Annotated in this window: 223 protein-coding genes, 2 pseudogenes and 2 riboswitches (2 of these 227 cut by a window edge); of the genes and pseudogenes, 118 read left to right on the top strand and 107 right to left on the bottom strand. The window is 69.3% G+C overall.

Features of this window, described 5'->3' with window-relative positions; translation table 11 throughout:
• Positions 1–87 carry the end of an ABC transporter ATP-binding protein gene (locus BLW75_RS39835; protein WP_034311490.1) on the top strand. 897 nt of this gene lie to the left of the window's left edge, so the window shows 87 of its 984 coding nt (coding positions 898–984); its start codon lies beyond the left edge, outside the window; it ends in the stop codon at positions 85–87.
• Positions 84–3,395 (top strand): serine hydrolase, encoded by a 3,312-nt coding sequence (locus BLW75_RS39840; RefSeq protein WP_034311492.1) that lies wholly within the window; start codon positions 84–86, stop codon positions 3,393–3,395. Before BLW75_RS39835 ends, BLW75_RS39840 begins: the two co-directional genes overlap by 4 nt.
• A 60-nt stretch (positions 3,396–3,455) precedes the next feature.
• On the opposite strand, the gene BLW75_RS39845 is transcribed toward BLW75_RS39840, so the two are convergent.
• The 3 genes from BLW75_RS39845 to BLW75_RS39855 form a co-directional block, all read right to left on the bottom strand.
• Positions 3,456–4,034 (bottom strand): hypothetical protein, encoded by a 579-nt coding sequence (locus BLW75_RS39845; RefSeq protein WP_034311494.1) that lies wholly within the window; start codon positions 4,032–4,034, stop codon positions 3,456–3,458.
• A gap of 219 nt (positions 4,035–4,253) precedes the next feature.
• Positions 4,254–4,919: a response regulator gene (locus BLW75_RS39850; RefSeq protein ID WP_034311496.1), complete on the bottom strand. Its 666-nt coding sequence runs from the start codon at positions 4,917–4,919 to the stop codon at positions 4,254–4,256.
• Positions 4,916–6,022 (bottom strand): sensor histidine kinase, encoded by a 1,107-nt coding sequence (locus BLW75_RS39855; protein WP_034311498.1) that lies wholly within the window; start codon positions 6,020–6,022, stop codon positions 4,916–4,918. The genes BLW75_RS39850 and BLW75_RS39855 overlap by 4 nt, the downstream gene beginning before the upstream one ends.
• Positions 6,023–6,215: 193 nt before the next feature.
• Between BLW75_RS39855 and BLW75_RS39860 the strand changes: the two genes are divergently transcribed.
• Positions 6,216–6,551: a DUF6223 family protein gene (locus BLW75_RS39860; protein WP_034311502.1), complete on the top strand. Its 336-nt coding sequence runs from the start codon at positions 6,216–6,218 to the stop codon at positions 6,549–6,551.
• A 116-nt stretch (positions 6,552–6,667) separates the two neighbouring features.
• Here the strand turns inward: BLW75_RS39860 and BLW75_RS39865 are convergent, their stop codons facing one another.
• Positions 6,668–6,892, bottom strand: a complete 225-nt coding sequence (locus BLW75_RS39865) for a hypothetical protein (protein ID WP_034311505.1) — start codon at positions 6,890–6,892, stop codon at positions 6,668–6,670.
• Between the two features lie 114 nt (positions 6,893–7,006).
• On the opposite strand from BLW75_RS39865, the gene BLW75_RS39870 reads away from it, so the two are divergent.
• The 3 genes from BLW75_RS39870 to chrA are packed head-to-tail and all read left to right on the top strand — an operon-like array spanning position 7,007 to position 9,338.
• Positions 7,007–7,759: an arsenate reductase/protein-tyrosine-phosphatase family protein gene (locus BLW75_RS39870; protein WP_034311620.1), complete on the top strand. Its 753-nt coding sequence runs from the start codon at positions 7,007–7,009 to the stop codon at positions 7,757–7,759.
• A complete protein-coding gene (locus BLW75_RS39875) occupies positions 7,756–8,139 on the top strand; it encodes a VOC family protein (RefSeq protein ID WP_034311507.1) in 384 nt (127 codons plus the stop codon). The genes BLW75_RS39870 and BLW75_RS39875 overlap by 4 nt, the downstream gene beginning before the upstream one ends.
• 26 nt (positions 8,140–8,165) lie before the next feature.
• Complete coding sequence (gene chrA / locus BLW75_RS39880; protein WP_034311622.1) at positions 8,166–9,338, top strand: chromate efflux transporter; 1,173 nt, start codon at positions 8,166–8,168, stop codon at positions 9,336–9,338.
• Here chrA and BLW75_RS39885 read toward each other — a convergent pair.
• From BLW75_RS39885 to BLW75_RS39900, 3 genes are all read right to left on the bottom strand, one after another.
• Positions 9,335–9,952: a carbonic anhydrase gene (locus BLW75_RS39885; protein WP_034311509.1), complete on the bottom strand. Its 618-nt coding sequence runs from the start codon at positions 9,950–9,952 to the stop codon at positions 9,335–9,337. The two genes, chrA and BLW75_RS39885, sit on opposite strands and share 4 nt — an antisense overlap.
• A gap of 10 nt (positions 9,953–9,962) precedes the next feature.
• Complete coding sequence (locus BLW75_RS39890) at positions 9,963–10,214, bottom strand: hypothetical protein (RefSeq protein WP_198935730.1); 252 nt, start codon at positions 10,212–10,214, stop codon at positions 9,963–9,965.
• Between the two features lie 186 nt (positions 10,215–10,400).
• Positions 10,401–10,850, bottom strand: a complete 450-nt coding sequence (locus tag BLW75_RS39900) for a MarR family winged helix-turn-helix transcriptional regulator (protein ID WP_034311512.1) — start codon at positions 10,848–10,850, stop codon at positions 10,401–10,403.
• A gap of 78 nt (positions 10,851–10,928) precedes the next feature.
• On the opposite strand from BLW75_RS39900, the gene BLW75_RS39905 reads away from it, so the two are divergent.
• The gene (locus tag BLW75_RS39905; RefSeq protein WP_034311515.1) at positions 10,929–11,387 is read left to right on the top strand and encodes a cupin domain-containing protein; all 459 of its coding nucleotides are present in this window, start codon (positions 10,929–10,931) and stop codon (positions 11,385–11,387) included.
• Positions 11,388–11,477: 90 nt separating this feature from the next.
• On the opposite strand, the gene BLW75_RS39910 is transcribed toward BLW75_RS39905, so the two are convergent.
• Entirely contained in the window at positions 11,478–11,987 is a 510-nt protein-coding gene (locus BLW75_RS39910) for a hypothetical protein (protein WP_091599414.1), read from the bottom strand.
• 141 nt (positions 11,988–12,128) lie between these two features.
• Between BLW75_RS39910 and BLW75_RS39915 the strand changes: the two genes are divergently transcribed.
• Complete coding sequence (locus BLW75_RS39915) at positions 12,129–14,399, top strand: ATP-binding protein (RefSeq protein ID WP_034311517.1); 2,271 nt, start codon at positions 12,129–12,131, stop codon at positions 14,397–14,399.
• A 35-nt stretch (positions 14,400–14,434) separates the two neighbouring features.
• Here the strand turns inward: BLW75_RS39915 and BLW75_RS39920 are convergent, their stop codons facing one another.
• From BLW75_RS39920 to BLW75_RS39930, 3 genes are all read right to left on the bottom strand, one after another.
• Positions 14,435–15,295 (bottom strand): dienelactone hydrolase family protein, encoded by an 861-nt coding sequence (locus tag BLW75_RS39920; protein WP_091599417.1) that lies wholly within the window; start codon positions 15,293–15,295, stop codon positions 14,435–14,437.
• 188 nt (positions 15,296–15,483) lie between these two features.
• Entirely contained in the window at positions 15,484–16,674 is a 1,191-nt protein-coding gene (locus BLW75_RS39925; RefSeq protein WP_034311522.1) for an oxygenase MpaB family protein, read from the bottom strand.
• A gap of 43 nt (positions 16,675–16,717) precedes the next feature.
• Positions 16,718–18,262 carry an AMP-binding protein gene (locus BLW75_RS39930; protein ID WP_034311524.1) on the bottom strand — a complete coding sequence of 515 codons (1,545 nt, stop codon included), beginning with the start codon at positions 18,260–18,262 and terminating at the stop codon, positions 16,718–16,720.
• Positions 18,263–18,458: 196 nt separating this feature from the next.
• Here BLW75_RS39930 and BLW75_RS39935 point away from each other — a divergent pair, with 196 nt between their 5' ends.
• Entirely contained in the window at positions 18,459–19,622 is a 1,164-nt protein-coding gene (locus tag BLW75_RS39935) for a TetR/AcrR family transcriptional regulator (protein WP_034311527.1), read from the top strand.
• 16 nt (positions 19,623–19,638) lie between these two features.
• Here the strand turns inward: BLW75_RS39935 and BLW75_RS39940 are convergent, their stop codons facing one another.
• On the bottom strand, positions 19,639–20,277 hold the full coding sequence (locus BLW75_RS39940) for an IclR family transcriptional regulator (protein ID WP_422108448.1): 639 nt from the start codon (positions 20,275–20,277) through the stop codon (positions 19,639–19,641).
• Between BLW75_RS39940 and BLW75_RS39945 the strand changes: the two genes are divergently transcribed.
• From BLW75_RS39945 to BLW75_RS39960, 5 genes are all read left to right on the top strand, one after another.
• The gene (locus tag BLW75_RS39945) at positions 20,240–20,776 is read left to right on the top strand and encodes an MFS transporter (protein ID WP_277814955.1); all 537 of its coding nucleotides are present in this window, start codon (positions 20,240–20,242) and stop codon (positions 20,774–20,776) included. The two genes, BLW75_RS39940 and BLW75_RS39945, sit on opposite strands and share 38 nt — an antisense overlap.
• A gap of 174 nt (positions 20,777–20,950) precedes the next feature.
• The gene (locus BLW75_RS42600; protein ID WP_143055433.1) at positions 20,951–21,133 is read left to right on the top strand and encodes a hypothetical protein; all 183 of its coding nucleotides are present in this window, start codon (positions 20,951–20,953) and stop codon (positions 21,131–21,133) included.
• 239 nt (positions 21,134–21,372) lie between these two features.
• A complete protein-coding gene (locus tag BLW75_RS39950) occupies positions 21,373–22,809 on the top strand; it encodes an MFS transporter (RefSeq protein ID WP_034311529.1) in 1,437 nt (478 codons plus the stop codon).
• Positions 22,810–22,944: 135 nt separating this feature from the next.
• Positions 22,945–23,415, top strand: a complete 471-nt coding sequence (locus BLW75_RS39955; protein ID WP_034311532.1) for a carboxymuconolactone decarboxylase family protein — start codon at positions 22,945–22,947, stop codon at positions 23,413–23,415.
• On the top strand, positions 23,412–23,846 hold the full coding sequence (locus BLW75_RS39960) for an ester cyclase (RefSeq protein ID WP_034311534.1): 435 nt from the start codon (positions 23,412–23,414) through the stop codon (positions 23,844–23,846). The genes BLW75_RS39955 and BLW75_RS39960 overlap by 4 nt, the downstream gene beginning before the upstream one ends.
• A 3-nt stretch (positions 23,847–23,849) precedes the next feature.
• On the opposite strand, the gene sigJ is transcribed toward BLW75_RS39960, so the two are convergent.
• The 3 genes from sigJ to BLW75_RS39975 form a co-directional block, all read right to left on the bottom strand.
• On the bottom strand, positions 23,850–24,770 hold the full coding sequence (sigJ, locus tag BLW75_RS39965) for an RNA polymerase sigma factor SigJ (protein WP_034311536.1): 921 nt from the start codon (positions 24,768–24,770) through the stop codon (positions 23,850–23,852).
• 226 nt (positions 24,771–24,996) lie between these two features.
• Positions 24,997–25,572, bottom strand: coding sequence for an ankyrin repeat domain-containing protein (locus BLW75_RS39970; RefSeq protein ID WP_034311537.1), 576 nt, complete (start codon positions 25,570–25,572; stop codon positions 24,997–24,999).
• 146 nt (positions 25,573–25,718) lie between these two features.
• Positions 25,719–26,264, bottom strand: a complete 546-nt coding sequence (locus BLW75_RS39975; protein ID WP_034311540.1) for a GlcG/HbpS family heme-binding protein — start codon at positions 26,262–26,264, stop codon at positions 25,719–25,721.
• Positions 26,265–26,449: 185 nt separating this feature from the next.
• On the opposite strand from BLW75_RS39975, the gene BLW75_RS39980 reads away from it, so the two are divergent.
• A complete protein-coding gene (locus BLW75_RS39980; protein WP_034311543.1) occupies positions 26,450–27,619 on the top strand; it encodes a sensor histidine kinase in 1,170 nt (389 codons plus the stop codon).
• On the top strand, positions 27,616–28,242 hold the full coding sequence (locus BLW75_RS39985; RefSeq protein WP_034311545.1) for a response regulator: 627 nt from the start codon (positions 27,616–27,618) through the stop codon (positions 28,240–28,242). Before BLW75_RS39980 ends, BLW75_RS39985 begins: the two co-directional genes overlap by 4 nt.
• A 226-nt stretch (positions 28,243–28,468) precedes the next feature.
• Here BLW75_RS39985 and BLW75_RS39990 read toward each other — a convergent pair whose 3' ends face one another.
• Positions 28,469–29,521, bottom strand: coding sequence for an aldo/keto reductase (locus BLW75_RS39990; RefSeq protein ID WP_034311547.1), 1,053 nt, complete (start codon positions 29,519–29,521; stop codon positions 28,469–28,471).
• Between the two features lie 117 nt (positions 29,522–29,638).
• Between BLW75_RS39990 and BLW75_RS39995 the strand changes: the two genes are divergently transcribed.
• Positions 29,639–30,469, top strand: coding sequence for a helix-turn-helix transcriptional regulator (locus BLW75_RS39995; protein WP_034311550.1), 831 nt, complete (start codon positions 29,639–29,641; stop codon positions 30,467–30,469).
• A gap of 140 nt (positions 30,470–30,609) precedes the next feature.
• On the opposite strand, the gene BLW75_RS40000 is transcribed toward BLW75_RS39995, so the two are convergent.
• Positions 30,610–31,734, bottom strand: coding sequence for a S1 family peptidase (locus BLW75_RS40000; RefSeq protein WP_034311552.1), 1,125 nt, complete (start codon positions 31,732–31,734; stop codon positions 30,610–30,612).
• A gap of 207 nt (positions 31,735–31,941) precedes the next feature.
• On the opposite strand from BLW75_RS40000, the gene BLW75_RS40005 reads away from it, so the two are divergent.
• The 5 genes from BLW75_RS40005 to BLW75_RS40025 are packed head-to-tail and all read left to right on the top strand — an operon-like array spanning position 31,942 to position 37,528.
• Complete coding sequence (locus tag BLW75_RS40005; protein ID WP_034311555.1) at positions 31,942–33,591, top strand: fatty acyl-AMP ligase; 1,650 nt, start codon at positions 31,942–31,944, stop codon at positions 33,589–33,591.
• Complete coding sequence (locus BLW75_RS40010; protein WP_034311557.1) at positions 33,584–33,847, top strand: acyl carrier protein; 264 nt, start codon at positions 33,584–33,586, stop codon at positions 33,845–33,847. Before BLW75_RS40005 ends, BLW75_RS40010 begins: the two co-directional genes overlap by 8 nt.
• Positions 33,848–33,852: 5 nt before the next feature.
• Positions 33,853–34,164, top strand: coding sequence for a hypothetical protein (locus BLW75_RS40015; RefSeq protein WP_034311561.1), 312 nt, complete (start codon positions 33,853–33,855; stop codon positions 34,162–34,164).
• Positions 34,164–37,109, top strand: coding sequence for a WXG100 family type VII secretion target (locus BLW75_RS40020; protein WP_091599428.1), 2,946 nt, complete (start codon positions 34,164–34,166; stop codon positions 37,107–37,109). The genes BLW75_RS40015 and BLW75_RS40020 overlap by 1 nt, the downstream gene beginning before the upstream one ends.
• 20 nt (positions 37,110–37,129) lie before the next feature.
• Complete coding sequence (locus tag BLW75_RS40025) at positions 37,130–37,528, top strand: hypothetical protein (protein ID WP_034324643.1); 399 nt, start codon at positions 37,130–37,132, stop codon at positions 37,526–37,528.
• 8 nt (positions 37,529–37,536) lie between these two features.
• Here BLW75_RS40025 and BLW75_RS40030 read toward each other — a convergent pair whose 3' ends face one another.
• A complete protein-coding gene (locus BLW75_RS40030; RefSeq protein WP_034324640.1) occupies positions 37,537–38,874 on the bottom strand; it encodes a GntP family permease in 1,338 nt (445 codons plus the stop codon).
• A gap of 144 nt (positions 38,875–39,018) precedes the next feature.
• Here BLW75_RS40030 and BLW75_RS40035 point away from each other — a divergent pair, with 144 nt between their 5' ends.
• From BLW75_RS40035 to BLW75_RS40045, 3 genes are all read left to right on the top strand, one after another.
• Positions 39,019–39,897 (top strand): LysR family transcriptional regulator, encoded by an 879-nt coding sequence (locus BLW75_RS40035; RefSeq protein WP_034324638.1) that lies wholly within the window; start codon positions 39,019–39,021, stop codon positions 39,895–39,897.
• A 323-nt stretch (positions 39,898–40,220) separates the two neighbouring features.
• Positions 40,221–41,282 carry a tartrate dehydrogenase gene (locus BLW75_RS40040; RefSeq protein WP_034324636.1) on the top strand — a complete coding sequence of 354 codons (1,062 nt, stop codon included), beginning with the start codon at positions 40,221–40,223 and terminating at the stop codon, positions 41,280–41,282.
• A gap of 64 nt (positions 41,283–41,346) precedes the next feature.
• Positions 41,347–41,802: an SRPBCC family protein gene (locus BLW75_RS40045; protein WP_034324633.1), complete on the top strand. Its 456-nt coding sequence runs from the start codon at positions 41,347–41,349 to the stop codon at positions 41,800–41,802.
• Here the strand turns inward: BLW75_RS40045 and BLW75_RS40050 are convergent.
• From BLW75_RS40050 to BLW75_RS40060, 3 genes are all read right to left on the bottom strand, one after another.
• Entirely contained in the window at positions 41,787–42,845 is a 1,059-nt protein-coding gene (locus tag BLW75_RS40050; RefSeq protein ID WP_034324630.1) for an NAD-dependent epimerase/dehydratase family protein, read from the bottom strand. The two genes, BLW75_RS40045 and BLW75_RS40050, sit on opposite strands and share 16 nt — an antisense overlap.
• A complete protein-coding gene (locus BLW75_RS40055) occupies positions 42,842–44,425 on the bottom strand; it encodes a phytoene desaturase family protein (RefSeq protein ID WP_034324627.1) in 1,584 nt (527 codons plus the stop codon). The genes BLW75_RS40050 and BLW75_RS40055 overlap by 4 nt, the downstream gene beginning before the upstream one ends.
• Before the next feature lie 142 nt (positions 44,426–44,567).
• Positions 44,568–45,386: an arylamine N-acetyltransferase family protein gene (locus tag BLW75_RS40060; protein WP_034324625.1), complete on the bottom strand. Its 819-nt coding sequence runs from the start codon at positions 45,384–45,386 to the stop codon at positions 44,568–44,570.
• A 75-nt stretch (positions 45,387–45,461) separates the two neighbouring features.
• Here BLW75_RS40060 and BLW75_RS40065 point away from each other — a divergent pair, with 75 nt between their 5' ends.
• Positions 45,462–46,049: a TetR/AcrR family transcriptional regulator gene (locus tag BLW75_RS40065; RefSeq protein WP_034324624.1), complete on the top strand. Its 588-nt coding sequence runs from the start codon at positions 45,462–45,464 to the stop codon at positions 46,047–46,049.
• Between the two features lie 10 nt (positions 46,050–46,059).
• Here the strand turns inward: BLW75_RS40065 and BLW75_RS40070 are convergent, their stop codons facing one another.
• Complete coding sequence (locus tag BLW75_RS40070; protein WP_241784215.1) at positions 46,060–47,121, bottom strand: hypothetical protein; 1,062 nt, start codon at positions 47,119–47,121, stop codon at positions 46,060–46,062.
• Positions 47,122–47,203: 82 nt separating this feature from the next.
• Positions 47,204–48,160 (bottom strand): zinc-dependent alcohol dehydrogenase family protein, encoded by a 957-nt coding sequence (locus BLW75_RS40075; RefSeq protein ID WP_034324622.1) that lies wholly within the window; start codon positions 48,158–48,160, stop codon positions 47,204–47,206.
• Between the two features lie 77 nt (positions 48,161–48,237).
• Here BLW75_RS40075 and BLW75_RS40080 point away from each other — a divergent pair, with 77 nt between their 5' ends.
• On the top strand, positions 48,238–48,873 hold the full coding sequence (locus BLW75_RS40080) for a TetR/AcrR family transcriptional regulator (RefSeq protein ID WP_034324621.1): 636 nt from the start codon (positions 48,238–48,240) through the stop codon (positions 48,871–48,873).
• 1 nt (position 48,874) lies between these two features.
• Here BLW75_RS40080 and BLW75_RS40085 read toward each other — a convergent pair whose 3' ends face one another.
• A complete protein-coding gene (locus tag BLW75_RS40085) occupies positions 48,875–49,516 on the bottom strand; it encodes a TetR/AcrR family transcriptional regulator C-terminal domain-containing protein (RefSeq protein WP_034324619.1) in 642 nt (213 codons plus the stop codon).
• 63 nt (positions 49,517–49,579) lie between these two features.
• On the opposite strand from BLW75_RS40085, the gene BLW75_RS40090 reads away from it, so the two are divergent.
• Positions 49,580–49,939 carry a nitroreductase/quinone reductase family protein gene (locus BLW75_RS40090; protein ID WP_034324618.1) on the top strand — a complete coding sequence of 120 codons (360 nt, stop codon included), beginning with the start codon at positions 49,580–49,582 and terminating at the stop codon, positions 49,937–49,939.
• A gap of 201 nt (positions 49,940–50,140) precedes the next feature.
• On the top strand, positions 50,141–51,295 hold the full coding sequence (locus tag BLW75_RS40095; protein ID WP_034323827.1) for a serine hydrolase domain-containing protein: 1,155 nt from the start codon (positions 50,141–50,143) through the stop codon (positions 51,293–51,295).
• 179 nt (positions 51,296–51,474) lie between these two features.
• Here the strand turns inward: BLW75_RS40095 and BLW75_RS40100 are convergent, their stop codons facing one another.
• On the bottom strand, positions 51,475–52,389 hold the full coding sequence (locus BLW75_RS40100; RefSeq protein ID WP_034323828.1) for a LysR family transcriptional regulator: 915 nt from the start codon (positions 52,387–52,389) through the stop codon (positions 51,475–51,477).
• 72 nt (positions 52,390–52,461) lie between these two features.
• Here BLW75_RS40100 and BLW75_RS40105 point away from each other — a divergent pair, with 72 nt between their 5' ends.
• Positions 52,462–53,430 (top strand): DMT family transporter, encoded by a 969-nt coding sequence (locus BLW75_RS40105; protein WP_034323829.1) that lies wholly within the window; start codon positions 52,462–52,464, stop codon positions 53,428–53,430.
• On the opposite strand, the gene BLW75_RS40110 is transcribed toward BLW75_RS40105, so the two are convergent.
• Both BLW75_RS40110 and BLW75_RS40115 read right to left on the bottom strand, forming a co-directional pair.
• Complete coding sequence (locus BLW75_RS40110; protein WP_034323832.1) at positions 53,344–53,805, bottom strand: universal stress protein; 462 nt, start codon at positions 53,803–53,805, stop codon at positions 53,344–53,346. The genes BLW75_RS40105 and BLW75_RS40110 overlap by 87 nt on opposite strands.
• A gap of 7 nt (positions 53,806–53,812) precedes the next feature.
• Complete coding sequence (locus BLW75_RS40115; RefSeq protein WP_034323834.1) at positions 53,813–55,387, bottom strand: MDR family MFS transporter; 1,575 nt, start codon at positions 55,385–55,387, stop codon at positions 53,813–53,815.
• Between the two features lie 80 nt (positions 55,388–55,467).
• Here BLW75_RS40115 and BLW75_RS40120 point away from each other — a divergent pair, with 80 nt between their 5' ends.
• Positions 55,468–56,049 (top strand): TetR/AcrR family transcriptional regulator, encoded by a 582-nt coding sequence (locus BLW75_RS40120; RefSeq protein ID WP_034323836.1) that lies wholly within the window; start codon positions 55,468–55,470, stop codon positions 56,047–56,049.
• Between the two features lie 129 nt (positions 56,050–56,178).
• Here BLW75_RS40120 and BLW75_RS40125 read toward each other — a convergent pair whose 3' ends face one another.
• The 4 genes from BLW75_RS40125 to BLW75_RS40140 all read right to left on the bottom strand — a co-directional run bounded on the left by BLW75_RS40125 (position 56,179) and on the right by BLW75_RS40140 (position 61,296).
• Positions 56,179–57,414: a glycosyltransferase gene (locus BLW75_RS40125; RefSeq protein ID WP_034323904.1), complete on the bottom strand. Its 1,236-nt coding sequence runs from the start codon at positions 57,412–57,414 to the stop codon at positions 56,179–56,181.
• 146 nt (positions 57,415–57,560) lie between these two features.
• Complete coding sequence (locus BLW75_RS40130) at positions 57,561–58,226, bottom strand: helix-turn-helix transcriptional regulator (protein ID WP_034323839.1); 666 nt, start codon at positions 58,224–58,226, stop codon at positions 57,561–57,563.
• 152 nt (positions 58,227–58,378) lie between these two features.
• Positions 58,379–59,026 (bottom strand): TetR/AcrR family transcriptional regulator, encoded by a 648-nt coding sequence (locus BLW75_RS40135; RefSeq protein ID WP_034323841.1) that lies wholly within the window; start codon positions 59,024–59,026, stop codon positions 58,379–58,381.
• On the bottom strand, positions 59,023–61,296 hold the full coding sequence (locus BLW75_RS40140) for a helix-turn-helix domain-containing protein (protein WP_034323843.1): 2,274 nt from the start codon (positions 61,294–61,296) through the stop codon (positions 59,023–59,025). The genes BLW75_RS40135 and BLW75_RS40140 overlap by 4 nt, the downstream gene beginning before the upstream one ends.
• Before the next feature lie 93 nt (positions 61,297–61,389).
• On the opposite strand from BLW75_RS40140, the gene BLW75_RS40145 reads away from it, so the two are divergent.
• Positions 61,390–62,025 carry a helix-turn-helix transcriptional regulator gene (locus tag BLW75_RS40145; protein WP_034323907.1) on the top strand — a complete coding sequence of 212 codons (636 nt, stop codon included), beginning with the start codon at positions 61,390–61,392 and terminating at the stop codon, positions 62,023–62,025.
• A gap of 6 nt (positions 62,026–62,031) precedes the next feature.
• Here the strand turns inward: BLW75_RS40145 and BLW75_RS40150 are convergent, their stop codons facing one another.
• Positions 62,032–62,601 carry a helix-turn-helix transcriptional regulator gene (locus tag BLW75_RS40150; RefSeq protein ID WP_091599442.1) on the bottom strand — a complete coding sequence of 190 codons (570 nt, stop codon included), beginning with the start codon at positions 62,599–62,601 and terminating at the stop codon, positions 62,032–62,034.
• 400 nt (positions 62,602–63,001) lie between these two features.
• Between BLW75_RS40150 and BLW75_RS40155 the strand changes: the two genes are divergently transcribed.
• The 5 genes from BLW75_RS40155 (at position 63,002) to BLW75_RS40175 (ending at position 67,811) form a co-directional block, all read left to right on the top strand.
• Complete coding sequence (locus tag BLW75_RS40155) at positions 63,002–63,520, top strand: Arc family DNA-binding protein (protein WP_034323851.1); 519 nt, start codon at positions 63,002–63,004, stop codon at positions 63,518–63,520.
• 51 nt (positions 63,521–63,571) lie between these two features.
• Positions 63,572–64,417 carry a DUF4097 family beta strand repeat-containing protein gene (locus tag BLW75_RS40160; RefSeq protein ID WP_034323853.1) on the top strand — a complete coding sequence of 282 codons (846 nt, stop codon included), beginning with the start codon at positions 63,572–63,574 and terminating at the stop codon, positions 64,415–64,417.
• A 10-nt stretch (positions 64,418–64,427) separates the two neighbouring features.
• A complete protein-coding gene (locus BLW75_RS40165; protein ID WP_034323857.1) occupies positions 64,428–65,378 on the top strand; it encodes an ATP-binding cassette domain-containing protein in 951 nt (316 codons plus the stop codon).
• Positions 65,375–66,163, top strand: coding sequence for an ABC transporter permease (locus BLW75_RS40170; RefSeq protein WP_034323859.1), 789 nt, complete (start codon positions 65,375–65,377; stop codon positions 66,161–66,163). The genes BLW75_RS40165 and BLW75_RS40170 overlap by 4 nt, the downstream gene beginning before the upstream one ends.
• A 181-nt stretch (positions 66,164–66,344) precedes the next feature.
• Positions 66,345–67,811, top strand: a complete 1,467-nt coding sequence (locus tag BLW75_RS40175) for an alpha/beta hydrolase (RefSeq protein ID WP_034323861.1) — start codon at positions 66,345–66,347, stop codon at positions 67,809–67,811.
• Between the two features lie 4 nt (positions 67,812–67,815).
• On the opposite strand, the gene BLW75_RS40180 is transcribed toward BLW75_RS40175, so the two are convergent.
• Genes BLW75_RS40180 through BLW75_RS40190 form a run of 3 tightly spaced genes read right to left on the bottom strand, consistent with a single transcriptional unit; the run spans position 67,816 to position 70,874 of the window.
• Entirely contained in the window at positions 67,816–69,261 is a 1,446-nt protein-coding gene (locus BLW75_RS40180; RefSeq protein ID WP_091599448.1) for an alpha/beta hydrolase, read from the bottom strand.
• Entirely contained in the window at positions 69,258–69,977 is a 720-nt protein-coding gene (locus tag BLW75_RS40185; RefSeq protein ID WP_034323866.1) for an ABC transporter permease, read from the bottom strand. Before BLW75_RS40185 ends, BLW75_RS40180 begins: the two co-directional genes overlap by 4 nt.
• 15 nt (positions 69,978–69,992) lie before the next feature.
• Entirely contained in the window at positions 69,993–70,874 is an 882-nt protein-coding gene (locus tag BLW75_RS40190) for an ABC transporter ATP-binding protein (RefSeq protein WP_034323869.1), read from the bottom strand.
• Between the two features lie 118 nt (positions 70,875–70,992).
• Between BLW75_RS40190 and BLW75_RS40195 the strand changes: the two genes are divergently transcribed.
• Together BLW75_RS40195 and BLW75_RS40200 are read left to right on the top strand one after the other, a co-directional pair.
• Positions 70,993–72,096: a sensor histidine kinase gene (locus BLW75_RS40195; protein ID WP_091599452.1), complete on the top strand. Its 1,104-nt coding sequence runs from the start codon at positions 70,993–70,995 to the stop codon at positions 72,094–72,096.
• Positions 72,093–72,695, top strand: a complete 603-nt coding sequence (locus BLW75_RS40200) for a response regulator transcription factor (protein ID WP_034323874.1) — start codon at positions 72,093–72,095, stop codon at positions 72,693–72,695. Before BLW75_RS40195 ends, BLW75_RS40200 begins: the two co-directional genes overlap by 4 nt.
• Here the strand turns inward: BLW75_RS40200 and BLW75_RS40205 are convergent.
• A complete protein-coding gene (locus BLW75_RS40205) occupies positions 72,692–73,261 on the bottom strand; it encodes a helix-turn-helix domain-containing protein (protein ID WP_034323876.1) in 570 nt (189 codons plus the stop codon). The two genes, BLW75_RS40200 and BLW75_RS40205, sit on opposite strands and share 4 nt — an antisense overlap.
• Before the next feature lie 68 nt (positions 73,262–73,329).
• Here BLW75_RS40205 and BLW75_RS40210 point away from each other — a divergent pair, with 68 nt between their 5' ends.
• From BLW75_RS40210 to BLW75_RS40225, 4 genes are read left to right on the top strand one after another with little or no spacing between them, the layout of a single operon-like run.
• Complete coding sequence (locus tag BLW75_RS40210) at positions 73,330–73,923, top strand: class I SAM-dependent methyltransferase (protein WP_034323909.1); 594 nt, start codon at positions 73,330–73,332, stop codon at positions 73,921–73,923.
• On the top strand, positions 73,920–74,384 hold the full coding sequence (locus BLW75_RS40215) for a DinB family protein (RefSeq protein ID WP_034323878.1): 465 nt from the start codon (positions 73,920–73,922) through the stop codon (positions 74,382–74,384). The genes BLW75_RS40210 and BLW75_RS40215 overlap by 4 nt, the downstream gene beginning before the upstream one ends.
• 13 nt (positions 74,385–74,397) lie before the next feature.
• Positions 74,398–75,369, top strand: a complete 972-nt coding sequence (locus tag BLW75_RS40220; RefSeq protein WP_034323881.1) for an alpha/beta fold hydrolase — start codon at positions 74,398–74,400, stop codon at positions 75,367–75,369.
• A gap of 36 nt (positions 75,370–75,405) precedes the next feature.
• Positions 75,406–75,888 (top strand): DinB family protein, encoded by a 483-nt coding sequence (locus BLW75_RS40225; RefSeq protein ID WP_034323884.1) that lies wholly within the window; start codon positions 75,406–75,408, stop codon positions 75,886–75,888.
• 49 nt (positions 75,889–75,937) lie between these two features.
• Here the strand turns inward: BLW75_RS40225 and BLW75_RS40230 are convergent, their stop codons facing one another.
• The 3 genes from BLW75_RS40230 to BLW75_RS40240 all read right to left on the bottom strand — a co-directional run bounded on the left by BLW75_RS40230 (position 75,938) and on the right by BLW75_RS40240 (position 78,488).
• Positions 75,938–77,095, bottom strand: coding sequence for a S1 family peptidase (locus tag BLW75_RS40230; RefSeq protein WP_034323886.1), 1,158 nt, complete (start codon positions 77,093–77,095; stop codon positions 75,938–75,940).
• A gap of 205 nt (positions 77,096–77,300) precedes the next feature.
• Positions 77,301–78,020: a TioE family transcriptional regulator gene (locus BLW75_RS40235; protein WP_034323889.1), complete on the bottom strand. Its 720-nt coding sequence runs from the start codon at positions 78,018–78,020 to the stop codon at positions 77,301–77,303.
• A gap of 18 nt (positions 78,021–78,038) precedes the next feature.
• Positions 78,039–78,488, bottom strand: coding sequence for a DUF6194 family protein (locus BLW75_RS40240; RefSeq protein WP_034323892.1), 450 nt, complete (start codon positions 78,486–78,488; stop codon positions 78,039–78,041).
• 80 nt (positions 78,489–78,568) lie between these two features.
• Between BLW75_RS40240 and BLW75_RS40245 the strand changes: the two genes are divergently transcribed.
• Complete coding sequence (locus tag BLW75_RS40245; RefSeq protein WP_034323894.1) at positions 78,569–79,261, top strand: MerR family transcriptional regulator; 693 nt, start codon at positions 78,569–78,571, stop codon at positions 79,259–79,261.
• Between the two features lie 179 nt (positions 79,262–79,440).
• Here the strand turns inward: BLW75_RS40245 and BLW75_RS40250 are convergent, their stop codons facing one another.
• Positions 79,441–79,695 carry a hypothetical protein gene (locus tag BLW75_RS40250; protein WP_034323911.1) on the bottom strand — a complete coding sequence of 85 codons (255 nt, stop codon included), beginning with the start codon at positions 79,693–79,695 and terminating at the stop codon, positions 79,441–79,443.
• 115 nt (positions 79,696–79,810) lie between these two features.
• Between BLW75_RS40250 and BLW75_RS40255 the strand changes: the two genes are divergently transcribed.
• Together BLW75_RS40255 and BLW75_RS40260 are read left to right on the top strand one after the other, a co-directional pair.
• Complete coding sequence (locus tag BLW75_RS40255; RefSeq protein ID WP_034323897.1) at positions 79,811–80,614, top strand: class I SAM-dependent methyltransferase; 804 nt, start codon at positions 79,811–79,813, stop codon at positions 80,612–80,614.
• A gap of 61 nt (positions 80,615–80,675) precedes the next feature.
• Positions 80,676–82,238 (top strand): adenylate/guanylate cyclase domain-containing protein, encoded by a 1,563-nt coding sequence (locus BLW75_RS40260; RefSeq protein ID WP_034323899.1) that lies wholly within the window; start codon positions 80,676–80,678, stop codon positions 82,236–82,238.
• Positions 82,239–82,275: 37 nt separating this feature from the next.
• Here BLW75_RS40260 and BLW75_RS40265 read toward each other — a convergent pair whose 3' ends face one another.
• Entirely contained in the window at positions 82,276–83,982 is a 1,707-nt protein-coding gene (locus tag BLW75_RS40265; RefSeq protein WP_034323901.1) for a DUF2334 domain-containing protein, read from the bottom strand.
• A 4-nt stretch (positions 83,983–83,986) separates the two neighbouring features.
• The gene (gene wecB, locus BLW75_RS40270) at positions 83,987–85,201 is read right to left on the bottom strand and encodes a non-hydrolyzing UDP-N-acetylglucosamine 2-epimerase (protein ID WP_091599455.1); all 1,215 of its coding nucleotides are present in this window, start codon (positions 85,199–85,201) and stop codon (positions 83,987–83,989) included.
• Positions 85,202–85,455: 254 nt separating this feature from the next.
• Here wecB and BLW75_RS43095 point away from each other — a divergent pair, with 254 nt between their 5' ends.
• From BLW75_RS43095 to BLW75_RS40315, 10 genes are all read left to right on the top strand, one after another.
• Positions 85,456–85,611, top strand: a complete 156-nt coding sequence (locus BLW75_RS43095) for a hypothetical protein (protein WP_167373570.1) — start codon at positions 85,456–85,458, stop codon at positions 85,609–85,611.
• Positions 85,611–86,912, top strand: coding sequence for a glycosyltransferase family 2 protein (locus tag BLW75_RS40275; RefSeq protein ID WP_034324752.1), 1,302 nt, complete (start codon positions 85,611–85,613; stop codon positions 86,910–86,912). Before BLW75_RS43095 ends, BLW75_RS40275 begins: the two co-directional genes overlap by 1 nt.
• Before the next feature lie 12 nt (positions 86,913–86,924).
• Positions 86,925–88,001 (top strand): M20 family metallopeptidase, encoded by a 1,077-nt coding sequence (locus BLW75_RS40280; protein ID WP_034324751.1) that lies wholly within the window; start codon positions 86,925–86,927, stop codon positions 87,999–88,001.
• Between the two features lie 56 nt (positions 88,002–88,057).
• Complete coding sequence (locus tag BLW75_RS40285; RefSeq protein WP_034324749.1) at positions 88,058–88,330, top strand: hypothetical protein; 273 nt, start codon at positions 88,058–88,060, stop codon at positions 88,328–88,330.
• A 41-nt stretch (positions 88,331–88,371) separates the two neighbouring features.
• Positions 88,372–90,192: a glutamine--fructose-6-phosphate transaminase (isomerizing) gene (gene glmS / locus BLW75_RS40290; RefSeq protein ID WP_034324748.1), complete on the top strand. Its 1,821-nt coding sequence runs from the start codon at positions 88,372–88,374 to the stop codon at positions 90,190–90,192.
• A gap of 27 nt (positions 90,193–90,219) precedes the next feature.
• Positions 90,220–90,573 carry a YciI family protein gene (locus BLW75_RS40295; protein WP_034324745.1) on the top strand — a complete coding sequence of 118 codons (354 nt, stop codon included), beginning with the start codon at positions 90,220–90,222 and terminating at the stop codon, positions 90,571–90,573.
• A gap of 5 nt (positions 90,574–90,578) precedes the next feature.
• Positions 90,579–91,760, top strand: a complete 1,182-nt coding sequence (locus tag BLW75_RS40300; RefSeq protein ID WP_034324761.1) for an RNA polymerase sigma factor — start codon at positions 90,579–90,581, stop codon at positions 91,758–91,760.
• Positions 91,761–91,909: 149 nt separating this feature from the next.
• Complete coding sequence (locus tag BLW75_RS40305) at positions 91,910–92,671, top strand: DeoR/GlpR family DNA-binding transcription regulator (RefSeq protein ID WP_034324743.1); 762 nt, start codon at positions 91,910–91,912, stop codon at positions 92,669–92,671.
• The gene (locus BLW75_RS40310; RefSeq protein ID WP_034324740.1) at positions 92,668–93,561 is read left to right on the top strand and encodes a carbohydrate ABC transporter permease; all 894 of its coding nucleotides are present in this window, start codon (positions 92,668–92,670) and stop codon (positions 93,559–93,561) included. The genes BLW75_RS40305 and BLW75_RS40310 overlap by 4 nt, the downstream gene beginning before the upstream one ends.
• A gap of 2 nt (positions 93,562–93,563) precedes the next feature.
• The gene (locus tag BLW75_RS40315; protein WP_034324759.1) at positions 93,564–94,391 is read left to right on the top strand and encodes a carbohydrate ABC transporter permease; all 828 of its coding nucleotides are present in this window, start codon (positions 93,564–93,566) and stop codon (positions 94,389–94,391) included.
• Positions 94,392–94,810: 419 nt separating this feature from the next.
• Here BLW75_RS40315 and BLW75_RS40320 read toward each other — a convergent pair whose 3' ends face one another.
• The 5 genes from BLW75_RS40320 to BLW75_RS40340 all read right to left on the bottom strand — a co-directional run bounded on the left by BLW75_RS40320 (position 94,811) and on the right by BLW75_RS40340 (position 104,840).
• Entirely contained in the window at positions 94,811–96,049 is a 1,239-nt protein-coding gene (locus BLW75_RS40320) for an HNH endonuclease signature motif containing protein (RefSeq protein WP_244175795.1), read from the bottom strand.
• Positions 96,050–96,430: 381 nt separating this feature from the next.
• Positions 96,431–97,801: a GH1 family beta-glucosidase gene (locus BLW75_RS40325; RefSeq protein WP_034316235.1), complete on the bottom strand. Its 1,371-nt coding sequence runs from the start codon at positions 97,799–97,801 to the stop codon at positions 96,431–96,433.
• 11 nt (positions 97,802–97,812) lie between these two features.
• Entirely contained in the window at positions 97,813–99,072 is a 1,260-nt protein-coding gene (locus BLW75_RS40330; RefSeq protein WP_034316206.1) for an ABC transporter substrate-binding protein, read from the bottom strand.
• A 20-nt stretch (positions 99,073–99,092) separates the two neighbouring features.
• Positions 99,093–102,740, bottom strand: coding sequence for an ATP-binding protein (locus BLW75_RS40335; protein WP_034316204.1), 3,648 nt, complete (start codon positions 102,738–102,740; stop codon positions 99,093–99,095).
• Between the two features lie 60 nt (positions 102,741–102,800).
• Positions 102,801–104,840, bottom strand: a complete 2,040-nt coding sequence (locus BLW75_RS40340) for an ATP-binding protein (protein WP_034316200.1) — start codon at positions 104,838–104,840, stop codon at positions 102,801–102,803.
• A 276-nt stretch (positions 104,841–105,116) separates the two neighbouring features.
• Here BLW75_RS40340 and BLW75_RS40345 point away from each other — a divergent pair, with 276 nt between their 5' ends.
• Both BLW75_RS40345 and BLW75_RS40350 read left to right on the top strand, forming a co-directional pair.
• Positions 105,117–105,368, top strand: a complete 252-nt coding sequence (locus tag BLW75_RS40345) for a hypothetical protein (protein ID WP_034316198.1) — start codon at positions 105,117–105,119, stop codon at positions 105,366–105,368.
• Positions 105,369–105,450: 82 nt separating this feature from the next.
• Positions 105,451–106,086 (top strand): helix-turn-helix transcriptional regulator, encoded by a 636-nt coding sequence (locus tag BLW75_RS40350; protein ID WP_034316195.1) that lies wholly within the window; start codon positions 105,451–105,453, stop codon positions 106,084–106,086.
• Positions 106,087–106,239: 153 nt separating this feature from the next.
• Here the strand turns inward: BLW75_RS40350 and BLW75_RS40355 are convergent, their stop codons facing one another.
• From BLW75_RS40355 to BLW75_RS40365, 3 genes are all read right to left on the bottom strand, one after another.
• Positions 106,240–106,824, bottom strand: coding sequence for a helix-turn-helix transcriptional regulator (locus BLW75_RS40355; protein WP_034316193.1), 585 nt, complete (start codon positions 106,822–106,824; stop codon positions 106,240–106,242).
• Positions 106,821–109,310, bottom strand: coding sequence for an ATP-binding protein (locus tag BLW75_RS40360; protein WP_241783801.1), 2,490 nt, complete (start codon positions 109,308–109,310; stop codon positions 106,821–106,823). Before BLW75_RS40360 ends, BLW75_RS40355 begins: the two co-directional genes overlap by 4 nt.
• Before the next feature lie 78 nt (positions 109,311–109,388).
• Positions 109,389–109,916 carry an EF-hand domain-containing protein gene (locus BLW75_RS40365; RefSeq protein ID WP_198935779.1) on the bottom strand — a complete coding sequence of 176 codons (528 nt, stop codon included), beginning with the start codon at positions 109,914–109,916 and terminating at the stop codon, positions 109,389–109,391.
• Positions 109,917–110,045: 129 nt separating this feature from the next.
• Here BLW75_RS40365 and BLW75_RS40370 point away from each other — a divergent pair, with 129 nt between their 5' ends.
• The 4 genes from BLW75_RS40370 (at position 110,046) to BLW75_RS40385 (ending at position 111,702) form a co-directional block, all read left to right on the top strand.
• Positions 110,046–110,252 carry a hypothetical protein gene (locus BLW75_RS40370; protein WP_034316188.1) on the top strand — a complete coding sequence of 69 codons (207 nt, stop codon included), beginning with the start codon at positions 110,046–110,048 and terminating at the stop codon, positions 110,250–110,252.
• A gap of 77 nt (positions 110,253–110,329) precedes the next feature.
• Positions 110,330–110,506 (top strand): CsbD family protein, encoded by a 177-nt coding sequence (locus BLW75_RS40375; protein WP_034316186.1) that lies wholly within the window; start codon positions 110,330–110,332, stop codon positions 110,504–110,506.
• 64 nt (positions 110,507–110,570) lie between these two features.
• Positions 110,571–111,230: a pentapeptide repeat-containing protein gene (locus BLW75_RS40380; protein ID WP_034316184.1), complete on the top strand. Its 660-nt coding sequence runs from the start codon at positions 110,571–110,573 to the stop codon at positions 111,228–111,230.
• A 121-nt stretch (positions 111,231–111,351) separates the two neighbouring features.
• Entirely contained in the window at positions 111,352–111,702 is a 351-nt protein-coding gene (locus tag BLW75_RS40385) for a dienelactone hydrolase family protein (RefSeq protein WP_241783799.1), read from the top strand.
• Here the strand turns inward: BLW75_RS40385 and BLW75_RS40390 are convergent.
• Positions 111,687–112,022 (bottom strand): cupin domain-containing protein, encoded by a 336-nt coding sequence (locus BLW75_RS40390; protein ID WP_034316182.1) that lies wholly within the window; start codon positions 112,020–112,022, stop codon positions 111,687–111,689. The two genes, BLW75_RS40385 and BLW75_RS40390, sit on opposite strands and share 16 nt — an antisense overlap.
• A gap of 71 nt (positions 112,023–112,093) precedes the next feature.
• On the opposite strand from BLW75_RS40390, the gene BLW75_RS40395 reads away from it, so the two are divergent.
• Positions 112,094–113,038, top strand: a complete 945-nt coding sequence (locus BLW75_RS40395; RefSeq protein ID WP_034316179.1) for a GlxA family transcriptional regulator — start codon at positions 112,094–112,096, stop codon at positions 113,036–113,038.
• A 45-nt stretch (positions 113,039–113,083) separates the two neighbouring features.
• Positions 113,084–113,416, top strand: a complete 333-nt coding sequence (locus BLW75_RS40400) for a helix-turn-helix domain-containing protein (protein ID WP_034316176.1) — start codon at positions 113,084–113,086, stop codon at positions 113,414–113,416.
• Between the two features lie 157 nt (positions 113,417–113,573).
• Here the strand turns inward: BLW75_RS40400 and BLW75_RS40405 are convergent, their stop codons facing one another.
• From BLW75_RS40405 to BLW75_RS40415, 3 genes are read right to left on the bottom strand one after another with little or no spacing between them, the layout of a single operon-like run.
• A complete protein-coding gene (locus BLW75_RS40405; protein WP_034316174.1) occupies positions 113,574–114,164 on the bottom strand; it encodes a ClpP family protease in 591 nt (196 codons plus the stop codon).
• Positions 114,161–114,787, bottom strand: coding sequence for a ClpP family protease (locus tag BLW75_RS40410; protein ID WP_034316170.1), 627 nt, complete (start codon positions 114,785–114,787; stop codon positions 114,161–114,163). Before BLW75_RS40410 ends, BLW75_RS40405 begins: the two co-directional genes overlap by 4 nt.
• 56 nt (positions 114,788–114,843) lie before the next feature.
• On the bottom strand, positions 114,844–116,064 hold the full coding sequence (locus tag BLW75_RS40415) for a serine/threonine-protein kinase (protein WP_034316168.1): 1,221 nt from the start codon (positions 116,062–116,064) through the stop codon (positions 114,844–114,846).
• A 118-nt stretch (positions 116,065–116,182) separates the two neighbouring features.
• On the opposite strand from BLW75_RS40415, the gene BLW75_RS40420 reads away from it, so the two are divergent.
• The gene (locus BLW75_RS40420) at positions 116,183–117,742 is read left to right on the top strand and encodes a PucR family transcriptional regulator (protein WP_034316165.1); all 1,560 of its coding nucleotides are present in this window, start codon (positions 116,183–116,185) and stop codon (positions 117,740–117,742) included.
• Here the strand turns inward: BLW75_RS40420 and BLW75_RS40425 are convergent.
• From BLW75_RS40425 to BLW75_RS40435, 3 genes are read right to left on the bottom strand one after another with little or no spacing between them, the layout of a single operon-like run.
• The gene (locus tag BLW75_RS40425) at positions 117,730–118,599 is read right to left on the bottom strand and encodes a polysaccharide deacetylase family protein (protein WP_034316163.1); all 870 of its coding nucleotides are present in this window, start codon (positions 118,597–118,599) and stop codon (positions 117,730–117,732) included. The genes BLW75_RS40420 and BLW75_RS40425 overlap by 13 nt on opposite strands.
• On the bottom strand, positions 118,596–119,717 hold the full coding sequence (locus BLW75_RS40430) for an oxidoreductase (protein ID WP_034316159.1): 1,122 nt from the start codon (positions 119,715–119,717) through the stop codon (positions 118,596–118,598). The genes BLW75_RS40425 and BLW75_RS40430 overlap by 4 nt, the downstream gene beginning before the upstream one ends.
• The gene (locus tag BLW75_RS40435; protein ID WP_034316157.1) at positions 119,714–120,328 is read right to left on the bottom strand and encodes a DUF1989 domain-containing protein; all 615 of its coding nucleotides are present in this window, start codon (positions 120,326–120,328) and stop codon (positions 119,714–119,716) included. The genes BLW75_RS40430 and BLW75_RS40435 overlap by 4 nt, the downstream gene beginning before the upstream one ends.
• Positions 120,329–120,479: 151 nt before the next feature.
• Here BLW75_RS40435 and BLW75_RS40440 point away from each other — a divergent pair, with 151 nt between their 5' ends.
• The 3 genes from BLW75_RS40440 to fahA all read left to right on the top strand — a co-directional run bounded on the left by BLW75_RS40440 (position 120,480) and on the right by fahA (position 123,108).
• Positions 120,480–121,013 (top strand): MarR family winged helix-turn-helix transcriptional regulator, encoded by a 534-nt coding sequence (locus BLW75_RS40440; protein ID WP_034316154.1) that lies wholly within the window; start codon positions 120,480–120,482, stop codon positions 121,011–121,013.
• Positions 121,014–121,093: 80 nt separating this feature from the next.
• Complete coding sequence (locus BLW75_RS40445; RefSeq protein WP_034316152.1) at positions 121,094–121,936, top strand: hypothetical protein; 843 nt, start codon at positions 121,094–121,096, stop codon at positions 121,934–121,936.
• Positions 121,933–123,108: a fumarylacetoacetase gene (gene fahA, locus BLW75_RS40450; RefSeq protein ID WP_034316150.1), complete on the top strand. Its 1,176-nt coding sequence runs from the start codon at positions 121,933–121,935 to the stop codon at positions 123,106–123,108. Before BLW75_RS40445 ends, fahA begins: the two co-directional genes overlap by 4 nt.
• A 314-nt stretch (positions 123,109–123,422) precedes the next feature.
• On the opposite strand, the gene BLW75_RS40455 is transcribed toward fahA, so the two are convergent.
• From BLW75_RS40455 to BLW75_RS40485, 8 genes are all read right to left on the bottom strand, one after another.
• Positions 123,423–123,848 carry a hypothetical protein gene (locus tag BLW75_RS40455; RefSeq protein ID WP_091599462.1) on the bottom strand — a complete coding sequence of 142 codons (426 nt, stop codon included), beginning with the start codon at positions 123,846–123,848 and terminating at the stop codon, positions 123,423–123,425.
• A 342-nt stretch (positions 123,849–124,190) separates the two neighbouring features.
• Positions 124,191–124,628: a hypothetical protein gene (locus tag BLW75_RS40460; protein WP_034316148.1), complete on the bottom strand. Its 438-nt coding sequence runs from the start codon at positions 124,626–124,628 to the stop codon at positions 124,191–124,193.
• Between the two features lie 101 nt (positions 124,629–124,729).
• On the bottom strand, positions 124,730–125,437 hold the full coding sequence (locus BLW75_RS40465) for a vWA domain-containing protein (RefSeq protein WP_034316146.1): 708 nt from the start codon (positions 125,435–125,437) through the stop codon (positions 124,730–124,732).
• Positions 125,438–125,445: 8 nt separating this feature from the next.
• Positions 125,446–126,387, bottom strand: a complete 942-nt coding sequence (locus BLW75_RS40470) for a protein kinase domain-containing protein (protein WP_034316144.1) — start codon at positions 126,385–126,387, stop codon at positions 125,446–125,448.
• On the bottom strand, positions 126,384–127,403 hold the full coding sequence (locus BLW75_RS40475) for a protein phosphatase 2C domain-containing protein (protein WP_158005395.1): 1,020 nt from the start codon (positions 127,401–127,403) through the stop codon (positions 126,384–126,386). The genes BLW75_RS40470 and BLW75_RS40475 overlap by 4 nt, the downstream gene beginning before the upstream one ends.
• 10 nt (positions 127,404–127,413) lie before the next feature.
• Positions 127,414–128,319 carry a hypothetical protein gene (locus BLW75_RS43100; protein WP_158005394.1) on the bottom strand — a complete coding sequence of 302 codons (906 nt, stop codon included), beginning with the start codon at positions 128,317–128,319 and terminating at the stop codon, positions 127,414–127,416.
• 89 nt (positions 128,320–128,408) lie between these two features.
• Positions 128,409–130,544, bottom strand: a complete 2,136-nt coding sequence (locus tag BLW75_RS40480; RefSeq protein WP_034316138.1) for a phage tail sheath protein — start codon at positions 130,542–130,544, stop codon at positions 128,409–128,411.
• Positions 130,545–130,589: 45 nt separating this feature from the next.
• Entirely contained in the window at positions 130,590–131,204 is a 615-nt protein-coding gene (locus BLW75_RS40485; RefSeq protein ID WP_091599468.1) for a toll/interleukin-1 receptor domain-containing protein, read from the bottom strand.
• A gap of 353 nt (positions 131,205–131,557) precedes the next feature.
• On the opposite strand from BLW75_RS40485, the gene BLW75_RS40490 reads away from it, so the two are divergent.
• Positions 131,558–132,844, top strand: a complete 1,287-nt coding sequence (locus BLW75_RS40490) for a helix-turn-helix domain-containing protein (RefSeq protein ID WP_034316135.1) — start codon at positions 131,558–131,560, stop codon at positions 132,842–132,844.
• 106 nt (positions 132,845–132,950) lie between these two features.
• Here BLW75_RS40490 and BLW75_RS40495 read toward each other — a convergent pair whose 3' ends face one another.
• The 6 genes from BLW75_RS40495 to bdeA form a co-directional block, all read right to left on the bottom strand.
• On the bottom strand, positions 132,951–134,258 hold the full coding sequence (locus tag BLW75_RS40495; protein WP_034316132.1) for an ABC transporter substrate-binding protein: 1,308 nt from the start codon (positions 134,256–134,258) through the stop codon (positions 132,951–132,953).
• Positions 134,255–135,256, bottom strand: coding sequence for a branched-chain amino acid ABC transporter permease (locus tag BLW75_RS40500; protein WP_091599471.1), 1,002 nt, complete (start codon positions 135,254–135,256; stop codon positions 134,255–134,257). Before BLW75_RS40500 ends, BLW75_RS40495 begins: the two co-directional genes overlap by 4 nt.
• Before the next feature lies 1 nt (position 135,257).
• Entirely contained in the window at positions 135,258–136,136 is an 879-nt protein-coding gene (locus BLW75_RS40505; RefSeq protein ID WP_034316127.1) for a branched-chain amino acid ABC transporter permease, read from the bottom strand.
• 11 nt (positions 136,137–136,147) lie between these two features.
• Positions 136,148–136,852 carry an ABC transporter ATP-binding protein gene (locus tag BLW75_RS40510; RefSeq protein ID WP_034316224.1) on the bottom strand — a complete coding sequence of 235 codons (705 nt, stop codon included), beginning with the start codon at positions 136,850–136,852 and terminating at the stop codon, positions 136,148–136,150.
• The gene (locus BLW75_RS40515) at positions 136,839–137,588 is read right to left on the bottom strand and encodes an ABC transporter ATP-binding protein (protein WP_091600184.1); all 750 of its coding nucleotides are present in this window, start codon (positions 137,586–137,588) and stop codon (positions 136,839–136,841) included. Before BLW75_RS40515 ends, BLW75_RS40510 begins: the two co-directional genes overlap by 14 nt.
• Before the next feature lie 80 nt (positions 137,589–137,668).
• Entirely contained in the window at positions 137,669–138,526 is an 858-nt protein-coding gene (gene bdeA, locus BLW75_RS40520) for a bis(hydroxyethyl) terephthalate hydrolase (RefSeq protein WP_034316122.1), read from the bottom strand.
• A gap of 140 nt (positions 138,527–138,666) precedes the next feature.
• On the opposite strand from bdeA, the gene BLW75_RS40525 reads away from it, so the two are divergent.
• The gene (locus BLW75_RS40525; protein ID WP_034316120.1) at positions 138,667–139,263 is read left to right on the top strand and encodes a QsdR family transcriptional regulator; all 597 of its coding nucleotides are present in this window, start codon (positions 138,667–138,669) and stop codon (positions 139,261–139,263) included.
• A gap of 48 nt (positions 139,264–139,311) precedes the next feature.
• Positions 139,312–141,696, top strand: coding sequence for a helix-turn-helix transcriptional regulator (locus BLW75_RS40530; protein WP_034316117.1), 2,385 nt, complete (start codon positions 139,312–139,314; stop codon positions 141,694–141,696).
• Between the two features lie 38 nt (positions 141,697–141,734).
• Here the strand turns inward: BLW75_RS40530 and BLW75_RS40535 are convergent, their stop codons facing one another.
• On the bottom strand, positions 141,735–142,739 hold the full coding sequence (locus tag BLW75_RS40535; RefSeq protein WP_034316115.1) for a prenyltransferase/squalene oxidase repeat-containing protein: 1,005 nt from the start codon (positions 142,737–142,739) through the stop codon (positions 141,735–141,737).
• Between the two features lie 32 nt (positions 142,740–142,771).
• Positions 142,772–142,898: riboswitch (cobalamin riboswitch) on the bottom strand.
• 112 nt (positions 142,899–143,010) lie between these two features.
• Positions 143,011–143,123: riboswitch (cobalamin riboswitch) on the top strand.
• Between the two features lie 68 nt (positions 143,124–143,191).
• Between BLW75_RS40535 and BLW75_RS43275 the strand changes: the two genes are divergently transcribed.
• The 6 genes from BLW75_RS43275 to BLW75_RS40565 are packed head-to-tail and all read left to right on the top strand — an operon-like array spanning position 143,192 to position 150,926.
• On the top strand, positions 143,192–145,894 hold the full coding sequence (locus tag BLW75_RS43275) for a prenyltransferase/squalene oxidase repeat-containing protein (RefSeq protein ID WP_034316112.1): 2,703 nt from the start codon (positions 143,192–143,194) through the stop codon (positions 145,892–145,894).
• A complete protein-coding gene (locus BLW75_RS40545) occupies positions 145,891–146,469 on the top strand; it encodes a hypothetical protein (protein WP_034316110.1) in 579 nt (192 codons plus the stop codon). Before BLW75_RS43275 ends, BLW75_RS40545 begins: the two co-directional genes overlap by 4 nt.
• Before the next feature lie 17 nt (positions 146,470–146,486).
• Positions 146,487–147,398: a hypothetical protein gene (locus BLW75_RS40550; RefSeq protein WP_034316107.1), complete on the top strand. Its 912-nt coding sequence runs from the start codon at positions 146,487–146,489 to the stop codon at positions 147,396–147,398.
• Positions 147,398–148,510 carry an energy-coupling factor transporter transmembrane component T gene (locus BLW75_RS40555; protein WP_034316105.1) on the top strand — a complete coding sequence of 371 codons (1,113 nt, stop codon included), beginning with the start codon at positions 147,398–147,400 and terminating at the stop codon, positions 148,508–148,510. The genes BLW75_RS40550 and BLW75_RS40555 overlap by 1 nt, the downstream gene beginning before the upstream one ends.
• Complete coding sequence (locus BLW75_RS40560) at positions 148,507–150,102, top strand: ABC transporter ATP-binding protein (RefSeq protein ID WP_034316103.1); 1,596 nt, start codon at positions 148,507–148,509, stop codon at positions 150,100–150,102. Before BLW75_RS40555 ends, BLW75_RS40560 begins: the two co-directional genes overlap by 4 nt.
• A gap of 5 nt (positions 150,103–150,107) precedes the next feature.
• The gene (locus BLW75_RS40565) at positions 150,108–150,926 is read left to right on the top strand and encodes an ECF transporter S component (protein ID WP_034316222.1); all 819 of its coding nucleotides are present in this window, start codon (positions 150,108–150,110) and stop codon (positions 150,924–150,926) included.
• A gap of 4 nt (positions 150,927–150,930) precedes the next feature.
• Here BLW75_RS40565 and BLW75_RS40570 read toward each other — a convergent pair whose 3' ends face one another.
• The gene (locus BLW75_RS40570) at positions 150,931–151,287 is read right to left on the bottom strand and encodes a hypothetical protein (RefSeq protein ID WP_034316101.1); all 357 of its coding nucleotides are present in this window, start codon (positions 151,285–151,287) and stop codon (positions 150,931–150,933) included.
• A gap of 276 nt (positions 151,288–151,563) precedes the next feature.
• On the opposite strand from BLW75_RS40570, the gene BLW75_RS40575 reads away from it, so the two are divergent.
• The 5 genes from BLW75_RS40575 to BLW75_RS40595 all read left to right on the top strand — a co-directional run bounded on the left by BLW75_RS40575 (position 151,564) and on the right by BLW75_RS40595 (position 154,285).
• On the top strand, positions 151,564–152,211 hold the full coding sequence (locus BLW75_RS40575; RefSeq protein ID WP_034316097.1) for a TetR/AcrR family transcriptional regulator: 648 nt from the start codon (positions 151,564–151,566) through the stop codon (positions 152,209–152,211).
• 78 nt (positions 152,212–152,289) lie between these two features.
• Complete coding sequence (locus BLW75_RS40580; protein WP_034316094.1) at positions 152,290–152,868, top strand: hypothetical protein; 579 nt, start codon at positions 152,290–152,292, stop codon at positions 152,866–152,868.
• A gap of 113 nt (positions 152,869–152,981) precedes the next feature.
• Positions 152,982–153,278, top strand: a complete 297-nt coding sequence (locus BLW75_RS40585; RefSeq protein WP_034316092.1) for a hypothetical protein — start codon at positions 152,982–152,984, stop codon at positions 153,276–153,278.
• A 245-nt stretch (positions 153,279–153,523) separates the two neighbouring features.
• Positions 153,524–153,916: a hypothetical protein gene (locus tag BLW75_RS40590; RefSeq protein ID WP_034316090.1), complete on the top strand. Its 393-nt coding sequence runs from the start codon at positions 153,524–153,526 to the stop codon at positions 153,914–153,916.
• A 135-nt stretch (positions 153,917–154,051) separates the two neighbouring features.
• Positions 154,052–154,285 (top strand): hypothetical protein, encoded by a 234-nt coding sequence (locus tag BLW75_RS40595; protein WP_034316087.1) that lies wholly within the window; start codon positions 154,052–154,054, stop codon positions 154,283–154,285.
• A 4-nt stretch (positions 154,286–154,289) separates the two neighbouring features.
• Here BLW75_RS40595 and BLW75_RS40600 read toward each other — a convergent pair whose 3' ends face one another.
• The gene (locus BLW75_RS40600; RefSeq protein WP_034316085.1) at positions 154,290–154,514 is read right to left on the bottom strand and encodes a hypothetical protein; all 225 of its coding nucleotides are present in this window, start codon (positions 154,512–154,514) and stop codon (positions 154,290–154,292) included.
• 245 nt (positions 154,515–154,759) lie between these two features.
• Between BLW75_RS40600 and BLW75_RS40605 the strand changes: the two genes are divergently transcribed.
• Together BLW75_RS40605 and BLW75_RS40610 are read left to right on the top strand one after the other, a co-directional pair.
• The gene (locus BLW75_RS40605) at positions 154,760–155,581 is read left to right on the top strand and encodes a hypothetical protein (RefSeq protein WP_034316082.1); all 822 of its coding nucleotides are present in this window, start codon (positions 154,760–154,762) and stop codon (positions 155,579–155,581) included.
• A 15-nt stretch (positions 155,582–155,596) separates the two neighbouring features.
• Positions 155,597–156,310, top strand: a complete 714-nt coding sequence (locus BLW75_RS40610) for a hypothetical protein (protein ID WP_034316079.1) — start codon at positions 155,597–155,599, stop codon at positions 156,308–156,310.
• Positions 156,311–156,341: 31 nt separating this feature from the next.
• Here BLW75_RS40610 and BLW75_RS40615 read toward each other — a convergent pair whose 3' ends face one another.
• A complete protein-coding gene (locus BLW75_RS40615) occupies positions 156,342–157,991 on the bottom strand; it encodes a glutamate--tRNA ligase (RefSeq protein WP_034316076.1) in 1,650 nt (549 codons plus the stop codon).
• 171 nt (positions 157,992–158,162) lie between these two features.
• Here BLW75_RS40615 and BLW75_RS40620 point away from each other — a divergent pair, with 171 nt between their 5' ends.
• The 3 genes from BLW75_RS40620 to BLW75_RS40630 are packed head-to-tail and all read left to right on the top strand — an operon-like array spanning position 158,163 to position 161,687.
• On the top strand, positions 158,163–159,395 hold the full coding sequence (locus tag BLW75_RS40620) for a hypothetical protein (protein ID WP_034316074.1): 1,233 nt from the start codon (positions 158,163–158,165) through the stop codon (positions 159,393–159,395).
• Positions 159,392–160,927, top strand: a complete 1,536-nt coding sequence (locus BLW75_RS40625) for a vWA domain-containing protein (protein WP_034316072.1) — start codon at positions 159,392–159,394, stop codon at positions 160,925–160,927. Before BLW75_RS40620 ends, BLW75_RS40625 begins: the two co-directional genes overlap by 4 nt.
• Positions 160,914–161,687: a hypothetical protein gene (locus BLW75_RS40630; RefSeq protein WP_091599484.1), complete on the top strand. Its 774-nt coding sequence runs from the start codon at positions 160,914–160,916 to the stop codon at positions 161,685–161,687. The genes BLW75_RS40625 and BLW75_RS40630 overlap by 14 nt, the downstream gene beginning before the upstream one ends.
• Here the strand turns inward: BLW75_RS40630 and BLW75_RS40635 are convergent.
• Positions 161,663–162,571, bottom strand: coding sequence for an MBL fold metallo-hydrolase (locus BLW75_RS40635; RefSeq protein WP_034316066.1), 909 nt, complete (start codon positions 162,569–162,571; stop codon positions 161,663–161,665). The two genes, BLW75_RS40630 and BLW75_RS40635, sit on opposite strands and share 25 nt — an antisense overlap.
• An 82-nt stretch (positions 162,572–162,653) precedes the next feature.
• Between BLW75_RS40635 and BLW75_RS40640 the strand changes: the two genes are divergently transcribed.
• From BLW75_RS40640 to BLW75_RS40655, 4 genes are all read left to right on the top strand, one after another.
• Positions 162,654–163,514 carry a LysR family transcriptional regulator gene (locus BLW75_RS40640; RefSeq protein WP_034316064.1) on the top strand — a complete coding sequence of 287 codons (861 nt, stop codon included), beginning with the start codon at positions 162,654–162,656 and terminating at the stop codon, positions 163,512–163,514.
• Between the two features lie 91 nt (positions 163,515–163,605).
• Entirely contained in the window at positions 163,606–164,499 is an 894-nt protein-coding gene (locus BLW75_RS40645; protein WP_034316062.1) for an MBL fold metallo-hydrolase, read from the top strand.
• 9 nt (positions 164,500–164,508) lie between these two features.
• Entirely contained in the window at positions 164,509–164,937 is a 429-nt protein-coding gene (locus tag BLW75_RS40650) for a winged helix-turn-helix transcriptional regulator (protein WP_241783797.1), read from the top strand.
• A 28-nt stretch (positions 164,938–164,965) separates the two neighbouring features.
• On the top strand, positions 164,966–165,385 hold the full coding sequence (locus BLW75_RS40655) for a hypothetical protein (protein ID WP_034316057.1): 420 nt from the start codon (positions 164,966–164,968) through the stop codon (positions 165,383–165,385).
• 1 nt (position 165,386) lies between these two features.
• Here the strand turns inward: BLW75_RS40655 and BLW75_RS40660 are convergent, their stop codons facing one another.
• The 4 genes and pseudogenes from BLW75_RS40660 to BLW75_RS40675 form a co-directional block, all read right to left on the bottom strand.
• Entirely contained in the window at positions 165,387–165,713 is a 327-nt protein-coding gene (locus BLW75_RS40660) for a DUF3140 domain-containing protein (RefSeq protein WP_034316055.1), read from the bottom strand.
• Entirely contained in the window at positions 165,710–165,919 is a 210-nt protein-coding gene (locus tag BLW75_RS40665; RefSeq protein WP_034316052.1) for a hypervirulence associated TUDOR domain-containing protein, read from the bottom strand. The genes BLW75_RS40660 and BLW75_RS40665 overlap by 4 nt, the downstream gene beginning before the upstream one ends.
• Positions 165,916–166,397: pseudogene (locus BLW75_RS40670) on the bottom strand (MSMEG_6728 family protein). The gene BLW75_RS40665 and the pseudogene BLW75_RS40670 overlap by 4 nt, the downstream one beginning before the upstream one ends.
• Before the next feature lie 36 nt (positions 166,398–166,433).
• On the bottom strand, positions 166,434–167,339 hold the full coding sequence (locus BLW75_RS40675; protein WP_034316049.1) for a glutaminase: 906 nt from the start codon (positions 167,337–167,339) through the stop codon (positions 166,434–166,436).
• A 170-nt stretch (positions 167,340–167,509) separates the two neighbouring features.
• Here BLW75_RS40675 and BLW75_RS40680 point away from each other — a divergent pair, with 170 nt between their 5' ends.
• Positions 167,510–168,898: an amino acid permease gene (locus tag BLW75_RS40680; RefSeq protein ID WP_034316047.1), complete on the top strand. Its 1,389-nt coding sequence runs from the start codon at positions 167,510–167,512 to the stop codon at positions 168,896–168,898.
• A gap of 100 nt (positions 168,899–168,998) precedes the next feature.
• Here BLW75_RS40680 and BLW75_RS40685 read toward each other — a convergent pair whose 3' ends face one another.
• Both BLW75_RS40685 and BLW75_RS40690 read right to left on the bottom strand, forming a co-directional pair.
• On the bottom strand, positions 168,999–170,483 hold the full coding sequence (locus BLW75_RS40685; RefSeq protein ID WP_034316044.1) for a CoA-acylating methylmalonate-semialdehyde dehydrogenase: 1,485 nt from the start codon (positions 170,481–170,483) through the stop codon (positions 168,999–169,001).
• Positions 170,484–170,503: 20 nt separating this feature from the next.
• A complete protein-coding gene (locus tag BLW75_RS40690) occupies positions 170,504–171,373 on the bottom strand; it encodes a Cgl0159 family (beta/alpha)8-fold protein (RefSeq protein ID WP_034316041.1) in 870 nt (289 codons plus the stop codon).
• Between the two features lie 109 nt (positions 171,374–171,482).
• On the opposite strand from BLW75_RS40690, the gene BLW75_RS40695 reads away from it, so the two are divergent.
• Positions 171,483–172,232, top strand: coding sequence for a GntR family transcriptional regulator (locus tag BLW75_RS40695; RefSeq protein ID WP_034316038.1), 750 nt, complete (start codon positions 171,483–171,485; stop codon positions 172,230–172,232).
• On the opposite strand, the gene BLW75_RS40700 is transcribed toward BLW75_RS40695, so the two are convergent.
• The gene (locus BLW75_RS40700) at positions 172,212–173,657 is read right to left on the bottom strand and encodes an APC family permease (RefSeq protein WP_034316036.1); all 1,446 of its coding nucleotides are present in this window, start codon (positions 173,655–173,657) and stop codon (positions 172,212–172,214) included. The two genes, BLW75_RS40695 and BLW75_RS40700, sit on opposite strands and share 21 nt — an antisense overlap.
• 228 nt (positions 173,658–173,885) lie before the next feature.
• On the opposite strand from BLW75_RS40700, the pseudogene BLW75_RS40705 reads away from it, so the two are divergent.
• A pseudogene (locus BLW75_RS40705) lies at positions 173,886–175,141 on the top strand (HNH endonuclease signature motif containing protein).
• Between the two features lie 66 nt (positions 175,142–175,207).
• On the opposite strand, the gene BLW75_RS40710 reads toward BLW75_RS40705, so the two are convergent.
• The 4 genes from BLW75_RS40710 to BLW75_RS43870 form a co-directional block, all read right to left on the bottom strand.
• Entirely contained in the window at positions 175,208–175,657 is a 450-nt protein-coding gene (locus tag BLW75_RS40710; protein WP_034316034.1) for a MoaF C-terminal domain-containing protein, read from the bottom strand.
• 100 nt (positions 175,658–175,757) lie between these two features.
• Entirely contained in the window at positions 175,758–176,231 is a 474-nt protein-coding gene (locus BLW75_RS40715; RefSeq protein ID WP_034316031.1) for a carboxymuconolactone decarboxylase family protein, read from the bottom strand.
• 77 nt (positions 176,232–176,308) lie between these two features.
• Entirely contained in the window at positions 176,309–176,830 is a 522-nt protein-coding gene (locus tag BLW75_RS43865) for an ABC transporter substrate-binding protein (RefSeq protein ID WP_241783795.1), read from the bottom strand.
• Entirely contained in the window at positions 176,764–177,156 is a 393-nt protein-coding gene (locus tag BLW75_RS43870; RefSeq protein ID WP_241783793.1) for a TroA family protein, read from the bottom strand. Before BLW75_RS43870 ends, BLW75_RS43865 begins: the two co-directional genes overlap by 67 nt.
• A 141-nt stretch (positions 177,157–177,297) precedes the next feature.
• On the opposite strand from BLW75_RS43870, the gene BLW75_RS40725 reads away from it, so the two are divergent.
• The 11 genes from BLW75_RS40725 to BLW75_RS40770 all read left to right on the top strand — a co-directional run bounded on the left by BLW75_RS40725 (position 177,298) and on the right by BLW75_RS40770 (position 190,849).
• Positions 177,298–178,179: an SIS domain-containing protein gene (locus BLW75_RS40725; protein WP_034316028.1), complete on the top strand. Its 882-nt coding sequence runs from the start codon at positions 177,298–177,300 to the stop codon at positions 178,177–178,179.
• A gap of 7 nt (positions 178,180–178,186) precedes the next feature.
• On the top strand, positions 178,187–179,077 hold the full coding sequence (locus BLW75_RS40730) for a 1-phosphofructokinase family hexose kinase (RefSeq protein WP_034316024.1): 891 nt from the start codon (positions 178,187–178,189) through the stop codon (positions 179,075–179,077).
• Positions 179,078–179,087: 10 nt separating this feature from the next.
• Complete coding sequence (locus BLW75_RS40735; RefSeq protein ID WP_034316021.1) at positions 179,088–179,921, top strand: class II fructose-bisphosphate aldolase; 834 nt, start codon at positions 179,088–179,090, stop codon at positions 179,919–179,921.
• A gap of 130 nt (positions 179,922–180,051) precedes the next feature.
• Positions 180,052–181,452, top strand: a complete 1,401-nt coding sequence (locus BLW75_RS40740) for an ABC transporter substrate-binding protein (RefSeq protein ID WP_034316018.1) — start codon at positions 180,052–180,054, stop codon at positions 181,450–181,452.
• A complete protein-coding gene (locus BLW75_RS40745; RefSeq protein WP_034316015.1) occupies positions 181,452–182,411 on the top strand; it encodes a carbohydrate ABC transporter permease in 960 nt (319 codons plus the stop codon). Before BLW75_RS40740 ends, BLW75_RS40745 begins: the two co-directional genes overlap by 1 nt.
• 10 nt (positions 182,412–182,421) lie before the next feature.
• Positions 182,422–183,351, top strand: coding sequence for a carbohydrate ABC transporter permease (locus BLW75_RS40750; RefSeq protein WP_034316012.1), 930 nt, complete (start codon positions 182,422–182,424; stop codon positions 183,349–183,351).
• A gap of 6 nt (positions 183,352–183,357) precedes the next feature.
• Positions 183,358–184,425, top strand: coding sequence for an ABC transporter ATP-binding protein (locus BLW75_RS40755; RefSeq protein ID WP_034316010.1), 1,068 nt, complete (start codon positions 183,358–183,360; stop codon positions 184,423–184,425).
• Entirely contained in the window at positions 184,422–185,300 is an 879-nt protein-coding gene (locus tag BLW75_RS43875; RefSeq protein WP_241783789.1) for a DUF5107 domain-containing protein, read from the top strand. The genes BLW75_RS40755 and BLW75_RS43875 overlap by 4 nt, the downstream gene beginning before the upstream one ends.
• A gap of 174 nt (positions 185,301–185,474) precedes the next feature.
• Positions 185,475–186,278, top strand: coding sequence for a hypothetical protein (locus tag BLW75_RS43880; protein ID WP_241783787.1), 804 nt, complete (start codon positions 185,475–185,477; stop codon positions 186,276–186,278).
• A gap of 126 nt (positions 186,279–186,404) precedes the next feature.
• On the top strand, positions 186,405–187,190 hold the full coding sequence (locus tag BLW75_RS40765; protein ID WP_034316006.1) for a DeoR/GlpR family DNA-binding transcription regulator: 786 nt from the start codon (positions 186,405–186,407) through the stop codon (positions 187,188–187,190).
• A 524-nt stretch (positions 187,191–187,714) separates the two neighbouring features.
• Positions 187,715–190,849 carry a TIM-barrel domain-containing protein gene (locus BLW75_RS40770; protein WP_241783785.1) on the top strand — a complete coding sequence of 1,045 codons (3,135 nt, stop codon included), beginning with the start codon at positions 187,715–187,717 and terminating at the stop codon, positions 190,847–190,849.
• Between the two features lie 49 nt (positions 190,850–190,898).
• Here the strand turns inward: BLW75_RS40770 and BLW75_RS40775 are convergent, their stop codons facing one another.
• On the bottom strand, positions 190,899–191,540 hold the full coding sequence (locus BLW75_RS40775) for an FMN-dependent NADH-azoreductase (protein ID WP_034316001.1): 642 nt from the start codon (positions 191,538–191,540) through the stop codon (positions 190,899–190,901).
• Between the two features lie 82 nt (positions 191,541–191,622).
• Between BLW75_RS40775 and BLW75_RS40780 the strand changes: the two genes are divergently transcribed.
• Positions 191,623–192,102: a MarR family winged helix-turn-helix transcriptional regulator gene (locus BLW75_RS40780; RefSeq protein WP_034315997.1), complete on the top strand. Its 480-nt coding sequence runs from the start codon at positions 191,623–191,625 to the stop codon at positions 192,100–192,102.
• Here the strand turns inward: BLW75_RS40780 and BLW75_RS40785 are convergent.
• On the bottom strand, positions 192,099–192,401 hold the full coding sequence (locus BLW75_RS40785) for a DUF6506 family protein (RefSeq protein WP_034315996.1): 303 nt from the start codon (positions 192,399–192,401) through the stop codon (positions 192,099–192,101). The genes BLW75_RS40780 and BLW75_RS40785 overlap by 4 nt on opposite strands.
• Before the next feature lie 141 nt (positions 192,402–192,542).
• Positions 192,543–193,364, bottom strand: a complete 822-nt coding sequence (locus tag BLW75_RS40790) for a LysR family transcriptional regulator (protein WP_091599487.1) — start codon at positions 193,362–193,364, stop codon at positions 192,543–192,545.
• A 32-nt stretch (positions 193,365–193,396) separates the two neighbouring features.
• Between BLW75_RS40790 and BLW75_RS40795 the strand changes: the two genes are divergently transcribed.
• Entirely contained in the window at positions 193,397–193,990 is a 594-nt protein-coding gene (locus BLW75_RS40795; RefSeq protein WP_034315991.1) for an ATP-binding protein, read from the top strand.
• Positions 193,987–194,520, top strand: coding sequence for a hypothetical protein (locus BLW75_RS40800; protein ID WP_034315988.1), 534 nt, complete (start codon positions 193,987–193,989; stop codon positions 194,518–194,520). The genes BLW75_RS40795 and BLW75_RS40800 overlap by 4 nt, the downstream gene beginning before the upstream one ends.
• An 85-nt stretch (positions 194,521–194,605) precedes the next feature.
• On the opposite strand, the gene BLW75_RS40805 is transcribed toward BLW75_RS40800, so the two are convergent.
• From BLW75_RS40805 to BLW75_RS40825, 5 genes are all read right to left on the bottom strand, one after another.
• On the bottom strand, positions 194,606–195,319 hold the full coding sequence (locus BLW75_RS40805; protein ID WP_034315986.1) for an ABC transporter ATP-binding protein: 714 nt from the start codon (positions 195,317–195,319) through the stop codon (positions 194,606–194,608).
• Positions 195,309–196,082, bottom strand: a complete 774-nt coding sequence (locus tag BLW75_RS40810; protein ID WP_034315983.1) for an ABC transporter ATP-binding protein — start codon at positions 196,080–196,082, stop codon at positions 195,309–195,311. The genes BLW75_RS40805 and BLW75_RS40810 overlap by 11 nt, the downstream gene beginning before the upstream one ends.
• Entirely contained in the window at positions 196,079–197,218 is a 1,140-nt protein-coding gene (locus BLW75_RS40815; protein ID WP_034315981.1) for a branched-chain amino acid ABC transporter permease, read from the bottom strand. The genes BLW75_RS40810 and BLW75_RS40815 overlap by 4 nt, the downstream gene beginning before the upstream one ends.
• A complete protein-coding gene (locus BLW75_RS40820) occupies positions 197,215–198,186 on the bottom strand; it encodes a branched-chain amino acid ABC transporter permease (RefSeq protein WP_034315979.1) in 972 nt (323 codons plus the stop codon). Before BLW75_RS40820 ends, BLW75_RS40815 begins: the two co-directional genes overlap by 4 nt.
• Before the next feature lie 114 nt (positions 198,187–198,300).
• Positions 198,301–199,455, bottom strand: coding sequence for a branched-chain amino acid ABC transporter substrate-binding protein (locus tag BLW75_RS40825; protein WP_034315976.1), 1,155 nt, complete (start codon positions 199,453–199,455; stop codon positions 198,301–198,303).
• Between the two features lie 464 nt (positions 199,456–199,919).
• On the opposite strand from BLW75_RS40825, the gene BLW75_RS40830 reads away from it, so the two are divergent.
• Complete coding sequence (locus BLW75_RS40830; protein ID WP_034315974.1) at positions 199,920–200,738, top strand: alpha/beta hydrolase family protein; 819 nt, start codon at positions 199,920–199,922, stop codon at positions 200,736–200,738.
• A gap of 75 nt (positions 200,739–200,813) precedes the next feature.
• On the opposite strand, the gene BLW75_RS40835 is transcribed toward BLW75_RS40830, so the two are convergent.
• Together BLW75_RS40835 and BLW75_RS40840 are read right to left on the bottom strand one after the other, a co-directional pair.
• Complete coding sequence (locus tag BLW75_RS40835; RefSeq protein WP_034315972.1) at positions 200,814–201,773, bottom strand: LysR family transcriptional regulator; 960 nt, start codon at positions 201,771–201,773, stop codon at positions 200,814–200,816.
• A gap of 65 nt (positions 201,774–201,838) precedes the next feature.
• Entirely contained in the window at positions 201,839–202,267 is a 429-nt protein-coding gene (locus BLW75_RS40840; RefSeq protein WP_034315968.1) for a PaaI family thioesterase, read from the bottom strand.
• A gap of 182 nt (positions 202,268–202,449) precedes the next feature.
• On the opposite strand from BLW75_RS40840, the gene polA reads away from it, so the two are divergent.
• From polA to BLW75_RS40875, 7 genes are all read left to right on the top strand, one after another.
• A complete protein-coding gene (polA, locus tag BLW75_RS40845; protein WP_034315966.1) occupies positions 202,450–205,191 on the top strand; it encodes a DNA polymerase I in 2,742 nt (913 codons plus the stop codon).
• 64 nt (positions 205,192–205,255) lie between these two features.
• The gene (locus BLW75_RS40850) at positions 205,256–206,860 is read left to right on the top strand and encodes a S1 family peptidase (protein WP_034315964.1); all 1,605 of its coding nucleotides are present in this window, start codon (positions 205,256–205,258) and stop codon (positions 206,858–206,860) included.
• The gene (locus BLW75_RS40855) at positions 206,857–209,100 is read left to right on the top strand and encodes a serine/threonine-protein kinase (protein ID WP_034315962.1); all 2,244 of its coding nucleotides are present in this window, start codon (positions 206,857–206,859) and stop codon (positions 209,098–209,100) included. The genes BLW75_RS40850 and BLW75_RS40855 overlap by 4 nt, the downstream gene beginning before the upstream one ends.
• Before the next feature lie 55 nt (positions 209,101–209,155).
• Positions 209,156–210,568, top strand: coding sequence for a VWA domain-containing protein (locus BLW75_RS40860; RefSeq protein ID WP_034315961.1), 1,413 nt, complete (start codon positions 209,156–209,158; stop codon positions 210,566–210,568).
• The gene (locus BLW75_RS40865) at positions 210,565–211,653 is read left to right on the top strand and encodes a hypothetical protein (RefSeq protein WP_034315958.1); all 1,089 of its coding nucleotides are present in this window, start codon (positions 210,565–210,567) and stop codon (positions 211,651–211,653) included. The genes BLW75_RS40860 and BLW75_RS40865 overlap by 4 nt, the downstream gene beginning before the upstream one ends.
• Positions 211,650–212,939, top strand: a complete 1,290-nt coding sequence (locus BLW75_RS40870) for an ABC transporter substrate-binding protein (protein WP_091599493.1) — start codon at positions 211,650–211,652, stop codon at positions 212,937–212,939. Before BLW75_RS40865 ends, BLW75_RS40870 begins: the two co-directional genes overlap by 4 nt.
• A gap of 9 nt (positions 212,940–212,948) precedes the next feature.
• On the top strand, positions 212,949–213,272 hold the full coding sequence (locus BLW75_RS40875; RefSeq protein WP_034315957.1) for a CU044_2847 family protein: 324 nt from the start codon (positions 212,949–212,951) through the stop codon (positions 213,270–213,272).
• A 157-nt stretch (positions 213,273–213,429) separates the two neighbouring features.
• Here BLW75_RS40875 and BLW75_RS40880 read toward each other — a convergent pair whose 3' ends face one another.
• From BLW75_RS40880 to BLW75_RS40905, 6 genes are all read right to left on the bottom strand, one after another.
• On the bottom strand, positions 213,430–214,008 hold the full coding sequence (locus BLW75_RS40880; protein ID WP_034315955.1) for a TetR/AcrR family transcriptional regulator: 579 nt from the start codon (positions 214,006–214,008) through the stop codon (positions 213,430–213,432).
• On the bottom strand, positions 214,005–215,900 hold the full coding sequence (locus BLW75_RS40885; RefSeq protein ID WP_034315954.1) for a YhgE/Pip domain-containing protein: 1,896 nt from the start codon (positions 215,898–215,900) through the stop codon (positions 214,005–214,007). Before BLW75_RS40885 ends, BLW75_RS40880 begins: the two co-directional genes overlap by 4 nt.
• Positions 215,897–216,586, bottom strand: a complete 690-nt coding sequence (locus BLW75_RS40890) for an ATP-binding cassette domain-containing protein (RefSeq protein ID WP_034316218.1) — start codon at positions 216,584–216,586, stop codon at positions 215,897–215,899. Before BLW75_RS40890 ends, BLW75_RS40885 begins: the two co-directional genes overlap by 4 nt.
• Before the next feature lie 136 nt (positions 216,587–216,722).
• Positions 216,723–217,652 carry a GNAT family N-acetyltransferase gene (locus tag BLW75_RS40895; RefSeq protein ID WP_034315952.1) on the bottom strand — a complete coding sequence of 310 codons (930 nt, stop codon included), beginning with the start codon at positions 217,650–217,652 and terminating at the stop codon, positions 216,723–216,725.
• Between the two features lie 20 nt (positions 217,653–217,672).
• Positions 217,673–218,575 (bottom strand): GNAT family N-acetyltransferase, encoded by a 903-nt coding sequence (locus tag BLW75_RS40900; protein ID WP_034315950.1) that lies wholly within the window; start codon positions 218,573–218,575, stop codon positions 217,673–217,675.
• Positions 218,572–219,423 (bottom strand): class I SAM-dependent methyltransferase, encoded by an 852-nt coding sequence (locus BLW75_RS40905; RefSeq protein ID WP_034315949.1) that lies wholly within the window; start codon positions 219,421–219,423, stop codon positions 218,572–218,574. The genes BLW75_RS40900 and BLW75_RS40905 overlap by 4 nt, the downstream gene beginning before the upstream one ends.
• A 304-nt stretch (positions 219,424–219,727) precedes the next feature.
• On the opposite strand from BLW75_RS40905, the gene rpsA reads away from it, so the two are divergent.
• Positions 219,728–221,227, top strand: a complete 1,500-nt coding sequence (gene rpsA, locus BLW75_RS40910; protein WP_034315947.1) for a 30S ribosomal protein S1 — start codon at positions 219,728–219,730, stop codon at positions 221,225–221,227.
• 152 nt (positions 221,228–221,379) lie between these two features.
• Here the strand turns inward: rpsA and BLW75_RS40915 are convergent, their stop codons facing one another.
• Entirely contained in the window at positions 221,380–221,613 is a 234-nt protein-coding gene (locus tag BLW75_RS40915) for a hypothetical protein (protein ID WP_034315945.1), read from the bottom strand.
• A gap of 197 nt (positions 221,614–221,810) precedes the next feature.
• Between BLW75_RS40915 and coaE the strand changes: the two genes are divergently transcribed.
• Positions 221,811–222,995, top strand: coding sequence for a dephospho-CoA kinase (gene coaE / locus BLW75_RS40920; RefSeq protein WP_034315944.1), 1,185 nt, complete (start codon positions 221,811–221,813; stop codon positions 222,993–222,995).
• Positions 222,996–222,998: 3 nt separating this feature from the next.
• Here the strand turns inward: coaE and BLW75_RS40925 are convergent, their stop codons facing one another.
• The 3 genes in view from BLW75_RS40925 to BLW75_RS40935 are tightly spaced (each overlapping or abutting the next) and all read right to left on the bottom strand, a layout consistent with a single transcriptional unit that may run on beyond the window.
• Positions 222,999–223,625: a response regulator gene (locus BLW75_RS40925; RefSeq protein ID WP_034315943.1), complete on the bottom strand. Its 627-nt coding sequence runs from the start codon at positions 223,623–223,625 to the stop codon at positions 222,999–223,001.
• A complete protein-coding gene (locus BLW75_RS40930; protein WP_034315942.1) occupies positions 223,622–224,881 on the bottom strand; it encodes a sensor histidine kinase in 1,260 nt (419 codons plus the stop codon). Before BLW75_RS40930 ends, BLW75_RS40925 begins: the two co-directional genes overlap by 4 nt.
• Positions 224,878–225,161, bottom strand: the final stretch of a protein-coding gene (locus BLW75_RS40935; RefSeq protein ID WP_034315940.1) for an ArnT family glycosyltransferase. It continues 1,237 nt past the right edge of the window; 284 of the gene's 1,521 nt are visible here — the last part of the coding sequence; its start codon lies beyond the right edge, outside the window; it ends in the stop codon at positions 224,878–224,880. Before BLW75_RS40935 ends, BLW75_RS40930 begins: the two co-directional genes overlap by 4 nt.

The following is a 225,161-nucleotide window of genomic DNA, read 5'->3' on the forward strand; positions in this document are numbered from 1 at the left end:
GAAGACGCGGCACACCGGCGTCACTCGGCGGCCTGCCACTTCAGCGACAACGAGCTCACGATCCCCAGAGGAGCAAACGCATCATGACCCGACGTCTCGGTCCCGACGACCTGTACGACATCGCCGTCCCCAGCCAGCCTTCGCTGTCCCCGGACGGTGACCGGATCGTCTACGTCCTGCGCACCGCGGATCGTGACGAGGACCGGAACGTGAACACGCTTTGGGAGGTCGGCGCGACCACCGGCGAAGCCCGGCCGCTCACGCGCGGAACCGCCGACATGGCGCCGAAATGGGCACCGGACGGCGCGCGGATCGCGTTCCTCCGGGCACAGGACGGGCCGCCGCAGGTGTGGTTCCTGCCGTCGTCGGGCGGGGAGGCCGAACAGGTCACCGAACTCCCGCTCGGGGCGGGTGCGCCGGTCTGGAGCCCGGACGGCGGCAAGATCGCCTTCTCGGCCGCGGTCGACCTGGCGGGCGGTGAATCCGCGCCGAACGCCCCCGTGGTGGCCGATCGGCTGGACTTCAAGGCCGACGGCGCCGGGCTGATCAAGACCATCCGCAAGCATCTGCACGTCCTCGACGTCGCCACGCGGGAAGTCCGGCAGGTCACCTTCGGCGATTGGCACGCCGGCGATCCGGCCTGGTCGCCTGACGGCACGCACCTCGCCTTCTCGTCCGGACAGGACGGCGACGCCGATCTGACCTTCCGTTCCGGTGCCTACGTGCTCGACGTGACCGCGAAGACCGCCGAGCCGCGGCTGATCGGCTCCGGTGAGGGCATGGCGGGCACGGTCGGCTGGACCGCCGACGGCGGCGCGCTGCTGGTGGTCGGACGGGCCGACACCGAGGTCGGTCATCTCGGGTTGTGGCGTGTCCCGCTCGACGGCGGGGACCCGGTCGAGCTGACCGCCTCCCTGGACCGCAACGTGATGCCCGGCGGCCCCGGCTACCCGGGAGCCCTGCCACAGGTGACGGAGGACGGCGCCGTGCTGTTCGGCGTCCGGGACCGCGGCTGCACCCATCTGTACGAAGTGGACGGTGAGAGCCCGCGTGCGGTACTGGCGGGCTCGGATCGCGTGGTGTCCGGAATGGACATCGCGGGCGGGCGGGTCGTGGTCGTCCTGGCCACGGGTGATTCGTTCGGCGAGGTCGCCGTCGTCGACCGGGCCACCGGCGCCGTCGACGTGCGCACGAAGCACGGCGCCTCCGTGGCCGAGGTCGAGCTTTTCCGCCACGAGGAACGGGAATTCACCATCGGCGACGGCACCGTCGTCCACGGCTGGCTGCTGCGGGACCCGGCGCGATCCGGCGCCGCGCCGCTGCTGCTCGACATCCACGGCGGCCCGCACAACGCCTGGAACGGCGCGGCCGACTCGATCCATCTCTATCACCAGGCACTCGTCGCGCGGGGCTGGGCGGTGCTGCTGATCAACCCGCGGGGCAGCGACGGCTACGGCGAGGACTTCTACACCGCCGCCGTCGGCGGATGGGGCGTCGCCGACGCGGCCGACTTCCTGGAACCCCTGGACCACCTGGTCGCCGAAGGGATCGCCGACGCGGACCGGCTGGCCGTCGCGGGTTACAGCTACGGCGGCTTCATGACCTGCTACCTGACCAGCCGCGACAGCCGGTTCGCCGCAGCCGTCGCCGGTGGCGTGGTCAGCGACCTGACCAGTATGGGCGGCACGTCCGACGCCGGGCATTACCTGGCCGTCGGTGAACTCGGCGGTCCGGCGTGGGACAAGGCCATCGAGCGGTTCTCGCCGTTCGCCCAGGTCGAACGGGTGCAGACGCCCACGCTCGTCATCCAGGGCGCGAACGACGACCGGTGCCCGGTCGGCCAGGCCGAACAGTGGTTCGGCGCCCTGCGCGCTCGGGGCGTCCCGTCCCGGCTGGTGCTGTACCCGGACGCCTCGCACCTGTTCATCCTCGACGGGCCGCCGTCGCATCGGTTCGACTTCAACCGGCGCGTTCTCGAATGGGTCGAGCAGTACACGGCGCCTGCCGACGGACCGTCGCGGGTGCCGATCGAGGCCGCGCACTGGCGGCGACGGCTGGCCGAGCTGGCCCGCAAGCACCGCGTTCCGGGTGCGGCGCTCGGCATCACCCGGATCGGTGACGACACCGAAGTGCTTGCCTCATACGGGGTGCTGAACACGAAGACCGGGGTCGAGGTCACCGACGACTCGGTGTTCCAGATCGGCTCGATCTCCAAGGTGTGGACCGCGACCGTGGTGATGCGCCTGGTCGACGAAGGTCTCCTGGAACTGGACGCGCCGATCGCGGACGTGCTGCCGGAACTGCGGCTGGCCGATCCCGGGGTGGCCGGGAAAGTCACCATGCGGCATCTGCTGACGCACACCAGCGGTATCGACGGCGACGTCTTCACCGACACCGGCCGCGGCGACGACTGTCTCGAACGCTACGTCGAAGTCCTCGACCAGGCCGCGCAGAACCATCCGCTCGGCGAGACCTTCTCCTACTGCAACTCGGGTTTCGTGGTCATGGGCCGGGTGATCGAGAAACTCACCGGGCTGATCTGGGACGCGGCGATGCGGGAGAAACTGTTCGCCCCGCTCGGTCTCACCCACACCGTGACCCTGCCCGAGGAGGCGTTGCTCTTCCGGGCGGCCGTCGGTCACGTGGCCAACGGAGACGAGGATCCGGCACCCGCACCGGTCTGGGGACTGCCCAGGAGCATGGGACCCGCCGGGCTGATCACCGCCACCGCGAAGGACGTGCTCGGCTTCGCGCGCCTGCACCTCACCGGCGGGCTGACCCCTGCGGGGGAACGGATCCTGACGACGGCCTCGGTCACCGCGATGGCCGAGAAGCAGACCGACATCCCTGATAAGCACTCGCTCGGCGATTCCTGGGGGCTCGGCTGGATCCGCGACACCTGGGGCGGGCAGCGTGTGATCGGCCACGACGGCAACACGATCGGCCAGTCGGCGTTCCTCCGGCTGCTGCCCGATCAGGGGCTCGCCATCACCCTGCTCACCAACGGTGGCAACACCCGGGACCTGTACATGGAGTTGTACCGGGAGATCGTCGCCGAACTCGCCGACGTGGCGATGCCGCGGCCGCTCGAACCGCCCGCGACTCCCGTCACCGTCGACGGATCGAGGCATGTGGGCGGCTACGAACGGGCAGGCGCGCGGATGGACGTGCTGGCGGAGGGGAACGGGCTGCGGCTGCGGCAGACCGCCACCGGACCGCTCGCCGAACTTTTGGCGGAGAAGACGCAGGAGTTCGATCTGGTCCCGGTGACGGATTCGCTGTTCGTGTGCCGTGAGCCCGGCACGCGGACGTGGATGCCGGTCACCTTCTACACGCTGCCGACCGGTGAGCAGTACATGCACTACGGCGTGCGGGCGACGCCTAAGACGTCCTAACTTGCCGTGAAGGCCTCCTTGCCCGCCCTGAGGGCAGTGAAGGAGGCCTTCACGGACCGGTCAGCTTTCGGCTTTGACGTACAGACGCACGGTTCCGCCACGGTGTGTGCGGAAATAGTTCTGGAGCTGTGCGCTGCTCGCGACGCATCCGGCGCTGGTGAAATCGCCCTCGCCCGTTCTGGGCAGTACGACGGAACACTGCGCGAGATAGCTGAACTTGTCCGGCCACAGCACGAAGAACGTCGCGGTTCCGGAACCCGTGCCGCCGTTGTTGCGGAAGACGGCGCTCATCGAGCAGGCCTTGTCGTCGCACGGCCCGTTCCACTGCGAGGAGCGCACCTGGAAGTCGGGCCGTGCCGGTGGCGTCGTCCGGGCGGCCCGGGTGGTGGGCGCTTCCGCCTCCTCCGTGGTTCGCGCCGGTTCGCGGGTCGTCCGCGGCGCGCTCGTGGCCACGGCGAGCGGCCGTGAAGCCGACGTCTGGCTGGTGGGGGAGGGCGCGAGGCCCTTCAACGGATTGAAGCCGGTCAGCGTGTTGACGGCCGCCAGAATGGCGAAAACCCCGCTGATCGTGCCGACGATGACGCCCCACTTCTTGTAGTCCGGCTCGTCATCGGTCTTCTTCGATTCGTCCCCCGACATCGCCCCATTCTACGGGCACATCCCCTTACGACGGGAAGTCCGTGAAGGCCTCCTTCCCTACTTTCAGGGTAGGCAAGGAGGCCTTCACGGACCTCCCACCAGACGCCGCGCCCATGATTCACCGGCCTTCTCCCGGCTCGGCGAAGACGGTTTCCCGCGCGGCACCGGCAAAGCGGTCCGGTCCGCCCGGGGAGGCTCGGGCAGCTGGCCCTGATCGGGCTAGCCCGCGTCGCCCGGTACGACCAGACCCGATTCGTAGGCGAGCACGACGAGTTGCGCGCGGTCGCGGGCGTGGAGTTTGGTCATGGCGCGGTTGACGTGGGTTTTCGCGGTCAGCGGGCTGATCACCATGCGATCGGCGATCTCGTCGTTGGACAGCCCTCGTGCGACCAGGGCGACGGCTTCGCGTTCGCGGTTGGTCAGCTCCTTCAGCCCGCTGCCCGTGCCGGCGCCGGGCGGTAGGGTGACGTACCGGTCGATCAGCTTGCGGGTGATCGACGGCGCGAGCAGGGCGTCGCCCCGTGCGGCGACGCGGACGGCGTGCAGGAAGTCTTCGGGTTCGATGTCCTTGACGAGGAATCCCGCCGCGCCCGCGCGCAGCGCGTCGAAGACGTACTCGTCCAAGCCGTAGTTGGTCAGGATGACGACGTGCACGCCGGACAGGGCCGGATCGGCGGCGATACGCCGGGTCGCCTCGATGCCGTCGACGACGGGCATCTGGATGTCGATGAGCGCGATGTCGGGCAGATGCTTCCTGGCGAGCGTCACGCCGTCGCTCCCGTCGGAGGCTTCGGCCACGACCTCGATGTCGTCCTCGACGTCGAGTAGCGCGCGGAAGCCGCTGCGGAGAAGCGGCTGATCGTCGACCAGCAGGACACGGATCACGACGTGCGCTCCACGGGCAGTTCGGCCTGGACGGAGAACCCGCCGGTGCTTCGTGGTCCGGCGTGGAGACGGCCGCCGAGGGCGGTGACCCGTTCGCGCATCCCCAGCAGTCCGACGCCGGGCACCGGTGTGGTGTCCGGGGTGGCCTCGCCGTCGTCGTCGACCCGGATGGCCAGAGCGCCGGGGCGGTGGTCGATCCGGACCGACGCGGTCGTGGCCTCGGCGTGCCGGGCGATGTTGGTCAGCGATTCCTGAACGATCCGGTATGCGGTGCGGTCCACCGCGGTGGGCAGGCCGGGCCGCTGCCCTTCGACGACGAGCGTCGCGTCCAGACCGGTCGACTTCGCCCGTTCCACCAGCTCGGGGATCCGGTCGAGCCCGTGCGGCGGGCTCGTTCCGTCGTCACGCAAGGCCTCCAGGGTCGCCCGCAGCTCCCTGGTCGCCTCACGACCGGCTTCCCGGATCGCGAACAAGGCTTCCGGCACCGGTTCACCCCGCTTGGTCGCCAGGTGGACGGCGACTTCGGCCTGCACCTTGATGACGGAGATCTGGTGGGTCAGCGAATCGTGCAGTTCCCGCGCGATGTGCAACCGCTCCTCGTCGGCCCGGCGCCGCGCGGTCTCCTCGCGGGTGCGCTCGGCCTCGTCGGCCCGGCGTTCGGCCTGTCGCAGCGCTTCGCCCGCCGCGCCGGCGGCGATCAGCCAGGCCAGCTGAAGCGCGTCCCGGCTCTGTGCGAGTGCCTCGCCCACGGTGATGGCGTTGGCGGAGGCCAGGAGCACGAACGGGAGGGCGGCGATCATGAGCAGCGATCCGGCGACGGCGACGATCCGGTGACCGGCCCGGACAGCGCCGTAGACCGCGACCAGATAGGCGACGACCGGAACATCGAAGCCGACGGCCTGGTACCCCAAAGCGCACACCGCGGTCACGGCCAGCACCGTGATCGGCGCCCGGCGGTGCGCGGCGAGTGCCAGACCTCCGGCGACCAGCAACAGATGGCCCAGCCAGCCGAGGCTCGTGGGGGAGTCCACTCCGGACAGTTCCGTGACCAGCAGGACCGCCGTCACCCCGACGGCGATCACCCAGTCCCAGACCTTGCTCATGGGTGAACCCTAGCCAGCCGCCAGTCCGAGCGACTCCTCCGCGCGGACGATCCCCGGGCTACCGCGCCCGCGGTAGTCCGGGCGTTCCTGCGGCATCGGCGGTAGCCCGGATTGCCTGCGTTCACGGGACGCCCCCGGCGGTCCCGGCGGACACCATTCAGGGACATCCAGCCGTCGAACGAAGGAGCACCCCATGCCGGTCCACCTGCTGTCCGAGCCGATCGCCGCCGCCTCCCTGACCTCAGGGCGGCTCTGGTCCCTGGTGGCCGCGCTGGCGGGGGTGATCGGGGTGATCGCCGGAGGGCTGGCCCTCGCCCGCATCCGCTCCGGCGCCACCCGGCGCGGGGCCTTCGTGGCGCTCACTGCGGGGCTGATCGGCATGGCGGGCGGTGGTTACGTCGTGGCCGCGGCCGAGGGCGGCCCCGGCACCGGCTACGGAATCGTCGGCGGATTCGTCGCTCTGGTGATCGGCTTGCTCGCCGCGGCCCTCGGCTGGCTTGCCCTGTCACGAGCCCGCCGCGCCGCCTGACGGAGCCGGTCAAGTCTCGTGAGTGGTAAGGACGGTTCTAACCGTCCTTACCACTCACGAGATCCGTTCAGTCACGCGAAATCGCCACTCGCGCACCGGAAATCAGTCCGGCCCGCTCAGTGATGCGCCGGGTAGCGGGCCCGGAGTTCGTCCGCGGTCTTGCCTTCGGTCAGCTGGAGGAGATACGCGTCCACCGGGGCGTGGGAACCGAGTTCGGTGAAGTGCCGGTGGGCGATCGCTTCGACCTCTTCGCGGCCGGCGGGGAAACGTTCGGTCAGCGCGTCGATCAGTTTCTCGAGGTTTTCGTCACTGGGTGGCAGGTGAGGCGGGTCTGCGGTCATGACAACTCCACGATTTCGGGAGACGGCACCGCACGACGATAACGGTCCATGGGTGCCGAGGTCTAGGTATATCAACCTGTATTGATGTAACTTCGGGGTGTGGTGACCGTCGAGATGTCCGAGCCGCCGCCGTTCGTGCGGCTGGCGAGTGATCCGCTGCGCTGGCGGCTGCTGCGCGAGCTGTCCCACGGCGACCGCCGGGTGCGCGAACTGGTGGAACTGGTCGGGCAGCCGCAGAACCTGGTGTCCTACCACCTGCGCAAGCTCCGGACGGCGGAGCTGGTCACGGCGAGAAGAAGCAGTTTCGACGGTCGTGACACCTACTATCACCTGGACCTCGGGCGATGCGCGGACGCGCTCGCCGAGGCGGGGGGTGCGCTGCATCCCGCTCTCGTGCCGCACCCGGCGGACGCGAAGAGGTCCGGTTCCCGGCTCAAGGTGCTGTTCGTGTGCACCGGCAACAGTGGACGGTCGCCGATGGCCGAAGCGCTCCTGCGGCACCGGGCCGGTTCGACGGTCGAGGTGGCCAGCGCGGGCAGCCAGCCGAAACCGCTGCATCCGGACGCCGTGCGCGTCATGGCCGAACGCGGCATCGTCCTGGCCCACGAGCCGTCCCATGTGGATGGTCTGCGCAACAGGCGATTCCATTGGGTGATCAGCCTTTGCGACCGGGTCCGCGAGATCTGCCCGGAGTTCCCCGGGCATCCTCGCGTCGTCCATTGGAGTTTGCCGGACCCGGCAAGGGAAATCGACGACGCGGGTGAGACCTATCCGGCGTTCCGCCGCCTCGCCGCCGAACTGGACCGCCGGATCGGTTTCCTGACCGCCCAGCTGAAGAACCGGAACGACGAGGTGAAGAGGAGATGACTTCGGACCTGGTGAGCGTGCGTTACCTGGTCGATGACGTCGCGGCGGCCGTCGAGTTCTACACCCGGCACCTGGGTTTCACCGTGCGCTCGAGTGTGGTGCCCGCGTTCGCGGACGTGGTGCGCGGGAATCTCCGGCTGCTGCTCAGCGGTCCGGCGAGTTCGGCGGGCCGCCCGCTGCCGGACGGGACGACACCAGCGCCGGGCGGCTGGAACCGCATCCACTTCGTCGTCGAGGACATCGACGACGAAGTCGCCAGGCTGCGAGCGGAGGGTGTCCGGTTCCGCAGTGACGTCGTGACCGGGCCGGGCGGCCGTCAGATCGTGTTCGACGACCCGGCGGGCAATCCGGTCGAACTGTTCCAGCCGGCGGCCCGGTGACATCGCACGACGAGCAGGAGCCCGCGATGCCGCCCAAGTCCATTCAGGACGCCGGCCTGGGAACAGTCCTGCGGGAATGGGCCCGGATCGGCTGCATCGGTTTCGGCGGCCCGCCCACCCATATCGCCCTGCTCCGCAAGTTGTGCGTGCAGCGCCGGGGCTGGCTGTCGGATCAGGAGTTCGAGGACGCGATCGCCGCCTGCAACCTGCTGCCCGGCCCGGCGTCGACCCAGCTGGCGATCTTCACCGCGTGGCGGGTCCGCGGCCGCGCGGGGGCGCTGGTCGGCGGCGCGGCGTTCATCGTGCCTGGTCTCGTCGTGATCTTGGCGCTGGCCGCGCTGTTCCTCACCGGGTCGCCGCCCGCTTGGGTCCGGGGCGCCGGTGCGGGAGCGGGTGCGGCCGTGGCCGCCGTCGCGGTGCACGCGGGCGTCGGCCTGATCCCGGCGGGGTGGCGGCGCGCGGCCACCACGGGGCGCGTGCGCTGGGCCCTGTACGTCGTCGCGGGTGTCGCGTCGGCGGCCTTGGTCGGTCCGTGGCTGGTGCTCGTCCTGCTGGGCTGCGGCCTGATCGAGCTGACCGTGAACCGCGCACGCCGCGGCGAGTCCACCACCGCCCTGTTCGCCGTCCCGGTCAAATCGCTGGCCGCCGCGGCCGCGGGCGCCGGCGTGTTCGCGTCGGTGGTGTGGGTGGCGCTCAAGGTCGGGATGCTGTCCTACGGCGGCGGTTTCGTGATCATCCCGCTCATGCAGGACGACGCGGTGAACACCTACGGCTGGATGACCGCGGGGGAGTTCCTCAACGCGGTCGCGCTCGGCCAGATCACCCCGGGACCGGTGGTGCAGACCGTCGCCGTCGTCGGCTACGCGGCGGCAGGGCTCGCCGGTGGCCTCCTTGCCTCGCTGGTCGCCTTCGCCCCGTCGTTCCTCTTCATTCTCTTCGGTGCCAGGCATTTCGACCGGCTCCGCGGCAACCCGAACGTGCGGGCGTTCCTCGACGGCGCAGGCCCGGCCGCCGTCGGGGCCATCCTCGGCTCGGCGGTCCCGCTCGCGCTCAGCCTGACCCAGGCATGGCAGTACGCCGTACTCGCCGGTGCCGGGGTCCTGCTGTTCGTGTTACGGCGTGGGGTGGTGACCACGATCTTGGTCGCGGCCGGTGCCGGAACCGTCCTCGCGCTGGCGGGAGCGCTCCTGCCGAGCTAGCCCAGCCCTCGGGTGGTGACGACCCGCGCGTTGCCGTCGGCGAGGTGGTACGAGAGCCCGGCGACAGCGGTCTCGCCTGCCTCGATCTTGTCGGCGAGCAGCCTGGAGCGGTCGACGAGGAGGTCGACGGTGTGGCGGATGTGCTCGTCGATGATGTCGTCGTTCTCGGTGAGCCCGGCGGCCTGGGCGGCGAGGACACTCGGGGTGACCCGCTCGATGACGTCGCGGACGAAGCTGTTGGTGCCGAGTCCGTCGGTCAGCGCCGCGCGGGTCGCGGCGACGGCGCCACAGGAGTCGTGGCCGAGGACGACGACCAGGGGAGCCTTGAGGATGCTGACGGCGTACTCGATGCTGCCCAGCACCTCCGAACCGGCGACGTGGCCGGCGGTGCGGACGACGAACAGGTCGCCGAGCCCGCGGTCGAAGATGATCTCGGCCGCCAGCCGCGAGTCGGAACAGCCGAAGAGGACGGCGAACGGGCTCTGTTCGGGGGCGGTTTCGGCGCGGCGTACCGCGTCCTGGTTCGGGTGTTCCGGGGTGCCGGCGACGAAGCGTCGGTTACCGGAGAGCAGAAGGTCGAAGGCCTCGGAAGGGGTCGGCGGCGCGTCGCTCATGATCCGGACATTACCGGTTGCCGCCAAGGCGGGCACCATGCCGGTCTCGCCATCCGCCGGTGACCTGTCTCGATGAGCGGATACGCGGCACGATGCCGCTGCTCCTGCTCGAGCGTTCCCGGCGGCGGTCCACAAAGGCCTTCAACGCCTTCCGGATGTCCTGGCGGCGAACCAGCTCCTCGGCCAGGACGACGCCGTCCTCGATGGCGAGCGCCGCTCCGCCGGCCATCCGCGGTGAGGGAGCGTGCGCGGCGTCACCGATGAGGACGCTGGGCCCGTCGGACCACGGCGTCCAGGTCCACGTTGGTGATCACGCTCATGCCGCGCCCGCGGGCGCGGCACCGGTCGGCCTGATCGGCGACATAGCCCACCGCTGGGGAATCACCCATCTCGGCCGGTTCGCGGGTGAGTACCGCACGCGGTTCGGTGAGCTTCCTTCGGCGACGCGTCACTGATCGAGTCGCGCGGCGACGGCGCGCATGGCGCGGCCGACGGCCTGGAGGTCTTCGGGCGCGATCACGTCCACGAAGTGTTCGCGGACGGTGCGGAGGTTGTCCGGTGCCGCGCGCAACAAGGTCTCGTACCCCTTGTCGGTGAGCCGGGCACGCACGCCACGGCCGTCGTCGGCGGTCGATTCCCGCCGGACCAGCCCTCGGGTCTCCAGCCCGCCGACGCGGTGCGACAACCGGCTGCGCGAGTAGTACGCCGATTTCGCCAGGTCCGCCATGCGCATCGACCGGCCGGGGGCTTCGGAGAGCCGCACCAGGAGTTCGAACTCGGCCAGGGAAAGGCCGTGCTCCTCGCGCAGCCGCCGGTCGAGCAGATCGATGAAGCGCACGGAGCCTTCGATGAACGCCCGCCAGTCGCGCTGCTGTTCCGTGTCGAGCCAGTCGGTCACGGCACACACCGTAACAGTTGACGGCTTCAACCACTTCGGTCTAGCTTTGGTTGAAGACTTCAACTAGATGGGAGCGCGATGACGAACGAAGCCTGGGTGATGCAGGAGAAGGACGCGGAGGTCGTCGAGAAGCCCGCGCTGTGGTTGCTGGCCGACGGCGAGCACACGGGAGGGTTTCTCGGCGCCAACCGGTTGTCACTTCAAGCCGGGGAGCCCGGTACGAAACCGCACTACCACGAGAAATCCGCGGAAGCCTTCTACGTGCTGGACGGAGCGCTACGCATGCTGGTGGGTGAGGAAACGGTCACGGTCGAGCGCGGTGGCTACGTGGTGATCCCGCCGGGCGTCCGGCACGCGTTCGCCGCGCCAGCGGACCGGGCCGCGGACGTCCTCATCACGCTGGCGCCGGGCGTCGACCGGTTCGGCTATTTCCGCGTCCTGCCCGAGATCCTGCGCGGGAACGTCGCGCCGGAGGAGGTCGAGCGCCTGCACGAGCGGTACGACGTCCACTTCGTCGACGTGCCGGAGTGGGTCTAGGCGGTGTCCTGCAAGTCGTGTTCGCGGTCTTCGCACCGCCAGGAACCACCTGGATCACGAAGCCCATCGAACAGACTTACAGGACACCGCCTAGCCGCTACTGAGCCGCCGGGTCGCCTCGTCGTCGATGCTGACCCTCCTGACCGAACCGACGCCGCCCGATCCGGTCAGCACCATCGCGACGAGCAGGAGGGGGAACAGCAGGGTGCGCAAGACCATGGCCCAGCAGGCCGCCGCGCCGATCCGCCCGCCGTCCTTGATCCGGACGAGCCTGGTCCCGGTGAACGCGGCGCCGAGCACGCGGCCGTTGCCGAAGAACAGGCCATAGAGCACCGGGACACCGATCAGCAGGCCGAGCAGCGTCAGCAGCGCCGCGCTGTCGGGGATCGCGCTGTTCCGGGTGGCGACCGCGAACACGACGAAACCGGTCCCCGTGCCCAGGAGGTAGACGGCGAAGTCCACGAGCCAGGCCAGGAACTCGGCCCACCCGCCCGCCGAGACGTAAAGGGTCCCGTCGTCGAACTTGGCGAGTCGTTTCGCGACCTTCGGGCCGAGTGTGCGTTCGACCTGCTCCTTGGCGATGGTCAGCCGGTCGGTCATGGCCTGTCCCCACCCGTCGCTCCGCACGCGGTCACCGGTCCGGGGCATTATGCGTCGGGGTCCGAGCTGTGGTGTGAACAACCCACACCGCCCGGCGGGCATGCTTCGATGGGAGATCGACGGTTCGGCGGGTGATGAGACATGACGAGCGACAGTGACGTCCGACGGCGGCCTCTGACGACTTACGTCAGGCGCGCGGAAGACGAGAACGAGGTCCGGCGGCTGCTCGGGACGGGGCGTCTGGTGACCTTGACGGGCGCCGGTGGGGTGGGCAAGACCCGGTTGGCCGCCCAGGTGGCCAGTTCACTCACCCGGGACTTCCCTGGCGGCGTGGCGGTCGCCGGGCTCGGGGAGCTGCGGGATGACCGGCTCGTCCCGCGCGCGGTCGCCGACAGCCTCGGCCTGCACGACACGGCGGGGCACACCGACCTCGACGTCGTCGTCGCGTATCTGCGTCCCCGTCGGTCGTTGCTGCTGCTGGACAACTGCGAGCATCTTCGCGACGGCAGCGCGGAGCTGGTGACGGCGTTGCTGCGCGAATGCCGGGACCTCGTGGTCCTGGCCACCAGCCGCTGCTCCCTGGGGCTCGCCGGTGAGCAGGTCCTGACGATCCCGCCCTTACCCGTGCCCGACGGCGAGATCAGGTCAGCCGAAGCGGCGCTCGCGTTCGGCGCGGTGCGGCTGTTCGCGGAGCGTGCCGCCAACGTCCTGCCCGCGTTCGAGATCACCGAAGGCAACGTCGCGGACGTCGTACGCCTCTGTCGTGGCCTCGACGGCCTGCCGCTGGCGATCGAACTGGCGGCGGCCCGGATCCGCGTCTTGTCGCCTTCGCAGATCGCCGAGCGGGTCGAGAAGAACTCGGGGATGCTGGCCAGCGGCCTCCGGATGCCCGTCGAGCGGCATCGGACGCTGCGCGCCACCATCGAGTGGAGTCACTCCCTCTGCACCGAGGACGAGCGGATCGTCTGGGCACGCTGTTCGGTGTTCGCCGGGCAGTTCGACCTGTCCGGCGTCGAGGCCGTCTGTGCCGAGGATGGCGGGCCGGACTCCTTGGCCGTACTGGACGCGGTGGACGGTTTGGTCGACAAGTCGGTGCTGGCCCGGATCGAGGGCACGGACAGGGTCCACTACCGGATGCTCAGGCTCCTTCGCGAATTCGGCGGACGACAGCTAGCCGATTCGGGAGACGAGCTCGCCGTGGCGAGGAAGCACCGTGACCACTATGCCCGGCTCATCGCCCAGGCCGCCGACGCCTGGTTCGGACCGGAGCAGGACGAGGCCTACGAGCGCCTGTCGGCCGCCCACGCCGACATCCGGGAAGCGTTGTCGTGGTCGCTTCGCACCTCCGGCGAAAGCCCGGTGGCGCTGGAGATGGCCACCGGCACGATCGAATACTGGGTGGCCCGCGGTGCGGCATGGGAACTGCGGGACTGGATCGATCGCGCGCTCGAGGCGGCACCGCTGGAGACCCCGGGCCGGGCCAGGGGGCTGGCGATCGCGGCCCTGTGCGCCGCGCTGCACGCGGATCTGCCGCGTGCTCGGCGGCGGCTGACCGCCGCCGAGACGATCGAGGACGAAGACGCGGCTCCCTACATCGCGCACGCGAGTGCCTTCGTGAGAATGCTGGCGACCGAGCCGGACACCATGGTGCGTGCGGCGGAGGCCGTCCGGATCTTCGGTGAGCGAGGCGACGTCCGGCGTCAGATGCACCCGATGTTCATCCAGGGGGTCGCGCTGGCCTACCGGGGCGATCTTCCGGGAGCGCGGGCGCTGCTGGGTTCGATGCTCCGTCTGTGCGAGGAAGCGGGGGAGTACCGATATCGCTCCATGGCCCTGTTCGGGCTGGGGGTCGCCGAAGTCTGTTACGGCGGAGATCTCGACGACGGGGAACGGTGCATCCGTGCCGCGCTGGAGATCGACCTCCGCGCCTCGGACGTGCTGTCCGCGGCCTACCGGGTGGACGGCCTGGCGTGGGTGGCCGCGCGGCGCGAGGATTGGGTCCGTGCGGCGGAATTGTTCGGGACCGCCGCCACGCTCTGGGATCGCTGCAGTGCCGAGCCCGACGTGGCCGTCACCATGACCCATCGGATGTTCCACCAGGCCACCCGGGACGCCTTGGGGGCGGCGCGGTTCGACGCCGCGTTCGCCGAGGGACGGCGGCGGAACCCGCACGACGCGCTGAGCGGCCCGCCGTCCGAGCCCGTCGGTGAACCGGCCGTGCTCGCGCCGCTGACGCCCCGTGAATCGGAGATCGCGCGGCTCGTCGCGGCGGGGCTGACCAACCGGGAGATCGCGGCGAGGCTGGTCATCGCGCGGCGCACGGTGGAGACGCATCTGCAGCACATCTCGCACAAGCTCGACTTCGTCAACCGGACCCAGCTGGCCGTCTGGGTCGAGCAGCGGCCGCTGTGACCTCCGGGGAGCACAGCGGCCGCGGACGCCCAGCGTCAGTCGATCGGACAGGTTCCTTGGTACACGGCGATCTTCGGGTCGTTCGCCGGAAGCGGGCACAGGAACTGGTCGTACCTGGTGTCCTGGTCCACGAAGCGTTTGAGCCACGAAAGGCTGTACTTCGCGATGGTCACGTTCGGACTCGTCGGCGCCATGTGGCCGGCCCCGGCCAGCAGCATGTACGCCTTGTCCAGCGACGCGGGAAGGCTTTGGTAGAACGGCCGGGAATGGGAGCCGTCCGGGGCGATGAAGTCGTTCTGGGCGCTGACGACGAAGGTGGGGACCTTCAGGTCGGAGAACGTCGTGTTCGGATTCCAGCCCGTCAGCGGGATGGCCGCCTTGAGCGTGGGCGCCTTCTGGGACGCGATCAACGCTCCGCCGCCGCCCATCGAATGCCCCATGACGGCCAGCCTGTTCCGGTCGACACGGCTCTTGGCCTGGCTCGAGTCGGTGACGTAACGCAGCGCCGCGAGCAGCTGGTCGGAGCGCCTGTCCGGGGTGTCCCAGGTGCTGGTGGTCGAGAACGTGATGACGACGAAACCCTGGGAGGCCAGCCGCGGGCCGTACCAGGAGATCGCCGCCTCCGACTCCAGGAACCCGGGCGCGATCGCGATCGCGCCGAACGTGCCCTGCCCGGTGGCGGTCGGGTAGTGGATCGTCCCGCCCCCGAACCCCTGCCCGGCGGGGACTTTCTCGGTGGCGGTCTGGAACGAGCCACGATCCGCTTCGATACTGGCTTTCGTCGGTGCCGGGCCGCGGGCGTATGGACTCTCTTCGGCGGCGGCCGGTACCGCCGCCACGACAAGTGCGGTCACCGCACTGAGAACCACGGCGCCCCACTGTGAACCACGCTTCATCGCGCATGTCCTCTCGGGAAGACCGTTCCGAGGCCGGAACGGATTCCCAGATATAGCGGGATCCTGGGGAGACGCGCGTCGTGGAAACTACTGAGCCGCGGAAAATTGTCACGTCGAGAAGGGTTTCGGGCTCGTGAGTGGTTAGGACGGTTAGAACCGTCCTAACCACTCACGAGGCGCGGCATCGATCAGGCGCCTGGCCGGTTCCCGGTGGGGATCGTGATGGGGGTGGTGGTCGGCGAGGTGCCCTTGTTGAGGAACAACATCGCCAGCGCGCGCACCAGCTGGTCGAACATGGCGAAGCCGGCGGGCATGACGGGGATCAGTCCCTCGCGGAAGGCGATGTAGGCGGGCCACGCGGTGCGGATGAGGGCAGCGGACGCGTAGTCGCGGCGCAGGCCGAGCCAGTCCCCGATGGCGTCGCTCAGCACGTAGCGCACGAATTCGTTGAGGAATCCGCGGGTGACGCCCAGATCGATCTGCGCGGTCAGCCCGAGCAGGTCTTCGGCGAGCTCTTTCCCTTCGTGCGACGGGGAAAGGATCGGGGTGAGCACCTGCGCCGACTGCGCGTGCGCGGCGGCCCACGTCTTCGGGATGAACTCCTCCCGCACGCCGAGCAGGTGGATGGCGACCTGCCACATGTGGAGGAAGGCGTCCTCGTCGGCGGCCGACATCGGCACCTTCCACTCGCGCAGCTTCCGATGCACGTAGGTGCCGAGACTGTGGAAGGTGACCAGGATGTCGCCGTTGCTGATCGGGATCCGCTCGTCCGCGACGGCCTTCCAGTGCGCCGACTGCGGCAGCAGATGCCGCACCGCGGCGTGCACGAGCCGGGTCTTGTTGGCGGTGACCACGAACTGGCCGTCGGGCTCGAAAGCGTTGAGGTCGCTCAGGTCGTAGCCGAAGGTGAACGTCTTGGCCGCGCGGTCCTGCATGTCGGCCCCGCCCGCGGACCAGTAGACCGATTTGGCCTCGCGCGGGATGACGGTGCTCATGATGCCGCTGCCGAGCCCGTACAACATGAACAGATACGTGTCCTTGCGCCGGTTGAAATCGGCGGCGCGGCGCAGCTTCGCGGGGTCGGCCCAGGACGGCAGCTTGTGGACGCGCTGGAGGTAGCCCGCCAGATCCGCGGGCAGGCCGCCGGGCAGCGGATCGTTGTTGTCCACCCAGGATTTCATCGCGGTGTTGACCGCCGGAACCTGGCCCGCCTCGAGAATCCCCGCCATGATGCGGTCGATTTCGTCGTCCCAGACCCACCACGGGTCGGCGGCCGAACCGGCCTGTGTCGCACCCCAGGCCGGTGCGACGCTCGCCGCGCCGACCAGCCCCAAGGCGACACCGAGGGACAGGACATTCCTCCTGCTGAGATCGCTCATTTACTGACCTAACTTCCTTGGTAGGCATCCGATGAGTGATTCGCTAGTGATGTGCGCTTTTCCCATCCAGGTCGCGAAGCGAACCCTTGACCACTTTCCCGCCCGCGTTGCGCGGGAGTTCGGGGAGCACCACGAGATCCTTCGGCATCTTGAAGGACGCGAGCCTGCCGTCGAGGAATTCGTTCAGTTCCGCCAAGGACGGTGCGGCGTCCGGCGGGGTGGTGACGAACGCGACCGGCACCTGGCCCCAGCGCTCGTCGGCCCGGCCGATCACGGCGACCTCCAGTACCGACGGATGCGCGGAGATCGCGTTCTCCACTTCGGCGCAGTAGATGTTCTCGCCGCCGCTGATGATCATGTCCTTCTTGCGGTCGACCACCCAGATGAAGCCGTCTTCGTCCTGGGAGACCAAATCGCCGGAGTGGAACCAGCCACCGGCAAAGGCTTCCGCGGTCTCCTGAGGTTTCTTCCAGTACCCCTTGGTCACCGTGGGACCGCGATAGACGATCTCTCCCACTTCGCCCGGTGCGACATCGTTCATGTCGTCGTCCACGACGCGGTACTGGAGGGTCGGGATCGGTTTGCCGACGGAGCCGAGCTTGCGTATCGAGTCCTCGCCGCTGAGGACGCACGTGATCGGGGAGGTCTCGGTCTGGCCGAACACGGCCACGTTGAGGGCTCCGGGGAATCTTTCGGCCATGGCGAGGAGCGTCGACCTGGTCGCGGGAGCCGCGCCCCAGCTGATGATCCGGAGTTTCAGGTCACGTTCGGCGATATCCGGCTGGGCGCAGATCAGGTCCCATTGCTGGGGAACGTTGAACACCACGGTGGCGCCTTCGCGCTCGTAGGCGTCGAGCACCGCGCGCGGATCGAAGGCGCCCAGTGGGTGGATCACGACCACGCCGCCGACCAGGAAGTTCGCCACGATCGAACCCAGCCCCGCGATGTGGAAGAAGGGCGCGGTCAGGAAGGCGACGTCGGTGTCGTCGAAGATCTTCATCGCCTGGATGCAGGTGATCGCCTGCATCTGCAGGTTGCGATGGGAGAGCATCACTCCTTTCGGTCTGCCGGTGGTGCCCGAGGTGTACATGATCAGCGCCGTCGACTCCTCGCTGACGTCGGGCAGTTCCAGCGGTTCGTGCGCGGTCAGGAATTCCTCGTACGACTCGCCGAGGACGAGCACCGTCCCGATCGACGCGGCGTTCGGCGCGGCTTCGAGCAGGGGCAGCAGCCGCTCGTCGACGACGATGGCGGACGGCGCGCAGTCGGCGAGGATGTAGTCGAGTTCCGCCGGCGCGAGCCGGAAGCTGAGCGGGACGGCCATGGCGCCCAGGCTGTTCGCGGCGAACACGGTTTCCACGAACCACGGGTGATTCAAGGTCAGCGTCGCCACCCGATGGCCTTCGGTGACACCTCGTGCGGCGAGACCGGCGGCCAACCGCAAGGACCGCCGGGAGAGCTCCGCCCAGGTGGTGGTCTCCCCGAGGTACCGCAGGGCGGGTTCGTCCGGTCGCATCATCGCGTGCGTCGCCGCGTGCGCCATCCAGTGATGCCGGAAGGACGAGGCGGGAGCCGAAGCGTTCGACATGGCCATCCTCAGGTATCGGAGCGGACTGGTCGCGAAGCCAGTATGCATGCCAAACCGCCGGTTGAGAACCCATAAGTTAATCGGGAATCACATCGGGGCGCTGTTCTCGCCCCGAAGGATCCCGTGGTGGTGATCCGGTTCGTGGTTGACTTCCCGGCATGGTCCCGTTCCCGTCCGCAGCCGCTCGGAACCCGCGATGAGCGCCGACTCGACCGCGGCCGTCCGGCCCCGCAACCGCAAGCAGACGATCGTCGACGCGGCCGGGCGGATCTTCAGCGAGCACGGCTACCACGCGGCGTCGATGGAGGAGATCGCCGCCGACGTGGGCATCACCGCGGCGGCCCTCTACCGGCACTTCCCGAACAAGTACGCGCTGTTCGCCGCGTGCGCGAACGTCATGGCCGACCGGCTCGTCGCCACCCTCGACGAGGTCGCGCCCGGCGCGCCGCTGGCGGACGTGCTCGCCGCCGTCACGCGGGGCACGGTCACCCATCGCGCGTCGAGCGGCCTGTACCGCTGGGAATCCCGGTACCTCGACCGCGAAGACCGGCACTCGCTCGCCCTGAAGTTCGGGCAGGTCGTGGACAGGATGACCGAAGCGGTGCGGCGGGAGTATCCGCTCCCCGGGGCGGGCCTGCGTGCCGTCGCCGCGCTCGGCGTGATCGGGTCCATCACGATGCACCGCACGTCGATCGCCCAGCGCCGGGTCGAAGAGGTACTGGTGGAGTCGGCGCTGCGCGTGGCCGCGACCGACCCGGCGACGGGCGGCGCGGGCACGCACGCCGTCGAGCTGCCGTCCGGTCCGGCGTCGCGCACCAGGCGTTCGGAGATCATCGCGGCCGCCATCCCGTTGTTCGAACAGGACGGGTTCGCCAACGTCACGAACGGCCGGATCGCCGAAGCCGTGGGGCTGGTGCCGTCCGCGCTCTACCGGTATTTCCCCGGTAAGGCCGACATTCTCGCCGCCGCGTGCCTCCAGGCCGCGGGGATTCTTGCCCAGGCGGTGGAACAGAACCTCCGCGGTGTCGATGACCCGGGCCATGCCCTGCTCGCACTGGCGCGGACGTATGTGGCGTACAGCTTCGAGCACACCGCGCTCACGAGCGTCGCCAACGCCGAGCTGGCGGGCCTTCCCGCGGCTCTGCAGCGGCCCTTGGTCAGCGCGCAGCGCGAGCACATCGCCGTCTGGGAACGGGAATTGCGGGCGGCGCGGCCGGAACTCGACCAGCGTCAGGCGAGGGTGCTCGTACACGCGGGTTTCGGGGTGGTGGTCGAAGCGGGCCGGAAGTTGCGGTGGGAAGACGTCCCCGCCAACCGTGACGCGGTGAGCGCGCTGCTCGTGGGCGCCTTGGGCGTTTGACGAACCGTTCCTAGGGTTAGCGGTGGCCGAGCCCGGCGGAGACCTGGCGCGCCGCACGGCCGACGACGCGGTTCAGGCCGCGCATCCGGGCGGCGGGCATGTACGGCCGGGTCGCCGAAACACTGATGGCGCCGGCGATCGCGCCGGTGGCGTCCCGGATCGGCGCCGCGACACAACGGATCCCCGGTTCGTTGTCCTCCAGATCCATCGCCACCCCGGACTCCGCGTACTCGCGTATCCGCGCCAGGAACGCGTCGACGTCCTCCGGGTGCACCCGGCCGGGTTCCGCCGGGGTCTCGGCAAGGTAGAGATCCCGCCACTCGGGCGCGGAGTCCAGCAACAGCGCCATGCCGACGCCGGTGCGGGTCAACGGCATCCGGGGCCCGATGCGGGAGCGCATCTCCGCGCCCCGTGAACCCGGCAGCTTGTCCAGGTACAGCACGGAATCCCCGTCGCGGACGGCCAGATGCACGGTGTCCCGCAACTGGTCGGCCAGCTCCTCCAGGACCGGGCGGGCGACCACCGGCAGCGGACTTCCGTGCAGGGCCTGGAAACCCAGTTCGATCAGGGTGGGTCCGAGCGTGTAGCCGTCCCGCCCGCTGCGCAGATAACCCTCGCTGACCAGCCCCCCGTATCTCGTCGAATACCGGAAAATGGACTACATCAAGTCCGGCTTCCTGGCTTCGCTGCCGTTCATCGCGGCGCTGGTCGGCGTGCTGGCTTCCGGTGTCCTGTCGGACTTCCTGGTGCGCCGTGGTGCTTCGCTCGGCGTGGCGAGGAAAGGCCCGATCATCGCCGGGCTGCTGCTGAGCACCGTGATGGTCACGGCGGGTTTCACCGACTCGACCGCGCTGGTCATCGTCATCCTGTCGATCGCCTTCTTCGGCAACGCGCTCGCCTCGATCACCTGGTCGCTGGTCTCCGCGCTGGCCCCGCGGCGGCTGCTCGGGCTGACCGGCGGGATGTTCAACTTCATCGGGAACCTGTCGTCGATCGCCACCCCGATCGTCATCGGCCTGATCGTCACCGACGACAGCTTCGCGCCCGGTTTCGCTTACATGACCGTGATCACGATCGCGGGGATCCTGTCCTACGTATTCCTGGTCGGCAAGGTCGAACGCGTCAGCGAGCGGGTCCCGGCGCAGGCCACGTAGCGGCGGTCGCCGTTGGGGCGACTCCGAAACCACCTGCGGTACCTGACCCTCGCTTGTGAGCAGTCCTTCGTGGAGCTGAGACGCTGACCGATTTCCGGTCCCAGCGGGAACTCGCGCCGGCATCGGCTTCGGGGCTGAGCGACTTGTCCCTTCATCGGAATCGCGCTCGGTGGTTTGACGAGGGTGGAGCTTTCCGGCGTCGAGCCGGATGCCGACCTTTCGGTGGCCGGCGGCCTCGTCGAATTGCGACGGCCGGGTCTCAAGGATTGCCGCGCGGAGCTCGACCTCTCCGAGCTGGACGGGCTGTCGAAACCGGTGAGGATCGACCTGCGTGGCGCCCTGCGAAGCCGGCCCTGACTCCTTTGGCCGATCGGTGTATCCGTGTCCTGCCGGATCGCGATCATCGGTGCGCAGGGCTGGACTCGTCGGGGCCGCAGGTGGAGCTCCGGTTCTTCTGAGCCGCCGTCTGCCCGCCGTTGGGTGACCAGGGTTACATAGATACCCCCTAGGGGTACTTGCGCCAGGCGCTGAACGCGCTTAATTTCATCTCCGTCAGATACCCCCTATGGGTATAAGTTCTCGAAAGGACGGTCGTCATGGCGGAGACAACCCCGGACCCACGACGGTGGTGGGCGCTGGGCCTCATCGCGTTGGCCCAGTTCATGGTCATCATGGACACCTCGATCATCGGCGTCGCACTACCCGCTATGCAGCAGGACCTCGGGTTTTCCCCAGGGGATCTGTCGTGGGTGTTCAACGCCTATGTCATCGCGCTGGCCGGGCTGCTGCTGCTCGGCGGGCGTCTCTCGGACCTGTTCGGCGCGCGGAAGATGTTCACCGCCGGCTGGGTCGTCACGCTCGGCGGTTCCGTGGTCGCCGCGGTCGCGGGCACCGCGTGGGTCGAGCTGCTCGGCCGGGTACTGCAAGGCGCGGGAGCGGCGCTGATCGCGCCGTCCGCGCTGACCCTGCTGATGATGCTGTTCGGCGCGCGTCCGCGTGAGCTGACCAAGGCGCTCGCGCTCTACGGCGCGGCCGCACCCGCCGGTGGTACCGCCGGGGTGTTCCTCGGTGGCGTGATCACCGAATGGCTGTCGTGGCCGTGGATCTTCTGGCTCTACGTCCCGATTTCGCTGATCGCGATCCTGGTGACCGCCAAGCTGATGCCGTCCGCGCCCGCACGGCGTGGCTCGGTCGACATCGCCGGCGCCATCGCGGCGACCGCGGGTCTCGGGCTGACCGTGTTCGGCGTCGTCCGGGCACCGGAGGCGGGCTGGGACTCGGCGGGCACCTGGGGCGCGCTGGTGGGTGGTGTCGCCCTGCTCGCGGTGTTCGTGCTGATCCAGCGCAGGCGTGAGGTTCCGTTGGTGCGCCTGGGTATCTTCCGCACCCCGAACCTCGGCGGCGCGAACCTCGCGCAGTTCCTGCTCGGCGCGGCGTGGATCCCGATGTGGTACTTCCTCAACCTGTACCTGCAGCAGGTACTGGGTTACGGGGCCTTCGCCAGCGGTGCGGCGTTGCTGCCGATGACGGTGCTGATCGTGGTGCTGATGGTCGCGGTCGCGCCGCGGTTGATCGGCCGCTTCGGACCGAAGAAGATGGTCGTCGGCGGCTTGTGGGCGCTCGCCGCGGGGCTGGTGTGGCTGTCGTTCGTCAGCCCGACGGGCAACTTCGTCGTCGACGTCCTGCCCGCGTCGCTGGTCGCCGCCCTCGGTCAGGCGCTGGCGTTCATCCCGTCGCTGGGCACCGCGATCTCCAGCGCGAAACCGGAGGAAGGCGGACTGGCGTCGGGGATCGTGAACACCTCGTACCAGATCGGCTCGGCGCTCGGTCTCGCCGCGATGACCGCGGTCGGCGTGTCGTTCGGCGCGAGGCGGATCGGTGACCCGGTCGCGCTGACCGGCGGCTACTCGGCGGCGTTCCTCGGGGCCGCGGGAATCGCGGTCGCCGGTGGCTTCCTGGCCATGGCCACCCTGCGCGCCCCGAAGCCCGAGCCCGGTGAGGTCGGCGGAGGTGAACCGGCGGTGCTGCGATGACCGGCTGTATCCCCGTGTGGAGGGCGAGACCGTTCCGGGTCCGCCCTCCACACGGCGTTTTCGGGGACGGCCTCACATTTCGCGGTGCCACGTCGTCGGTTGGGCAGAACACCCACCAACGCAAAGGAGATCGCGATGAACGCCCGGCTCGACTACTTCGGCAACAAGGTCGGCGGAAAGTTCATGAGGACCATCATCTCGGCGGGCAGGGGACTCGCCGATTCACCGCTGTCGCTCACGATCCAGGAACTGGTACGGATGCGCGCGAGCCAGATCAACGGATGCGCGGTGTGCCTGGACATCCACACCAAGGAAGCCGCCGCCGCGGGCGAGACGGACGTGCGGATCAACCTGGTCGCCGTATGGCGGGAGGCGAACGTCTTCACCGAGGCCGAGCGTGCCGCGCTGGAGGTGACCGAACAGGCCTGCCGGATGGCCGACGGTGGCGGCGTCACCGATGAGGCGTGGGCGAACGCCGCCAAGCACTTCGACGAGGACCAGCTGGCCGCGCTGGTCGGCGTGATCTCGCTGATCAACGCCTTCAACCGGGTGAACGCCATCGTCCAGAACCCCGGCGGCGACTACCGGGTCGGGCAGTTCGCATGACCGCCACTGAGACAGCGCGCAATCGGGCGGCGTTCGGCCGCTTTCACGACGCGACCAACAGTGGGGACTACGACCTCATCGAGAAGACGATCGACGAAGTCGTCGCACCGGACGTGGTGTTCCACGCGCCGGTGCCGATGGAAACCACCGGCGCGCAGGCGCTGAAACAGGTGTGGACAGTGCTGTTACGGGCGTTCCCCGATCTGCGGGTCACGGCCGAGGACGTGCTCGCCGACGGCGACAAGATCGTCTGCCGGAACACCGTCACCGGCACCCACCGGGGCGAGTTCAGGGGGATGCCCGCCACCGGGAAGCGGGTTTCCTACAGCGAAATCTTCATCCTCCGCTTCGCCGGAGGGCGGGTCGCCGAGATCTGGGGTGTAGTCGACGTCCTCACCCAGCTGCGGCAACTCGGCGCCCTCGCGGCGTAGCGGTCAGGCGTCGGCCCACGGCCGCAGTTTCTCCGGGTTCCGCATCCCCCAGATGCGCTGGATGCGGTCTTCGGCGACGTGGAACGCGAAGACGGCGACGGTCTGCCCGGCCTGCTGGAGCACGAGGCCGGGCCGGCCGTTGACCTCCCGCTCCACCAGGTCGAGTCCGGCCGTCAGGTGCGCCACCGAAATGAGATAGGACGCGACCTCCTCGCGCCCTTCGAACGGGTGCAGCGCGGCCCTGACGACTCCGCCGCCGTCGCTGGCCGCCTTGACGTCCGGATCGAGGAGACCGATGAGGGCTTCGATGTCCTTGGCTTCCCACGCCTTCTTGAATTCCTTGACGAGGTCCGCCTGCCGGGCGATCGGGGCGGGCACGAGCCGCGTCGCGCGGATGCGGCGGCGGGCGGAGGTGGCCAGCTGACGGCAGGCGGCCGGACTGCGGCCGACGATCTCCGCGACCTCGGCGAAGGGGTAGCGGAAAACGTCGTGCAGGACGAACGCGACCCGCTCGGCCGGTGTCAGCGACTCGAGCACGACGAGAAAGGCCATGTTGATCGACTCGTCGAGGGTGATCCGGTCGGCCGGGTCACCGGTGGGCGGACGCAGGGTCGTCCACTCGACATGTCCCGGCAAAGGCTCGGGGAGCCACTCGCCGACGTAGCGCTCCCGCCGCGCGCGGGCCGAACCGAGGAGGTCCAAGCAGATCCGGCCGGCGACGGTCGTCAGCCAGGCGCCAGGGGAGTCGATCGCTTCCCGCTGTGCCGGGGACAAGGCGTACCAGCGGGTGTAGGTCTCCTGCACCACGTCCTCGGCCTCGGAGAGCGAGCCGACCAGGCGATACGCGAGCCCGATCAGCTGACGCCGCTCACTCACGATCGCCTTCAACGCCGGGTCGAGCGGCGCGTGCGTGTGTTCGTTCATGGGAATTCGCCCCCTGGTCTCGTGCGCTGTCCCGGGTACGACGAAACACGGCCGCCGAATGTGAGGTCACCCGGGTATCGGCACGACCACTTCGGCCGGTCGCCCTTTGTCTACCCGGGGTAGTCCGTGAAGGCCTCATTGAGGAACCCAGTGTGCCTCAATGAGGCCTTCACGGACCTGCTGTGGCCACGTCGTAACTCCACCATCACGCACATGCCGGGGCGGGTCAGTGTGCGCCCGCTTCGGTCAGGATCCGGGCGACGGCCGTCTGGCCTTTCGCCCGGGCGTGCGCGAGGGGAGTGACACCCTGCTTGTCGGCGAGATTCACGTCGGCTCCGGCGGCGGCGAGCGCTCGGACCACTTCCTGGTGGCGCGGCCCACCGTCGCCGAGGATGACCGCTTCCAGCAACGCGGTCCAGCCGAGGTCGTTCACGTGGTCGACGTCGATCCCGCTGCCGGCCACCAGCCGCACGTACTCGGCGTGCCCGCGTTCGGAGGCGGGGATCAGCGAGACACCGCCGTACCGGTTGGTGATGGTCAGGTCCGGCTTGGCCTCGAGCAGCAGCTTCGCCATCGGGACGTTGCCGGTGACTCCGGTGACGAGCCAGGGCGTGTCGTGCCGCCCGTCGAGAGCGTTCGGGTCGGCGCCTGCCGTGACCAGGACTTCGGCGACGTCGACGCGGTTCTCGGTGACGGCGACGAGCAACGGGGTCCGGCCCTGAGCGTCACGAGTCTCCAGGTCGGCGCCCGCGTCGACGGCCTGCCGGACGCGGTTCACGTCGGCTTCGAAGAGTTGGCTCACGGGGACTCCTTGGCGGGGCGGCTGGGACGAGGTGGGTGGCGCGGCAGTGCTCGGTGCCGTTCGGGGTGGTGCGCTCGGTGCCTGCGGGGAGCAGGCACCGAGCACGAGGGCGGCGAGCAACGCCACGATCGCCCGCTCACCGATCATCAGCGAAGTTCCCCGATGGCGCGCAGCCCGGCCGTGGCGAAGCGTTCGTCGAGGTCGCCGCTGGGCGCGCCGCCGACGCCGATCCCGGCGATCGGGCCGCCGTTCGCGGCGACCGGCACACCGCCGCCGAGGAAGAGCGTGCCGGGGATGTCGCGGATGGTCGGGCCGTCGCCCTGTGCGTTCCTGGCCAGCGCGGACGTGGGCTGTCCGAACGAGACCGCGGTGAAGGCCTTGCGCTTGGCGGACTCTTCCGTCTGGGGCCCGGCGCCATCTCCCTTGAGCAGCACACGCACGTCACCCGAGCGGTCCACCACGGCCACGGTGACGCGCTGGCCTTCCTTCTCGGCGGCGTCCAGCGCGGCCTGCGCGGCGCGGGTGGCGGCGTCGACGCCGAGCACGCTCGTCTGCACGACGGACTGTTGGGCGGGCGGCTGCGGCTTGTGATCCTGCGCCTGCGCCGCGCCCACCCCGGTGGCCAGCGCGACGGTCGCGAGACCGGCCGTCATACCGAGGATGAGACGAGTGCGGGGGAGCTTGGCGTTCATCGGATTTCCTTTGCGGCGAGGGGGTGTTGCTTTCCCCTACGACTTTCCCGGCTGGCGGGGCCCGGCGAATCGGGCGAGTGGACATCGATCGGACGTCGAGTGATCGGTAGGGGCATCAACCGAACGATTGATGCGGGACACCCCGCCTCCCCGCTTACGATCATCGGCGACGAAGGGAGGACCTGATGAGATGGCACCTCGGACCGGCAACCCGGTTGAACGCCGCGATGCACACCGGGTTCTTCCTGCTGCTCGCCGCGTCGGTGGCCCGGTTCGTGGCGGGGCACGGGTTGAGCGGCGCCACACCGTTGATCCTCGTGCTCACCGGCGCGCTCGCGCTGGTCTACGCGGCGGGTGTGCTGAGCTGGGAGCTGCTCGACCGGTGGCGTCCGGTGTGGTTGACGGCGGTGATCGCGGTCTGGCTCGCGCTGGTGGTGGCCGCGCCGAGTTTCGCCTGGTGCGCGGTGCCGCTGTTCTTCGTCTGCCTGCAGATGTTGCGCCCCCGGGTCATGATCGCGGTGGTGGTCCTGCTGACCGCCGCGACCATCCTGGCCCAGCTGAGGATCGCGAGCGGATTCGATCCGAGCCTCGTGCTCGCGCCCATCGCGGTCGCGCTGATGGCCACGATGACCTTCCTGCAACTCGACCGGGACCGGAGGCAGCTGGGGGAAGCCGTCAAGGAACTCCTGGGCGCCAGGGTCGATCTGGCGCAGAGCCAGCGACTGGCCGGGATGATGCAGGAACGGGAGCGGCTGGCGCGAGAGATCCATGACGCCCTCGCCCAGGGGCTCTCGAGTATGAGAATGCTGCTGCAGGCGGCGCAGCGATCGTGGGACACGGACCCGGAGCTGGCGAAAAGCCATGTGTCCCGCGCGGTCGAGGCGGCGGGGGACAACCTCGCCGAGGCGCGCCGGTTCGTCAAAGGCCTCGGGTCCCCGCGGCTCGACGCCGGGGATCTCGTCGAGACGTTGAAGGATCTCGCCGAACAGGTCATGTTCGCCGCCATGCACGCTGTGCGTTTCGAGACCAGCGGCGACCCCTATCCGCTGTCGCCCGAGGTGGAGGCAGGTCTGCTGCGGGTCGCGCAGGGAGCGCTGGCGAACGTCAGCGAGCACGCCAAAGCGACGAAGGCCGCCGTCACCCTGACCTACCTGGCGGACAAGGTCGTCCTCGACATCCGCGACGACGGTGTCGGCTTCGATCCGGCGTCGACTCGCGCGAGCGGCGACCGGGGCAACGGGTTGCGGATGATCAGCGAGCGGCTCGCCGAACTCGGTGGTGAGATGGTCGTCGAGAGCGCGCCGGGAGAGGGCACCGCGCTCGCCGTCGCCGTGCCCACCAGGGAGGTTCGATGACCGTCAGGGTGCTGATCGTCGACGATCATCCTGTGGTGCGGGCGGGAATCGCCGCGCTGCTGGCCGGCGAGCCCGGCTTCGAGGTGATCGGCGAATGCGCGGGTGCCGATGAGGCCGTGCTCTTCGCCACCGCGGAGAAACCGGACGTCGTGCTGATGGACCTGCAGCTCGGCGACGGCCCGGACGGGGTGAACGCCACCGAACGCCTGACCGCGCTGCCGGAGCCGCCGAAGGTGCTGGTGCTCACCACCTACGACGCCGAGCTGGACATCACCAGGACGGTGGCCGCCGGCGCCACCGGCTACCTGCTCAAGGCCGGGCCGCCCGAGGACCTCTTCAAGGGCATCCACGCGGCCGCGCGCGGTGAGACCGTCCTGGCACCGCAGGTCGCGGCCCGGCTCTTCGGGCACATGCGGGCGCCCGCTCCCGCATTGAGCCCCCGTGAGACCGAGATCGTGCAGTTGGTGGCGGAGGGGTTGACCAACCGGCAGATCGCCGCGCGTCTGTTCATCTCCGAAGCCACGGTGAAGACACATCTGGTCCACATCTACGACAAACTCGGCGTCGACAGCCGTGCCGGTGCGGTGGCCGTCGCCACCGAACGGAGGATCATCCGCAACTGAGGCGTCGCTTCGGGTTTGCGTCCGCAAGGCTGACGCCACCGGCTCGGACCCGCGATCCTTTGGCGGAGCGGTCCATCCCCTCGCGGGCAGGACGTGCCATCGAGGCTGGGTTCGGACCTTTTCCGGCAGGCAGGGAGCTCGTCCCGGCGGCTCGGGAATCGGCTCAGGGGTCGTGAGTGGAAAGTGACGTGAGCACGTCACTTTCCACTCACGGCGACGGTGAGAGTCAGCGGCGAGGTTCGATCGTCATGTCGCCGCGGGTCAGTGCGAGGGTCGTGTCGCGGGTGAGCATCTCGTGCGGGAAGCCGAGATCGATCGCGCTGGCCTCGTCGAGGCGGGCCAGTTGCGCGCCGGTGAACTCGACCTCCAGCGCGCCGAGGTTGTCCTCCAGCTGGGCGGGAGTGCGGGCGCCGATGATCGGTGCCGTCACTCCCGGGTTCAGCAGGGTCCAGGCCAGCCCGATCTGGGCGGGACTGCGGCCGAGTTCAGCCGCGACCTCCTTCACGACGTCCACGATGGCGAGGTTGCGTTCGGTGAGGGTGCCCAGTGCGAGGTTGAAGTTCTTGCGGGTGCCGTCTTCGGACGGCGTCAAGTCGTCGCGGTCGTACTTCCCGGTGAGCACGCCACCCGCCAGTGGTGACCAGGGGACCACTCCCAGCCCCATCTCGCGTGCCATGGGAATCAGGTCGCGTTCCCCGGTGCGCTCGATCAGGTTGTACTCGATCTGCAGTGCTACCAGCGGCGTCCAGCCGCGCAGATCGGCGATCGCCTGCATCCGCGAAACCTCCCAGGCCGGGGCGTTGGAGATCGCCACGTAGAGGATCTTGCCCTGCCGGACCAGATCATCCATCCCGCGAAGGATCTCCTCGACCGGCGTCGTGAAATCCCACAGGTGCAGGTAAAGCAGATCGAGGTAGTCCGTGTTCAGCCGCCGCAGGCTGGCTTCCACCGACGCGAATAGGCTTTTGCGCTGCCCGCCCCCGGAATTCGGGTCTCCCGGCCTGCGCAGGGTCGTGTACTTCGTCGCCAGCACAAGGCTTTCGCGGTTGTCACGGGCGAATTGGCCCAGCAGCCGTTCGGAGCTGCCGTTCGTGTAAGTGTTGGCGGTATCGATGAAGTTGCCGCCGCGTTCGAGGTAGGTGTCGAACAGTTTGCGGGCTTCGTCCTGTTCCGCGCCCCAGCCCCATTCGGTGCCGAAGGTCGCCGCGCCCAGTGCCAGCGGGGACACCCGCAGCCCGGACCGGCCCAGCAGCCGATAGGTGTCGAGGGTGAGCGACATCGTGTCCTCCTGTGCTCGTGATCCGTTGTCGAAGAGGAGTCTGAGACCGCCGCGAGCAGGGGATAAGGGAGAAGACATCCTGGGAACACCGGTCCCACCCTGGCTGTTGGACCGGGCATGACGACGCGCACCGTGGACACGACACAGGAGCTGGCCGCGTTCCTGCGGACCCGGCGTGAACGCCTGGACCCGGACGAATTCGGTCTGCCTGCCCGCCGTCGGTCCCGGCGGACCCCGGGGCTGCGTCGCGAAGAGGTCGCCGAACTGGCCGGGATCAGCATCGACTACATCGTGCGGCTGGAACAGGCGCGCGGGCTGCGGCCCTCGGCGGACGTGGTGGAAGCGTTGGCGAGCGCGTTGCGCCTGGCCCCCGACGAACGTGCCTATCTCTTCGACCTGGCCAGGCAGCGGCCCCGCAACGGCGGCCGGCCCGCCACCATCGCGGCCCCGCCGCTGGCCCGGCTGGTCGCCGATCTGTCGCCGCTGCCCGCCATGCTGATGAACCACCGTTACGACATCCTGGCCTGGAACGGCGAAATGGCGAGGCTGCTGGTGGATTTCGCCACGTTGCCGCCGGCGCAGCGCAACGCGATGTGGTTGTGCCTCAAACATCCCGAAGTGCGCGAGTTCTACGCCGACCGGGAACGTGTCATCCGGGAGGGGATCGCCCATCTGCGCGCGGCCTGGGCCGCGCATCCGGATGACGAGGCTTTGACCGATCTCATCGCCGAATTCACCGCCGATCGGGAATTCGCGCGGCTGTGGGCCGAACGTGACGTCAAGGTCAACGGCCGCGGGCGCAAGGTGATGCGGCATCCCGAGGCCGGCGTGCTCGACCTCCACTACGAAGTGCTCACGCCACTTCAGGATCAGGACCAGCGGCTGGTGATCTATCACGCCATGGCCGAAGACAGCCGGTCGGCGCTGGATCGGTTGTTCACCGAGTAGCGTCGGCCCGCGAAACGCCGGACCGCTCGGCGAGTGTGGTCGGGCACAGCGCCGGTTGTCGCACGGGCGGTGTCCGCCAACGCATCGTCGAGCGTGACGGCCCCCTTCCTCGTCCGCGGGAAGGGGGCCGTCACGGGGCGTCAGGCCGTGACGAGGGACAAGCCGTAGTTCTGCAGGATCTCGTTCACCGGCTGGAACCAGGTTTCGCCGCCGGAACCGCAGTTGCCCCAGCCTCCGGAGGTGACTCCCTGCGCCTGGTCGCCGGTGATGAAGGAACCGCCGGAGTCGCCGGGTTCCGCGCAGACGTTGGTGCGGGTCATCTGGTGCACCGCCCCCTGCGAGTAGTTGACCGTCTCGTTGTGTCCCAGCACGGTGCCGCAGTGCCAGTGCGTCGTCGAACCGGACCGGCATACCGAGGTGCCGACCGGAGCGACCCACGAGCCGCGGACGAGCGCGTCGCTGACGGTGCCCCAGCCGAGGACGACCGGCGCGGTCCACCAGCCGTTGCCGATCCGGATGAACGCGTAGTCGTTGCCGGGGAAGGAAGAACCGGCGAAATTGCCCATCGCCGAGCCGTCCCAGCCGACTACGGAGCTACCCGTGCCGCCGCAGTGGCCGGCGCTGACGAATCCGCCGTGGACGGAGAATCCGATGGAGCAGCGGGTGTTCCCGTTGATGTAGTACGGGTCGCCGCCGACGGTGCCCGCCGCGAACGGTTCGGCCTTGGGTGCGGTGACCACCGTGACCGGACCGGATTTCCTTGCCCTGACCAGGAATTCTTCGACGTCGGAGCCGTGTGCGCCCGGCCGCACCGCGACCACGACGCTGCCGCTGCGCGGGTCGGCGCGCCAGCCGCTGACGGCGGCGGGAGCGGGCTCGGTCTTGGCCGACATGTCGATTTCGGCCTTGGCCGCGTCGAGCCGGGCCGCGCTGACCGCGACCGGGGTGGGTTCGGCGCCCGCCTGCCGGACGGCGGCCGCGGCCGCGGGGTCGGTCACCCCGACGACGAGTTTGCCGCGAGCCGGATCGAACCAGGCTCCGCCGAACGCCGCACCGGCGGCCCGCTGGGCGGCGGGCATCACCCGCGATGCGGTCATCTCCTGGGTGAGCCGGGCCGAGGCCTGCCCGGCGGTGAGCCCGAGGTCCCGCTGCATGGCGGCGATCAATCCGGGGGAAGCCTGCGCGACCGGGGCGAGGGCGGCGGAGATGAGACTCGCGGTCAGGACGGCGGCGCCACCGGCTGCCAGGGCGATTCTTCGACGCATGGTCTAGTCCTCCAAGGCCGGGGGAAAGAAACACACTGCCCGCCGAGTGTGCGGCCGTGGTCCGGGAAAGGGCGAGAAATGTCCGGTCTTCTGACCGGAATTCCCAAGAGCGAATCCCGGCGGATCGCGCCCTTGATCGTCTACTTAGGACGAACGATGCGTGCACCCTCCGCGCGCTGTCGCGGTGGTTCCAGTACGTTGCCGGGTATGACCGCATCGCCGGAGGATGTGCCGGAGCAGGTGCTGCGCACCTCGATCGTGGAGCGGTTGTTCGCTCGTGAAGCCGATCCGCGCCCGCTGTTCACCCACCAGGACCACACTGCCGGTGTGGACAGCACCGTCACCTGGACGGAGTTCGTCTCACGCGTGCGAGTGGTCGCGGGTGCACTGCGCCTGGTCGCACGGCCGGGTGATCGTGTCGCCGTGCTCACCGGCCAGGACCTGAATTACCCCTTGGCGTTCTTCGGGGCGCTCGCCGCCGGCCTCATTGCCGTGCCGTTGATGGCACCTGGCAGTCCTTCCCAGCGAGCCAGGCTCGCCGGCGTGCTGGAGGACAGCGGCGCGCGGGTGTGGCTGACCTCTTCGGCCGCGGCCGCGAAGGTGCGCGAAGCGGGCGCACCGGACCATCTGATCGTGGTCGACGAACTTTCCGGACCGGAGGCCGATCCGCTGCCGGTGGCACCGGAAAGCCCCGCGTATCTGCAGTACACGTCCGGGTCGACCCGGGAGCCCGCCGGTGCCGTGATCCCGCACCGGGCGGTCGCCGCCGCCTGCTGGCAGGCGAGCCGGGCCTACGCCGTCGACGAGGGCACGACCTGCGTCGGCTGGATCCCGTTCTTCCACGACATGGGCCTGATCCAGTTGCTGTGCCTGCCGGTCCACGCGGGGGCGCGATCGGTGTTCATGTCGCCCGCCGAATTCGTGCACCGTCCGGTGCGATGGCTGCGTCAGCTCGCCGATCACCCGGCCGTGTTCACCGCCGCGCCGAACTTCGCGTTCGACCTGGCCGTCGAAGCCGCCGGAGAAGCAGGAGACGACCTCGACCTCTCCGACGTCCTGGTCGCACTGAACGGCGCCGAGCCGGTGCGGCCCCGCACGGTCGCGCGCTTCCTGGAAGCCTTCGGCCCGCATGGATTTCGCGCGGAAGCCCACCGTCCGTCCTATGGACTGGCCGAGGCCACCGTGTACGTCGCGAGCGCGGGCGCGGAAGGGCCGCGGGGCGCGGTGTTCGATCGGGAAGCCCTCGCGCAGGGCAGGGCGATCGAAGTGCCGGACGGTCAGGAGCTCGTCTCGGTCGGTCGTCCGCTGGGCCAACGGCTCCGGATCGTCCGGGACGGGGTGGCACTCCCCGACGGTCTGGCCGGGGAGATCTGGATCCACGGGCCGAACGTCGCGGCGGGGTACTGGGGCCGTGGCGACGCCGCCGCGTTCGGCGGCGAACTCGACGGCTCGGACGGCTGGCTGCGCACCGGTGACCTCGGTGTGGTCCATCGCGGAGACCTCTACATCACCGGCAGGCTCAAGGATCTCATCGTCATCGACGGCCGCAACTTCCACCCGCAGGACATCGAAGCCGTGGCCGGCGAGGCGCATCCGGCGATCCGCCGCGACCGGGTCGCCGCGTTCGGTGTCACGGACGAAAGGGGAGAAGGGGCGATGTTGGTAGCCGAATGGGCAAAGAACGCCGAAGCGGATGTCAAAGAAGTGACGAGAGTGGTATTGCGCGCGGTTTCCCGCGAACATGATCTGACGTTGCGATCGGTACGTCTGGTTCCTTCCGGTGACCTTCCGCGCACTTCCAGCGGCAAGGTCGCGCGGGTCGCGGCGAGAGCGCGTTATAGTCGGCGCCGTGGGTGATCACCGCGCGGAGGTCGTGAAGGTCGTCAGTGAGACTTTTCGGCTTGATCCCGCCGAAATCGAGTCCGACGCGCCGCTCGAAGAGCTGGGTATCGACTCCAAAGGACGGATAAAACTCCTGTCGGCGCTGGAGATCTACCACGACGTGAGGATTGATCTGGACCAGCTGGACCGGTTCACCGACATCGGGTCGGTGGCCGAAGTGCTCACAGAGGCACTCGGCGGTAAAGCCGACGGATCCGACGAAAGGCGCTGAAAAGAATGAGCGGGGGCTTCACCGCGGCGACCGATGCGCTTTCATCGGCATCGAAGAACATCGGAAAGCTGACGGAACAGTTGCTCGAAGACAACCCGGATCTGTCGAGCACACCGGTGAACGCGGCGGGCTTCGGCCAGGCACACGGCGACCACGCGAAGAAGTACACCGACGGCGTGGCGGCGTTGTGGGCGTCGGTCCAGGGGTACAGCACCACGCTCGGCTCGTTCGGCACGAACCTCGGTACCGCCGGCACCGCCTACGGCACCAACGAGGACGAGCAGAAGAACAAGATCACCGAGACGGGGATGCGCTAGTGGCCACCGAAACCACCTGGACCGACGTCAAAGCCGTCCTCGACGACCCGGCCGTTCCCGCCGAGAAGAAGACCCAGCTCATCGGCTCGTGGATGCGGGCGCATCCGGCGCCCCCGCCGTGGACGGCGGACCAGGAGCCGGAGGACATCAAGCAGAAGCGCAAGGAAGCCGAAAAGTACGTGGCTTCCTACAACGCCTATCCCTTCCTGCCCTACGACGAGGACGTCGACAAGGTCTTCAAGGACGCGAAGGGCGCCGGCGATCAGGCCAGCTTCAACCGGAAGGCGGAGAAGAAGGCCGTCGATGAGGGCAACAAGAAACTCGACGGCACCAAGGAACCCACCGCCGAGGGCGCCGGGACCAAGACGTCGGACGAGATCTTCGACGCCGCCGCGCCCGCCCTCAAGGTCTTCGAAACCTTCGGCTCGCTGCTGGCGAAGGTCCCGGAAGACTGCCGTGGAACCTCTCGCGCGCTCGATTTCGAGAAGGACATCAAGAAGCCGTTCGACGAGCAGCGCGGGATCAGTTTCAAGAACTTCGTCGACGACGCCGCGCACTTCAAGACCGGTTCGAAGACAGTGCAGAAGGCCATCGACGACACCGGTTCCCAGCTGAACACCCTTTACGGGACCTGGACCGGGAAGGCCGCCGACGCCTCGTCGGAGAACTACAACGAGAAGATCCTCCCCAAGGCCAAGAAGCTCTCCGAGACACTGAACAACGCGAGCGAAGCGACCCTGCACACCACCGCGACGGTGTTCAAACTGTGCAAGGGCAAGGCCGACACGGTCATCGACCTCTACAAGGAGATCGTCGGCAAGGCGGACTTCGCGATGGCGCAGAAGGTCATCGCCATCGCCGCCGGGGAGAAGAGCGGCAAGGAGGACCTCGGCGCGATCGCGGGCTGGATGGACGTCAACTTCGGCTCCAACCTGGTCCAGCAGCTGAACAACGACGGCTGCTGCGACGACGACGAGTTCAAGAAGGCGGGCCAGAACCTCGCCAAGCAGTGGATCCAGAACCAGTTCATCCCCGAGATGTGGACCATCATCTACGAGGGATTCGCCAAGTCCTGCAAGGAAACCAAGGATTTCGTCAACCAGGCCTACGACGAGCTCGACAAGGTCATGGGCAAGGTCAAGAACGAGTTCGAAGGCGCCGGTGACAAGGGCGGCGCGGGGGGAGCCGGCGGCACGGGTGGCGGACCCGGCGGCAAGGGCCCGGACTTCACGGGCGGCCAGGGTGGTCCGGGAACCGGCGGCACCGGCGGTGGGCCGGGAGGTTCGGGCACCGGCGGAACCGGCGGTGGGCCGGGTGGTGGTGGTCCCGAGGGCGGCCCCGGTGGTGGACCGGGTGGTTCGGGCAAGGGCCCCGACTTCACCGGCGGAACCGGCGGTGGGCCGGGCGGCGGCGGTCCCGAGGGCGGCACCGGCGGCGGTCCCGGCGCGGGTGGTCCCGGTCCGGGCGGAAGCGGTACCGGTCCCACGGGCGACGTCAAACCCCCGCCGGTCCCGGACGTGAAGATTCCCGAGAGCGGCTCCGGAACGCCGGGTGGCCCCGGTGGCGGTCCCGGCGGCGGGCCGGACGCGAACAAGGATCAGACGTCGCCCTCGAGTTCGACCCCACCGCCGTCGAACGGCGACGAGCAGAAGGCCGCGGCCGAAGAGGCGAAGAAACAGGCCGCCGCGGCGGCGGAGAACGCGAAGAAGCAGGCGTCCGAAGCGCTGGGCAAGCTGGGCGACGGTCCGACCGGGACCGACCTCGGCGGTTCCGGCGGCTCCGGGCCGGGCGGTTCGGGCCCCGGCGGCGGCGGCAACACGGACGCCGCGGCCGAAGCAAAGGCGGCGGCGGAGAAGGCTGGCGAAGAGGCGAAGAAGCAGGCTTCCGACGCGCTGAACAAGCTGGGCGACGCCCCCGGCGGTATGGGCGACACCGATGCCAAGGACGGCGACTCGAAGGACGGCGAGAAGGCCGCGGACGAGGCGAAGAAGAAGGCGTCGGACGCTTTGGACAAGCTCGGCGACGAGCTGTCCGGCGAAGACAAGCTGACCGGTGACAAACCCGGTGAGGACGGCGACAAGGCCGAGGACGGCGAACGCGAGACCCTCAAGGTCAAGCAGGGCGACACGACCTTCGAGATGACCGAGCCGGACAAAGACGGTGAGATGGAGATCAAGGTCGGGGACGGTTCCGGGCCCGCCAAGGACTTCAAGCTCGACTGGACCGGTGAGGGCGACGACTCCAAGCTGGGCTCCACGCCGGGTTCGGACGACGGGAAGCCGGACAAGGACGGCGTCCATCGTCCCGGGCCGGACGGCAAGATCCACATCCAGGACGGCGAGGTCAAGATCACCGCCGAACGTCCCGACGGTCCGTCCGGGCCCACGGTCGTCACCGTCGACGACGGCACCGGCAAGCCGACCACGTACACCCTCGGCGAGGACAAGCCCTCCACGGACAAAGCGGCGCACCCCGCGACGCCCGTCACCGGGACGGCGCAGCCCGACTCCAAGCCGGCGTTCACCCCGCACCACGGTGGCGGCGGAACCGTCCCGGACGGGATCGGCGGCGGTGGTGGATTCGGGGGCGGTGGTGGTGCTTCGGCGCCGTCGATGCCCTTCGAAACCGCGAGTCCCGCGACAGGCCAGTCGCTCAGCGAAGGCGTGCACACCGGCGGCGGTGGGACACCTCAGCCGCAGCCTGTGGCTTCGGGCGCCCCGTCCGCTCCGATGGGCAGCCCGTCGGGGCAGTCGTTCGGCGGTGGGGCGATGCCGCCGATGGGCATGGGCGCCGGCGGAGGAGGCGGCCAGGGTGGCGACCAGGAACGGACCAACCGCGCGTACCGGATCGAGGGCGAGGTGTTCGACCAGATCAACGAACCCACCGGCCGGATCACCGGTTCGCTGCTGGACGATGAGGATCAGTCGGTCACCCGCAAGCGGTGAGCCGGGGCAGGGGAGAACAGATGAGCGCCGATGACACCGCCGCCATGAAGGCGACCCTGGACGGTCTGGTCCGCGAGCAGTCCGAGCGCCGGGCGCTGCGGGACAAACGTGCCGACGAGATCAAGGCGAACTCGCAGGAGTTCATGACCAAGCAGGTCCAGACCGCTCAGCGTTACGTCGAGCACCGGCGGGAACTGGGGCAGCGCAAGACGAAGTCCGGTTGGAGCACCGACCGGTCGCACGCGCAGCCTGGGGCGGCGTCACCGTTCGAAGACGCGCCCGTGGACATGACGGCTCCGTTCGCTTCGGAGCCGCCTGCCCGCACAGGGCGGGACACTCCCCGGCGCGCTCCCCGCGCACGTCCGGCACCGGCGGACGACGAGGACGACGCGTTCCTCAACAACCGCTGGCGCGACTGAACTCGCCGTCAGACGACCAGGCCGAGCACCAGCACGATCGGAAGTGAGATCACCGACGCCAGTGACATGGCGACGGTGTGGGTCTTGAACGTGCCGCGGGTGCTCAGCCCGAGCAGGGACTGGAACATCCAGAAGAAGTTGCTGCTCACGTGAGGGAGGAACAACGCGCCGGAGCAGGCGGCGAGGGCGACCAGCACGACCGGGACCCCCAGTGAGCCCGCGATCGGTGCGAGGATGCCCGCCGCGGTGATCGCGGAGATCGAGATGGATCCCATCGCGATGTGCAGGACGGCGGCGATCAGCCACACGAGCACCAAGGGCGGCAGGAAGCCGGTGCCGAACGAATTCGCCAGCATGTCGCGCAGTCCCGACTTGCCGATCACCTCCGCGACCGAACCGGAGAGGCCGGACAGCACCAGAATGGGTCCGGCCATCGCCAGCGCCTTGCCGACGGCCGCGTTGACCTCGGGTGCGGGAAGGACGCGCCGGGCGAGCAGATGCGCGAGACCGGCGCCGATCGCCATCGCGATCACCGGCTCGCTCACCAGCGAGACGGGGCCCAGCGGGAGGCGGAAGGCGCCGGCGAGCGCGCCGAGGGCGATCAGCGACAGCGTCACCAGCACCGGGGAGACGGACAGTGACAGGGGCAGCCGCCGGACGGGCGTGGTGGTCGCCGCGGTTGCACCGACGGTTTCGGTGCCGAGCTCGTCGGTGACGGGATTCCACCGGAGCGTCCGGCGCAGCAGCACGGTGAAGACCAGTGTCGTGAGCACGGCGGTCGGGAGGCCGACGGCCAGGCCGAACAGGAACATCTCGCCGAGCGGCACGCGGAGTAGTCCGGCGACGGCGAGAGCCGCCACGCCGGGGACGACGAACACCAGCCCCACCTCGATCCCCGCGGTCAGCGCGCCGCCCATGAGCGCGACACCCCGTGGCCCCAGCCTGCCGCCGAGCCTCCGGGCCAAGGGCGCGGTGAGCACCAGGACCACATCGGAGTAGATCGACGTGAACACGGTCGACAGGGAGACCGCGAACACCATCGGCACCCGCTTCTGCCCGAAGACGGCCAAGAGTCGTTCCAGGACGCGATGCAGGGTGTTCGTGGCGGTGAGCAGTGAACCGATGACCACGCCGAAGGTGATGAGCAGGCCGATCTCGGCCATGACGTCACCGAATCCGGTCGCGAGTGCTTCGGTCGTGCCGCCGATGCCGAGCCCCGTGGCCAGCCCCAGATAGATCGCGCCGATCAGCAGGCCGAAGATCGGGGGCGTCTTGAGCCAGGTGATCAGCACGACGATGCCCACGATGGTGATGCCGGTGTGGGCAAGGAGCCAGGCATCGGACACGGTGCCCTCCTCGGGACTCGCGGAGGGACGGCGCCGGTGCCGTCCCTCATGGCGACCCAGTAAGCCTCTCGGGCGGGGCGGAGGTCCAAGACCGGGTTGCTGGCAAACTGATAGGCCTCGGCTATCGACCACGAGGAGGCCGGAATGGATGCCCGCCAGCTGCGGTACTTCCTGGCCGTCGTCGACAGCGGTAGCGTCCACCGGGCCGCTGAGCTGCTCTTCGTCGCCCAGCCCTCGGTCTCCCAGGCCTTGCGCACGCTGGAGCGGGACCTCGGGAGCCTTCTGTTCCACCGGACCGGCCGTCGCCTGGTGCTGACCGCGGCGGGGCACGCTCTCGTGGCGCCGGCGCGGGACGTCCTGCGCGGGCTGGACCTCGCCAGAGCGACGGTGGAGGCCGTCGACGGTCTCCTCGGCGGCGAATTGGTCATCGCCTCGATGCCTTCGCAGTCCGTCAGCCCGCTCACGGAGCTGATCGCCGCTTTCACCGCCGCCAATCCGCTGGTCCGGATCTCCGTCCGCGCGGCGAGCACCCCGGCCGACGTCGGGAAGATGCTCACCACCGGCGACGCCGAACTCGGCGTGGTGGCGGCGTCACCGACGGCCGCGGCACTGCCCGGCCTGGCGGCCTTGCACCTGGAGACCCAGCGTTTCGCCGTGCTGGCCCGCGACGAGTCGGTGCTTCCCGCCGCGGACCCGGTCCGCCCCGCCGATCTCGCCGGGGCCGCGCTGATCGTCGGCCAGCAGGGCACGGGGATGCGCCGAGTGGCCGACGCCGTGCTCCGTGCGGCCCCGGGCAGCCGGTTCGCGGTCGAGGTGGAACATCGGGAGGCCGTCTTGCCCCTCGTTCTCGCCGGAGTGGGCGTCGCGGTGGTGAGCGAGTCCTGGCGTTCGCTGGCGAACTCGGCGGGTGCCGTCGTCCGGGCACTGGACTGCCCCGATTCACTGGCGGTGTCGCTGGTGTCCAGGCCGGGACGGCTGAGCCCCGCGGCGGGGGCCTTCCACGATCTGGCGGAGTCCGGCTGATTCAGGCGTCTCGCCTGCTGCCGTTGATCAACGCCTCGCCGGAGGTAGGGAAACCGGGTCATGTACCCGGGTTCGACCCGGAAGGACAGATCGTCGACGGCGACCGCCGGGCCGTAGCGCTTGGTCGATTCCCGGAGCTCGATCATGACGACAATGCTGTCCCGCCACCGTGATCGGCGAATCGGACCGAGGGACCACCCGGTGGCTCGTCCCACAGGTGGACCGGGCGGCGGAGTCCCGCCCTGGGCTGATAGGCGCAACCTTTCAACGCGGCAAGAACTGGGTCTTGGACGTACCGGCCCAGCCCGAAGTCCACTGGACCCATGACCGCTTACCGCATCGCGCTCATTCCCGGCGACGGCATCGGCGCCGAGGTGCTGCCGCCCGCGCAGGCCGTGCTCGCCGCTGTCGGCAGGCGGCACGGGCTCGAATTCACCTACGACTCCTTCGACTGGTCCTGCGAGCGCTACCTCGCCGAGGGCGCGATGATGCCGTCCGACGGTCTCGACCGGATCCGGCACCACGACGCCGTGCTGTTGGGCGCGGTCGGCTGGCCGGGAGTGCCGGATCACGTGTCGCTGTGGGGGTTGCTGATCCCCATCCGGCGCGGCTTCCGGCAGTACGTCAACCTGAGGCCGGTCAAGGTGCTCGACGGGGTTCCCAGCCCGCTGCGGGGCGCCGGAGAGGTCGACCTCGTCGTGGTCCGCGAGAACGTGGAGGGTGAGTACTCCGAGATCGGCGGGCGGCTCGGGCGGGGCACCGAAGACGAACTGGCCGTGCAGGAGGCGGTGTTCACCCGCAAGGGGGTCACGCGCGTCGCCGAGTACGCCTACACGCTGGCCGAGGCCCGCCGGAACCACGTGACGTCGGCGACGAAGAGCAACGGGATCGTCCACACGATGCCGTTCTGGGACCAGCTGGTGGAAGAGGTCGCGGGGCGGCACCAGACCGTGCGCACCGACAAGGAGCACATCGACGCATTAGCCGCCAAGCTCGTCCTCGCGCCGGAGCGGTTCGACGTGATCGTCGGCTCGAATCTCTTCGGCGACATCCTGAGTGACCTCGCCGCGGCGGTGGCCGGGAGCATCGGCGTCGCTCCGTCGGCGAATCTCAACCCGGAGCGGGAATTCCCGTCGATGTTCGAGCCGGTGCACGGCTCGGCGCCCGACATCGCCGGGCAGGGCAAGGCCAATCCGCTGGGCGCCTTGTGGTCCGCGGCCATGATGCTCGACCATTTGGGGCACCCCGAAGCGAGCGGGGAACTGCTGGCCGCCGCTTTCGGCGCGCTGGCTGACGGCGTCCGCACGGTCGATCTCGGTGGTACGGCGGACACCGCCGGATACACCCGCGCGGTGCTGGACCGGATGGGCGTCGCGGCGAACTAAGCGGTTTGCCCTTGCCGCCGCAGGGTATCCGGCTCGGGTCAGGCGAGTCGGAGGGCGTGGGTTCATGGTCGACGTGAAGATGACGGTAGACACTTCTCCCGAGCGCGTGTTCGAGGTGCTCGCCGACGGCTGGACCTACGCGGCCTGGGTGGTGGGGGCCTCCCACATCCGTGACGTCGACCAGGGCTGGCCTGCGCGGGGGACGCGGATCCACCATTGCGTCGGGTCCTGGCCTCTTCTGCTCGACGACGTCACCAAGGTGCACGTCGTCGACCCGCCGAGGCTGCTCGAACTCGAGGCGCGGGCCTGGCCGTTCGGCACCGCGCGGATCCGGTTGGAACTGCGGGAGACCGCGACGGCGACCACGGAGATCCTGATGTCCGAGCAGGCGACCCGCGGGCCGGGCCGTCTGCTCCCTGAGGCCGCCCAGGCGCTCTTCCTGGTGCCGCGGAACCGGGAATCCCTGCGACGTCTCGCGGATCTCGCCAAGGGCCGCGAAGCCGCTCAACCGGTGGACTGATCCTGGTGGCTCGGCCGTCCGAGCCGGATCCGGTCGCGAGGTGGGTCGAGGGGACCGCTGTCACCCCGTCGCCCGGCACGGATGGCGGCGAGGAGCTCTTTGATCGTGGTCACCGCGTCGTGCCGAGGTCGCCAGCCGAGTTCCTCCCGTGCGCGCCGGGTGTCCACAAGGGACGCGCGGTCGGCGAGCCGCAGCCAGGACGGATGCAGTGGCTGAAGGCCGAGCCGCCAGCTCGGCCAGGCCAGCCCGGTCAGCAGCCTCAGCGGTACGGGAATCCGGAACCCGCCCGCCAGCGCGGCGAGGTCGCGGCTGCCGAGCACGGGCTCACCCGCGAGGTTGAACGCGCCGGTCGCACGGCGGTCGAGGATCGCCCGGATCGCCTGTGCCACATCGTCGGAGTGCACCACCTGCATCCGCAGCCCCGGCCACAACGGCACAGGGAGCCATTTGTCGCCGAGCGGTAACGGCGGCGCCAGGGGGCTGAGGAGCCACCCGGAGAACTCGGCCGCGGCGTCCGGTTGCACGACACCGCACGGACGGATCCGTGCCACCCCGATCCCCGGGTGATCACGGCAGAATTCGTCCAATCGGGACTCGAAGGCCGCTTTTCCCGCACTGTAGGCGCTTTCGGCGAGCCCGCCGCACGGCCACTCCTCATCCACCTCGTCCCAGCGGCCGGCCGGGGTGTACGCGGCGACCGACGACGCGCACACGATGTGGGGCACGCCGGCGTCGGCGGCCGCGCGCAGGACGTTCGCGCTGCCCGCCATGTTGGTCCGGAGCATCGCCGGATCGTCCGCCCGCGGATGGATCGCCCAGGCGAGATGCACCACGGCGCCGGCGCCGTCGAAGATCTCGGTCAACCGCGGCCAGGCGTCATTCGCGCCGATGTCCTGCTGGACCCAGCGGGCCGTCGAGTAGGGCGCGGCCGTCGTGTCGGGGCGGCGGCGCGCCACTCCGACCACGTCGTGCCCGGCTCCGGACAGTGCCCGGAGCAAGGCGGTGCCGACGTTCCCGCTCGCGCCGGTGACGACGATCTTCATCGGTAGACGGCGCGGTGCGCGGCACGCATCGTCGCGCGGTAGAAGGAACCGGCCCAGCCGTCGCGGGCGAGGGCCGCCCTGGCGGCGTTCGATCCGGGCGCGCCGTGCACCGCGCCACCGGGATGCGCCGACGCGGACGCCAGGAACAGCCGGTCGATCGGGGTGTCGGCCCGGCCGAGACCGGGGACGGGCCGGAAGAAGAGTTGTTGCTGGATGGCCGCGGTCCCGGCGTTGATCGAACCTTCCACCAGACTGTGGTTCCCTTCCTCGAGTTCGGCGGGCCCGGCGATCGCCCGGCCCGCGATCAAGCCGCGGAAACCGGGCGCGTGCTTCTCGATGACCTCTTCCATCCGGTCCGCGTGGCGGCGTAACCGGGAGGCGCTCCACGGCTCGCCCCTTGGCACATGCGTGTAGGCCCAGGCCGATTCGGTCCCGGCGGGCGAACGAGTCGGGTCGGCGGTGGTCATCTGCCCGAGCAGCAGGAACGGGTCGCCGGGCACCCGCCCGCAGGCGAGATCGTTGGCGATCCCGGCGAGACCGTCGAGGTCCGCTCCGATGTGGACGGTCCCGGCCTCGCCGACTTCGGCGGCGTTCCACGGGATGGGCGAGGACAGCGCCCAGTCCACCTTGATGGTGGCGTCGTCCCAGACGAACCGGTCCAGATCGGACACCAGCCGCGCGGGAAGGTGCCCTGCACCGACCAGATCCCGGTAGAGCACCGGGGCGGGGACGTCGGCGAGCACGGCCCGGCGGGCACGCACCCGTCGTCCATCCGCGTCCCGGACACCTACCGCCCGGCCGCCCGAGAGCGTCACTTCGGTGACCGGTGTGCCGCAGACGATCTCCCCGCCCTTGGCGGACAGGCGGTTCACCAGCGCGTCGGTCAGACGGCCCGCCCCGCCTTCCGGGACCGGGAAGCCGACGTCCTGACCGAGCATGGTCAGGAGCCAGCCGAAGACCCCGCTTCCGGCCTGGTCCGGGCCGAGGTCGGTGTGCATGGCGTTGCCTGCCAGCAGCAGACGGGCGCCCTCACCGTCGAACTTCTCCTTGCCGAGGCCGCGGGCGGTCAAGGTCAGCATCCTCGCCAGCCGGAGGGACTCCGCCGTGCCGAGTGTCTTGACCAGCCGCGCCCCCGGCCGCACCGGCGGAAAGGGACGCACGATCGCGTCGAGCAGCGGTTCGCGCAGACGTCGCCAGTGCGCGTAGTCCTCCCGCAGCTTGTCCGCGTCCCGTTCGTCGAACTCCGCCACGGAACGGGCCGTGCGGTCGAGGTCACGGGACTGCAGGACGTACCGGTCGTCGGGCAGCACATGCGCCAGCACCGCCGGTGCGTGCCGCCACCGCAGGCCGTGGTCCTCGAGATCCAGCCCGGCCAGCACCGGCGACGCCGCGCCGAGCGGGTAGAAAGCGCTGTAGACGTCGTTGCGGAAACCCGGCGCGGTGAGTTCCTCGGTCCGCACCGCGCCACCCGGCTTGGCGGTGGCCTCGATGACCAGTGTCTCCCAGCCGGCGTCGGCCAGGAGATTGGCCGCGACCAGGCCGTTCGGCCCCGATCCGATCACCACGGCGTCGACTTCCATGGTCAGGGCATACCCCGGACGAGCGGATCCAATCCCCGTAGATCAACTCGGTCCACGCTGGACGAGCTTCAGCGAGACATAGTCGGTGAAGCCGGCGCGCTCGGCGTACCGGACGGGCCGGCGCTGGTACTCGCTGGACAGGTCACGCGCGGCGGGCCCCCATGGACAGCCAGGCTTCGTGTTGCCCTTCGGTCTTGGCCCAGAGTGCCTCCAGTTCGGCGGCGCCGAAGTCCTCCACCGGGATACGGAACTCCCGCAGCGTCTCGGCGAACTCGTCGAGGGAGGACAGTGTGTGGCGCTCGCCGTCGCCGCGCTTGAGCGTGCGCGCGCGTAGAGCCAGCTCACGGCCGTCACGATGATGTTGCGCCACGAGCACCCTGGCGAACGGGGAGTCCGGCGACCTGATCTCGTCCCGTTCGGCGAATTCGGTGACCTCGCGGGGCGCGGTGCGGAAGTCGCAGGATTCCACCGTGCCGCCGGGATGGTGATGCATCCGCCAGGTCTCGCCGTCGAGGCGCTCGATCCGGAACGGCAGTTCTCCTTGCCGATACGTGCCGTCCCGCACCGGAAGAGGCTCGAGGAACGCGTCGCCGATGCCGGTGTCGGCGAGCCAGGTCTCTCCGTCGAGGTCGACCAGCAGGGCGATGTGGTTACCCCATTGGCCCTCGCCGCGGGTCGAGCGCAGGACAGCGGCTTCCACGACTGTCACGTCGAATCCGGCCGCCCTCAGCAACAGGGCGAGCGCGCCGTTCATCTCGTAGCAGAGCCCGCCCCGGCGACGGCGCGTGAACTTGTCGGTCAACGCTTCCGGGTCGAGCAGGAGCGTCCTGCCGAGCTGGAGGTCGAGATTCTCGTAGGGGACTCGGAACCGCCACGCCCGGTGCAGGTTCCGGAGCGTGGTGAGATCCGGCCGGATGGGCTCGCGGTACTCCAGCCGGTCGAGAAACGCGTCGAGGGTCATGTGGATCTCCTTGGGTAGATTGACTCTAAAATTAGAGTAGCTCTAATTTTGGCGTCGATCCAGTATGGTGATGACATGACGGAACCGGCGGGTTTGCGGGAGCGGAAGAAATGGCGCACCCGCAAGGTGTTGATCGAGACGGCGTACCGGCTCTTCGAACGGCAGGGCTACGACCGGACGACCACCGCGGAGATCGCCGCGGCCGCCGAGGTGTCCACCGCGACCTTCTTCAACCACTTCGCGACGAAGGAAGACCTCCTCCTCACTGGCGACGGTGAGGAGATCCTGCGCGCGGGGCTGGACGTGCTCGCCGCGCGCGAGGAGGGCGAGACACCGGCCGGGCTTCTCCGGCGCGCGATGCTCGGGATGCTCACCGAGGCCGGAGCGGGGCTCCGCGATCCGGGTGCCGAGCCCGAGCGGATCCGGCTGCACCTGATCACGTCGGTGCCGTCGGTGCGCGCGACGATGCTGCAGCGTGCCTTCGACGCTCAGGAGCGGCTTTCGGCCGCGCTGTGCCGGGCCTGCGAGATCGACGAGGTCGACGCCGCGGTGCTGGTCGGAGCCGTCACCGGGGCGGTTTTCGCCGCCGGGCGAACGGCCCTCCGTCTCGGGACTCCGCTCGACGAGGCGATGCGACGGGCGATCGACCTCGCGACGGCCTGACCGGGCGGCTTCACGAACGGTGCCAGGCGATCCCGCGGTATGCGGAGCCGTCCGCCGCGAAGCCGGAGCCGATGATGACGGTGCCGATCGCGTTGATGTGCTGGGCCACGGTCGCGGTGATATCGAGAGGCGACGGGAGCGGGACGGGTGTCGCGTCCGCGTCCCAGCGCACCGGCCGCACCGTTCCCAGGCTCACGGACTCGCCGACGACGGTCCCGGCTTCGTCGATGTCGAAACACGTACTGGCGACGTCCGAAGGCAGGGGCCGGAGCACGGTGGGCCGTCCGTCGCGATCCCAGCGCGCGCCGATGCCGTGCCGGTCCGGGGTCATGCCCCAGCCGATCGCGAAACCTCCTCCGGTGATCCGGACGACCTGCCCCGCGGAGAAGTCCCGTTCCCCGGTCAGCAGGACGGTGCCTCCGTCGCGATCCCACACGACCCCGTCGCCGAGAATGGCGCCGGAGTCGGTGATCCCGCACGCCGTCGCGCGGCGGGGCGGGGGAAGTGTGCTGATCTTCCCCGAGGGCGTCCAGCGCACGGCGGTGCGGACCCCCGTGCCCGTCCTGGCCGATCCGACGACCTCGTCCAGCCCGTTCAGGTCCTGCCCCTGGGTCTCGCCGTTCCCGGGCAGGGTGGCGAGTTCGACGGTCTCGCCGCCGGGTTCCCAGCGCAGCGCCCGCCAGTGGTAGCCCGGCCACATCGCGTTCCCCAGTACCGACCCGCGGGCGTTCACCCGGCACGCCGTGCCGGAGACCGCACCGCCGGGGAGTTCGAGCGCGCGTATCCGGCCGTCGGGCCGCCAGCACACGGGCCGGAGGTGCTCTCCGGCGAGGAGCGAACCCGCGATGACACCCTCGGCGTTGACGCTGACCGCGCGTCCGCCGGAACAGCCGTCGAGGATCGGCAGCGGCGTGGGATGGCCATCGCGGTCCCAGCGCACCGGCCGCGACCCCGACTCGCCCACGATCACCCCGGCGTCGTTCACGCAGTAGGCGCCGGTGCCCTCGTCTCCGGAGAGCGGCCGCAGGCCGACCGCCGTGAAGCCGGGTCCCTCGGGCATCGGATCGAGCACGAGTGGGCAGCCTAGTGCGACGGCGCACGCGATGGGAAAACTTGCACTGACCGGGTGACACAGCACTCCACAATGGACCGGTCTACGGGGTGAGCACGATCCTGCCGAACACTTCGCCGTCGTCCATCTTCCGGTGCGCCAGAACGGCTTTCTCCATCGGCAACACCTCGTGCACCACCGGGCGCAGTTCACCGCGCGCCGCCGCGCCGAAGTGTTCCGCGCTCACCACCCGCCGATCCGGCTCGGGGATCGAGTCCGCGCTGAAGGCCGCGAACGACAGGGACTTCCGGAAGGCCGCCATCAGCTTCGCGCCGAAGTCCGCCGGGGGCATGCCCGCGACCACTCCGACGGCGACCATGCGGCCGTTCGGGTTCAACCGGTCGAAGAAGGACGGCATGTCCACACCGGACACGATGTCGATGACGACGTCGTACCCCGCCGGTCCGTCCCCCTCGCCGGAACGGTCGAGGACGTGGGTCGCCCCCAGCTCACGCAGGCGGTCGCCGCGTTCGGCCGAGGACGTCGTGACCGCCACGGCGCCGGCGCCACCGCGCACCGCGAGCTGCACCGCCATGATCCCGATGCTGCCCGCCGCGCCGCGCACCAGCACGGATTCGCCCGACGTGAAAGGGGCGCGGGCGAGAGCGAAGTGCGCCACCATGCCGGAACTCCCGACGGCCACCGCGTCGGTGGCGGACAGGTTTTCGGGAAGGGGAAGGATCTTCTCCGCCGCGACGGCCACTTGTTCCACGTAACCGCCGCCCTCGCCGGTGAACGCCCAGACGCGCCGCCCGGCCCAAGCCGGATCGACGCCGCCGCCGACCGCCGTGACGGTACCGGCCACCTCGTTGCCGGGGATGAATCCTTCACGGAAGCCGAATCCGGCGAGAGCGCCGCTGCGGATCACGGTGTCGACGCCGCCGACACCGATCGCTTCCACGTCGATCAGCACTTCTCCCTCGGCGGGCACGGGGGAGGGGACGTCGATCACGGCGAGGCCCTCGGGGGCGCCGAACGTCCGGATCTCGACTGCGCGCATTTCGTCTCCTGGTCGTCGATCACTGGTCCGGCGGACGTTAACGGACGCCCCCGTCCGTTTTGGCTAAAGTGAGAGCGGTGACCGATCATTTGTCTCGGATCCCGCGCTCCGACGCCGTGGACAATCGCGAACGCATCCTCGAAGCGGCTCGCGTGCTGTTCGCCACCGAGGGGCTGAACGTGCCGCTGCGGGAAGTCGCGCGCCGCGCCGAAGTCGGCCCCGCCACGCTGTACCGCCACTTCCCGACCAAGGAGATCCTGGCGACGGAGGCGTTCGCCGGGCAGATGCGCACCTGTCACGCCGTCGTCGACGAGGGGCTCGCCGATCCGGATCCGTGGCGCGGTTTCTGTTCCGTGATCGAGAAGATCTGTGAGCTGCATTCGCGCGATCGCGGATTCACGGCGGCTTTCGTGTCGGCCTTTCCCAAGGCGGTGGACTTCACCGCGGATCGCGACTACGCGCTCAAGGCGATCGCCGAGCTGGCGGACCGGGCCAAGGACTCCGGGAAGCTGCGCCCCGATTTCGTCCTCGACGACCTGATCCTCATGCTCATGGCCAACAACGGGATCCAGGCCGCTTCGGCGGCCGCGCAGGTGGCGGCGTCCCGGCGGTTCGCCGCGCTCGTGATCCAGGCCTTCCGAGCCGGGCCGGCGCGGGCGCCGCTGCCGCCGGTGGCGCGCCTGGCCCTCGTGATGCCGGGGGTGACCGGCTGAGTCACTTCCTGCGGGCTTCGAGGCCTTCGAGGATGAGGTCGAGGCCGTAGGCGAATTCCTTCGTGTGGTCGTAGCCCGGCCGCTGGGCGTGTCCGGTGATCACCTCGGCCAGATAAGGGAACTCGTCCCGCGGCAGGTTGCCGAGGATGTCGTCCGCGACCCCCGGGACGTCTTCGCTCAGCGGGAGGTTCGACTCCTGCAACACGAATCCACCGATGTAGCTGTCGATGAGCGAGACGGCGTGCACCGCCATCGGAAGCGTGAATCCCGCCCGTCGAAGGACGCCGAGGACGGCATCGTGGTGGCGTAGCGTCGCCGGCCCTGGATTCCGGCGGGAGTCCATGAGGCCCAGCGCCCAGCTGTGCCGGGACAGGACCTCGCGTGCGGACGAAGCACGAGCGCGGATGGCGTCACGCCAATCGCCGGTTTCGGTGCCGGGCAGCTCGATCGCCGCGAACACCGCGTCGACGACGCCGTCGAGGATCGCGTCCTTGTTCGGCACGTGGTGGTACAGCGACATGGCCTCCACGCCCAGGTGCTGCGCGACCCGGCGCATCGTCATCGCTTCCACGCCACCGCGATCGGCGACTTCGATCGCGGCCTTCAGTACGCGGTCCCTGGTGAGTGATCGGCGAGGCGGCACATTGACAACCTTACAGACGTAAGACAGCCTTACGACTGTAAGGCCATCGAAAGGGAGAGTCCGATGCCGATGCCGAGATGGTGGGGCCACGTCAACAAGCGGGTGTTCAACCCCCGTGCGATCGCCGGAGGGAAGTACCCGGTGCTGATCCACATCGGCCGCGCCTCGGGAAAGACCCGCCACACGCCGCTCGACGCGCATCCCGTCGACGGCGGCTACCTGTTCGTCCCGGTGTACGGCCCGGAGGCGGACTGGGTGCGCAACATCATGACCGCGGGGAAAGCGCGGCTTCGGATCGACGGACGGGAAGTGGACCTCGTCGGCCCGCGGCTCGTGGGGGCGGCCGAATTCCCCGATGGAGTGACCCGCCCGCCGAAACTCCTCCGTATCACCGAATTCCTCCGGATGGACGTGAAACCCTGAGCCGACCCTGCCCGGACTGGCAGGCGCGGGGGTCGTGAGTGACAAGTGTCGTTCTAACGACACTTGTCACTCACGACCCCCGCGCCTGCCGCCCGCTCCGACGCGACACCTTCGGCCTCTTTCCCAGTAGTACCAGGGAGGGAGATGGCATCGTCCTTCAGGTCGATGCCCGATGCGCTGTGGCTTCGTAGTTTTGGCGGTATGAAACGAACTTCAGTGGTCATCGCCGCGGTGTGCGCGGCAACGCTCGTTTCCCCGGCCGTCGCCTCCGCGACGCCACAGCTGCAGCGGACACTGCAGCGCGACGCCGACACGCTCGTGGCGAACGGTTCACCCGGTGCGCTCGTGGAGGTCAGCACGGCCAGGGACAGCGTGAAGGTGCGCAGCGGCCACGGCGATCTGCGGACCCGGACCCCGGTGCCGTGGGACGGGCATTTCCGGATCGCGAGTTTCAGCAAGACGTTCCTGTCCGCGACGATGCTCCAGCTCGTCGGAGAGGGGCGCCTTTCCTTGGAGGACAAGGTGGACCGGTGGCTGCCGGGGGTGGTGAGCGGGAACGGCAACGACGGCAGGGCCATCACCGTCCGGCAGCTGCTGCAGCACACCAGCGGGCTGCACGACTACATGGCGGAACTCGATCTCTTCACCGAGAAGGGCTTTCTGCGTCACCGGTTCGACGAGCTCAGCGCGTCCGAGGCGGTGAAGCTGGCGGTCGGCAAGCCGCCGGCGTTCGAGCCAGGGAAGAGCTGGGGCTACTCCAACACCAACTACGTGCTCGCCGGGATGATCACCGAGAAGGTGACCGGCCGGGACTGGCGGCAGGAGATCATCGACCGGATCGTCCGTCCGCTGAACCTGCGCGAGACCACCCTGCCGCACACGTCGCCGTTCATCCCGGCCCCGCACGCGCGAGGGTACGACCGGTTCGTCGTCGAGGGCTCGAATCCGCCGCGGCTCGGGCGACGGGTGGACGTGACATTGATGAACCCGTCGATGGGCGGGGGAGCGGACGGATCGATCAACAGCACCACCGAGGACGGCAACAAGTTCCTTCGGGCGCTGCTGGGCGGCAAGGTGCTCCCGCCGTCGATGCTGGCCGAGATGAAGAAGACGGTGCCCGCGCCGGGACTCGGCGCGTACGGGCTCGGCCTGGTGAAGTCGACCGTTTCCTGTGGTGACTACTGGGGTCACGGCGGCGCGTTGCCCGGCTATCTGACGGGGAACGGCGTGACCGAGGACGGCAAGCGCAGCGTGATGGTTTCGCTGAACACGCTCACGCCGTTCCACCCCGGTGCCGAACCGCCGGCGGGCAACCCGCTGGACCCGGTGATCGACCACGCCCTCTGCGGCCGCTGACCCGCCTCGTGAGTGGTAAGGACGGTTCTAACCGTCCTTACCACTCACGAGGTTCAGCACCGGCGTTTTCCCGTGATCAGACGGACGACACGCGTGATCAGACGGCCGACACCCGTCCAGTCACGCGAAACCGCCGTCCGTGCACCGAGGCCTTCACGGACTGGGGCCGTCCTCGCCGCTCAAGAGCCCCAAGTACGCGCGGCCTCCACCAGGGCCGTGACGCATTCCGCGACAGCGGGCCGTGTTTCCCCCTGCGGCTGCACGGCGTAGAGCTGCCGATGCAGTACCGGTTCGAGCGGGGCGCACACCACGGTCGGCGGCGCGATCGTGGTGGCCATGCCCGGCACCAGCGTGACGGCGCCGAGCCCGGCGACGACGGCGAACTGGGTGCCGAATCCGCTGACCGTATGCCGCACGATCGGTTCGATCCCGCGTTCGCGCAGTGTCTGGCGGATCCAGGCGTTCGCCAGCGTCGGCCGGGCCCAGGCGACCCAGATCTCGTCCGCGAGGTCTCCGGCGCGCACCGAATCCGCGCCGGCCAGCGGATGCCCGGCCGGGAGCACGATCATCGCCGAGTCGTCGCGCAGTTCGGTCCAGCGGGTCGCGGGTGGCCGGGTGAGCGGCAGGTTCTCCCAGCTCTCGACGACCACGACGTCGAAGACCCCGTCGGCCAGCGCGGGAAGGGCGACTTCGGGTTCGACCTCGTGCAGCCGCGCCTCGATGCCGGGGTGATGGACGGCGAGGCCAGTGAGCGCCGGTGCGATGAACGTATGCACCCCGGAGGGGATGGCGCCGATCTCGACCACACCGGTCGTCTCCCCGGTGAGGGAGTCCAGATCCGCGCGAGCGGCGCGGAGTTCGGCGAGCACCCGGTCCGAGCGCTGCGCCAGCAGCAGCCCCGCCGGGGTCAGCCGCACGCCGCGCCCGTGCCGGACGAGGAGCCCGGTGCCCGCCTCCCGTTCCAGCTTGGTCAGCTGCTGGGAGATCGCCGACGGTGTCACGTGCAGCAGCTCGGCCGCCGCGGCGAGCGATCCCCGCCGCCACACGGCGTGCAGCATCCGCAGCCGTTCCACATTGGACAGATCACCACTCATTAGCCGAGCTTAACCCTCGTGGTTAGAGGATCTCGCTGGTCCTGCCCGCCGCCGTGCGGTCGAATCGAAGGCATGCGGCACATCAGGTTCTTCGTCGATCCGAGGGCGCAAGGAGTCCTCGGCGCCCTCGCGATCGCCCTGTCCGCCCCGCTCGTCGCCTTGTCCGGGGTCAGCTCGACGACGGCGACGTTCTTCCGTTGCCTGTTCGCTTTGCCGATCCTGGTGATCTTGGCGCGTTGCGGAGAACGGGGACACCGCCCCGCTCCGGCCGCGCGGCGACGCCACGTCCTGGCGGGCGTCCTCCTCGGGATCGACATGGTGCTGTGGAGCGAGGCGATCCTCTCCGTCGGCGCGGGCGTCGCCACGGCACTGGTCAACGTCCAGGTCGTCCTCGTCCCCCTGGCCGGCCTGCTGTGGTTCGGCGAGCGGCCGCCGCGATCGTTCTGGCTGTCCATCCCGGTGATGCTGGCGGGGACCGCGCTGGCCGGTGGGCTGGCGGACGGCGGTGCCGCGGGCAGCGATCCTTGGTACGGCACCGTCATGGCGGTCCTGGCGGGGGTCGCGTACGCCGGTTACCTGATCCTGTTGCGCCGCGCCGGAACCGACGGCGGCGGACGGACGACGATGCTCGCCACGGCGACCGCGGCGTCGGCGAGCGTGGGTGGCCTTTCGGGCCTGTTCGCCGGAAACCTCGACGTCACACCGCCGGTTTCGGCGTTGCTGTGGCTGTTCGTGCTGGCCGTGACCGGGCAGGTGCTCGGCTGGCTCCCGATCGGCAAGGCCCTGTCCGCCCTGCCCTCGAGCGGCGGGTCCGCCGTGCTGATGCTGCAACCCGCCGCCGCGATCCTGTTCGGTGCCGCCCTGCTCGGCCAGTGGCCGACCCCGCTGCAACTGGCGGGGTGCGCGCTCGTCGTCGCCGCGGTGGGCGCCGTTTCGTTCCTCGGCGGCCGGTCGTCAGGGAACCACCAGCACCGGCCAGTGCCCGGCCCTGATGAGCTTGGTCGCGACCGACCCCGCGAACCGGTGACCGGCCTTCTGTGAGGCGCCGACCACGACGGTGTCGACCTGGCTGCGGTCGGCGGTGTCGCGGAGCGCGGTGTACGGATCGCCGTAGGTCTTCAGGAAGCTGACTGGCACCTCCAGTTCCTCGGCGGCTTCGCGGATCTGCTCGCGGATCTCCGCGTAGAGCTGCACTGCCGTGTCGTGTTCCATCGTCGCCGCGACCGCGGGACCGAGTGCCGGACGGCAGACGAAGGCGACGATCAGCCTGCCGCCCTCGCGTCGCGCCATGCCGAAGGCGAAGGCGGCCGCCCGCATCGCCGTGTCGGAGCCGTCGACCCCGGCCAGGATGGCCCGCCCCGTGTGGTGCCGGGGCGGGCCGAAACGCTCCACAGTGGACTCGAAGGCGCCGGTCATCACGCGCCTACCTGACGACCGCGTCGGACGCCGGGGCTTCTTCCGTGTCCACGTCGAGCGTGGTGCGCAGGGTGAGCGGCTTGAGCAGCAGCGCCGCGATCACGCCCACGACACCCACCGCCGCGGAGATCAGGAAGATGTGCGCGGTCGCGTCGCCGTACACGGTGTGCACGATCGTCTGGACCTCCGGCGGCAGCGCCTTGAGGTTGAGCGCGCTGACGCTGCCCGTCGACGCCTGGCCCGCCGGCACGTGCAGCGCGGTGGACAGGTCGGCGGTGACCCGGTTCGCGAGCACCGCGCCCAGCACCGAGACCCCGATGGTGCCGCCGAGTGACCGGAAGAACGTGACCGAGGCGCTGGCCGCGCCCAGATCCCGCAACGGCACGGTGTTCTGCACGGCGAGCACGAGGTTCTGCATCGTCATGCCGACACCGATGCCGACGATCGCCATCGCGACACCGACCAGCCACAGCGGCGAGGCGTGGTCGACGGTGCCCAGCCCGAGGAACCCGATCACCAGGGTGATCGTGCCCGCCACGATGTACGGCTTCATCCGTCCGGTGCGGCTGATCAGGCGCCCGGACACGGTCGAGGAGACGAGCACGCCGCCCATCAGCGGAATGGTCAGCAGACCGGCTTCGGTGGGTGAGTAGCCGCGGCCGACCTGGAAGTACTGGCCGAGGAACACCGCGCCGCCGAACATCGCCATCCCGACCGCCAGGCTCGCGATGATCGCCAGCGCCGGGGTGCGCTGGGTGATGATGTGCAGCGGGACGACGGGTTCGCGGACCTTCCGTTCCACCACCACGGCGAAGGCGAGAAGCACGGCGCCGCCCGCCACCATCACGGCCGTCTGCCACGACAGCCAGTCGAAGCTGTTGCCGACGAAGGAGACCCAGATCAGCAGGACACTCACGCCCGCCGCGATCAGGCCCGCGCCGAGGTAGTCCACCTGGACGCCTTCCCGGCGCACGGTCTCCAGCTTCAGGGTCCGCTGCAGCACGATGAACGCCGCCACCGCGATCGGCACGCCGACGAAGAAGCACCAGCGCCAGCCGAGCCACGGCACGTCCACGATCAGGCCGCCGAGCAGCGGGCCGCCGACGGTGGCGACCGCCATGACCGCGCCGAGGTAACCGTTGTAGCGGCCGCGTTCCCGCGGCGGGATGATCGCCGCGATCACCACCTGGACCAGCGCCTGGAGACCGCCGACGCCGATGCCCTGGAACGCGCGGGCGGCGATCAGCTGTTCGGTGTTCTGGCTGAATCCGCTGATCGTCGAACCGGCCACGAAGATCACGATCGCGATCTGGACCAGCGTCTTCTTGTTGAACAGATCGGCGAGCTTGCCCCAGATCGGCGTGGTGGCCGTCGCCGCCAGCAGGGTGGCCGTGACCACCCACGTGTACTGCGTCTGCGTGCCGTTCAGCGAGCCGATGATCAACGGCAGGGCGGTCGACACGACCGTCGAGCTGATCATCGCCACGAGCAGCGCGAGCAGCAGACCGGACAGCGATTCGAGCACCTGGCGGTGCCCCATCGCCCCTGACGGTGCCTCCGCCGTCGTTCCCTCGGTCTTCATGGCGTCCTTTCGAGCGGCATTGTTGCTCATTGTGCAAACTTGCGCAGTGAGAACTTTATTCCCCTCGCTACGCTGTCCTGGTGGACACCCTCGACACGCTGCGCACCCGCAAGAAGGCGGCGACGCGGCAATCGCTGCACGAGGCCGCGCTCCGGCTGGCGATGGAGCACGGGCTGGACGGCGTGACCGTCGAGGACATCGCCGACGCGGTGGGCGTGTCCCGCCGGACGTTCTCGAACTACTTCGCGAACAAAGAGGACGCGATCCTGCACGCCGACCGCGAGCGCACCGGGCTGCTGGTGACGCTGGTCGAAGGCAGACCGCCGGGCGAGAAGCCCTGGCAGGCGCTGCGGGCGGCGAGCCGGGAGCTGTACCGCGCGCATCCCGTTCCCGACCGTGATTGGGTGGCGCAGTTACGGCTGCTGCGGCGGCATCCGTCGTTGCTCGCGCGGCAGGCGGGCGATCAGTTCGCCCTCGAACGCGACCTGATCGCGGTGCTGCTCGCCAGGGGGCACGGCCTCGAGCAGGAGATGGCCAGGCTCACCGCGGCGACCTTCCTGGCCACGTTGCGGACGGGGAACATCCTGTGGCTGGAAGGTCCGGAAGAACAGCCGCTTCCCGAGTTGGTCGACCGGTTGCTCGGCCGCGTTCAGCTCCGGTGACCGAGGGCATACGCAACGCGGCCAAGGCTGGTCCGAGGCGATGGCCCACGGCATGGTCGACATGATGCTCGCCAAGGAGGCGGGCGTCGACGACGCCGACGACCTTCCGTCAGTGGTGTGAAGAAGTGCTCAAGCCGGCGGTCGGCTCGGTACGCTGACGGTGTCCAAGAGCAGTTTCGCGGCCACCGTGGCCCCGTCGGTCCGGATCGTGTCCGCCACGGCCTTCGCCCGCGCGCCGGTCTCGGGGGACAGGGCGGCGGCGAGCGCGGCCGTCAGGGACTCGCCGGTCGGAGCCGGATCCTGGTGCGCCACGCCGATTCCCAGTTCCGCCACCCGCTCGGCCCAGTACGGCTGATCCGCGATCCGCGGGACGACCACCTGGGGCACGCCCGCCCGGGAAGCCGTCGTCGTGGTGCCCGCACCGCCGTGGTGCACGACGGCGGCCACCCGGCGGAAGAGCGCTTGCTGATTGACCTCCCCCACGACGAAACAGTCACCGGCGTCGTCGATCGAGGTCAAACCCGCCCAGCCGCGGGCGAGCAGGATCCGCCGTCCCAGCGCGCGGGCGGACTCGATGGCCACCCGTGCGATGTCCTTCGGCGCGTACGCGGCCATGCTGCCGAAACCCACGTACACCGGCGGCTCACCCGATTCGAGGAACTTCTCCAGTTCTGCGGGGAGCGCACGGTCGTCGGGCTGGATCCATGCTCCCGTCTGGACGATGTCGAGATCCGTCATTCCCGCCGACGGGCACAGAACCTCGTCCGCCGCCAGCCAGGGGGTGCCGGTGAAGACGTGATCGCGGACGTTCTCCACCGGCGGCAGCCCGATCGCCACCCGGTGCTCGTTGAGCGCACCGCCGTACAGGGCATCGACCCGTTCCGCGTCCTGCCGCCACAGCACCCGGTTGTCCGTCTCGCCTTCCGGGGACGGCGTACCCGGCCGGATCCCCGGGGCGAAGCGCCGCGACGGCAACCCGAAGATGTGGAAACACGCGTATACGTAAGGAATCCCCAGTTTCTCCGCCACGTCCCGCGCACCGGCGGGCAGCAGTCCGGTCGCCAGGATCGCGTCGCATCCTTCCTCCGCCGCCGCGGAAAGCGTTTCGAACCGGGCGGCGACCAGCGACGGCGCCAGCTTCAGCGCGTCTTCCCCCGTCGGCGGTTTCGGCCCGGCGACCACCGAGTGCACCGTCGGGCCGAGTGGTATCAGCGGCACCCCGGCCCGCTCCAGCAAGTTCACGAATTCCTCGTCCGGAGGCGCGCACACCAGCGCTTCCGCACCGAACTTCCGCAGTTCCACGGCGAGCCCCACCAGGGGTTCGACATCTCCGCGCGACCCCCATGTCGTCAGCAAAACACGCACTTCGCGACTTCCCTTCCCGCAGATCATGGCCTTCGGCGGGCAATTCTGGGGGACGACCCTGGTCTTGCCGCAAGCCCCCATGTCCGCTATAAGTTGAAGGGGGCGGGGAAAGGGTTCTCTTCCGTCCACTCTGGACGGGGGTCCCGTCAGATCGAGCCGGTGCGCAACGCGAAGGCGACGGCGTGCGTGCGGTTGTGCAGGCCGTACCGGGACATCACCCGGTGAAGGACGTTCTTCACCGTGCTCTCCGAATAGGCGAGTTTGACCGCGATCTCTTCCGTGCCATGGCCGTCGGCCAGCAGGCGGAGGACTTCTCGTTCGCGATCGGACAGGCCGGACAACGCGAGACCGTTGGGCACCAGCAGGTCTTCCTGGATCCGTTCGAGCTGGGAGAGCAGGCTGCCCTGCAGGCGCGGCGGCAGGGCACCGGCGCCCTGGCTGACCGCGAGGATCGTCCGCACCAGGTGCTCGCCGTCGAGTTCGCGCCGCGGCAGCAACGCGGCCATCCCGCATTCGATCGCCGTCATCAGCACCTGGACCGGGAAATGGTCGGTGACGATCACGCATCTCGGTGGCGTCGCGAGTGACGACGCGGCGCGAACCTGGCGCAGGAAAGCGAAAACCCCGTCGCCGATCGAATCCCCGACCGTCACGATGACTTCGGCGGCCCCGAGGTCGGTGTCGGGCAGCACGTCCAGCCGATCGTCGGCGCCGAGGATGCTCGTCGTGCCGAGCCCGGCCAGCAGATCCGGTGCGTACACGGCGACTCTGACGCGCTCGGTCCTCCTGCTGATCTTCTCCCCGTGAATCATGCGAAGTCCCCATCCGAAGCGCCAGCGTTAATAGCTATTGCGGTACTTAGAAGCTATAACCTTGCAACGTTGTATGTCAACCGCGGTCGGCGGCGACGTCACAGGGCAAGACGCCCGGCAGGCGGGAAAGGTTCACTGCGAAGGTGATCGGGTCACCGGGATGTGAGGTCGTCCAGTTCGTCCGCGATCAACAGGTCGGGGTCGAACTTCATGCCGGTGAAGTGACCGGCGAGTTCGAGCGAGAGCACACCGTGCAGCCGGGTCCAGAAAGAGAGCGCGCGGTGCAGCGTCGAGGACGGGGCCGGATCGTCGCCCGCCCAGTCGCGGTGACCGTCCAAATGCTTGTCGAACGGGGTCTCCGGTCCGTCCACGGTGATCGGGCGGCACGCTTCGAGCAGCACGGCCATGACCTCGCTCGAGATGGCGGTGGTGTCCTCCGGCGCGTGGTAGCCGGGGACGGGCGTGCCGTAGATGAGGAAGTAGCGCTGCGGGTCGCTCCGGGCCCAGTCCCGGATGGTGACGGCGAGCCCGGCCAGATCGGCGCCGCCGTCGAACGCCGCGCGGACGGTGTCGGCGAGGCTTCGGTACGCGTCGCGGATGAGCGCGGTGATGAGATCGTCGCGGCTGGCGAAGTACCGGTACAGGGCGGGGCCGCTCATCCCGACCTGTTTGGCGATCGCGTTGAGGGACAACGCGGGCACCCCGGCGGCGGCGATCTGCTCCCACGCGTGCTGCTTGATCTCCGCGCGCACCTGGTCGCGATAGCGCTCCCGCGGGCTCTTCCCGTCCGCGTCCGTCATCGGTCCTCCCGCTCTGTCGGCCCGAAGCTTAGTCGGCGCTCCGCGGGCAGGAGCGCCAGTTCGGCCGAAGCCTGCTCGCGCAGCGCGCCGAGCGACGGCCCCTTGGAGAGGTCCACGGCCATGGCGAGGCATTCCCTGGCTTCCTCGAAGGCGCCGGCCTCCCGCCAGGCCCGCCCTTCACGGAAAGCGCAGGTCGCCTCGAGGGCGTCGAAACCGCCTTCCCACGCGAGCCACCGGCTGGTGCGGTAGTGGCCCGCGGCCTCCCGCCATTCGGCGAGATCACCGAGCACGTCGCCGATGGCGCGCAGGGTCAGGGCCTTCAGCAGCCGATGGAAACCCGGATACGTGTCGCCTGCCAGCCGCTCGGCGTCGGAGAGCACGGCCCGGTGCACGGCGAGCGCTTCGGCATGCCGTCCGGCGTTGAGCAGCGCGCGCCCGTAGACGTTCCGCGCCGTGGTTTGCCCGTCCCAGAAGGGAAGTTCGCCCGCCAGCTCGTACCCGCGCTTCGCGAACTCGAACGCTTCGTCGTCCTTTCCGGTCAACCGCAGCACCTGGCCGAGGTAGATGGACGCCCAGGTCTGCTCGACGCGGTCGCCGATCCTGACGGCGATGTCCAGCGCGCGGCGGTGAGACGCCACAGCGCCCTCGTCGTCGCCGAGGCAGACACTGGCCGCCCAGCCGACGAAGTTGAGCAGCTTCGCCTCGGCCCCGGCGTCGCCGAGCGCGTTCGCCGCGGCCGCGCCCAGCGAGAAGATCTCCCACCACGGCCGCTGGGCGCTCCGCCCGTCGGAGTACCAGTGCAACGCGATGGCCAGGTCCCTGACCTCCCGGTGCATGCCGTTCCTCGCGGCCACCCGGTGCGCGGCGACCCAGTTCCCGCCTTCGACGTCCAGCCAGCGGGCGCCCTCGTCCCGGGAGCCGAACCGGCCGGTCTCCGTGGCCTTGGGATAGAACAGCCTGGCCGCCTCCGCCGCCTTGCCGAGCAGATGGGTGAGCACGGTGTCCCGCGCGGCCGCGTCCTCCTCCGCCTCGAACCGTTCCTCGGCGAACAGGCGGATCAGGTCATGGAACTGGTGCCGTTCAGGATCCGCCGTGGCCTGCAGGAGGCTGGCGTCGACGAGTTCGTCGAGCTGGTCGCGGACGTCGGCGGGCGACGCGCCGGAGACGATGGCCGCGAGTTCGAGACCGAAGTCGGGGCCGGGCACGGTCGCCAGCAGCCGGAACAGCCGCCGAGCCTCGGGTGAGACCGCGCGGTAGGACAGGTCGAACGCCGAGCGCAGCCGCAGATCACCCGCGGCGAGCGCGCGCAGCCGGGTGCTTTCGTCGCGCAGCCGGTCGGCGAGCTGGGCCAGGGACCACTGCGGCCGGGTGGCGAGCCGGTTGCCCGCGATGCGGAGCGCGAGCGGCAGATACCCGCACAGCTCGGCCAGTTCGCGTGCCGCGGCGGGCTCCGCGTCGACCCGGTCGGCGCCGATGATCCTGGCGAGGAGGCCCATCGCGCCGTCGTCCGAAAGCGCTTCGAGGGCGAGCCACCGGACGCCTTCGAGCCCGGCGAGCGTCCGGCGGCAGGTGACCAGCGTGAGGGAACCGGGTCCGGTGACCAGCAACGGCCGGATCTGCGCTTCGTCGGCCGCGTTGTCGAGGAGCAGCAGGACCTTCCGGCCGTCGAGCAGCATCCGCAGCAACGACGACCGTTCGGCTTCGGAGGCGGGCACCTGCCCCGGCGCGACGTCCAGCGCGCGCAACAGCCGGTCGAGCGCGGTCCCGGCGCTGAGCGGTCGTTCGTCCATCCCGCGCAGGTCCACCGCGTAACCCCCGTCCGGGAATTCCGCGCGCCACAGATCCGCGGCGGTCGCCGCGAGCGCGGTCTTCCCGACCCCGGCCTGCCCGACGATCGCGACCACGCCACCACCTTCGGCGACCTTCGCGGACAGCTGCTCCAGTTCGCTTTCGCGGCCGGACAGATCCGCGGTGGGCGCGGGCAGCGCGCAGGTCGCCGCGACCTGGGCGGCCAGTGCCGGATTCCGGCGGCGTCCCTGTTTGGCGACGGTCAGGAAGAACTCCCGGTCGCCACCGGTCAGGCCGAGCGCGTCGGCCAGCACCTCGGCGGAGCGTCGCTGGGCGGCTCGCGCGCGGCCACGCTCCAGCTCGCGCAGGGCACGGACACTGATACCGGAAGCCTCGGCGAGGCGCCCCTGTGTCCACCCCGCGGCCCGCCGGTGTTCGAGCAGGAGCTCGCCGAACACCGACCGCTTCTCGTTCGTGTCCACCGCGGCCCATTCAACCGGCAGGCTTCCGATGACGAAAAGCTGCCCCCCGCTTCCGCTTGTCCCGTGTTCTCGGGGGCCGGTTACCTGGAAGGCATGTCGACGATCATGACGACGCCCGTCCGCCCGATCGTCCGGGCCGAAGAGATCCGGGTCGCCGTGCACGCCACCGATCCGCTCGTGCGGGCCGGGCTGCACAGCGCGCTCGGCGAGGGGCCCGGCATCAGCTTGCGCGACGACCCGGCGCAGGCCGACGTCCTCGTCGCCGTCGCGGAGGACGACCCACGGCTCATCCCGGCCGGGTCCGCCCGGCTGGTCCTGGTGGCCGATCAGCCCAACCAGGCCGAGATCTGGGCCGCGGTGGAACGCGGGCTCGCCGTCGTCGTCGCGCGCTCCGAGGCGACGCCGGGACGGCTGCTGCGCGCGGTCGCCGACGCCCACGCCGGCCGGGGTGATCTGCCCGCCGAGCAGCTCGGCAGCCTGCTCCGCGGGATTTCGCGGCTGCACAAAGAAGTTCTCGAGCCGCGGGAACTCACGCTCAGCGGGTTGTCGCCGCGCGAAACCGAAGTGCTCCGCCTGCTCGCGGAAGGATTCGACACCGGTGAGATCGCCCGGCGGGTGGCCTACTCCGACCGGACCGTGAAGAACATCCTGCACGGCCTGCTCAGCCGGTTCAAGCTGCGCAACCGCACGCATGTCGTGGCGTACGCGCTCCGCGAAGGGCTCATCTGAGAAGTTTCAGATGACCCCTTCCCGGATCGCGTAGGCCACCGCGTGCGACCGGTTCCGCAGCCGCAGCCGGTCGGTGACGGCGTAGATGACGTTCTTCACCGTTCGCTCCGAATAGGCGAGTTCGGTGGCGATCTCGTGCGTGTCGAATCCGTCGGCCATCAGGCGGAGGACATCGATCTCCCGCGAGGACAGCGTGGCCCCGGCGGGCCCGTTGGGCGCGAGCATCTCCCGGCGCAGCCGCTCGGCGTGTTCGGCCAGCCTGCCGAGCAGATCCCGCGGCGGGCTCACGGCGCCCGACGCGGCGGCACGGACGCTGTCGGCGACGCGGGACTCGGTCATCGCCGACCTCGGCAGGATGGCGACCACCCGGCACGCCACCGCGACCGCGAGGCCGCCCTCCTCGATCCGGTCGGTCACCAGCACGATCGGCCTGCCGAATTCGGCGGTGACCGCACGCAGCGCGGTGGTCGCGTCGGCGGAGAGCCGGTCGAACGCGGCGACGACGACCTCGGTTTCGTCCCGCGCCCGGTCCTCGACCACCGTCACGGACGGGCGTGCCTCCAGGAGGTCGGCCATTCCGGCCTTCGTGATGGGGTCCAGTGCGCAGACGCTCACCCGAACCGGTCGCATATGCCCTCTTCTGTCCACTGTGGATCCTCGATTTGTCAAGAGCCGCAGGGACAAAAAGCGTTGCCCGCATGAGCGAGCAGGGCTCTTGTACGGTGGGAACCGGGTAGCGGCCCGCCTCGGTGACCCCCACACTGATGGCGGGTCGCTTCCTTTTCCGCGCGGCTCGTCGCGATTCTGGCCTTCTGCCGACGATCCCGGCAACGCGTTCGCCTGCGTCCTGCTTCCCCCGCCAGTTGAGACTGTCCGAAGAGGCAAGAAAGCCTCTGACCTGCATTGATGCCATTTTGGCGCAATGTGGCGCCAACTTGGCCTTGCCATGGTGCCACGATGGTGCCATGATGGCATCATGGATTTGACGCCCTTTGTGGACACCGTTCGCCGGGAACTCGCCGTCGCCGCCGAGGCGGGGGGAGCCGAGGCGAGCGCGCTCGCCGAACGCCTGACCGCGCCGCTCGCGTCGGCCATTCGTCTCGCGCTGCTGGACGCACTGTCCGCGGCGTCGGACGAGATCACCCGCGACCTCGCGCCGGGTTCGGTCGAGGTCCGGTTGCGTGCCGGGGAAGCCAGCTTCGCCGTCACGCTGCCCGCGGTCGACCAGGCCGAGCCGGTCGCGGCCGTCGCGCCCGAGCCTCCGGCGGCGCCGCTGCCCGAGGACGAAGGAGCGACGGCCCGGATCAACTTCCGGCTTCCGGAACACCTCAAGACCCGCGTCGAGGAAGCGGCGGCCGCACAAGGCCGTTCGGTCAACGCGTGGCTCGTGCGCGCCGCGTCCGCGGCGTTGAACCCGGCGGAGCGGGCCACGCCGCCCGCCCCGCCGAGCGGCGGTCGTCGCGGCGTGCAGCGCTACACCGGCTGGGTCAGCTAGACCCTTTAGACCAGCACGAACACCGATCACACCACCTTTGAGGGGACAACCATGCCTTCCTACGCCACCCCGGAACCCATTCTCGCGGACCTCGAGCCGGTCGTCGGCAACGTCCGGATCGTCGCCGGCGACCGCACCGACACGGTCGTCGAAGTCGCCCCGCTCGACGAGAACAACGACTCCGACGTCGACGCGGCGAAGCGGACCGTCGTCGAGTTCTCCGGCGGCACCTTGACCGTCCGCGCGCCGAAGATGCGCCTGCTCGACTTCTCCAACCGGACGAGGGCGATCGACGTGACCATCGAACTGCCCGCCGGTTCCCGGGTGCAGGGGAGCACCGGGCTCGGCGACCTGACCGTGACCGGGCGGATCGGCGGCTGCCGCTACCGGTCCGGGACCGGGCACATCCATCTCGACCGAACCGGGGAGCTGAAACTGCATTCCGCGTCCGGGAACATCGTCGTCGAGCATGCCGACGGCAACGCCGACATCAGCACGAGCTCCGGCCGCGTGCACGTCGGCGGGATCGACGGCACCGCGGTGGTCAAGAACTCCAACGGGGTGACCACGATCGGGGCCGCCGCCGAGGCGATCCGCATCCGTTCGGCCAACGGCGACATCACCGTCGACAAGGCCGAAAGCGGCGTCGAAGCCAAGACGGCCAACGGCTCGGTCCGGGTGCTCGACGCCGCCAGGGGCACGCTCACCCTCGAGACCTCGTTGGGGGACATCGAGGTCGGCATCCGGGAGGGCAGCGCGGCCTGGCTCGACGTGAACACCAGCTTCGGCCGCGTCATCAACGACATGACCGCCGCCACCGCGCCCGGCACCGCGGCCGACAAGGTCGAAGTCCACGCCGCCACTTCCGTCGGCGACATCGTCGTCCACCGTTCCTGAAGGGAAACCCATGAGACACCCGGCCATTTCCGCGACCGGACTGCGCAAGTCCTACGGCGACAAGGTCGTCCTGGACGGTATCGACCTGCACGTCCCGACCGGTACCGTTTTCTCGCTGCTCGGCCCCAACGGCGCGGGCAAGACCACCACGGTCAACATCCTGTCCACTTTGGTCACTCCGGACGCCGGCGCCGCGACCATCGCCGGAGCCGACCTGGGCACCGACCCGGACGGTGTCCGCGCCGCCATCGGCCTCACCGGCCAGTTCTCCGCCGTCGACAACCTCCTCACCGGCGAGGAGAACCTGTTCCTCATGGCGGATCTGCACCATCTGCCGCGCCGGGCGGGACGCAAGCGCGCCGCCGAGCTCCTGGAGCGGTTCGAACTGTCCGACGCGGCGAAGAAGACGCCGTCCACCTTCTCGGGTGGCATGCGCCGCAAACTCGACCTGGCGATGACGTTGATCGGCGACCCGAAGGTCATCTTCCTCGACGAACCGACCACCGGCCTCGACCCGCGCAGCCGCCGCACGATGTGGCAGATCATCCGGGACCTCGTCGACAGTGGCGTGACGATCTTCCTCACCACGCAGTACCTGGAGGAGGCCGATCAGCTCGCGGACCGCGTCGCCGTCCTCGACGGCGGCCGGATCGTCGCGCTGGGCACGCCCGACGAGCTGAAGCGACGCGTGCCCGGCGGGCACATGCAGCTGAAGTTCCCCGACGCGGTCTCGCTGCGTGACGCGACCCGCGTGCTTCGAGTGTCCACTTCGGACGAAGACGCGCTGGCGCTCCGCGTGCCGACCGACGGCACCGTCACCGATCTTCGCGCCGTGCTGGACCGCCTCGAAGCCGAATCCGTCGCCGTCGACAGCCTCACCGTGCACACGCCGGATCTCGACGACGTGTTCCTCAGCCTCACCGGTCACCGGACCGACGCCACCAAGGAGATGGCCCGATGAGCACCCTGTCCCTTTCGATGCGCGACTCGGCGACCATGCTGCGCCGCAACATCCGGCATATGCAACGGTATCCGTCGCTCACCATCATGCTGATCGGCCAGCCGATCGTGTTCCTGCTGCTGTTCGCCTACGTTTTCGGCGGCACGCTCGGGAACGGTCTCGGCGGCGGAGGCGGCAGAGCCGAATACGTCGGCTATGTCACGCCTGCGATCCTGCTCGTGACCGTGTGCAGCGCCGCTCTCGGCACCGCGATCTCCGTGGCGACGGACATGACCGAAGGCATCATCGCGCGGTTCCGCACGATGGCGATCAGCAAGGCGTCGGTACTGACCGGGCACGTCGTCGGCGCGCTCATCCAGACGACGATCGCCCTCGCCGTGGTCTTCGGGGTCACGCTGCTCGTCGGCTTCTCGCCGACGGCGGGAGTCGGCGAATGGTTCGCGGTCGCCGGCCTGCTGTTGCTGCTGGCCCTCGCGCTCACCTGGCTTTCGGTGGCGCTGGGCCTGGCGGCCAAGAGCGTGGAGACGGCCAGCAACACGCCGCTGATCTTCATGTTGCTGCCGTTCCTCGGCAGCGGGTTCGTGCCCACCGACTCGATGCCCGCGTGGCTGCGCTGGTTCGCCGACCACCAGCCGTTCACGCCGGTCATCGAAACCCTTCGCGGACTGCTGCTCGGTACGCCGATCGGCAGCAGCGGCTGGCTCGCGATCGGCTGGTGCGTCCTGCTCGCGGCGGTCGGGTATGTGTGGTCGAAGTCCTTGTTCGCCAGGGAACGCGACCGCTGAGACGCCGGACTGGGGGTCGCCCCGGGCGGGAACGTTCTGTTCCGGTCCGGGGCGCCGGTCTTTCAAGGCGCCGAAAAACCCTCCAGCGGGCTAGCCGCATCCGACTCCAGACGGACGTCCGCGCACGGGGCCGACTTCTAGCCTGAACGCACATATTCCGTTCGACATCAAGGAGTTCGGGTTGCCCGACAAAACAGCCATCGTGGCGGCCCTCGTCATCGCCGCCGCGCTGACCCCGGCGACGCCCGCCGCCGCGCAGGCGCCGACGACACCCGCCGCGCCGATCACCTGGCACGGCTGCACGACCGGCCCCGGCGACCGGCTCGGCGCGGAACTGGACAAGGCCGGTGCACAATGCGGCGAAGTCGTCGTGCCGGTCGACTACCGGCGCCCGGAGGGCCGCGAGATCACCATCGCGCTGTCACGGATCAAGGCCACCGATCCGGCGCGCCGCCGCGGCGTAGTGCTGCTCAATCCGGGCGGACCCGGCGGGCCCGCGATGGAGCTGGTCCTGGCCGGGCCGTCGATGCCGGAGATCGCCGCGCGGTACGACCTCGTCGGCATGGATCCCCGGTTCGTCGGGCGTAGTTCGCCGCTGCGGTGCGCTTGGAACACCGACACGTTCGCGCGGTCGGCCGGGCCGGATGCCAGGTCGTTCCGTGAGAGCGTGGCCTTCGCGAAGGAGCTGGCGCGCGGCTGCTCAGGCAACGACCGCGAGCTTCTGCGGGCCGCGTCCACCCGTAACACCGCGCGGGACATGGACGTCGTGCGTGCCGCCCTCGGCGAGCGGAAGATCTCGTACATCGGCGCCTCGTATGGGACCTATCTGGGCGCGGTCTATCTTCAGATGTTCGGTTCGCGGGCCGACAGGTTCGTACTCGACTCCCCGGTCGATCCCGGCGTGTTCGGGCCGGGCCTGCTCCGGTCGACCGCTCCGGCGCTCGACGCCGCACTGAAGAACTGGGCGAAGTCCGCCGCGGGCCGGGAGCTGGGCGAGCAGACCGTGCGGGACATCGCGCGAGCGGCGGAGCGGCGGCCGTTCCGGGTGGGAAAGTACACAGTGGACGGTCATCTGGCGCCGTATCTGTTCTTCGCGCACCTCTACGACGACAGGCCCGCGTCGCAGGCCGAGTTCGCCGCCACCGTACGGACACTCCGCGATGCCGCGGCGGGTCGTCCTGTGACGCCTTCGCCGTCGTTGAACGAACTCCTCGACGGTTTGACGACCGGATCCGGCGCCGCGACCGACCGGGCCGGAACTCCGGTCGTCTGCGCGGATCGCGAGGCTTCCCGCGTGCCGGCGGAGTACTACCGGGACATCCAGTCGCATCGGCAGGCCGAGCCGCTGTTCGGCCCGCTGGCCCGAAACATCACGCCGTGCGCGTTCTGGCCCGTGACGCCCGCCGAACCCGCCACCCGGATCCACAACGGCTCACCGGCCTTGCTCCTCGGCTCGACCGACGACCCGGCGACGCCCTACGCCGGGCAACTCGCCATGCGCAGGGCGCTCGCCGGATCGCGCATGGTGACGCTGGAAGGCGCGTACCGCCACTCGGTGTTCTTGAAGGGTGGCGCGTGCGTCGACGCGGCGGTGCGGGACTACCTGCTCGGCGGCGAGCTCCCCGCGGACCGGGTGTGCCGCTCGTGACGGATCAGCAGGCGAGATCGTGCCGCGGCCGTGCCCCGGTGACCAGGAACTCCGTCGCGAGGTCGTTCGCGCACTTGTTGTCCTTGAACAGATACGCCAGATGCCCGCCCTGGTCGGCGGTGACCATCCTGGCGCGGTCGCCGAACGCTTGACGCAGCTTCCGTGCTCCTGCCAGCGGTGTGGCGGGGTCGCGGAGGTTCTGCACGATCAGGACGTTCGACGGGCCGCGGCCGGTGATCTTCACGGGCGGTTCGATCGGTTCGGACGGCCAGAACGCGCACGGGGCGATGTCCGCGGCCGCCGCGCCGAACAGCGGATGGCGGAACCGGTCGATCGCGACGTGGCGCCGGTAGGCCTTGACGTCCTCCGGCCAGTCGGAGTCGTTGCAGATCACGTGCAGCTGACTCGCGATGTAGTTGTCCGACGGGTAGCCCGCACCGGACAAAGGCGTCGGGACGGGCTTCCCCGTGTCGAGCGCGCGCCAGGTCTCGGCCAGGTGCGGCAGCTTGCTGTCGTAGTAGAGGTCGGCGAACGTGACGTGGCGGAACACCTGGCCGTTGTAGCCGTCCGGGCTCGGTGTCCGGTCCAGTCGCGCGGCGAGCTCGAAGTACTTCGCCGTCACTTGCGCCGGCGTCCGGCCCAGGCCGTATTCGGGTTTCGAGGCGGCGAACTTCGCGAAGTCCGGGAAGCGGTCTTCGACGCCTTGGCCGAACAGGCGCGAGAAGGAGGCGTCCCAGCCGCCGGGGCCGGTCGCACTGTCGATCAGGAACCGGTCGCTGCGTTCGGGGAACAACGACGTGTACACCGAGCCGAGGTAGGTGCCGTACGAGATGCCGAAGTAGTTCACCTTCCGCTCACCGAGCGCCTCGCGCACCCGGTCCATGTCGCGGGCGGTGTTGGCGGTCGTCATGTACGGCAGGAGCGGGGCGGTGGCCGAGGAACCGCATTTCGCGGCGACGGCGGCGACCCGCTGCGCCTCGCTCGTGACGTCGGCCGAATTCCGGGCGTATCTCGGGATGTTGGTCGGATGCTCCGCGAGGGACAGCCCGCACGTCACCGGCGTGCTGTTGTGGACGCCGCGCGGGTCCATACCGATGACGTCGTAGGCGTCCAGCACCGCCTGCGGGATGTTCAGCTTCTTGAGCGTGGCCGGATAGGCCAGCCCTTCGCCGCCGGGGCCACCGGTGTTCGTCAGCAGCACCCCGCGGCGCTTCTCCGGTTTGGTGCTCGCCAGCCTGGAGATCGCGATCTCGATGGTCTTCCCATCGGGGTCCCGGTAGTCCAGCGGTACCTGGATCGTGCCGCATTCCAGGCCGAGGCCCGCCGCCTCTTCCGGGCACGGTCCCCATTCCGGCGGGGGCGCCGCCGACGCGATCGCCGGGGTGGCCGACGTCAACAGAGCGGCGGCGAGAACGGGAAGAAGGGCTTTGCGCACATTTAAGACGGTCATCGGCGCGGCTCCCAGCGGAAGAGCCGCGTCGCCAGGACGACGGCGACGACGACCCACGCCAGCGTCGGGGCGAGCAGGAGTAGCGAGTCGGCAATGGCCACGCCGCCGTTCCAGGCGTTGACGGCTAGTTCGGTAGCCGAGCCTCCGGGCAGCAGCCGCTTGAGCAAGGTCAGCTCGTCGGTGCCGGAGATGCCGACCCAGCTGGCGACGGCGATCACGCCGAGACTGACCGGCAAGGTGGTGACCTGGGCGTGCTCGGGGGAGTTGGTCAGGCCGGCGGTGGCCAGGCCGAGGCCGATCATCATGGCGACGCTGGCGAGCACCGCCACCACCAGCAGGGCGACGTCGGCGGGCGTTCCGGTGATCGAGCCCAGCACGATCATGATCACCGCCACCTGGACGAGCGAGATGACGGTGACCGGCAGCACCAGGCCGGCCAGGATCGACGCGTCACCCGCCGCCGTGGAGCGCAGCCGTTTGAGGAAGAGGTTCTGCCGTCGCGAGGCCAGTGTGGTCACCGCGCTGGTGTAGAGGCCGAACGCGCAGACGGTGAACATCACGATCGCCGCGATGTATCCGAGGCTGCCGATCTTGGCGAAGACCTCGTGCTGGTAGACGAAGAACGCGGAGATGGCCAGCGGCATCACGAAGCTGGTGATCAGGACCGAGCGGTTCCGGAAGATCTGGATCAGTTCGCTGCGGGCTATCGAAAGCATGAGAGTCCTTTGTGGCTAGTCGTTGTCGATGGCGCGGAACACGTCGTCGAGCCGGGTCGGGCCCGCTTCGAGATCCCGCAGTTCGATGGCGTTGTCCTGCGCCCACCCCAGCAGGACGTGCAGATCCTTCTGCAAGCCGAAGGTCTCGATGACGAACTTCCCGTCGGGTTCGGTCCTGCCCTGCAGCGGCAGTGCCGGGGCCGAAGTCGGCAGGGCGAACCGGATCACGGCGGGCAGCGTCCGCGTGAGTTCGGAGACCGTGCCTTCCCGATGGAAGGTGCCCCGGTGCATCAGGCCGATGCGGTCGGCGCGCTGCTGTGCCTCTTCCAGGTAATGCGTGGTGAGCACGATGGTCGAACCGTCCTCGCGGAGTTTGTCGACCGCGTCCCACAGTGCGTCCCTGGACTGGATGTCCAGACCGGTCGTCGGCTCGTCGAGGAACACCAGCCGCGGCGAGCCGTACGCCGCGGTCGCGAAGTCGAGCCGCCGCTTCTCACCACCGGAAAGCTGCGACACCTTCGTGTCGGCCTTGCGGGTCAGGTCCACGATGCCGAGCACCCGTTCGAGCCGGTCCGTGCGCCGCGTCAGGCTCCCGATCAGGCGGATCGATTCCTTCACCGTCAGATCCGGTGAGAAACCGCTCTCCTGCAGCATGATGCCCATCTCGGGGCGGACGGCGGCGCGGTCCCGCGGGCTCTTCCCCAGCACCCGCACCGTGCCCGATGTCGGATTCCGGTGTCCTTCCAGGGTTTCCAGGGTGGAGGTCTTCCCGGCGCCGTTCGTGCCGAGCAGGGCGTAGAACTCGCCCTGCCGGACGTGGAAGGACAGATCCTTCACGGCGTGGAAATCGCCGTACTTCAGGTTCAGGCGGTCAACGTCGATTGCTGTCGAAGTCATGCCCTGATTCCAGCCGCCCGGCCGCGACCCGGCCAGTGTGCTCACGTCACGAGCGGGTATGACGCAGTGTCACTGGTGTCCGCCTTCGCGCAGGGCCGATACTGGGCTCATGTCTGCTGTGGACACCGAGCCGGCGAAGGGAAAGCTGCGCCGGCTCAACCTCACCATGTTCTTCCCGCTGCTCGTCGTCGGCGGGGTGATCGTGGTCGCGTCCGACGCGCGGACCTGGTGGCACGCGGTCGTCCTGAGCGCGGGCGTGCTGGCGGCCATGGTCGCCTTCGTGCAGTGGGCGGCGGGCGAGGTCCTGCGGGTGGCGATCCCTTGCCTGGTCGTCACGGCGGCAGTGTGGCCGTTCTCGGTGCTGGTGGCAGGCGGGAGCTCGTCGTTCTTCGGCGTCTTCCTCGTGGGTTCCCTGGTCGTCCCCCAGTTGCCCCGGCACCGGATCGCGGCGGCCGTCGCGCTGGTCGCGTACATCGCGGCGGTGGGGGCGCTGAGGCCGCTGGTCTCGCACGAGGACGTCTCCGGTGAGCTGGTCGACTTCGTGTTCGTCCCGGCGGCGATCACGGCCGTCGTGCTCGGCCTCATGTTCCCCAACAAGCGGTTTTACGACGTCGTCAAGGAGCTCGAAGAGTCGCGTGAGCGGGAGGCGGAATTGGCCGTGATCCGGGAACGCGTCCGGTTCGCGAGCGATCTGCACGACATCCAGGGCCACACGCTGCACGTGGTGAAGCTCAAGACCGCGCTCGCCAGGAAGCTGGTGGACATCGACGCCGAGCGGGCGAAACAGGAACTGGGGGAGATCCACGCGCTCGTGGCCGACACGATCACCCAGACGAAGGAACTCGCCTACGCCCAGCGCCGGCTCAACCTCTCCGCCGAACTGGAGAACGCGAGGAATCTCTTCGAGGCAGCGGGGATCCGTGTGCGCGTCAACCGGGAGGCGGACGTCGATCCGGCGGCGGGCAGGCTGCTCGGCCAGGTCCTGCGCGAGACCACGACCAACATCCTGCGCCACGCGCAGGCGACCCGCGTGCGGATCACGCTGTCGGAATGGAGCATCAGTATCGTCAACGACGGTGCCCAGCGAGCGCCGCTGCCCGAACTACGCGGGCTGGCCGCGCTCGAACAACGTGTCGTCGCGGACGGTGGTGAACTGACGGTGCAACAGGAAGACGGGCAGTTCGTGACGGCCGCGTCCTTCCCCGCCCGGGAGGGACGATGACCACGGTCGTGCTCGCCGACGACGAAGCCCTGCTGCGCAAGGCGATGGCGGCGTTGCTCCCGCTCGAAGGCGAGATCACCGTCCTCGCCGAGGCGGAGAACGGCGAAGAGGCCGTCGAGGCCACCTTGCGGCACGAGCCCGACGTTCTGGTCATCGACCTCGAAATGCCCGGGGTGGACGGGCTGGGCGCGGTCGCGGAGATCCGCCGCACCCGGCCGAACCAGGTCATCCTCATGCTGACCCGGCACGCCAAGCCCGGGGTGCTCCGCAAGGCCCTCAAACTCGGCGTCCAGGGCTTCGTGAGCAAGGCGGCCGAGCCGTCACACATCACGTTCGTCATCGGCGCCCTGCACCAGGGCAAACGCTGGATCGACCCGGACGTCTCCGCGCTCGCCGTCGTCGACGACTGTCCCCTCACCGAGCGGGAGCTGGAAGTGCTGCGGGTGACCGGTGAGGGCTATTCCGTCGCCGAGATCGCCGCGCAGCTCCACCTCGCGCAGGGCACGGTGCGGAATTACCTCTCGAACGCGATGCAGAAGACCCAGACGCAGACCCGGCACGAAGCCGCCAGGTATGCCCGCGAGCACGATTGGCTTTAGCGCGCCCGCACGTGCGCGCGTTCTCCCTGCGGTCCGAAAAGGACGAGGGTTTCGACGGCCTTCCCATCGGCCGAACCGAGCCAATGCGGCAGCGCGGTGTCGAATTCGGCGGCCTCGCCGGGCGGCAGGACCATGTCGCGGTCGCCGACCACCAGCCGCAACCGTCCATTGAGGACATACACCCATTCGTAGCCGCCGTGGGTCTGCGGCGTGGGTTCCGCCGGTTCGGCACGGCTGGGGATGAGCATCTTGAACGCCTGCACCCCGCCGGCGCGCCGGGTGAGCGGCAGGAACGTCATGCCGTGGCGGTGGATCGGCTGGAGGTGGATCCGCGGATCGCCGGTCCGGGGAGCGCCGACGAGGTCGTCGAGCGGCACGCCGTGCACGCGGGCCAGCGGCAGCAGTAGCTCCAGCGTCGGCCGCCTGCCACCGCTTTCCAGCCGCGACAAGGTGCTTTCCGAGATCCCGGTCGTCGCCGACAGCTCGGCCAGGGTCAGTCCCCGGTGTTTGCGCAGCGCGCGCAACCGGGGGCCGACCGCGTCCAGTACCTCGTCCGTCTCGTCCATGTCGCCGATCTTGCCAGGTCGGCAAGTTTTCGTGCCAAATCGGATGCCCTGAGGCGAGAGTGGCGATCATGAACGCGACGGAATTCTGGGACGAACTCTACGAACGGCGCGCCGCCGAAACGCCGAAGGTGAACGCGAGGCTGGCCGAGATCGCGGGGCCGCTGGCGCCGGGCACCGCGCTCGACCTCGGCTGTGGTGGCGGGGGAGACGCGTTGTGGCTGGCCGCCCGAGGCTGGCGGGTGACCGCGGTCGACCTCTCGGGAGCAGCCGTGCGCTCGCTCCGGGAACGCGGCGGGCCGATCACGGCGCTCCGTGTCGATCTCGCCGAAGACTTCCCTGGCGGCACCTTCGATCTGGTGTCGGCGCACTACTTCCACACACCGTTCGAGCTGGACCGAGCCCGCGTCCTGCGCACCGCCGCGGGGTCGGTGAACCCCGGCGGGCGGCTGGTCGTCGTCGACCACGGCTCCGCCGCGCCCTGGTCGTGGGACCAGGACGCCCAATACCCCACGCCTGCCGAGGTGGCGGCCGGATTGGAGCTCGACCCGGCGGACTGGTCGATCGATCGCGCGGAGGCGGCGGAACGCTTGGCCACCGGCCCGGCGGGCCGGACCGCGACGGTGATCGACCACGTCCTGGTGCTCCGGCGGGCCGGGCGATGAGCCGCAAACGCGACACCGGGCCACCTTCGACGGGAACCGGGGAGAAAGACGTCCTCGCCGGATTCCTCGACTATCTCCGCGCCGCCGTCATGGCTAAGGCCGAAGGGGTGCCGGAAGACCAAGCCCGCGCCCCTGGCGTGCCGTCCGGCACGAATCTGCTGGGCCTGGTCAAGCACCTGACCCACGTCGAACGGCACTGGTTGCTCGGCCACCGCGTCACCGACTGGAAGGCGACGTTCCACCCGGGACCGGACGAGACGACGGCGTCGATTCTCGCCGCCTACCGGGAAACCGTCGCCGAGGCGAACGCCGAGATCGCGGCCTGGGACGACCTCGCCGCGACCGGGCCCCGCCGGGGATCACGGCGCTGGACGCTTACCCATCTGGTCGAAGAGACCGCACGGCACGCGGGACACGCCGACATCCTGCGCGAACTGATCGATGGCGCCACCGGGCGCTGAAACGGAGATCCCCATGTTCCACCGAGCCACCGCGTTCGTCGTGGCCCTCGTCCTGCTGACGGCCTGCGGTTCACCCCCGGCCGCCGCTCCGCCCTACGAGAACGTCACCCGCGGCGACACGGCGTTCGCGAATCAGTTCCGGCACGAGTTCGCCGACGTCGACGGCGTGAAGATGCACTACGTCACCGGCGGCAAGGGCGCCCCGCTCGTCCTGCTGCACGGCTGGCCGCAGACCTGGTACGGCTGGCACCGGGTGATGCCCGCGCTGGCCGAGCACTTCACGGTGTACGCCCTCGACCTGCCGGGCCTCGGCGACAGCGCTGGCTCGCCGCCCAGCTACGACAAGGCGACCCTCGCCCGATATGTGCACGGCCTCGTCGCCGGGCGGCTCGGCCTGCGCGACGTCCGGATCGCCGGGCACGATCTCGGCGCCGCGGTCGCCTTCCAGTACGCGGCGCAATTCCCCGGCGATATCACCAAACTCGCGTACCTCGATCTGCCGTTGCCGGGCCCCGCACTCGACGCGAACGCCTACCGGAATCTGAGCTGGCACATCGCGTTCCACTCGCAGAAGACGGTTCCCGAAGCAGTCGTCGGCGACGACGTCCGCGAATACCTGTCCCTGTTCTACCCGCAGGTCGCCCACTCGGGGACGGCCTTCGGCGGGCCAGGAGCACTGTCGCCGTTCGACGACGCCGAGATCGACGAGTACGCCCGCACCTACACGAGGCCGGAGGTCCTGCACGGCGGTTTCGAGCTCTACCGCACGCTCGGGCAGGACGCGGCCGCGAACGCCGGCGCGAAGCCCATCACGACTCCCACCCTGCTGATGACCGCGGAAGGTCTGCTCGAACCGCAGAAGGCGACCCTGGCACCCCGCGTCGCGAACCTGGCCCGCGCCGTGGAGGTGCCGAGGGCGGGACATTGGCTCGCCGAGGAGAATCCGGAGTTCGTGAGCGCCGAACTGGTCGCGTTCTTGAAGTAGTTGCCCAAGATCGAGAACCTTTGCGATGCTTCCCCCATGTCCACGCTGGAAGTCCTCAACCACCCGTTCCGCGAACAGTTCGAGGTCTTCCTCGACGAGCACCGTCGTGTTCTCGACAAGTCACTGGAAGGGCTGACCGAGGAGGAGGCCCGCCGGTCGCTCGTCCCCTCCCGCACGACCCTGCTCGGGCTGGTGAAGCACGCGACCTTCGTGGAGAAGGTGTGGTTCGTCGAAGCCGTCACCTGCCGCCCGCGGACCGAGATCGGCCTTCCCGAGACGCCGGACGAGTCGTTCATCCTCGCCGAGGAGGACACGATCGACTCCGTGCGGCAGGCTTATCGCGAAGCCTGCGAGGCGTCGCGCAAGGCGGCGGCCGCCCTCGACCTGGACGACCTGCTCCACGGCAACCGGCGCGGCCCGCTTCCGCTGCGCTGGGTGTACCTGCACGTCCTGCGTGAACTCGCCCAGCACGGCGGTCACGCGGACATCCTGCGCGAGCAGATCCTGAGCTCCCGGTAGACGACGATGACCGGGGAGCGGGCGCTCCCCGGTCATCGCGATCAGTGCGTCAGGAACGGGTCAGCGTGACCCCGTACTTGTTCGCCGCGTCCACGACGGGCTGGTAGTAGGAGTACGAACCCGTGGCGTTGGCGCCCTGGTTCCAGCCGCAGTCGTGGCCGTCGGCGGGGCCGCCGGAGGTCATGCCCTGCGCGGTGTTGCCCGCGATGTAGGCGCCGCCGCTGTCGCCGCCCTCGGTGCAGACGGTCGACTTCGCCAGGCCGGTGGTGGCGACGCTTTCCCCGCTGTAGCGGACGGTCTGGTTGTACGCGGTGATCTTGCCGCAGGTCCAGCCGGTGGTGTTGCCCGCCTTGCACAGCGTGGTGCCGACCGGCGCCTTCGAGCTGCCGGTGATCCGCACCGTGGTGCCCATGCGGGTGTCGACGTAGCCGCGGCCGGTGTCCTCGGCGTCGATGTCCATCAGGCCCATGTCGGCCGACGGGAACTGGGTGGCGACACCGCGGCCGATGTGGACACCGCTGCGGTTGAGGATGTCCGGGTTGCCTTCGACGCAGTGTCCGGCGGTGAGCATCACGTTGTTGCCGTTGCTGGTGGTGCCGGGGAAACCGAGCGAGCAGTTGGTGCCGGGGACGAGGTCCATGATCTGGCCGGGGATGACGTCGGCCTGCGTGGTGTTCCCGTTGGCGACGCCGGTCTGGACCGACACGCCCGGCAGTGCCGTGAGGCGGCGGACGAGGGCGCTGTCGGCGCTCGGCTGCACGGTGACGACGACCTGGTCGGCCGCGAGTTCCGGACCCCAGGCCTGCACCTGGCCGACGTCCTTGCCGATCACCGTGCCGACCTTGGCGGACAGGGCGTTCAGGGCGTTCTCGCCGCGGGCCCCGGTGCGCGGGGTCAACCCGGCCGAGCGGAGCTCCTTGGCGGAGGCGGCGTCGGCGTTCACCACGAGGGCGCCGGCGTCGTCGAAGTACGCGCCGTCGGTGTGGAGGCCGCGCGTTCTGATGCTGTCCAGCGACGTGATCAGGTTCTTTTCGTGGTCCAGCTTCTGGGCGGCCTGAAGCGGGCTGACCTTGAGCTGGGCGGCGAGGGTCTCGAGCATCGTCTGGTCGTAGGCGGTGACCGGCGCGGCGGTCGCCGGCACGGCGAGCGCTCCGATTCCGGCACAGACGCTCAGCAGGGTGAGCATGACGGGTCCGCGAATTCGCATGCGAATTTCCTTCGATAAGGAGGGAACGACGAACCGCCGGAATATGTTCGGAAAGCGCAGGGGACCGGGCGGTTCATCTCGACGTCACGCACAGTACGAGCGCCCGTACGGCATGCCGTAGCGCCGAAAGTAGGATCCGTGATCGCGGACCTACTTTCGTATGCGGAAAACGTGAATTGCCCGCGTAATCAATTGCGCGGAAGTGTCATTGGCGCAAAAGTGCCATGTCGAGGTAGCTCTCCAGCGCGGCGGCACCGGAGAGCAGGGCGCGGCCCCTGGTCGAGAGACGCGAGTGCCAGTCACTCAGCGTCGACTCGAGCGGCACGACGCCGCCGGCCGAGCGGACCTGCTCGAGCAGCGGCGCGATCCGCTCCAGGAGATAGCCGCCCCGCCTGAGCTGATGCGTCAGTTTCGCGTCGCGCACGTCGGCCGCGCTGTAGACGCGATAGCCGGTCTTCGGGTCGCGTTCGGGCCGCAGAAGGCCCGCTCGCTCCCATTCGCGCAGAGTGGCGGGCCGGATGCCGAGCTTCCTGGCCAGCGGGCCGACGAACATCTCGCCCCGCTCCTGCGCCACGGGTTCGAGATCGCGGAGCGCGGCCGCGACGGCCTGAAGCGTGCGGCGATCATCGAGCAGTTGGGCGTGGCTTTCGTCGATGAGCCGGAGAGCCTCCTCGACCGCGTCCTGGTTGACCGCCCGCATGATCGACGCCGCCGTCGCGTGGCCGTGCCCCGGCACGAGGGCCAGGAACGCGCGCAGGGCTTGCGCGTGCAGTGGCGTGTAGCTCCGATAACCCTGCGGTCCGCGTTCGGCGGCGGGCAGGATGCCGTCATCCTCGTAGTTGCGGACCGCCTGCGTGGACAGGCCGTGTTCGCGCGCCAGGTCGACCGGCCTGAGCCGCTCGCGGGGTTGAAGGTTCCGGCCCACCGCCCCACGATATTCGGTCTACCGGCCGCGCGAGGAATCCGCCCGCCGCTCGTAACGGGCGCGAGCCAGCCGATACGCCGTTTCCAGCAGTTCACGGGTGGCCGTTTCGGTGTTCGAAGCCGGGTTGACCACCGCCAGCCAGCCCCCGGTGCCGTACACGGGGTGGGCGATCAGGGTGTCCATGGCGGAGGGGTCCTGGCCGAGCCTGCGGGTGAACTCCTTCTTACCGGCGTGGATGTTCACGCGGAACGTGTCCGGGCGGTCCAGCCGCGAGCTCTCGTCGCCGGGGTAGTTCTTGGTCACGATCGTCGCGAACGGCTGGACGTTCGTCGGGACGGCACCGTCGGGGGAGTAGTAGAAGAACGCGTCGCCCCAGCTGAGTTCCGGCCATTCGCCACCGGGGTCAGGGGTGAGGGTCAGGACGCCGTCGAAGCCCGAGACGAGGCCGATGATCTCTTCGATGGTCATGTGCTCAAGCGTGGCATTAAAGTGCTTGTGGAGGGTTCGAGCCGGTTTTCGACGGAGTGAAAGTGTCAAGTCTCAAATCGATGCGTACGGCGGAGGTCGCGCGGCTGGCGGGATACTCCGTCCAGCAGGTGCGCAACCTCGAACGCGACGGTGTGCTCCCGGCGGCGTCGCGGACGGACTCGGGCTACCGGACGTACGGCGAGATCCACCTCCGGTCCGCGCTGGCCTACCGTGCGCTCGCCGCCGGGGTCGGGCCGGTCGAGGCCAAGAAGATCGTCCGCGCCGTGCACCGGGATCCGCTCCCCGCCGTGCTCGCGCTCCTCGACGCCGCCCACGCCGGGCTCGACGCCGAACGCGCGGATCTCCGGGAGGCCAGGGAAGCCGTCCGGGTGATCTCCCGCGAACCGATCGAAGACGTACGCGGGTCGGACTCGATGAGCGTCTCCGAACTCGCGTCGGCGCTGGGCGTGCGCCCGTCGACGCTGCGGCACTGGGACACGGAACGGCTCGTCGTCCCCGGCCGCGACCAGCGAGGGACGCGGCGGTACACGCCGTCCCAGGTGCGGGACGCGCGGATCGTGCAGCAGCTGCGGCTGGCCGGTTACCGCGTCGCCCCGCTCCGGGCCTTGATGCCGGAGCTGCGGCGCTCCCGGCGGCTGGACGACGTCGCGTCCGCGCTCGCCGCCAGGGACGCCGGGATCGCGGCGCGCTCACGGGCGCTTTTCGACGGCACCGCCGAGCTTTCCCGGGTGGTGCGAGGGGTTGAGGGGTGAGGGCGCGTTCCCTCATGGTCCGGGCCCGGCGCTCGTGTCGCGAAAGCCACTTTCGCAACGGCCAATGTTGTGAAAGTGGCTTTCGCAACACGCCTTCCGACTCTGGTGATAGTCCACATAGGACTAAATCGGCCACCGGAGCGAAAGAACACGCGACCGCCTAAGCGCGCCGATCGCCCTCAGCGCGTACACCGCCAGAAGACGGTCGCCGTATAGGGCGAGATGATCAGCTTGTGGTACTCCTCGCAGTCGGTGAACCCGGCCCGTTCCGCCTGGGACCGGGCGTCGTGGCGGGCGTAGAAGAGCGCGAGGCCGAAGTCGCTCGACCCGTGCCCGACGAATTCCCTGGTCTCCTGGACGCTCGCCGAAGCCGGGGTGGTGATCGTGCCCATCATGGCGGCCGCGCCGAGCAGCGCGAGCAGTGTTTTCCTCATGCCGACCACGCTAGGGCCGCGCCGGTGCGCGATTCGCCCACTGGATGGACGTTCCCACGGCCTCCGTCCGTCGTAGGCGGGTTCGCACGGGCCGCGAAACGGATATCGTCGCGACATGTCTTCTCGCAAAGTGGGAACCCGGCGGGCCTTCGACGCGGCCGCCGCCGATTTCGCCGCGCTCGGGCGGCATCTCTGGGAGCCGATCGGCGCCGCCACGGTGGCGGCGGCCGGGCTCGGTGAAGGAGACCGCGTCCTTGACGCCTGCTGCGGCACCGGGGCGTCGGCGATTCCCGCGGCGCGCGCTGTCGGTGCCACGGGCGTGGTGGACGCGATCGACCTCTCGGGGCCGATGATCGGCGAACTGCGCCGCCTTTCGGCCGATCTGCCGCAGTTGCGCGCACACGAGGCCGACGCGACGGCATGGGATACGAGCGATTACGACGTCGTTCAGTCCGCGCTCGGCATCTTCTTCTTTCCCGACATGACGGACGGAACCGAGCGGCTTATCGGCCGGGCCCGGTCCGGCGGCCGGGCGGTGTTCACGATCTGGCGCGGCGGTGCGATGGTGGCGGCAGGCCGTCATCTCGGCCGCGCGGTGGCCGCGGTGACCGATTCCGCGCCGCCGCCGGAGCGTGAGCCCAGCCTGATTGACCGCGTCGATCAGGCCGGTCCTTACGCGGAATGGCTTTCCGGTCGGGGGCTGTCCGATGTGGACGTCGTGGTGAACGAGCTGCGGCTGGCCATGACGCCGGAGATCGCGTGGCTGGTCGTCATCGGCTCCGGATTCCGGGGACTGCTCGACGACCTCGAACCCGGCGCCGTCGAGCAGGTGCGTGAGCGCTACCTCGACTCCCTGCGGGAGGAAGGCGTGACCGAGCTCGACGCCACCACGCTGATCGGCTCCGGCACCGTCCGCTGACGGCCGAGCCCACTTCGGTGTACAGTCGTTCACTCAAACCGGGGTGAACGGCGGGACACGGGTGCGACCAGACAACGACTCCTCTGTTCGGGGCCGCGGGCAGGGGCCGTTCGGCTCCTGGCTGCTCGGCCCGCTCGACCAGGATTCGGCCGTGTTGCGCCGCCGCGTCCAGGGACTGCTCACCGGGACGCTGATCGCGACCAACGTCATCGGCGCGCTGGTCGTGGTCGGGCTGGCGGCGTTGCTCATGCCCGCCCCCGGCATGTCCGGCGAACTCGTCCGCGTGACCGCGATCGCGGTCCCCGTCTACGTGGTCTCCGCCGTCGTCGTGGGCGCGCTGTGGGGCACTCGCGGCGCGCTGCGGACCCTGCGCTGGGCCGCCGACGGCCGGACACCGAGCGACGAGGAGCGCGCGGCCAGCCTCCGCGTCCCGCTGCGCCTGACGCTGGTCCAGGCGGTGTTGTGGGGCATAGCGACGGCGGTGTTCGGGGTGCTGGCCGCCTTGGTGCAGCCGCGGGTCGTGCTCACCGAACTGCTCGTGGTCGCGTTCGCGGGGGTGGTCGTCTGCGCGATCGCCTACCTCGCCGGGGAGTTCATCTTGCGGCCGTACGCGGCCCTCGCCCTCGCGGGCACCTCGCCGGACCGCCCGCTCAGCGGCGGGGTCAACCTGCGGATGCTGCTGTTCTGGTGTCTCGGCACCGGGGTGCCGGTGGCCGGCCTGGTGGTCACGGCGGTGCTGGCGTGGGTGCGCGGCGACGTGTCGACCACCAAGCTCGCCATCTCGGTCATCGCGCTCGGCCTCGTCGTACTGGTCTTCGGCCTGCTGGTGACCGTGTTCACCGCCCGCGCCGTGGTGAACCCGATCCGGTCGGTGCAGCACGCGCTGGGCCGGGTCCGGGCCGGTGACTTCGCCGTGGAGATCCCGGTCTACGACGGCACCGAACTCGGTCTGCTGCAAGCGGGTTTCAACGGGATGGCCGTCGGCCTCGCCGAACGCGAACGTTTGCGGGACCTGTTCGGCAGGCACGTCGGCGAGGACGTCGCGAGCGAGGCGATGCGCACGTCGGCCGAACTCGGCGGCACGGTGCGGACGGTGTCGGTGTTGTTCGTCGACCTCATCGGGTCGACCGCGCTGGCCGCGAGCCGTCCGCCCGAGGAGGTCGTCGGCCTGCTCAACCGGTTCTTCGCGGTGGTGGTCGACGAGGTCGACCGCAACCACGGGCTGGTCAACAAGTTCGTCGGTGACGCCGCGCTGGCGATCTTCGGGGCACCGGTTCGGCTGGAGGACCACGCGACGCTCGCGCTGGCCGCGGGCCGGGCGATTTCACGCAGGCTGGCGGCGGAGGTACCCGAATGCCCGGCCGGGATCGGGGTGGCGACGGGTGAGGTGGTCGCCGGCAACGTCGGCGACCCGCGGCGGTTCGAGTACACGGTGATCGGCGACCCGGTCAACGAAGCCGCCCGGCTGACCGAACTGGCGAAGAACGTCGAAGCCCGGTTGCTCGCTTCGTGGACGGCGATCGAGTCCGCCGCCGAGGACGAGGCCGCTCAGTGGAAGGCGACGGAGGACGTCGTCTTGCGGGGCCGCGCCCGGCCCACCACCCTCGCGACACCGAAGTCCTGACCCGTGAGTGCTCCGCTGCACCGAGGAGATCCGCTGCTCAGCCGTCGAGGATCTCGGTCGGTTTAGCGAACCGGTATCCTAGCGCCCGTAACGAGTTCACCAGATCCCGCAGGCCGCTCTCGCCGAGGAAGGGGTGGTAGAAGAGGCTGGCGACGTTGTCGCGGACGACGAGCGCGCTCTGGGCGTCGGCGAGCATGTCGACGGCGGTGCGGGAGGCGTGCTGGTTGAACGCGACGGGCGCCACGTTGCCGATGTTCTCGGGGACGACGTTCGCGCCGTAGACGTCGCGCACCGGATACGGGAAGAACTGGCCGTACACCTGCTCCGTCGTCGTGGTGGCCGTCGAACCGCAACGGCCACCGGGACAGAAGCCCGCGTAGTAGCTGCCGCGGTCGTAGCGGGCTTGGAAGATCCCGCTGACCTGCTGATAGTCCACGGCGGAGCCGCCGTAGTGCGGGAACTCGAATATCGTCGGCTCCGGGAGACCCACTCGCCGGAACTCACCCAGGCCGGTCGCGACGCGTTCGTCGAACCACCGCGCCGAATCCTCGGGCATCGGGCCGTCCAAGCGCACGACGCCGTCACCGTCCACACTGGACTTGTAGAACTCGAAGTCGCTCGCACTCACGCCGTCGTAGGGATTCGGGCCGCTGTCGCTCTGATGGCTGTAGCCGTGCATGACCAGCGTCGCGCCCGCTTGGACGGAGTCCTTGAGCACGGCGACCAGTTCCGGCGAGTCGACCAACCGCGCGGAGGTCGGGTTGCCGTCGTTGGCCCGGCCCTGAGGATCCGAGTAGTACGGATAGACCGCGAGGGAGAACGGGATCTTCTCCTGGATCAGGAACTCCGTGACCCGGCGCAGTTCTTCCGGTTTCGTCCGCGGGCCGACGTCTTCGAGCCGGATCAACGCGCGGTGCCGGTCCGGTGCCTGCGGCGACAGGACACCCAGCAGGATGTCGGCCGCGGCGAGGTAGCGGTCCCGTGCGTCGGCGTAGGCGTACGGTACCTCGGCCACATAGGTCAATTGTCCTGATCGGACGGCCCAGGGCGAGGGTGTGCCACCGGGAGCGCTCGCCTCGGCCAGGATCTGGACCCGCGTCCGGTCGCGGACGTCGATCGCGACGACCCCGGTACCCGACCGGGGATCGCGGCGCAGGGGAGTGCCCTTGTAGGTGATGGTGGTGGGGTTGTCGTCGCGATACCCCTCCGCGTGCCACCCCGGGCCGGTTCGCAGCCGCCAGATGTTGGCGCCGATCCAGACCACGGGGGCGCGGGTGGCCGCGACGTCGTTGAGGAACGCCTTCGGCAGTGCCGCGTCGGAGACCGAGCCGAGGTACACGACCGCCTGGAACGCGTCCAGCTGCCGCGGCCGGTAGTCGGCGGCGGGCCGCATTTCCCAAGCGGTGCCACGGGAAACGAGATTCGCGGTGAACATCGCGTACGCCTCGGCCGTCCGGACCTCTTCCGGCAGGGCACCGGTTCCGTCGTTCTTGCGCCCGTCGTCGTAGAGCACGAGGGTCTTCCTGCCCGGATCCCCGCCGGGGCCCGGCATCCCGGCCTTCCCCGCGCGGGAAAGGCGATCGGCGAGCGGCACCGGCGTGGCGGCCGGTGACGCCGTGACCGGATCCGTCTTGGTGACCTGGACCAGGACGACCACGGCGACGGTGGCGGCGACGACCGCGACGACGGTCAGCCGGAACCAAGCGGGCAGGCGAAAGCGCCGCCCGCCGTCGTCCATCGTCATCGGGTCAGACCTCGGCCGGTTCGTTCGAGCGGGCGGGCCGGAAGGGAGCGGGCGGATCCGCGGTGAGGCCGAGGAGATGCGCGATGGCCCGCTCGGTACGTTCGGCGGCGGCGCCATCGCCGAAGGGGTTGCCGTTGCTCGTCATCCGCGTGCGGGCCGCCGGGTCGTCCAGCAGGCGCCGGGCGGTCGAAACGATCTTGTCGTGGTCCGTCCCGACGAGCAGGGCGCAACCGGCGTTCACCGCCTCCATCCGCTCGGTGACGTCGCGGAGCACCAGCACCGGGACGCCGAAGGTCGGGGCCTCTTCCTGGATACCGCCGGAATCGGAGAGCACGAGCGTGCTGGCGGCCAAGGTCGCCGCCAGTTCGGGATAGGGCAGCGGGCCGGTGATCAGCGCGCCCGGCGTGTCCGCCAGTTCCTCGCGGACCAGGCTTCTCACTTCCGGGTTCGGGTGCGCGGGAAGCACCACACGCAGTGCCGGATCCGCGGCCATCAGTTCAGCCACCGCGCGCAGGACCCGCCGCATCGGCTCGCCCCAGGACTCCCTGCGGTGGAGGGTGACCAGCATCAGCTTCACCGTGCCGCGGGTGGCGTTTTCCAGCAGTGTCGCCAATTCCCGATCGTGCACCGTGGTGGAGCCGTCCGTCACCGTGAGAATCGCGTCGACGACGGTGTTCCCGGCGACGAGCACGTTCTCTTCGGGTACCCCTTCGGCCCGCAGGTTCGCGGCGGCGTCGGGGGTGGGGGCGAGGTGGAGGGCGGCCGCCTGGGTCACCAGTTTCCGGTTGAGTTCCTCGGGGAACGGCGCGCCGAGATCGAACGAGCGAAGGCCTGCTTCGAGATGAACGACGGGGACGCGGCGCCAGAACGCGGCGAGCGCGCCGGCCAGGGTGGTCGTCGTGTCTCCCTGGACGACCACGGCGGACGGCGACCGCCGGTCCGCCACTTCCTCCAGCCCGGCGAGGACGCCGGAAAGCAGTTCCGGCTGGGAACCCGTTCGCCGGTTCAAGGTCAGATTTTCGTCCGCCGTCAATCCGAACGTCGCCAACGCCTGGCCCACCATTTCCGGATGCTGCCCGGTCGCGATGAGCACCGGTCGCATCCGCCCGCCGGAAGCCAGCGCCCTGGCCACCGGAGCCAGTTTCACGGCCTCGGGCCGGGTTCCTGCGACGAGCCAGATTTCGGGCATGACGTCGGTCTCGTTCTGTGCGTTACGCACCTGGTCCTTCTTCCGGGTTCGTGCATCGGTTCGCGTGAATTCGTCTGCGAAGTCACGAGAGAGTGGGCGCGGGTGAGGCGAGAATCACTGACTGATGGTCACCTTCGCGGGGGATCGACGCCTTCGAACGCTAACACGAACGGGGTAACGTACCCACTCGAAAGGCTGAATATCGCTTACCAGGGGGACCCGCTACTCGCCATGTGAAAACTGTGAGTAGATGTTTTGTGGTGACCTCCGCCGGGAGGAAAGACATGTCGATGGTGCCGGTGGGCCCGGTCAAGGTTTCCGCGCTCGGAATCGGCGCGACGATGGCGGGGGCGACGGTGAGCACGGTGCTAGCGGTGGTGATCGGGGCGATCGCGCTGCTGCTCATGGCGCGCTCGCTGCACCTTCGCTTGAAGGACTGATGGCGAACCCCGCCTTCGCCGCGACCATGATGTTGTTGCTCCTGTGGTGGCCGGCGCACAACCTCCTGCTCGCGGCCTTCGCATGGCGCACCGGGCGCCCGCGCCGGTCCGTGGCGGCGCGCGGGGAGGGGCTCGAATTCTGGATCGTCATTCCGGCGCTCAACGAGGAACGCGTCGTCGGCAACACCGTCCGGAACGCGCTTTCGCTTGGCACGGAACGGAATCCGGTCCGTGTACTGGTCATCGACGACGGCTCGGACGACGGCACGCCCGGTGTCCTCCGCGAGGTGACCGACCCGCGCCTGCACGTCCTGCGCCGCGATCTCCCGCATGCGCGCAAGGGCAAGGGCGAGGCGTTGAACGCCGGCTACCGCTACATCCTCCGGCTGTGCGAAGCCCAGGGGAGTGTGGCGAGGACGATCGTCGGCATCATCGACGGCGACGGCCGAGGGAGTCCCGGCATGCTGCGCGAGGTGGCCGACGTGTTCGGCGACCGGGGAGTCGGCGCCGTGCAATGCCGGGTGCGGATTCACAATCGGCGCAGTGTGCTCGCGCTGCTCCAGGATCTCGAGTTCGGTGCGGTCGCCGACGCGTCGCAAAGTCTGCGCGATCTCGCGGGCAGTGTCGGAATGGGCGGAAACGGGCAATTCACGAGACTCGGCGTGCTGCGGCGCTTCGACCCGGCCCCGTGGTCGGACTGTCTCGTCGAGGATCTGGAACTCGGACTGCGCCTGCATGTCGCCGGAATCCGGATGCGCTACGTGAAATCGGCGTGGGTCACGCAACAGGGGCTGGTCGATCTGCGCCGATTGCTCCGGCAGCGCACCCGATGGGCACAGGGCAATCTGCAGTGCGCGAGGCATTTGCGGGAATTGCTGGCTTCCCGGCATGTCGGCAGCGTCGGGCTCCTGGATTTCCTCGCCTATCTCGTGACCCCGTGGCTGACCGTGCCGTTGTCGTTGGTCGTTTCCCTGTTGTTCGTGGGCACGCTGGTGGCCTCCTGGTCGGGGGTCACTTTCGGTGGGCTGATCGCGCCCCCGTCGGCGTTGCCCGGGGCGGCCTTGGTCGGCGTGGCCGTGTTGCTGGTTCCCGGTCTCGTGTGGGCGATCGTGCACCGGCTCCGCCTCGGTGAGGAACCACTGCACCGCTGTCTGCTCGCGGGCCTGCTCTATCCCGGTTTCCTGGTGCTCGGTGTCGTCGCGACCTGGCGCGCGCTGTTCCGGGTGGCGGCCCGCCGCACCAGCTGGACCAAGACGGAACGGTTGAGCGAGGACGAGACCGCCCCCGCCGGAGTCGCCTGAGAAAGTATTCGCATGAATGTCGACGCGATGATCGAAGACCTCAGGACCCTCGTCGAGATCGAGTCGCCTTCGGGGGACATCGAGGCTTTGACCGCGTCGGCCGAGGCGGTCAAAACCCTCGTCGAGGCCCGGCTCGGCGGGACGGCGGTCCTGGTCGAGAGTGCGGCGGGACCGCACGTCCGGTGGTCCGGCGGCGGTGAACCCCGCGTGCTGGTCCTGGGGCACCACGACACCGTGTTCCCGATCGGCACCCTGGCGCGCCGGCCGTTCGCCGTGACCGGCGGCCGGGTGACCGGGCCCGGAGTGTTCGACATGCTCGGTGGGCTGGTCCAGGCGATCCACGGCCTCGCGGCGCTCGATGACACGTCCGGGGTCGAGATCCTGGTGACGGCCGACGAGGAAACGGGCTCGCACGAATCCCGCTCGCTCATCGAGGAGCGCGCCCGCGCGTGCGGCGCGGTGCTCGTGTTCGAAGGAGCGGCCGACGGCGGCGGCCTCAAGATCGGCCGCAAGGGCTGCGGCACGTTCGAGGTCGTCGTCACCGGCCGGGCGTCGCACGCCGGCCTCGAACCCGCGGCCGGGATCAACGCGCTGATCGAAGCCGCACATCAGGTGCTGGCGATCGCCGCGCTCGACCGGCCCGAGGCCGGGACCAGCGTCACTCCGACGGTCGCCTCGGCGGGAACGGCGAGCAACGTCGTGCCCGCGTCCGCGACCGTCGTGGTCGACGTGCGAGTCGAGACCACCGAGGAGAAGGAGCGGGTCGAAGCCGGATTCGCCGCGCTCACTCCGCGCCTGCGCGGGGCGGCGATCACGGTGCGGGGCGGGATCCACCGGCCGCCGATGCCCGAGTCGGCCGCCGCGGGCCTGTTCGCCGTCGCGCGACGGCTACTGCCCGGAGTCGCCGGGGTGGCCGTCGGCGGCGGGAGTGACGGCAACCTCACGGCCGCGATCGGCGTCCCGACCCTCGACGGGCTCGGCGCCGTCGGCGGCGGCGCGCACGCCGATCACGAGTACCTGCTGGTCGAGTCGATGGCGGAGCGGGCGGAGCTGGCCGCCGGGCTGGTTAAGGCAATTCAAGGCCACTGATCGCCAGTTCTTGCCCGATTTCGGGCAAGAACTGGCGCTTCGGTATCTCGATGTGCATGATGGGCTCCGTGGAGGACGCGGACATCGTCGAGCAGGTGGCCTTGTCGACGGGTCTGTCGACGGCCATCGCCGCGCGTGTCGTCGAGGACGTCCTGGCGTTCTACCGGCAACCGGTCGAGCAGTACGTCCGGGAGCGGCATGCCCGGTTGCAGGCCGAGGGCAGGAAGAATCCCGAGATCTTCCCCCGTATCGCCGGCGAGCTGAGCCGTCGTCTCGTCGCGCCTCCCGACCTGTCCGAGCGGCAACTGCGCCGCATCGTCTACGGCTGACGGACCACGCCCGTCCGTTTTCTTTGTGAGGTTGACTCGTCATGTGCGGAATCGTCGGTTACATCGGCGGCCAGAACGCCGCCCCGATCCTGATCGAGGGGCTGACGCGGCTGGAGTACCGCGGCTACGACTCGGCCGGGATCTCCGTCCTGGGCGGTAAAGGCGCCCAGGTACACCGGATCGTGGGGAGGGTGCGGAACCTGACGGCCGCCCTGCCCAAGCGGCTCGCGGGCAAGGTCGGCATCGGGCACACGAGGTGGGCGACGCACGGCCCGGCGACCGAGGCGAACGCCCATCCGCACGTCTCCGAGGACGGCCGGATCTCCGTGGTGCACAACGGGATCATCGACAACGCCGACGCGTTGCGCGAGCAGCTCACCCAGGCCGGGGTGACGCTGTCCTCCGAGACCGACACCGAGGTGCTCGCCCACCTGATCGCGCGTTCGGGCGCGAAGACACTGGAAGACGCGGTCGTCGAGGCCGTCTCCCGCGTCACCGGTACCTACGCCATCGCCGTGACCGACACCGAGCACCCCGACCGTGTCGTGGTCGCGCGGAACGGTTCGCCGCTGATCATCGGCGTCGGTGACCGGGAGATGTTCGTGGCCAGCGACCTGTCCGCGCTGGTCCGGCACACCTCGCAGGTGGTGCATCTCGACGACGGCGAGTTCGCCAGCGTCTCCGCCACCGGCTACCGCACCTTCACCGTCGACGAGAGCGACACCGGAAAGGCCGCGACGGCGATCGACATCCAGGCCGACGACCTGGACCTCGGCGGTCACCAGCACTACATGTACAAGGAGATCCAGGAGCAGCCGGAATGCCTGGAGCGGATGATCCGGGGACGGCTGGACGACCGCTTCGGAGTGTCTCGTTTGGACGGTCTGAACCTGACTCCTCGTGATCTGCGCGGCTTCGCGAGGGTGAAGATCCTCGGCTGCGGTTCGGCGTACTACGCGGGCCAGATCGGCGCCACCATGATCGAGGACCTGGCGCGCGTGCCAGCCGACGCGGAGGCGGCGTCCGAGTTCCGCTACCGCAACCCCATCATCGAAGCGGACACCCTCTACATCGCGGTCAGCCAGTCCGGTGAGACGGCGGACACCGCGTTCGCCGTGGAAGAGGTCAAACGCAAGGGCGGCCGGGTGGTCGGCCTCGTGAACGTCGTCGGTTCGACGATCGCGCGGGCCTGCGACGGTGGCCTGTACCTGCACGCCGGCCCGGAGATCGCCGTCGCGTCGACCAAGGCGCTCACGAACATGGCCGTCGGGTTCGCGATGATCGCGCTGGCACTGGGCCGCGTCCGCGATCTGTCCAATGCGGACGGACAGCGGATCGTCGCGGCACTCCGCGCGTTGCCGAAGCAGGTCGCGGCCATCGTCGAAGCGGAGGACCGGATCGCCGAGCACGCCAAGATCTGCGCGGACGCGCGGAGCCTGTTCTTCATCGGCCGGGTCCGCGGCTTCCCGGTGGCACGGGAAGGCGCGCAGAAGTTCAAGGAGATCTCCTACCGGCACGCGGAGGCCTACCAGACCTCGGAGCTCAAGCACGGCCCGCTCGCGCTGATCGACGAGGAACTGCCGACGGTCGCGATCGTGCCGTCCGACGACCTCGCCGACCGCAACCTGGCCGCGATGCAGCAGATCAAGGCGCGCAAGGGGCAGGTGCTGGCGATCACCCACGAGGACGTGGACTTCGGCGATCTCGACGTGCCGCGGTTCGTGGTCCCGCGGTCGGAGCCGGAACTCGACCCGATCCTGCTCACCATTCCGCTGCAGCTGCTGGCCTACCACGCGGCGCTGATCCTCGGCCACGACATCGACAAACCGCGTAATCTCGCGAAGTCCGTCACCGTGGAATGATCTCCTGAGCCGTCGAAGGGGTCCGTCATGAGGCAGTACCTGCTCGCCGTCCAGCTCGACGAGAGCGAACGGGACGCGCCCGAGGAAGAGGTCCGGGCGATGCTGGCCAGGACGGGCCAGGTCACCGACGAGATGAAGGCCGCCGGGTCCTGGGTCTTCGTGGGCGGACTGGAGCACTCGGACGTCTCCACGGTCGTCCGTCCCGAAGGCGGCAGGATCACGATCACCGACGGGCCGTTCGCCGAGACGAAGGAACAGCTCGGCGGGTTCTGGGTGATCCGGGTCGACGACCTCGACCAGGCACTGGCCTGGGCCGAGAAATGCGCGCTCGCCTGCGGGCAGCCGATCGAAGTGCGGCCGTTCGGCGACCCGCCGCGGTGACGCCGATGGATCTCGACGGGATCTACCGGGCGGAGTACGGCCGGTGCGTGGCCACCCTGACGCGCCTCCTCGGCGACATCACGCTCGCCGAGGAGGCGGTCCAGGACGCGTTCGCGACGGCGGTGGAGAAGTGGGCGGAAACGCCGCCCAATCCGGGCGCGTGGATCGTGACCACCGCCCGCAATCGCGCGATCGACCGCCTTCGCCGGGAATCCACCCGTGAGGCCCGGCACGCCCAGGCGCTGCTCCTGCACTCCGAGGACGAGCCGCGGGAGGTGGGGCCGGTGCGCGACGACCAGCTCCGCATGATCTTCACCTGCTGCCATCCGGCGCTTTCGCCGCTCGCGCGGACCGCGCTCACCCTGCGCCTGATCGGCGGGCTGGAGACGGGGGAGATCGCGCGGGCGTACCTCGTCCCGGAACCGACCGTCGCCCAGCGGATCGTCCGCGCGAAGAAGAAGATCCGCGACGCGGGGATCCCGTACCGGGTGCCGGGGAGCGGTGAGCTGCCGGACCGGCTGGATTCCGTGCTCACGGTGCTCTACCTGATCTTCAACGAGGGCTATACGTCCACCTCGGGCGATCTGCTGCGGACGGACCTCTGCGCGGAGGCGGTGCGCCTGGCGAGGGCACTCGCCGATCTGATGCCCGGCGAACCGGAGGTGATCGGGCTGCTGGCGCTGCTCCTGCTTACCGAAGCCCGGCGCTCCGCGCGGGTGGGGACTTCAGGTGAGCTGGTGGTACTCGCGGAGCAGGACCGGTCGCTGTGGAACCGGGACCTGATCGCCGAGGGTCACGAACTGGTGCGGCGATGCCTGCGTCTCGGCCGCCCCGGCCCGTACCAGGTGCAGGCCGCGATCAACGCCGTGCACACGGACGGCGAGTCGACCGACTGGACCCAGGTGCTGGCGCTCTACGACCAGCTGTGGCGGCTCACCCCGACGCCGGTCGTCGCGCTCAACCGCGCGGTCGCCGTCGCCGAGGTGCACGGCCCGGCGGCGGCACTGGCCGGGATCGAGCAGCTGGACCTGCCCGGGTATCACCATCTGCCCGCCACGCGGGCGAACCTGCTGTCCCGCCTCGGCCGGACGCCGGAGGCCGTCGTCGCCTACGACGAGGCGATCGCCTTGGCCACCAACGACACGGAACGGGCTTTTCTGCGGGCCAAACGGGCAGTCCTGTCGTAGGTTCGGGCAACCGTCGGCGAAAACGCCGCGCACACTGTGTCCTCAATGGACAGAGCGCCGTGTTCCGGATGAGGGGTTCCGTTGTCGGGCCGTCGAGAAACCAACTATTGTCGGCATGACCGCTCATCCGCCAGGGCAGGAGGTGACCGTTGTACGCCGAAGAGCGGCAGCGCGCCATCCTCAAGCAGGCCAGGCAGAACGGCCGAGTCGACGTGGCGACGCTCGCGGCGGCTTTCGAGATCACCAGCGAGACCGTCCGCCGTGACCTGACGGCGCTGGAACGCAGCGGAGCGGTGCGACGGGTACACGGCGGCGCGATCCCCGTCGAGCGGCTGGGCATCGAGCCGGGCCTCGACGCGCGCGGCGCCGTGATGAGCGCGGAAAAGGACCGTATCGCCGTGGCGGCGCTGGAGCAGATCCCCGACGGGGGCGCGATCCTGCTGGACGCCGGCACCACGGTGGCGCGGCTCGCGAACCTCGTTCCCGCCGACCGCGGGCTGACCGTGGTCACCCCTTCGCTGCCGAACGCGTTCACCCTCGCCAACCGGCCCGGCGTCACGCTGATGCTGGTCGGGGGACGGCTGCGCGGCCACACCATGGCGGCCGTCGACGGCTGGGCGCTCGATGCCCTCAAAGACACGTACGTCGACGTCGCCTTTCTGGGTACCAATGGTCTTTCCGTCGAGCGGGGGCTCACCACCCCGGACACCGCCGAGGCGATGGTGAAGCGCGCGGCCATCGCGTCCGCCCGGCGGACGGTGCTGCTGGCCGATCACACGAAGATCGGCGACGACCATTTCGCCCGCTTCGGGGGGCTTTGCGACGTCGACACCCTGATCACCGACAGCGGCGTCGAACCAGAGGAGATCGACGACATCAGCCGGGCAGGCGTCAAGGTGATCATCGTTTGAAGCGTACGGGCGAGCGGCTCGCCGGATACCTGATGACAGCGCCGTTCTACGTCCTCTTCGGCGTGTTCGGTCTTTTCCCGCTGCTCTACACCGCCTGGGTGGCGCTGCACCATTGGCATCTGGTCAACGGTGACACCGGGTTCGCGGGGCTCGGCAACTTCGCCGTCCTGCTTCAGGATCCGTACTTCTACAACGCGCTCTTCAACACGGTCAGCATCTTCGTCCTGTCGACCGTCCCGCAACTGCTGGCCGCGCTCGGGCTCGCCGCGCTCCTCGACCGTCCCTTGCGGGCGCGGACCCTGTGGCGGGCCAGTGTGCTGTTGCCCAACGTCGTCTCGGTGGTCGCGGTGGCGCTCGTGTTCAGCCAGCTGTTCGCCGAGGACTACGGCGTCGTCAACTGGGCGCTTGGCCTGGCCGGGATCGATCCGGTGGACTGGCGTTCGGACCGGTTCGCCTCGCACGTCGCGGTGAGCACGATGGTGATGTGGCGCTGGACCGGCTACAACGCGCTGCTCTACCTCGCGGCCATGCAATCCGTGCCGCAGGAACGCTACGACGCCGCGATGCTCGACGGCGCCTCGCGCTGGCGGACCTTCTGGTCCATCACCGTGCCCGCGATCCGGCCGACCATCGCCTTCACCGTCGTCGTCTCGACCATCGGCGGGTTGCAGCTGTTCGCCGAGCCGCAGCTGTTCGACGACACCGGCGTCAACGGGACGGGCGGCGCGGACCGGCAGTTCCAGACCCTCGCCATGTACCTGTACGAAAAGGGGTTCGGCGAGTTCGACGCCGGTTATGCGGCGGCCATCGCGTGGTTGCTGTTCCTGTGCTCGGCCGTGTTCGCGCTGGTCAACTTCTCGCTCGTGCGCCGGATGCGGGGCGGTGAGTGACCGTGGCGGCCAGGGAACGGACCGGATTCGTCGTCTACGGGCTGCTGCTCGCCGTCGCCGTCGCGTCGATCTTCCCGTTGTACTGGTCGTTCGTGGTGTCCTCGAAGGACAATTCCGCACTCGGCGAGACCACTCCGCCACTGCTGCCCGGCGGCAACCTGATCGAGAACGTGGGCAGGGTCTTCGAGACCGTCGACTTCTGGCTGGCGATGCAGAACTCGCTGATCGTCGCCGGCACGGTGACCTTTTCGAACGTGCTGCTCTCCAGCATGGCCGGATTCGCCTTCGCGCGGCTGCGCTTCCCGGGCCGGGACTCGCTCTTCCTGGTGGTCATCGGCACCGCCATGGTGCCGGCCCAGCTCGGCGTCATCCCGCTGTACCTCGTGGTCGGGGAACTCGGCTGGTACGGACGGCTTGAGGCGGTGATCGTGCCCGGGCTGGTCGGCGCGTTCAGCGTGTTCTGGATGCGGCAGGCGTGCGAGGAGGCGATCCCCGGTGAACTGCTCGACGCCGGACGCGTGGACGGCTGTTCGACGGCGCGGCTGTTCTGGCATGTGGCCATGCCCGCCATCCGGCCTCAGGCCGCCGTGCTCGGGATGCTGACGTTCATGACCGCGTGGAACGATTTCTTCTGGCCGCTGATCGTGCTCGACCCCAACGCGCATCCGACCGTCCAGGTGGCGTTGTCGCGGCTGGCGAGCGGATACTTCACCGACTACTCGCTGATGCTCACCGCGGCCACCATCGGTGTGCTTCCGGTGATAGTGCTGTTCATCCTGCTGGCCAGAAAGGTGGTCGACGGCGTGATGCGGGGCGCGCCGCGGGCCTGACGACCGCGGCGTCGTTCGGGCTGCCGGGTCTGGTTTCGTGGTCTTTGCCGTTTTTCGGCGAGGGCAGGATGTTGTGTGGTCGCGTGGTGCGTGGTGCGGCCGCGGTCGGGTTGAGCAAGTTGGGCCGTGGCCGGGGGCAAGCGATTCTGCAAGGACTGTCAGGCCGCGCACGGTGTGATCGCGAGTGGAGTTCAGCCCGATCGAGGCGTGACCGTATTTCGGCGACCAGGCGGGTGCCGATCGTCGCGGACGTGGCTGTTGCCGTTTTCGGTGATGTCGTTGGCGGGTTGGTGTTTGCTGTCAGGCCGGTCCGCGGCGTGAGCACGAGCGGACTCCAGCCCGATGGTGCCGTGGCCGTTTTTCGGCGACCGAGTTGGTGCTGGCCGTTGTAGACCCGTGGCCGTTTTTCGGCGACGGGCTCAGAACGGTGGTGGTTGTTCGGTGCGGGGTTCGTGCAGTGGTGGTGGTGTGCTGTTGTAGCTGTGTCGGGTGGGTGTGGTGATGGTGAGGGTGCCGTCCTCGGCCAGGCGGTAGATCCAGCCGGGTTCGTCTTTCAAGCGATGATCACGGCGACACAGGTCGACGAGTTCGGTATCGGCGGTATGGCCGCCGTGCTGCCACGGCACCGAATGGTCGAGGTCGCAGGCTTGGGCGATGCGGTGGCAGCCGGGTCTTCGGCATTCCCGGTCCCGTACCCGCACGAACTCGCCCAACCCCGCCGTCGGCCGATACCGATTCCGACCCAGATCCAGGACCTGCCCGGACAAGGGGTCGGTGACGATCCGGCGCAACACCGTGTCTGGGCCGGAGGCGATGTGCCGGGCCAGCGACGCCGGAATATGCCCATGCCCGGCCAACTCTGCCGGATCCTCGTTCACGCCCAGGTAGGTGTTCAAATCCATGTAGAGGAACACTTCGGACCGTTCACTTTTGCCGCCTTGTCCGCCCAACATCAGGTCGAGGGCGATGTCGGCGCGCAGCTGATCCAGGGTGCGGGTCTCGTTCCCGGTTTTGAGGGCGCGTGCCTCACGATCGATCCGCGTGTAGGCGGCAGCCACTTTCTCCACGGGGCCGTCTTCGACCTCGATCGAGGCGACTCCGGTCTCGCCGTGGCGGATCGACAACCGGCGCCCGGCACGATGCCGCTCCGCGCGCCGGGCGGCACCCTCACGGTCGGCCATCACCGCCGCGTGATTCGCCGCCTTCCGGATCTGCTCCGAATTCCGGCCCGGCAGACGATCCTCCAACACCTCGTCCACCGCGCGGGCGTCCTCGTCCGACAGCCACGCGGTCGCGGTGGCGACCTTCATCGCCCCATAGCCACCCACCTCCCCGCGGTCCAGCAACCCCAGTGTGCGGGGCAGGCGGGTGGTCAGCGCCACTGCCGTCGACACCAGACCCGCCGCGTGACCGTCCACAACGGACAAGGCGAACGCGATCTCCTGCACCACACTAGAAGCGCCGTCACGGTGGCGGTTCAGCTGCGCCAAAGCGCGGAACCGGACCGCCTCCAACCGCGCGATCCCTTCCGACGCGGCCACGGCAGCGTCGACAGCATCGTTGTCCTCCAACGAATCCAGCGAAGCATTGACCTCCTGCAACACATCAGAAGCAGTGATTTCCTTGAGTAGCGCCACAGTGGCGTTGCGTGTGTCCACACAAAGAACCTACAACCGACCACCGACAATTTCCGGACCAGTGCGTCGTCGTTTTTCGGCGACGTGTGGCAATCCGGTTGTGGCGGGCTGTGGTGTAGTCGCGGGTCAGGTTATTGTGGGCCTTGATGTCGTTGTGTGCCTACATGTCTGTGTGAGGGGTGTTCGGTCCTGCGTTTCGAAGTTGGGCATGCGACCGGTCACCGACAATTTCCGGCGCCAGCGCATCGCCGTTTTTCGACGACGTGTGTCAAGTGCGGCGCAGCCGCAGGTGCACCCTGTTGTGACCCCTAGAAGTACTTGTATGCCTACATGTCCGTGCAGGAGCATGTCGACGCCGAGCATTCCGGCACCAGTGCGTCGCCGAATTTCGGCAACAAGCTGTCAGAACCCCTGAAGCCCGTTGCGCGCCACCACATCCGCGTAGAACCGCGCGCTGTCCTTGAGTACTCGTTCCTGCGTTTCGAAGTCGACGTGCACAAGGCCGAATCGCTGTGTATACCCCATCGCCCACTCGAAGTTGTCCAGCAGCGACCAGGCCATGTAGCCGCGGACGTCGGCGCCGCGTTCGATCGCGTCGTGTACGGCGGCGAGGTGATCGGCGAAGTATCGCACGCGTTTCTTGTCGTGGACCTGCCCGTCGACGACCTCGTCTTCGAACGCGGCGCCGTTTTCGGCGATCACGAGCGGCAGGCCGGGGCAGTGTTCGTGCAGCCACAGCAACAGATCGGTGAACGACGAGGGCCGTTGCTCCCAGCCGAGCGAGGTCAGGTCGCCGCGGGGCGGCTGGACATCCATTCCGCGCAGACCGGGCAGCGGGCAGTTGCTGTCGGCTTCGGGATCTTGGAGCGGGACCGCGCGGGCGGGCGCGTAATAGTTGACGCCGAGGACGTCCAGCGGCTGCGCGATGATCTCCAGGTCACCGTCGGCGATCGCCGGTTCCAGCGTGCCGAGATGCGCGAGATCCGCCAGCAGCTCGGGCGGATAGCCACGGCCCAGCAGGGGATCGAGGAAGAACCTGTTGTGCAGGAAGTCGAACTTGCGGGCGGCCTCGCGGTGCGCGGCATCGTCCACATCGGTCAGCACGGGGGCGAAGTTGAGCACGATGGACACTTCCTGCTCACCGCCGTTCGCCCGCAACGCCTGCGCGGCCTTGCCGTGCGCGAGCAGGAGGTTGTGCCCGGCGACCAGTGCCGCACCCTCGTCCTTGATACCCGGCGCGTGATCGCCGTTGCCGTAGCCGATGAAGGCGGCGCAGAACGGTTCGTTGATCGTGGTCCACTGCCGTACCCGGTCTCCGAGTACATTGTGGACGGTCAGTGCGTAGTCGGCGAAAAGGCTCGCGAGGTCACGGGCGGGCCAGCCGCCTTCCGCCTGCAGCGCTTCCGGCAGATCCCAGTGGTAGAGCGTCACCATCGGGGTGATCCCGTGCTCCAGCACCGTGTCGACAAGGCGATCGTAGAAGGCGAGGCCGCGTGGTTCGACCGTGCGGCCGTCCGGCATGACCCGTGACCAGGCGACGGAGAACCGGTAATACGGCACGCCCAGTCCGCTCAGCAGGCCGATGTCCTCGCGATAGCGCCGGTAGTGGTCGCAGGCCGGGTCTCCGGTCGCGCCGTCGAGCACCAGGCCGGGGCGCGCGGTGAAAGTGTCCCAAATGGACGGTCCGCGGCCGTCCGCCGTCGTCGATCCCTCGATCTGGTACGCCGCCGTGGCCGTGCCCCAGCGGAACCCGGCCGGAAACCTGCGTGTCACGCCGTCCCCACTCAGTTGGCGGCCGCGGCGCGGCCTTCGGTCGCGGCCTGGTTCCATGCCTCGTCGAGCGATTGCTTACCCTCTTCGACGCGGCCGAGCGCGTGCCCGTACACCGGTCGCACCTCGCCGTCGCGCAGCCCGCGGTAGTTCGGCCGCAAGGCCTCGGCGGAGGCGGCGAAGATCTTGCCGATCGGCGCGCCGCTGAAGTACTGGCTGGTGTGGGAAAGCACGGCGGTGTCCTGGTACGCGCCCAGCGCGCTCGGCAGGAGCCCGCTTTCCAGGAAGATCCGCTTCTGCTGTTCGGGCGCGGTGAGCCAGACGGCGAGGTCGTAGGCTTCCTTGCGGTGCGCGCCCTGCTTCGGCACGGTCAGGAACGAGCCGCCCCAGTTGCCCGCCTTGCCCGGAACCGAGGTGACGTCCCATTTGCCCGCGAGCTCCGGTCCGCCCGCCTCTTCGATCTGGGTGAGCATCCACGCGGGACAGGTGATGGCGGCGAACCGGCTCTGCTTGATCGCGACCGTCCACGGCTGGGTGAAGGTGGTGACGGCGGCCGTCTCCTTCTTCAGCGCCATCCCGCCAGCCAGCTCGAAGGCCTTGCGCACGTTGGGGTTCGTGTCGGCGATGAACCGCTCGTCCTTGGCGAAGTAATTCTCCTGCGCCTGGTTGAGCATCGCCGTGTAGACGGTGCCCGCCGAGTCGGCGAACTTGACGTCGTCCGGTGCCTTGGCGCTGAACCGCTCACCGGTTTCGGCGAACTTTTCCCAGGTCGGCCACAGCGCGGCCACCTGGTCGCGGTCGGTGGGCAGGCCGGCGTTCGCGAACAGGTCGCGCCGGTAGCAGAGCGCGAGGCTGCCCATGTCGGTGCCGAGGCCCATCACGAACTTCCCGTTTTCGGCGGTGCCCTGGTCCCATTTCCAGGCAGGCCACTGCTCGCGGAGCCCCTGCGCGCCGAACTCGGAGAGATCGGTGAACTTGTCCGTCGACTGACGGAACTTCGGCAGGTACTGCTCCTCGATCGCCACCACGTCCGCGCTGCCGCGCCCGGCGCCGAGTCCGGTGGCGAGCTGGCGGTGATGCGTCTCGAAGTCGGCGACCCGGCCCTCGACGGTGATCCCCGGATGCGCCTTTTCGTAGTCGTCGAAGAGCTTTTCGTACCCGAACTCGCCGAAGGTGGCGACGGTGAGCTTGAGCGGGCCGCCGGTTTCCGGCGCGCTCGAACAGCCGCTGAGCAGCAGCACGAGGGCCGTCAAGCCGGCCAGTACGCGGGTCATGGTTCTCCTCGGTCGTGCGGTCACGCGAGTCGTCTCGGCAGCTGGTCGCCGACGGTCAGCCGGGAATCGGCGTGCAGTTTGGTCAGGACCCTGGACACCAGCGACTGCACCGTCCGCCTCGGCAGGCTCAGCTCGGCGGCGATCTCCGGGTTCGACAGCTTCGCCGCCACCAGCCGCGCGACCCGCAGTTCGAGCGGCGAGAGCGCCCCGCTGTGCCGGGGACTTCGCTCGGCACGGCTCAGCACGCCATAGCGGCGCAGCCTGCTTTCCGCCCGGCGGATGCTCCAGGCGGCTCCGACGTCGCCCAGCACCTCACACGCTTCGGTGAGCGAACGGGTCGCAGCTTCGAGGTAGCCGGCGCGGCCGAGTAGTTCGGCGGCGTCCTCCAGCGCGGCCGCGAGTTCGATCGGGCGGTCGACCTCGCGGTAGTGATCGGCCGCGGCCTGCATGCCTTCGGGGTCGCCGTCGATCAGCGACCGGCACCGGAGAGCGGCCGCGGCGGCCCTGGCGGGAACGGTCTCCTGGCTCGCCTCCTCGGCACAGACGGCGAGCGCTTCCTGAGCGACGGCGTCGTTCCCGGCGGCGAGCGCGACGCGGACGACGTCGGGAAGCCATTGGTGGCGCAGCATCATCCGGGCGTAGTCGGGGCGCAACACCGGCGCGAACAGCCGCAGCGCGTCGTCGAGTTCGCCGCGTTGCTCGGCGGCCATCGCCTGTGCCGCCAGATAGAAGTCGCAGCTCTCGCGCTCGGACGAGTTCGACGGCGAGTGCGCCTCGGCCGCTTCGAGATGGGCGCGGACGGCGACGCGCTCGTCGCGGTGGCCCGCGATGAGGGCGGCGACCCCGTGCAGCAGCAGGGCGGCGGCGCCCGGCTCGCGCACACCGTAGAAGGTGATCGCCGGGCCGTCCTCGGTGACCGAGTCCAGTTCGGCCAGCGCCTCGTCCCAGCGGCCGGTCCAGTAGTAGTGCACGGCGGCCGAGACCTGCGGGCCGGTCGGCAGGCCGTGCCGCGCGGCCGTCTCGTACCCGGCGTGCAGCGTGGCGTCGGCCTCGGTGAGCCGGTCGAGGTTCTGCAGGGTGAACAGGCGGTTGTCGAGGAGGTCGAACCGCAGGGTCGCCAGGTCGGCCTCGTCGCCGGTGGTCTCGAGCGCCGCGTCGATCGCGGTGAGCGCCCGGTCGTGCTCGCGGCGGATCGAATGCACGAGCCACAACGTCTGCTGCGCGTGCGCGGCCGGGTAGCGCTCACTCGCCTCGGCGTGCAGGGCCCGCGCGATCCGTTCGGTCTCGTCCAGATCGGCGAGTGTGCCGCGCCGGAAGTTGGCGAGCAGCGTCCGGGTGCTGGTGCGCCACAGCTCCGGCATCGTCGGGTCGTCCGCGGTGTCGCCGAGCGCCTCGATCGCGCCTGGCGTGTCGCCCCGGCGGTACCGCAGCGCGGCGAGGAAATGCCGCATCTGCGCCAGATCCGCCTTGTCGGTGACGATCTTCACCGCCTGCTCGGCTTCCGTCTCGGGCGCCAGTTCGAGCCGGAACAGCACGCGCACCAGCGCCGCGATCAGCGTCTTCCGCTGTTCGCGGGTGGGGACCGTGCTGTCGAGCGCGCCGCGGAGCAGGTCGGCCGCGATATGCGGGGCGCGGTTGGACACCGCGACGTGGTTGGCGGTGAGCCAGCCGGTCAGCCACGGGTCGAACGGCACCGGCCCGGCCGCCAGTTGCTCGGCGACCCGTTTGATCGGCGCGCCCGCCCGGGCGAGCGATTCGGCGGCACGCCGGTGCAACGCGGCGCGGACCGGTTCGGCGATGGCGCCGTAGAGCGCCTGCCGCTGGAACGGGTGATGGAAGGCGAGTTTGTCGCCGGCGTACTCGATGACGCCGGCGGTGGTGGCGGGCTCCAGCTCCCGCAGGACCTCCAGCGGACCCTTGTCCGCCAGCGCGGCGAGGTCCTCGACGGCGAACTCCGCCCCCAGCAGCGAGGCGGTCCGCAGGATCTCGGTCGTGGCGGGGTCGAGGCATTCCAGCGTCCTGGCCACCGCCGCCAGCAGCGACCGCGGCGCGTTCTCGGTGCCGTCCAGCGTCACCTCGGCCACGCCGTCCTTGCTCCGCAACGAGCCGGTGCGGACCAGGTCGTACGCGATTTCCCTGGCGTAGAGCGGATTCCCGGCCGCGCGCCGGACCAGCGGGCGGAGGCTCGCCCCGAGCTTGGCCCCGAGGACCGCCTCGAACACGGCGGTGACGTCGTCGTCGGTCAGCACTTCGACCGGCATGATCTCGCCGTCTCTCGCCTCGACCCCGCGGCGGAGCTGGGCTAGGTCGCGGCGGCCGTGCCCGGTGCGGGTGGCGGCGACCAGCAGGAGCGGCAGCTGGCGGGTGGCGGCGGCCAGCCGTTGCCAGAGCAGCACGCTCGCCTCGTCGGCCCAGTGGAGGTCGTCGATCACCAGCACCAGCGGGCCCGCCGCGCAGGTCTCGTCGACCAGTGCCAGCAGTTTGTCCACAGTGGACAAGATCGGGTCGGCGGGGCCCCAGTTCCCGTGCGCGGGTTCGGCGTGCAGCTCGCCCGCCAGCTGGGCCTTCGCCGGATCCGCCGCGCCGTGGTGCACCCCGAGGCATTCCATGATGACCTGCAGCGGGAAGCGTTGCCGCAGCTCGTCTGCCGCGGTCCAGGCGAGCTGGCAGCCCCGCGCCGCGGCGCCCGACAGCCCGGCGATCAGCAGCTCCGATTTGCCGATACCCGGTTCGCCTTCGAGCCAGACCGGGCGGCCGCGGCCGGCGAGCACGTCGGTGACGAAACCGTCCAGCCGCTCGACCTGCCGGGCGCGGCCGGGCAGCCGGCCCTGGCCGCCGCGTTCGATCGCCTTGGCGACCGGCGGCGGCACGACGCGGACCGGAGCCGGTTTCGGCCGGGTGACAGGTTTTTCGCTGCCGTCCAGGATGCGCTGATGCAGATCGCGCAACGGCGCACCGGGTTCGACGCCGAGCTCGTCCCGCAGTATCCGCCTGGCCTCGCGATACGCGCTGAGCGCTTCGATCTGCCGCCCGCTGGCGTGCAGGGCGCGCATGAGCGTCTCGTGCAACGACTCGCGCAACGGGTGCCGCTGCACCAACGCGGTCAGCTCGGCGACCACTTCGCGGTGGTCACCGATGCCGAGCAGGGCCGTGGCGCGCAGTTCGGTGGCCGTGAGCTGAAGTTCGGTGAGCCGGACGCGTTCCGCTTCGGCGAACGGGCCCGGCACGCCGGAGTAGGCCTCGCCGCGCCAGAGACCGAGCGCGGTGGTCAGCCGGGCGGCCGCGCCCTGCTGATCGGAGTGGCCGAGCAGTGCCGCTCTAGCGGCCGCGGCGTCCTGTTCGAACCGGCTGACGTCGAGCGCCTCGCGGTCCAGCCGCAGTACGTAGCTCGACCCGGACGAACTCAGGACTTCGTGCGCGTCACCGCCCGCCTTGCGGATCGCGCCGCGCAGACCTGAGACATAGGTGTGGACGCTGCCGGTGGCGCTGGCGGGCGCCGACTCACCCCAGACGTCCGAGATCAGTTCGCCGAGGGAGATCGCTTGGCCGCGGCGCGCCGCCAGGGTGGCGAAGACCGCGCGCTGCCTGGCGGGCCCGAGCTTCAGCTCGACGTCGTCGAGCCACGCACGAGGCGGCCCGAGCAACTCGACGCGCAGCCCGTTCGTCAAGCCGGCTCCATTTCTCGTCATGCACCGAAAGTGGCCGGATCACTACTGTGTCCCCGCAGTTTAGGACGTCCTCGGTGCGGTTCGGTTGCGCACCCGGGCGAGTGTGTGCAGCGGCGCGCACCACGGCTGCGCGGACCAGGAGGGCGTGGCCCCCGTTTCGGGCAAAAGGAGCGCGGCGAGCTCGCCCGCCAGGCTCCGGTGCTGCTCCTCGGTCAGATTTCGTTGGTGGGAAAGCAAGTGGAGCAGTTCGACCGCCGGTCCGGTGGACAACGCGCGGACGTTGTCGAGCAGCCACTGCGGGATCCAGCGGGCCGTCAGCTCGTCGCCGGCCTGGAGCAACTGCTCGGCGACGCGGTCCGCGGGCGCGCCGGAACCCGCCATGGTGGCGGCGATCTCCTGGTGCAGCACGGCGCGGATGGCGGGCGGGGTGTTGGCGGCGAACACATCCCGCACCAGCGGGACCCGGAACCGCAGCCGTTCTCCCTCGGTTTCCAGCACGCGCGCGGCGAGCGCCTCTTCGACCGCTCCGATGAGCGCCCGCAGTTCGCGGCCGGTGACACCCGTCAGATCGGCGACCGTGAACGACGAGCCCAGCAGCGCCGCCGAATTCAGCGTTCGCTTGCACGGTACGGAAAGCGCGGCGAGATGATCTTCGACCAGGTCGGCGAGCCTGCTGTGCGGCGTGACGTCGGGCTGGCGCCCGTCGGCGAACTCGGCGAACAGCTCGCACAGGTAGCCGGCGTTCCCGGCGCTGTACCCGGCCGCGAACCCGAGGAAGTCCTCGCCCGGATCCCTGGCCAAGGTCTCCTCGGCGAGCGCGGCGACGGCCGGGCCGTCGAACGGCGGCAGCGAGACGACGTCGCCGTCGAGCCGAGTGCGGAGTACTTCGAGGGTGCGGCGCCGGGGGAGGGGCCGCGCCGAACCGATCAGCAGCAGCGGCAGGTGCGCGGTGAACCGGTGCAGCCGCTGCCAGGCGAGCAGGCTTTCCTCGTCGGCCCAGTGCAGGTCTTCGAAGACGAGCACCCACGGCCCGTCTTCGCACAGTTCGGTGACCGTTTTGCCGAGATCGTCGAGTGCTTCGCCGCCGAGGCAGTCGGCGATGAGGCTCAGCGGGACCGCGCTGGTCAGCTCGTCGGCTTCGACCCAGCGCGTGCGGCTCCTCGCCGAGGCGAGGGCCTCCGCCAGGAACGTGCTCTTGCCGCTGCCCGCCTCGCCGTCCAGCCAGATCGTCCCGCCGCGGCCTTCGTCCAGCAACGCGGCCAGGTGCCGGTGCACCCGGCGGAGCTCGAATTCCCGGCCGACGAACGCGGACGGCCGTTCGCGCACGGCGTGGGCCTGCCGATGCCGTTCCGGATCGCCGTCCAGGACCCGCTGTCGCAGGGCGAGCAGTTCCGGCCCGGGTTCGAGACCGGACTGTTCGATGATCGTCTCGCGGGCGCGGTCGAACGCGGCCAGCGCCTCGGCCTGCCTTCCGGACCGGAACAACGCGGTGATCAGCATCCGGTGCAGGCCCTCGCGCAACGGATGGCGCTCGACCAGCACGGCGAGCTCGCCCACGAGTTCGCGGTAGCCGCCGAGGTGCAGCGCGACCTCGGCCTGGCGTTCGAGCGCGTTCATCCGCAGCTCGTTAAGCCGGGCGCGTTGGGTCTCGGCGAAGGGCCCGGGGATCCCGTCGAGCGCGGAACCGCGCCATTGTCCGAGCGCGGAGCGAAGCGACTCCAGCTCTCGCTCGTGCGACCCGGCGATCCGGTGCGTGCGGGCCCGCTCCAGCTCGGCTTCGAAGACGTGGACGTCGACCTGCTGCTTCGGCAGGTCGAGGCGGTAGCCGGCGCGGCTGGCGACGAGCGGTTCGCCCGCGGGCTCCAGCGCGCGGCGCAGCGCGGAGACGTAGGTGTACACGATGCCGGTGGCGCTGGCCGGGGGCCGCTCGCCCCAGACCGCGTCGATGATCTCCCTGCGGGAGACGAACTGGCCGGCGTGCAGGGCGAGCGTGGCGAACACCGCCTGACGCTGGGCGGGACCCAGCGCGATCTCGCCTTCGCCGTGGCGGGCGGGAGAACCGCCCAGCAGCCGCACCGTCAGCGAGGAAACCTCGTCCATGACCTGCCGCCTGTGCGTCCGACTGCCGAAAAGAGAGTCCTGCTCAGCGGAAAGCCTAGTGGCGGCGATGTGGGTTTCGCAATCAATCGGGCACTCACCGTGTGGGTTTCGGCGGCCGAGCCTGGAACTGGCCGTTTCGTGGACTGCCGGATGTCCGTTCATGTGGGTTTCAGGCCGCGTTCAGGCGAGGGGCGACCGGGCAAAGCCGGGCGTTCGCGGGGGCAGAAAGGTATGCGGCGCTGGTCGAAGGCATGCGAGGCTGTGCATGCTGTGACAGTGAGCCAGGATCAGGAACACTTCGCCGGTGACGTCCTGCTCAGCCTCGCCCGGAACGGCAGGCTGGTACTCGACGCAGATGAGGCCGAAGCCCGCATCACCGACCTCCGGCGGACGCTGGCCTTCGGCTACGCCCTCCTCGCCGACCCGGACTACACCGGACCCGAGGGCAGGCTCCGCGAGATCCTGGACGAGCTGCCCAAGTACGTCGAGGCGTTTCAGCAGGCCACGAAGTCCTTCACGCCTCGTTGAGAACTCGTGGAGACTTCGTGAAGAGCTCCTCCGCAGACTGTGTCCCATCCGACTGGGGCCGCGGACAAGCGGAGGGGAAGAAGTGGACACGGAAACCCGACAGATCACCGTGGCGGTGCACGCACCCGACCCGATCACCACGGCGGGTTTGGGCAGCCAGCTCGGCACGCAGCAGGGGATCGACATCCGGGACTGGGACCAGCGCGCCGAGACCGACGTACTGGTGTTCGCCGCAGAATGCCTGACGCCGGAGATCGTGCTCTGGCTGCGGCGGCTCGCCGCCGAGGACGGCAAACCGGTGGTGCTCGTGGTGAGCCAGATCAGCGAGGCGGAACTCGTGCCCGCCATCGAATGCCGGGTGGTGGCGGTCCTGCCGCGATCGGCCACGACCGGCGAACGGCTGGCGCACGCCGTCCGCGCGGCGGCCACCGGCGGCGGGGTGCTCCCGCCGAGCCTGCTCGGCGAACTGCTCAAGCACGTCGAGCGGCTGCAACGCGAGGTGCTCGACCCGATGGGCGTCAACACCGCCGGGCTCACCACGCGGGAGATCGACGTCCTGCGGCTGATGGCCGAGGGCAAGGACACCGTCGAGATCGCCGGCGAGCTCAGCTACTCGGAACGCAGCGTGAAGCACATCATCCAGGGCATCACCGGACGGCTGAAGCTGAAGAACCGGCCGCACGCCGTCGCGTACGCCGTCCGTGCCGGGGTGATCTGAGGCGCCACTCACGACTACGTGGACCCGGGCCGAAGGCTTCCCTTCACCGCACGAGACGCGGCGAAGGGAGCCTTCATCCCACCATCGACCCGGCCGAGACCGTGTCACGTTCGACGTTCGGCTCAATAACTCGCGTGATCGAAGGCGTATCTCTCAGATCAGCCCGGCCCGGATGGCCTCGGCCACCGCTTCGGCCCGGTTCCGCAGGGCCAGCCGCCGTTGCGCGTGCTGCAGGATGTTCTTGACGGTGCGCTGGGAGTAGCCCATCGCCGCGCCGATCTCCGCGGTGTCCTTGCCCTCCGCGATCAGCCGCAGCACGCTGACCTCGCGTTCGTGGAACGGCGCCGGGCCTTCCGCCAGGGCGCCGTATCCGGCGGCGAGCCGTCCTGCTGAGGTCGGCGGCGCCGATCGCGCCGCCATGACCTCGGCGATCAGCAGCTCCGGCCGGGCCGCTCGATACGGCAGGATGCCGCGCACACCGGCCTCCGCGGCCGAGCGGTGTTCGGACGGCGGGAGCGGTCCGGCGATCAGGATTCCGGGCAGGGTGCCTTGTTCGGCCACCGCCCGCCGGAGCACCGGGAGGTCCTGTCCGGCCGGGTCTTCGGCGCCCACCAGTACGTCCGCGCCCGGCCCGGATACCACCGCGAGCGCCGCGGCCTGCGAAAGGATGCCGACGAGGCCCGCGCTGGTCACGGGGTCCGCCGCGTAGACGGCGACCCGGAGATCCGGCGCGTTCACGAGGCGTATCGGCCGTTCACCAGTGCCGTGGCCAGTTCGATCCGGGAGCTCAGCCGTCCGTCCACATTCTTGCGGCTGGTCTGGAGGGTCTTCGCCAGCTGCTCGTTCGTCAGCCCTTCGCCGGCCAGCAGCGCCAGCAGGTGCTCGTTCTCGGCGGCCGTCTCCTCGTGGTCACCTGGGGGAGTGATCCCGTTGTCCCGCATCAGATTCCGCAGCCGCGCGCGGTACAGCAGCGCGTCGAGCGAACCGAGCGTCTCGTAGACCTCGACGAGTACCTTGGGATCGGTCGCGTGGTGCCGTACCAGGCGTTCGGCCGCGATGGCGAGTTCGAGCGGCTGTTCGCGTTCCCTTGCCAGCCAAAGGCATTCGCCGTCCGGCTCCTGTCGGAGGCAGGCGCGGACCAGATGGCGATGCAGCAGCACCCGCCCGGTCGGCATCGCGGAAGCGAGTTCCTCCAGCGCGTCGAGTGCCTTCCTGGCCGCGGCCCGGTCGTTCTTCCGCAACGCGAGTTCGGCGAGATCGGCCCAGGCGATGTCGGTGCCGACGGCGAGCCCGCGGGTGGCCGCGTGCAGGCGTTCGGCGGCGCGGTCGGTCTCGCCGAGCGCCATGTCGACCCGGGCCTCCGCGATGTCGAGCAGATGCGCCAGCATCGGTGCCGTGGCGCGGGCGGCGGTCAGCATCTCCCGTGCCGCGGTGAACCGTCCCTGCGACAGCAGGACCGACACGGTCGACAGGTGCATCGCGGCCGAGCCGGTAGCGTAACCGCGCCGCGAGCGGTCGGCCACGCTGCGATGGGCGAAGTCGATCGCGCGGTCGGGCCGGCCACGCATGACCGCGAGCATTGAACGTTCACTGTCACGCAGCCCCGTTTCGGGGAAGTCTTCGTCGGCGAGCAGTTTCTCCGCGCGTGCCCGTTCGCCCAGCACCAGCAACGCGGTGACGTACGAGGTGATCTGGTCGTTCCGGTGCCGCCGCGCCGTCCTCAGCGGCCACCGCTCGCGTTCGGTCAGGTTCGCGCCGAACCGTGCCGAGTGGCCTGCCCAGAGCTCGGCCAGACCGCCGAAGAGTTCGCCCAGCATCGCGGAGACCGTCGATTCGGTCCGCCAGGAATCGTTCTCCGCCAGCAGTTCGGCCGCTTCCGCCCAGCGGTCCAGCAGGCTCAGCGCGATCGCGCTCGAGGCCACCGACCAGTCCGGCGGGTTCGTGGCGATCCTCGCCAGTTCGGCAGTGTTGCCGGAGTTGTGCAGCGCGCAGACGGCGATGGACTGGGCCTCCTGCGCGGCGTCGGCGGACAGCCGGTCGGGGAATTCCTCCAGCAGCCGCCGCGTCCCCGCCAGGCTTTGTTCGTGGTCTCCGTTCAGGTGACACCACATGGTGTGGAGAAGGGTGACCCTCGCCCGCTGCGGCCGGTCCTCGGTCAGTTCGACCGCGGCGCGCAGCCATCGCGCGCCGCGGGCGGTCTGGTCGTCGGGCAGGAAGGCCGCGTTGTCGAGCAGTTCGGCGAGGGCGCGGCGCGGGTCGATCAGCTTTCCGGCCTCGGCGATCCGGTCGGGGAGGTAGTACGGGGCGGACGTGTGCGCGGTCCCGTTCCACAACGCGGTGACGGCGGCCGCGGAGAGCCGGCGGCGTTCGAACGGCCCGAGTTCGGCGATCAGCGCGTACGCCACCACCGGCACGGTGAACCGCCAGCCCCGGCCACGATGCAGAATCCCGTCCGCTCGCAGGGTTTCCAGTATCGCGAGCGTTTCCGCGGGATCCTGCGCGAGGACCTCGCTGATCAGCGACGGCATCGCCGCACCGAGCGGATGCAGCATCGCGGCGGCCTTCGCGACGGCGAACCGTCCGGGGGCCAGCTGCATGGAGTGCAGCGGAACCGGCGTACCGGGGACGAGATACGCGCGCCGGTCGACGATCCGGATCGCGCCCTGCGCGCGCAGCAGGTCCAGCGCCTGGCGCAACGCGGCGGGCACTCCCCGGCTGAGTTCGTGCAGCCGGTCCCGCAGGAGGGCGCTCGGAACGGCGCCCAGCGCCTCGACGGCAGGCCGCGTGATCTCCGCCGTCGTCAACGGCGGCAACCGCACCGGTTCCACCAGGCCTTCGGCTCGCAACCGCCGCACGACGGCGAGCCTTCCGGTCGCGTCCCGGACCGGGGTTCGCGTGGCGCAGACCAGCTTGCCCGACGAGCGGCGGATCGACGCCGCCAGCTCCGCGAGAGAGCCGCTCCCCATCCACTGGGTGTCGTCGAGCAGCAGCACATGCCCGTCGCCGACGTCGGGAGGCCAAGGAACGCCGCCGGGCGCGAGGTCGCCGTCCGGTGTGAAGCGCACGGTCGAAACCTCTTGTCCAGACGCGGAAAGCCGTTCGGACAGCCGGGCGAGCAGCGTGGTCCGGCCGACGCCCGCCGGCCCGGTCACCCAGACGCAGGGCGCGCCCTCGCCGGTGACAAGCTCCAAGATCCGCTCGGCCACCTCGTCCACGCCTGCCATCCTGAGCGGCGCGGACCTCCGCGACGTGGCGGGGCGGCCGGCCTGGCCCGTATGGCCGCCGGGTCCGCCCGAAAGCCGTCAGGCGGCGAGAGGACCGAAGACCAGCGTGCCCGGGGCCTTCGCGTCGTCACCCGCCCAGAACTCCAGCCAGAGCGCGGCGAACTCGTCCCTGGACAGCATTCCGTCGCCGTCGGAGTCCAGCAGCGGGAAGGTGGCGTCGGTGTCGGTGGGGCGGCCGTTCCAGACCTCGATCAACTGGCGGTACTCCGCCGCGGAGATCAGGCCGTCCCCGTTCTCGTCGATCGCTTCGAACATCGCGTCGGCCGTCGCGGTCACGGCCTCGGGCGTGTCCGGGAGCCTGTCGACCACCAGGAGGACCTCGTCGAGGGTGACCTTGTCGTCGCGGTCGAGGTCCGACGCCGCCAGCAACGTCGTCCACCAGCTCAGCATGATGCCGGTCAGGCGCCGCTCGTCACCCGGGCCGCGGCGCCGCGCCCACCGGTCGGCCAGCGCCTGGAAGTCCCGTTCCTGAAGGAAACCGTCGCCGTCGACGTCCATCGCGGCGAAGACGCCCGAGATCTTGCGCCGCTGCAAGTCGCTTGCCATGCGTCCGAACGATAGGACCGGTGGCGTAACGGCACATCGGCCATTCAGGGCCACGGCGATCCACGATCGGGGGACGGCGCGCGGAGCGCCGTACCGTGGACAGCGACGACCTGCACCCGGAGGTGGTGGATGACGGACGAAATCGAACGGGCGGCCCACGCCTACTGTCCTGCCTGCAATCCGGCCCCCGGCCTCGGCGAGCCGGTCACGGCGCTCTGCGGGGCCACCCATCCGTACTGGGGCCGCCGCGAGCGGCCGGTGAACAACTGCCCGGCCTGCGAGGCCGTCGTCGCGAAGACGGTGTACCCGTGCGGCCATACGGGTGGTGGGAGATGAGGGCCACAGTGAGGTCGCTGTTTCCCCGGCCCGTCGCGGGGTATCCGGAGGCAGCGGACAACGAAAGGGAGGCCACGATGAACGACAAGGCCGAAAACAAGATCGACGAGCTCAAGGGCAAGGCGAAGGAAGCGGCCGGGAACGCCACCGACAACGAGCAGTGGCAGGCCGAAGGCAAGGCCGAGCAGGGCAAGGCCAACGTCAAGCAGGCGGGCGAGAAGATCAAGGACGCCGTGAAGGGCGTTCGGGACTGACCTGTGGCGGGCTCGCGCGTGAAGATCACCTTCACGCGCGAGCCGCTGCGGTACGGTCCGGATCATGGACTTCCGGGACTTCGACGGCATCAAGGTACGGCGCCCTTCGGTCGGGCGCGACGACCTCGAAAACGAGCCCGCCGCGTTCCGGGGTGACTTCGACTTCGACTCGGTCCACCTCGACGGCGGCGACCAGGACGGAGTCCGCGGCGGCGGCGAGATCGTCCGTTCCCTCGTCTCGGACGTGAGCCTGGCGAACTCCCGGCTCGACAGGTTGACCCTTTCCGACGTGATCCTCGAAGGCGTCGACCTCTCCAACGCGGCGATCCGCGAACTGTCGGCCCGCCGGGTCGAAATCCTTCGCTGCCGCGCGATCGGGCTGGGAGTGGCGATCACCTCGGCGACCGATCTGTACGTCGAGAACGCGAGGTTCGACTACGCGTCGGTGACGGTCGAACGGGTGAAGGGCTCAACCGTGTTCTCCGGATGTTCGTTCCGGGAGACGGTGTTCTCCGGAGACCTGTCCCGACTGACCTTTGTGGACTGTGAGTTCGCCGGAACGGAATTCGCGGCGACCGCCGCGGTGGACTGCGATCTCCGCGGTTCGCGCCTGTCCGGCGTCCGCGGCCTGGTGAGCTTGCGCGGCGCGAAAATCACCGGCGAGCAGGCCGCTTCGGTCGCGGGGATCCTCGCCACCGAAAGCGGATTGTCGGTCGTCGGATGACCCACGTCGTCCTGTTCCACTCGGTGCTGGGGTTGCGGCCGGCCGAGCCGGCCGCGGCGGACCGGCTGCGCGCCGCCGGCCACGTGCGCTCGACGCCGCCAGGCAGCTGCCCGAGGACACCGTGCCGGCCGGGATGGCGATGGGCGCGGTGGTGGCCGCGGGGCTGCTCCCTCATCGGCCCGCCACCGCCGGCGTGCTCTTGCTCCACGCCATCGCCGACCTGCCCGCGAAAGTTCGCGAGGGGTTGCCGATCCAGCTCCACGCGGCCGACCCGGACGACTTCGCACCACCCGCCGCGCTCCCAGGCTGGCTCGACGCGGCGACCCAATCCGGCGCCGACGCGCGGGTGTTCACCTACCCCGGCGCTGGCCACTTCTACACCGACAGCAGCCTGCCCGACCATCACGAAGAGACGGCGACCCTGACCTGGCAACGGATTCTGGCGTTCCTGGCGGTTCAGCCCTCCGGATAGAAGACGAAGAGCGTGCACCCGGTCGCCGACGCGGGCACGTGCCACGAACCGGCCGGAGCGTGCAGGAAGGTACCCGCCGGGTAGTCACGCGCTCCGTCGTTGAAGATGCCGGAGACGACGAACACCTCTTCGGGTCCCGGTTCGTGGACGTCGCGATGTGGCCACGAGGTTCCGGGATCCATTTCCAGCACGTTGGCGTGGGCGCCGTCCGTTCCCGTCCACAGTGGACGCAACCGGATCCCGGGGAACAGCTCGCGAACGGGGGATTCCTTGACGGGGAAGGAAATGTAGCCCTCTTGGGCGAGAATCTCTGGGTGCATGACCTCATGGTGCCGTGGCCGCCTCGCGCCCGGACAGTGTCAGAGAAGACACCATGGGGTATTTTCCTGCCATGCATCGCGTGAGGGCACTGGTGCGGCCGGTGCAGTCGACCTTCGAGCTCGGGATCGCCGCCGAGGTCTTCGGTACGGAGCGCGCCGGAGTGCCGCGGTACTACGAATTCGACGTCTGCACGGAGAAACCCGGCCCGGTGCCGACCACGGCCGGGTACGAGATCTCCGTGACCAGCGGCCTGTCCGCGCTGGCGGACGCCGACACGGTGCTCATCCCCGGCTGGTCCCCGGCGGAGGCACCGCTCTCGGCCCAGGTGCGCCGGGCGCTCCTGCGCGCGCACGCCAGGGGAGCGCGGCTCGTCACGATCTGTTCCGGCGTTTTCGCGCTGGCCAGGACCGGGTTGCTGGACGGCAGGACGGCGACCACCCATTGGGCGCGTGTTTCCCATCTACAGGAGGAATTCCCGCGGATTCGCGTGGAACCGGACGTGCTCTACGTGGACCACGGCGACGTCGCCACGAGCGCCGGGGCGGGCGCGGGGATCGATCTCTGCCTGCACCTGGTCCGGCGTGACCACGGGGCCGCGCACGCCGCCCTCGTCGCCCGGCACATGGTGATGCCGCCGCACCGGGACGGCGGTCAGGCGCAGTTCGTCCCGGCCCCGCCGACCGGCGACGAGCTGGACGGTCTCCTCGAATGGGCGGGCGAACGCCTCGGGACACCGTTGTCGGTGGGTGATCTGGCCGCGCACCTCAACGTCTCACCCCGAACCCTCGCCCGGCGCTTCGCCGATCAGCTCGGCACCACGCCGGGCGCCTGGTTGCTGACGCGGCGCGTGACCGAGGCGCGCACCCTGCTGGAGGAGACCGCCTTGCCGGTGGAAGTGATCGCGGCCCGCGTCGGGCTGACGTCGGCCGTGAATCTCCGCCGTCGTTTCCGCGATCAGGTCGGCACGACGCCGGGCGCGTACCGGCGCGCCTTCCGGGGCCCGGTTTCGCCTTGAGCGGAACGGTGCGCGCGCGCCCCGGCGGAATGTCACGATGATCGTATGGCGGACATCCTCCCTTTCCACCAGAAGCGTCCCGAACCGGAGCCGCTGTGGCGTGACGTGCTGGGCAAGAGCCTGCGCGCCGCGAGGGAGGACCAGGGCGGCCGCCTCGTCGACGTCGCGGAACGCGCCGGGATTTCGCCGCAGTACCTCTCCGAGATCGAACGCGGCCGCAAGGAGCCGTCCAGCGAGATGATCGCCGCGGTCACCGGCGCGCTCGGGCTCGACCTGGCGGACCTGCTCTTCGGTATCGCGGGCACGATCAGCCGGGGCGGCAGCACGGGTCTCGCGGTCGGCCGGCGGCCGCGAGGACCCGTGCTCATGGCCGCTTGATCGTCTGTCGGTGAACCCGCGCCGCGATCGACGTCGGCAGGACGTGACCTGGTGACCCCTCCCGATGGGCGATCAGGGCGTCCTGCCACCGCGATAGCCGGGCGGGTTCACGCGTTGTGTCCGGTTTACGAGTCCGTCCTCAGCTCCGCCGACCCGCCTAAGCACGCTCGTCGAGGACGCGGTCCGCGAGCCCGTACGCGACCGCGCCCGCCGCGTCGAACACGCGGTCCCGGTCGGTGTCGTGCCGGAGATCGGCGACGGCGCGGCCGGTGTGCGCGGAGAGGATCTCTTCCAGCTGCGTCCGCACCCGCACCACTTCGTCGGCCTGCAGGATGAGGTCCGGGATGGTGCCGCGGCCCTGCGCGGCGGGCTGGTGCAGCACCACCCTGGTGTGGGGAAGCACGAACCGGTGCCCCGCCTCGCCGGCGGCCAGCAGGATCGCGCCCGCCGCGACGGCCTGGCCGACGCAGGTCGTGGCCACCGGCGCCTTGATGAAGCGCATCGTGTCGTACAGCGCGAGCATCGCCGACGGGTCGCCGCCCTCGGTGTTGATGTAGAGGTTGATCTCCTGCTCGGGGTTGTCCGCTTCCAGGTACAGCAGCTGCGTGATCAGCGCGTTCGCCACGCCCGAATCGATCGCGGTCCCGAGGTAGATGATCCGCTCCGACAGCAGATGCGAGTAGACGTCCATGATCCGCTCGCCGGCGGGACTGCGGGAGATGACGTTGGGGATGGTGTAGGTGCTCATGCGCCCGCACCCCTTTCCGTGCCGAGGCCGAGTTTGTGCGTGCGGACGGGGACGACCTGGTCGAGGCTCTCGACGATGTGGTCGATGAAGCCGTATTCGCGCGCCTGCTCGGTGGTGAACCAGCGATCGTGGAGCGAGTCGGCGAAGATCCGGTCGATGGGCTGCCCGGTGTCGTCGGCGATGAGGCCCAGCACCGTGTCCCGCGTGTAGCGCAGGTCGTCCGCCTGCACCTCCACTTCGACGGCCGAACCGCCGATGCCCGCCGAGCCCTGGTGCATCAGGATCCGGGCGTGCGGCAGGGCGAAGCGTTTGCCGGGGGTGCCCGCGGAAAGCAGGAACTGCCCGGCGCTGCACGCCAGCCCCAGCGCGAGGGTCGCGACGTCGCACGGCACGAGCCGCATCACGTCGCGGATGGCCAGCATCGAGGGGACCGAACCACCCGGCGAATGGATCCACAACGCGATGTCCTTGCGCGGGTCCTCGCTCGCCAGTGACAGCAGCTGGGTGGTGAGGACCGTCCCGTTGTCGTCGTCGAGCGCGCCGTCGAGGACCAGCACACGCTGGCTGAAGAACCGTTCCCGGAGCCGTTGGTCGAAGAGTGGCTGCTTCTCGTATTCGGTCATGCCCCGACCATGCCGCCGGGGCCCGGCCGTCCGCCGGTTTCTCTGCTGTGAGCGGATCAGCCCACAGCAGGGCGTTTGGCCGGGACGAACCAGACGACTCCCGCCAGGGCGACGGCGAAAGCGAGGAGGAGGAGATCGATGGTGAGACCCGCATGCAACGCGAGACCGAGATACATCCAATCCTCGCCGAGGACGGTCAGCAGGAACAGCGAGAGCAACGTCAGCAGCGCGGAGACGCTGAGCAGGATCTGCCCCGCCCGGGCCCTGGCGAGCAGGCTCGCGCCGCCCGCCACCGCGGCCACCCCGGCGAGGATCAAGCTGATGCCGCCCAGCGAGATGAACGGATGCGAGAACTCGACAACGAAGTAGTACGCCTGGTGCATCAGCATCGCGTTCGCGAGCAGTGCGAAGCCGAGCACCATGCCTGCCACCCCCGCCAGGACCGCGAACACGGAGGGCGGGGTCAGCCCTGGCCGTTGCGGCGCGGGCAGGATCGGCACCGGGGTTTCGATCCCGTTCGCGGCCTGGGCCAGCAGCGGGAGCGCGTGATCCGGCAGCATGCGCTCTTGCGGTGCTTTCGCCAGCAGGCCGCGGAGGACGTCCGCGAGCGGCGCGGGCGTCCGGGTGATCGGCGGCTGCTCGTTGACGACGGCGTACAGCGTGGCCGCGACGTTCGCCCGCTGGAAGAAGTTCCCGCCCTCGCTCGCGCTGAGCAGCGTCACGCCGAGCGACCAGAGATCGGAATGGGGAGTGCCTTCGTGCCCCGCGATCGTTTCGGGGGCGAGGAACGCGGGGGTGCCTGCCGGGTCGAGGGCCTTGGCGATCCCGAAACCGGTCAGGTACACCGCGCCGCCGGTACCCACCAGGACGTTGGCGGGCCGCACGTCCCCGTGCACGATGCCCGCCGTATGCGCGGCGGCGAGCGCGCCGAGCACCTGCCCGCCGATCTCGGCCACCGACCGAGGCGGCAGCGGTCCCGCGGAGACCAGCTCCTCCAAGGTCTGTGCTTCCACCAGGTCCATCACGAGGAACGCCGCCCCGTCCGCCACCACGACGTCGTGGACGGGCACCACCGACGGGTGCTCCACGGAGACACGGGCTTCACGCTGGAGCCGCTCCACGAGGGCGGGCTCACGGGTGGGAAGCGGCAGTTCCTTGATCGCGACCTGGATCCGGTCCGGCCCGTCCTCGGCACGCCACAGCACGGCCGTCCCGTCGCGACCCAGCTCATCGAGCAGGGTGTAGCGCTCGGCGATCGTGCGGGAAACTGCCGTCACAGTGGTTCTCCTCGAATCCTGAAGGGGTCTTCGAGGGACGCTAACCAGCGCTCATGACAAAACGATGAAATGGCCGTTCATCCATAAAGGACGTGCTCGGCTGGATATATTCACAGTCATGCTGACCTTGGCGGCCCTGGTCGACGACCCGGCTCTCGAACTGCGGGTGGTCGTCCCCGGCCGCGACGGGGCGCTAACCGAGCAGGTGCTGTGGGTGCACAACACCGAGCTCCCCGACCCCGGGCCGTATGTGCGCGAACACGAGGTCGTGCTGACCAACGGCCTGTGGCTGGATCGCGTCGGGCCGGCGGAGTTCGTCGCGCGGGTGGTCGGCGCCGGAGCGGCGGGGATCATCTTCGGCCTGCGCGTGGAGCAACGGGACACTCCGCCGGAACTCGCCGACGCCTGCCGGGAAGCGGGGCTGCCCCTGCTGGAGATCTCGGTGGCGGTGCCCTTCACGGCGGTCACCCGCGCGGCGGCGGCGATCCAGGCCACGGACCGGCAGAACGCGTTGCTGTCGCTGGTACGCCGAGGGGACGAGCTGACCTCGGCGCTGTCGCGAGGTGCGGGCGCGTCCGGCGTGCTCGCGGTCCTCCGTCGTGAGCACGAGCTTCCGCTGGCGGTCGTGGACCGGATGGGCCGGGAACTCGCCTCCGCCGGTACCGGACTGGACGCCGGTCAGTCGCGGGCCGCGGCGGAGGCACTGGCCGGGCATCCGCCGCCACTGGAGGCGGATCTCGGCGCGGGGACACGGGCGGCGTTGTTCCCGGTGGGCGCGATCGGCGACGCGGACGCCGCGCTGCTGTGCCTGCGCCCCGTGGCCGAACTGACGCGCGAGGAGCGTGACGCGCTGGAGCAGACCGCCCGCTACCTCAGCCTGGAGGTGGCCCGGCACCAGGCGGTACAGGCGATCGAGATGCGCTTCGCCGTGGAACTGCTGGACATGGTGCTGTCCGGCGCGCAGCGCGCCGCGGAGGTACCCGGCAGGTTGCGTGCCTTCGGCGTCGACCCGGACGGGCCGCTGGCGGTGATCGCGCTGGCGTTCGCGGGTGACGGCGCCGCGACCCCGCCGGGGATGGCGGAGGCCGTGACGGACTTCCTGCTGGCGGACGGGCTGCCCGCGGTCGTGGCGGCGGGCAGCCAGGACGTCGTCGCGGTGCTGCCGTTCCGTTCGGGACGGCAGTCGCCCGCCGCTTTCGCGCCGCGGCTGGCGGCGGCGGTTTCGCACCGCCTCGCCGGAGGGCGCGTGGTCGTCGGGCTCGCCGATCCCGTTTCCGGCGCGGCGGAACTGCGCGTGCCGTTGTCGCGCAGCCGCGAAGCCTGCCGCGTGCTCCGGGGCAGGCGTAGCGGCCCGGTCGCGGCGAGTTTCGCCGAACTGGGCAGCTACCGGCTGCTGCTGGAGTCGCACGACGAGCAATGGCGGCACACCTTCGCCGACGCCCTGCTCGGCCCGCTGCGCGAGCACGACCGCGTCCGCGACGGCGACCTGGAGACGACCCTGCGGGCGTTCCTCGACCACGACGGTCAGTGGGCGGCCACCGCCGCGGCGCTGTACGTGCACGTCAACACCCTGCGCAACCGGCTCGCCAAGGTCTCCGAGCTGACCGGTCGCGACGTCGGGCGGACCGCGGACCGGGTCGACCTGTTCCTGGCGCTGGAGGCGGCTCAGTCCGGATAGACCGACGGGTCGATCTCGAGGCGCCGCAAGGATTCCGTGGGCAAGCCGGGGTCGGCGAGCGCCGCGGCCGCCACGTCGCGGCACCGGGCGAACCGGACGTCGCCGAGGCCGAGCCCGAACTCGATGAGCGAGCGCACGGCCTCCAGCCGTCCCGGCCTGCCCGAAAGGAACGGGTGCAGGCACAGGTTGAACAGGCAGCGGTAGCGGCGCATCGCGTCCAGCTCCGCGCGCCACATCTCCAGCACCCGCGCCGGGGACGTGATCACCGAGCCGACCTGAGGCGCGGGAAGGAACGCGTACTGCTCCCAGTCGTCGAGCGACCAGTGCACCGGCAGCTCGGCGATCCGGCCCGCGCCGGTTTCGATCAGATACGGACGGTCGTCGGCCATCAGCGACGAGTCGTAGCTCAACCCGTGTTCGGCCACCAGCGCCGGAGTGTCCCAAGTGGACTCCCAGCCCGCCGCGCGGTGACCGCTGATCTCGATGCCCTGTGCGGCGAAGACCGCCATGCCCCGCTCGAAATCGGCACGCTGCTCGGCGGCGGTCATCGCGGTCGGCGGCCGGTGGCCGTAGGAGTGGTGGGCCACCTCGTGCCCGCGCTCCACGATCGTGGCGGCGAGGCCGGGCCGCTGTTCGGCGACCCAGCCCGGCACGAAGAACGTCGCGGGCACGGCCAGCTCGTCGAGCAGGTCGAGGATGCGCGGCACCCCCACCCGGGGGCCGTACGCCTGATGGGACATGGTCGAGAGGTGGCCGGCGTAACCCCGGCCTCGCGCGAGGATCGGCGATTCCGCGTCGACGTCGAAGGTCAGGGTCGCCACCGCGGCCGCGCCGCCGTGCCAGCTTGGTTCCGTCACGCTTGCCGACTCTCCCGCCAGCGGCGCGCGTTCGCCACCGTGACCGTCGGGGAGACCATCGCCCGGTCGAATTCGGCCAGGGGTTCCGCCGCCGCGACGCGGGCGGGCAGATCGGGATTGGCCAGCGCGCCGTGCCCGAGTGAGAGCACGTCCGCGTGCCCGCCGGTGAGCACCTCGTGCGCCTGCGTGAGGTCGTGCATCCCGCCGTTGGCGATCACCGGCAGCCCGGTGACCTGCCGGGCGAGGGCGGTGATGGTGCCGCCGTCGGCCAGCCTCGCCGTCTCGATCCAGTTCCGGCCCTCGCTGGCGATGTGGAGGTACTGCGCGCCCGCCTCGGCGACCGCGGCGAAGATCACCTCGGCGTCGTCGCGGCCACCTGGCCAGCGATAGGTGAAGTCGTTGACCTTCGTCTGCGACAGCCGCACGCCGGTCACCAGCTCCGGAACGGCCTCGGCGACGGCGGTCACGACACGGGCGGTCAGCCGGATCCGGTTCGCGACCGGTCCGCCGTAGGAGTCGGTGCGGCGGTTGGTGTAGTCGGTGAGGAACTGGTCGAGCAGGTACCCGTTCGCCGCGTGCACCTCGACACCGTCGAACCCGGCCAGCCGGGCCCGCACGGCCGCGGCGGCGAAGCCCTCGACGACGTCGTCGATCTCGGCTGTGGTGAGTTCGCGGGGGACCGGCCACGGCCCGGAGCCGCCGTACGCGCGCATCATCTCCCCGCGTGGCCGGACGGCCGTAGGAGCGACGGTGTGCTCCAGGTGCGGATTGCCCTGGGAGATCGCCCCGGCATGCATGAGCTGGGCGATCATCCGGCCGCCCGCCGCACGGACTCCGGCGGTGACGACGCGCCAGCCCGCGACGTGCTCGTCCCGCGCGAGGCCCGGCTGGTTGAGGTAACCCTGGCTGGCCGCGGTGTCGGGATAGGTGCCCTCGCTGAACACGAGCCCGAAGCCGCCGCGGGCGAATTCGGCGTAGTAGTCGGCCATCTCGCCGGTCGGGGTGCCGTCGGGGCCTGCCGAGACGCGGGACATCGGGGCCACGGCGTAGCGGTTTCGCAGGGCGAGGCCGCCGAGCGTGACCGGGGCCAGTGCGGGGTGCTCGACAGTGGTGGTCATGAGTGGTTTCCTCCATTGTGGACGGTTTCGATGGCGAGCGGGGACAGTCCGGCGTCGCTGATCCGGACGAGGTCCTGCGGGCAGGCGGAGACCACGACGACGCAGTCCATCTCGGCGCGCAGGGTCACCGCGTCGCCGGGCCGCGAGTTCGCGGTCAGCCAGTGCAGGCGTCCGTCCTCGCCGACCGGGACGCGCATGAAGACGTTGATCGGCTGCGGCGTCGGCCCGGTGAAGCCGAGGCCTTCGTCTGCCAGCGCCTCACGCAGGTTCGTGGCGCAGGACCGGTGCCCTGGAGCGCCCAGCGCGGCGTACCGGGCCGGGTCGCACGCCGGGATGAGCATGTCGTGCCGGCCGGGTGACGTGTCTTCGACCAGCGTCAGGATCGGGCGGCGCCGGTCGGTCACGAAGGACTCGCCCACCGCGGGGAACAGCCTGTCGATCCCGGCACGGGTGTGCGCCGCGCTGTGGTGCTCGGTCAGTTCGGTCCCGTTGCCGGCGAACGCGAAGACGTCGCCGACCTGGCCCCCGTCGACGTCGATCACCCGCACCAGATCCCCTGCGGCCACCCGGACGGCCTTGGCGGTCCTTGGTGGCACTTCCGTTCTGCTCATGCCTTCAGCAAACAGGGGCGGGCCGGCGGCTCGCCATGGAGAAAGCTCCACTCTCCAGCTCGATGTATAGAGAAACCTCCAATCACCCGAGTTACGCGGGAAGATACTTTCGACTTTGACCATTTTCGCGGTACCGGGTTAGTGTTCGGCGATGGAAGACGTGGACGCGGCCGGTCTGGACTTCTGGTCGTTCGTGGCGCTGGCGAACCGGCGGCTCGCGCATGAGTACGGCTTCCGGCACCAGTTGGCGACCGAGGTGCTGCTGACCCTCAACCGGGCCTCCGACCTGGTGACTTACGACCTCGAAGCCGCGGTACACCGGCCCCGCGGCCGGTCGTGGTCGGCCTTCCGGCTGCTGTTCGTGGTCTGGCTCGCCGGGCCGCTCGAACCGACCGGTGCCGCCCGGCTGACCGGGATGAGCCGGGCGGCCGTGTCGAATCTGGTCAAGACGCTGGTCGCGGAGGGGATGCTCGACCGGGTCCCGGACGAGCGCGACGGGCGTTCGGTGCGGTTGTCGCTGACCGAGGCGGGGCACGAGGAGATGGTCTCGGTGTTCCGCGAGCACAACGAGCGCGAATTCGGCTGGACGAACGCGCTGACCGAGACCGAACAGCGCATTCTCGTCATGCTGCTGGGCAAGCTGATCACGAGCCGCGCCGAGTTCGGCGCCCGGAGCCGCAAGTAGGCCTTCCCGACGCGCGGAGGACCGGACTACGCTGCCCGGTGGATAGTAAAAGCGTGAACTAAATCGGCGAGGAGGAGACCATGGTGGACGGCGGACGGATTCCCGCGCTCTTCGCCGGGCTGTGCGACGACGCCGCGGTGTTCCCGCCCGGGCTGGCCCCGCTGCCGGACGCGGTCGCGGCGCACGACGAGCACGTCTCCGCCTGGTACGCCGACCTCGTCGGCCCGCTGGTCATCGCCGCCACGGGGCTCGGTGACCTCGCCGACGTGCTGGGGGACCGGGCGACCCCGCTGCCGGTCTCGGTGACCCTGCCCGGCGGACCAGCGCGACTCGACGGCGTGCTCGAGGCCGTCACGTCACTGCCGGTGAAACTCGACGCGCTCGAGATCGCCGTCCCGGAGGGGATGGGCCCGGACGAGGTGCTCGCCGCGATTTCCTTCGCCACCGCACCGGTTTTCGTTGAAATCCCGCGCGACGAGCGACGTGTCCCGTTGCTGACCGCGCTTTCCGGCACCGGTCACCACGCGAAGTTCCGCACCGGGGGCGTCCGTGCCGACCTGTACCCCGGCGAAGCGGAACTCGCCGCCTCGGTGCGGGCGGCCGTCGGTGCGGGCGTTCCGTTCAAGGCCACCGCCGGACTGCACCACGCCCTCCGCAACACCGATCCGGAAACCGGATTCGAACAGCACGGCTTCCTCAACCTGATGCTCGCCACCGACGCCGTCCTCACCGACGGCGACGTCGAGGCCGTTCTCGCCGAACGAAACGGCACGGTCATCGCCGAGCGGCTCCGGGAGCTGGACTCGGACCGCGTCGCCGCCCTCCGCGCGGCTTTCACGTCGTTCGGCACCTGCAGCATCACCGACCCCCTGACCGAACTGGCCGGACTCGGCCTGCTCGAGGCGTCCCGAGGAGAGGCATGACCACGATCGACATCCCCGCAGACTCGCTGTTCGGGATCGACAACCTGCCGTACGGCGTGTTCTCCGTCGACGGCGATTCCCCGCGCGTCGGCGTGCGCGTCGGCGGCTCCGTCGTCGACCTGGCCGAGGCGCTCGGCGACGACGTGTTCGCCGCGCCGACGCTGAACCCGTTCATGGCGCAGGGATACGACCGCTGGGTGGCGGTCCGGGAGCGGATCCGCGACCTGGTCGCCGGCGAGGTCCCCGACGGCGCGGTCCACGCGATCGAACGGGTGACCCCGCACCTGCCGATCGAGGTCGCGGACTACGTCGACTTCTACGCTTCCGAACATCACGCCTCGAACGTCGGCAGGCTGTTCCGCCCCGACGCGGAACCGTTGCTGCCCAACTGGAAGCACCTCCCCGTGGGGTACCACGGACGGTCCGGCACGGTGCTGGTCTCCGGTACGGACATCGTGCGCCCGAGCGGTCAGCGCAAGGCCCCGGCCGAAGCGGCGCCGGTGTTCGGGCCGAGCACGCGGCTGGACATCGAGGCCGAGATGGGATTCATCGTCGGCACCGGAACGCCGCTGAACACCCCGATCACCCCGGACTCCTTTCCCCGCCACGTGTTCGGCGCGGTCCTGCTCAACGACTGGTCGGCCCGCGACATCCAGGCGTGGGAATACGTCCCGCTGGGCCCGCACCTCGGCAAGAGCTTCGCGACGTCCATCTCTCCTTGGGTGGTACCGATCCTGGCGCTGGAAGCCGCGCGGATCCCGCTCCCGGGCCAGACGGATCCAAAGCCGCTGCCATACCTGCGGGAAAGCGACCCGTGGGGCCTCGACATCGACCTCTCCATCGCATGGAACGGCGAGGAGGTCAGCCGCCCGCCGTTCCGCGAGATGTACTGGTCGCCCGCCCAGATGCTCGCGCACCTGACGGTCAACGGCGCCTCCTCCCGCACGGGCGACCTGTACGGTTCCGGCACGATCTCCGGACCGGAGAAACACCAGCGGGGCGCGTTCCTCGAACTGTCGTGGGGCGGCAAGGAACCGCTCACGGTCAAGGGGGAGGAGCGCACCTTCCTTCAGGACGGCGACGAGGTCGTGATCACCGGCTCCGCGCCCGGCGCGAACGGCTCGCGGATCGGGTTCGGCGAGGTGCGCGGGCGCGTTCTGCCGTCGAACTGAGCCGAGGCCCGTAAAGGTGCGCCTTCCCGTTGCGGCCTCGCGGCCGCAACGGGAAACCACTGCCGCGGCCCGTCTCAGGCCGAGATCCTGGAGTGGCCGGACCTCCCGGCACTCGTTCTCGGAAGGCGGACGCACCGTGAAACTCGTAGTCAGCGTGCTCGGCTTGGCCAAGTTCTTGTTCTGGCTCGTTGCGATCATCGCCGTGTGCGGATTCGTCGCCGGCGCCGGCAGCGTCGGCGACGTCCACCCGGCGTCGCCTGACCGGCGTGCCGCTGTGCAGTCGACCTCCGGTTTCTCTTCGCCCGATAGCCGCGTCAGGAAGGCAACGGTTCGAGACGCATGCGGGCTTGGATCTTGCCTTTGTGCTTGACGGTCAGCTCCTGACCGGATATTTCGTAACGGTAGTCGCCGTTGACCGCGACGAAGCCGGTCGCGGTCTGTTCGGCGGGCAAAGAGATGTGGTTGTCCGAAGTGGTCGGCTTCCCTTTGAGTTGTCCGTCGTAGTGGTAGGACCCCGCCGAGTCGCGGCAGATCGTCACCGTGTGCTTGCCGGTGTCGTACCTGGCCACCAGTTCGGCGTCCTCGCCCTCGGCCGGTAGCCAGCGGGCGGCTTCGACGGGACACGGCTTCGCGGTCCGGCCGGTGCCGCTCGTGCTCAAGGAACCGAACAGATCACCGATACGGCCGAGATTGGTGAACAAGACGAGAGCGGCGACACCTATCAGGACGACACGTACCACTCGACGCATCGTGGCGCCTGACACCGGTGCCCGGTGCGGCCGGGGTATCGCCCGTGGGCCGGCCGGAGCGGGGCGTGTGGGAGCCGCGGGTGGTTTCGGTGCCGGAGACCTGGCAGGCGGCACCGGCGCCAGTGAGATGGTGGGCCGGGGAAGATCCTTGTAGCGAGACTCGACGAAGTCGACTTTCTCGTCGCGTGGGACTTCGAGCGGCCGGTGTTCGGAGAGCGTCAGCACGGCCGTCGCGCTGCCGGGCTCACGTCCGCATACCCGGCAAGTCGATTGTTGCGCGTAGTTGTTGGTATGGCACGAATCGCATGCCCAGTCAGCGTTGTTCGTCATCACTCACCGTCCGTCATCGCGGACTCGCAGCACTTCTCCGTTGTCGCCGTCTTGAAAGGCGATCCAGTCATGGTCGTCGGGTGCTCGGCGAACCGTCAGTGGTTCGAGCACTGCGCCGGGAGGTTCGTTCGTCCTCGGAGACTCGTCCGGCCGTCCGCGGTCGTGGGCGCCTGCCCGGGCCGTGACTTCGTCCACGAAGCGCTGAAGTTCGGTCCGGCATTGTGCCGGAAACCAGAGCGGCAGGTCGACCGAGGCGATCCGGCCCAAACGCACGGTCAGAGTCAGCTGAAGCAGTTCCGCGCCGAGAAGTCCGGGCTCGACGGCGATCCGTGCGGCCGCACAGCGTGCCAGGGGGATCCGCAGCACAGTGGACGGGTCGTCCGGCCGAGCTTGCTCGGTGATGACGAGCAGAGCACCATGGCAGACGAGTGTCACGTCCAACCCGACGATCGCCGGACGGGACGCTGCCGGTGCCGCCGGCCGAGGTGGTTTTTCCGGGGGGCAGGTGGGCTTGCGGCGGAATCGCAAGCGGAGGCGTCGGCTCAAAGACTGCTCGCGATGGTCGCGATGATCTCGTCCATCTCCCACTCCTCGAGGCCTTCTCCCGCGACGGAGGGAAAGAAGAGGGTGTTGTTCCAGTCGTCGGCTATGTCCGCCCACGGATACTCCTCGGGTGCGAAGATCAGCAGTCTCTTGGCGGAGTTCTCCATGAGTGACTCGCGGCTCTGCGCATGCCCCCACAGGGTGAAAAGCCCGTCGAGCGAATCGGGCGCGGATTGCGGATAGCCGCGCGCACCGGTCTGTCGCGGGTCACCCAGCGGATGGGCGGGCGCGTCGGTGAAGATCACGATCACATGGCGGCGGCGGTCCAGTCCCGCCTCCCAGTCGGAGTGCATCGCGACCGCGAGTGCTTCGAGCCCGGACTCGGGGACGTCACCACCGCCGCCTGGGCTGAGCGCGCTGACTGTGCGTTCGAATTCGTCGACCTGTGAAGGGATACGCAGGAACTGGCTCTCGGCCAGTGCGTCTTCGGCACGATCGCCGAAGTCGCGGAACGCGATCACCTTGAGGCGGAGGCTGCGTATTTCCCTCCCTTTGGCCGCCATCTCCTGCACGAGCCTGCCGGGGAAGGAGAGTGCGCTGTGCTTGACGTTGTCGAGTGTCGGTTTCATGCTCGCGGTGGCATCGACGCACAACACGATGTCGACCGCGTAGCCGAGGTCGTTTCGGTGCTGAGAAGAGGAAGTCACGGGTCTCCTTACACCGGGATACGGCCGGTGAGGTTGATGCGGACTCGGCTGCGTCCTGTCTTCTCGACAGGGGTTCGCAGCGAGGTGAGTAGCGACAGGACGTCGTCGATTCCGGGGCGGCCTCCGGGATCGGCCCGGGCCAAAGCCATCAGCAGTGAGTTCCACTCGGACGGGAGATCCGGGTGGAGTGCCAGCTCCTCACCCGCGAGGACGGCGGCCGCGGGTGAGCCGAACCGGGACGGGAAACCAGGTGCGTCACCGGTGAGATAGGTGTGGATCAGCAATCCCAGGGCGAAGAGGTCGACGGCTGTCGTGAGCTGATCGGCCTTGATCCCGTTTTCGCCTCGAAGGTAACCCAGCCATTCGGGCGCGCCGTAGTAGGGATTGCCTCCGATGGTCTCGGCGGCAGGTGGCTTGCCGGACGGATACGCGTCGTCGAAGTCGATCAGCTTGGCGATATGCAGGTCGCTTCCGGCCGGGCGGTGAAACAGCACGTTCTCCGGTTTGAGGTCACCGTGGATCATGCCGCACTCGTGCAGGAGAGCGATACTCTCGCACAGGGTGTGCAGCAGGACGTTCCTGTCCACGGGTGGCAGCTCGGCCGGGGTCAACTCCACCGCGTCGATCCGGTCCGTCACCTTGTAATAGCGTGTCCCGTGCGCGAAGAAGTCCTTTGTCAGAACCAGATTGCCGGCATGAAGGTGATCCGCGCGCAAGAGCCGGGACAGTCTTTCGTGGTGGATTTCGAAGCGACGGCACTCGGCCAGCCGGCGTTTCTTGTCCGCCACGGTGCCCATCGAGTCGGGGCGAGGGCGTTTGGGATCCAAATACTCCTTCACGAAGAAGTCTTTGCCTTCCTTGCGCGCGAACGCCCAAAGGCACTTGCCCGCGTTGGTGTTCGAAGGCCGCGTGACGATCTCGTAGCCGTTGACCAGTTCGCCCAGCTTCACGAGTCGTTCCCTTCGCGAGGAGGCAACCGTCGTTCGTATCCGCCGCGGTAGGCGAGCCAAGACCGCTCCCTCGTGGCGACCACGGCCGGTCGCCCCATCGACGTGGCCCGGCGCATCGGTTCGGCGTGTTCCTCGTGGACGCGATCGAACCGCCACCGGAAGCTCGCTCGCAGGGCGGCGAAATCCTCGAATCCGAGCGCGGCGATCGCGATGGACGCGTCGTCCTTGGTGAAGGACTCCACTCGTTCGGCGAGCAGGACCGACCAGTGCATCGGCTCCTGCGAAGCCAGCAAGGTGTCCCACAGCAGATGCTCGAATTCGGCTGGGGTGCCGACATAGCCGAAGAAGCCGTCGGTGGCGGTGATGAGGACGCACGGGACGTGTGCGGTACCCCGCCACCGATTGATCGCGAAACCACCGCCCGCGTGCACCATGTTGGTCATCGGCGGGTCTTGCAGCAGCAGGGCCAGCGCGTCGGCCGGCTCGGTGTCGTCGGCGCTCAACTGCTGCAGGCCGGCTTCGGGTTCGGCCACATAGCACCGGGAGTCCCCAGCCCACAGCACCTGCCATGAAACCTCTCCGGCGCGGGAATCGAAGGCCAGAGCGGCCAAGGTGGTGGGAAGCTGACGTTGCAGCCCGCCTCGCATCCTTCCTCGCCGGAGGACGCCGGTCGCCAGCCGTCCGCTGATACGCGCCGCGAGAGCCTCCGGTGAGAAGTCCGCGGAGCCGTCGGTGAACCACTCCTCGACGAGGCCCCGGACGCGGCGGGAAGCCAGCCACGCCTGGGTTCGCGGCCGTCCCGACGGCGTGCGGCCCACGAGCGAACGGCCGGCGCCACCGACGCCGTCGAACACGGAGAGGAGTCCTGACGCACTCGGCCTGTGGTAGAGGACGAGGGGGTCGGCGTCCTCACCTTGGTTCGCGATCTTCTCGGTGCATACCGCGACGGAGATGAATCCGCTTTCGACGTGGTGCCAGAGACGTGCGTTGCCACGGTTGCCGGGGTGGATGTCCATCGGGAACGCCTCAGCTTCCGTCTTCCGGCGCGGACCGGCGCATCGTGCCCCGCACCCGGCCGGGGCCGTTCTCTGGTCTCGGAGCCGGTGACGATTCCGGCCGCTCGTCGCCGGTCGTGTCGGGACGGGGAACGTTTCCCTCGACCACTTTGCCGTCTTCGATGGCGGCTTTGGCCCGGGACTCGAGGCCGTCGCGGAGCTTGCGTCGCGTACCCGGTACCGACTTGCTCCGGTCGAAGAACTCGCCCAGCACCTGGTCGCGGAGATCCGTGGCGTTGGGATCTGTGATGTCGCTGCCGGTGAGGGCGCGGAGTACATCGATCTTCGCCTGGGTCTCCGCGGCCCGGTCGGCTCGTTCCCGATCCAGGAGGGCCATGGGGTCGCCGTCGTCCATCGCCATGATGTGGGCGAGCATGTCCTCCCGGCTGCCACCCGCGATGGGCCGCATCGAGTCGTAGGTCAGTTTGCGCACCCTGATCTTGCGCTGTTCGGTCACGAAGTCCTCCGCGTCGACCATCGCGACCGACACGGAGTAGCTGCCGAGCTGCACGATCGACGAGCCGTGGGCGGAATTGAGCCGCGCCACCACGGCGTTCTGGGCTTCGGATGGGGCGAGCACGTCGAACCGGGCCGCGGTTTCCCGGACGATCGAAGCGAGTGAGGACTGCAACGACGCTGTCATGTCGGTGATGTCGTCCCGTGCGATGGCGACCGGATCCTTGACCCGGCAGGCAAAGCGGACGGTCACGCTGAACGGGAAGGCAGGGTCGGCACTGGCCGTGTTGATGCTGAAGGCCAGCCCCCGGTTGGCGACGTCGATCAGGTACATCCTGCGGTAGTTGCCGAACCGGGCGTCGGGAACGCGATCGCCGTGGTTCACCACCAGCGGTGCGCCCATCGCACGTTCGAGCACCATCGCGGTGCCCAACTCGGGAGTCCGAAGAGGGGATGTCAAGCGCATTCGCCGGAGTTCGAGGCGCTGAAGAATGGGATTGTAAGTCTGGTTCATGACGCCTCTTTCTCGAGGTCGACGAGGGTGTCGTGGAACTCGGCGGCCTTGTCGGACGGGGCATAAGGGTCTTGTGCCCACCGTCGGAGCAGGCGGAGAACTCGTTCCAGGTCCGCGCTGCCGCGGTCCGCGATCCCGACGAGAACGTCGAGCACAGCGGAGGACGCCGTTTCGTCCTGGTCGGCATACCGGACCCAAGAGCGGAGTGCGGTACGGGCGAGCTTCCGTGCCGACGAGTCGGCCAGTGCCCGGCCCCACAGTTCAGGGAGCACGTCACGGTGCTCGTGCTTCTCACGCATGAGCAGCGGGCGGTTTCCCGTGCCGTCCTCGGGAAGGACCGCGAACGAGAACGCCATCAGAATCCTGACCGTGGCTTCTTCGTCATCCGACCGATCCGCCCACTCGAGCAGCGCTTGCAGCACCTCGGTCGTACGGCCGGCCTGAAGCAGGGACTTGGTGCTGATCGCGACCGGTTCCAGCAGGTCCCACGAGTCGCGGTGGACGAGGGTGCGCAGAACGAACAAGGCTCGGCGAGGGGCGTCGAAGCCGAGCCGGCCGCCCACCGCCAAACCGGCGGTGATCGGCAGTTTCGGAGATCTCGTCGGGCTTTCGAACGCGGCCCACTGTTCGATATGGGTCCAGGCGGCTTCCGCGTTGCCACCGATCGTGCCCGCCACGTTGAGCCCATGGGCGGCACTCTGGCGGAGCACGGCCGTTTTCGAGGCGGCCCACGGCAGCAGGTACTTGTGCAGGCCGTGTTCGAAATCATTGGTGGCGAGAATGCCCGCTGCTTGGGCAGTCCGAGCCCGGACCTCGACGTCATTGTGTTCGGCGAGGCTCTTGAGCCATTCCAGGATCTTCGCCCTTGCCCCGTCGAGTTCGAACCACGTCACGCCGAGCACGGCCACTCGGAGGTGCGCAGATTTGAATCTCAACCGGGGAACACCGCTGTCCCCGGCTGGGGGCGTCACGAGCTCGAGCCATCCCCGCTTCGCGAGGATCCTTCTGAGATACCGCAGTGTGAGCGTCGCCGAACTGGTGCTCAGTTGCCGGTAGAGCGCGATGGCGGCGTCGGCGACGTGAAGGTAGCCGGCGTCTTCGAGTACCGCCGTGGCGAGCACCAGCGCGACGTCGGCGGTGTCGGGGGAACTGCTGAGCCATTCCCGGACTTGATCTTCGGGGTTGCTGAGTCTTCCGACGACTTTCCCGACATCGTCGCGCGTCCGGACGGCCTCGGCCACCGCGCTCGCCACCCGGGTGGCGAAGCGCGGGTCGTCGCGGTCCTCCAGCAGTTCCGCGAGCCCGTCGGTGGACAGATGTTCCTCGAGTTCGGAGGGGGACAGCCAAGGCAACTCGCCGGCCATCCGGCGGCGCACGATCTCTATGGGGTCGGGGAGTTCGAACTCCTCGACGACGAACTCCATCCGCTTCGAGGCGGAGGCGAGGGATCCGGTGACCGGCCCGGTCACGACGACGAGGTAGCTCTCCTCCGCGAGGAGCCGCTCCGAGGTCTTCACCAGCCAGTCGTCGGTGAGCTTCCCCGCGGCGAACTTGCCGTCCCCACCGGCGTTGTCGACGACCACATACCCGCTTCGCGGATGGGGAACCCGCCAGTTCGGATTCCCCAGCATCGAGCTGGTGACACGGTAGACGTTCGCGTCTTCGCCCAGCACGTCACGCAGAGTCGCCAGCGCCCGGGTGAAGCGACCGGTACCGGCGGCGTCTGCCATGACGAGGAGGCTGGTGCTCTGCAACCGGCCGACGCCGTCGGTGAAATCCGGTGGCGCGACGAAGTATTCCGTCGCCTTGAGGACGTCCTGGGGTTCGGTCCGTGCCCTGGATGACCGGCGAGCACCGCTCCGGCCGCCCGGGCCGGCCACGAAGTCACCGTCGACGATGATGTCGCCGTGGAAGAGGTTGAGGTTCCCGGCGCCTGCGAGCCGGTCGGCGGCGGCCGAAATGATCTTGGTGAATCGGCCGTTCGACAGCTCCGAAGCCTCGCCACGCAGGCCTTTGACCGCTTCCTCCCGGCTGGACGGTGCCGGGTTTTCCTTCGGGGGTTCAGGACCGACCTCCTGGGGAGGGGGCTCGGTCTCGTTCGGCGCAGGCTCCGCCTGCTCGTCCTCGCTCACGGTTCAGCTCCGGTAGGGGTCTAGACAGTCAGGGCGATGGGCTGGTCAGCCGAATCTGGGGCCGGCGTGGAAATCGCCTTGTACGGTGACTTGGTCGTACTGGCTGACCACGCCGCCTTCATGTGCGTGCGCCGTGAATTTCGCGGCCGAAGCCGCCGACGGCGTGTGGTGCGCCCGTAAACCTGGAACCAGTTCTCGTAGCCTGGCCGCGAGCCGATCGATGTCCGGGCTCGCACTGCGAAAACCGATGGCGATGTCTTGGAGCTTGGAAAGCGGGCGCAGCGACTCCGGCAACTCGTCGGCGCGAACCCTTTCCGGCACGTCCAGCCGCACGGGGATCACCCGTTTCCCCAGTTCGAACGCGAGCAGGATCTCCCGGCGGACGAAATCACGAGGATCGTCGATGCGGCGCAATCCGGTCTCGTCCACGGCATCGAGCCAATGACGGCCCATCACGACGAGCACCGCCTCTGATTCCGCGACGGCGTCGAACATGCTCTTCTCCCACTCGGCGCCGAGTTCGATCGATTTCGAAGCGAAGAAAACAGTCTCCGGGCCGAACGTCCGCGACAGTTCGCGATCGAGCAGTGCGACCCCGAAGCGATCGTCGGCGGTGCGGTAGTTGAGGAAGATCTTGATCAACGAGGGGGCCCTTCTCATTCGTTGGGGTGCGTCGCCGCTCCGGGGGCGCTGTCGCGAAGGCCCTGCCGGATGAATGACAGGGAGTAATACTCGGCATCCGATCGGTGGCTTGACAAGCCCTACTTGGCAGTAGGGGAGCGTTTCCTGTTTCCGTTTCCGTCGCTGTCCAGGATCTGTCCTTGTTTTGGCAATGATCTTGCCTGGGTGTGCCGGACAGGTCTGTCAGCCGGTGCCTCCCGGAGTGCGGATGCTGTTTAATGCCGGAAGGTATGCCTTCCTGTTTCCTGTTTCCGGCTCCGTACGGAACACGAATCCCATGCCGGTCGGCGTAAGAGCGCGGAAGATGGTCAGCGGAGAAGGGCGGTGTGCGGATGTCTTCCCTGTCGGAGACCTTCGGGGCGAGGTTGCGGGCGTTGCGAGTGGCCGAAGGCATTTCACTCAGCGAGTTCGCGCGTCGTCTCTACTACAGCAAAGGACATGTGAGCCGCATCGAAACCGGTGCGCAGTCCCCGTCTCCCGAGTTCGTGCGTAAGTGCGATGCCGAGTTACGCGCCGGTGGTGAGTTGATCACGTTGGCGGGGGAGACGGCGCGTGTGGTGCGCACGGCTCTGTCCGAATCGGCCGAGGAAGAGGTGTGGGTGATGACGATGACACCGGACGGTGGTGCGGCTTTCAGTCCTGTCGCCAGGCGGGACGTGCTGCTCGGCGGGATGGCTGTGATCGCCGGGCTCAAGGTTTCCGGTACCGGCGTCGTGTCGGCGAACGCTGAGGCGCAATTGCGCTATCACCGTCACCTGTTCGACTCCGCGCGGGACCTTGGGCAGTTCTCGTCACCGGATGTCGTGCTGCCGATGGTGGTCGGGCAGGCGCAGGCCTTGCGTACGCTCGCGAAACAGGTAGGCGGACGCACTGTCCCCGCGGTGGCTTCCTTGGCCGCTCGGACGGCGGAGTACGCGGGCTGGATGGCGCAGGAAGCCGGAGACGATTCGGCTGCGGCGTGGTGGACGGACCGGGCGGTACGAGTCGCGAGAGTGGCGGGAGACGACTTCTTGGCCAGCTACGCGCTGGTGCGGCAGGCACTGATCACGATGTACCAGGGTGATGGCGCCACAACCGTTTCCCTGGCCCAGCGGGCGCAGGCGGAGAAGAACGTGCCGGCGCGAGTGCTCGGGCTCGCCGCTCAGCGTGAGGCGCAAGGGCACGCGCTGCTCGGCGACCGTGACGCATGCCTGCGTGCCCTGGACCGCGCGCGGACGTTGCTGCTGGATCCCTCCGGTGCACCGGAGGGACCGGTGATCGGCACCTCGCGTGTCGCCGATCCCGTGGCGGTCGCGACCGGCTGGTGTCTCTACGACCTCGGGCAGCCGGCCAAAGCCGCGGAGGTCCTCGACAGGGAGCTGGCGCGCATACCCGGTAGCGCCGTTCGAGCCCGCGCGCGATTCGGCGTGCGACTGTGTTTGGCGTACGCCGCGTCGGGAGAGCTGGAGCACGCATGCCGGCTCGCTCGGCCGCTGTTCGGTCAGATCGCCCAGCTCGGGTCCGCGACCGTCCGTACCGATTTGCGCCGTCTGGCAACGCTCGTACGGCGGTGGAGCGCCCATCCGGAGGTTCGTGCGCTGGAACCGGAACTCACGATCGCGCTAGGGCGCTCGGCGTGAGCCCGATTTCCGGCGGCGTTCGCTCGGCGATGGATGGCACCGCCAGGCCGGCCCTCGCGACGGCCCACAGCGGCTGGGCGACGAGTAAGAGCGAGCCGGCCGGCGTTCAGTTACCCGGAATCCCGTTGGGCGGCGGCCCGTCGTTCGCGGCGGAGTCGTCCGCCTTGATGGGCGCGTCGCCGAGGTCGGACACCAGGACCGGCGTCAGATCCTTGCCGACGCCGCCCTTGAGCTCGACCACCGACATGCCGGAGATGCCCAGGTGGCTGTCGGCGGTGTAGCGGAACGGCGCCAGACCCGGGCCCTCGAACGTCTTCCCGGACTGCTGGATCACCTCGACGAGGCGCTCGCGCGTCAGGTCCTTTCCGGCCGCCTGCAACGCCTGGACGAACGTGTACGCCTGCGCCATCCCGTAAATGCGGTAGTTCGTCAGGTCGCCGCCCTTGCCGTGCGCCTTCCAGACGTTCTGCCACAGCTTCGTCCAGGCGTTGTCCGGTGCGTCGACACCGGGCAGGTACTCGGTGGTGACCACACCGTCGATGAGCGACGCGCCGTCGGTGACCTTGCCTTCGGAGAACCGTGCGAGCAGGGAACCGACGAGGGCGGGATCGGAGCCGACGTTGCTGTAGACCCACTTCGGTTTGAAGCCGATCTTCAGCGACGCCAGCTGGGAAAGCGCGGTGTACGACGGAACGGTGAAGCCCAGTACCAGATCCACGCCCGCGGCCTTGAGTTTCGCGATCTGCGGCGCGATGTCCGTGTTGCCCGGTGAGTACTTCGCGACCTCCACGATCTGCTGGCCGAGGTACCGCCGGGCACCCTTCTCGCCGTCGCGGCCGAAGTCGTCATCCTGGAGGAACAGGCCGACCTTGGCGTTCGGCAGGTTCTGCCGCACCCAGTCGCCGATGATCTTGCCTTCGATCTCGTAATCCGGCTGCCAGCCGAAGGTGAACGGCGCCTTCTTCGGATCGTCGCCCCAGCGCAGCGAACCCGACGACACGAACAGGTCCGGCACCTTGGAGTTGTTGAGGAAATCGACGACGGCGCTGTGCGTCGGCGTGCCGAGGCCGCCGACCATCGCGAAGATCTCCTCCTTGAGCACCAGTTCGTCGGTGACCGCGCTCGTGGTGGTCGGGTTGTAGCCGTCGTCCTTCACCACGAACTCGATCTTGCGGCCGTTGACGCCGCCGTTCGCGTTCACGTAGTCGTAGTAGGCCTGATGGCCGCTCGGGATCTCGCTGTAGCCGGGCGCGGCCACGCCGGTCAGCGGGAAATGCGCGCCGATCTTGATGGTCGTGTCGGTGACGCCGACGGTCGAGCCCTTCTGCTCGCCCTCGGGTCTGCCGCCCGCACCGCAGGCGGCGGTGACCGTGACGGCCAGGAAGACGGCCACGGCCTTGGTCCAGCTTTTCATGAAGTTCTCCTCCGGTGGATGAGTTTCCGCAGCCCGCCGGCGAGACCGGCGGGTGCGAGCAGCACGATCAGGACGGTGACCAGGCCGTAGATCAACGGCGCCAGATGCGCGGCCTGCACGTCGGACAGGCCGAGGTCCGTGCCCGCGCCGGTCACCAGCGGCGGCAGGAAGGTCAGCAGCGCGGCTCCGGCGAGCGCTCCGGTCAGGCTCCCGAGCCCGCCGAGCACCACCGCGGACACCAGCAGCAGCGACAACGTCAGCGCGAACCCGCTCGGCGCCGCCAGCCGCGCCGACAACGCCATCAGCGCTCCGGCCAGTCCCGCGCATCCCGAGCTGACGACGAACGCGCGCACCCGGGTACGGCCGAGGTCGATCCCGGTGAGTTCGGCGGCCACGTCCTCGTCGCGTACCGCTCGCCAATCACGGCCGACCCGGCCGCGGGACAGGTTCGCCAGCAGCACGAACACGATGATCACCGCGAACCAGGAAAGGTAGGCGAGATAACGGATCGAGGTGAGTTCGTGGCCGGTGACGAAGTACGCGGCGTCCGCCAGCCAGACCGGGATTTCCGGCATCCGCACCGGCAATCCCTGTTCGCCGCCGAGCGCTTCACCGAAGAACAACGGGATCCCGGGAACGGCGACGGCGAGCGCGAGTGTCGCTCCGGCGAGATACGGCCCGTGCAGCCTGGCCGCGGCGACACCCACGAGGGCTCCGACGGCCAGTGTGATCACCATCGCCAGCACCAGGATCACCGGCAGCGGAAGGAATTCCGACCTCAGCAGAAGCGCGGTCGAGTACGCGCCGACGGCCATCAAGGCGCCGTGCCCGAGTGACAGCTGCCCGTTGAGTCCGGTCAGGACGGTCAGGCCGCCCGCCGCGACCGCGAAGTACGCCATCGTGGTGAGCTGCGAGGTGAGGAACGGTCCGGAGTTCTCCAGGACCAGCACGACGACGAGCAGCGCGGCGAGCGCGCTCAGCAGAGAACGGTGCCGCACGTCAGACCCTCCGTTCACGGACGCTCGCGAACAGGCCGCCGGGCTTCAGGAGCAGCACCACCATGAGCAGCGTCAGTGCGGCGAGCGGGACGAGTTCCGAGCCGACGTAGCCGCTCACCAGACTGAGCGACAGGCCGAGGACGACGCCGCCGACGACCGCGCCGACCGGGCTGTCCAGCCCGCCGAGCACCGCGGCGACGAAACCGTACACCACCACACCGTCCATATAGGACGGATGGACGAGGCCGCCGCCGGCGATCAGCAGGCCGGACAGCGAACCGGCGAGCGCGGCCAGCGCCCAGCCGAGGGTGAGCATCCGTCCGACCCGCACGCCGAGCAGGCGGGCCACCTCCCGGTCGAAGGCCGCGGCCCGCATCCGTAGGCCCAGATCGGTACCGCGGAACAACAGTACGAGCCCGATCAGCACCACGCCGACGGCGACGATGGTGAACACGCCGAACCCGGTCAGCGCGATCGTCGTGTCGCCGACCCGGAACCCGGTGAGCCCGAACGGGGCCGGGAACGACCGGTACCGCGAGCCGAACACCAGCGCGGCCAGCGCGTGCAACACGATGAACAGCCCCAGCGTGAGGATGACGGCGTTGATCTCGGCCTTGCCGTCGACGAACCGGACGACGAACCGTTCCACCAGCGCGCCGAGCACGAGCCCGGAAACCAGGGCCACGGCGAAGCCCGCCCAGTACGACCAGCCCGCGTCGATCAGGACCAGCGCCAGGTAGGTGGTGATCATCGCCATCGGCGCCTGGGCGAAGTTCACGATCCGCGTCGCCCGCCAAATGAGCACGAGCGCCAGCGCGAACGCGGCGTAGACCACGCCCAGCGTCAGGCCGGTGAGCGCGGTGGTCAGCAGTTGCTGCACAGGGCTCCCTTTCAGAATCCGAGGTAGGCGTGCCGGAGGTCGTCGTCCGCGACGAGCGTGGCGGCGTCCCGCCGGACGACCACCTGCCCGAGGTTGAGCACGACGCCGTGGTCGGCGATGGACAGCGCGCTGCGCGCGTTCTGCTCGACCAGCACGACGGCCAGTCCTTCGTCGTGCACGAGACCGCGCAGCAGACCGAAGATCCGCGCCACGATCCGGGGCGCGAGACCCAAGGACGGTTCGTCCAGCAGCAGCACCTTCGGCCGGGAGAGCAGCGCACGGCCGATGACCAGCATCTGCCGTTCCCCGCCGGAAAGGACGTGCGCGAGACCGTTCTTGCGGTCGGCCAGCGCCGGGAACAGCTCGTAGATCCGGCGGAGGTCGGCCGCCGTGGCGCGGCCGCGTGCCCCGAGGGCGCCGAGCCGCAGGTTCTCCTCGACGGTCAGTTCGGCCAGCACGCCGCGACCTTCGGGGACGTGCGCGAGCCCGAGCGCCGGAAGGTCCTCTGTGGACACTCGGCGCAGATCCCGGCCCGCGAGCGAGATACGGCCACCCGACGGCGGAACGAGTCCGGAAATGGTGCGCAACAAGGTGGTCTTGCCCGCGCCGTTCGCGCCGAGCACCGCGGTGATCTCGCCTTCCGCGGCCGAAAGGCTCACGGAATCGAGCGCGCGCACCGGACCGTAGCTCACCGAAAGGCCCTCAATGGTCAGCACCGGCCACCTCCTCGCCGAGGTAGGCCGCCTGGACCGCCGGATCGGCGCGGATCTCGTCCGGGGTGCCGCGGGCGATGACCCTGCCGAAGTCCAGCACCACGATCTCGTCGCAGACGCCCATCACCAGATCCATGTGATGCTCGACGAGCATCACCGACATGTGTTCGGTCAAGCCACGGACCAGCGCGCCGACCTCGTCGATCTCGGCCGACGAGAGGCCGCCCGCCGGTTCGTCGAGCAGCAGCAGGTCGGGTTCGCTCACCAGCGCTCGCGCCAGCGCGACGCGCTTCCTCACCGGGTAAGGAAGGCTCGCGGGATAGCGATGGGCCACATCGGCGATGCCGAACGCGTCCAGCTGAGCCATCGCTCGCTCGGCCAGCGCCTTTTCGTCCTTCGTCAAGCCCAGCAACGAGGACCAGAAGCCGGATTTCGCGTGTCTGCCCGCCCCCGCGAGGACGTTCTCCAGCACGGTCATCCGGTCGAACAGGCCGAGCTCCTGCAGGCTCCGGGCGATCCCGAGGCCGGCGAGGTGATGCGGGCGCAGCCGCCGCAGTTCCGCCCCGCGCCAGGTCAGCGTGCCGGTGTCCGGGCGGACGAAACCGCACGCGACGTTGAAGAGCGTGGTCTTGCCCGCCCCGTTCGGGCCGATCACCCCGAGCACCCGGCCCGGCGCGACGGTCAGGGAGACGTCCGACAGGGCGACGAGACCACCGAAGGTCACCGACACACCGGACATCTCGAAAGTCGACAGGGTCACGCAAGAACTCCCAACGGAGAGAGGAGGCCCCGGCGCGGGTGCGCCGGGGCCGGTGACGCTCAGGCGTGCGGACACGTGTCCCGGTAGTCGCTGATCGTGCGGTCGTCCGGGGCGGGGCAGAGGAACTGCTCGTAGCGGGTGTCGTTGTCCACGAACCGCTTCAGCCACGAGAGCGTGTACTTGGCCATGGTCGTGTTCGCCGTGTTCGGGAAGAAGTGGCTCGCGTTGTCCAGCTCCATGTACGCCTTCTCCGCCGAAGCGGGAATGCTGGTGTAGAACGGGATCGAGTGCGACGCCACCGGCGCGACGGAGTCGGACTCGCCGCCGATGACGAACGTCGGCACCCGCAGCGAGGACCACGACTTCTGCGTGTTCCACGGCGCGAGCGGCACGGCGGCCTGCAGCGACGGCCGGTCCTGTGCGGCTTCGAGCGAACCGCCGCCGCCCATCGAGTGGCCCGCCACCGCGAGCCGGGTGGCGTCGATGCGGGAGCGGACCGTGCTGCGCTGGGTCAGGTAGTCGAGCGCGGCCAGCAGCTGGTCACCGCGGCTTTCGGGCTGGTCGTAGATCGTGTTGGTGTCGATCGTGAACACCACGAAGCCCTGCGACGCCAGCCGCGGGCCCATCCACGCGATGCTCGACTGGGTCGCGGTGTATCCCGGCGAGATGGCGACCGCGCCGAACGTGCCCTGCGTGGTGCTGGTGGGGTAGTAGATGGTTCCGCCGCCGAAGCCGGTGACGGCCAGGCTCGACACGGAGGTCTGCGCTACCGCGAACGAGCCGCGGGACGCTTCGATGCTGCTTTCCGTCGGGTCGGGTCCTCGTTCGTAGGGGTTCTCGGCGGCGTAGGCCGCGGGGGCGGCAAAGAGTGCCGCGACGGTGGCCAGTCCACAAAGGATCCGGGTCGTACTACGCATGGTGCCGTCTCCGTTCGCCGTTGAACACGGTCCGTGGTGATGGACTGTGGCAAACGGCCGGAGCACGCTGCATCGGTGAAATCGCCAGTCTTGATCCGCGACCGCTCCCGCCGGGCCGGTCGCCCGTACGATCGGCGATCGTGAACCCCTCAGCCGAGGACATAGTCCGCACAGCGGCGCGGTGGATCGATCGCGGCGTCCGCGTCGACACCTCCGCCTTCGCCCAGGATCTGGGCATCTCGCGCAGCACCCTGTTCCGCCGCGTCGGCAACCGGGAAGACCTGCTCGGTGATGCCCTCTACTACCTGTCCGAGCGCACCCTGACGGCCGCCGCGCGCACCTGGGAGCGCGAAGAGGGCGACGTGGTGCGCAACGCGGCCGGTGAACTTCGCTGTCTTTCGATCATGCGCGAGTACCGGTCCGTGCTGGCGGCGAGTGCCGGGTTCCGGCGTTTTCTCGACGACGAGCCGGTGCTGGCGATCCGGCTGCTGACCGACCCGCACGGACGCGTCCAGCCGAGGGTGATCGCCGCACACGTCGAGCTGCTTCGCCGCGACGTCGAGGACGGCGGCTTCGTGCCCGCGGTCAGCCTGGACAGCCTGTGTTACGCGATCGTGCGGCTGGGCGAGGCGTTCCTGTATTCGGACGTCCTCGCCTCGCGGACACCCGATCTCGAAGCGGCGTCGACGCTGCTCGGCGCGCTCGTGGAGGGACGGGTGCCGAGCAGGACCTTGTGAAACACTTGCGCCTGGTGTTTCATCGAGAGGAATCTCGAGGAGGCGCCGATGCCTGTGTACCCGCTGCGGGGGAGGGACGACCTCTTCGGCGGGCTGAGGTCGGTCGCCGGGCGCGCCGTGCTGATCCGCGGCGCGGAAGGCCTGGGGAAATCGACCTTGCTCACCGCGCTGCGCGCCACCGTCGGTGTCCGTCTGGTCGGTGTGCGGGGCCTGCGAGCGGAAAGCGAGCTACCCTACGGCGCCCTGCAGCGGATGTTCGGCGCGCCGGTCTCCAGCGGTGCGGAGGCGCGAGACCGGCTCGGCGCTGTTTCGTCGCCGACGATCTGCTGGGTCGATGACGCGCACTGGGTCGATCCGGAATCCCTGGCGGCGCTGGGGTTCGCCGCCAGACGTCTGGCGGGCGCGCCGGTCGGGATGGTGCTCGCCTCGCGGTCCGGATCCGACGAGTTCGACTCCGTCGAGCTGCCACCGCTGACCGATGCCGCCGCCGATCAGGTGCTTCGTGACCGCGGGGTGCCCGCCGGGGTACGCCCTCAGCTGGTCGAACTCGGCGAGGGGAACCCCGCCGACCTCGTCGCGCTGGCGGCTTCCTTGACGCCCGCGCAGGCGGCCGGGCGGGAGCCGGTCTCACCGATCCTGCGGGAGCGTCTGCCTCGCTACACGGCCGAGCTCGACGCGATGCGGGTCGACGAGCGCCTCCGGTTCCTGGCCACCTGCATGGACTTCTCCGCGAGGAAGGCGACCTGGTACGCGGCTGCGTCCCCGGCCGACCGCAGGGCGGCGCACGCGCGGCTGGCCTCCGCCGAGGAGGGGCCCGACGCGCTCTGGCATCGTGCGATGGCGACGGCGACGCCTTCCGAACCCCTCGCGGACGCACTCGCCGCAGCACCGGCGGTGGACCACGCGGCCGCGGCCCGGCAGCTCGAACGCGCCGCCGCCCTGACCGCCGATCCGGCGACCCGGGCGGCCCGGCTCCTGGCGGCGGCGGACGCGGCCTGGCAGGCGGGAAGACCGGGATGGGCACGGTTGCTGCTGTCCAGAGTGGACACCGAACCGGGCGCCGTGGCGTTGCTGCACGGGGAGATCGAGCTACGCGACGGCGATCCCGCCGTCGCCACCCACGAACTGGGCACGGCGGCGGAACTGCTGCCCGATCCGGCGGGCGCGCTCCTGCTGGCGGGCGAGGCGCGCAGGCTCGGCGGTGACCTGAGCGGCTACCGGGCCCTCGCCCGGACGGTCCCGGCGGGTGACGGGCTGGTCTCCGCGCATTTCCACGGCCTGACCTCGGTTTACGCCGGACGTCACGAGGACGCCGTCACGCCGCTCACGGACGCCGTCGCCCAGGGGATGGCCGGCTCGGACGTCGCCGGGGCCGTCTGGGCCGCCGAAGCGGCCTTCGCCCGGGGGCATGCCGAACGGGCGCACGAATACGCGGCCGCGGCCGTGAGCCGCGCGCGGCTCGGCAAACGCCACGCGGAACTGCCGTGGGCGCTGATCTACCTGTCGCTTTCGGCCATCGCGCTCGACCGGATCCCGTGCGCGCGGGCGGCGTCCCGGGACGGCCTGCGCGCACCGCACAACCTGCGGATGGAGCATCTGACGTTGCTGGGGCTGGCCGCCGCACTGCTCGGTGACCGCGTACCGGAGCTGGACGAGGCGGCCGAAGGCATCGCCGAACGCGGTCTCGGCAGGCCCGCCGCGGTCGCCGCTTGGGCGAACGCCTGTCTGGACCTGGCCGAAGACCGGCCCGACGACGCGTTGAGCAGGCTCGAAGACCTCGCTTCGGGCGTCTCCGGCGACCAGCCGGTGATCCGGGTGCTGGCCACTCCGCAACTCGTCGAGGCGGCCGTCAGTTCCGGGCGGCCCGAACGCGCACTGGCCGCGCTGGAGGTGTTCGACCGCTGGACCCTCGCGGGCGCCGAACCCTGCTGGCTCGCGCTGAGCCACCGCTGTCACGCGCTGACCGCGTCGGATCCCGGTGTGGCGGAACGGCGTTTCGTCCTGGCCATCGAGGCGCACCGGCGGGCGGGCGGCGCGATGGAACTCGCCAGGACCCGGTTCGCCTACGCCACCCTGCTGCGACGGCATCGGCGGACCCGCGACGCCCGCGACCAGTTCCGCGATGCCTTGCGCGGCTTCGAAAACGTCGGTGCGAAGCGGTTCGCCGAACGGGCGAGGGCCGGGCTGCGGGCGACCGGCGAGACCGTCGACGTGCCGCACCGATCGCTCGCCGGTCTCACGCCGCAACAGGACGCCATCACCCGGCTGGTGGCGGCGGGGGAGACGAACAAGGAGATCGCGCGGCGGCTGGTGATCAGCCACCGCACGGTGGATCACCACCTGCGGAACATCTTCACGGCACTGGGTGTGCGGTCCCGCGTGGAACTCGCGCGCCGCGTCGCCGCCGGCGAGCGAACTGCTCGTGAGTGGTAAGGACGGTTAGAACCGTCCTTACCACTCACGAGGTCTCGTCACGGGCAGGCGAGGACCGGGGCCTGCGGACGGCCGCCGCCGTGCAGGTCGCTCAGCGGAACCCTGGCCAGGCCGAGGATCGCCTGCGCGGTCGCGCGCGGAGCGGTCGACGGGTTCAGGCCCGTGGCGTCGTAGGCGATCGCGCCGCGGTCCGTCTCGGCGCCGGCGCAACCGGTCTGCAGGGACCGCAGGAATTCCCGGGCCTTGACGGCGGCGGCCGGGCGGTGCCCGGCCAGCGCCTGCGCGGCGAGTCCGGTGCTGTTCGCGTTCGGCGCGTCGGTGCCGAAACCGAAGCCGCCGTTCGCATGCTGCTTGGTGAGCAGCCAGGCGGTGCCCTCGCCGGCGTTCACCGGGTCACCGGTGGCGCGCAAGGCCTGCACGACCGTCGCGGTCGCGTCGACGTCGCTCGTGCACGTCGCTTCGCCGAAGTTCAGCGGGAAACCGCCGTCGGGACACTGGGTGCCCGCGAGGAACGCCACGGCCGGAGCGGGAGCGCCGCCGGTGCGGTCCAGCGCCAGCAGGGCGAGCGACTGCGAGAGAGCGTTGGAATAGTCGCCGTATTCGGAGCGGTCGGAGAACCGGCCGGACGGCGTGAGCAGCGAGAGCAGGCTCGCCTTCAGGTCGACGCCGCCGAACGACGCCGGGTTCTTGCCGCGAACCTGGGCGGCGAGCAGCAGTTTCGCGTGCGCGCCCGCGTACGCCTCGGTGCCGCTGCCGACGTAGCCCGTGGTGATCTCCGGTTTCGCCAGCCAGGCGATCGCCTTGCCCGCGTTCGCGTCCGACACCCCGGCCGCGGCGAACGCGAAGATCGCGTCGATCGTCAAACCCTGGTCGGGGAACTTCTGGCCGCCGAAGTCGGCCTCGAACCTTTCTCCGTCGGCCATCTGCCTCGCGAGCCAGCCCGCGGCGGCGCCCGCCTTGTTGTGGGTGGCCGCGGCCGCCGCCGGAGCGGCGACCAGTCCGATGCCGCACAGCATGGCGACAGCGAAGATCAAACGTCTCATGAGAACCCTTTCCCGCACTTCCACGACAGGAGTCGGTGACACCGCGCGACGTGGGTGACCGGGCTCGCCTGGAAGGCACACCGTTGCGGGACAGCGCCGGACTCTCACCGGACTTCCCCCACGACCGCGCTGAATCGGACGAACCGAAGAGTCTCACCCCGGTCAAGCGTCCGGGTACCGCCGGGCGCGAAGGGCCGATGTGATCCTGGCAACCGACCTGGTCAGCGGTGCCTGCCGGAGGTGATCGAGTGTTAACCTCGATCGGCTCGACAACTGAACACCTCCGCCCGTGACGGGGAAGCCGGTCGAAATCCGGCGCTGTCGCGCAACCGTGGGCCCTTTACCAGGGCGAGCCGGGATACCGAACGGGCGGATGAACGAACCACTGTCGCGATAAACAGGGGTGACCGCGGCGTCCGCGCCTGTCCTCCGTCATGCCGCTAGGAGGAGTCATGCGCCGCCGGTCCCTCGCCGCCGTGGCGTTCGCCGTCAGTGTCGGCGTGGTCGCCGCACTGCTCACCGGAACGGCGACGGCCGCGAACGACCTCGACGCGGCGAAGGCGAACGCCCGCTGGCTCGCGACGAAGCTGAAGCCCGACGGCACGTTCGAGAACCCCAACGGCGGCGCGCTGCCCGACCACGGCCTGATGCTCGACGCGCTGTTTTCGATGTACGCCTCGGGTGACGGCGCGAAGGCCGAGCCGATCATGAAGTTCCTCGACGACGAAGGCCACGCCACCGACTACTTCACCTGGGACAAGCTCGTTCCCGTGCCTGGATTCGACAAGGTCATCGTCGGCGGCTCGCTGGCCAAGACGCTGGTCGCCGCGCAGATCGCCGGCCGGGACCCCCGGAACTTCGACGGGTACGACCTGGTCGCCGAGACCCGAGCCGCGATCATGCGCGAGGGCCCCGACAAGGGCCGGATCAGTGACTACGCCAAAGACCCGGACCTCGCCGACACGGTGATCAACAACGCGAACACGTTCGGCCAGGGGCTCGGCGTCATCGGGCTCGCCGCGGAGGGCGAGAACGACCGGCTCGCCATCGACAAGCTGCTGACCCAGCAGTGTTCCGAGGGCTACTTCCGCGTGGCGTTCGAGTACATCCCGACGCAGGAGACCGGCGACCACGTCACCCCGGGCGGCCAGAAGGTCTCGACCTGCGACGAGGGCAAACCGCTCGGCTTGTCGCCGACCGACGGCGACGCCACGGGATTCGCGCTCTCGGCGATGCTGGCCGCGAAAAGGGCGGGCGCCACCGGGCTCGACGCCCCGATCGCCAAGACCGTCTCGTGGCTCACCGCGAACCAGACGCCCGGCGGCGGCTGGGGCGGCGGTGTCGGTACCGAGGCGCCGAACACCAACAGCACCGGGCTGATCGTCCAGGCGCTCGCCGACTCGGGCGGCGCGGACGCGGCGGTGGACAAGGGCGTGCGGTACCTCAAATCCGCGCAAGCGACCGCCGAGGCCGACTCCGGTAACCAGCTCGCGGGCGACCTCGGCGCCATCGCCTACAACCCCGCTTCGTACGTGGCCGCGCGTACTTCGGGGATCAGCGGGCTCGACACCTGGATCCGCGCGGGCGCCCAGGCCTCACTCGGGTTGGCGCAGGTCGGTTTCTTCACGCTGGCGAAAAGCGGCGGTCAGCCACCGACCAGCAGCGTCTCGGATACGCCGACCACTTCTTCGGGAACGGGGTCGCCCACCGGCACCCCGACCTCGACCACGAGCGACCCGGCGCCGACCACGACCACCACCACGACAACCACCACGACGACGACCACCACGACCACCACGGCGTCGGTGACGCCGACGCCGTCTTCGTCGAGCGGCTCGCCCACCCCGAGCACGGTCACCGTCACCAGCGCCCCGCCCGTGGCCGAACGGCGGGAGGACAAGCCCGCCCCGAAGACCACGACGCCGAAACCCGAGAAGGCCCTCACCCCCAGGGCGTCCACCGGCGCCAGGGTCCCTCCACCGAGGGCGATCGCCGCTCCCGTCGCGATCTCGGGCACGGCGCCACCGGCTTCCCGCCTGGGTGCCTACCTCACGAACCGGCTTGCCGGCGGTGACCACGTCGAGGTCACCGAGGACGGCAAGACCTACGTCGACTACGACGCCACCGCCGATCTGGTGCTGGCCCTGCGCGCGCTGGATCAGCAGCCCGACACGGTCGCCCGCGCGTCGAAGTTCCTGCTGACACCGGAATCCGTGCGGGCCTACGCCCACGGTGCGCCGTACGAACAGGGCGAAGCGTCCTACGCCGAACCACTCGCCAAGCTCGTCCTCGTCGCCGAGTTCGCGAAGGCCGACGTCGTCGGCCAGTTGCGGGCCGATCTGGTGAAGCTGCGCGGTACGGACGGCAAGTTCACCGACACCGGATCCTTCGCCGACGCCGGCGAAACCGTCGAACGGCACACTTGGGCGGTGCTCGCCACCGCCGCCGATCCCGGCCCCGCGGTCGAACTGCTCCTCACGCGTCAGTGCGCCGACGGAACCTTCCCGAAGCACCTCGACACCGCGGAGTGCGGCTCCGGTGACCTCGGCGCGACCGCCGCCGCGGTCACCGCGCTGGCCGCTCGGCCGCACACAGATGCCGCGCCGTCGGCCAAACGCCCGGACGGCTGGACCGAGCGGCGGGTGTCGGCCTTCGTGTCCGCGGTGAGCGCGCTCGGCGTCCGGCCGACCGGCGAGGGCATGGTGACCGGAGAGGCGGGCGAGCCGGACGTCGCGCTCAGCGCCGCCGTCGCCGCCGCGCGGCAGATCGCCGGTCTCGACGCGAGCGGAACCGCGCGGTCGCTGGGCAAACTGGTCCAGGCCGACGGCGGTTTCACCAAGGGACCCGTCGCGGCGAGCGACGGGAAGACCGATTTCGCGACCAGCCTGGCCGCCGCGCAAGGAGTCGCGGGCCGATCGTGGCTCACCGCCGCGGATTCACCGCTGTCGCCCGCGATCCGGCTCCCGCTGTCCGAGACGCATCCGGCCGACGCCGCCTCGTTCGGCACGCAGGTGCCTGCCGTGGCCCCGTCCGACGCCCCTCCGCGGTGGGCGCTCTGGGGACTGGCCGGACTGGCCGCGCTGTTCCTGTTCGCCGCGCTCGCACTCGTCTTCGTACTTCGCCGTTCCGTCGAGAAAAAGGGGGCAACACCATGAAGAGACTGCTCGCCGTCACGTCCGTCCTCATCGGACTGATCGGGCTTTCCGCCGCGCCCGCGAACGCGGTCGACACCACCAAGGGCTACAACGGGATCTGCACCGGCGCCGACGCGCTCACCGGGGTCACCGTCGTCGTCGACTTCCAGGAATTGAACGGCAACGGCGGGACCGCCGCGCCGACGATCACCCGTTGCTCGCCCAACGCCGCGCCGGGCACCGCCCGCACGGGTATCAAGGCCTTGCAGGACGCGGGGATCGCGGTCGCCGGCACCGCACGCTGGGGCTTCGGTTTCGTCTGCCGCGTGGAAGGCCGCCCGTCCGCGACGGAGACCCTCCCGCTGTCGACCAACCCGAATTACAAGGAGGCGTGCGTCAACACCCCGCCCACGCGCGCGTACTGGGGTTACTGGCACGCGGACGGTTCCGGCTCGGCCTGGACCTACAGCACCTCCGGCGCCGTCAACCGGAACGTGACCCCCGGCGGGTTCGAGGGCTGGTCGTTCTCACTGAACAAGTCGGCGACGACCAACCCGCCGCCCGGTGTCACGCCGAGGAACCCGGCCATCCCGTGAGGAGGGTTCTTTCCGCGGTGGCGGTGGTCCTCCTGATCGCCGCCACGGCACCTTCCGCGCACGCCGTCGACCAGAGCAAGGGATATCCCGGCTTCTGCAAGGACGCCACCGGCGTCACCGTGGTGGTGGACTTCCAGCAGCTCGGCGGCACGGCCATCGTCCGCTGCAATCCCCAGACCACCCGCGGCACGGGGCTGGACGCGCTCAAGGGCGCCGGTTTCCAGATCGCCGGGGTACAGCGCTGGGGCGAGTCGTTCGTCTGCCGGGTCGAGAACCGGCCGTCCGCGACCGAGAACCTCCCCGTCGCCGGCCGCGAGAAGTACCGGGAGCTGTGCGTCGACACGCCCCCGGCCCAGGCCTACTGGTCCTATTGGCACGCTTCGAACAACTGCGCGTGGGACTACAGCCAGTGGGGGCTCAAGAACCGGGACTTCACCCCCGGCGGGTTCGAGGGCTGGTCGTTCTCCTTGAACGCCACGACGCAGAGCATCCCGGTCCCGCGGATCTCCGCCGTGCGGCCGGGCACCGAGGGCCGGCCGTGCGTGCCGCGCGAGGAGGCCAAGCCGGTCACCGGCGACCCCGGCGAGCGCCAGCAGCGACCGCAGCCGGGCAGCGGGCAGGCCGACGGACCGCAGCCGACGGACGGCGCGGAACCCGGTGCCGGTGAGGTGCCCGCAGCGGGTCCCAGTTCCGGCGCGCTGCCCCCGCCCAAGCCGCGTCCGAGCGCGTCGGCGCGGCCGAAGGCGGAGGATCCGTCTTCGAACGTCGCGTTCACCGGCGGTGAGAACGCCGAGGACGTCAACGCGGTGATCGAACGCGAGTCCGGAGCCAGCGACTGGGCGCCGTGGGCGGCGGGTGCCGCGGTGCTGGCGTTGTGCCTGGCGGGATTCCTGATGGCACGCAGACGCAAACGCGCGCAGGGAGCCTGATGACGTCCTACTTCCTGCCGCGCGACCTGCATCCGGCCGCGTGGTGGGTGTGGGCGCTGGGACTCGCCGTCGCCGCGACCCGCACGACGAACCCGTGGCTGCTGCTGACCATCGTGGCGGTCGCGGGCTACGTCGTCGTGGCCCGGCGCGGTGAGGCTCCGTGGGCACTGGCGTTCCGGCTCTACCTGTACCTCGGCGCGTTCATCGTCGCGATCCGGGTGTTCTTCCGCGTCGTGTTCGGCGGCGCCGAAGGATCCACGATCATCCTGCGGCTGCCCGAGATCCCGCTGCCGGAATGGGCGGCGGGTATCCGGCTCTTCGGCGACGTGTCCGCGGAATCGTTGCTGGGCGGGCTTTACGACGGGATGCGGCTGGCGGCGATGGTGATCTGCCTCGGCGCGGCCAACGCGCTCGCGAACCCGAAACGGCTGCTCAAGGCGATGCCGCCGGCGTTGTACGAGGTGGGCACGGCGGTGATCGTCGCGCTTTCGGTGTTCCCGCAGCTGGCCGAGAGCGTGCTGCGGGTCCGGCGGGCCCGCAAACTGCGCGGTGGTTCGGGAAAGAAGAAGATGAAGGCCCTGCACACCGTCCTCATCCCCGTGCTGGAGGACGCGCTTTCGCGCTCACTGCAGCTGGCCGCGTCGATGGACTCGCGCGGCTACGGCCGTGCGGGGCTGGTCGAGGCACGGACCAGGCTGATCACGGGAACGCTGATGATCGCCGGCCTGCTCGGTGTCTGCGTCGGCGTTTACGCCACTTTGGACGGTTCCACGCCCCGATACCTCGCCGCGCCGGTGCTTTCCGTGGGAGTCGTGATCGGGTTGATCGGCTTCTGGTCGGCGGGCAAACGGGTCCGGCGCACGCGGTACCGGCCCGATCGCTGGCACCTGCCGGAAATCGTCGTCGCCGTCAGCGGGATCGGGGTCGCGGTGACGTTGTTCGTGACCTCCAGTGTGAACCCGATGAACATGAACCCGTCCCTGATCGACCTGTCCTGGCCGACGCTGTCCTTCGGGCCGTTGCTCGGCGTGCTGCTCGGCGTGGTGCCCGCGTTCCTCACCCCGGCGCCCGAACCTCCCTATGCCGCACTAGAAGAAGAAGCCCGCGCATGATCGAACTCGACCACGTTTCCTTCACCTATCACGGCCGCGCCGAACCGGTGCTGTCCGACGTGACGCTGTCCATCGGCGAAGGCGAACTCGTGCTGTTCGCCGGCCAGACGGGGGCGGGCAAGTCGACGCTGCTCGGCACGATCAACGGTCTCGTCCCGCATTTCACCGGCGGCCACCTCGAGGGCACGGTCTCCGTCGACGGCGTGACGACGCGGTCCCGTCCGCCGCGCGAGTTCGCGCATCTGGTCGGCGTCGTCGGGCAGGACCCGCTCGCGGGCTTCGTCACCGACACGGTCGAGGACGAGCTCGCGTACGGCATGGAGCAGCTCGGCCTGAGCCCGCAGGTGATGCGACGCCGGGTGGAGGAGACGCTCGACCTCCTCGGCATCGCGGAACTGCGCAGGCGCGCGCTGCGGACGCTGTCCGGCGGGCAGCAGCAGCGGGTGGCCATCGGCGCGGTGCTGACCACGCACCCCAAGGTGCTGGTGCTGGACGAACCGACGTCGGCGCTGGACCCGACCGCGGCCGAGGAGGTGCTCGCGACGCTGGCCAGGCTGGTGGAGGACCTCGGCACCACGGTGCTGATGGCCGAGCATCGGATGGAACGCGTGATCCCGTTCGCGGACCGGATGATCCACGTCCCGGGCACCGGGGGAGTGGTCGACGGGACCCCACCGGAAGTGTTGAAGGACATGCCGATCGCGCCGCCGATCGTCCACTTGGGACGGTTGGCGGGCTGGGATCCGCTGCCGATGTCGGTGCGCGACGCCCGACGCCGCGCTTCGTCGCTGACCCTAGGTGCTCCCACCGTGCGGAGTACCACCGTCGGTGAGGAACTGCTGACCGCGTCCGGCGTGGTCGTGCGGTACGGGCCGAAGGTCGCGGTGCGGGAGGCCGGCCTGGCCCTGCGCGCCGGCGAGGTACTGGCGATGATGGGGCGCAACGGCTCCGGCAAGTCGTCGCTGCTGTGGGCGGTGCAGGGCTCCGGCCCCCGGCAGGGCGGCAAGGTCACCGTCGAAGGCAAGGACCCGAAGACGTTGAGCAGCGCCGAGGCCCGCGCGCTCGTCGGCATGGTGCCGCAGACCGCGAGCGACCTGCTGTACCTGCAGACGGTCGCCGCCGAATGCGAAGCCGCCGACGCGGAATCCGGTGCGGGGCCGGGGCATTGCCGGGGCCTGCTCGACAGGCTCGCTCCGGGTATCGATCCCGCGTCGCATCCGCGTGACCTGTCCGAGGGCCAGCGTCTCGCGCTGGTGCTCGCCGTGCAGTTGTCGGCCGCTCCGCGGATCATGCTCCTGGACGAACCGACGCGCGGCCTCGACTACACCGCGAAGGCGGCGCTGGCGCGGATGATCGCTTCGCTGACGGCCGAGGGCAAGGCGATCGTCGTGGCCACCCACGACGTCGAGTTCGTCGCGACGATCGCGCACCGGGTGATCGTGATGGCGGAGGGCGAGGTCGTCTCGGACGGCCCGACCGGCGAGGTGCTCGGCGGTTCCCCGGCGTTCGCCACGCAGATCGCGAAGATCCTCGGCGAGCCTTGGCTCACCGTCGAAGAGGTCCGCGCGGCGCTTCCGCAGGAGGTCCCGTGACCACGATGGCGCCGGCGGTCCGGCTCGGCCCGCGCTCGGCGACGGTGCTCGGCCTCGCGTCCCTCGCGGGGCTGATGATGTTCGTCTGGCCGCTGCTGGTCCGCGTCGAGCCGCAGTCGATGCAGCACGGCCCGGACGCGCCTTTCGTGTTCATCGGGATCCTGCCGATCCTGATCGTCATCGTGCTGGCCGAGCTGTCCGAAGGGGGCATGGATTCCAAGGCCCTCGCGATGCTCGGCGTGCTTTCCGCGGTGAACGCGGCCCTGCGGCCCCTCGGCGCGGGGACCGCCGGGATCGAGACCGTGTTCTTCCTGCTGGTGCTGGCCGGGCGGGTGTTCGGTCCCGGCTTCGGGTTCGTGCTGGGCTGTACGTCGATGTTCGCTTCGGCGTTGCTGACCGCCGGGGTGGGACCGTGGCTGCCGTTCCAGATGATGTGCTCGGCGTGGATCGGGATGGGCGCGGGACTGCTGCCGCGCCGAGTCACCGGCAAAGCCGAGATCGCGATGCTGGTGGGGTACGGGATCCTCGTCGCGTACGTCTTCGGGCTCCTGATGAACCTGTGGTTCTGGCCGTTCATCACCGATGCCGAAGTGCCGTACCACGACGGGCACATCTCCCACGTGCCCGGCGCCCCGCTACTGGAGAACCTGCACCGGTTCGCCGTGTTCACCCTGCTGACCTCGACGGCCGGCTGGGACACGGGCCGCGCGATCACGAACGCGGTGGCGATCCTGGTGCTGGGGCCCGCCGTGCTCGCGACGTTGCGCCGGGCTTCGCGGAAGGCTTCCTTCGGCGTGATCCCTTCCTTCACCGACCGCAATTAGTCATCTACTTGCGGGACTTCCGGCGCAGGACATGGAAGGACACGGCGAACGCCACTCCCACGGCCACGATGATCGCGGCGAAGACGGGATGCATGTCCTTGGACAGGCTCTGTGCGCGTTCTGGGCCGATGGCCCAGAGCGCCAGGGGCGTGGCGTAGGCCGCGGTGAGCGCGATCGCGCCCCAGCGGAGCGCCTTGAGCCGGGTGTCGCGCAGGGTGCCGACCAGGACCAGGGCGACCGGGACCACGGCGAGCATCGCGAACTGGCCGATGATCATGACCGGCACGGCCCAGGCCGAGACGAGGACGGAACGCGGGAAGCGGCGGACGGTGGTTTCGCGGTCGAGTGTCTGGGTGGACATCGGTTCCTCCGGGTTCGGGATGCGGTCAGCAGGGGGATTCGGCGGTGGTCTTGAGGTCCTTCAGCCAGGCTTCGAGGCCCCAGCCGAGGAATTCGGTCGCGGCCTTGATCAGGGTTTCGGTCGCGGGGCGGCGGTCTGCGCGGGTGTCACGGCGCCGCCGAGGTAGGCGGAGCTCCTTGTTAGTTGTAGTTGTGATAGTTAGAAGCTATAACGACAATCGAGTGAGTGTCAATAGGGAAAGTGATAGCCTCTAACTGAGCGTCGAAGGAGTCGTTGATGGCCGCGAAGACCTCGCGTGAGCGTTACCGGGCCCAGGTGCGCGCCGAAATCAAGCGGTACGCGTGGGAGCAACTGGGCACGACGGGTGTCTCCGCGCTGTCCCTCAACGCGATCGCCAAACACGTGGGCATGAGCGGCCCCGCGCTGTACCGGTACTTTCCCAGTCGCGACGACCTGATCACGGACCTCGTCCGCGACGCCTACCGAAGCCTCGCCGACGTCGTCCGGGTGGCGGCCGGGTCCGGCGGCGTGGCCGAAGTCGCCTGTGCGATCAGGGAATGGGCGCTGGCGGATCCGCAGCGATATCTGTTCGTCTACGGAACGCCGATCCCCGGTTATCGCGCACCCGGTGACACCACGGAGATCTCGAACGAGATCATGGCCGAACTGCTCAGGGTGCACGCGGCGGCTCTCGGTGACGGGCGGGTGACGGCGTTCGACGGTCATGTCGGGGGCCATCGCGAATGGGCGGGCGGGTTGCCGGTCTCCTCCGCGGTTCTCCGCCGCGCCTTGACGTTCTGGACCCGGATCCACGGCGTCCTGTCTCTCGAACTGGCCGGCCATTTCGCCGGGATGGGGTTCGACCCCGCCGTCCTGTTCGCCGCCGAGCTCGACGTTCTGTCCACAGAGGACGGTTCCCGCTGAGCGGGGCATCGCCGCCCGCTGTGCTAACTTCCGGGGATGCGCAAAGGATTCAGGGTTCCTTTCGGTCGTACGCTCGCGGTGATCGCGTCGGTGCTTCTGGCCTCGCTGATCGGCCCCGGTGCCGTCGCGAACGCGTCCGGCGGGAACGGTTGTGAATGCGCCACTCCGTCGATCGACCGGTTGCAGCAGTGGCTCGCCTCCGGTGAGGGCGCCACCGTGCCACCGACCGGCAGCCTGCTCGTCCGCGAACGCGGCGGTTACGCGGCCAAGGTGGCCTTCCTCGGTACCGAATGGCATGTGGTCGTCGTCTGGCTCGGGAATCGGTTCGAAGCGCAGGCCGATCTCTCGAAATCCGCCGGTTTCTGGATGACCTACAGCGCGACCGACGACCTCTACGTCCAGCTGCGGCCTGCCTCGAAGTGGAGCGGCGGCGACAAGTGGCTCACGAAGGTGCCGTCGACCGGCGGGAAGATCGTGAAGAAGTTCTTCAGTTTCAAGCCGACGGCCTGGACGACACTCCCCGAACTGGGGACGCCCGGTTACTCCTTCGCTTCGGCGCTGACGGAGGCGCGAGGCCTGGTCTTCGTCGGCAAAACCCCGAACCGGCTCGACTTCCGGGGCCTCTCGATCGACCGATATCGGCCGCCCTGTCTCTGAAAGCTCCTCGGTATTCACCTGTCCGGACCGTCGTTGTCGCGCACCGTGCCCGTTTTGTCCTGTACGGTGAACATTCAGCCGCCTGCGCACGACCGATCCGAGGAGTACCCCTGATGAGCCTGTTCGACTCGCTGAAGGAAAAGGCCGCCGAACTGCTGGGCGGCGCGGGCGACAAGGTCAGCGAACTGACCGGCGTCGACCTTTCCGGTGCCGCCGACCAGGTCACCCAGTCCGCCGGCGGGCTGGCCGAGAACGGCCAGGGGCTCGCCGAGAACGCCACCGCCGCGGGCCAGGACGCCGTCGACTCGGCCACCGCGGCCGGTCAGGGCGTCGTCGACTCCACCGGTGCCTTCGGTGACGCCGCCACCGGCCTGGCGGGCGACGTGATCGACCCGAACGCCCGGGGCTGAGCCGCCCCCGGCCTCCCCGGTATCCGGCGGATACCGGGGAGGCCGTCATATCCGCTCGGGAGCGCGCCGGACGCGGCACCGGCCCGCCCTTCGCGGTCGTGCGCGAGCGACGTCGGAGCAGGCCAGACCGCGTACTCCGGTGGGGCGATGACCGGTCTTCGGCATGACGATCTTCTGTTTCCCTTGCCCCGCAAGGGAATTCTCGCCAAGGTGATGAAAAGGGAACCGGTTGTGGTAACCCGTCCGTGATCGTCAACCGACTCAAGCCCGTCGGCCTGTGCGCCGGGCTCACCCTGCCCGCGCTCGTCCTGCGGTTCTCCGGTAGCGAACCGGGGGCGGTGGCCGGGCTGGTGCTGTTCAGCCTGGCCGTCGTGGCGGCTTCGTTCCTTCTCGCCTGGGCCGCGGAAGCCGCGCAGATGGACATCTCCGGCGGGCTCGCGATCGCGGTACTCCCCGAGTACGCGGTGGACCGGTACTTCGCCTGCGCGGCAGGCTCGAATCCGGAGTACGTCGCCTATGCCGCGGCGAACATGACCGGCTCCAACCGGTTGCTGCTCGCGTTGCGTTTCCCGCGCCGGGCCGCCTGGGCCCTGCTCGGCCTGTTCGCGGCGAAGTTCGCGTTGCGCTTGTCGCCTTGATCCGCGATCGCCATCACGTCCTGCCGCCCCTCGCCGCTCCGTTCCTGCGATCGGCTGCCGGGAAAAATGAGGCCCGCCCGAGCGTCGTTCGACGGTAGTCTTGGCGAAACTGACTGATCTGCGGGGGAGCGGACCATGGTCGGAATCTGGATAGCCCTCGGAATACTCCTGTTGGTGATCGGCGTCGCCGTCGTCACCGACCTGCGCGACCGAGGCCGGGGCGGGACACGCAAGTTCATGTTGCCGGGCTGGGCCTCGCGACGGGCCGACTACACGGAGAACGACCTCGTCCACGGGCGCTGGACGGAAAAGCCGCCGCGTGAGCAGGACGAGGAGCACCAGCGCAAATACCGGGCCGGCGACGAATAGGGAGTCACGCGGCAGGCCTCGTCCAGCACCAGGCGGCGCGGAGGGCGGCGATCAAGGCCTCGTCATCGGCGAAGGTGGGTTCTTCCCCGACCGGCACCCAGACGCGGTCGACGACTTCCCCCTGCCTGGTCCGGACGACGGAGATTCCGGGGTAGGACAACGTCGCGCCGCCGTCGTCGGCCACGTGGCGTGGCTCCCAGCGGAGCTGGACAACGCGATCAGGGCTCATGGACCACAACTTTCCGTACTTGCGTACAGGGTAAGTCGTCTCTCGGTGGCCGTGCGTTTCACGCCGGGCTTGTGACGTGCGCCCTTCGCACTGCGGATTCCCGTGCCGGATTCGCTTGTTCGCGTGAATTCCGCGGAAAGAATGGTGTCACTCCAAAGGTGGTGACCCCCATCACAGGGTCCTCTCTCATCGTGGGAACATGAGGGTCAAGGCTGCCGGATCCCGGAGGGTGAATGCTCCGCAGAATGCGTCGCTGGCTCGAATTGCTCAGTCTCGGCGGGTTGGCGGTGGTCGGCTTCGCGGTCGGGATCGCGGAACAGCTCGGCTTGCTGGACAAAGTGGCGCCGAAAGGCATCTCCACGCTGACGCTGATCATGGTCAGCGGCGTGGTCGTGGTGCTGCTTATCGAGCTGACCCCGTTGCGCGCACTGGAGGACATCCGCGATCGCCTGGCGGGCCTCGACATCGACACCATCGCCGCGAGCCGCCGCCGGTCGCACTACGGCGGCGTCGTCGAAGTGCACAAACGCTTTCCGGACGAAGAGTTCGCGGCGCATATCGCGAAGGCCAAGCAGGTGACGATCCTGAACACCTGGATTCCCAACCTGCAACGCCTGGAAAAGGAACTGGAAGCCGCGATCGTCGACCGGCGCGCCCAGGTACGCATCATGCTGCTGCACCCGAACTCGATGCTGGTGGGGCTGCGCGAAGCGGCATTGGACCGGAGCGACGGCGCGGGCAAGACCTTCGTGAGCACAGGGATCGTGGAGTGCCTGGAGACCCTCGCCCGCCTGCACCGGCGGCTGGCGAAGCGTCAGGCCAACCTGAAAGTGCGAGTGTTCAACTCGCAAGCCTCGGTTTCGGTGTACCGAGCCGATGGGCGCTACCTGGTCAGCATGTTCCTGCACGGCCAGCTGGCGATCGATTCACCGCAGTTCGAGATCGAGGGCACGCACGACACCGTGCTCGGCGAACAGATCCAGCGCGAGCTCGACACGTTGTGGGACATCGGCCGCGACGTGGACCTCGGCGACTGGAACCGAAGCATCGACATGATCCGTTTCTGAGCAAGAGGTGTAGTGATGCGCGAACTCGACGAATTCGAAGACGGTTTGATCGAGCGGTTCCGGAACCACCCGGCGTTGCGAGGCGTCACCGAGCTCCCGCAGGAAGACCTGCAGACCGTCCTGCTGCAACGGCGTTTCCTGTCGCTGGCCTTCACCATGGCCTACGACCTGGCGATCGACCTGCTCACCGACGAGCAGTCCAAGCGGATCGCCCGCGTCATCATCCGTGAGGAATACCCGGACAACGCTTCGCCCGGCAGCACGCCTTCGCACCGCGAGGACATGATGGCGGACATCCTCGCGCTGGGCGTCCCGCGTGAAGCGCTGGTGCGATCGCGGAGGTCACTGGCCACGACGGCGTGCATCGACACCACGATGGAGTTGATCGCCACCGCGGGCGACTCGAAGCACGCCGACGTCGAACTGCTGACCATCCTGCGCTTCTGGGGTGAGGTGCTGGTCTCGGTCGAGTACGGCGAACTGTGGCGCCGGATCGGCCCGGTGCTCGGCGACAAGTCCGTCTTCTACTACCCGCACCATGTGCACGACGCGAAGTCCCGCCCGCTCGCCGCCGCGTCCCCGCTTTCGCTCACCCATTCCGATCAGCTCGGGCTGCGGCTCGTGCAGCTGATCGACTCGAGCGAAGCGCGGGAGCGGTTCCGTGAGACGGAGCAGGCGGTCGTCGCGGTCAAGACGGCCTTCTACGACCAGTTCCTGCCCACCTCGTGAGCCGCCCCCTAAGTCCGTGCCTGCGGCTGACTCACACGAGACCGGAGAACCGGCCCAGCGTCTCCTCGCGCCCCAGCGCCTGGGTGATCGCGTGCAGGTCCGGGCTCCGGGTCGAGCCCGTGATAGCGATCCGGATGATCTGCGAGGCCTCGCGAATGGAGCCCGGGAAACCTTCGGGGTTCTTCTTAAACTCCTTGGCGTTCTTCGCGAAGCCGTGCTTCGCCGCCACCTCGCGGATCTGCTGGAACCATTCCTGGCCGTCGTCGAGCTGCTGGTAGTTCTCGACGAAGTCCCGCGCCACGGCCCGGACGACCTCGGAGTCGACGCCGAGGGCCGCGATCCGCTCGTCGTCGGCGCTCGCGACGGCGGCGTGCAGCTGCGGGAAGAAGAAGCCGTAGACGGCGCGGAACTCGCTCCACTTCTTCAGGTCCTTGCGGGGGTTCTCGGCGCCGTCGCGCTCGACGGCGAGCGCGCGGAGCGCGAGGTCCGGCTCGGCGTCGAGGACGGCGAGCAGCGCGGGGTCGAACCGCTCGGCCCAGCCACGCACCTCGGAGAGGATCTCGGCGCCGGACAGCGTGGCGATGTGGTCGGCCGAGATGTCGTCGAGTTTGACCAGGTCGACCAGCGGGCCGGCGACTCCGCACTCCTCGAGCTTGATCGGCTCGGCCAGCGCCTGGTCGAGCGGCATCTCGGCGAGACGGCCGTTGGCGAGGCCGCGCAGGTAGTAGAGGACGGCCTTCGTCGGGTAACCGGACTCGATGTAGAAATCGACGCTCGCTTCCGGGTCCTTGCGCTTCGACAGCTTGCGCTTGCTGCCGCCCTCCTGCTTCATCAGCGGCGCGATGTGCGCGTACGTGATCGGCTCGAAGCCGAGCGCGTCGAACAGCTGCTGGTGCACCGGCACCGACGAGATCCACTCGTCGCCGCGGATGACCAGGTTGACGCGCATGAGGTGGTCGTCGACGGCGTGCGCGAAGTGGTAGGTCGGCAGCCGGGGGCTCTGGTCGGAGCTCTTGAGGATGACGACGTCGTTGCGGTTGGCCTCGGCCTCCAGCGGGCCGCGGATGGCGTCGGTGAACCGGGCGCGGGCGCCGGTGTCGTCGGGCGCGCGGAACCGCACGACGTACGGGTCTCCGGCGTCGAGCTTGGCCTGGACGTCGGCGGGGTCGGCGTCGCGCCAGATGGCCCACGAGCCGTAGTAGCCGGTCGGCAGCTTCGTCGCCTGCTGGCGGGCGGTGATCGCCGCCAGTTCGTCCTTGGTGGCGAAGTCGAGGTACGCGCGGCCGCTGCGGAGCAGGTGGCGGACGTAGGTCAGGTAGATCTGCTCGCGCTCGGACTGCTGGTACGGGCCGTAGTCGCCGCCGCGGTGGATGTCCTCGTCGGCGGCGAGGTCGAAGTAGGCGAAACCGCGCTCGAACTGCTCGATGGCGCCTTCGACCTCGCGGGACCGGTCGGTGTCCTCGACCCGGACGAGGTAGCGGCCGCCGCTGCGGCGGGCGACGTCCTGGTCGATGGTGGCGACGTAGACGCCGCCGATGTGCACGAACCCGGTCGGTGAGGGGCCGAAGCGGGTGACCAGGGCGCCCTCGGGGAGCTCGCGGGCGGGGTAACGCTGTTCCCAGTGCTCGGGCTCGGGCAGGTCGGCGGGGAAGAGGGCGTCGATGACTGCTCGGTCCAGCATGGCGGTTCAGATCTCCCGGCGTCGTGGTGCATGGCGGTTTTCGCCACCGAAGAGCCTAACCGTCCGGCCTCCCGGCCTGGTGAGGGTGGGTCCCGAAGCCGGATCGAGACGTGCTTTTTCGTCGGTGCTCCCCGGTAAAATAGGCCTTGCCGGACATTCGGGAGGAAATCGGTGACCACCGATAGCTCGCTTCGTGAAGAACCCCAGCTCACCATCCGACCAAAGCCCTCGGCGTTCTTTTTGCGCCGTCGTTTTCTCCGCACTTTCGGGCCCGCGCTGGTGCTGGCCGTCAGCGGCCTGATCGTCCTGCTCGTGAGCGGCACCGTCGTGGTGCCGTTCCAGCAGACGCTGGTCCTGCGCGGCAAGATGGGCTCGAAATCGGATCTCTTCGAGGACGCCAAGGTCCAGGAAATCCTGATGCGTCACCACCTCCGGGTCCACGTGACCAGGACGGGATCACGGGACATCGCCACGCACGACCTCAGCCAGTACGACTTCGTGTTCCTCTCGGGCGAGCCCGCCGCCGGTCTCGTCCGGCGGTCGAGGGCCAACGAGTGGACGGGCTCCGCGCGGCAGCCGTTCACCAGCCCGATCGTACTGGCCACGTACCGCCGTTACGCGGAAACGCTGGCGGGTAAAGGGATCGCGGTGAAACCACCGGGGCAGGACCTCTACTACACGCTGGACACCGACAAGTTCATGCAGGTGATGAAGCGGGGGGAGACCTGGGATTCGCTGGGCGTCCGAGACCACGGCGCCGCGAACGGCAACCGGGTGCTGGCGCAGACCTCGAACATCTGCGACTCCAATTCGGGCGCGACGTACCTGATCTTGCTGGCGTTCCTGGAGAACGGCCGTCAGGTCCCGGTCGTCGACCCGCGTCCGGCCGGCGCGCCCGCCGGACCGCCGAACCTCTCGGACGCGAAGAAGCTGGCCAGCCGGTTGAAACCCCTCGTGGCGGCCCAGGGCTTCCCGTCGTCCGATCTCTCGGAGTCCTACGCGAACGTCGCCGAAGGTGACAAGCCGATCGTCGTCATCTACGAGCACCAATACCTCGCGATGCAGTTGCGGGCCAAGGCGCAGAGCGGGCAACCGGACCACGACCGGGTGCTGCTGTACCCGAAGGACAACATCCTGACGAAACCGCAGTTCCTCGCCCTGAAGCCCGAAGCGGAACGGCTGGGCGAACTGATCACCTTCGATCCCGAGCTGCAGCGCCGCGCGATGGAGCTCGGCTTCGGCGTCGCGACCCCCGCGGGCAGCACGAAGAGCGCGCGGCTGTACGACTTCCTGCGCGGACAGGGATTGCCGACCCCGGAGACCGCCGACAACGACAGCACCACGCCGCTGCCGGACAATCTGGTGCTGGAGGAGATGATCAAGACGGTCGGGGACTGCCCGTGAAGCGGCTGCTCGCGGTCCTGTGCTGCCTGCTCCTGGTGGGCACCGCCTGTACGAGCGGTGGCCAGAAGGTGAAACTGCGCGTGCTCGCCAGTTCCGAACTGGCCGACCTCGGGCCGATTCTCGACGACCTTCGCGGGGAAACGGGAATCGAACTGGAAATGGATTTCCGGGGAACCGTCGACGCGAGCACTTCCCTCACGCCGGGGAAAGCGACGCACGATCTCGCCTGGCTTTCCACCGACCGGTATTTCCAGCTCAAGCACCGGCAATCGGGCGACAAGGGGGAACGGCCGCTCGCGACCAAGACCATGGTGTCGCCGGTGATCGTCGGGATCACCCCGGCGAAGGCGGCGGAACTGCGCCGTGGCAAACCCGACGGGAAGCTCTCGTGGGCGGACCTGGCGGACGCGGCGGCGGGCGGCGGCTTCCGGTTCGCGATGGCGGATCCGGCCAAGTCGACCAGCGGGCTCACCTCGCTCGTCGGGGTGGCGACGGCCGCCGCGGGCACCGGTGCCGCGCTGCGTCTCCAGGACGTCGAATGCGACAAGCTCCAGGGCTTCCGCACCGGGCACACGCTCACGGCGGACACCTCCGCCGAGGTGGCCGAGCGGTTCGCCGAGCGCCAGGACGTCGACGCGATCATCGGGTACGAGTCCACGCTGCTCTCGCTCAACGCGAGCGGCAGGCTCAAGACACCGCTGGAGCTGGTGTACCCGCGCGACGGCATCGTCCAGTCCGACTACCCGGTCCTGTTGCTCGACCCGGCCAAGCGGGAGGCGTACGACATGGTCGTCTCTTGGCTCAGGAGCCCGGCGACACAGAAGAAACTGATGGAAAGGACGCTCCGGCGCCCGATCGCCGGCAACGTGGAGCTGGATCCGAGACTGCCCGCCTCGACCGGGAACTCGCTGTACTTCCCCGACGAACAGGCGGTCGTGGACAAACTCCTCGACGACTACGCGGCCACCGCCGGCCGTGCTCCCGGGCGCGTGATCTTCGTGCTGGACTTCTCCGGTTCGATGAAGGGGCAAAGGATCGCCGCGCTCCGGGCGACCTTCGCCGGGCTGAGCGGCGGGCCGGACGGCGGATTCGACCGCTTCTATCGCGGCGAGCTGCTCACGGTCCTCCGTTTCGGCGGGAAGATACTGGGGGACAGGGAGTTCACCGTCGGCGGGCCTCAGGATCTCGACGCGCTGCGGGCCTTCATCGCCGCCGACGAGTTCGACGGCAGCACGGCGGTCTGGTCGGCGCTCGGTGAGGCCTACGCGAAGGCCGGCGCCCATCGCCGTGCCGAGCCGGACCGGAGCGTCTCGATCGTGCTGATGACCGACGGCGAGAACAACACCGGACCGGGCATCGAAGAATTCCTGCGCGCGCCGAGGGATCCGGGCGTGCGCACGTACACCATCCGGTACGGCGAGGCCGATCCCGCCGAACTGGAACGCGCGGCCGTGGCCACCGGTGGCCGGATGGTCGACGCGAACGCGACATCCCTGCTCAAGGCCTTCAAGGAGATCCGTGGTTGCCGATAATCTGTGGTGGGACGTCTGGGGAGTGTGGCTCGGGGTCTGGGTGCTGACCGTGGCCGCCTTCCTCGTCGCGGCCGTCGTCTTCGTGAAGCACTGGCGCCGCGCCCGATCCGACGGCGACCAGGGGATGATCCGGGGCATCGCCTTTTACCTGCACACGAAGTCCGTGATGGGGCTCTATCAGTTGCATCGCTACAACGAGGCGCTGGAACAGGAGGTCGAGAAACGGAAGAGCCGGGGCTGGCGGTTCTGGGGATCGGGCGGATTCGGCCCGCTGCAAGGGGAAACCGAGCGCACCGACACCGATGAGGAGTTCCGGCGGTACATCCGCAAGGCCGAACCGATCACGGTGATCGGCATCGTGACGAAGGTGCTCGAGAAGCACCACGACATCATCTACGTGGACCTGGCGAAAGAGGAATTGGTCCACAACCGGGCGCTGGTGAAGGAACTCGGCTGGGCCGACGGTCCCGAGAGCACCCGGCAGCTCCAGACTCGGCTGCGGGGTGTCGAGGCGTTCGTCTCGGTGAAGGGCCTGTTCCGTAAACGCTCCCAGACCGACACCGAGACGGTTTTCGTGGCGCCGTACGGGAATCCGGACGATCCGGGGCGGAGCAGGCGGGTCCGCTTCACCTGCGTCACCAGCGACCTGCGCGACACCGCGCCCGCCGGCGCGTTCCGGGCGCGGTGTCTCGGCAAGGTCGAGGACTGGGACCCCGAAACCGGTGAACTCGTCGTTCACCCCATCGCGATCTTCAAATGATCGGCGCAGAAACACCCGACGCCTTTCGCGATCCAGTCCCGGCCTTCCCACTCGGGGTGGCGTTCGATCATCAGCGCTTCGATCTCCGCGGCGATGGTCTCTTCGGGAAGAGACGAGTCGCGCCGTGACCAGGTCTCGTCGCGCAGCAGTTCGAGGTATTCGCGAACGTCGGTCAGGATCCGGCGTCCGGAGATGTCGCCGTGGCCGGGGACGACGATGTCCGGCCCGGCGGCGGCCAGCCGCCCCAGCACCTCGATCCACCGCGATCCCGAGACGTCGGTGTCGTGCGGCGGGAACCACGGGAAGATCGCGAACTGGCCGGTCTCGACCAGATCCCCGGTGAACAGCGCGCCCGCGTCGGGCACGGTCACCACCTGGTCGCCCTTGCTGTGTGCCCGCCCGGTGGCCTCCATGCGCACCACCCGTCCGCCGAGGTCGAGTTCGTACGCGTCGTCGTAGACCACGTCCGGGGTGGCAAGGACGACGCCGTCCAGCGCCCGGGCGACCGGGGCGCCGAGGCCGCGGAACATCTCCAGATAGCCCGGTCCTTTGTGGACCAGGTCCGCCGCCTGTGCGCTGTTGACGAGGTAGGTCGCCTCGTCCGCGAAGACCTGCGCGCCGAAAGCGTGCTCGGGGTGGAAATGCGTGGTGGTCAGGTAAATCCGGCGGCCGCGGGCGTGCTCGGCCGCGAAGGCGAGCACCTTCTCCGCGTTGCGGGGACCTAGCCCCGTGTCGACGACGAGCACCGAGTGGGAGCCGCCGATGATCCCGATGTTGGGGACGAGGTCGACGCCGAGATTCGGGACCACCACGAGGTCGCGGGCGATCTCCCTGGCTTGGCCGGGTTCGACGGCGGGCTCGTGGGTGAGGGGTTCGAAGGGCATGACCCCAGCTTCGGGCCGGTCTCGGTGCGCCGTCCAAGTCCGATCTCCACCGCTTGATACCTGATGGGTATCATCGCTGGTGATGGAGCTTCGTCTGCTGCGATATTTCGTGGCCGTCGCCGAGGAGCGGCACTTCGGCCGGGCCGCCGCGCGGCTGCACATGACCCAGCCGCCGCTGAGCCGGGCCATCCGGCAGCTGGAGAGCGACCTCGGCGTCGTCCTGCTGCTCCGATCCGCCGCCGGCGCCGAGCCCACCGCCGCCGGGGCCGCGCTGTACGCCGAGGCTCGCACCCTGCTGGACCAGGTAGAACGTGCCCGTGCCCGGGTGCTGGAGGCGGCGGGGCCCGCGACGCTCACCGTCGGCACCCTGGCCGACGGAGCGGGGGAGTCGGGCACCCGGCTCGCCGCGGCGTTCCGCCGACGGCATCCCGAGGTCTCGATCCGCTTCCGCGAGACGGATTTCACCGATCCCACCACCGGGTTGCGCGCCGGGTTGGTCGACGTCGCGCTGACCCGGGCGCCGTTCGACGAGACCGGCCTCAGCGTCCGCGTCCTGCGATCCGACCCGGTCGGGCTGGTGCTGCGCACCGGTGACCCGCTCGCTGGCCATGCGTCGCTCCGGCTGGCCGACGTCGCCGATCGGCCCTGGTTCCAGCTGCCGGACGGCACGGACCGGCTGTGGCGCGAGTACTGGAACGGGGCCACGCCCATCGGGGAGCGTCCCGCCGGGCCGGTGGTGCGCACGGTCGGCGAATGTCTTCAGGCCGTCCTCTGGAACGGCTCGGCCGGGATCGCGCCGCTGGGGCACGCCCTGCCCGACGGGCTGACCTGGGTGCCGCTGACCGACATGCCCCCGAGCCCGCTGGTCGTCGCGTGGGTGACCGAGCGGGAGAACCCGCTGATCCGCTCCTTCGCGCGGATCGCCATCGAAAGCCATCGCTAGAGCGCACTTACAAGTGCGTACTTCCCTTGGGAGAGCGGCTCCCCGAAAGTGAGTCACAGCATCGCTCACCGTCCACAAGGGAGAACACATCATGTCGAGACCCGCTGTCAGGTCTCAGATCCGGGTCGGCCGCACCACCGTCACCTACCTGCCCGACGGCCACGCCTGGCTCAACCCCGCCGTTTTCCTGCCATCGAGCGTCCCGTCCGGCTGGGCGGCCCACGACGCGTTCCTCGACGAACGCGGCTGGTTCCCGGTCAGCATCGGTTCCTTCCTGATCCGCACCGGTGACCGGACCGTCCTGGTGGACCTGGGGCTGGGCGCCGCCGACTTCGCCTTGCCCGGTGCCGCCGAGTTCCATGGCGGCGGCCTGCTCGACGCACTGGCCGCGGAGGGCGTGACACCCGAAGACGTCGACACCGTGATCTACACGCATCTGCACCATGACCACGTCGGCTGGACGACGAACGTGCCGCCCAGCCCGGACGGCACGGCCGAGCCGGTGACCGGGCTGACCTTCCCGGCGGCGCGGCATCTCGTCAGCGAGAGCGAATGGGCGCACTGGTCCGGCACGAACGACCCGGTCGGTCCGGATCCGCTCGCCGTCCAGCGGCCGCTGGCCGAGGTGATCGGCTTCTTCGGAGACGGCGACATCGTCGCGCCGGGTGTGCGGATACTCGCCACACCGGGGCACACGCCCGGCCACAGCAGCGTCGTGGTCACCGATCCGGCCGCGGAGGACCCCCGCCGCGTCGTCGTGCTCGGCGACGTCATGCACTGCCAGGTGCAGATCACCGAAAGCCACTGGACGTTCGCGTTCGACGTCGATCCGGCGGAGGGCGTCGCCACCCGGGAGCGCCTGCTGAAGGAGATCGAGGACGATCGGACGATCCTCGCGGGCGGGCATTTCGCCGGTCAGGTGTTCGGCCGGGTCCTGCCGCCCACGTCGCGCCGGATCTGGGCCGCCGGCCAGGTCACCGGATAACGTCGGGGCATGCCGGAGCCACACCGCCGCCGTCCCCGTCCAGGCACTCCAGGCCAGGTGCTGGCCTGGTTGCCGGACGGGCGGCCGGCCGACGTGTACAGCGCGCCATGCCCTTCGCGACAGGTCCTGGACCGCATCGCGGACAAATGGACCGCGCTCATCGTCGGCTGCCTCTCCACGGGGACCAAGCGCTACAGCGAACTGCGCACCGCGATCGATGGGGTGAGCGAGAAGATGCTCACTCAGACCCTGCGCGGCCTCGAACGCGACGGTCTGGTCACGCGCACCGTGCATCCGACGGTGCCACCGAAGGTCGAGTACACGTTGACCAAGCTCGGCGGCACACTCTCCGCCCCGTTGGCGGTGATCCGGGACTGGGCCGAATCCCATATCAACGAGATCAACGACGCCAGGACGCGATACGACGGCGGCGTGTAGAAACAGCGGCTCCGGGGCATTCACCGGCATGCCGGACTCACCTCCAGAACCCGACGACGCGACCGTCGACGCTGTCGGAAAGCTGGTCTTCGCTCTCGAAACGGTCGAGCAGGCCCGCGGTCACCTGTACGCCTTCCATCACCTCACGGGGACAGCCGACTTCGCACTCGGCGATGCCGTCGAAGGCCTCCGGAAAGCCGGGCACGCCGAGTGGGCGGAGCGGATCGAGACCGAGCTGATCGGGCTCAACGTCCTGCCGGACAGGTGGACCTTCCAGGTGATCGAGGAGTATGACGACGGCTACTACCAGGCCTACCGCGACCTGACGCGGGACGTCGCCGAAGACCTGACCGGCGGGCGCCGTCACCTGCACGAAGAACGGATCAAGCGGCGACGGCGAACGGAGGGACGGCCGGGCCACGAAATGGGGCGGCCGTCGAGCGGCTGAGCTACTTGCGGGGGTCGTGGCCCCAGTTCATCAGCGAGTGCCGCCACGTCGTGTCCTCGATGTCACCGGACGGGCGCTGCGCGAGATGCCGGTGCACGTAGCCGACCACCTTGCGCATGTGCTTTTCGTCTTCCGCGGAGAGATCCGCTTTCTTCGTGCGCAGGATCGCCACGATCCGGCGGCCCGACTCGTGGCCGACGGACTCGCCGCCGTTCTTGTGCTGCCCCGCGTCGCGGGACTCGTCGGTCTTCAGCCACTTCTCGAGTTCCGCCGCGGTCATGTTGACCGCTTCGCCGAACTCGGTCCGGATGTCCTTGTCCTCGCTCACAGCTTCTCCAGAGCCTCGGGCTTGTGCACCGCTTCGCCGCCGCTTTTGTCGCTGCGGACCAGGTACTGCGGCTCCTCCTTGGACGCTCGCACGGTGCGGCCGCCCGCCTCGGTGTCGGAGGTGATCTCCTTCAGGACCTCACCTTCGGCCTGCCCGCCGTGACTGTTCCAGCGGACCTTGTCGCCTTTGCGGAATCGCTCGGTCATCGCACTCCTTCTCGTCGTGGACGGTCCGACGCGGGCCAGACGTACGGCAGGTCGTCGGGAACGTCCGGGAAACTCGCGCGGTAGTGCCCCGGGTCCTTGCGGACGAGCGCGGACTGGTGGCTGCGATGGAAGTCCGTGTCGCCGAGCCAGGGCGGAAGCTCTTTCGCGTCCGCGAGCCGGTCCTGGGTGCGGATCTCGTCCAGCCCGGTGGCGCGGAGAAGATCGAGCCGCAGCGTGTCGCGGCAGGTGTCCTGGCGACCGGTCTCGCACCAGACCTCGCAGATGTCGAGGCCGTACCGGACGAGTGCTTCCTCTAGCCCGCCCACATCGCCGCGGCCGGATGGTGACGCCAGCCGTACCCCGCCACCGTCAGCGCGCGCAGCACCTGGATCGTCTCGACCCGCTGCTTACCGAGCCTCCGCTGATCGAGGACGGAAGCGGAGGCCCGGAAGTCGACGCACGGGAGAAACGTCTGCACACCATCGGCTTCCCCGTCGTCACGGGTTCAAACCGATCAGAAGATCGACCAGCCGGTCAGGGTGGTGAACCGGTCCAGCGCCGCGACGCCCGCGACGGAGTTGCCGCGCGGGTCCAGTCCGGGGCTCCACACGCAGATCGCGCACCGGCCGGGGACGATCGCGACGATTCCGCCGCCCACGCCGCTCTTGCCCGGAAGTCCGACCCGATAGGCGAATTCGCCCGCGGCGTCGTAGGTACCGCAGGTCAGCATCACCGCGTTGACCCGCTTGGCCGCGCTCCGCTCGAGCAGCCGGGTGCCGTCGTTGCGGACGCCGTGGCGGGCGAGGAAGACCGCCGCGCGCGCGACGTCGCCGCAGTTCATCGCGATCGAGCACTGGCGCACGTACTGATCGAGGACGGCGGGCACCGGATGACGCATGTTCCGGTACGACGCCATGAAATACGCGAGCGCGCGGTTGCGGTCGGCGTGGGCGGCCTCCGACGCGGCGACCTCGGCGTCGATCCCGATGTCCGCGCGGCCGCTTTCTTCGCGAAGGAACCGAAGCAGTGTCTCCGCCGCGTCGCCGTGGTGCGCCAATTCGTCGGTCACCACGAGCGCACCCGCGTTGATGAAGGGATTGCGGGGGATCCCGTCCTCGTTCTCCAGCTGGACCAGCGAGTTGAAGGGGTTGCCGGACGGCTCGCGGCCCACCCGCTCCCACACGCCGTCACCGTGGGAGAGCGCGAGCGCCAGGGTGAAGACCTTCGACATGCTCTGGATGGAGAACGGCGTCTCCCAGTCGCCGACGCCGTGCACCCGACCGTCCACTTCGGCCACCGCCATGCCGAACCGTCCGGGTTCGACCCTGGCCAGGGCGGGGATGTAGTCCGCGACCGAGCCGCGGCCGATCTCCGGCGCGACGTCGTCGGCGATCCGGTCCAGCAACGCTGCGAGGTGCACGGCCGTAGCGTAGAAGCGCTCCTTCGCGCGCGAAGATCGGGGTTCGCCGGTGAACTTGTCAAATCGAAACGGGAAATACCAGTAAAACCACCAGAGTGACGTCCCGCACACCTTAAGTCTTCCTTAGCACTGTTGGTGACCTGCCGCACACGCTCTAGCGTCTGGCAACCATGGATTCCTCGCTGCTCACCGAAAAAGGTGAAAGCTACTCAAAAGCACTGGGCAACCGCCAGGTGCAGATGATCGCCATCGGCGGCGCGATCGGCGTCGGGCTGTTCCTCGGTGCCGGAGGCAAGCTCCACCAGGTGGGGCCGTCGCTGGTCCTGTCGTACGCGCTCTGTGGTATAGCCGCGTACTTCGTGATGCGCGCTCTCGGTGAGCTCGTGCTCCACCAGCCGACTTCCGGCAGTTTCGTCACCTATGCCCGCAAGTTCATCGGGCCGTGGGCGGGTTTCGTCTCCGGCTGGATGTACTGGGTGAACTGGGCGATGACCGGGATCGCGGAGATCACCGCGGTGGCCATCTACGTGCACAAATGGCTGCCCGACGTGCCGCAGTGGATCACCGCGCTGGTCGCGCTCGGTGTGCTGATCGTGGTGAACCTGCTTTCGGTGAAACTGTTCGGCGAGCTGGAATTCTGGTTCTCGGTGGTCAAGGTGCTGGCCATCGTGGTCTTCCTGGTCACCGCGGCCGGGCTGGTGCTCACCAGCGCCGACATCGGCGGCACAACGGCGGGCGTGCACAACCTGACCGCCCACAACGGCTTCTTCCCGGCCGGTATCGGTATCGCGCTGATGACGCTGCAGGCGGTCATCTTCGCGTATTCGGCGATCGAGGTCGTCGGTATCGCCGCCGGCGAGACCAAAGACGCCCGCAAGGTGCTGCCGAAGGCCATCAACGGGGTCGTCTGGCGGATCGGCGTGTTCTACGTGGGCTCCGTGCTGCTGCTGGCGATGCTCCTGCCGTGGCCGTTCTACAACGGCGGCGAAAGCCCGTTCGTCACGGTGTTCAGCCGCCTCGGGATCCCGGGCATCGGCGACGTGATGAACGCCGTCGTGCTCACCGCCGCGCTGTCGAGCTGCAACTCCGGGCTCTATTCGACCGGCCGCATCCTGCGGGCGCTCGCGGACAAGGGTGAGGCGCCGAAGTTCGTCGGCCGGATGAGCGGCCGTCACGTGCCCTACGGCGGCATCCTGTTCACTTCGGGCGCCTACGTGCTGGGCGTGGTGCTCAACTACCTGGTGCCGAAGGACGCCTTCGACATCGCGATCGCGATCGCCTCGCTCGGCGTGATCACCACCTGGGCGACGCTGATCTTCTGTCAGCTGCGGCTTCGTCAGGCGGCGCTGCGCGGGGAGCTGGAACGGCCGTCCTACCGGATGCCTTGGGCGCCGTACAGCGGCTGGGCGACGTTGGGCTTCCTCGCGCTGGTCGTCGTCCTGATGGGCTTCTCCGACGGTGCCGAGAAGATCGCCTTCTATTCGATCCCGGTGCTGGTCGTGGTGCTGGCGGTCGGCTGGCGGATCGTCGGGAAACGCCAACGCCAAGAGGTGCGCTGACCCTCCCGACTGGTGAGGACAGTGATCGCTGGGGTTGGTGTGAAGGGGACTTTCACCGCATCGGACGCGGGGAAAGTCCCCTTCGCCGGGGTTGCGGTCGTCAGCTTGAGGTCGGGAAGTGGAAACCGGAGGTGGAGTGCGGCCAGCGCGTCGTGACGACCTTCGCCCGCGTGTAGAACCGGACGCCCGCCGGGCCGTGGATCGGGCTATCCCCGATGAGGGAGTCCTTCCAGCCGCCGAAGGAGTAGTACGACATCGGCACCGGGATCGGCACGTTCACCCCGATCATCCCGACCTTCACCTCGCGCTGGAACCGCCGCGCGGCCTCGCCGCCGCCGGTGAAGACCGCGGTCCCGTTGCCGTACGGGTTCGCGTTGATCAGCGCGATCGCTTCGTCCAGTGTGGACACCCGCACGATCCCGAGCACCGGCCCGAAGATCTCGTCGCGGTAGGCGGCCATCTCGGTGGTCACATGGTCCAAAAGGGACGGACCGACGAAGAAACCCTCTTCGTGCCCGGCGACCCGGAGGTCCCGGCCGTCGACCACCACGGTCGCGCCCTGTTCCGCGCCGAGGGCGACCGAATCGATCACCCGCTGCCGAGCTGCCTCCGTGACCACCGGGCCCATGTCGTTGCCCGCCTCGTGACCGGGACCGACCTTGATCTCGGCGGTCTTGCGCTCGAGGATCTCGACCAGCCCGTCGCCGGCCGAGCCTACGGCGACGCCGATGGAGATCGCCATGCAGCGCTGCCCGGCGGAACCGAACGCGGCGGCCGTGAGATGGTTCGCGGCGTACTCCAGATCGGCGTCGGGCAGGACGACGGCGTGGTTCTTGGCCCCGCCCAGCGCCTGCACGCGTTTGCCGGTGGCCGTCGCACGGTCGTGGACGTATTTGGCGATCGGGGTCGACCCGACGAACGACACCGCGGCGATATCGGGATGCTCCAGGATCGCGTCGACCGCGACCTTGTCCCCGTTGACCACGTTGAAGACGCCGTCGGGAAGCCCCGCCTCGGCGTACAGCTCGGCGACCAGCCGGGACGCGGACGGGACGCGCTCGCTGGGTTTGAGGACGAACGTGTTGCCCGCGGCGATGGCGATCGGGTGCATCCACAGCGGCACCATGATCGGGAAGTTGAACGGCGTGATCCCGGCGACGACCCCGAGCGGCTGCCGGAAGTCGTGCACGTCCACGTCCCGCGAGACCTGGTCGGAGAAGCCGCCCTTCAGCGCGTCGGCGATCCCGCAGGCGTACTCGACGATCTCGCGGCCGCGGACGATCTCGCCGCGCGCGTCGTCGATCACCTTGCCGTGCTCGGCGGAGATGATCCGCGCGAGTTCGTCCTCGTGCTTCACCAGCAGCTCGCGGAAGGCGAACATCACCTTCGTCCGCTGTGACAGCGACGAATCACCCCACGCCTCGAACGTCTTGGCCGCTGCCGCCACCGCGGTGTCCACATCGGACGGTTTCGCGAGGAGCACCTCCGCCCGCGCGCGTCCCGTGGCCGGGTCGTACACCGGGGCGGTGCGGGTGGAGCCCGCCGTGGTCGCGGCGCCGTTGATCCAGTGGTCGATGGTCTTCACGCGTTGTCCTCCACGGGTGTTCACAGCAGTCCGACGGCCGTGTCGACGGCCTTGGCGACGTCGCCGTCGTGCGGGTAGAGCAGGGACCGGCCGACCACGAGGCCTTGCACGGTCGGCAGCGCGAGCGCGCGTTGCCAGTCGGCGAACGCGGCGTCGGGATCCTTGACCTCGCCGCCCAGCAGGACGACGGGCAACGTCGAGGCGGCCAGCACGCGCTCCATGTCCTGCACCACCGGGAGTTTCAGCCAGGTGTAGGCCGACGAGCGGCCGAGGGCGGAGGCGATGGTGATCGAGCGGATCACGGCGTCCGGGGAGAGGTCGGTGCGGAGGCGTCCGTCGACCCAGTCCGCGAGGAACGGCTCGACCATCGCGATCAGTTTCCGGTCGGCGAGGTCGTTGACCGCCTTCGCGGTGTTCTCGAGGACGCTCGGCGTCGCCGGGTCGGTCAGGCAGATCCTGGTGAGCGTCTTGCCGCCGTCGAACCGCATTCGCTCGATGGTTTCGGCGTCGTAGCAGGCGAACCGGTCGTCGATCTCGAAACTCGATCCCGCGAGCCCGGTGCGGTTCATCGAGCCGATGACGGTCTTGCCGTCGAGGGCGCCGAGGAGCAGCAGGTCGTCGACGATGTCCGGCGTCGCCAGCACACCGGTGACGCCGGGGCGTTCCAGTGCCAGGCCGAGGCGGTCGAGCAGTTCGCCGCGGTCGGCCATCGCGAGCGGGTCGGAGCCGACGCCGTTCGCGCCGCGCGCCGGATGGTCCGCGGCGATGATCATCGCCCGGCCCTTGTCGTTGAAGGGGGACTTCGCCCGGACGCGGATTGCGGCGGCCACCGCGACGGCCCCGGGATCGCGCACCCGCGCGGTGACTATCCGGCGCACTGTGTCCGACAACTTCGTACTTCCCGGTTCGCGTGGTCCTGCGACCCTCGCAAGCTGCGAGAGACTTTGTCAAGACATATGGACATAAGGTCATAGTGGCCGGTCGCGGTAGGCTGCGCGCATGAAACCCTGGGCGCCCGGCGAGATCGTGGTCGATCCGAACGGTCCGGAGCCGCTGTACTCCCAGGTCGCCCGGCAGATCGGCGCCGCCATCGAGGACGGCAGGCTGCCGAACGGCGCCCGGCTGGACAACGAGCTCGATCTGGCCGCCCGGCTGCACCTGTCGCGGCCGACCATCCGCCAGGCGATCCAGTCACTGGTCAACCAGGGGCTTCTCGTCCGCAAGCGCGGTGTCGGCACGCAGGTCGTGCGCACCAAGGTCGCGCGGCCGCTGCGGTTGAGCAGCCTCTTCGACGACCTCAGCGAACTCGGCGACAAGCCGGAGTCCGTCGTCCTCGTCAACCGGGTCGAACCCGCGGGCGACGACGCGATCGAGTACCTCGAGACCCCGGGCCTGACCCACGTCCGGCGGCTGAAGCGGGTGCGGTCGACGGGCGGCGAGCCGCTGGCGATCATGAACAACTACCTGCCCGATGGCCTCATTGCCCCGGCCGACGACGAACTGCGGGACAAGGGCCTCTATCAGCTACTGCGCTCGGCCGGTGTCCGTCTGCACGCCGCCCAGCAGAACGTCGGGGCCCGGCAGGCGACCGAAGAGGACGCCGAACTGCTCGACGAGAAGCCGGGCGCGGCTCTGCTCACCATGCACCGCACCACCTACGACGACTCCGGAAAGGTCGTGGAATACGGGTGGCACGTCTACCGCGCGTCGCGCTACTCGTTCAACCTCTCACTGACCAACAACGTTTGACGGTTCGCGTTCCATGTCGGTCTCCAACGCCGCGTACACCGAAGGACGGAACCGCCGCAGCCAGCCGGCGAGCGCGAGCCCGGCCAGCGCGACCACCAGGAGCAGCCACGGCAGGTGCGGGACGACGCCGTTGCTCGACCCGGCGAGCGTCGGGAAGTTGAGGATCGCCAGCGTCACGATCAGCCCGAGCCCCACCGCGCCCAGCCCGGGGGCGATCAGCGTCTTCACGAGCCGCCGATCCCGCGTGCGGCGGAAATAGACCAGAATCGCCACCGCCGCGAACAATTGCAGGGTGAGGATCCCGAGTGTGCCGAAGCCGGTCATGCTCGCGGTGAGGTCGGCGACCGGATCGAGGCCGGCGAGCCGGAATGCCAGCGCCACCAGCGAACCGAAGACCAGCTGGACGATCGAGGCGTAGCGCGGTGCGCCGTTGCGCGGGCTGGTCTTGCCCAGCAACCGCGGCAGGACGCCGACCCGGCCCAGCGCGTACAGATAGCGGGTGGCCGAATTGTGCAGCGCCAGCAGCGCCGCGAACAGGCTGACCACCAGAAGCAGCAGCATCACCTTCGTCAACGGGCCGCCGAGGTACTCCTGAGCCACCGAAAGCACGAGATCGCCGCTCGACAAATGCGCGGCGGCCACGTCCTGTGCCTGCTCGGCACCGATCGCGCTGACCACGGCCCACGTCGTGAACGCGGCGAACACCCCGATGAACCCGATCGCGATGTAGGTCGCCCGCGGGATCGTCCGCTTCGGATCCTTGGCCTCCTCGCCGAACAGCGCCGTCGCCTCGAACCCGATGAAAGCGTTGGCGGCGAACAACAACGCGAGTCCGCCCGCCCCCTGGAACACGACGGACGGGCTGAACGCGGCGAACGAGAAGCCGTGCCGGAACAGCACGCTGAAGTCCATGATCAGCAGAATCGCCACTTCGAGGATCAGCGAGACACCCAGTACCTTCGCGCTGACCGCGATTCCCCGGCGGCTGAGCAGGAGGACCAGCGCGACCGAAAGCGCGCTCCAGAACAGCCAATCGAGTTTCACGCCGAAGACGTCGTCGATCGCCGTGGAGGTGAAGAACCCGCTCGTGCCGATCGCGCCCGCGACGAAACAGTTGTAGCCGAGCATCGCGACGAACCCGGCGACGAGACCCGGTGTCCTGCCCAGGCCTTTGACCACGAAGGCGTAGAAGCCGCCTGCGCTGGTGAGCACCCGCGACATCTGCGCGTAGCCGACGGCGAACAGCAGCAGGACGACCGTCGCCAGCAGGAACGCCGCGACCATGCCGCCGCCGTTCCCGACCGCGATGCCGATGGCCGCGATCACGATCATCCCGGTCAGGGGCGCGACCGCGGCGAGCACGAGGAAGACGATGCCCGGCACGCCCAGGACGTTCTTGGCGAGCGACGTGTCGTCTCGGCTCATGCGGTGCTCCTCGTCTCGGCTGGACGGCCAGTATGGGAGCGGAAGCGGGCGCGGGCTTTGTCCGTGTGCGCGTGGCACTTGTTCGGCAGCGCCTGTTTCGTCGTCTTGAGTAAAAGAGACGCACCTCGATGCCGGAAGTCCCTACCACTCCCGATCCCGTGATTCCGGGGCTTTTATAGTCTGAATATGCTATAGCACGGGTGTTCGACTCGGCGTAGTGTTGATCTTGTGTCCAGCGATGATGCATCTCCGAAGACGTCCACCGAGTGGTGGCGCGTCGATACCGCGACGCTGCATGCCCGCAAACAAGAACTGGAGGTCCTGAAGCGCCGGGCGGATGCGGAACAGAACGCGATCGTCGCGGAAATCAATTCCCGCGGGGTTCGCGGATGCAGCGGGCATTCGACGTTGGCGGCGTTGATATTTGAGGACTTCCTCGTACCGGACAAGGAAGCCTCCGCCCGCGCTGACCGGGTGCTGGCGTTGCATCCCGGCCCGTCCATCGGTGGGGACCCCGAACCACCCCTGGCGCCCCTCACGGCCGAGGCCGCTGTGGAGGGCGCGATCGGCGGTTCGCAGATCGACGCCATCATCCGCACCCTCGCCCGTATCCCGTCCACGTCCCGGAAGAAGACGTGCGGGCCGGGGAAGCGATCCTGGTCGAGTTGGCCCGCCGCGCCGGACCCCGGCAGATCGCCCGCGCCGGACGCCGCCTGCTCGACGAACTCGACCCCGACGGGAAAGAACCCCGCAACGAGGACCCCAAAGACATCCGGCTGGAGTTGCGGTTCGTGAAGCACCGCGATGGCACCCTTGGCCTGAAAGCGAGAGTCGACCTCGAAACCTACGCCCGCCTGAAATTCGACCTGGATCCGATGGCCAAACCCCACAAAGCCATCGACGGCGTGCGGGACTCCCGCACCCAGGACGAACGCTACGGAGACGCGTTCACCGACTACGTTCGGTTGAAAACCACCAGCCGCAACCTTCCCGGCCAAGCAGGCGAAGCCACCCACATCCTGGTCACCATGTCCTACGACGACCTCATCCGGGACATCGGCGAAGCCCACCTGGACCTCGTGGGGCCGATCAGCGCCACCGACGCGAGGATCCTCGCCTGCGACGCCCGCGTGCGCCCCGGCGTACTCGGCACCGCAGGCGAGCCCCTCGACATCGGCCGGTCCAAACGCACCGTGTCCCCCGCCCAGAAATACGCGCTCACTCTCCGCGACGGCGGCTGTGCTTTCCCCGGCTGCGACATGCCCGTACCCCGCTGCACCGCCCATCACCTTGTTTTCTGGCGGCACCACGGCGAAATCAAAATCGACGATCTCGTGCTGTTGTGCACTCGGCATCATCGGCTGATCCACCGCAGCGAATGGAAAGTCCGGATCGCCCAAGACGGCTTCCCGGAATTCACCCCGCCCGCCTGCCTCGACCCGACCGGCACACCGAGGCGCAACACCATGCACCTCACGACGTAGGCCGAACCCGTTGTTCACACCAGGTAGGGATCGCCGGGGGCGGCACCTCGGAATCCGAGAAACCACTCAAGAACGAGGCTCAGGAAAGGAAGACCATCCGTGCGGCTTCTCCAGGATCTCGATGGTCGCCTGGTCGACGAGGAAATACTGCCCGCCGTCCTCGCGAGGGTTCGTGTAGGCCGCCGTCGCGATCGATCGGCCGAAATCGGCCATCACCGCGATGGGATAGCCGCCGTCGAAGATCTCGCCGTGCGCGGCCGTCGCGACGGTCCCGGTTTCGTACCAGGTGACGAAATACTGCGCCGGGCCGGTTTCGAAGACGCGCAGTGTGGCCTCTTTCTGCCGGACGCCGGCGAAGTCGCCGGACACGCCGGTCCAGATCATCGTCGTCCGGTCCGCGTAGTGCTGCTCCAGCACGTTTCCGGAGCCGTAATGGAAGTTCGCGCGGAGCCCGACGAGGTCGGTGCTGAGCGGATGGGTCCCGGTCACGGGGAAGAAACGGACGTCGAGTCGCACGGGCTGAAACCTCCGGATCGCTGGTATCCGCAGGTTTAGCAGCCCGTCGCACCTCGATCGTTGTCCGGCGAAGCGATCCTCTTGTCGGTGAACGCGAGGATCAGTCGAACATGCCGGGCTGGTAGTCACCGGCAGGCGTCCGGGCGATGACGTTGAGCCGGTTGTACGCGTTGATCGCGGCGATCAGCGCGATCAGGGCACCGATCTGCTCGTCGTCGTAGTGCTTGCGCACCTGCGCCCAGGTGTCGTCGCTGACGCCGTGGTGCGCGTCGGCGATCCGGGTGCCCTCCTCGGTGAGCGTCAGAGCCGCGCGCTCGGGCTCGGTGAACACGTTCGCTTCCCGCCAGGCGGCGACCAGGTTGAGTCGCACCGAGGTCTCGCCGGCATGCGCGGCGTCCTTGCTGTGCATGTCGGTGCAGAAACCGCAGCCGTTGATCTGGCTGGCGCGCAGCTTCACCAGTTCCTGGGTAGCGTGCGGCAGCGAGGACTCCTCGATCGGCCGGTTCGCGGCGCCGAGACGCTTGACGTACTTGACGATGACGTCGTTCTCGAACAGGTTGATGCGCGGTTCCATGATCTTTCCTCTCCTTCGGTTCTGCACACATGACGAGTGAGGCCGAGAGGTTGTGACAGCTTTGGACGTGACGCCGGTCACCCGTGGAAGAGATCCGCGAGGATCTCCGCACCGTCGACGACGCGGGGGCCAGGCCGGTTGAAGTAGGCCGGCCCGTCCAAGACGTGCACGGCCGGGATGTCGTCCCAGCCTGGCAAGCCGGTCAGCAGCGGTAGTTCCGCCTCGGTCCGCTCCGGTGGGAAGCCACAGGGCATGAGCAGCAGCACGTCGGGTCTCGCCGCGACGACGGCGTTCCACGTGATCGGCCGGATGTGTTCGCCCGCGGCGGCGAGCAGCGGGATGCCACCGGCGGCGTCGATCTGCTCCGGGACCCAGTGCCCGGCGGGCCAGAGCGGGTCGAGCCATTCGATGGCCGCCACCCTCGGCCGCGGTCGCCCCGCGACTCGGTCCCGGACCGCCGCCAAACGGTCCCGGAGAAGACGGGTCTCAGCGGCCGCGCGTTCGGAGACGCCCAGCACCTCGCCGAGCGTGGTCAAGCAACTGAAGATGCCGTCGAGCGTTCGCGGTTCGAGGCTGACCACCTTCGTGTCGCCGTCCATCGCGCGCACGGTCTCCGACACTGCCGGTAGGAGACCGCGCAGACGTCGCAGAGATCCTGCGTGAGGACGACGTCGGGTTCGGCCGCCGCGAGCAGCGTGGCGTCCAGGGAGTACAGGGCCGACCCGCGATGCTCCCCGCCGACGGCCGCCGAAATCTCCCGGCTCGACAGGACGTCGTGGTCGATCGTGCTGCTCGTGACCACCGGGACGTCGTCCAGCGCGCCGGGTGGCCAGTCGCATTCGTGGGTCCGGCCTGCCAGTGACGGCAGGAGGCCGAGAGCCGCGACGAAGTCGGTCGCGGCGGGGAGCAGCGAGACGATCCGCATCCGTCCACGGTAGGTGACCAGCGCATTCTGCACATCTGCGCGGAGCAAATGCGTGAAAGTGCGCTAACAGAGCATTGACGTTGCACAAAACTGCACCTAACGTGACACCTATTGCGCACAACTGGCACGGATGGGGAGTTCATGAGCGGGACCTTCATGGCGGCGGAGATCGCGAGCCAGCCCGGCTTCTGGCGGGAAGCGGCGGCGCTGGCCTCGGCGAACAGTGACCTGTTGCCGCCGCCGGGCGCGCGGGTCGCGATCGTCGGCTGCGGCACCTCGTGGTTCATCGGCCAGGCGTACGCCGTCCTTCGCGAGTCCGCCGGGCTCGGCGAGACCGACGCCTTCGCCGCGTCGGAGTTCCCGTCCGCCCGGGGTTACGACCACGTCGTGGCGTTGACCAGGTCGGGTACGACGACCGAGGTCCACGCCTTGCTGGCGAAGCTGCGGGGCAAGACGCCGACCATCGCGATCACCGGCGTGCCGCGCGAGATCGAGGCCGCCGCGGACACGATCGTCGACCTTTCCGTGGTGGACGAACGCTCGGTCGTGCAGACCCGGTTCGCCACGACGGCGCTGGCGATGCTGCGCGCCCACCTCGGCGAGGACCTGACCGCGGTCGCCGACCAGGCCGAACGCGTACTCGCCGAACCGTTGCCCGACGAACTGGTCACCGCGGAGCAGTTCAGCTTCCTCGGCACCGGCTGGTCCGTGGGCATCGCGAACGAGGCGGCGCTCAAGTTCCGCGAGGCCTGCCTACTGTGGACGGAGTCGTACCCGGCCTGGGATTACCGGCACGGCCCGATCAGCATCAGCGAGCCGGGCCGTGTGACCTGGATGTTCGGGCAGGCGCCGGAAGGGCTGGCCGGCGACGTCGCCCGCGCGGGCGGCCTGTTCGTCGAGAGCGGCCTGGACCCGTTGGCGGACCTGGTCCGCGCGCAGCGTGTCGCCGGGGCCATCGCCGCCCGCAAGGGACTCGACCCGGACAACCCCCGCAGCCTCACCCGTTCCGTCGTCCTGACCTGAGGCCGCCGTGATCGTCACCGTCACGCCGAACACCGCGCTGGACGTCACGTACACAGTGGACGGTCTACGGCCCGGTGACGTGCACCGCGTACGGGACGTGCGGCATCGGGCGGGTGGCAAGGGCGTCAACGTCGCCCGCGTGCTGCACACCCTCGGTGCCGACGTCCGTGCGGTCTTCACCGCGGGTGGCTCGACGGGAGCCGCCGTCGTGGGTGAGCTCGCGGCGGCGGGCATCGCGGCGGGCGTCGTTCCGATCGGCGGCGAAACCCGGCGCACCACCACGGTTCTCGCGGGCGACGGATCGGTCACGCTGCTCAACGAGCCGGGGCCACGGCTCACCGAGGACGAATGGCAAGCGCTTGCGTCGGCCGTCAGAACCCGAAAACCGGACGTACTCGTCTGTTCGGGCAGCCTGCCGCCCGGAGCCGGGGGATACGCCGGGCTCTTCGGCGACACACCGTCCATCTTGGACACTTCCGGCGAGGCACTGCTCGCCGGACTGGCCGGGAAGCCGTCCGTGGTCAAGCCGAACGCGGACGAGCTGCGCGAGGTCACCGGCCTGAGTGACCCCGTGGCCGCCGCGAACGAGCTTCGCAAGGCCGGGGCGGGCGCCGTCGTCGTCTCGCTGGGGCCCGAGGGGCTGCTGGCGGTGACCGGATCCGGCACCTGGCACGCGGCACCGTCCACTGTGCTCCGTGGCAACACCACCGGTGCGGGTGACGCCGTCGTCGCGGCGCTGGCGCTGGGGCTCAGCCGCGTCGAACCGTGGCCGGACATCCTGCGCCGGGCCGTCGCGCTGTCCGGGGCGGCCGTGCTCGGCCCGCTCGCCGGCGACGTCGACCTCGCGCACTACCAAGCCGAACAGGGGCTGGTCGCCGTGCGCGCCCGCCCGGACTAGGAGAACTGCCATGCCTCTGGTGGGAGCCGGGGAGATAGTCGGAGCCGCCGCGGCGGCCAGGAGCGGCTGTGGCGCGTTCAACGCGATCCAGCTCGAACACATCACCGCCATCGTCGACGGCGCGGCCGCGGCCGAAAGGCCGGTGATCGTGCAGCTGAGCCAGAACGCCGTGAAGTACCACGGCTCGCTGGCGCCGGTGGGCGCGGCGGCGCTGGCCGCGGCGAGAAGCGCCGCCACACCGGTCGCCGTGCACCTCGACCACGCCGAATCGGCCGACCTCGTCCGCGAGGCGGTCGCGCTCGGCTTCGGCTCCGTCATGTTCGACGCGTCCAAACTGGACTACACCGACAACGTGCGGACGACCAGGGAAGTCGCCGCGTACTGCCACGACCACGGGGTCTGGGTCGAGGCCGAACTCGGCGAGGTCGGGGGCAAGGACGGCGTCCACGCGCCCGGCGCGCGCACCGATCCGGACGAGGCGGCGGAGTTCGTCGCGTCCACCGGGGTCGACGCGCTCGCGGTGGCGGTGGGCAGTTCGCACGCCATGCTCACCCGGGACGCCGCACTGGACTTCGAGCTGATCGCGCGGCTGCGGGAGCGTGTGCCGGTGCCGCTGGTGCTGCACGGTTCGTCCGGCGTACCGGACGACGGGCTCGCCGAGGCGGTACGGGCCGGAATGACGAAGATCAACATCGCCACCCAGCTCAACAAGGTGTTCACGGCGGCCGCCGCGGAAGACTGGCGCGCGCATCCGGAGCGCGTCGACCCGCGAAAGTACCTCGGTGCCGGGCGCGCCGCGGTCGCCGTCGAGGTGCGGCGGTTGCTGGGAGTGCTCAAGCTTTGATCGGGTTGAACCGGTCAAGGTGACGATTGAGCAGACTTTGCGCGATTGACTGTTGACATGTGCGCGAAACCTCACAAAACTGCGCAACAACAAGCAGAACTTGTGTGATCTTCGATCCAGGTGGTGGCGGATGCGGGTAGGCAGGCTCACGACAGTGACATCAGCGACGGCAGGGGTGGCGCTCCTGCTCGCGGGATGCGGCGGCGGGGACACGGCCGGTGGCACCGGCGAGAACGCGCTTCCGGGCGTCGACCAGTTCCTCAACGCGCCTTGTCCGGAGGCGGCGGCGAAACCCGCCACGGACAAGGAATTCACGTACTGGTCGATGTGGACGGCCGACGAGCCGCAGGGCAAGGTCCTCCAGAAGGCCTTCAAATGCTTCCAGGAGAAGACCGGCGTCAAGGTCGACGTGCAGTGGCTGGGCCGCAAGGCCTACACGCAGAACCTGGTGCCCGCGCTGAACACCGACGCCGTGCCGGACCTGTTCGACCAGGACGTCAGCAAGGTCGGCGCGGCGGTCATGACGCCGGGCGGCACGCAGAGCGTCGACGACGTGTTCGCGATGAAGGTCGGCGAAGGCGACAAGACCGTCAAGGACGTGCTTTCGCCCAGCTCGTACGATTTCCCGCAGAACAAGGATCGCGAGGGCCACAACTTCATGGTCCCGTACACGATCCAGTCGAGCGCGTGGTGGTTCAACAAGGACACCGCCGGCGACATCCAGCAGCCGAAGACGATGGACGAGCTGATCGGCCTGTTCGACAAGGCGAAGGCCGACGGCAAGGCCGCCATCAGCCTCGACGGCGACATCCCGTTCTACAACATGTACTTCTACACCCAGCTCGCCGAGCGGTACGTCGGTGCGGGCGGGCTCTACAAGGCCGCGACCGACAAGACCGGCCAGGCGTGGAAGACCGAGCCCGGCTTCCTCAAGGCGGCCACCGAAACCGCGAAGCTGCCCAAGTACTTCATCGATGGCTGGGACGCGGCGAAGTTCCCGCAGGTGCAGCAGCGCTGGGCGGACGGCGACTCCCGGTTCCTCTACGTCGGCAGCTGGGCGCCGAGCGAGACCCGCGAGTACCTGGACAAGCAGGGCGCCGGAACGAAGATCAACTACGGCTCCTTCCAGTTCCCGATGTCCGAAGGCGCCACGCACGACACCGTCGAGCAGATGTCGATCGGCTTCTCGGTGACCAAGAAGGCCAAGCACCCCGAGGCGGCCAAGGCGTTCATCGCCTACTTCCTCAACAAGGACCTGCTCGCCGGGATCCCGATCGTGGCCGACAACCTCGTGCCGCGCGCCGACCTCGCCGTGCCGGACGACCTCAAACAGGTCAAGGCCGCGCTGGACGACCCGAAGAAGGAACACGTCCTGCAGTACGACGGGATCGACGGCGTCGCCGGCGGCAAATGGCAGACCGACGTCTTCGACCCCGCCGACATCGCGCTGCTGAAGGGCCAGATCACCCCGCAGCAGTTCGTGGACCAGCTCGCCACCAAGGGCGCCGAGTTCTGGAAGAACCAGGGCTGATGGCGACGGTCACGACGCCGACGACGCCGACGACACCGTCGGCGAGGTCGGTGAACGCCGGGGCGCACCTGCGCCGCAAGAAACGGCTGTTCTGGCCGTTCGCCGCGCCGGCACTGGTGCTGTACCTGGCCTTCCTGGTACTGCCGACGATCGCGACCGTGGTGCTGAGCTTCACCAGCTGGGCCGGCGCGGGGGACACGCCGGAACCCAACGGCGTCACCAACTACACGCAGATGTGGGCGAGCGACTCGTTCCAGTACGCCTTCCGCAACACGCTGATCTACGTGTTCCTCGGCGGGATCGGCACGTTCGCGCTGGCGTTCCTGTTCACCATGGTGCTGCGGGACATGAAGGGTGGCAAGATCGTCCGCGCCATCCTGTTCTTCCCGAACATCGTGGCGCCGGTCGCGCTCGGCATGTTCCTCGGCTTCGTCTTCAAGTACCAGCCGGGGAAACAGGGCCTGGCGAACTACGTGCTGGAAAGTCTCGGCGCGGACGCGGCGAAGTTCCTCGCACCGTCCAATGTGACCGGTGTGGTGACGGCGTCGCTGATCTGGGCCAGCTCGGGTTTCTACATCACCATCCTGATGGCCGCGGTCGACCGCATCCCGCCGTATCTCTACGAGGACGCCGAGCTGGGCGGCGCTTCGCCATGGCAGAAGTTCAAGCACATCACGCTGCCGATGACCTGGGACGTCGTCGGGGTCGCCGGGGTGCTGTGGACGATCAACGCGCTCAAGATCTTCGAGCTGGTGTTCGTGCTGGCCGGTCCGGGCACCTACGCCCCGCCCAACGAGGCGTGGACGCTGGGGATCTACGTGTTCGACCGGACCTTCGGCTCGAACGGCACCCCGGACTTCGGTGCCGCGTGTGCCTGCGCGGTGGCGATGATCGCGCTGGTGTCCGTGCTCGTGGTCCTGCTCCGCCGGTTGATGCGCCGTGACGCGATCCAGTTCTGAGGGAGACGAAATGTCCGTCACCGACGTCGAGGTGCCTGCGCGCCCGTCGCCGAAACCGGTGCGCAAACCGCCACGCAAACCGCGTCCGGCGCCCGGCTCCAAACGGTTCAGCCCGTTGCGGGTACTGGGTTCCACGATCGTGTGGCTGTTCACCGCGGGCAACATCCTGGTGCTGTACTGGCTGCTCACGGCGTCGTTCAAGACGCCGGTGGAGATCTTCACCAAGCCGTTCGCCCTGCCGTACCAGTGGTTCCACGTCGGCAAGCCGTTCCGGAACTTCATCTACGCCTGGAACAACGCCGGTTTCGGGCAGGCCGTGCTGACCACCGTGCTCCTGGTCGGGCTGGCGACGGTCGTGACCGTCGCCGTCTCGGCGCCCTGCGCGTATGCCCTGACCAGGCTCGGTGTCCGCGGTGCCGGCCCGATGACGAACGTCGTCGCGATCGGGATGGGCGTGCCGTTCCAGACCGTGATCATCCCGCTGTTCGTGGTGCTCAGCAAAGTGCACCTGGACAACGAGTACGGCCTGTTCGTGCTGTACGTGGCGCTGTCGATCCCGTTCACGGTGTTCCTCATGACGGGCTTCTTCCGGTCGCTGCCGGACGAACTGGAGGAGGCGGCCGCGCTCGACGGCGCCTCGCCGACGCGCACGTTCTTCTCGGTCATGCTGCCGCTGACCCGGGGCGGCATGATCACCGCGCTGACGCTGAACGCCATCGGCCTGTGGAACGAGACGCTGCTGGCGATCGTGTTCCTCAAGGACCAGGCGCATTTCACGCTGTCGCGCGCGCTCTTCACCTTCTACGGGGCCGCGAGCTACCAGTCGGAGTACGGCGGCCTGATCGCCGGGGTGGCGATCGTCGTGCTCCCGATGCTCGTGCTCTACCTCGTGCTCGCCCGCCGGATCATCACCGGCCTGACCCTCGGCGCCGGAAAGTAGGACCTGATGGCCACCGTGACCTTCTCCGACACCACCCGGTTCTACGCCGGAGTGGACCGCCCCGCGGTCGACGGCCTCGACCTCGAGGTCGCCGACGGCGAATTCCTGGTGCTGGTCGGCCCGTCCGGCTGCGGGAAGTCGACCACGCTGCGCATGCTCGCCGGGCTGGAAGGCGTCGACGACGGTTCCATCCACATCGGCGACCGCGACGTCACCGAACTCCCGCCGAAGGACCGGGACATCGCCATGGTGTTCCAGAACTACGCGCTCTACCCGCATATGACGGTGGGGGAGAACATCGGTTTCCATCTGAAGCTGGCGAAGATGGCCAAGGCCGAACGCGAACGCAAGGTGCGCGAAGCCGCGGGCGTCCTCGACCTGACCGAGTACCTGGACCGCAAACCCGCGAACCTGTCCGGCGGGCAGCGGCAGCGCGTCGCGATGGGGCGGGCGATCGTGCGCGAGCCCAGTGTGTTCCTGATGGACGAACCACTGTCCAATCTGGACGCGAAGCTCCGGGTGCAGACGCGGACCCAGATCGCGTCCCTGCAGCGGCGGCTGGGCATCACGACGCTCTACGTCACGCACGACCAGGTCGAGGCGATGACCATGGGCGACCGGGTCGCGGTGCTGAAGGACGGGATCCTGCAGCAGTGCGACACTCCGGTCGGGCTGTTCGCGAAGCCGGTCAACGTGTTCGTCGCCGGGTTCATCGGCTCGCCCGCGATGAATCTCCTGAAGACCACTGTGGACGCTGATGGCGCCGTCGCCGGTGGTACGCGGCTGCCGTTGACTCCTGCGCAACGTTCGGCGCTGACCGGTCCCGGCATCGTCGTCGGCGTCCGGCCCGAGGGCTGGACGATCGGGGACGGCGGTTTCGAGGCCGTCGTCGAGGTCGTCGAGGAACTGGGCAGCGACCAGTATCTCTACTGCCGGGACGGCGACCGCGTGCTGACGGTCCGCACCCCGGGCATGGCCCCGTGGCAGCGTGGCGAGCCGATCACGCTGACGCCGCAACCGGGCGCGGTGCACCTGTTCGACGCCGCCACCGGCGATCGGCTCCCGGACGCATGACCCGCCTGTACCGCACCGGGTTACTGCTGCCCGCCGCCGAGCTGGGGCCGGAGAACCCGTTGCCACCGCTTCGGAAGCCCGAAGCGGTGGCCAAGGTGTCCAATGTGGACGAGCTGCCACCGGACCTGGCGGAGAACATCGGCTACGGCCGTCTGGACACGCCGCTGCCGTGTCTGCTGCAGGACGGCTACACCCGCGAGCGCACGGAACGCGAGCTTGCGGCGCTGGTGCTGGAGAACGACGAACTCCGCGCCACCGTGCTGCCGTCACTGGGCGGACGGCTGTACTCGCTGGTGCACAAGCCGTCGGGCCGCGAGCTGCTCTACCGTAATCCGGTGTTCCAGCCCGCGAACCTCGCCCTGCGGGACGCGTGGTTCGCGGGCGGTGTCGAATGGAACCTCGGGAGTACCGGGCACACGACGCTGACCTGCGAGCCGATGTTCGCCGCGGAGATCGAGGGCCCGGACGGCACGCCGATGCTGCGGCTGTGGGAGTGGGAACGCACTCGCGACCTGCCTTACCAGATCGACTTCTGGCTGCCCGACGGGTCGGATCACCTGCTTGTGGCCGTGCGGGTGCGGAATCCGCATCCCCACGACGTCCCGGTGTACTGGTGGTCGAATATCGCGGTGCCGCAGAACGAAGGCACCCGGGTGCTCGCTCCCGCGACCCAGGCGTGGCACTACGGCTATTCGGGGCGGCTCGACCTGGTCGACGTGCCGGGTGAGCTGACCTATCCGGCCCGCGCCGAAGCCGCGGCGGACTACTTCTTCGAAGTGACCGGAAGGCCGTGGGTCGCGGCCGTCGAGGCTGACGGGACGGGGGTGGCCCAGCTGTCCACCGGCCGCCTGCGTGGCCGGAAGCTGTTCCTGTAGGGCGAATCCACCGGCGGACGCCGCTGGCAGGAATGGCTGGCTCCCGGCGCCGGTGGCTACCTGGAAATCCAGGCCGGGCTGGCCCGCACCCAGCTGGAACACCTGCGCCTGCCGCCAGGGGAGAGCTGGGACTGGCTGGAGGCCTACGGTCCGGTCGCCGCGGATCCGGCCGCGGTGCACGGCGAAGACTGGACGGCGGCCCGCGAAGCCGTCGCCGCCGGTCTGCCGTCCGCGGAAGTCCTGGACGAGTACCACGACGACTGGCGGAAGATCGCCGACGTCACCCCGGAATCCTTCCTGGCCACCGGTTCCGGCTGGGGCGCGCTGGAGAACCGGCGCGCGCCGATGTGCCTGCCCGGCACGCCGTTCCCGGACGAGTCACTCGGGCCTGTCCAGGAGCCGTGGCTCGCGTTGCTCGACGGGACGCCGCCGGACGGGGATCCGCTCACGGTGCCACCGCCGACGCTGGTGAACCGGTACTGGGCGGATCTCCTGGAGTACGCCCCGAAGAACTGGCTCACCTGGTACCACCGCGGTGTGGCGTACTGGGTGGCCGGACGGCATTCGGACGCGGTCGGTGCCTGGCGTGAGTCGGTCTCGACGGCCGAGAACCCCTGGGCACTAAGGAATCTGGCGGTCGCCACCGCCGGGCACGAGGCCGCCTGGCTGTACCGGCGGGCGGTCGCTCTCGCGCCGTCACTGCGTCCTCTGGTCGTCGAGGCCATCGCGGCGCAACTCGCCGCCGGCCTCCCGGACGAAGCCGGCGAGCTGCTGGCCGGGCTGCCCGTGGAGGGGCGGATCGCCCTGCTGACCGCCCGCACCCGGCTCGCCCTCGGCGACGTCGCCGGGGCCAAGGCCGTGTACGACACGGGTTTCGAGGTCGCGAACATCAGGGAAGGGGAAACGTCTTTGTCGGACACCTGGGCGGCGGTTTCCGAGGAACCGCTGCCGGAACAGCACGACTTCCGGATGAAGTGACCGGCCTGGCCACTCGACCGGCGTGCCGCACGCGGCGGACAACCGCGATGCAGCATACTGCTCGAAACAGTGGCCAACAGCGCAACGTCATGCGCGATAGGCCGCAGCGAGCTAGGAGTGGCGCCGATGGCCCGGCACGAACGGCTGAGCACCCTGCTGGACCTGCTGGGGCAGCGGGAAAAGATCGACGTCGAGGACGTGGCCGAGGAGCTGAACGTCTCCGCGGCCACGATCCGGCGCGACCTCGATCATCTGGCGGAGCAGCAGTTGCTCACCCGCACCAGGGGTGGTGCGGTGGCCAACGATCTCGCCTACGACCTGCCGTTGCGGTACAAGACCGCCCGGCACGTGCCCGAGAAGCAGCGGATCAGCGTCGCCGCGGCGGCGCTCGTCGCGCAGGGCATGGTGGTCGGCCTCAACGGCGGGACCACGACGGCCGGGGTCGCGCGATCGCTGGCGACGAGGTCCGATCTGGCCGGTCTTCGTGATTCGCCAGGGCTGACCGTGGTCACCAACGCGCTGAACATCGCACACGAACTCGCGGTCCGGCCGCATGTGAAGATCGTGGTCACCGGCGGGGTCGCGCGTCCGCAGTCGTTCGAGCTCAGCGGCCCGCTGGCGACGCGTGTGCTCAGCGAACTGACGATCGACCTGCTGTTCCTCGGCGTCGACGCGTTCGACGCCGACGCAGGAGCCTTCGCGCATCACGAGGGCGAGGCGAGTATCAACCGGCTGATGGTCGAGCGGGCGGAACGCGTCGTCGCGGTCGCCGACGGCTCGAAGCTGGGCCGTCGCGCGTTCGCGCGGATCTGCGCGACCCCGCAGGTGCACGCCCTGGTCACCGACTCCAACGCCGATCCGAAGGTGCTGCGGGCGTTCGAAGCCGCCGGCGTCGAGGTCCAAGCCGTCTGACCAAGCCCGTGAAGGCCCGTTTCCTATCGAGATAGCGCGGACCTGGTTCTGAACACTGACAGGGCGGGCAACTGCCGCGAGTGTCCACAAGGGACACTTCTTGACGACGGAATGTCCAATCGATGCACGTATGTCCGATTTCGCGCGGGGTCGTGAGTGGCAAAGAGGGTTAGAACGACCCAAAGCACTCACGACCCCCTCGCAAAGATGCGCAAATCGCTCGAATCGGGCACTGTGATCTCGTTTAGAGTCCCTTATGGACAGTCAGGATCCAGGGCTCTTGACTGAGCCTGCTCCTGTGAGCCCCATCGGCAGGAATGCAGACCAGCAGCTCTGCGACTTTGCCGGGGCCCTGGCCCCGAGGGCAGGGAAGGGACCTTCACGTCTTTTGCGCACTCCTTGTGACATAAGGATCTTCGGGCGACCCGACGAAAGTCGGCAGCACCGCTTCGGCGGATGACTTTGCGCGAACCGTGCGCTATACAGAGACTATCTTGCGTATTCATGCGCGAAAGGTGTCTCGAATGAGCAGAGTTGCGCAATCCCTGAGTTGTTTGGCCGCAGTGGCCTTACTCGGGCTTTCCCCGGTCGCCGCCCACGCCGATCCAGGCGCGGCGGCGTCCGGCAAGCTGGGCGATCTGACCGGGATCTCCGGCGACGGCGCCACGGTCACCCTGAAATCGGGAAGCGCCGCGGTACGCGTCAGCTTCCCGGCCGAAGGCGCCGTCCGGGTCTGGCTGGCGCCGGACGGCACGTTCACCGATCCGGCCGGGAGCAAGATCGTGCTGCCGCGCACCGGCGAGCCGGTCACGCCGAAGAGGACGGACAAGGGGGACTACTGGGCGGTTTCCACGGCCAAGGCGACGCTTCGGGCGTACAAGCACCCGTTGCGGCTCGCGTTGTACGACGGTGCGGACCGCAAGCGGCTCTGGGAGGAGTCGGCCCCGCTGTCCTGGACCGACAAGCAGACCACGCAGACCCTGACGCGGACGGCGACCGAGCAGTTCGTCGGCGGCGGCGAGCAGAACGGCCGCTTCAGCCACCGTGACCAGACGATCCGGATCTTCGCGGACTACAACTGGAACGACGGCGGAGCCCCGAACTCGCAGCCGTTCTACGCCTCCACGGCGGGGTACGGCGTGCTGCGCAACACCTTCGCGCAGGGCACCTACGCCTTCACCGAGCCGGTGCGCACGACACACGACGAACGCCGCTTCGACGCGACCTACGTCGTCGGCGACGGGCTCAAGGACGTCATCACCGGCTACACCGACCTGGTCGGGAAGCCTTTCCTGCCACCGCTCTACGGTCTCGAACACGGTGACGCCGACTGCTACCTGCACAACGCCAACCGCGGTGAGCGGCACACGCTGGACGCGGTGAAGGTCGCCGAGGGGTACACCGAGCACGGGATGCCCAACGGCTGGATGCTGGTCAACGACGGCTACGGCTGCGGCTACGAGAACCTCCAGCAGACCGGTGAGGGTCTCCGCAAGAACAACATGCAGCTCGGCCTGTGGACCGAGAACGGCGTGCCGAACCAGGTCGAAGAGGTCAAGGCCGGGGTACGGGTCCGCAAACTCGACGTCGCGTGGGTCGGCCCGGGGTACGAATTCGCGCTGGACGCCTGTGACACCGCGTACAAGGGCATCGAGGACAACAGCGACGCGCGCGGTTTCGTCTGGACACCGGTCAGCTGGGCGGGCGCGCAGCGCTGCGGCGTGCTGTGGAGCGGCGACCAGGCCGGTTCGTACGACTACATCAAATGGCAGATCCCGACCTACGCCGGCGCCACGACGTCCGGCATGGCGTACAACACCGGCGACATCGACGGCATCTTCGGCGGCAGCCCGCAGACCTACGTCCGCGACCTGCAGTGGAAGGCGTTCCTGCCGGTCTCGATGACGATGGACGGCTGGGCCGCGTCGGACAAGCAGCCGTGGCGCTACGGCGAGCCGTACACCTCGATCAACCGCAAGTACCTGCTGCTCAAGGAGCGGTTGCTGCCCTACACCTACAGCCATTCGGTGGAGGCGCACAAGACCGGCGTCGGCCAAGTCCGCCCGCTGGCGCTCGAGTACCCGGACGACCCGAACGTCTGGGGCGAGAAGGCGAAGTACGAGTTCCTCTCCGGCAAGGACTTCCTGGTCGCCCCGGTGTACGAGAACTCGACCGTGCGCAACGGCATCTACCTGCCGAAGGGCACCTGGGTCGACTACTGGAGCGGCAAGACCTACACCGGTCCGACCACTGTGGACGGTTACGACGCGCCGCTCGACACGCTGCCGCTGTTCGTCCGCGCCGGGGCCGTGGTGCCGATGTGGGCCGAGGGCACGAAGTCGTGGCAGACCAGGGACAAGGGCGTGCTCGACCTCGACGTGTACCCGCACGGCAAGGGTTCGTTCACACTCACCGAGGACGACGGCGTCACGCGTGCCTACAAGAACGGCGACCAGGCGAAGCAGACCTTCACCGTGGACGCGCCGACGTCCGGCCTGGGCACGGTGACGGTCGGGATCGGCGCGAGTTCCGGTTCCTACGCCGGAAAGCCCGCTTCACGGAACTACCAGCTGACCGTCCACACGGGAAGCAAGCCCGCGACGGTGCTGGCCGGGACGTCGATCTTGCGGCAATACGGCAGCAAGGCCGAACTGGACGCGGCATCGTCGGGCTGGTGGTTCGATCCGGCCACCGGCGGGGTCGTACGGGTCAAGACGGGCAAGATCGGCGCCGGTGACCGACAGGACGTGCGGCTGTTCGGCACGAGCGCGGTCGGCGGGATCTTCCCCGAAGACCGCAACGGTTCGGTCGCCCTCTCCGTGCCGGCGGTCGCCGGTCCGGGGCAGACCGCGACGGGCACGCTGAGCTTCACCAACGGCACCCCGCTCCCGGTCCGGGACGTCTCGTTCTCCTTGCCCGCCAACGGCTTCCGTGTCGAGGTGCCCGCCGGGCCGCGGCTGGTGATGCCCGGCAAGACCGTCCAGGTCCCGGTGAAGGTGACACCGGACGCGGGCATCAAGCCGGACGACTACCAGCTCACCGTGTCGGCGTCGTACAAAGCGCGGCTCGGGGAGAACCGGGTCACCGACTCGGTGACGGTCACCGTGCCGCACGCTTCGCTGGCCTCGGCGTACGGCAACGTCGGCGTCACCGACGCGGCGCATGTCGCGGTGGGGGACATCGACGGCGGCGGCAGCAGTTTCCGGGCGGAAGGCCTCGCCGAAGCCGGTCTCAAGCCCGGTGCGGGCTTCTCCGCGCTCGGTGCTCAGCTGACCTGGCCCGTGACCGGTAGCGGACAGAAGGACAACGTCCTCGCGTCCGGCCAGACCATCGCGATGCGCGGTTCGGGCACCAAGCTGGTGTTGACCGGAACCGGGACGGGTACGGCGAAGGGCACTGTCGTCGTCCGCTATGCCGATGGCAGCACGAGCCAGGGCGAACTCGGGTTCCCCAACTGGTGCTGTGCCGATCCGGCTCAGTACGGCGCGACCACGGTGGCGACCGTGATGGGCAAGAACACCCGCACGGGGGCGGCGTATCCGACCACGCCGTACCGGGTGTTCGCGAACACCGTCCCGCTGACCGCCGGGAAGGAGGTCGTCGCGGTGACGCTTCCGTCGAACACCGCGATGCACGTCTTCGCGGCGGGCATCGGCTGAGTCCTCGTGAGTGGTAAGGACGGTTCTAACCGTCCTTACCACTCACGAGTCAGGCCGCGACGGGCGTCCACAGTGCGTCGATGGCGCGTTCGGCCTCGGCCTGGCTGGCGTCGGCCAGCGGGATGAGGTCCGCCATCGCCGGGTTGGTCTTCGCCAGGGTCAGCTCGGCGGTGACGAAACGCGGTTCGAGGCCGGTCAGCGAGACGCCGTGCGGGATCCACGCCTGCGCGTGGTCCCAGCCCTCGCGCGGGGTGCCTTCGCCGTATCCGCCGCCGCGCGCGGTCACGACGATGAGGTCACGGCCGCCGAGCAGGCCTTCCCTGGTCTCGGCGTCGAGCGACAGCCCGGGCGCGATCAGGTGGTCGACCCAGGCCTTGACCGTGCTCGGCGGGCCGAAGTTGTACAGCGGCAGGCCCAGCAGGATCGTGTCGGCCGCCTTCACCTCGTCGACGAGCTCCTTGATGAGCCGCCAGGCCGCGGCCTGCTCCGGAGTGTGCTGCTCCGGCGGCGTCGCCTTGGCCGCGTTGGCCGCCGCGTCCAGATGCGGTAGCGGGTCGTTGCCCAGGTCGCGATAGGTGACCGTGCCTTCCGGATGCGCGGCGCGCCAGGCCGCGGCGGCACGCGCGGTGAGGCGGCGGCTGATCGAGTGCTCGCCCGTGATGCTCGAGTCGATGTGCAGCAGGTTCGTCATGCCTACTATCTTGCACAGATAGTTTGTGTAACGCAAACCATTGATGCTGTGGCGACCATCATGGGGAACGTACACTTGACGGGTGCCCGAACTCCCGGTCGTGAATCAGCCCCCGCACCGCTGCGGCGCGCTGCTGGACCACGTCACCCGCCGGATCCGGCTGCGCAGCGAGTCCGTCCTGACCCCGCTCGGCCTGCGGCCCCGGCACCTCGTCGCGCTGACCGTGCTGCGTGACCTGGGCGGCTGCTCGCAGCAGGACCTCGCCAAGACGCTGGAGATGGACAGCACGAACGTCGTCGGGTTGTTGAACGACCTCGAGTCCGCGAACCTGATCGAGCGCCGGCGGTCACCGGCGGACCGGCGCCGCCACATCGTCGAACTCACCGATGTCGGCCTGAAGCAGCTCGTCAAGGCCGAGTTCGCCCTCGCCGCGGTCGAAGACGAGGTACTCGGCGCGCTCGACAAGGGTCAGCGCGAGACGCTGTACACCCTGCTGTACCAGGCGGCGGGCCACGCCGAGCCCGCCGCCTGCTTCGACGCCGCACACGTCGAAAACTGCTAGCCGCCGAGGTCGAACAGGTCGTGAAGCTGCTTGGTGGCTTCGGCGCCGTACAGGACACTTCCGACCGGGACCTCGCTTCCCACCGCGTCGATCACCCGTGCCGTCCACACGGGACCGAACGCGCCGCACAATTCGATCAGCTGCGCCCCTTCGTCGACCAGCCGCCGGGCCGCGGTGACGACCTGGTCCACACGGCCGACCCCGATCAGCACCGTCAGGCACCGCCCAGTGTCCACACGGGACACGTCCCGCGCCGGGTCGCAGCCCTCGGCCAAGTACACGAAACCCCACTGTCGCATGACGATTCTCCTTCGTTCTCGATCACAGTGAGGTAATCGCGGAACGCGGGGTGCCGTCCACGAGGCGGATCCGTACGGCCGTCCGGGAGCGCCGAAGAGCAGAGGTCGGGCGGACGGCGCGGAGATCCGCTGTGGGCGCCGTCATACCAGCGCGGCGATCCGCTCCGAAGATTCGTGCGCCGGGTCCCACACGAGCGCGTGCCGGACGACCGGGGCCTCCCGCAGCGGCAACCAGCGCAGACCTTCGGCCGGTTCCTCTCGGGGACGCAAGGCGACGACGTCGCCACCGTGCCGCAATTCGGCGACGAACAGCGACCGCCGAGGCGGTCCGGTGCGGACGTGAGCCGGCCGCCAGCCCGCCGCCGCGCAGTCCGCGAGCAGCCTGTCATGGTAGCCGGGAGCCAGCTTTCTTTCGTACAGAAGGAGATCCAGGCCGGTGAGATCCTCCCAGCCCACTTCGTCGAGCCGGGCCAGGGAGTGGGCGTCTGAGACGAGCACACCCAACGGCCTCTCGCTCACGACGGCGACGCGCAGACCGTCCACGTCTTCCGGCAAGGCGAGCAGTCCGGCGTCGAGCGCGCCGCGGCGGAGGAGGTCGAGCTGCCGCGCGGCGGGCAGGTCGTCGATCTCCACCGCTTCGGCGTACAGGGTCGCGAGGACGGCCGGCGGCGCGCCCGGCGTCACGCCGACGCGGAGCGGCCTGCCCATGGTGTCGCGGACGGCCCGCGCGCCGAGTTCGGCCTCCTCCAGTATCCGCCGGGCGTGGGGGAGCAGCGCCAGGGCGGCGGCGGTGGGCGTCATCCCCGCCTGGGTCCGGACGAACAAGGCCGCGTCCAGTTCCCGTTCCAGCGCGATGATCTGCTGGCTGAGCGACGACGCGCGGAGGCCGAGACGCTCCGCCGCGCGGGTGAGATGCCCTTCCTCCACCACGGCACACAGATATCGAAGACGTCGTAACTCCACAGCCGCACACTAACCCGTAGGAGAATGGCGGAGTGACTGACGGAGAAGCCCGATGGCGCACCACCACGCACGACTGGGCCGGGTCCGTGGACGCCGGACATCTGAGGCATATCCGCCGGAACCCCGAGGAGTTCGCCCCCGGCGGAGTCGCGCACCTGATCCTCGAAGTGCTCGCCTACGCGGCGGAGGAAGCCGAAAGCACCGGCCGCGGGAAGGCCGTCGTCACGGTCCACCCCGACGGCTCGGTCTCCGTGGCGGACGACGGGCGGGGCACCGATACCCGCGCGGATGGGCACGGCGGCTTCGTGAAGAAACCGGTCATGTCGACCAAGGATCTGCGCTTCTTCGATTTCCCGGGAAAACAATGGCTTCCGGACGGTCATCCGCGTCGCGGGGTGTCGGTCGTGGCGGGCTTGAGCGACTGGCTCGTGCACACCAACCGGCGTCACAACGGCTCTTGGACCCAGCGTTACGAACGCGGCGTCCCGGTCACCGCTCTGACGCCGATCGCCGACGACGGTACGACGGGAACGATGGTCCACTTCTCGCCGGGTGCGGAAGTCGGCCCGGTGCGGCTGCCGGATGTCGACGGGTGGCCGTACTTGAGGGTGGAGGTCGTCCGATGAGAAGGTGCCTGACCGCGGCGGCTTCGGTGCTGGCCCTGCTCACGGGGTGCTCGGCCGAGCAGGAACCGCCGCCCGCCAAACCCGTCTACGACCTGCCCGCGCGTGAGGTCCGTCCGGACGAGACCGCCCTGCACCTGCCACCGGCGCTCAACGGGGAAACCGAGTTCTCGCTCATCGGCCTGGCCGCCGGGCTCCCCAGTCTCACCGGCAGCCACGCCGAATTCGAGGCTAAGGGACAGTTCGTCCGGCTCCGGCTGGTGGTGACGGGAAAGGGCCTCTCCGGGATCCTCTTCGACACGCGGCGCCAGCAACTCGTCACCGATTCCGGCGCGGTGATCGCGGTCGACAACCAGGCCATGACGATCAAACGGCAGCCGGACAAGTTCGAGCTCGGGCGCGGCGTGCGGGTCGAGTTCGACCTCTACTTCGATCTCCCGAAGGAGGCGAAACCCTTGGTGCTGCGGGCTTTCGGCGGCCCGACACTGACCGACATGAAGAACCTCACCGGCACGGACATCAAGCTGACCTGAACTCGGGACACGGCACCGGACCCCACACCTTGGACAAAGAAAGGGCCCCGCCGCGAAAACGCGACGGGGCCCTTCCCGAAAGGCGTCAGACGCCCAAATCACCACCGAGGTAGGCGGCCCGCACCTGCGGGTCGTCCAGCAGCTCGGCACCGCGGGCGCTCTTGACCACTCGACCGGTCTCCAGCACGTACGCGCGGTCGGACAGCTTCAGCGCCTGCTGCGCGTTCTGCTCCACCAGCAGGACCGTGGTCCCGCGCTTGTTGATCTCGCGGATGATGTCGAAGATCTGCGCGATCAGCATCGGCGCCAGACCCATGGACGGCTCGTCGAGCAGCAGCACCTTGGGCTTGGTCATCAGCGCGCGGCCGATGGCGATCATCTGCTGCTCGCCACCGGACATCGTGCCGCCGAACTGGGTCTTGCGCTCGTTCAGCCGCGGGAACAGCTCGTAGACCTCGTCGAGGTCGGCCTTCAGCTCGTCCTTGCGGGTGTAGGCACCCATCAGGAGGTTCTCCTGCACCGTCATCCCGGGGAACACGCCCCGGCCTTCCGGTGACTGGCCGATCCCGAGCTCGACCCGTTTGTGGCCGGGCGTCTTCGAGATGTCCTTGCCGTCGAAGAGGATCCGGCCGCTGGTCAGCGGACGCAGCCCCGAGATCGTCTTCAGTGTCGTGGTCTTGCCGGCGCCGTTGGCCCCGATGAGCGAAACGATCTCGCCCTCGTCGACCTCGATGGTCATACCCTTGAGCGCGGCGATCTTCCCGTAGTGGACGTTGATGTCCTGAACCTCAAGAAGCATCTTCCGCCACCCCCAGGTAAGCCTCGATCACCTTTTGGTTGTTCTGCACCTCGTGGGGGAGCCCTTCTGCGATCTTCTGGCCGAAGTCGAGCACGGCCAGCCGGTCGGCGATCTGCATGACCAAGCCCATGTCGTGCTCGATGAGCAGCACGGTGCGGCCGTCATCACGGATCTTGCGGATCAGTTGCTGCAGCGAGTTCTTCTCCGCCGGGTTCATACCGGCGGCGGGCTCGTCGAGCAGCAGCAGCTTCGGGTCGGTCGCGAGCGCACGCGCGATCTCCAGACGGCGCTGGTCGCCGTAGGAGAGGTTCTTCGCGGTGTTGTGCTCGACCCGGCCGATGCCGACGAAGTCCAGGAGCTCCCTCGCCAGCTCGCGGCCCCGCTTCTCTTCCTTGCGGTGCACGGGCAGGCCCAGCGTCGCCGAGATCGCGCCGGTCTTGTGGTGCGAGTCCGCACCGACCATCACGTTCTCGAGCGCCGACATGTTGTGGAACAGCCGGATGTTCTGGAACGTCCGGGCGATCCCGTTCTGGTTGATCTTGAACCGCTTCATCCCGTCGATCCGGGTGTCGCCGAAGCGCACCTGGCCTTCGGTCGGCCGGTAGACGCCGGTGATCACGTTGAAGACCGTGGTCTTGCCCGCGCCGTTCGGGCCGATCAGGGCGAAGATCTCACCCTGGTCGATGGTGAGGTTGACTTCCTTCAAGGCCGTGACACCGCCGAAGCGCATCGTCACGTTGTCGAATTCGAGCAGTGCGCTCATTTCGTCACCTCCGCCGAAGCCTCGGAATCCGGACCCGCGACCTCGGCGCCCATGGCACCCATCCCGCCCGTTCCTTCGTGTAGTTCCGCCTTGCGCTGCCGCGACGGCAGGAGACCCTCCGGCCGCAGCGCCATCATCAGCACCAGCACACCACCGAAGATCAGGATGCGGTACTCGGACAGGAACCGGAACCGTTCCGGAAGCCAGGCGACCAGGAACGCGCCGAGCATGACACCGGGCAGGTTGCCCGCGCCACCGAGCACCACGGCCGCGAGGATGGTCGCGGACAGGATGAACGGGAAGTTGTTCGGCTCGATGAAGACGGCCTTGCTGGCGTAGACCACACCGGCCATACCGCCGAGCATGGCGCCGATGGCGAACGCCAGCAGCTTGAACTTGAACGTCGGGACGCCCATCAGTTCGGCGGCGTCCTCGTCCTCGCGGATGGCCGCCCACGCCCGGCCGACCCGGCTCTTGTGCAGCCGCACCGAGAAGACGATCGCGATCACGATCGCAGCGACGATCAGGTAGTAGTACGGCGCCGGGTCGAGCAGGAACTCGGTCCCGAACATGGGTTCCGGGTGCGGGATGTTGGTGATACCGCGGGCACCGCCGATGGCGTCGGTGTTCGTCGCGGTGATCCGGACGATCTCACCGAAGCCGAGGGTCACGATGGCCAGATAGTCACCGCGCAACCGGAGCGTCGGAGCGCCGAGGATCACCCCCGACATCGCCGCCAGGAAGATGCCGAGCACGAGCGTGCCCCAGAACCCCCAGCCGTGCAGGGTGCCCATCACGGCGAGCGTGTAGGCGCCGATCGCGAAGAACGCGACGAACCCGAGGTCGAGCATGCCCGCGTGACCGACGACGATGTTCAGGCCGATCGCCAGCAGGATGTACACCCCGACCGGGAAGATCAGGACCGTGGTCCAGTCCGATTCCGGGGACATGAACGAGCCGATCGCGGGCGCGGGAAGGATCAGCGCGCCGATGATCAGGGCGAGGTACACGCCATAACGCTGCCAATGCGGGGCGCGTGCCCACCAATCCCGCATACCGTCCACGGGGTGAAAGCCGGCGCGCCCGGCCTTGCCGTTCTCTGGGGACTTTTCAGCCACTTCTTCGTTGCCCTTCATGCGCGTGCCCGCTGCAGCGATTCACCGAGGATGCCGGTGGGTCGGAACATCAGGACCAGCACCAGTACCACGAAGGCGGTGACGTCCTTCCAAGCCGAACCGAAGAAGATGGAACTCCAGTTCTCCACCAGGCCGAGCACGATGCCACCGAGCAGAGCGCCGCGCAGGTTGCCGATACCTCCCAGCACGGCCGCGGTGAACGCCTTGATACCGAGGAGGAAGCCGATGCGGTAATCGGTGTTCTCGTACTCCATGACGTACAGCGCCGCGGCGACACCGGCCATCGCGCCACCGAGCAGGAACGTGAGGCGCACGATCTTGTCGATGCTGACGCCCATCAGCACGGCGGCTTCGGGATCCTGTGCGGTGGCACGGATACCGCGGCCGATGCGGGTGCGGCTGACCAGCTGGTCGAGGACGACCATCATGATCACGGCACCGACGACGACGAACACGTGGTCCGTGCGCACGACACCGTTGCCGATGTGGAAAAGCTCCTCGTGCGGGATGAACCGCGGCGCGTTCTGTTGCACACGGCCGGATTTGTCGGTGATCCATTCGATGATCTCGAGGCCGAACAGCTCCTGGAGGAATAGCGAGGCGCCGATGGCGGAGATCAGGGCGGCGAGCCGGGTCGCGCCCTTCTTGCGGAGCGGCCGGTAGGCCACTTGCTCCAGCAACACCGCCGCACCGCCGGACACGGCGGCCGAAGCGATGATGATCAACAGCAGGACGGCGATCATCCCGAACACGCCGAGCGTGATCGGGGCGGTACCGCCGGCGATGGTGATCAGGACGAACAGGGACGTGACCGTCCCGATCATGAAGATTTCGGAATGCGCGAAGTTGATGAGCCGGAGCACGCCGTAGACCATTGTGTAGCCGAGGGCGATGAGGGCGTAGATGCTTCCGGCGACCAGTCCGCCGATGGTGCTACCGAGGAACTGGGCTTGCAGATCTTGAAGCATGACGTGGATGCCTTACGGGACGGGGCGAGGATTTCTTTCGCCACATTTGCGGGAAGCGGGGGTGCTGTGATCGCACAGCGCCCCCGCTTCCGTTAGGTGTTCCTATCTGCTCCGTCAGCCGTTGAGCTTGGCTTCGGTCGAGACGCCGAGGTTCTTCAGAACACCACCGGTGACCTGGTAGACGTTGATCGCGTCCGTCGACGGTTCGCCGTTCTCCTTGAACTTGATCTGCTTCGAGACACCCTTGAAGTCGATCGTCTTGAGGGCCTCGTTGATCTTCTCCGAGGTGGTGGCGCCCGCCTTGACCGCGTTGATGATGGCGGTCGCGGCGTCGTAGCCCTCGCTCGAGTAGATCGCCGGGTCGACGTTGTACGCGGCCTTGTACTTGGTGCTGAACTCGTCGGTGGAGCCGGCGTCCGGGATGTTGCACGGGCAGCCGACGACGGCCTTCTCGGCGGCCGCGGCACCCGCACCGCTGACCAGCTGGGCGTCGAGCGAGCCGTCACCGGTGGCGAAGGTGGCGGTCACCTGGCTGTCACGCAGCTGCTTGAGCAGACGGCCACCCTGGGCGTAGTAGCCACCGAAGAGGATGATGTCCGGGTTCGCGGCCTTGACCTTCTGCACGGTCGAGGAGTAGTCCGACGCGTCCTTGGCGAACTTGTCGCGCTCGGACGGGACGTTCTTCTCCTTCAAGGTCTTCTCGAAGTTGTCCGCCAGGCCGACACTGTATTCCTGGTCGTCCGAGATGATGTAGGCCTTCTTGGGCGACTTCGCCGTGATGAGGAAGTTGGCGATGGCCGGTCCCTGGCTGGCGTCACTCGCGACGACGCGGTGCCAGTACTTCCACCCGTTCGAGGACAGGCCCGCGTTGGTGGCCGAGGGCGAGACGCTCGGGATCTTGTTCTGCTCCAGCTGACCGCCGATGGCCTTCGACTCACCGGAGAAGGCCGGGCCGATCAGCGCGGTGATCTTGTCCTGGCCGACGGCGGTCGCGATCAGCGACGTCGCCTGCTCGGGCTTGCCCTGGCTGTCGTATTCCTTGAGTTCCAGCTTCGTCGCCGGGTTCGTCTTGTTGTACTCGTCGATAGCGAGCTTGGCGCCGTTGCGGGGCGGGATCACGATCCCGGAGTTCTCACCGGTGAGGTCACCCATGAACCCGATCTTCAGCGTGCTGCTGTCACCGCTGCCGGACGAGCTGCTGCCGCCTGCACAGCCCGCCAGCGCCAGCGACGCAGCCGCCGCGACGGCGAAAACCCGTCCAAAACGCACTCCTGACACCGACTACCTCCCATGACCAACCAGCCGCCGGTAGGCGTTGCCCCCGACACAGGGGCTAGGTTAGGGCAGGAAGATATCCCCCTACGCCATGATCTGCCCAGACGCCCATCACTCTGTGTCCACATCGTGACGGTCGAAACCGGAACTAATTGCACGAAAAGGCGAATGTTGCCGGTTGGCGGGTCTTCGCTGGTCACGCTGGGGATTCACCGCTACCACGTCGATCATGCTCGTGGGTAAGGATCATGTTTCGGCCGCGTATCTTGCGCTTTTTCAGCTCCTTCGTGGGCGGCCGTTCGTCGTAGCAATGCTGCCCCAAAGGGCGTCAACCGTGCCCGCTCTTCTCTTGTGCCGTGACAACCGATGGTTGTCGTCGCGGTCCGAACGGCTGTTGGATCTCGACCCTGACCTCGCGATTAGCTGTCCCCAGAACCGAAACGAGGACCTGGGAGAACATGAAGATGAGCGTCGAAACGATCGAAGGCGTCGCCGCGGGAGTCCCGTTCGTGGCGGTGCCGCCGTCGGACCGGAAACGTCCGGCGCCGCTGGTGCTGACCTGGCATCTGCTGGGCGCGCCGTTCAGCGAGGCGGCCATGGCGGCGGCGCTGCCGATGCGGGGGCTGCACGCGTGGCGGGTGCACCTCGGGCTGCCGCTGACCGGTAAACGGTTTCCCGAGGGTGGTTTCGAGGGCTTCTTCCGGCTCGCGAGCGAGGACAACGTGCTCAACGTCGTCGAACCGCTCACCAAGCAGGTCGAGGCGGAGTTCCCGGCCGCGGTGGCGGAACTGCGCTCCCGCCTGTCCATTGAGGACGGACCGGTGGGGTTGGCCGGCGGTTCGCAGGGCGGCGCGGTCGCGTTGCAGATGCTGACCCACCCGGAGATCGACGTGGCGGCGGCCGCGCTGGTGAACCCGGTGACGCAGCTGGCGCCGGTGATCGCGGCGAACGAGCGGGTCTACGACGTCACTTATCACTGGTCGGACCGGTCCCGCGCGGTCGCCGACGAGTACGACTACGTGCGGCGGGCGGACGAACTGACCGCGCCGGTCCTGTTCGTCATCGGTGAGAAGGACGACGTTTCGATCACGGAACCGGCCGAGGCCCTGCACAAGGCGTTGGGGGAGGGGCGATCCGAGCTCGTCACCATCCCGGGGATGGCGCACGAATTCGCCGACGCGCCCGGCCTCGAACCCACTCCGCAGACGGACCACGCGAAGCTGATCGACGGCGAGCTCACGCGCTGGTTCGCCCGGCACCTAGGGCGCGTTTCATAAGCCGAGTTCGCGGTCTTCGCGCCCAGGTGGCACGAGGCCGATCCGCACCTGGATCATGAAGCCCATCGAACAGGCTTATGAAACACGCCCTAGCTGTCTGAGGTCGTCGTCCGGCAGCCAGGATCGCGCGGGATCGTAGGTGCACCAACCTTCTTCGTGGCTGGTCCGGCCGGCGAGCGCCAGCAGGCGCCGCAGGGCCGGGCCTTCGCCGCGCCGCCACACCACCGACCACGGGAAGAGCGGCGACGGCTCGAACGGCAGGACCCGCAGATTGAGGTCGGACGCGAGGTCCATGTCGGCGCCGGCGAGCGTGACCCGCTGCTTCCCGTAGCGAGTCTGTTCCAGAGTGTGTCTGAGGTCGTAACTGACACCGGAGTCGTCGATCGGGACGTCGAATTCTTTGCATAGGCGTTGCAAATAAGAAAGCCATTCGACCGGGCCGCCCAATTGCGGAATCCAGATGCCCTCGTGTCGAAGATCGGACATTTTCAGGACATCGTTGTCCGCGAGTGGGTGCTCGGGTGCGAGAAGAGCGACCAACGGTTCCAGGCGGACCAGGCGGTGTTCGAGTTCCGCGGGTACTTCGCGGCCGAGGTCCGCGACGCGGCCGAACGCGAGGTCGATCTCGCCGCGGACCAGGGGGTCGAGGGCGTTGGCCAGCCCGCGCCCGGCGACGCGCTCGACGGCCAGCGCCGGGTCGCGCTGGGCGATGCGGCGCAGCATGTACATGGGGGAGAGGCGCGGATCGATGACGTCGAGGCGAGGCGGGCGGTCCTGCAAGCCCATCGCGGCGACGGCGGCGTCGGCCGCGCGGATCAGCTCGCGCGCGTGCGGGAGGAACCGGTCGCCGTCGACGGTCAGCTCGACGGATCGGTTGGTACGCAGGAAGAGCTGGACCGACAAAGCGTCCTCGAGCTTCCGGACGCGCTTCGAAAGCGCCTGCTGGGTGAGGAACAGGGATTCCGCCGCGCGACCGAAATGGCCGTGGTCGGCGGTGGCGACGAACGCGCGCACCTGGGCCGTGTCGAGATCCACGTCCCTGAAGGTACGTGAAGGCCTCCTTGCCTACCCTCAAGGTAGTGAAGGAGGCCTTAACGGACTCACATGCCCGGCGGCCGCTCCCGCACCACGCAGGTCAGCCGCGCCGTGCACGACCGGCGCCCCTGGTCGTCGGTCAGGACGATCTCGGCGGTCACGGTCCCGCGCCCGACGTGCACCGGCGTCGCGACACCGGTCACCCGCCCGGACCGGACCGCCCGGTGGTGCGTGCACGAGAGTTCGAGCCCCATCGTCGCCTTGTCGGTGCCGGCGTTGAGCGCGCAGACCATCGAACCGAGCGCCTCGGCGACCACGGCGTTCGCGCCGCCGTGGAGGAGACCGTAGGGCTGGAGGTTGCCCTCCACCGGGATGCTGCCCACGACGCGTTCGGGACCGAATTCGCTGATCTCGAGCCCGAGCTTGTCGTTGAGCTGCTGTCCGGCGTAGGCCGGGTCGATCCCGGCGAAGGATTCGAGGGCTTGTTCGGTCACGCAGAGCTCCTTAACATTCGTGAACCCGCGACCGCGTCGACGGGGCACGTCATCGAGTTTTTCTCACGTCCTGCCTCCGGCCTGGCGAGTTTCCTGCGCCAGGAGGTCTGAGCAGCTCCGCCGACAGGCCGCAACAGACACGACAGGCAGGACTGTCGGACCCTCACCCTAGACTCGCTCCCGTGAGCCCGAGTGAGAACACGACCGTTGCCAACGCCACACCTGCCACCGCACAGGCCGAGCGGCCCAAACTGCTGCTGATCGACGGCCATTCGATGGCGTATCGCGCGTTCTTCGCGCTGCCCGCGGAGAACTTCAAGACGAAGACCGGGCAGACGACGAACGCGGTGTTCGGGTTCACCTCGATGCTCATCAACCTGCTGCGCGACGAGGCGCCGACCCACCTCGCGGTCGCGTTCGACCTCTCCCGCAAGACGTTCCGGTCGGAGACGTACGCGGAGTACAAGGCCAACCGCAGCACCACCCCGGACGAGTTCAAGGGCCAGGTCGGGCTGGTCGAGGACGTGCTGAAGGTCCTCGGCATCCCGGCACTGACCAAGGAGAACTACGAAGCCGACGACATCATCGCCACGCTCACGACACAGGCGACCGCGGAAGGTTTCGACGTCCTCATCTGTACTGGTGACCGTGACGCGCTCCAGCTGGTGACCGACCAGGTCACCGTGCTGTACCCGAAGCGCGGCGTGTCGGAGATGACCCGGTTCACCCCGGAGGCGGTCGAGGAGAAGTACGGCCTCACTCCGGCGCAGTACCCGGACTTCGCCGCGCTGCGCGGCGACCCCTCGGACAACCTGCCCAGTATCCCGGGTGTCGGTGAGAAGACGGCCGCGAAGTGGATCAGGCAGTTCGGCTCGTTCAACGAGCTGATCGACCGGGTCGACGAGGTCAAGGGCAAGGTCGGCGACGCGCTGCGCGAGCACCTCGGCGCGGTCATGCTGAACCGCCAGCTCACCGAGCTGATCCGCGACGTCGAGCTGGAGCTCGGCCCGACCATGCTCGAGCTGCGTCCGTGGGACCGCGAGGCCGTCCACGCGCTGTTCGACGAGCTCGAGTTCCGTGTCCTGCGAGACCGGCTCTTCGCCACCCTGCAGAGCGCCGAGCCCGAGGCCGAAGAGGGTTTCGAGGTCAGCGGTTCGAAGCTCGCGCCGGGCGCGCTCACGGAATGGCTGTCCGCGCACACCGGCCAGGACCAGCCGGTCGGCCTGGCGTTCCGCACCACCGGGGCCTCGGTCCGTTCCGACCTGAAGGCCATCACCTTCGCGGCCGCGGACGGCGAGGGCGCGTATGTCGACGTCACCGCGATGGACGCCGAGGACGACAAGGCGCTCACGGCCTGGCTCGCCGACGAGAAGATCCAGAAGATCGGCCACGAGCTCAAGGTCCCGCTGCACGCCGTCCGGGCGCGCGGCTGGACGTTCGCCGGGCTCGTCATGGACACCGCGCTCGCGGCGTACCTGGTCCGCCCGGGGCAGCGCACTTTCGAACTCGACGACCTGGCCCTGCGGTACCTGCACCGTGAGCTCCGGTCCGAGGCCGACACCGGGGACGGGCAGCTTTCGCTGCTCGATGGTGGCGCCGAGGACATGGAGCAGAAGGAGATCCAAGCCGAGCTGGTCAAGGCCCGCGCCGTCGCCGAGCTCGCGGGCGCACTGACCAAGGAGCTCGAAGAACTGGGCGGCGCGCAGCTGCTCGCCGAGCTCGAACTGCCGCTGCTGCAGGTGATCACCGGCCTCGAGGCGGCGGGCATCGCGGTCGACATCGAGCACCTGACCAACCTGGAAGCGCACTACCTCGGCCGGGTGACACAGGCCGCGGAGGAGGCGTACGCGGTCATCGGCAAGCAGGTCAACCTCGGTTCGCCGAAGCAGCTGCAGGTCATCCTGTTCGACGAGCTCGGCATGCCGAAGACCAAGCGCACCAAGACCGGCTACACCACCGACGCCGAGGCACTGCAGAGCCTGTTCGAGAAGACCGAGCACCCGTTCTTGCAGCATCTGCTGGAGCACCGGGACGCGACCAGGCTGCGCACCACGGTCGAGGGCCTGATCAAGTCGGTCGCCGACGACGGCCGCATCCACACCACGCTGCTGCAGACCATCGCCGCCACCGGACGGCTCTCCTCGGTCGACCCGAACCTGCAGAACATCCCGATCCGCACCGAGGAAGGCCGCCGCATCCGTGACGCCTTCGTCGTCGGAGACGGGTACGCCGAGCTGATGACGGCGGACTACAGCCAGATCGAAATGCGGATCATGGCGCACCTCTCGCAGGACGAAGGGCTGATCCAGGCTTTCAACAGCGGCGAGGATCTGCACACTTTCGTGGCGTCGCGCGCGTTCTCGCTGCCGCCGGAGGAGATCACGCCGGAACTGCGTTTCCGGGTGAAGGCGATGTCGTACGGCTTGGCGTACGGGCTTTCGGCGTACGGGCTTTCGCAGCAGCTGCGGATCTCGACCGAAGAGGCCAAGGAACAGATGGAGGCGTACTTCTCCCGTTTCGGCGGCGTGCGCGATTACCTCCATTCGGTCGTGGGCGACGCGGCGAAGGTCGGTTACACCGAGACGATCTTCGGCCGCCGCCGGTATCTGCCGGACCTCAACAGCGACAACCGGCAGCGTCGCGAGATGGCCGAGCGGATGGCGCTCAACGCCCCCATCCAGGGCAGCGCGGCCGACATCATCAAGGTCGCCATGCTCAACGTGCACAAGGCGCTGACCGAGGCGAAGCTGAAGAGCCGAGTGCTGCTGCAGGTCCACGACGAGCTCGTCCTCGAGGTCGCCGAAGGTGAGCGCGAGCAGCTGGAAACGTTGGTGCGCCAGGGAATGGGCTCCGCCTACGAACTGGCGGTCCCGCTGGAGGTCTCGGTCGGATACGGCCGGTCCTGGAACGACGCCGCGCATTAGGCCTCGTGAGTGGTAATGACGGTTAGAACCGTCATTACCACTCACGATCGGTAGGGTCGTTCGGGTGACTTCCGAGCGCAGACGCTGGCGGGTGCGGCTGCGCGATCATCGTGGGCGGATCCTGGGCGCCGGGACCATGCTCGACGGCGAACACCTCCTCACCTGCGCTCACGTGATCGAAGGCCACGACGACGTCGCCGTGGATTTCGTGGCGCTTCCCGGTGTGGAGCCCGGAATCGCCACGATCCTCGCGCAGGCCGCGCCCATCGGCGACGACGGCGGGGACATCGCGTTGCTCCGGTTGCGTGACGCCGAGGAACAGATCTCCGGCGCCCCGCTCCACCGGACGGCTCTCGAAGACGGCCAGCGGGTCCGCGCGTACGGCTTCCCGGCGGGTTCGGACGGCATGTGGTCGCTGGCGACCGTCGTCGGCGACGGCGGGCACGGGCTCGAGCGCGTCCAGCTGCACCGGACTCCGGACGCCGAGCCGATCACCCACGGCTTCAGCGGTTCGGCGGTGATCGCCGACAAGACCGGCCATGTCGTCGGGATGGTCGCGACCCGGTACGCGACCGAGGCCGCCCGCGTTTCGTGGATGATCCCGGTCGAGACCATGCTCGGGTACCTGCCCGCTCTGCGCCGCTGGGCCGCAGGCAGCCCCGCTATCGACCCCAGCTTCGTGCAGTACCCGGAACCGCCCGCGATCGATCCGCTGTTCGCCCGCGAATTCGCCCGGTGGCTCGGCGGGCACGGCCGGGCGGACGTCCGGGTGATCATCATGGGCGCGGACGATTCCGCCGTCGCCGCCTCGCTGCGGCGCGCCGTGGTCCTCGCCGACCGCGAACGCGGCGCGGGCCGGAGCGTGACCGGCCCGACGGTCCCGCCGCTGGGCAGTGTCGTGCTCGCCGTCGACGCGGTCGGCAAGACCGCCGAAGAGGTCCGCCGCCGGATCTCCGACCGGCTCGATGTCGCCGCGGATTCGCCCGCCGGCCACCATGCGACGGCCCGCACCGTCGTCGTCTACGGGATCGACGAAGCGGCCGAGCCCGACGCGCTCGTCGGTGAGGTGCTCGTGCCGCTCGCTCAGCGCGCACACGAACTCGGGCTGCGGCTCGCGCTGGCCTTCCGCGAGGAGACCTCGCCGGGGGTGAGCGTGGTCCGGTCGAGCACGGACGTCCTGCCCGCCGCCGAGGACGACACCGAGGGCCGCCTCGCCCTGCTGGAAACCCGATTGGGTGAACTCGACGGTCTGGAGAAGGACAATCTGAGCGACGCGCCCCGTTTCTCCGGCGCCCCGCACGTCCATCCCAAGGCACGACGGCTGAGAGGCGCGTTGACGCAACTGCGTTCGGCGGAGCAGGACGGCGACACCGATTGGGTGAAACGGCAGCTCCCGGTCTGCGAGCGCGCCGTCGCCAAGACCGTCGAGCGCGCCCGCGGCCTCCGTCGCCTCCTCGACGAGAACCTCGCGCGGCGCGCGGAACTCCGTGCCCGGCTCGACGCGTATGGGGAGATGGCCCGTAACGGCGGCCTCGTCGAAGACGTCGAACTGGATACCGCCTACGCACCCGCCTGGCGGATGCTCTTCGAAGGACCGTGTGACCTCGTGGCCGCGGCGGCGGCCGTCGAGCGGTACGCGGACACCGTACGGAAACGGATCGACGGATGACGGCCTGCGGACACGACGGCTGCCCGGGTGTGCTCGGCAAGACCGGGTTCTGCAAGATCTGCGGATTGCCGCCGGGGACACCGGAAGAGCCCGCGCCGCGGGAGAAACCGACCCTGGTGATCCCCGGCCCCGGCGAGGCGCAGACCAGGATCACCAGCACGGTGGTCACCCGTTCCCAGCAGATCGCGGGCCATGCGAGCGCGGACGAGCGCGTCCCGCTGCCGGTCGTCGAGCTCCCGGACGTCGCGGGCCGCCTGCTCACCGAGCCGCATGTCCCGGAGGAGCACCGGTTCTGCGGCAAGCACGGGTGCACGGACACCCCGGTCGGCCGCTCGATCGGCGGCGGACCCGCGCCCACCGAAGGGTTCTGCCCGGTCTGCCGGACGCCGTTCTCCTTCTCGCCCAAGCTCGCGGCGGGCGACGTGGTCGACGGCCGGTACCACGTGCTCGGCTGTGTCGCGCGCGGCGGACTCGGGTTCGTCTACCTCGCGACGGATTCCGGCCTCGGCGACCGGTACGTCGCGCTCAAGGGCCTGATCAACACGAACGACACCGCCGCCGTCCGGATCGCGGAGACCGAAAGCCAGGTGCTCACCGCGCTGGACCATCCGAACGTCGTCCGGATCCTCGACGTGGTCGAATACGAGGACCTCCGCTACATCGTCATGGAGTTCGTCGACGGGCTTTCCCTGCGGGAGGTCAAGAACCGCGGCCGGGCCGCGCTGGACTCCAGCGAAGGACGGCTGCTCGTCGAACACGTCGTGGCGTACGGGCGCGAGATCCTGACCGCGCTCGACTACCTGCACGGTGAAGGCCTGCTGTACTGCGACATGAAGCCGGACAACGTGATCCACGGCGAGAAGCGGATCAAGCTCATCGATTTCGGCGCCATCCGCAAGATCACCGACGACGAAAGCCCGATCGTCGGCACGGAGCACTATCAGGTGTCCCCGCGGGAACGGGCGGAACACGGGCTCACCGTCCGCTCCGACATCCACACCGTGGGCGTGACGCTGCGGGAACTCTTCCAGGCCAGCGACGGCTGGTCGGTCACCACCGACGCGCGCGGCGTCCGGTTCGGCATCGAATCGTTCCTCCGTGTCCTCGACCGCGCGACCGCCCCGTTCGAGCAACGGTTCGCGACCGCGCGCGAGATGCTTGTCCAGCTCGACGGCGTGCTCAGCGAGATCCTTTCCTTACGGGACAAACAATCCCGGCCCGCCGGATCGACGCTGTTCGCCGAAGGGGCGGTCCTGCTCGACGCGGGGCTCGGCCAGGCGCCGCCGCTGGAGCACTGGACGCGGGGGACACCCGTCTCGCTCGGCGCGCGCCCGAGCGCCACGGAGATCGCCGTCGGTCTCCCGGTGCCGCGCGAGGATCCGGACGATCCGCAGGCGAACTTACTGCGCGCCGTCCGGGCTCCCGATGCCGCACGGCTGGTGAAGAAGCTCGACAAGGTACCGGGTTCGGTCGAGGTCGAGTTCCGCCGCTGCCGGGCACAGCTGGAACTCGGGGCGACCGTCGAAGGCGCGCTGGCGGTGGCTGAGGCCGAACGGCTGCTCGGCGAGCGCGCCGCCCACGACTGGCGAGTGGCGTGGCACCGCGGCCTGCTCGCGCTCGGCGCCGGCGATTTCGCGGCGGCCAAGGAGAAGTTCACCGCCGTGTACCGCGACATCCCCGGCGAGGAGCCGCCGAAACTCGCGCTCGGGCTCTGTGAGGAGCACCTCAATGGCGCGGCCGCCGCCGAGCGGTACTACGACGCGCTGTGGGTGCGGGACCGGTCGCAGGTCAGCGCGGCGTTCGGCCTCGCGCGGGTCCGGCTGCTGCGCGGCAACCGCGCCGCCGCCGTCGAAATCCTCGACCAGGTCCCGGAATTCTCACGTTACGACGAGGCGGCGCGGATCGCCGGGGTACGGGTGCTGTCCGCGCCGATGCCGGGTACCGGTGACCTCCCGGCGTCGGCCGAACTCGACGACGCCGTGGTCCGGCTGACCGCTTTGGACCTCGACGGCGACTCCCTCGACAGGCTGGTGACGGCCGTGCGCGAGACGGGACTGGCCGCAGTCCTCCTCGGGCAGGACGGGATCACCGACGGCGAGATTCTGCGCGCGGGCGAGACGGGTGCCCGCACGGTGCTGGACAAGTCGTACCGGCGGCTCGCCCACCACGCGCCGGCGCCGGAAGCGCACGACGTGCTGATCGATCTCGCCAATTCCGTGAGACCGGTGACTCTGGTGTGAGCGCCTGGCCGAGGTCGATCGCGGTCGCGGGTTCACCTGGGAAGGAAGGGGAGCGATGAAGGAACCGAGTCTGGGCCTCGAAGTGCACCAGAACAAGTTCCTGGCCGAGGGGGACCGGGCGATGACCGCGATCGTCCGGGTCGTCTCCCGCGGCGGTGAGGCGGCCGTGGCCGCGACGGCCGCCGAAGTCCTGATGATCGACTGCTCCAGTTCGATGCGCTTCCCCAGCACCAAGATCGGCGAGGCCCGGCGGGCGGCAGCGGCGGCCATCGACGTCCTGCCGGACGGCGTGCGGTTCGCCGTCATCCAGGGCACCGATCGCGCGAAGATGATCTACCCGGCCGAGGACGGCCTGGTGACCGCCTCCGCGGCGACCCGGGCGGAGGCACGCGCCGCCGTCGAACACCTCGCGGCCGTCGGCGGCACCGCGATGGGCGCCTGGCTCGCCAAGGCACGGGACCTCTTCGAACTCGTGCCCGACGCCGTCCGCCACGCGATCCTGCTCACCGACGGCCGCAACGATTCGCAGACGAGAGCCGATCTGATGAGCGTGCTGAACAGCTGCGAGGGCCGGTTCGTCTGCGACGCCAGGGGGATCGGCGATGGCTGGGAGCCCGCCGAACTCACCCAGATCGGCCGGGTGCTGCGCGGGAACGTCGACTCGGTCGTCGAGGACGACGAACTGGCCGAGGATTTCCGGCAGCTGGTCGAAAGTGCGATGACGAAGGTGCTGCCCGAGGTCCGCCTGCGCATCGGCACCATGCCGTTCAGCAGGCTGCGGTCGATCAAGCAGGTGTTCCCGGACGAGTACGACCTCACCGACCGGTGCCAGGAGGTCGCGGTCCGCGAACAGGAGCTGTCGCTCGGTTCGTTCGCGAGCGACGAGACGCGGGATTACCAGCTGATCCTGGATCTCGATCCGGACCTCGAACCCAGGCACGGGCAGGACCGTCAGCTGGCGTGGACGGAACTCGTTCCCGTGCCCGGAGCCACGGTCGAGGAGGACGCGCTGGCCATCGCGGGGAGGTGGACCCGCGATCCTGTCCCGCCGACGCTGATTCACCCGATGATTTCGAAGTACACCGCCCAGGCCGCTCTCGGCGAGACACTGACCTCGGGCGGGGACGCCTACGCGGCAGGAGACCGGGCCGGCGCCGAACGGGACTGGGGCCGGGCGGTCGCCTTGGCCACCGCCGCGGGTGACGAAGAGACGCTGAGCCGTCTCTCGGGGGTGGTGGAGATCATCGACGCGGAGAACGGGATCGTGCGCTTGCGGCCGGACGCGACGCGCAGTCACGCGTTGCACGTCGTCATCCCGTCGAGGGTTTCGGAAATCGCTCGTCCGCAGGAAGATCGGCCGATGCCCGACGGAACCCCGCTCACCTGTGCCGCCTGCCCCGCGCTTTCGCCCGCCGGGGCGAACTTCTGCGTCGGCTGCGGAAGACCGTTCGGCGAGGCGGTTTCGTGACGGCCACCCGGGTGCGGCTGGTCCGGCTCCGCACCGGCCTGCTGGCGCTCACCCTCGCGGTACTGGTGGTGTCGCTGTGGGCGTTCCAGAACGTCCAGAACACGGCGGAGACCGTCCGCGACCGCACCGCGCACGCGGTACTCGAAGTGACCGCCGCCCGGGCCGCGCTGGTGGCCGCCGACGCCGCGGCGATCGCGAGTTTCGCTTCCGGCGAGGCGAGGCTCGCCGGGCCGGGGCAGGAGTACTCGAACCAGTTGGCGCTGGCGAGCCAAAGTCTCGCGAGGGTCGCGGAGTTCAACCAGGCGGGTGAGGAAGGCGGTAACGCGCTTCAGGTGATCGAAAGCCAGGTCGCGGCCTACTCGGGCTCCATCGGGCAGGCCGACGTGCACTTCCGTCAGCCGGACGCCGCCGTACTGGGCGCGGTCGATCTCTGGCACGCCTCAAGGTTGCTGCACGCTTCGGGCGGTGTCCTGGAGGAGCTGGACCTGTTGCAGGGCAGGCAACGCGAGGCACTGAACCGGCAGCTGGCGGCCACCGGGATGAGCCTCGCGATGCTCCCGCTGTGGCTTCTGCCGGTGCTCGCGCTGCTGGTACTGCTGGTCCTCACCCAGCTGTATCTGAGGAAACGGTTCCGCCGCGTGGCGAACGTCCCGCTGCTCGCGGCGACCGTGCTGATCGCCGCCATCGGGGTCGGCCTGGTGTTCACCCTGGTCAGCCGTGACCGGCTGGATTCGGTCGGGGAGCGGCTCGACGGCGTCGCCGCCGCGCGGGCCGCGCAGATCCAGGCGGCCGACGACGAAGGCCAGCGGCGGCTCGCCGACCTGGTGGCCGGGTACTGCGACGAGGAACAGGGGTGCGGTGTGACCGTCGACGGGTTCCGGGAGCGGGTACGGCAGGCCTCCGCGCCGCCGACCGACAACACGCGGGTGGCCACGGCGGGCGCGAGAGCGGTGGCGGCCGACGCCTCCGCCGCGGCCGAATCCGGCGGGCGGGAATTCCTGATCCCGGCAGGCACCCTGCTCGCGGGCGGGCTCGTCCTGCTCGGCCTGCACGCCCGGATCGACGAATACCGGTACCGCCCGTGAAACGACTGCTGGCCTTGGTGATGGCGCTGTCGCTGGTCGCGGGCGGCTGTTCGGCGTCGGCGGAGGACGGGCCGGTCGTCGTCCTCGCGTCCTGGACCGGGGAGGAGGAGAAGGCGTTCCGCCAGGTGCTGGACGCTTTCAAGGCCGACACCGGGATCGACTACCTCTACGAGGGCACCCGTGCCGTCGATCAGGTGCTCGCTTCGGACGTCCAGCGCGGCACGCCGCCGGACGTGGCCGTCCTGCCCAACGCCGGGGTGCTGGCGAAGTACCAGAAGTCGGGTGACCTGCTGCCGCTCGACGAAGACCTTTCGGCCGCGGTGACTCGGTCGTTCAGCCCGCAATGGGTCAGGCTGCAGCAGATCGGCACCGAGAAGGTGTACGCGGTCGCCGTGAAGGCCGATCTCAAGAGCCTGATCTGGTACAACCCCGCTCGGCTGACCGGGATCCGTCCCACGACGTTCGCCGGGCTCCGTGAGTACTCCGCCGGGCTGGCGGCCGCCGGGGGCACGCCCTGGTGCGTCGGGATGGGTGCCCCGCCCGCGTCGGGCTGGCCGGGAACCGACTGGATCGAGGACATCCTGTTGCACTCGGCGGGCCCCGGCAAGTACTGGCAGTGGGCGGCAGGCGGCCTCGAATGGACGTCCCCGGAGGTCAAACAGGCCTGGCTGGACTGGGGTTCCGTGCTCGAGCCCGCCGCGATCCGCGGCGGTACCGCGGCCGCCCTGCTGACCGACTTCGGCGACGCGGGCAAGCCGATGTTCACCGATCCGCCCGGCTGCGCGCTCGAACATCAGGCGTCGTTCATCATGAGCCGGTACCAGAACTTCCAGCGACCGGACGGGACGTTCCCCAAGCCCGGCACCGATTTCGACTTCCTCCCCTTCCCAGGGCGGGACGTCTCCGAGGTCGCCGCCGACCTCGCCGGGATGTTCCAGGACACGCCCGGTGCACGAAAGCTGATCGAATTCCTCGCTTCGGAGAAGGCACAGCGGATCTGGCCGTCGATTCCTCGCGCGAACGCCTTCTCCGCCAACGGGAAGGTCGGCCTCGACGTCTATCCGGACCAGGTGAGCCGCCGGGTGGCGGACACGATCACCACGGCGTCCGCGCTGTGCTTCGACGCGTCGGACCTGATGCCCGCGACGATGACCGGCGCGTTCCACCGTGCGGTCCTGGAATACCTGAGCAACCGGGACCGCCTGGAGATCCTGCTGAAACAACTCGACGACGTCCAAAAGAGCATCCAGCCCGGCGAATGGCTGAATATCCACTGTGGACAGTGAGGAGCATCGGTGAACGACCTGGCGCGGTTCCCCCTCGAAGGCGGCGGTTCGGTGGTCGTCGAGATCGACCCGGTCCCCGGTACCGCCCGGGTCTCCCGGCGTGACGGCCTGGTCGAGGACGCCAAGGGGTCCTTCGAAGCGGCGCTCGCGAACGTCAAGGACGCGGCCGTGGCGGCACTGGACACCTTCCGGTCGATGACCAGGGGACCGGACGAGGTCGAGCTCAAGTTCGGCGTCAAGCTGACCGCGCAGGCGGGCGCGGTCATCGCGAAAACGGGCCTGGAGGGGAACTTCGAGGTCAAGCTGAAGTGGGCCAAGGAGACCGAAGCCTGAACCCGTAACACGCGTGCTCGAAGCCGTAACTCACGTGATCAGAGCCGTAACCCGCGTGCTTGAAGCCGTAACACGTCCCCACCGTGTCTTCCGGCTCCGATCACGCGAGTTACGAGTCCAAGCACGCGAGTTACGGCTTCGAGCACGCGAGTTACGGCTAGCGGCCGAGGCCCCGGATCAGCACCATCACCGATTCCCGCACATCGGCCCGCGTCCGCTTCGGCTGGAACACCTGCCAGTCGAGGGCGACCACCAGCATCGTGCCGAACAACCCGGCCGCCGCCGTCGGGATCTGGACGCCGTCGGGCAGGCGCCCGGCGGCGTCCAGCCGGTGGAGCTGTTCGCGCACGATCGAGATGATCTCCTCGCGCAGCAACGTCAGTGTCTCGTGCCAGGTGCCGGGCGTACGCCACATCTCGCTCACCAGGATCTGCGAGAAACCGGGGTATTCGGCGATGAACTCCAGCGCACCGTCCACTTGCGACTCGATGACGTCCATCGGGTCGCCGTCGCCGGTGGCCGCGCGCAGCCGGTCCGCGAGCACGCCGACGCCGTAGCGCAGCAGCGCGTCGACAAGACCGTCCTTGCTGCCGAAGTTGTAGTAGACGGTGCCCTTCGCGACCTTCGCCTCGGCCGCGATGTCGTCCACCGTCAGCCCGACGAGGCCGCGGCTGGCGGACAGCCGCAGCGTCGCCTCGAACAGCTTCTGCTTCGTCGCCTCACCCCGGGGACTCACAACGCCAGCTCGGGTTTCAGTGCCGAAACCGTCCAGGTGCGCCGTTTCCGCGCCGCCAGCGTCGAGACCAGGATCCCGCCGACGAGATACGCGACCAGGACGCCGATGTCACCGAGGATCTCCATCGAGGCGCCACTGTAGAGCAGGTGCCGGAACCCGTCGATCGCGTACCCCATCGGCAGCACGATGTGCAACGGGTACAACGCGTCCGGGATGGTCTGCCACGGGAACGTGCCGCCCGCGCTGACCAGTTGCAGCACCAGCAACACCAGGCCGAGGAACTTCCCGACGGCGCCGAAGAACGCGTTGAGCGCGTGCACCACGGACGTGAAGGTCAGCGACACCAGCACCGCGAACCCGATCGCGCCGAGCGGATGCGCGACGTCGATGCCGACCAGCCAGGTCACCGCGCCGAACAGCACGATCACCTGCGCGATCCCGAGCAGCGCGGAGGACAGCCAGCCGCCGAGCGCGACCTTGAACGGCGACGCGCCCGCGGTCAGCGCACGGGTCGAGAGCGGGCGCAGCAACAGGAACAGCACGAACGCGCCGATCCAGGTCGCGAGCGAGATGAAGAACGGGGCGAGACCGGCGCCGTAGGTCCCGGCCGAGGCGACACCGGAGGAGTTGACCGCCACCGGGTCGGCGATGGTGTTGGCGGTCGCCGCGCGGGTCGGGTCGTCCGGGTTCGGGATTTCCTTGAGCCCGGCGGCGAGCCCGTCGCGCAGCTGCACCGAACCGTCGGCGAGCTGGTTCGTGCCGGTGACCGCGGACTTCTCGCCGTCGTTGAGCTTCGCGGCACCGTCGCGGATCTGGTTCGACGCGTCGGCGGCCTGCGCGATGCCGCTGGTGAGCTGCGGGGTGGCCGAGGCCAGCTGGTGCGCGCCGTCGGAGACCTGCCGGGCACCGGACGCGAGCTGGGCGAGCTGGCTGTTCGCGCCCTGGATCTTCGTGTTCGCCTGATCGACCGGCGACCGGAGGGTGTCGAGGCGGCTCAGGATCTCCTGGACCTTCGTCTCGGGGACGCCGGCGTCGCGCAGGTCCTGCGCGAGCTGGGTGCGGTAGCCGTCGAGTTTGGTCTGGATGTCCCCGGAAGCCGTCGCCGCGAGCGAGGCGGCGTCGGAGACCTTCTGGTTGCCGTCGGCGACCTTGCCGGCGCCGTCGGCGAGCTTCTGCGTCTGCGCGGGGAGCTGGGCGGTACTGGATTTCAGGGTGCCGAGCCCGGTCGCCAGCTGGGAGCTGCCGGAGGCGAGCTGGGAGGCGCCGTCGGCCAGCTGCTGCTGTCCCGACTTGAGCTTGCCCGCGCCGTCGGCGAGCTGCGAAGCGCCGGTCGAGGCTTCTTGGATCTTGCCGTAGATCGTGGAGAAACCGACCAGGAACTTGTCCGCGGCCTCGCTGCCGACCTTCTCCGCGATCGTCTTGCGGACCTGTTCGGCCACCTGTTTCGCGATGGTCCCGGACAGATAGTTGTTCGCGTCGTTGGTGGTCAGCGTGATCGTCGCCTGCTGGGGCTGGAAGTTGCCCGAAGACAGCAGTGCGGTGGAGAAGTCGCGCGGGATGCCGATCGCGAACGAGTACTCGTCGTCGCGGACGCCCTTCGCGGCCTCCTCCGGCGACACTTCGTGCCACTGGAAGGTGCCGGACTTGACCAGTTCGTCGGTGACCTCGCGGCCGACGTTGCGTTCCGCGCCGGCCGAGTCCTTGGCGCCGGTGTCGGCGGTGAAGACGGCGGCGGGCAGCTTGTCCAGCCGCGAGTACGGGTCGTAGTTCGCGTAAAGGTAGAAGGACGCGTAGAGCAGCGGCACCAGGACGAGCGCGGCCATGGCGAGCTTGGGCAGGGTGCCGCTGCTCAGCCGGCGCAGCTCGTTGGCGGCGATCCGGACGGGGTTCATTCCTGGTCTCCTGAAGTCTTTTCGATCTCCGCGGTTTCGCCCGCCTCGGGCTCGACGGGCGCGCAGCGCACGGGGTCGGGCTGGTCGAGGGCGCCGCAGAGGGCGGGTTTCTCCGGCAAGGCCGAAACCGGGGTGGTGGCGGTCAGCACGATGACGGCGAGGCCGCGCTCGGCGTGCTCGCGGGCGAGCCGCGCCCAGCTGTCGACGTCGCTGGTGTGCCGGTCCGGGGTGTCGAGCACGAGGACGCCGACCCCCTTGCGGTCCGCGGCGAGGGCGGTGAGCAGCCGGGTGCGCGTCACCGGTTCGAGGTTTTCGAAGCGGGTGGTGGCGAAAGCGGCGGCGTCGTGCTCGGCCAGCCAGCTCGCGACGGCGGACTTGTTCGCCGGGCGTTTCGCCAGTTCGAGTTCCTCACCGACGACGACCTGCAGCGACAACGCGCCGTCCGGCTCGCTCACGCCGGGGGAGTCGACGATCGCCACGACCTTCCGCGGGTCGCCGCCCTCGACCGTGACCGTCCCGGTGGCGGGCTTCAGCCTGCCTGCCAGCGCCAACCCGAAGGCGGTGACGCCGACCCCTGGCTCGCCGTGCACGATCGCCAGCTCACCGCCCGAAACGGTGAGCGAAGTAGGCGACAGCAACGTGCCGTGGGGTCCGGTCACGGACACCCTGTCGGCTTGAACCCGCACGAAGAACTCCCAGGTCGGTGACACGGAACTTGAACTGACTGGTCAGTTCAAAAGTTAACCCTGACCTGGGAGGTGCACAACCGTGAGGGGCTCACGTCACACGCAAGAGTGACGAAACCCCCGCAAACCGGACGGGCTAACGCAGGGCCGAAGCCGGATGGACCTCCCAGGACGTCCACAGTGGACGATAACCCTGGCGGTGCCAGAACACCGAAGAGAGCGGGTTGGTCGGGTTGTAATAGAGGTACGTGCCGTCCGCGCCGCCCGCGGCGAACTCCTCGTGCACCGCCGCCATCAGTGTGCGGCCGAGTCCGCTCCCGCGCAGGGCGGGCACGGTGACGACGTTGTTGACGTACCCCCAGCGGCCGTGGGGGAGGAGTTCGGCCTCGGCCGACCCCGGTGCCGAGGTGATCCAGGCGCCGTGCGCGAACGCGGCGATGCGGGCGTCCCGTTCGGCCAGCCACAGCAGCGGGCGATCCTTTTCGAGGGCGAGTTCCAGCGCCGGGGCGAGCAGTTCGGCGGCGTTCGGGCGGTACCGGGTGGCGACCTGGCCGATGTAGTCGTGCGTCGACACGGCCAGCCCGAGCAGGGTGTCGAAATCTTCGTGCCGGGCCCGGCGGACGGTCACGCCGACGGCGCCCGGATCGTCGTGACGGCGCCCGGTGCGCACGGCGAGCGCGGACATCGGCACCAGCCCGTGGTCGAGGAAGGCGCGGATCGCCTCGGCGTCCCGGCTCGGCCAGTTGATCACGCAGGCCGAGTCCTCGCCGGGGGTTTCGGCGTCCATCCGCGTCCGCCACGCGCGCAGCAGCACGTCCATGCCCTCGGTGCCGGTGTCCCCGACGAACGGGAACAGCTGCCGCGCGTCGGCGGCCGACCAGAGCAGGGTGACGTCGTCCGGACCGTGCAGCTGACGTTGCACCACCCCGGTGACCTGGACGCCCGCCGCCGTGGCGGCGTCCACGCGCTCACCGCCGACCGGGGGCGGCGCGGCATCGGGCAGGAGCCGGTCGATCGCCGCGAACCGGGCGCGGTGCGCGTCGAACAACGCCTTCTCGATTTCCATCCCGTCCCCAGGGTCGACCGCTACCGCAGGGCCGAGGCGGGGCAGACGGCCCACGTCGTCCACAGTGGACGATAACCCTGCCGGTGCCAGAACACCGGGGAGAGCGGATTGGCCGGATTGTACGAGACGAAGGTACCGCGCAGTGACGGCGAGAACAGCTCGTCGTGCGCGACGGCGGTCAGCGCGCGCCCGATCCCGCGTCCCCGCGCGGCCGCGGTCACCGCGAGCGTTCCGACATAACCCCATTCACCAGGAGGCAGCCGCCCGGCGAGCGCGTCTCCGGGGATCGGGGAGCGCCTGCCGCTGCTCACCATCCCCACCGTGACGCCTTCCTCTTCGGCGATCCAGACGCGGCCGCCGAACTGCAGGCCGCGCCGGACCTCCTCCGCGAGCAGGGCTTCGGCCCCCGGCCGGACGACACCGTGACCGACCAGCGAGGTGTAGCGGAGTTCTTCGAAGCGCAGGCCGACGATCTCTTCCAGGTCGCCATGGCCCGACGCGCGGATGGTCACGCCGGGGACGGAACACGCCTCGCCCGCCGCGGGCGCCCGGACGGCCAGTGCGAGTTGCGGCGCGAGCCCGTGGTCGAGCAGGGCCCGCGACACCGCGACGTCACGGCTGGGCCAAGTGACCGTGCACGACGAATCGGGTTCGGCGTCGGCAGGCGCGATCCGCTCGCGCCAGGCGGAGAGCAGCGCGCTCATCCCCGCGCCGGCGTCGAGCGGGAGGACCGCGGAGAGGATCTGCAGATGTGCCGGGCTCCAGAGCCGTTGCCAGGACCCCGCCGCGAACCGCACGTGCGCGATCGTCCCGAAGGCGCCGCCCGCCTCGACGGGTTCTCCGGCCGGGAGCGGAGGCGGCGGCGGGAGCGACGGATCGAGCGCGGCGAACCGCGCCCGCTGCCGCTCCGCCGCCGGGGTCATCCCCGCTGGGTGCAGAAGATCGCCGTGCCGGGGAAGAGCTTGCCGCGCAACGGGCTCCACTGCCCCCATGTGCGGGAGTGGCCCTCCGGCCAGGCGGGCTCGATGAGGTCGGTCAGCGCGAACCCGGAGTCGGCGAGCGCGCGGACGTAGTCGCCGAGGGTGCGGTGGTACTCGACGTAGGTCGCGACGCCCTCTTCGTCGACCTCGACGTAGGGCGTGCGATCGAAATACGGCTGGGTGACGGTGAGACCCTGCGGACCGGGATCGTCGGGGAAGATCCAGCGCATCGGATGGGTCACCGAGAACACCCAGCGGGCCCCCGGCCGGAGCACCCGGCGCACTTCGGCGAACACGGCGTCCACTGACGCCACGAACGGCACCGCGCCGAAGGCCGAGCAGGCCGCGTCGAAGCTCGCGTCGGCGAACGGGAGCGACTCCGCCGTCGCCTGCACGAGCGGGACGGGGGTGCCGGTGCGCTCGTTGCCCTCCCTCGCGTGCCGGAGCATGCCCCCCGACAGATCGGTCGCCACCGCGTGGGCGCCCTGCGCGGCGAGCCAGCGCGAGCATGCCGCCTGTCCGCAGCCGACCTCGAGGATCCGCTTGCCGCCGACTTCACCCAAAAGCGCGACGTCGGCCTCGCGGACACCCTCCGGGCACCAGACGAAGTCCGCGTCGCCGAGGAAGCCGCCGTGGGCGGCCTGGTAGTCGTCGGCGTCGGCGTCCCACCAAGCCAGGTTCGCGGCGGTGGCCTCCGGCGCCGAGACCGCCCGATAGGCGACCCCCGCGGTGCCGAGCCGCTCCTCGGCCTCTGCGTGCCGTTCGGGCTCGGCGACGGACTGCTGGTTCAAACCGATATCCTTTCCCCAGGTCAGGGCTGCGCGGGACAGTTTATCCGCCCGCCGTGATCGTGGGGGCGACCCTGATTGTGCCGTGTACAGGGGGCCGCGTAGGATATCTGTTAGCGCAGTGGGTTCGCGCTACTCTTTCCCCCGGTTCGCTCAGCGTCCGGGTCAGGGGGTCGCGTACCGGATGCGGTGATGCTCGCGGTCGTTCCCTGTGGACGTTTGCTTATGTGGTCGCCTCATGCCGGAAGAGCCCATGGTGCCCTAACTGCAAACCCACTACTTCCCATCCACCGGAGCAACCCGCCTAATGACGACCGACACCGCCACCGCCCCGACCGCCCCCATTGGGGCCCCGCAGGTCGCTATCAACGACATCGGGTCGGAGGAAGATTTCCTCGCAGCGATCGACAAGACGATCAAGTACTTCAACGATGGCGACATCGTCGAAGGAACCATCGTCAAGGTCGACCGTGACGAGGTCCTGCTCGACATCGGCTACAAGACCGAGGGTGTCATTCCCTCGCGCGAGCTCTCCATCAAGCACGATGTCGACCCGGCTGAGGTTGTCACCGTCGGCGATGAGGTCGAAGCCCTGGTCCTCCAGAAGGAGGACAAGGAAGGCCGTCTGATCCTGTCCAAGAAGCGCGCGCAGTACGAGCGCGCCTGGGGCACGATCGAGGAGCTCAAGGAGAAGGACGAGCCCGTCAAGGGTACCGTCATCGAGGTCGTCAAGGGCGGCCTCATCCTGGACATCGGCCTGCGCGGCTTCCTGCCGGCGTCGCTGGTCGAGATGCGCCGCGTGCGCGACCTGCAGCCGTACGTCGGCCGCGAGCTCGAGGCGAAGATCATCGAGCTGGACAAGAACCGCAACAACGTGGTCCTGTCCCGCCGCGCCTACCTGGAGCAGACCCAGTCCGAGGTGCGCAGCGAGTTCCTCAACGCGCTCGCCAAGGGTCAGGTCCGCAAGGGCGTCGTGTCGTCCATCGTCAACTTCGGTGCCTTCGTGGACCTGGGTGGCGTCGACGGCCTGGTGCACGTCTCCGAGCTGTCCTGGAAGCACATCGACCACCCGTCCGAGGTCGTCGAGGTCGGCCAGGAGGTCACGGTCGAGGTTCTGGACGTCGACATGGACCGCGAGCGCGTCTCGCTGTCGCTGAAGGCGACCCAGGAAGACCCGTGGCGTCAGTTCGCCCGCACCCACGCGATCGGCCAGATCGTGCCGGGCAAGGTCACCAAGCTCGTCCCGTTCGGTGCGTTCGTGCGCGTCGAAGAGGGCATCGAGGGCCTGGTGCACATCTCCGAGCTGGCCGAGCGCCACGTGGAGATCCCGGAGCAGGTCGTCCAGGTCAACGGCGACGTGATGGTCAAGGTCATCGACATCGACCTCGAGCGTCGTCGCATCTCGCTGTCGCTGAAGCAGGCGAACGAGGGCGTCACGCCGGAGACCGAGTTCGACCCCACCCAGTACGGCATGGCCGCCGAGTACGACGCCGAGGGCAACTACATCTACCCCGAAGGCTTCGACCCGGACACCCAGGAGTGGCAGGAAGGCTTCGACAAGCAGCGTGAGGAGTGGGAGCGTCAGTACGCCGAGGCTCACACCCGCTACGAGGCTCACATGAAGCAGGTCCAGAAGGCCGCCGAGGCCGACGCCGAGGCCGCCGCGGACGCCGCGACCGGTGTCACCTCCAGCGACTCGGGCGAGCAGAGCTACACCTCCGCTCCGGCCGAGGCCAAGAGCGGTGGCACGCTCGCCAGCGACGAGCAGCTCGCGGCTCTCCGCGAGAAGCTGTCGGGTGGCGCGTGATCCAGGCGCTCAGCCACTAGCTGACAGACAGCGGCCCCGGTCCACCACGGACCGGGGCCGCTGTCTTTGTCCGCATTCAGTCCACTGGATGCGTTCCTTGCACGCGCGACTACCGCATTCAGAGAACTGAATGCGGTAGTTGAAGAGCAAGGTCAGGAGGTGGCGGTCCGGACGGACGGGACCGACGGCACCCAGATGCGTTCGAGCGCCGCGGCGCGGGCCTTGCGGCGGAGTCCGGCGAAGCTGTGCTTGGCGGGAACGAGGAGCGCGCTCAGCCACGTTCGCCGGTATTCGGCGAGGGCGTCGGCCACGGGACGATGGAGGACACAGTGCACCAGGCCCGGCGTTCCGAGCCGGTGCCTTCCAGCGTGCTTACCGTCTGCCATCGTTCCTCCGTGTGGGCTACCTTCGCCGCGCACGGTACGCACTCAAGCTCCCGAAGCGCGGTAACCGCCCGGCGTGTCACCCAGAAAGGTTGAGTCTCGCGTCACTATGAACTTGCCTTTTGTCTCCGTCTGTGCCGGATGTGCGCATCTCGTGACCCTGCGCGGTCGGTCCAGGTCGCGCCACTAGGCTGATCGGCATGCTGCGTGTGGGCCTGACCGGCGGGATCGGCGCCGGAAAATCGACGGTGGCGAACCGGCTTTCCGAGCACGGCGCCGTCCTCATCGACTCCGACAAGATCGCCAGGGAGGTCGTCGAGCCGGGAACACCGGGGCTCACCGAACTCGTCGAGGCGTTCGGCGAAGACATCCTCGCCGACGACGGCGCGCTGGACCGGGCCGCGCTCGCCGCCAAGGCGTTCGCCGGCGAAGAGTCCCGCAAGCGGCTGAACTCGATCGTCCACCCGAGGGTCGGGGCCAGGACGGCCGAGCTGATGGCGGCCGCGGCGCCGGACGCGATCATCGTCCACGACATCCCGCTGCTGGTCGAAGGCGGGCTCGCGCCGATGTACCACCTCGTCGTCATGGTCGACGCGCCGGAGGAGGTCCGGGTCCGCCGCCTGGTCGAGGTACGGGGGATGGCGGAGGACGACGCGCGCGCCAGGATCAAGGCGCAGGCCACGACCGATCAGCGCCGTGCGGTGGCCGACGTCTGGTTCGACAACAGCGGAGCGCCCGACATCGTGCTCGCCGAGGTCGACGCGCTGTGGGCGGACAGGCTGACCCCGTTCGAGGCGAACGTCCGGCTCCGCAAGCCGCGTGCGCCGATGTCGCCGAAGATCGCGCCGTACGACGAGACCTGGCCGGTGCAGGCCGAGCGTGCGCTCGCGCGGCTCCGCGTGGTGGTGGGTGACGATGCCGTGCGGGTCGATCACATCGGTTCGACCTCCGTGCCGGGTCTGCCCGCCAAGGACATCCTCGACCTCCAGCTGACGGTGTCCACTTTGGACAAGGCAGACGAACTGGCCGACGCGCTCTCCGACGCGGGATTCCCGCGGGCGGAAGGGGAGTGGTTCGACGACGCGCACGGTGAAGAGGGCACGTGGCCCAAGCGATTCCACTTCGGTGGCGACCCCCGCCGTCCGGTCAACCTGCACGTCCGCTCCCAGGAGACGCCGGCCTGGCGGCTCGCGCTGCTGTTCCCGGAATGGCTGCGGCAGAACCCGGACGAGCGCGACGCCTACGCGGCGGTCAAGAACGCCATGGCCGCGAAGCACGCCGATGATGGAACGGTCGAGCAGTACACCGACGAGAAACAGGTCTGGGTCGACGCGGCCTTCACCCGGGCCGACGCGTGGGCGGACTCGACCGGCTGGACCCCGTAGGCCTCAGCTCCCGAGCAATCCCCGCGCGAAAGCGGTCGCGACGGCGGCCGCGCGATCCTTCACCCCGAGCTTGGCGTAGGCGTGGACGAGGTGCGTCTTCACCGTGGCCTCGCTGATGAACAGCAGTTTCGCGGCCTCCTTGTTGGTCGACCCGCGCGAGATCAGGGTGAGGACTTCGAGCTCTCGTTTGCTCAGTGGCTCCGGCGCGGGCGCGCGCATCCTGCCCAGGATCAGATCGGCGACGGCGGGGGAGAGCACCGCCTCGCCCCGCGCCGTCGCCCGGACCGCACGGAAGAGCTCCTCGCGAGGAGCGTCCTTGAGCAGGTAGCCGGTCGCGCCGGCTTCGATCGCCGGGATGACGTCGGTGTCGGTGTCGTAGGTCGTCAGCACGAGGATCCGCGCGGGATTGCGGAGCTTGGCCAGCTTCGCGATCGCGGCCACCCCGCCGGAGCCTGGCATCCGCAGATCCATCAGCACGACGTCGGGGCGGAGTTTCTCCGCCAGCGCGACGGCCTCGTCGCCGGAGGACGCCTCTCCGAGCACCTCGAATCCTTGTTCCGCGGTGAAGATGCCGCGCAGCCCGTCGCGGACGATGGGGTGGTCGTCGGTGATCAGCAGCGTGATCGTCATGCCCTGGCCTCCAGCGCGATGGCAGGCAGATCGGCCGAAACGGCCGTCCCGCCGCCGGGCTCGGATTCGAGGTGCAGTGTTCCCGCCAGCCTGGCGACGCGGGCACGCATCCCGGAGATGCCGAAACCATCTTCGCCCGCCGTGCCCGGCTCGAAGCCCTTCCCGTCGTCCCGGACGTCGACGGTCACCTGATCGCCCATGTAGGACAACGTGAGCCCCACGACCGTGGCGGCGGCGTGCTTCTCGACGTTGGCCAGCGCTTCCTGGGTGATCCGCAGCAGTGTCGCTTCGATCTCGGGATGCAGCGGCCGCGTGGTCCCGGTGGTGGTGAACCGGACCTCGACACCGGTCCGGCCGCTCCACCGCCGGGAGACCTCGCCGAGCGCGTCCGGCAGGGTCGCTGCGGCCAGTGGCTGCGGGCCGAGCGCCCGCACCGAACGCCGGGCGGCGGTCAGGTTCTCCCGCGCCAAGGCCATCGCGGAGCCGACGTGCCGCTGGCATTCCGCGGGATCGTCCTTCGCCTCGGCGGCCGCCTCCAGCTGGGTGATGATCCCGGTGAAGCCCTGGGCGAGCGTGTCGTGGATTTCCAGGCTCAGCCGCCGGCGTTCGTCGAGGACGCCGGTTTCGTGCGCCTGGCTGAGCAGTTGCCGTTGCAGCACCGCGTTCTCTTCCTGGGCGGCGGCGAGGTCGTCGAGCACGCGCTTGCGCTCCGCGTGCTGCCGCGCCATCGCCGCCGAGACGAGCCCGCCCCCGCCGACGGCGGCGGTCTGCACCAGCGTGACCACGATCCACAGGGCGGGCTGATCGGCGAACGCCCGCAGCGGACCCCCGTTGGGGATCGTGTTGATCAGCGCGGAGACCACGAAGATCCCGGCCAGCGCGAGCGGGGCGGGCCGCAGGCGCATCGCCTCGAAGAACCCGGTGATCATGAAGATCAGGAAGATCGTGTCGTGCGCTTCGAGCGCCGCCGCGATCGTGACCAGCCCGGCGAAGGACACGGCGACCACGGCCGGATGATCTTCCCAGCGTTTCGGTATCAGTGTGGAACCGAGCAGGAGCCAGCCTGCCGCGATCCCCGCCCGCCCCAGGGTGGACAGCGGGTCATGGCCGGAGAGCACGAGACTGAGCACCGTGCTGATCGCCAGCAGCGCGTACGGCAGATACCTTTCGATCCGGCCGCCCCACGGGCGCCACAGGGACCCGCCGTCCTCGGGAGACGGCCACAGCGAGTCCTGCCACCGGATCCAGCTGGTCATACCCGGAATTCTCGCAGGCCGGGCCACGCCACGGCCCAGGTTTCGGTGTGGCCGGTGACCAGCCAGATCGGCATGCCCCGGCTCACGTTGGGGACGCCGGCCGCGTTGTCCACGCGGGAGACGATCCGGGCGTCGGTGAACGAACGCAGCAGTCGCGCCGGATCCGGCCCGACGAACAGAACGCTGTCCGCGGTCTCGGGCGGATGACCGAAGTACCAGAAGCCCCGGCTGGGGCTGTACACGGCGGGAAGCCCGTAGTCGGCGCCGTACCGGTCCAGCG

The sequence above is a fragment of the Amycolatopsis lurida genome (assembly GCF_900105055.1).
Lineage (GTDB): Bacteria > Actinomycetota > Actinomycetes > Mycobacteriales > Pseudonocardiaceae > Amycolatopsis > Amycolatopsis lurida.

Bases quoted from the DNA above. Each gene is read 5' to 3' on its own strand.
- BLW75_RS40635 (WP_034316066.1), bottom strand. From the start codon at position 162,571: ATGCCCTTCGAACCCCTCACCCACGAGCCCGCCGTCGAACCCGGCCAA.
- BLW75_RS40695 (WP_034316038.1), top strand. From the start codon at position 171,483: ATGAAACCCTGGGCGCCCGGCGAGATCGTGGTCGATCCGAACGGTCCG.
- BLW75_RS40045 (WP_034324633.1), top strand. From the start codon at position 41,347: ATGGTCGACGTGAAGATGACGGTAGACACTTCTCCCGAGCGCGTGTTC.
- BLW75_RS40330 (WP_034316206.1), bottom strand. From the start codon at position 99,072: ATGACCCGCGTACTGGCCGGCTTGACGGCCCTCGTGCTGCTGCTCAGC.
- BLW75_RS40135 (WP_034323841.1), bottom strand. From the start codon at position 59,026: ATGACGGACGCGGACGGGAAGAGCCCGCGGGAGCGCTATCGCGACCAG.
- BLW75_RS40530 (WP_034316117.1), top strand. From the start codon at position 139,312: ATGCCTGTGTACCCGCTGCGGGGGAGGGACGACCTCTTCGGCGGGCTG.
- BLW75_RS39960 (WP_034311534.1), top strand. From the start codon at position 23,412: ATGACCGCCACTGAGACAGCGCGCAATCGGGCGGCGTTCGGCCGCTTT.
- BLW75_RS40035 (WP_034324638.1), top strand. From the start codon at position 39,019: ATGGATGCCCGCCAGCTGCGGTACTTCCTGGCCGTCGTCGACAGCGGT.
- BLW75_RS39925 (WP_034311522.1), bottom strand. From the start codon at position 16,674: ATGAGCGATCTCAGCAGGAGGAATGTCCTGTCCCTCGGTGTCGCCTTG.
- BLW75_RS40700 (WP_034316036.1), bottom strand. From the start codon at position 173,657: ATGAGCCGAGACGACACGTCGCTCGCCAAGAACGTCCTGGGCGTGCCG.
- BLW75_RS40855 (WP_034315962.1), top strand. From the start codon at position 206,857: ATGACGGCCTGCGGACACGACGGCTGCCCGGGTGTGCTCGGCAAGACC.
- BLW75_RS40495 (WP_034316132.1), bottom strand. From the start codon at position 134,258: ATGAAAAGCTGGACCAAGGCCGTGGCCGTCTTCCTGGCCGTCACGGTC.
- BLW75_RS40065 (WP_034324624.1), top strand. From the start codon at position 45,462: ATGACGGAACCGGCGGGTTTGCGGGAGCGGAAGAAATGGCGCACCCGC.
- BLW75_RS40400 (WP_034316176.1), top strand. From the start codon at position 113,084: ATGGCGGACATCCTCCCTTTCCACCAGAAGCGTCCCGAACCGGAGCCG.
- BLW75_RS40130 (WP_034323839.1), bottom strand. From the start codon at position 58,226: ATGATTCACGGGGAGAAGATCAGCAGGAGGACCGAGCGCGTCAGAGTC.
- BLW75_RS40410 (WP_034316170.1), bottom strand. From the start codon at position 114,787: ATGACCGAATACGAGAAGCAGCCACTCTTCGACCAACGGCTCCGGGAA.
- BLW75_RS40770 (WP_241783785.1), top strand. From the start codon at position 187,715: ATGAGCAGAGTTGCGCAATCCCTGAGTTGTTTGGCCGCAGTGGCCTTA.
- BLW75_RS40225 (WP_034323884.1), top strand. From the start codon at position 75,406: ATGTCCACGCTGGAAGTCCTCAACCACCCGTTCCGCGAACAGTTCGAG.
- BLW75_RS40645 (WP_034316062.1), top strand. From the start codon at position 163,606: ATGTCGAGACCCGCTGTCAGGTCTCAGATCCGGGTCGGCCGCACCACC.
- BLW75_RS39950 (WP_034311529.1), top strand. From the start codon at position 21,373: ATGGCGGAGACAACCCCGGACCCACGACGGTGGTGGGCGCTGGGCCTC.
- BLW75_RS40650 (WP_241783797.1), top strand. From the start codon at position 164,509: ATGCCGGAGCCACACCGCCGCCGTCCCCGTCCAGGCACTCCAGGCCAG.
- BLW75_RS40150 (WP_091599442.1), bottom strand. From the start codon at position 62,601: ATGGCCGACCTCCTGGAGGCACGCCCGTCCGTGACGGTGGTCGAGGAC.
- BLW75_RS40420 (WP_034316165.1), top strand. From the start codon at position 116,183: ATGCTGACCTTGGCGGCCCTGGTCGACGACCCGGCTCTCGAACTGCGG.
- BLW75_RS39975 (WP_034311540.1), bottom strand. From the start codon at position 26,264: ATGAACGCCAAGCTCCCCCGCACTCGTCTCATCCTCGGTATGACGGCC.
- BLW75_RS40745 (WP_034316015.1), top strand. From the start codon at position 181,452: ATGGCGACGGTCACGACGCCGACGACGCCGACGACACCGTCGGCGAGG.
- BLW75_RS39915 (WP_034311517.1), top strand. From the start codon at position 12,129: ATGACGAGCGACAGTGACGTCCGACGGCGGCCTCTGACGACTTACGTC.
- BLW75_RS40570 (WP_034316101.1), bottom strand. From the start codon at position 151,287: ATGTCCACCCAGACACTCGACCGCGAAACCACCGTCCGCCGCTTCCCG.
- BLW75_RS40640 (WP_034316064.1), top strand. From the start codon at position 162,654: ATGGAGCTTCGTCTGCTGCGATATTTCGTGGCCGTCGCCGAGGAGCGG.
- BLW75_RS40110 (WP_034323832.1), bottom strand. From the start codon at position 53,805: ATGACCGGCGCCTTCGAGTCCACTGTGGAGCGTTTCGGCCCGCCCCGG.
- BLW75_RS40585 (WP_034316092.1), top strand. From the start codon at position 152,982: ATGAGCCTGTTCGACTCGCTGAAGGAAAAGGCCGCCGAACTGCTGGGC.
- BLW75_RS40365 (WP_198935779.1), bottom strand. From the start codon at position 109,916: ATGGCAAGCGACTTGCAGCGGCGCAAGATCTCGGGCGTCTTCGCCGCG.
- BLW75_RS40360 (WP_241783801.1), bottom strand. From the start codon at position 109,310: ATGGCAGGCGTGGACGAGGTGGCCGAGCGGATCTTGGAGCTTGTCACC.
- BLW75_RS40250 (WP_034323911.1), bottom strand. From the start codon at position 79,695: ATGAGGAAAACACTGCTCGCGCTGCTCGGCGCGGCCGCCATGATGGGC.
- BLW75_RS40820 (WP_034315979.1), bottom strand. From the start codon at position 198,186: ATGCTTCAAGATCTGCAAGCCCAGTTCCTCGGTAGCACCATCGGCGGA.
- BLW75_RS40435 (WP_034316157.1), bottom strand. From the start codon at position 120,328: ATGAGCAGAACGGAAGTGCCACCAAGGACCGCCAAGGCCGTCCGGGTG.
- BLW75_RS40000 (WP_034311552.1), bottom strand. From the start codon at position 31,734: ATGCGTCGAAGAATCGCCCTGGCAGCCGGTGGCGCCGCCGTCCTGACC.
- BLW75_RS40535 (WP_034316115.1), bottom strand. From the start codon at position 142,739: ATGAGACGTTTGATCTTCGCTGTCGCCATGCTGTGCGGCATCGGACTG.
- BLW75_RS40830 (WP_034315974.1), top strand. From the start codon at position 199,920: ATGAAGATGAGCGTCGAAACGATCGAAGGCGTCGCCGCGGGAGTCCCG.
- BLW75_RS40605 (WP_034316082.1), top strand. From the start codon at position 154,760: ATGCGTCGCTGGCTCGAATTGCTCAGTCTCGGCGGGTTGGCGGTGGTC.
- BLW75_RS39930 (WP_034311524.1), bottom strand. From the start codon at position 18,262: ATGTCGAACGCTTCGGCTCCCGCCTCGTCCTTCCGGCATCACTGGATG.
- BLW75_RS40170 (WP_034323859.1), top strand. From the start codon at position 65,375: ATGAGCACCCTGTCCCTTTCGATGCGCGACTCGGCGACCATGCTGCGC.
- BLW75_RS40515 (WP_091600184.1), bottom strand. From the start codon at position 137,588: ATGTCCGGTGTGTCGGTGACCTTCGGTGGTCTCGTCGCCCTGTCGGAC.
- BLW75_RS40115 (WP_034323834.1), bottom strand. From the start codon at position 55,387: ATGAAGACCGAGGGAACGACGGCGGAGGCACCGTCAGGGGCGATGGGG.
- sigJ (WP_034311536.1), bottom strand. From the start codon at position 24,770: ATGAACGAACACACGCACGCGCCGCTCGACCCGGCGTTGAAGGCGATC.
- BLW75_RS40930 (WP_034315942.1), bottom strand. From the start codon at position 224,881: ATGACCAGCTGGATCCGGTGGCAGGACTCGCTGTGGCCGTCTCCCGAG.
- BLW75_RS40095 (WP_034323827.1), top strand. From the start codon at position 50,141: ATGAAACGAACTTCAGTGGTCATCGCCGCGGTGTGCGCGGCAACGCTC.
- BLW75_RS40215 (WP_034323878.1), top strand. From the start codon at position 73,920: ATGAGCCGCAAACGCGACACCGGGCCACCTTCGACGGGAACCGGGGAG.
- glmS (WP_034324748.1), top strand. From the start codon at position 88,372: ATGTGCGGAATCGTCGGTTACATCGGCGGCCAGAACGCCGCCCCGATC.
- BLW75_RS40200 (WP_034323874.1), top strand. From the start codon at position 72,093: ATGACCACGGTCGTGCTCGCCGACGACGAAGCCCTGCTGCGCAAGGCG.
- bdeA (WP_034316122.1), bottom strand. From the start codon at position 138,526: ATGCGTAGTACGACCCGGATCCTTTGTGGACTGGCCACCGTCGCGGCA.
- BLW75_RS40800 (WP_034315988.1), top strand. From the start codon at position 193,987: ATGAGAAGGTGCCTGACCGCGGCGGCTTCGGTGCTGGCCCTGCTCACG.
- BLW75_RS40915 (WP_034315945.1), bottom strand. From the start codon at position 221,613: ATGGCAGACGGTAAGCACGCTGGAAGGCACCGGCTCGGAACGCCGGGC.
- BLW75_RS40220 (WP_034323881.1), top strand. From the start codon at position 74,398: ATGTTCCACCGAGCCACCGCGTTCGTCGTGGCCCTCGTCCTGCTGACG.
- BLW75_RS39980 (WP_034311543.1), top strand. From the start codon at position 26,450: ATGAGATGGCACCTCGGACCGGCAACCCGGTTGAACGCCGCGATGCAC.
- BLW75_RS40785 (WP_034315996.1), bottom strand. From the start codon at position 192,401: ATGCGACAGTGGGGTTTCGTGTACTTGGCCGAGGGCTGCGACCCGGCG.
- BLW75_RS43275 (WP_034316112.1), top strand. From the start codon at position 143,192: ATGCGCCGCCGGTCCCTCGCCGCCGTGGCGTTCGCCGTCAGTGTCGGC.
- BLW75_RS40715 (WP_034316031.1), bottom strand. From the start codon at position 176,231: ATGGAACCGCGCATCAACCTGTTCGAGAACGACGTCATCGTCAAGTAC.
- BLW75_RS40280 (WP_034324751.1), top strand. From the start codon at position 86,925: ATGAATGTCGACGCGATGATCGAAGACCTCAGGACCCTCGTCGAGATC.
- BLW75_RS39855 (WP_034311498.1), bottom strand. From the start codon at position 6,022: ATGAGCAAGGTCTGGGACTGGGTGATCGCCGTCGGGGTGACGGCGGTC.
- BLW75_RS40565 (WP_034316222.1), top strand. From the start codon at position 150,108: ATGGCGCCGGCGGTCCGGCTCGGCCCGCGCTCGGCGACGGTGCTCGGC.
- BLW75_RS40300 (WP_034324761.1), top strand. From the start codon at position 90,579: ATGGATCTCGACGGGATCTACCGGGCGGAGTACGGCCGGTGCGTGGCC.
- BLW75_RS40040 (WP_034324636.1), top strand. From the start codon at position 40,221: ATGACCGCTTACCGCATCGCGCTCATTCCCGGCGACGGCATCGGCGCC.
- BLW75_RS39885 (WP_034311509.1), bottom strand. From the start codon at position 9,952: ATGAGCGACGCGCCGCCGACCCCTTCCGAGGCCTTCGACCTTCTGCTC.
- BLW75_RS39995 (WP_034311550.1), top strand. From the start codon at position 29,639: ATGACGACGCGCACCGTGGACACGACACAGGAGCTGGCCGCGTTCCTG.
- BLW75_RS40485 (WP_091599468.1), bottom strand. From the start codon at position 131,204: ATGAGAAGGGCCCCCTCGTTGATCAAGATCTTCCTCAACTACCGCACC.
- BLW75_RS40560 (WP_034316103.1), top strand. From the start codon at position 148,507: ATGATCGAACTCGACCACGTTTCCTTCACCTATCACGGCCGCGCCGAA.
- BLW75_RS40810 (WP_034315983.1), bottom strand. From the start codon at position 196,082: ATGAGCGCACTGCTCGAATTCGACAACGTGACGATGCGCTTCGGCGGT.
- BLW75_RS40545 (WP_034316110.1), top strand. From the start codon at position 145,891: ATGAAGAGACTGCTCGCCGTCACGTCCGTCCTCATCGGACTGATCGGG.
- BLW75_RS40100 (WP_034323828.1), bottom strand. From the start codon at position 52,389: ATGAGTGGTGATCTGTCCAATGTGGAACGGCTGCGGATGCTGCACGCC.
- BLW75_RS40025 (WP_034324643.1), top strand. From the start codon at position 37,130: ATGAGCGCCGATGACACCGCCGCCATGAAGGCGACCCTGGACGGTCTG.
- BLW75_RS43100 (WP_158005394.1), bottom strand. From the start codon at position 128,319: ATGGTGCTCGAACGTGCGATGGGCGCACCGCTGGTGGTGAACCACGGC.
- BLW75_RS40595 (WP_034316087.1), top strand. From the start codon at position 154,052: ATGGTCGGAATCTGGATAGCCCTCGGAATACTCCTGTTGGTGATCGGC.
- BLW75_RS40265 (WP_034323901.1), bottom strand. From the start codon at position 83,982: ATGACGATGGACGACGGCGGGCGGCGCTTTCGCCTGCCCGCTTGGTTC.
- BLW75_RS39845 (WP_034311494.1), bottom strand. From the start codon at position 4,034: ATGTCGGGGGACGAATCGAAGAAGACCGATGACGAGCCGGACTACAAG.
- BLW75_RS40430 (WP_034316159.1), bottom strand. From the start codon at position 119,717: ATGACCACCACTGTCGAGCACCCCGCACTGGCCCCGGTCACGCTCGGC.
- BLW75_RS40735 (WP_034316021.1), top strand. From the start codon at position 179,088: ATGCCTCTGGTGGGAGCCGGGGAGATAGTCGGAGCCGCCGCGGCGGCC.
- chrA (WP_034311622.1), top strand. From the start codon at position 8,166: ATGCCGCCCAAGTCCATTCAGGACGCCGGCCTGGGAACAGTCCTGCGG.
- BLW75_RS40665 (WP_034316052.1), bottom strand. From the start codon at position 165,919: ATGACCGAGCGATTCCGCAAAGGCGACAAGGTCCGCTGGAACAGTCAC.
- BLW75_RS39860 (WP_034311502.1), top strand. From the start codon at position 6,216: ATGCCGGTCCACCTGCTGTCCGAGCCGATCGCCGCCGCCTCCCTGACC.
- BLW75_RS40895 (WP_034315952.1), bottom strand. From the start codon at position 217,652: ATGGAAATCGAGAAGGCGTTGTTCGACGCGCACCGCGCCCGGTTCGCG.
- BLW75_RS40680 (WP_034316047.1), top strand. From the start codon at position 167,510: ATGGATTCCTCGCTGCTCACCGAAAAAGGTGAAAGCTACTCAAAAGCA.
- BLW75_RS43870 (WP_241783793.1), bottom strand. From the start codon at position 177,156: ATGCGGATCGTCTCGCTGCTCCCCGCCGCGACCGACTTCGTCGCGGCT.
- BLW75_RS39875 (WP_034311507.1), top strand. From the start codon at position 7,756: ATGACTTCGGACCTGGTGAGCGTGCGTTACCTGGTCGATGACGTCGCG.
- BLW75_RS40240 (WP_034323892.1), bottom strand. From the start codon at position 78,488: ATGACCATCGAAGAGATCATCGGCCTCGTCTCGGGCTTCGACGGCGTC.
- BLW75_RS43865 (WP_241783795.1), bottom strand. From the start codon at position 176,830: ATGGACGGCGACACGAAGGTGGTCAGCCTCGAACCGCGAACGCTCGAC.
- BLW75_RS40390 (WP_034316182.1), bottom strand. From the start codon at position 112,022: ATGCACCCAGAGATTCTCGCCCAAGAGGGCTACATTTCCTTCCCCGTC.
- rpsA (WP_034315947.1), top strand. From the start codon at position 219,728: ATGACGACCGACACCGCCACCGCCCCGACCGCCCCCATTGGGGCCCCG.
- BLW75_RS39985 (WP_034311545.1), top strand. From the start codon at position 27,616: ATGACCGTCAGGGTGCTGATCGTCGACGATCATCCTGTGGTGCGGGCG.
- BLW75_RS40750 (WP_034316012.1), top strand. From the start codon at position 182,422: ATGTCCGTCACCGACGTCGAGGTGCCTGCGCGCCCGTCGCCGAAACCG.
- BLW75_RS40145 (WP_034323907.1), top strand. From the start codon at position 61,390: ATGTCGACGATCATGACGACGCCCGTCCGCCCGATCGTCCGGGCCGAA.
- BLW75_RS40075 (WP_034324622.1), bottom strand. From the start codon at position 48,160: ATGCGCGCAGTCGAGATCCGGACGTTCGGCGCCCCCGAGGGCCTCGCC.
- BLW75_RS39955 (WP_034311532.1), top strand. From the start codon at position 22,945: ATGAACGCCCGGCTCGACTACTTCGGCAACAAGGTCGGCGGAAAGTTC.
- BLW75_RS39910 (WP_091599414.1), bottom strand. From the start codon at position 11,987: ATGACCGACCGGCTGACCATCGCCAAGGAGCAGGTCGAACGCACACTC.
- BLW75_RS40295 (WP_034324745.1), top strand. From the start codon at position 90,220: ATGAGGCAGTACCTGCTCGCCGTCCAGCTCGACGAGAGCGAACGGGAC.
- BLW75_RS40370 (WP_034316188.1), top strand. From the start codon at position 110,046: ATGACGGACGAAATCGAACGGGCGGCCCACGCCTACTGTCCTGCCTGC.
- BLW75_RS40655 (WP_034316057.1), top strand. From the start codon at position 164,966: ATGCCGGACTCACCTCCAGAACCCGACGACGCGACCGTCGACGCTGTC.
- BLW75_RS40005 (WP_034311555.1), top strand. From the start codon at position 31,942: ATGACCGCATCGCCGGAGGATGTGCCGGAGCAGGTGCTGCGCACCTCG.
- BLW75_RS39920 (WP_091599417.1), bottom strand. From the start codon at position 15,295: ATGAAGCGTGGTTCACAGTGGGGCGCCGTGGTTCTCAGTGCGGTGACC.
- BLW75_RS40180 (WP_091599448.1), bottom strand. From the start codon at position 69,261: ATGACCGTCTTAAATGTGCGCAAAGCCCTTCTTCCCGTTCTCGCCGCC.
- BLW75_RS40900 (WP_034315950.1), bottom strand. From the start codon at position 218,575: ATGACCCCGGCGGCGGAGCGGCAGCGGGCGCGGTTCGCCGCGCTCGAT.
- BLW75_RS40205 (WP_034323876.1), bottom strand. From the start codon at position 73,261: ATGGACGAGACGGACGAGGTACTGGACGCGGTCGGCCCCCGGTTGCGC.
- BLW75_RS40285 (WP_034324749.1), top strand. From the start codon at position 88,058: ATGATGGGCTCCGTGGAGGACGCGGACATCGTCGAGCAGGTGGCCTTG.
- BLW75_RS40475 (WP_158005395.1), bottom strand. From the start codon at position 127,403: ATGGACATCCACCCCGGCAACCGTGGCAACGCACGTCTCTGGCACCAC.
- BLW75_RS40155 (WP_034323851.1), top strand. From the start codon at position 63,002: ATGGATTTGACGCCCTTTGTGGACACCGTTCGCCGGGAACTCGCCGTC.
- BLW75_RS40375 (WP_034316186.1), top strand. From the start codon at position 110,330: ATGAACGACAAGGCCGAAAACAAGATCGACGAGCTCAAGGGCAAGGCG.
- BLW75_RS40740 (WP_034316018.1), top strand. From the start codon at position 180,052: ATGCGGGTAGGCAGGCTCACGACAGTGACATCAGCGACGGCAGGGGTG.
- BLW75_RS39840 (WP_034311492.1), top strand. From the start codon at position 84: ATGACCCGACGTCTCGGTCCCGACGACCTGTACGACATCGCCGTCCCC.
- BLW75_RS40725 (WP_034316028.1), top strand. From the start codon at position 177,298: ATGAGCGGGACCTTCATGGCGGCGGAGATCGCGAGCCAGCCCGGCTTC.
- BLW75_RS40765 (WP_034316006.1), top strand. From the start codon at position 186,405: ATGGCCCGGCACGAACGGCTGAGCACCCTGCTGGACCTGCTGGGGCAG.
- BLW75_RS40610 (WP_034316079.1), top strand. From the start codon at position 155,597: ATGCGCGAACTCGACGAATTCGAAGACGGTTTGATCGAGCGGTTCCGG.
- BLW75_RS40210 (WP_034323909.1), top strand. From the start codon at position 73,330: ATGAACGCGACGGAATTCTGGGACGAACTCTACGAACGGCGCGCCGCC.
- BLW75_RS40255 (WP_034323897.1), top strand. From the start codon at position 79,811: ATGTCTTCTCGCAAAGTGGGAACCCGGCGGGCCTTCGACGCGGCCGCC.
- BLW75_RS40160 (WP_034323853.1), top strand. From the start codon at position 63,572: ATGCCTTCCTACGCCACCCCGGAACCCATTCTCGCGGACCTCGAGCCG.
- fahA (WP_034316150.1), top strand. From the start codon at position 121,933: ATGACCACGATCGACATCCCCGCAGACTCGCTGTTCGGGATCGACAAC.
- BLW75_RS40230 (WP_034323886.1), bottom strand. From the start codon at position 77,095: ATGCGAATTCGCGGACCCGTCATGCTCACCCTGCTGAGCGTCTGTGCC.
- BLW75_RS40925 (WP_034315943.1), bottom strand. From the start codon at position 223,625: ATGACGATCACGCTGCTGATCACCGACGACCACCCCATCGTCCGCGAC.
- BLW75_RS40055 (WP_034324627.1), bottom strand. From the start codon at position 44,425: ATGGAAGTCGACGCCGTGGTGATCGGATCGGGGCCGAACGGCCTGGTC.
- BLW75_RS40165 (WP_034323857.1), top strand. From the start codon at position 64,428: ATGAGACACCCGGCCATTTCCGCGACCGGACTGCGCAAGTCCTACGGC.
- BLW75_RS40885 (WP_034315954.1), bottom strand. From the start codon at position 215,900: ATGAACCCCGTCCGGATCGCCGCCAACGAGCTGCGCCGGCTGAGCAGC.
- BLW75_RS40440 (WP_034316154.1), top strand. From the start codon at position 120,480: ATGGAAGACGTGGACGCGGCCGGTCTGGACTTCTGGTCGTTCGTGGCG.
- BLW75_RS40615 (WP_034316076.1), bottom strand. From the start codon at position 157,991: ATGCTGGACCGAGCAGTCATCGACGCCCTCTTCCCCGCCGACCTGCCC.
- BLW75_RS39905 (WP_034311515.1), top strand. From the start codon at position 10,929: ATGACGAACGAAGCCTGGGTGATGCAGGAGAAGGACGCGGAGGTCGTC.
- BLW75_RS43875 (WP_241783789.1), top strand. From the start codon at position 184,422: ATGACCCGCCTGTACCGCACCGGGTTACTGCTGCCCGCCGCCGAGCTG.
- BLW75_RS40755 (WP_034316010.1), top strand. From the start codon at position 183,358: ATGGCCACCGTGACCTTCTCCGACACCACCCGGTTCTACGCCGGAGTG.
- BLW75_RS39935 (WP_034311527.1), top strand. From the start codon at position 18,459: ATGAGCGCCGACTCGACCGCGGCCGTCCGGCCCCGCAACCGCAAGCAG.
- BLW75_RS40575 (WP_034316097.1), top strand. From the start codon at position 151,564: ATGGCCGCGAAGACCTCGCGTGAGCGTTACCGGGCCCAGGTGCGCGCC.
- coaE (WP_034315944.1), top strand. From the start codon at position 221,811: ATGCTGCGTGTGGGCCTGACCGGCGGGATCGGCGCCGGAAAATCGACG.
- BLW75_RS40190 (WP_034323869.1), bottom strand. From the start codon at position 70,874: ATGACTTCGACAGCAATCGACGTTGACCGCCTGAACCTGAAGTACGGC.
- BLW75_RS40275 (WP_034324752.1), top strand. From the start codon at position 85,611: ATGGCGAACCCCGCCTTCGCCGCGACCATGATGTTGTTGCTCCTGTGG.
- BLW75_RS40445 (WP_034316152.1), top strand. From the start codon at position 121,094: ATGGTGGACGGCGGACGGATTCCCGCGCTCTTCGCCGGGCTGTGCGAC.
- BLW75_RS39990 (WP_034311547.1), bottom strand. From the start codon at position 29,521: ATGTCGCTCACCCTCGACACCTATCGGCTGCTGGGCCGGTCCGGGCTG.
- BLW75_RS40490 (WP_034316135.1), top strand. From the start codon at position 131,558: ATGTCTTCCCTGTCGGAGACCTTCGGGGCGAGGTTGCGGGCGTTGCGA.
- BLW75_RS40015 (WP_034311561.1), top strand. From the start codon at position 33,853: ATGAGCGGGGGCTTCACCGCGGCGACCGATGCGCTTTCATCGGCATCG.
- BLW75_RS40050 (WP_034324630.1), bottom strand. From the start codon at position 42,845: ATGAAGATCGTCGTCACCGGCGCGAGCGGGAACGTCGGCACCGCCTTG.
- BLW75_RS40060 (WP_034324625.1), bottom strand. From the start codon at position 45,386: ATGACCCTCGACGCGTTTCTCGACCGGCTGGAGTACCGCGAGCCCATC.
- BLW75_RS40380 (WP_034316184.1), top strand. From the start codon at position 110,571: ATGGACTTCCGGGACTTCGACGGCATCAAGGTACGGCGCCCTTCGGTC.
- BLW75_RS40600 (WP_034316085.1), bottom strand. From the start codon at position 154,514: ATGAGCCCTGATCGCGTTGTCCAGCTCCGCTGGGAGCCACGCCACGTG.
- BLW75_RS40555 (WP_034316105.1), top strand. From the start codon at position 147,398: ATGACGTCCTACTTCCTGCCGCGCGACCTGCATCCGGCCGCGTGGTGG.
- BLW75_RS40395 (WP_034316179.1), top strand. From the start codon at position 112,094: ATGCATCGCGTGAGGGCACTGGTGCGGCCGGTGCAGTCGACCTTCGAG.
- BLW75_RS40405 (WP_034316174.1), bottom strand. From the start codon at position 114,164: ATGAGCACCTACACCATCCCCAACGTCATCTCCCGCAGTCCCGCCGGC.
- BLW75_RS40805 (WP_034315986.1), bottom strand. From the start codon at position 195,319: ATGCTTCTTGAGGTTCAGGACATCAACGTCCACTACGGGAAGATCGCC.
- BLW75_RS40775 (WP_034316001.1), bottom strand. From the start codon at position 191,540: ATGACGAACCTGCTGCACATCGACTCGAGCATCACGGGCGAGCACTCG.
- BLW75_RS40090 (WP_034324618.1), top strand. From the start codon at position 49,580: ATGCCGATGCCGAGATGGTGGGGCCACGTCAACAAGCGGGTGTTCAAC.
- BLW75_RS40245 (WP_034323894.1), top strand. From the start codon at position 78,569: ATGCGTACGGCGGAGGTCGCGCGGCTGGCGGGATACTCCGTCCAGCAG.
- BLW75_RS40105 (WP_034323829.1), top strand. From the start codon at position 52,462: ATGCGGCACATCAGGTTCTTCGTCGATCCGAGGGCGCAAGGAGTCCTC.
- BLW75_RS43095 (WP_167373570.1), top strand. From the start codon at position 85,456: ATGTCGATGGTGCCGGTGGGCCCGGTCAAGGTTTCCGCGCTCGGAATC.
- BLW75_RS40860 (WP_034315961.1), top strand. From the start codon at position 209,156: ATGAAGGAACCGAGTCTGGGCCTCGAAGTGCACCAGAACAAGTTCCTG.
- BLW75_RS39865 (WP_034311505.1), bottom strand. From the start codon at position 6,892: ATGACCGCAGACCCGCCTCACCTGCCACCCAGTGACGAAAACCTCGAG.
- BLW75_RS39870 (WP_034311620.1), top strand. From the start codon at position 7,007: ATGTCCGAGCCGCCGCCGTTCGTGCGGCTGGCGAGTGATCCGCTGCGC.
- BLW75_RS40340 (WP_034316200.1), bottom strand. From the start codon at position 104,840: ATGGACGAGGTTTCCTCGCTGACGGTGCGGCTGCTGGGCGGTTCTCCC.
- BLW75_RS40185 (WP_034323866.1), bottom strand. From the start codon at position 69,977: ATGCTTTCGATAGCCCGCAGCGAACTGATCCAGATCTTCCGGAACCGC.
- BLW75_RS40815 (WP_034315981.1), bottom strand. From the start codon at position 197,218: ATGAAGGGCAACGAAGAAGTGGCTGAAAAGTCCCCAGAGAACGGCAAG.